We start from the raw sequence: 206,924 nt of genomic DNA on the forward strand, positions 1-206,924 counted from the left end.
AAGGAGATAAACGAGGCGCTCGCACGCGGTGGCAATCTCGTCATCCCGACCTTCGCGGTGGAGCGCAGCCAGGAGCTACTGCATGACATCGGCTACCTGATCAAGACCGGCGAGATCAGCCCGAGCCTCGTCTTCCTCGATAGCCCGCTGGCCTCAAAGGTCACCGCCGTCTATCGCAAGTACGCCGCCATGTTCGACGACGTCGAGCTGAGCGCCGACGAGCTGTTCAACGATTCCCGCTTCCGCATCGTCGAGAGCGTCGACGAGAGCAAGGCGATCAACTCGATCCGTGGCGGCGCCATCATCATGTCGGCCTCCGGCATGGCGGACGCCGGGCGGATCAAGCACCACCTGCGCAACAACCTGCCGCGCTCCAACGCCACCGTGCTGTTCGTCGGCTACCAGGCGCCGGGCACGCTCGGCCAGATCATCCAGTCCGGCGCCAAGGAGGTGCGGATCCATTCCGAGCTGGTGCCGGTGCGCGCCCATGTCCGCAGCCTCGGCAACTACTCGGCACACGCCGATCACTCCGAACTCGTCGCCTGGGTGACCAAGCGCCTGCCGGCACATGGCGCGATCTTCTTGACCCACGGCGAGGACGAGGAGCGCGCCGCGCTCAAGGCGGCGCTGATGCATGATGACGGGCTGGCGACCGACCAGGTGCTGATGCCGCTGCTCGACGACGCCTTCGACCTGCGTGCGGACGGCGTTGCCGGCGTCGAGCGTCCGGCCGAGCGCCGCGTCGACATGACGCAAATCACCGCGGATTGGCACAACGCCTATGCCAGCTTCATCATCGATCTGAGCCACCAGCTGCAGGACGCGCCAAGCGATGCATGGCGCATCGCCGTGATGGACTCGCTGAAGGCGACGCTCGCCGGCACCGGCCCGGTGACCCCGCCACTGCCGATGAAGACCCAGGCGGGCAACGCCCCCGTGGTGCACGGGGAGCCGAGCGGGGAGTAGCCGTCAGCCCTTCCGCGGCGCCAGATACCGGGCCAGGTAGAATGCCAGCAGCAGTGGTGGCAGCAGCACGGCGAATGTCACCCGGATCGACGCCACGGTGGCGATCCACCCCATGATCGCCGGCGTGAAGAGCAGCAGCATCTGCTGGCTCATGGTCAGCGCCGCGACATTCTCCGAGGCCGGGCGGTCGCCCAGCCGCGCCGCCGCCGAGGTGGAGAGCGGAAACGACACGCAAACGCCGAAGCCGATCAGCGTGAAGCCAACGAGCGCCACGATCAGGTTAGGCGAGAACACCACCAGCAACAGCCCTACCAGCGCCGTTAGCGTCAGCGCCCGCGCCAGCCGCACCGGACCCCAGCGCGTGACCCCGCGATCGCCCAGCAGCCGGCCGATCGACTGCGCCGTCATGAAGGCCGGGAGTGTCAGCGTATCGACCCAGTCCGGCGCGACGAAGCTGTCGCGCATGAAGATCACCGACCAGTTGCGCAGGCCGCCCTCGAGCAGCGATGCCGCCACCGCATAGCCGAGCAACAGCAGCGTCATCGTCGTCGGTAACGCGATACGGAAGCCCTTAGTGGTTTGGGCATGCGGCCGCGCCGGGGCCGCCTGCATCGGCCAGGCGAACAGCGCCAGCCCGACCAGCACCGGCACCAGGATGATGGCAAAGTGCACGGCCGGTGCCACATTGGCGCCGCGCATCGCCGTGCCGATCAGCGACGACGTCAGCAGGCCGACGCTCCAGATGCCGTGGCAGGTGTTCATCAGCCGCCGGCCCGCCGCCGCCTCTACCCGGTCGGCCTCGACATTGATCGAGATATTGCTGAGCGCGAACACCGCGCCGAACACCACGAAGCCGAGCCACATGACCAGCAGGTTCGGCGCCAGTGCGATGCCGACCAGTACCAGCCCCAGCAGCGGGATAGTCGTGAGAATGATCGCCCGGGTACCGAGTTTTTCGACCACGAGGCTGGCGAACAGGAAGGTCACGATCGCCCCTGCCGGTTGGCCGAGCAGGGCAATGCCGAGCTCCGCCTCGTTGAGCCCAAGCGCCAGCTGCATGTCGGGGATACGGCTGAACATGCCGCCCTGCGCCAGCGCATGGAGGAAGAACACGATGACGATCGGCTGGGGCAGTTTCACCGGGGCGCTTTCAGCAAGTCCGTGGCCACCGGCCGTCAGAGGTCATTGGGATCCATCAGGACGTGGATGCGGTCGGCGCCGAGTCGCGTCAGCTTCAGCAGCATGGCCTTGCGGCGGGCGGGAGGCAGCGGCGTCTCCTCCGCCATGCGCAGGATCGCCGCGTCATGCCCGTCGCCCACCATCAGCCCCTCGCCCGCCGGGAAGATGTCGGGGTCGAGTTCCGGCGGCTTGGCGAAGAAGAAGCGGTCGCAGAATTCCTTGTAGTCCGGCCACTTGCGATCGACCTGGAAGTCGATCAGCGACGACTTGATCTCGACGATCCAGATCTCGCCCTTCGGCCCCACCGCCAGCACGTCGGCGCGCCGGCCATTGGCCAGCGGCACCTCGGCGTAGCAGGAGAAATCATGCGCGTTGCGCAGGAACCTCATCACCCCGCGTTGCACCCTGAGCGCCGTCGGCGATTGCCTGAGATCGACGATCGGCGGCAGCTCAGCCACGGGGCGTGGCCGGCTCCGGTTCAGCCAGCAGCGGCGTCGGCTTGGGCGACAGCGCCCGGATCACCAGCAGCGCCGCGATGATCAGTGGCACGCAGACGAAATACGAGATCCGGATGCCGAAGCTCTGGGCGACGAAGCCGAGCAGCGGCGGCCCGAGGAAGAACACCACGAATGTCATCTGCCCGAGCGACGCCACATTGACCGAAGCCGGACGGTCGGTACGTTGCGCCGCCGCGGAGACCGCCAGCGGATAGACCGACGAGCAGCCGAGCCCCATCAGCATGAAGCCGAACAGCGCCACATAGGGGTGCGGCGCGACGCCGACGGTGATCAGCCCGATGGCGGCGATGCCGAGCAACGCACCGGCAACGACCCGTGGGCTGTAGCGCTCGACCACCGGATCCATGAACAGCCGGGCCAGCGCCATGAACAGCGAGAAGATGGTGATCGACAGCCCGCCGACGAACGGCGGCACGTCGAACACGTCGCGCATGTAGATCGCCGACCAGTCGATGCCGGCGCCCTCGACCAGCAGCGGCGCCGCGCCGATCAGGCAGAGCGGCAACAACCCGACGGTCGGGAAGGCAACGAGCGGCATCTTGCCATCGTGGCTATCGGCGCGCGCCGGAGCGTTCTCGATCTTCGAGAATACGAAGACCCCGGCGATCACCACGACGACCAGCGCAAGGAAGGTGTGCATGTGCACGGATACGCCGGCCTGGCGCACGCCGGCCGAAATGAACGCGGTGACGAAGAAGCCGAGGCTCCACATACCATGCGCGCGGCTCATGATGCGGGTGCCGAGCTGCGCCTCGTGCCGGTCGGTCTCGAGGTTGACGTTGATCTCCAGCGCCCCGGCGAACAGCCCGGCGATGAAGAATATCGGGATCAAGAAGATCGCCGAGGGGATCCACGGCACGATCGCATACATCAGCGAGGCGCCGAAAACCGTGACGAAGGCGGTGGCGCGGGCGCCGTATTTCTCGATCAGCGGGCTTGAAAAGGTCAGCCCGCAGAGCGCGCCGACCGACATGGCGATCAGCGTCAGGCCGAGCTGGCCCTCGGTGAGCTTCAGCGAGCGCTGCAGATCGGGCAGGCGCGACAGCAGCGCCCCCATCGACAACGCGAAGACGAAGAAAATCCCATAGACCCGCTGATGCGGCTTCAAACTAAACATCAATCAACCTCATGCCGGATCGGCTTGACGCCCAGCGCCCCGGCGAAAACCAGACTTAGAATAACCAAAGGAACGCCGATACCGAAGGACCAGCGGATACCAAAATGCTCGGCAACATAGCCCAGAAGCGGCGGCCCGAAGAGGAAGGCAACGAAGGAAATCTGCGCCAGCGAGGCGACATTGCTCGCCGCCGGCCGGTCGGTCCGCTGCGCCGCCGCCGACATGGCGAGCGGGAAGATCACCGAGGTGCCGACGCCCATCAGCCCGAAGCCGACCAGCGACAGCCAATCGGCCGGTGAGAAGAACACGATCACCGCGCCAACGCCGAGCACGCTGAGCAGCACCCGCGAGACGATGGTCGGGCTGTAGCGCTCGACGAACGGATCGGCGAAGAATCGCGTCGCCGCCTGGGTGAAGGCGCCGAGCGCCACGGCGAACCCGGCGAGGAACGGCGACACCTGGAATTCGTCCCGCATGTAGATCGCCGACCAGTCGATGCCGGCGCCCTCCATGATCATGGCGGAGAGGGTCACCGCGACGAGGATCATGATGGCGAGGGTGGGCGCGGCAAAACGTGGTGCCTCGTCAGTCGAGCCGCCGGTGCGGTGCGGCGCTGGGGTGAAGCGGCCGAGCAGCAGCGCCACGCCGGCGATAACCACCGGCACCATTAGCAGCAGATGCAGTTGCACGCTCAGCCCGGTCTGCGCGATCGCCGCGCTGACGATGCCGGCCGAGAAGAAGCCAAAGCTCCAGAAGGCGTGCGAGCGGTTCATGATGCGCCGCCCGATCATGTGCTCGGTGCGGTCCGCCTCGAGGTTGAGGATGATCTCGATGCCGCCGATGACCAGCCCGACCGGTACCAGGAGCAGGAAAAAGGCGATCGGCCCGGTGGCGAACGACGCCAGGGCATAGCCCAGCGCCAGCAGCGGGATCAGCGTCAGGATGGCGCGGCGATAACCGAAACGGTCGAGCAGCGGTCCGGCAAAGCTCAGCGAAATCAGCGTGCCGAGCGCCGCGCCGATCAGCCCGAGGCCAAGCGCTCCCTCCTCGATGCCCATGGCGCGCTGGATATCCGGCAGGCGCGGCGGCAGGCTCCCCATGCAGAACGAATAGATGAAGAAGCCGCCATACACCCGCTGCTGCGGCGGCAACTCGATACCGAATCTCATGGTGGGGAACTCGCGGAAAGAAACGCGGGCGACCCTAGTTAAATCGGTTCAATTGGGCAAGTTAGGCTTTGTGATGGGGGTGTTGGTGCCGGACGACTACCCGCTGGCGCCCAGCCACTGGCGTCATCCGCGCGAAGCCGGGGACCCAGTGCGATCTCTCGACATCTGCTGGCGATGCAGCATCCCACTAGGTTCCCGCCTTCGCGGGAATGACGTCGGTGGGTGTGAGATCGCCCGGATGAACTAAATCGCCACCTGCATCTCATCGCGCATCACGCTCACGCCGCGCGATGGGGAGCGGATGATCTCGAGCCTGCGGTATTGGCTGCCGGACCGGCTATGAGTCCGCTGCGCCCCGCGGTCGGGGCCGAGATAGTCGGCGGTCTCGAAGTACACCTGGGTGTGCTCGACCAGCCGCTCGAGCCGTGCCGTCACCCGCTGTTGCGTGAACGGCAGGGTCAGCACGTCGTCGAAGCCCATCTCGACGCAGGTCTTGATCGCCTCGACCAGCGGGCTCTCGGAGAAATACACCATGGGCGAGAAGCGGATGCGCCGGCTGGGCGAGAAGCGGATAGCATCCGCCACGGCCTTCAGCCCGGCGACGTCATCGACCGCGGCGAAGAGGAAGAACAGCAGTGGCGTCTGCTGCGCCTGGGTCTCGGCCGCGGCCAGCCCCGCATAAGTTTGCACGATCGGGAAACCCAGTCCGCGCGCCAGATCCGCCAGCGCTGCGCCGGGGCCATCCGGCGGGCCGACCACATAGGCACAGGCCCGCATCCTCAGGCACTCCACGATTGCATTCCCGCGCGGAGTATCGGCCCGCGCCGCTTGCCGCGAGGTTAAGACGGCGGGAGGCGCCGCTCGCCCTTGAACAGCGGGCCATGCTCGCGCATCAGCTTGGCGATCCGGTCGGCAACCAGCCGCACTTCCGGCCGGTGGCGGTCCTCGTGGTGCGAGACCAGCCATTGCTCGGTCTCGAGTTCGGCGATCGGCGTCGCCACCCGCACCAGCCGCGGGTCGCTGTCGCCCACGAAGCAGGGAAAGACGCTGAGCCCGGCGCCGGCTGCCACCAGTTCGCGCACGCTCTGCACATCGTTGCCGCGCACCCCGATCCGGTCGCCGTGGTGGGCCATCAGCCAGCGGGCCGAAGCGACGTTTGCCGCCTCGCCGGTGATGCCGACAAACAGTCCCGCCTTTATGCCGTTGATCAGATTGAGGCCGGAATAGATCGCATGCGCCACGCGGCCGATCTGCCGGCCGGCGAGATTGGGCTCCACCGGCCGCTCCGACCGTAGCCCCAGGTCGGCGGCGCGACGCCCGATGTCGAGCTTGCCGTAGGCGGTGGCGAGTTCGACCCGGATGTTGTCGTCTACGTGCCAGAGCTCACCGATATGCCGGGAGAGAAACGCCGAGGTCCAGGTCCCGGCCGAGATGCGGACGATCTTCTCGCCCACCGTGCCGTCGCGCCAGCGCTTCAGCTCCTGCATAGCGGCTTCGACATCCTGGGCGCGAGCCAGCAGCTCCTCGCCGGCCAGGGTCAGCTGGTAGCCGGTCTGCCGGCGCACGAAGAGCGGCTCGCCGATCTGCTGCTCGAGGGCGGTGACCCGGCGCCCGAGGGTGGCGGCGCTGAGCCCGGTGGTGGCGGTCGCGGCACTCAGTCCGCCCAGCCGCGCCACATCGAGAAACAGCCGCAGGTCGTCCCAGGAGATTGCTTCACCGACGCTCATTTTTCATTCCTGAAAAGCCCGTTGCGAAGCTGATTGTATCGCTTCAAGCCCGGAATGAGCAAGTATGGGTCTCAGGAAGGCACTGAAGCAACAGTGACTTTCCGCCAAGCCGCAAAGCGACAGTCTGGTTTCGGCAGTTCACCCCGAGTTGCCGAGGGACGAGATGTTTTGCGCTGATGAAGGAGAAGGAAAATGCTCGGAACACTGTCACGCCGCCTGGCCGAATGGTCACGTATCCGCCGCGACATCCAGCGGCTCAAGCAGCTGGACGATGTCTTGCTGGCCGATCTCGGCATCGAGCGCGGCTGCATCGCCCACAGCGTACGGACGGGTGAGAAATGAGCCCGACGACGCTACGCATCTGGAACGGGCTCGAGGTCCCGCGCATCGGCATCGGCTGCTGGGCCATTGGCGGCCCGTTCAAGATGGACGGTCGCAACGATGGCTGGGGCGAGATCGACGACAACCAGTCGCTGAGGGCCTTGACGCTGGCCCACGAGCTCGGCGCCCGCCTGTTCGACACGGCCGATGCATATGGCACCGGCCACAGCGAGGAGGTGCTGGGCGAAGCGTTCGGCAACCGTCCGGACGTGGTGATCGCCACCAAGTTCGGCTTCACCCATGACCGGGCGAAGCGCGAGCTGACGGGCACAGACGTCACGCCTGTTTACATGGAGCTGGCGCTCGATGCCTCGCTCAAGCGGTTGAAGCGCGATCGCATCGACCTCTACCAGCTGCATGTTGGCGATGCCTCGGCCGAAGCGATGGACCGCCTGGCACCGGCCCTCGAGCGCCGCGCCGAGTCCGGCGACATCGCCGCCTGGGGCTGGAGTACCGATGACGCGAAAGCCGTGTCGAGGGTGCTGCACTTCCCGCACTTCAAGGCGGTGCAGCAGGGATTGGATGTGTTCCGCGACGGCCCGGAAATGGTGGCGCTGTGCGACAAGCATGGGCTGCCGAACCTGATCCGGTCGCCGCTTGCCATGGGGTTCCTCACCGGCAAGTTCACCGCGCAGTCGCGCGTGTCGACGGACGATGTGCGGGGCGCCGGGCATAGCTGGGTGCGCGACTTCAAGGATGGGCGGCCGTCGGCGGAGTCCTTGCGGAAGCTCGATGCCATTCGCGACGTGCTCACCAGCGGCGGCCGCACGATCGCGCAGGGCGCCCTCGGCTGGGTGCTGGCGCGATCGCCGCAGACCATCCCGATCCCCGGGTTCAAGACCGAGGCACAGATCCGCGACAACCTGGGCGCGCTCGACAAGGGCCCGCTCCCCCCGGCCGCGATGGCCGAAATCAGTGCCCTGCTTTCGCGGGAACTGGCCTGATGCGAGACGATCAGCAACGACCGCCCCTCGCGTCGATGAAGGAGAACCAAATGTTCGACACTCTCATTGAACGCATAATGTCCTGGGCACGTATCCAGTCCGGCATCGAACGACTGCAGGGGCTCGATGACCGCCTGCTGGCTGATATGGGCATCGAGCGGGAACTGATCCCGCAGATTTCCCGGACCGGGATCGTCGTTGCCCATGCGACGCTGGCGGCCGAGGCCAGTCGACCGGCTGTGGTAGCCGCGAGCACGGCACGACCGCCATCGCTCGGCCGAAAGGGCAGCGAATGCGGCCCTGTGCCGAGCATGAGCTGAACCAGAGTGGAGCGACGGCCCGACGGKCTGGGGTCCGACCAGCCGCGAGGAGGGGATCGCCACGCTGCGAATGGCGGTCGACGAGGGGATCGACCTGATCGACGCCGCGCCCGGCTACAAGATCTGCGAGGCGCTGATCGGCGAGGCCTTCGAGGGGCGGGTGCCCGAGGGGGTAAAAGTCACCACCAAATGCGGCATCGGCACCATCCCGGATGACCAGGTCTATCCACGTTTCCGTGCGTCGTTGGAGGCGAGCCTCAAGGCCATGCGGCTCGAACGGGTCGACCTGTTCTTCCTCCACAACCAGATCTGCGCCGACGAATTTGTCTACCCGGCGGAGGACGAGCGTCGCGCCGAAATCGCCACCAGCTGGTCGAGCTATCGCGATGCCGTAGTGCCGGCCTTCGAACGCCTGAGGCGCGAGGGGCTGATCGGCGGCTGGGGCATCACCGGGGTCAGCGTTCCCGAGACCATCCTCGATGCGCTCGCGCACACGCCGCGTCCGGATGCCGTGCAGGCGGTGGCCAATCTGATGGACAGCCCGGGCGGCCTCACCGGCCTCAGGACACCATCGCGATCGCGCGAGATCATCGCCTCGGCACACACCAACGGAGTGGGTGTAATGGCGATCCGCCCGGTGCAGGCTGGCGCCCTCACCAACAGCTTCGACCGTGAGTTGCGGGCCGACGATCGCGACATGCAGGATTTTCGCCGCGCCGCGCCCTTCCGCGACCTCTGTGCAAGATGGGGCGCCGACCCAGCCATCATCGCACATCGCTATGCGCTGGGCATGGCCGGGGTCGAAACACTGGTGCTCGGGGTCAAGAACCGCGACGAACTCGCGGACGCGCTGGGTGCCGAACGCGAGGGCCCGCTCGAGCCGGCACAGATCGCTGCGATCGACGGTCTCGGGTTGGCCAGGTTGCCGGCCTGAGGCGAACGTCGGGCGTGTCGGCGGATTGTCCAACCCGACACGCGAAACTGCGCACGTAGTAACCCTCACCTCAAGCTCCGCCCTCGCGGGTAGTGTTCCGCCAAGGGGAGGGTCAGCCATGGCACAGGACTTGGACGCGGGCGATGCACAGGGTTTCGCGCGGTTGCAGGGCCGCCAGCAGCTGTTTGTGCTGGCGGCACTGATCACCGTCTACGCCGCCTTGCCGGTGGTGTTGGTGACAGACTTCATCCTGCAGCTTGCATCGGGGCCCGCCGGGGCGAAGCCGGTGATCGACACGAACGCACTGATCGAGTTCGTCAACCCGCTGGCCAGCGCCAAGGGCAGCGTGCTGGAGGTCTTGCACAAGCTGGTGCTGCCGCTGGCCGCGCTGTTCCTCGGCGCAAACTTCAGCATGCTGCGCAACGGACGGGTGGCCGCCTGGCTGTTTCTCGTGCCGCTGCTGGGCACCATCGCCGCATTGCTCGCCGCCAGCCTGCTGGATGCGTTCCAATCGGTCGAGATCAAGGCGCGGTACGCCGGGCTGCCGACGCTGTTCCGGGATGTCGCCAGCAACCTGGGCATCGTGATGATGCTGCTGATCGGCCAGACGCTGGGGAAACAACCATGAGGTCACTTGCGCAGCTTGGACTGTTGGCGCTCGCCGCAACCATGGCCACCGCCGCTTACGCCGAGGACGCTTCGGTTCAGCTGATGGTCTATGTGGAGCCCTCGGGAATTGCCAAGGGCGCCTACGTTTCGTCGGGCGGCGACGAGATCTCGATGGCGTTCACCAAGGATGCCAGTTCCGGGCCGATTGCCTTCACGCCGGGGCTTGTCGATGACTTGCCGGTAAGCCTCACCATCGAGTGGGACAATCAGAACAGCACCAGTATTCCGGCATTCGTCTTCACCCCCTACTCGGGCAAGAAGATCCCGGTGCGGGTCTACCGGTACAACTTCACGCTCAATGACGCCGACAAGGCGGATGCCCTCTGCTGGCATACGCAGCCGAGCGACATCAAGAGCGCGTTCCGCGCGTTGTTCGGCTGCCAGGAATGGGTCAAGCTGATTGAAAGTGCCGACGAGAAGTGGACCAAGTCCCACCTCAGGGGGCTGCGCGGGTGGTTTGCCGGTTCGTACTACCTGTTCACCAAGGTGCGGCCGATCCACGGACTGGGCCTCAGCCCGTGGGGGTTGCAGCCCGAGCTGGTGGACCGGCTGCGCGAGATCGTGACCGCAGTCGACGAGGGTCGGGAAACCAAGGGCTCATTCGAGCCGTTTCTGCGCATCCCGGATATTCGCCAGGCACTGACCGAATACGATCGATGGGAATTGCGGCTCTATTCGCTGATTCCGGAGATGATCAACGCTGGCAACCTCGAGGGCGCCAAGGCCCTTAACGACCGGGTCAGTGCCGCCTACGAGCGCTATGCCGGTCCACTCGCGACCGAGGCGATCGACGGCGTGAACCGCAAGAACCTCGACAACAATGCGTCGATGATCGAGCAGCGCCTCGCCGCACAGTGATTTTGGCGGGACGAAGGGGCCGCCGGCGAGCGCCAGCTTTGACGGCCCCGCTCGCCTAGGCTACGCTCCGGCCATGAGCAGGAACCAGGCAGCCTCGACCACCTCTACCACCACCGTGCCGCGGTGGTCGGTTGGCGCATGAACTAGCCCTGTTCATTGACTGCGCAGACCAACCCCGCCCGGATACGAGCGGGGTTTTTCTTGGTCCCGACGTGTCCCAACCAAGAAGGACATCGCCGTGAACGAGCACCACAACAAAGCCATCGCCGACCGCGCGCTTGCCGTAGCCGAGAAGGCCCTCTCCAACCGATACGGCGGCGCGGCCTGCGCCTTCGTCACCGGATCGATCATGCGCGGGCAGGGCACTACAGGCTCGGACATCGACCTGGTCGTCGTGTTCCGCCGCCTCGAACGCGCCTGGCGGGAATCGTTCATCGAGGATGGCTTCCCGGTCGAGGTGTTCGTCCACGATCCCGAGACGCTCGCCTACTACCAGGACAAGGACATCGAGGGCGGTCGTCCAATCATGGCCAATATGGTGGCTTCAGGCGTGGTCATCGGCCCCAACCGCGCTCTCGCCGAGCCGATCCGGATCAGCGCGGCAGAAGCACTCGCGAAGGGCCCTCTCCCGCTTGCCGGGCCCGCCTACGATACAATGCGCTACATGGCCAGCGACCTGGTGGATGACCTCAAGGGAGAGCGGCCGGTTGCCGAGATCGCCGCCATCGCGGCACACCTCTATCCCAGGCTGATCGACCTGATGCTGCTGGGGCGCGGAGCGTGGAGCGGCGTAGGCAAGTGGGGTCCACGGCTGCTGCGACGGCTCGACAGCCAGCTCGCCGACAGCTTCGACGAGGCTTTCCGCGCGGCGGTCCACGGCAACGCCACCGCCCTCGTCGCACTGGCCGAGGCGGAGCTCGGGCGCCATGGCGGGTACCATTTCGATGGCTACAGCCAGCAGGCGCCGCTGGAGGCACGCATCGCTGCCAGCACTCCCGGCAACTGAGGTCCGCCCGCTACTTCTGGTCCCAGCCGACAATGACCCCATCTTCGAGGGTGACCTTGTCACGGTAGCGGTCCTTGGCCACCGGGCGGTATTTGAAGACCTGCTTGATCTTGGTCTTCATCACCTTTTCCTCGATCGAGGCGGGCTCGCCCCAGCTGTCGCGCAGCTGTTCGGCGGTCATGCCCTGCCAGATGGTCTTCGAGATCAGGGCGTCGACGAGCTTCTCGTCGGCATATTTCTGCATCAGGCGGGCGTAGCGGCTACGCTTCGCCAGCGCGATCGCGACGAACCACAGCACCGCGATCGCGACAATGACGAGAATGCCCGCGACGACCCATTCCATCGCCGGCCCCGTCAGACGTCGAGGTTGGCGACGCTCAGGGCGTTGTCCTGGATGAACTCGCGGCGCGGCTCGACCAGGTCGCCCATCAGGTTGGAGAACAACCGGTCGTGGTCGTCGCTTTCCTTGATCTGCACCTGCAGCAGGGTGCGGACGTTCGGATCGAGCGTCGTTTCCCACAGCTGGCTGGGGTTCATTTCGCCCAGGCCCTTGTAGCGCTGCAGCGAGATGCCCTTGCGGCCGACAGCGTTGATGGCGCCGAACAGCGAGGACGGGCCGTAGATATCGAAGCTCTGGTCCTTGCGGGTGAGCTTGGCGACCCCACCGTAGAGATCGGCGAGCTTTTCCACGGTGGCACGGATCTTCCTGGCATCGGCACTGGCGAGCAACTGTGCATCGATCGAGTGCACTTCGGTGACGCCGCGGATGGTGCGGGTGAAGCTCAGGCCGCCCTGGCCATCGGACTGGCCCTGCCAGCCGCGTTCGACTTCATCGGCCAGCCGGTCGAGCCGGCGGACAACGCGTTCGATGACGGTGGCGGTGCGCGCCGGGTCGAGCAGCGCCTCGGCATCGAGGCCGCCGACGATGGCTGCCTGTTCGATCAGCGAGCGGTTGTAGCGGGTGTTGAGCCCTTCGATGGCGTGGACGATCTCGCGCGCTTGCCTGACGATCTGCAGCAGGTCCTCGCCGGCATGGGCGACGCCATCGCGGGTGGTCAGCACCGCATCATCGGTGCCGGTATCGATCAGGTAATCCTCGAGCGCCCGCTCGTCCTTCAGGTACTGCTCGGACGAGCCGCGCTTGATTTTGTAGAGCGGCGGCTGGGCGATGTAGACGTGGCCGCGGTCGATCAGGTCGCGCATCTGCCGGTAGAAGAAGGTCAGGAGCAGGGTGCGGATATGGGCGCCGTCGACGTCGGCGTCCGTCATGATGATGATCTTGTGGTAGCGCAGCTTGTCCGGGTTGAACTCCTCGCGGCCGATCGAGGTGCCGAGCGCCATCACCAGGTTGCCGATCTGCTCGGAACCCAACATGCGGTCGAAGCGGGCGCGCTCGACATTGAGGATCTTGCCGCGCAGCGGCAGCACGGCCTGGGTGTAGCGGTCGCGGCCCTGTGAGGCGGAGCCACCGGCGGAATCGCCCTCGACGAGGAAGATTTCGGACTTGGCCGGGTCCTTCTCGGAGCAATCCTTGAGCTTGCCGGCGAGGAAGTTCACGTCGAGTGCCGACTTACGCCGGGTGAGTTCACGCGCCTTGCGAGCGGCCTCGCGCGCCATGGCGGCTTCGGCCACCTTGCCGACGACGGACTTCGCCTCGGCCGGATGCTCCTCGAGCCACTGCTGCAGCTTATCGTTGACGCCGTTCTCGACCACCGGCCGCACTTCGGACGAGACCAGCTTGTCCTTGGTCTGGCTCGAGAATTTCGGATCCGGCACCTTCACCGAGAGCACACAGGTCAGGCCTTCGCGGATGTCATCACCGGTGACCGTGACCTTCTCACGCTTGGTGATGCCGCTCGATTCGGCATAGTTGGTCACCTGCCGGGTGAGCGCCGCGCGGAGGCCGGCGAGGTGCGTGCCGCCATCGCGCTGCGGGATGTTGTTGGTGAAGCACAGCACATTCTCGTGGTAGCTGTCGTTCCACCACATCGCCACCTCGACGGTAATGCCGTCGCGCTCGGACGAGAGCATGATCGGCGCACCGATCAGCGGGGTCTTGGCGTTGTCGAGATAGCGCACGAAGGCTTCGAGGCCGCCCTCGTAGTGAAGCTCGATCTCCACCGGCTCGGGATGGCGCAGGTCGCGCAGGATAATGCGCACGCCAGAATTGAGGAAAGCGAGCTCGCGCAGCCGGTGTTCCAGCGTCTTGAAATCGAACTCGACCATGGTGAAGGTCTCGGTCGACGGCAGGAAGGTCACCAGCGTGCCCGAGCGGCCTTCATAGGTGCCCGGCTGGTGGTTCGGCACATAGGTGCCGACCTGCTTCAGCGGCGCCACGGCGTTGCCGTGCGCGAACTCCATCTCGTGGACCTCGCCGTCGCGACGGATATTGAGCTTCAGCGACACCGAGAGCGCGTTCACCACCGAAACGCCCACGCCATGCAGGCCGCCCGACACCTTGTAGGAGTTCTGGTCGAACTTACCGCCGGCATGCAGCTGGGTCATGATGACCTCGGCCGCTGAAACACCCTCTTCGGCATGGATGCCGGTGGGAATGCCACGACCGTTGTCGTTCACCGACACCGAGCCATCGGCATTGAGCTGCACCGTCACGAGATCGGCATGGCCGGCCAGCGCCTCGTCGATGGCGTTGTCCACCACCTCGTAGACCATGTGGTGCAGGCCCGAGCCGTCATCGGTATCGCCGATATACATGCCAGGACGTTTGCGCACGGCATCGAGGCCCTTCAAGACCTTGATGGAATCGGCGCCATATTCGTTCGGATCGGAGGGGGTCTCGGAGGTGCTCAAGGGGGTCCCGAATCAGGTCAGCAGGTCCGCTAAAGTGGGTCTAGCGGATCGGGTGCTCATACCCAAGGGAAATGGCTATTTTTAGCCCGTTTTACAAGGCTTAGGAGTTCGCAGAGGGGAGCTGGGCATGGGCCTTCTCCCCTTGTGGGAGAAGGTGGCCGAAGGCCGGATGAGGGGTCCGCAACCGGAGGTTGCGCGATCGGAGCGAAGCGACGAGCGACAGAGTTCGCGGAGAGAACCCCTCATCCGCCCTTCGGCCACCTTCTCCCACAAGGGGAGAAAGCACTCGTCGCGCTCGCCGGGGGCCTAGCCAGGCTCCTTCGCCAGCCGCCCATCCTTCACCGTCACTCGCTGCGCCCCCTCGCCGAGGGCCTCGAACAGCATCGGGTCGGTGCCGGTCATGAAGCACTGGGTGCCGAGGCCGTCGAGGGCGGCGAAAAGGGCAGCGCGGCGGCCCGGGTCGAGGTGCGCCGCGACCTCGTCGAGCAGCAGGAACGGGGCGATGCCGGCGGAGCGCTTGACCAGTCGGGCATGGGCGAGGATCAGCCCGATCAGCAGCGCCTTCTGCTCGCCGGTGGAGCCGAGCGCCGCCGGCATGTCCTTTTGCGCGTGGCGCACTTCGAGATCGATGCGATGCGGGCCGATCAGCGTACGGCCGGCGGCGCGGTCGAGGTTGCGGTTGGCGCGCCACAGCGCCCGGAGCTCGGCCTCGAGCGCGGCCGAGGACTGCGGCTCGTGACCGTCGGCGAAGAGCGGGGTCAGCGCCAGGTGGGCAGCGGGGAAATTGGCCTCGTCGACGCCCTGCGCAATGAGCCCCTGCAACTCGCCAAGGCTGTCGGCACGAGCGAAATGCACCGCCGCGGCAGCGCTCGCCATCTGTGCTTCGACGGCGTCGATCCAGATGGGATCGGCATCCTCGTCGACCAGCCGGTTGCGCTGGCGCATGGTCTTTTCGAAGTCCGACACCTGGGCCGAGTGGCCGGGGATCAGCGTCGTCACCAGCCGGTCGAGGAAACGCCGGCGCTCGCTGGCGGCCCCGGTGAACAGGCCGTCCATCGCCGGGGTCAGCCACAGCACGCGGAGATAGGCGCTCATCTCCTCGATGGTCCGGGCATTGGCGCCATTGATGCGCGCCCGGCGACCACCCTCGGGCCCGCCAGCGCCGGTGCCGATATCGACTGGTCCCTCAGGGGTCTCGACCGTCGCGGCCACCGCCCAGAGCCCATCGGAGCCCTGCGCCGCAACCTCCTCGAACGGCGCACCACGCAGGCCGCGGCCGGGCGACAGCAGGGACACCGCTTCGAGCAGATTGGTCTTCCCTGCCCCGTTCGAGCCGACCAGCACCAGGTGCCGCCCGTCGAGATCGAGCGCCGCCGACGCATAGTTGCGGAAGTGGGAGAGGCGGAGCCGGGAGATGTAGCGGGAGGGGATCATGCGCCGCTCCCCGCAAGAACTCGTGCGGCGGCCTTCCGAACGTGACCGTCACGATCATTTAGCAGCGGTCGCAGGCTCTCACGATCAGCGGCGTCGCCGAACTTTCCAACGAGTTCGCATGCCAACTGGCGATGTCGCGGAACATCGCCTGCCACCAGAGCCTCATAGCTCCTTCGCCAGGCGGAAGGTCCCGCAAGTGCGGCCAACGCCCAGGCCGCGGTGTTGCGAACGTCACGATCGGCGTCGCGGGAGAACATCCCCAACAGCAACTCAGCGTCCGCTTCGGAACCAATCGCCTGTAGCGCTTCAAGCGCGGTTCGACGGGTCAGAGGATCTGGGTCGAGTGCGAGTTCGCGCAATTGAGGAGCAGCACTAACCAGCCGCCACTGACGAGCAATCTCCACCGCTGTTCTAACCACGTAGCCTGAGGCGTCGTACAGCGATGCCAATACAAGGGCTGCAACTTCGTCGTCCCCGGAGAGCTTGCCCAAGGCTGCAAGCGCCGAGCGACGGCGGAACCCATCACGATCTGCCAGTGCAGAAATCAGCTCTTGTCGATTGGGGGGCGCCGGCGTGACCGTCACACCCGCATCGGCATCAGCACATACAGCGCCTTGGCGTCGCCGTCCTCACGCACGAGCGTCGGTGAGCCTGCGTCGTTGAACAGGAACACCGCGTTCTCGGAGCGGATTTGGCCGATGATATCGAGCAGGTACCGGGCGTTGAAGCCGATCTCGAAGCTCTCGGGCTCGAATTCCACCGCCAGCTCTTCGCTCGCCGTGCCGTGGTCCGGGTTGGTGACGGAAAGCTCGAGCTGGCCTTCCTTCATCGACAGTTTTACCGCCTTGCCGCCGCGATCGGACGCGATGGTCGAAACGCGGTCGACGGCCGTCGCAAACGTCTGCTTGTCGACGTTCATCTGCTTATCGTTGTTCTTGGGCGTCACCCGGTCGTAATCGGGGAACGTGCCCTCGATCAGCTTACTGAGCAGCACCACGCCCCCAAGCGTGAAGCGGATCTTGGTGTCGCTGAGCTCGACCTCGACGTCGCCCTCGGCGCCTTCGAGCAGCTTCTGCACTTCCGACACGGTCTTCTTGGGCACGATGATGCCCGGCATGCCCTTGGCGCCGGTGGGCGCGTCAGCCTCGGCGCGCGCCATGCGGTGGCCGTCGGTGGCGACGGCGCGCAGCGTCGGCACGCCGCCGACTTCCAGCATGTGCATGTAGATGCCGTTGAGGTAGTAGCGCGTCTCCTCATTGGAGATGGCGAACTGGGTGCGCTCGATCAGCTCGCGCAACGTCGGCGCGGCGACCGAGAAGGTGTGGGTGAAGGTGCCGGACTTCAGGTCCGGGAAGCTGTCAGGCGAGAGGCACGCCAGGTGGAAGCGCGAACGGCCGGAGGTCACCAGCAGCTGCTCGGTGCCTTCGTTCTCGAGCCGCACTTCGGCACCATCGGAGAGCTTGCGGACGATTTCGTAAAGGGTGTGCGCAGGCACCGTGGTGGTGCCGGCCTGGCCGACCATCGCCGGGACGCTTTCCGTCACTTCGATGTCGAGGTCGGTGGCGCGCAGGTCGAGCTTGCCGTCGGATGCCTTCAGCAGCACGTTGGCGAGGATCGGGTAGGTGTTGCGGCGCTCCACCACGCGGTGGACGTGCCCTAGCGACTTGAGCAGATGGTTGCGCTCGAGAGTGACTTTCATAAACTCAAAACCCCTACCGCGGACGGCTATTGCCCGGTCAAAACCCGGTCAAAGCCAAGCGAAACCGGGCTGCGACATTACAATTCAAGGGGCAAAAGGCAAGGGCGCCCGGGGCCGCAGACCCGCTATCCCTAGAGAAAATGCACCGCGAACGCTGCCTAGAGGTCGATCGCCTTCTCCCCTCGTGGGAGAAGGTAAGAACGAGCGACGCCGCTAGCGCTTCTCGCCGTTCAATGCGCGCGCCATGTCGTCGAGCCGGCGCTCCGCATCCTCCGCGTCGAGGCGCACCAGCATCTCGTGCCAGGCCCGATCGGGTGGCACCGGCGGGGGCTCGGGATGCGCCCCGAGGTCGAGACGCTTCAAGCCCTTCCTGATCCGCAGCAATAGCCGCGGGGCTCTCGAACGCGATGTCAGCAACGCCACAACTCACTAGAGACCCTACTGGGTCGAAACTCATAGATCCGCCAATGGTTCAGCCGGCGGCGCCCTCTCCCTGAGGAGAGGGCGAAAAACTCATTCTTCGAGCATGCGCTTGAGGAGTTCGATCTCCTGCGCCAACTCGCCGTCATCCTTGATCATCTGCTCGACCTTGCGGACCGAGTGGAGAACCGTGGTGTGATCGCGGCCGCCGAAGCGCCGGCCGATTTCGGGCAACGAGCGCGAGGTCAGGGCCTTGGCCAGATACATGGCGATCTGGCGCGGGCGGACCACGTCGCGCGAGCGGCGCGACGAGAGCAGGTCGTTGCGCGGCACCTTGTAGTGGCGCGAGACGATGCGGAGGATGTCCTCGATGCGGACGCGGCGGGCGTCGCGCTGGCGCACCAGGTCGGCCAGCGTGCGCTCGGCGAGCGCCACGGTGATCGGCTCCTTGGTCAGCTGGTTGGCGGCCAGGAGGCGGTTCACCGCCCCATCGAGGTCGCGGCCATGGCTGACCACGACGCGCGCCACATAGTCGAGCACTGCCGGCGCGAAATGCGCATCGGAGAAGCGGCTGACGGCCTGCTCGGCGCGCCGGGTGACGATGGCACGGCGGAGGTCGAGGTCGAACGAGTTGATCGGCACCACCAGCCCGCCGGAAAGCCGCGAGCGCACCCGCTCGTCGAGCATCTCGAGATCGCGCGGCGGCGCGTCGCCGGCCACCACGACCTGCTTGGCCCCGGTGAGGAGCGTACCTAGAGTATGGCCGAACTCGGTCGCGGACTTGCCCTGCAGGAACTGCATGTCGTCGATCAGCAAGAGATCGACCCGGCGCAGCCACTCCTTGAAGCCGAGCGCCGACTGGCGCTGCACGGCCGTGATGAAGTGGTACATGAAATGGTCGGCGGTCAGGTAGACGATATTCCGGCCCGGCTCGGCCGCCCCGGCGGCCCAGGCGATGGCATTGAGCAGGTGGGATTTGCCGAGGCCCACACTCGAGTGGATGTAGATCGGGTTGAAGCTCACCGTGTTGTTGGCGGCCGCGTGGGCGACCTGTTTGGCCACCTGCAGCGCCATCTCATTGGCCCCGCCGACGACGAAGCTGTCGAAGGTCATCTTCGGATCGAGCGCAGAACCGGAAAGCGCGTCGCCGCGCTGGGCCGGCTGCGCCGTCACCGGCTCGCGAATGGTACGCGGCGTCGGCGGCGCGGTGGTCACCTCGGCAACCACCGACTCGGTCGCGGGTTCGGCGTGATGGAGGCGCGGCCGAGCCTGGCCGTTGACCCGCACGGTGAAGTGCAGCCGCTCGAGACCGGCCGACTCGGCGCGGAATGCCTCGAGAATCTTCTCGGAATAGTTCGACTGGACCCAGGAGCAGAGGAAACGGGTCGGAACGCTCAGGTGGGCGAGATCATCGACGATCTCCTCGAGCTCGAGCCGGGCGAACCAGGAATTGAACACGTCCTCGCCCACGGCTGCCTTGAGCCGGGCACGGACGCGCTGGAAAACCTCGTTCGAGCCGAGTTGCTGGCCGTCCTTGCCGGTCATCATCATTCCCCCCTTGTCGCTGCCCAGCCCCTTTCCGCTATTTGCATCCGTCATCCAATCAGCACGACCCGCCGCCGAGTTCATCGCCATCGTGTTAGCCCCAAATCCTGTTCTCATGCCGCCCCTTATGGGAGCAACGCCGCCAACCTTGCTGCCCGCAATTGCGGACAAACCTGTCCTGCCCGCGAACTTCGCCGCGGTTCAGTCTATTCAAACTTTCGAGTGATCCGGGTCGCTGATCGCGCCCGGGCTACCGCAACGTCTTACGAGCCCGCAAGACTACAACTAGTACTAATCAAACCAGACTACGAAAGGAATTTCCCCAAGACTGCCGGCTGCGTCCACACCGCCTCAGCCACGATCTCAAAGTCAGCATTCCTGCCAGTCATGTCGCTCCTCTACTCGGTTCTAGCGCCGGATGTTCCTGAGCGACGAGGGCCATCTTAGAGGGGGGGAATTTTCCAATCAACGGGGGTTTTTTGCCTAGAGGGGGTTGACTCGCACCTCTTGCAAAAACCTTTCCGCGGCACTTTGTCCGCCCCCAAATCCAAGGCGCTGTGACTCAAGGGGGAATCGGGATTTCGTGAGGTTTTCGACACTCTGGCAATTGTGGCAACGTCGCATCAAATGCGGCATTTCATTCCTGACAGGCAGATGAAATTCTGATGACGGACACTGGCAAAGGCCCGGAAACGCAGGGCTTTCGCGAGGGGATAACTCTGTTGCCCAGTGTCGCAAAGCTGTCACAGTCTGCGAGATGGGCCTTTGCTCACCCCAAAATAAGAAGAGCTCCCGTGGGGGAGCTCTTCGGCATTCGCAAAACTGTCGTAACTTCGTCTTGAAGCCTGGTGGCCGATCAGGCCTGCAGGGCCTTCACACGCGAGTTCAGGCGGCTCACCTTGCGGGCGGCCACGTTGGCGTGGACGATGCCCTTCTGGGAGGCACGGACGATCTCGGGCTCGGCTGCCTTGAGGGCGGCGACGGCAACGGCGTGGTCACCAGCAGTGATGGCTTCCTCGACCTTGCGGACGAAGGTGCGCATGCGCGAGCGGCGCGACTTGTTCACTTCGGTACGGGCCGCAATCTTGCGGGTGGCCTTCTTGGCGGAAGCAGTGTTGGCCATCAATTCCTCTTTGGCGCTCAACCCGTTGGCCCAGCCTGAGCCGGAAATCCAGGGGCGATGAAATGAAATCGGCGGCATCTCGGGCCGCCAAGTTGGGCGCTGTATAGTCGCGACGGGGTGGGACGTCAACTGGATTCCCCCGAGGCGGGCTAGCGCTGGCACACCGGGCAGAAGAACGTCGAGCGCCCCGACTGGACAATGCGCTTGATCACCCCGCGGCAGCCAGGCGTCGGGCACGGCTCGCCCTCGCGGTCATATACAGCAAAGCGGTGCTGGAAGTAGCCCGAGCCGCCATCGGCATTGCGGAAATCTCTGAGCGTCGAGCCACCGGCATCGATCGCCTCGATCAGCACAGTGCGTACCCCATCCGCCAAGTCCTCGAGGCGCTTCGACGGCTTGCCGGATTTCAGCACCAGCTTCCGTGCCTCGATGTCCGGGCGGATGTGCGCGCGATGCAGTGCCTCGCTCACGTAGATATTGCCAAGCCCGGCTACCACACGCTGGTCGAGCAGCGCCGCCTTCATCGGGGCTTTCTTGCCCTCGAAGCGCTCCGCCATCTCGGCGGCGTTGAAGGCATTGGATAGCGGTTCGGGGCCGAGGCCCTCGAGATAGGGGCTGTCCGCCTCGTTCTCGAACAGGTCGACGAAGCCGAAGCGGCGCGCGTCATTATAGATGAGCTTCATTGCCCCGTGCTCGGGGTGGGTGAGTTCGAGCACCAGGTGGTCGTGCTTCCTATCCTCGTCGGGCTCGTAATAGCGCGATGGTTCCTTGAACTTGAAATCCTCGAAGCGGTAGGCGCCGGTCATGCCGAGATGGCTGAGCCACGTCTTGCCGTTCGACAGCCGGAACAACAGGTACTTGGCCCGCCGCCCGGTGCTCTCGATGGTCGCGCCCTCGAGCGCGGTCTTGAAGCCGTCGGGGAACGGGAAGCGCAGGTCTTTGCGGTTCAGCGTCACCTTGTCGATGTGGGCGCCCGTCACGTAAGGCTCGAGCCCGCGGCGCACGGTTTCGACCTCTGGCAATTCGGGCATCGGATCCTCGCTGGGTTCGGCGCCTCTATGTGACCGCAGGGGGCGCCGGTAACAAGCCCACCGTTCTGTCAGGGTTTAGCATGCGCCCGTTTCCCGCATGGCAAGCCTCAGCCCCATCCGCTATAACGCCGGCAATTCGGAGACGCGAGCATGGCTGAGACCACGCATTTCGGCGAACGGACGGTCGCCCTCGACGACAAGCAGGGCCTCGTCAACGACGTGTTCCATCGCGTTGCCGATCGCTACGACCTGATGAACGACCTGATGAGCGGCGGCGTCCACCGCATCTGGAAGGACGCCATGGTGGCGAGGCTTGCTCCGCCCAAACAGGGGAGCGTCCCGTACCGCGTGCTCGACATGGCCGGCGGCACCGGCGACATCGCCGAGCGCATCGTCAACGCCTCGGTCGGCTATGCCGAGGTCACCGTCTCCGACATCAATGCCGATATGCTTCGTGTTGGCGAGGAGCGCTCGCATAACTGGCGCTTCCCGGCGCAGGTGAAGTTCGTCGAGGCCAACGCCGAAGCGCTGCCGTTCGAGGACGAGAGCTTTGATGCCTACACCATCGCCTTCGGCATCCGGAACGTGCCGCGCATCGAGCTGGCGCTGAAGGAAGCGCATCGCGTCCTGAAGCGCGGCGGGCGGTTCCTCTGCCTCGAGTTCAGCCAGGTCGATACCCCGGTGCTCTCCGATATCTACAAGGCCTTCTCCGATCGGGTGATTCCGCCGATCGGCCGCGCCGTCACCGGCGATGCGCAGCCCTACCAGTATCTGGTGGAATCGATCCGCAAGTTCCCGACGCCCGAGCGCTTCAGCCGGATGATTTCGGACGCCGGGTTCAAGCGCGTCACCCACACCCCGTTTACCGGCAACATCGCGGCGCTGCACGCGGCCTGGAAGCTCTGACACCATGGGGCTCGCCGCCTATTTCCGCCTGGCCCGGGCCGGCTTCGTTCTGGCGCGCGAAGGCGCGCTGTCGATCTTCGACAATGACGCGCTGCCGCCGGTGATGCAGGCCGGCGTCCGCTTCGGGCGGCTGTTCGAACGTGGCGAGGTGAAGCGCACCGGCAAGGTCGAGCGGCTCACCCGCGCCCTCAACCGGCTCGGGCCCACCTATGTGAAGCTCGGCCAGACGCTGGCCACCCGCCCGGACATCGTCGGCGCCGACGTCGCCGCCGACCTCGCGGTGCTGCAGGATGCGATGGAGCCGTTCGACGACAAGCTCGTTCCGGGGCTGCTCGAGGCGGCACTCGGTTCGCGCGCTGCCGAGCTCACCAATATCTCGCCGCCCATCGCCGCGGCCTCGATCGCCCAGGTCCATCACGCGACGCTCACCGAGGGCAATGGCGGGCACAAGGTGGCAGTGAAGATCCTCCGCCCCGGTATTCGCCAGCGCTTCCGCGCGGATATCGAGAGCCAGTATGCCGGCGCCAGGCTCGCTGAAACGCTGGTGCCGAAGCTCCGCCGCCTCCGGCCGGTCGACGTCGTGACGACGCTCGACCGCTCGGCCCGCGTCGAACTCGACCTGCGACTTGAGGCAGCGGCGATCTCGGAGTTCTACGAGAACATCAAGGACGATGCCGGCTTCGTCATCCCCAAGGTCTTGTGGGACTACACCTCGGACAGCGTGCTCACCACCACCTGGGTCGACGGCATCCCGATCCGCGACAATGCGGCACTCGATGCTGCCGGGGTCGATCGCAAGGCGCTGGCGAAGAACCTGCTGCAGGCCTTCCTCCGCCACACGGTGCGCGACGGGTTCTTTCACGCCGACCTGCACCCGGGGAACCTCTTCGCCGACCCCACGACGCACGACGTCATCGCCGTCGATTTCGGCATCATGGGCCGGATTACCCGGCGCGAGCGGCGCTTTCTCGCCGACATCCTCTACGGCTTCATCACCCGGAATTACCGGCTGATCGCCGAGCGGCATTTCGAGATCGGCTACGTGCCGCGCACCCAGTCGATCGACGACTTTGCCCTGGCGCTGCGCGCCATCGGCGAGCCGCAGCATGGCCGCCGTGTCTCCGATATCTCGATGGCGAAGGTCTTGGGGCAGCTGTTCGCCACCACCGAACTGTTCGAGATGCAGACCCGGCCGGAGCTGATCCTCCTCCAGAAGTCCATGGTGCTGGTCGAGGGCGTGGCGCGGGCACTCGATCCCGAGCTCGATATCTGGACCATTTCCGAGCCGATCGTCGGCGACTGGGTGCGCCGCTCGGCCGGCCCTCTCGGCCGGATCGAGGAGCTGAAGGATCATTTCGACACCGTGGTTGCGACCCTCGGCCGGCTGCCGGCCATCGTCACCAAGGCAGAGACGGCGCTCGACGATTACGAGCGCGACAAGAACTCGCAGGACCGCAAGTTCAACCGCTTCATGATCGTGGCTGGATTCTGGCTCGCCGCGGCGGTGCTGGTGATGGCGCTGTGGCGGCTGCTCGGACTCTGAACGCCGGTTCATCAAGCGTTCATCACTGAGGCCATACCGAGGCAACATGAGCTTGCGGCGCTTGGGACCGGCTCCTACAACGGGGGCAATGCGGCGGGCGATGTTGAGGAGAATTCCATGACCCTGAAGACCATTTCCCGGCTCGCCGGGATCCTGCTGCTCAGCGCGGGCCTCGCCGGCTGTATCGACATGACGGCGGAGATCGACGTCCAGTCGGAAACGACCGGCAAGGCGACCACTACCATGACGATGGGCGCTGATTTCTACCCGATGCTGAAGCAGATGGCCGCCGCGGGCGGTGAGAACGCCAAGCCGGACGACGGCTTCTGCAAGGAAGAGGGCGACGTCCTCACCGAGAACGCCGATGGCAGCGCCACCTGCGTCAGCGTGAAGGAAGGCGAACTCGCCAAGCTCACCGAAGAAGACGGCCCGAACAAGGATTCGAGCTTCACCGTGGTGAGCCCGGGCGTCGTGCGCGTCGCCTTCAAGACCAGCGAGATGACCAGCCAGCTCAGCGAAGGTACCGGCGGCGAACAGGACGCGCAGACCGCGGCGATGATGAAGACCTATTTCGAGGGTCACACCGCCACCATCCGCATCAAGGGCAAGAGGATCGTCGACACCAACATGACGAAGGTCGGCGACAACGCCGCCGAGGTGGTGCTGAAGTTCACCGAACTGCTCGATGGCACCGCCAAGCTGCCCGAAGAGTTCTTCGCCGTCGTCGATACGAACTGACCATGACGGATCGGGTCAAAGTCGATTTCATCTGGCTCGATCACGGCCGGGGCCTCGAAGCCCCGAAACAACAGAGCACGGGCGCGGCAGGAGTTGATCTCCTTGCCGCGCTCGGCGCTTCCGAGACCATGACGATCGAGCCCGGCAAGCGGGCCCTGGTGCCATCAGGCATGTCGATCGCGTTGCCGGCCGGCTACGAGGCGCAGGTGCGTCCGCGCTCGGGACTTGCGGCCAAGCACGGGGTCACGGTGCTCAATACTCCCGGGACGATCGACGCCGACTATCGCGGCGAGATCAAGGTAATCCTGATCAACCACGGCGACGCCCCATTCACCATCCAGCGCGGCGATCGCATCGCCCAGATGGTGGTGGCGCCGGTTTCGAGCATAGAATTCGCGCTCAGGGAGACCCTCGATGAAACCAAGCGTGGTGAAGGCGGCTTCGGTTCGACTGGCCGCTAGTTTCGGTTTTCTCGCGCTCGCGGCTGCCCCGACGCTGGCCGGCGATGCCGCCAACCTGGCACTGCTCGGTTTTTCTCCGGATGGCCGCTATTTCGGCTACGAGGAGTTCGGCATCCAGGACGGCTCGGGCTTCCCCTATTCGAACATCTTCATTCTCGATGTCGCCGAGGACAAATGGGTTGGCGGCTCGCCGTTCCGGGTCCGGCACGACGAGGAGAGCCCAACGCTCGCGGGCGTCCGCACCGAGGCGATGGCAAAGGCCGCCGGGGCATTTGCCGATCTCGACATCACCGAGCCGGCGGTTATCGAGGCGCTCAACGGCGACGGTGAAGTGGGGCATGACGGCACGACGCTCACTTTCGGCGCGCGTGGCTTCGACATGAACCCGCCACCCAACCCGGTGAAGCTGAAGATCGAGACCTTCGCATCCACCTCGACGGTCCGTTGCGTAGAGGACTTCAGCTTCGAGCCACCGGTCGGCTTCGCGCTGACGCTGGAGGCCGATGGCAAGACCACGGAACTGCATCGCGATACCAGCGTCCCCGCCTCGCGCAACTGCACCGTCGCCTACCGGCCGTACGGCATCGTGGCGCCGGTCAACTGGTCGTGGCTGGGCCGCACGCCGGTCGCCATCATCTCGGTGTTCTCGCACGGCTTCGAGGGACCGGACCGCCGCTTCATCGCCGTGCCGGTGACTGGCCTCAAGTGACCGCCCTCAGTCCGGAAGAAATAAAGCGCTATGCCCGCCACATCGTGTTGCGCGGGGTGGGTGGCGACGGCCAGCAGAAACTGAAGTCGGCGCGGGTGCTGGTGATCGGCGCCGGTGGGCTCGGGAGCCCGGCGATCGCCTATCTCGCGGCGGCCGGCGTCGGGACGCTCGGCGTGGTCGACCACGACACCGTGTCGCTCTCGAACCTGCAGCGCCAGATGATCCACCAGAGCAACGGCATCGGCACGCCCAAGGCCGAGAGCGCGGGGACGTTCGTTGCCGGGCTCAACGCGCATGTCGAGTACATCCCGCATATCGAGCGCATCACCCAGGAGAATGCCGCGCGACTGCTGGAGGGCTACCACCTGGTGCTCGATGGCACCGACAATTTCGGTACCCGCAAGATCGTCGCGGAAGCGGCGGAATCAGCTGGGATCCCGCTGGTTTCAGGAGCCGTTTCGATGTTCGACGGCCAGGTCACGGTCCTAATGCCGGGCGGCAGGCAGTTCCGCGACCTCTACCCCGATACCCCGGACGAAGCCGACTTGCCCTCCTGCGAGGTGGTCGGCGTGCTCGGCGCTGTCACCGGCGTCATCGGCACGCTGATGGCGATGGAAGCGATCAAGCTGATCACCGGCGTCGGCGATCCGCTGGTCGGCCGCCTGCTGCTCTACGATGGCAGGGCGGCGCGGTTCACGGAGTTGAACTACTAGGCTGGTATTCATCTATCCACCGGCGTCATCCGCGCGAAGGCGGGGGTCCGGTGGGATGCTTCAGGACCAGCGGACGTCGAGATATCGCACTAGGTTCCCGCCTTCGCGGGAATGACACCAGTGGTGATGGGCGACCTAGAAAGCGCAGACCGACCAGACGCGCCTACGCGTCCGGGTGCTGGAACACCAGCGTGGCGTTCGTCCCGCCGAAGCCGAAGCTGTTCGAGAGCGCGATGCCGATATCGACGTTGTCGCGGCGCTGGCGCAGGATCGGCATGTCGGCGAACACCGGATCGAGTTCCTCGATGTTGGCGCTTTCGCAGAGGAAGCGCTCCTTCATCATCAGGATGCAGTAGATCGATTCCTGCACGCCCGTCGCGCCGAGCGAGTGGCCGGTGAGCGACTTGGTGGCCGAGATCGGCGGACAGCTGTCGCCACTGCCGAACACGGTGCGGATCGCTTCCATTTCCTTCAGATCGCCGACCGGCGTCGAGGTGGCGTGCGGGTTGATGTAGTCGACCTTGCCCTTCACCGTCGAAAGCGCCTGCCGCATGCAGCGGATAGCGCCTTCGCCCGACGGCGCGACCATGTCGTAGCCATCCGAGGTGGCGCCATAGCCGACGAGTTCGGCGAGGATGTTGGCGCCGCGCGCCTTGGCGTGCTCGTATTCTTCGAGCACCAGCACTCCGGCACCGCCGGCGATGACGAAGCCGTCGCGCTTCGCATCATAGGCGCGCGAGGCTTTCTCGGGCGTCGCGTTGAAGTCGGTGGACATGGCGCCCATGGCGTCGAACAGGTTGCTGAGCGACCAGTCGAGATCCTCGTGGCCACCGGCAAAGACGATGTCCTGCTTGCCCCACTGGATCTGTTCGTAGCCCGCGCCGATGCAATGCTTCGATGTCGCGCAGGCCGAAGTGATCGAGTAGTTGACGCCCTGGATGCCGAACGGCGTCGCCAGCGTCGCCGAAGCGGTCGAGCTCATCGCCTTGGGCACAGCCAGCGGCCCGATGCGCTTGGGACCGCGCTCGCGGGTGATGTCGGCCGCTTCGATCAGGGTCGGAGTGGACGGGCCACCCGAGCCCATGATGATGCCGGTGCGCGGGTTCTTGATGTCTTTTTCTTCGAGCCCGGAATTGGCGATCGCCTCTTGCATGGCGATGTAATTCCAGGCCGCGCCCTTGCCCATGAAGCGGGTGGTACGGCGGTCGAGCACCGCGAACGGATCGAGCTTGGGCGCGCCATGCACCTGGCAGCGGAAGTTGTACTTGGCATAGTCCTCGGCGAAGACGATGCCAGACTTGGCCTCCTTAAGGCTCACGATCACTTCATCGAGATTGTTTCCGATAGAGGAGACGATCCCCATGCCGGTGACGACAACGCGCCTCATATTGCCTCCTCTTGGTCCGCGGACCCTCAGGTCCGCCGGCGGGCAGAAATCAGGTGAAAAGACCAACGCGCAGGCCGGACATCTCGTAGATGATCTGCCCGTCGGCCTTCACCCAGCCGTCGGCGATGCCGAGCACGAGCTTGGACTTCATCACCCGCTTCAGGTCGATGCCATACTCGACGAGTTTGACATCATTGGTGATCTGGCCAGAAAATTTTACGTCGCCGCAGCCGAGCGCCCGACCCTTGCCGGGCGAACCGTCCCAGCAGAGGTAGAAGCCGAGCATCTGCCAGACGGCATCGACGCCGAGGCAGCCGGGCATCACCGGATCGCCGATGAAGTGGCACTGGAAGAACCACAGGCTCGGATCGACATCGAGCTCGGCGCGCACTAGGCCCTTGCCATGCGCGCCGCCTTCGCGGCTGATCTCGGTGATGCGGTTGAACATCAGCATCGGCGGAGCGGGCAGCTGGGCATAGCCCTTGCCGAACAGCTCGCCCTTTCCGCTCAGGATCAGGTCGTCATACCCGTAGGCGTTCTTCCGATCCGTCATAGGCCGGCTTTCTCCGTCGGTCAGTTGAGACCGTTACTAGAGAGCGGGGGGCGGAGGGTCAAGCGCGCCCAAGGGCAACCCACCGCCGCGCCTGTTGCCGCGACCGACCGCCGCTTGTGCAGAGCCACCCCGAAAGTTATAAGCTGCAAGCTGATAAGCCTTGTCACCAAAGGACCCGATGACCGACCGCAGCCTCAACGTACGGACCGTTCCGTCGCGCCGACCGTGCCTGACGGCGGTGCTCCGCATGGCGGGACTGCGGCCGACACGTCAGCGCGTGGCCCTGGCCGAACTGCTGTTCGGCGGTGCGCATCGGCATGTCAGCGCCGAGCAGTTGCATGACGAAGCGGCGGCGGCGCGGGTCAATGTGTCGCTGGCGACGATCTACAACAGCCTGCACCAGTTCCGCGAAGCGGGGTTGTTGCGCGAAGTGGCGGTGGACGCGTCGCGATCGTATTTCGACACCGACACCTCGGATCACCACCACTTCTATCTCGAGGACGAGCAGCGGGTGATCGATATCCCCGCGTCGGCCATCGTCATCCAGAATCTGCCCGAGCCGCCGCGCGGCATGGACATCACGCACGTCGACGTGGTGGTGCGGGTGCGGAAGGTTCGGGGCTAAGGGTTTACCTCAACCACCGGCTTGCCTTCTCCCCTTGTGGGAGAAGGTGGCGCGAAGCGCCGGTGTCAGCCTCAGTCGAACGCTTCGTCCTTGTAGACGCCCCAGAGATCGCCCTGGTGCAGGTAGCCGTCGAAGACCTGCGGGCTGCCGTTCAGCGGGTGGGTGGTGGCGGCCACCTTGCACCATTTGCCGTCGCATTCCTTGATGTCGACGCGGAAGCTTGGGGTCAGCCAGGCGCGGACGCCGGCATCGTCGTTGGCATCGCTGCGCAGGGCCACCGGCTCGGCGGCAGCGGGCGTCACGAGGCCGGCGCGCTTGCCCTGCAGGAGGTTCTGGTGCAGCCAGCCCTCGGAGCCGTCGACGTCGCGGATTTTACGCCAGGTATCGAATTCCTGGATGATCTCGACTGGAGTGCCGGCCTTCACATAGACCCAGGCCACGTCGTATTTCGTGCCCGGGCCGACCCGCACGTTGATTGGGTTGGAGCGGGTGGTGACGAAGCGCGGCAGCGGCAGGCCGCTCGGCCCTTCGGCAGCGAGCGGGGCAATAGGCATGCCCATCCCGGCCGTGGCCAGAATTGCGAAAACGGCGGCGCGCAGAATCGCGGAATTCTGCCGCCCGTGGGAGCGCCTCGTCAGGAGCATGGAGCTGACTTTGCCGAACATGACTTTGCAGGGATGTGCTTTTTTCCTACACTTATGCAAAAGACCTTAATGGTCGCTGAAAGCGCCTGATTTGACCCTCAGCCGGCCCAAAATTTTCGTTACCCGGCGCCTCCCCGAGCAGGTCGAGGCCCGGATGGCGACGCTGTTCGATACGACCTGCAAGCCGGTGGATGGGGCGCTCAGCCCTGACGCCATCATCGAGGGCGTTCAGGGCAAGGACGTGCTGGTCTCCTCGATCAACGACCGGATCGACGCCGAGCTGATCGCCCGGCTGCCGCCGGAGCTGAAACTCATCGCCCAGTTCGGCAACGGTTTCGACAATATCGATATCGAAGCGGCCTATGCTGCTGGGCTCACCGTCACTAACACGCCATCGGTACTGACCGAGGACACTGCCGACATGGCGGTGATGCTGATGCTGGCGCTACCGCGCCGGCTGGTCGAGGGCGCCGAGGTGCTGCCCACCACCGGCGAGTGGCCGGGCTGGTCGCCGACCTGGATGCTGGGGCGCCGACTGCGCGGCAAGGCCCTCGGCATCGTCGGCATGGGGCGGATCGGCACCGCCGTGGCGCATCGGGCCCGCAGCTTCGGGCTGAACATCCACTATTTCTCGCGCCATCGCCGGCCGCCTCAGATCGAGGAGACACTGGGCGCCACCTACTGGGAATCGCTCGACGACATGGTGGGCGAGGTGGACATCGTCTCGCTGCACACCCCGCTCAGCCGCTCCACCCATCACATCCTCAACGCGGCGCGCCTCGCCGGGATGCGGCAGGACGCCTATGTGGTGAACGTCTCGCGGCCCGAGCTGGTCGACGAGGCGGCGCTGATCGGCGAGATCGAGAATGGACACCTGTCGGGCGCGGCGCTCGATGTGTTCGAGAGCCGCAACGGCATCGACCCGCGGCTGCTGCAGCTGGCCCGCGACAACAAGGTCGTGCTGACTGCCCACATGGCATCAGCGACGCTCGAAGCGCGGCTCGAGATGGGCGAGACAGTCATCGTCAATATCCGCGCCTTCATCGACGGCGCCCAGCCGCCGCATCGCGTACTGCCGGAAGGGCGCGGCAAGCTGGCCCGCGGCTAGTTCCTCCCTATTGTACCGAAAGCTCCTTGAGCCGCCCCTCGAGAAACCGCTGCTCGGCGGCCTGGTGCGTCAGCTCCAGCGCCGCGATGTAGGCCGCTCGCGCCTCGTCCTTCCGGCCAAGCCGGCGCAGCAGGTCGGCGCGTGTCGCGTGCAGGTAGCGGAACTCCCGCAAAGCCCCAGCCTGGAGAATCACCTCGATTTCGCGCAGCCCGGCCTCCGGCCCGTCCCGCATGGCCACCGCCACGGCGCGGTTCAGCGCAACCACCGGCGAGGCATCGGCTCGTACCAGGAGGTCGTAGAGCCGCACGACCTGATCCCAATCGGTCGCCTCGGCACTCGCCGCGGTCGCATGCTCGGCGGCAATTGCCGCCTCGATCGCGTAGGCGGTCAGCTCCGGCCGTGCCATGACCCGTTCGACCAGCGCGACGCCCTCGGCGATTTCGGCCCGGTCCCAGAGCCGGCGATCCTGATCGGCAATCAGCACGAGATCGCCGGCGGCATCGGTTCGGGCGTCGCGCCGGGAGTGCTGCAGCAACATTAGCGCCAGCAGCCCCTCGGTCTCCGAATCGGGTTCCGGCAGCAGCGCGATGAGCAGCCTGCCAAGCCGAATCGCCTCGGCGCAGAGGTCGGTGCGCAGCAACTGGGCACCGTGGCTCGCCGCGTAGCCCTCGTTGAAGATGAGGTAGATGGTGCGCAGCACCGCATCGAGCCGCTTTGCGAGGTCCTGCGGCTCGGGCACCTCGTAGGGCAGCTCGAGCTCGCGGATGCGGTTCTTCGCCCGCACGATGCGCTGCGCGATGGTGGTGGGCTTGGCCAGAAACGCCGCCGCGATCTCCTCCGTCAGCAGTCCGCAGGTCTCGCGCAGGGTCATGGCGATCTGCGCGTCGGGAGGGACCTCGGGGTGGCAGCACACGAAGATCAGCCGCAACTGGTCATCGGCGATGGACTCGGGCTCGGGCGCCATCTGCGCCTCCTCTTCAAGCGCCAGCTCGGCGGCGACAACGTCGAACCGGGCCTTGCGACGGATCCGGTCGATGGCCTTGAAACGGCCGGCGGACACCAGCCAGGCCCGTGGATTGGCCGGCATGCCGTCGCGGGGCCATTGCTCTGCCGCGGCAAGAAAGGCGTCGTTCAGCGCCTCCTCGGCCCGATCGAAATCGCGCAGCAGCCGGATCAGCGTCGCCAGCACACGGCGCGATTCGGTGCGCCAGACAGTCTCGATGTTGATGGTGGCCACCGCGCCCTGCCTAGCCGTCGGCCTTGTCGTGGCGTGGCACATGGTAGATCGGCCGCACCTCGATGGTGCCGTATTTGGCCAGCGGAATGCCGCCGGCAATGCGGATGGCATCGTTGAGGTCGCGCGCTTCGATCAGGATGAAGCCGCCCAGCTGTTCCTTGGTCTCGAGAAACGGCCCGTCGGTCGCAGAGACCTTCCCGTCGCGCACCCTCACGAGCACCGCGGTCTCCGGCGGCTGCAGCGCCTGGGCTCGCACCAGGTTGCCGCTCTGCGCCAGTTCCTTGTCGTAGCCCATCGAGTCGATATCGAGCGCCTTTCGCTCGGCGGCGTCGAGGTTGGCGAAGACCTGCTTGTCGTCGAAATGGACGAGACAGACGTACAGCATGTTCGGGTTCTCCCAGGATGTTGTCAGCTAATCGAACGCCGATGCCGTGTTTCGACAGAAACTCAGCCAGATTTTTGCGCCTCTGTCGAACCCAGGCGACCTGCAGCGCATTTTAGCGATTTCGTAACCCTCCGCTTCACCACACCGCTTCACCGCGCGCTAAGCGCTTCTCCGGATGGGACAACGCAACAACGCCGATCTTTGGCATCATGAAGCCGAATGCAGGAGCCTTGGGGGCTTTCCCAGCGATGTTTGCCGGCCTGAGCCATGCGCGTGAGCAGACGGAACTGCCCGTCCGTGTCCGCTCGCGCCTGTTGTCGCTGGCAACGGTACTGCTGGTGGTCACGCTGGTGGTGACCTCTATCGCCGGCTTCATCCATGTCAGCACGCAGCAGCGCATCCTCACAGATCTGAGGGTACATGGCGAACATCTGCGCTCGATGTACCAATCACTCATCGAAGCCGACGCCGATGCCATGCATTTTCTCACCGGCGAGACCGGGGCGCTGCGCACGCACCTGGCCCATGCGGCGCGCCTTGCCGGCCCCGAGGCCGATATCTTCGGCGAGGTGGCGCCGGTCAGCGCCGGCAAGCCGATCCCCGATCTGGTGCAGCAGCTGGTTGCCGACTGGACGGAAGCGATCGGACTGGCGACCGCGGGCAACGGGCAGGCCGGGTTGACGCTGCTCACCGGCCGCCACACCGGCGAGACCCTCACTGCCATCGGCACCGAGGTGGGCCGGGTGCTGAGCGCTTCCGATGCGCGGCTCGCCCTCCATGACGAGCGCATCCAGGTGGGTACGCTGCTGGTGCTGGTGTTGCAGCTGGGGGCCGGGTTGCTGGCCATTCTCGGGCTGCTCTATGCCTTCCGCTCCAGCGCCTCGGAGGCCGACGGCCGTGCGGCGGCGGTGGCCTCGGCGGATCGCTCGCGCGAGCAGGTGGCGCGGCTGTTCGAGATGGCGGATGTGCTGCAGAGCGCCGCTGACCATGCCGATGCCAATGCAGTGCTGAAGGCCACGGCGATCGAGCTGGTGCCCGGCTTTTCGGGGGCACTCTACGTGTTCAACAACTCACGCGACCGGCTGGTGCTGTCGACCACCTGGGCGCGGGCCGAGCATGATGCGCTGCCCGAAACCATCAATCCCGGCACGTGCTGGGCGCTGAAGCGCGGCAAGCCGCATTTCAACCGCGGCGACAGCAACAAGCTCTGCTGCGCGCATCACGTGGGATCCGAAACCACCCTCGAGATTCCGATGATCGCCCGCGGCGAGATCGTGGGGCTGCTGCAGCTGTTCGCCTCGGGCATCAGCGCGGTCGAGCGGCTGGAGCAGGTAACGGGGCTCGGCTCAGCCCTCGCCGATGGCATGAGCCTGGCGCTCGCCAATATGGCGCTGCGCGAAAAGCTCAGGAACCAGGCGCTGCGCGACCCGCTGACCGGGCTCTACAACCGCCGCTACATGGAAGACTGTCTGCAGCGCTTCGTCCGTCTGGCCGAGCGCGAGAACCGCGAGATTTCGCTGATCATGGTCGATCTCGACCACTTCAAGCGGCTCAACGACGAGCACGGCCACAGCTTCGGCGACCAGGTGCTGCGCGATACGGCGCTGGCGCTCACCGGATCACTGCGGGAAACCGACATCGTTTGCCGCTTCGGTGGCGAAGAACTCGTGGTGATCCTGCCCGATTGCCCGCTCGAACGCGCTGCCGACAAGGCGGAACTGCTGCGGTTGAGGATCGAGGAGCTGAGCAATACGCACGGCACCGACATCTCGGCGTCGTTCGGCGTCGCCTCGTTGCCGCACACCTCGCAGAGCGTCAGCGACCTGCTGGTTGCCGCCGACCAGGCGCTCTACAAGGCCAAGCAAGCAGGCCGCAACCAGGTGGTCAGAGCCCCGCTGCGACCGTTCCGCGTGGACCGGGCTGCCGACGACGCGGCGCAGCTGGAAGAGTTCCCCCGCGCCGCCGCGGAGTGAACTCAGCCGGTCAGGCCGTAGCGGCCGACGAGCACCGGAATCGACTCGAAATGCATCTCGATGCCGTAGCGGCTCCAGATCTCCGCCGCTGCACCGAGGTCGAGTTCGGGTTTGCCGAGCACGGCCGCCATCTCGCGGAAGTAGTCCTCGAAGCCGCCGGGCGAGATGATCTCGAGCAGCCGGGCGGGTTCGTCGCCGGCGTTCCAGAAGGCGTGCGGCACGGCTCGGGGCTTCAGCACCAGGTCGCCCGGGCCGGCTTCCAGCACCTCGTCGCCCAGTTGCAGCCCGATCTTGCCCTCGAGGATGAAGGAGTATTCGTCCTCGCGGCTGTGAGTATGCAGCGGTGCGCCAAGCGAGCGCGGCGGCAGCGGATGCTCGACCAGCGAGAAACCACCGCCGGTCGTGGCGCTGTCGAGCATGAAGCGAACACCCAGCGCTCTCAGCTGCACGCGATCGCCGGCCTCAGGGCCGAGCAGGTGATCGAAATAGGTCATGGCAGATCTCCATTTCAATGTACGCCCCGCTCATTCAATTGCCACACTTGCGGGCCTGAGTCAATTTCGATAAACATGTTGATCAATGAATAGATCGTACCGGCAGAACAAGCGCGCCGAAACCGCGGCGGAAACCCGGCGGCGGATCGTCGAGGCGACGGTGGAGCTGCATCGCACCGTTGGTCCGCGGCATACCACCGTGGCCGAGGTGGCGCGCCGCGCCGGGGTCGAGCGCCTCACCGTGTACAACCACTTTCCCGACGAAGCCGACATGGTGCGGGCCTGCCAGGGGCACTGGCTGGCTCTCCATCCGCCGCCCGATCGTGCCGGCTGGGCGGCGACTTCCGATCCGGAAGCGCGGCTGCGTCAGGCCCTCACCAGTCTTTATGCCTGGTTCGAGGAGACCGAGGAGATGACCAGCCGGGTGGTCCGCGACGCGCCGGACCTGCCCTCGTTCGAGTTCATCGTGAAGGGGTGGATCGAGCAGAACCGGCGCACCGTCGAGATCTTGTCCGAGGGTCGGGCCCTGACATCACGGCTGGAGGCAGCGCTGCGAACGGTCACCAGCTTTCACACCTGGCAGGTGCTGCGCCGGCAGGCGGGGCTGGGAAACGATGCGGCGATTGCGCTGGCGATGGACTGGGTGAGCGCAGCCGAACGCGCTTAGGGGAAGAGCCGCTTCGACAGCATGGTTTCGTACTGCAACTGCTGCTGAACCAGCTTTTGCTGCTGCAGGTCGCGCTGGATGCGGCTCAGCGTGGCGTCCAGTTGCGTCTGCAGGGTCCGCTCTGCGGTGGATTGCGCCAGCTCCTGCTGCAGGCAGAGGGTGCGCTTCAGGTCGTTGCCGGTATAGCCATCCTTGGCGCTGTCATGCAGCGGATAGCAATAAGCTTGCGCCCCCGAACTGAGGGCGACGACGGCGAGCGATGCAAGCAAGATGCGCATGGGGCGAATCTGGGGACTCCGGGCCGCTGGCGCAAGTCACGATCACGCGCGCGGTGCGGCGGTGCTTTGGCGGACGATCAGTTCGAGCGGCAGGCTTTCGCGATGCACGCTGCCATCATGCTCGAGGATGGTCTTTACCGCGCGGCGGCCGATCTCGGCGATCGGCTGGACGACGGTGGTGAGCGGCGGTTTGGCGATGGCGGCTTCCGGCACGCCGTCAAAGCCGACGATCGAGATATCGCCGGGCACGCTGATGCCGCGTTCGGCCAGCATTTCCAGCGCGAACATCGCCACGCGGTCGGACATGGCGAGGATGGCGGTCGGCCGTTCGGGGCCCGCGAGGATGTGGTCGAGCCCGCGGCGCACGCTGTCAGCGGTGCTGCGGGTTTCGTAGATCGGGATCGACTCGCGATCGACGCCGTAGAGCGCCAGTTCCTCGAAATAGCCGTAGGCGCGGTCGCGTGAGGTGGAATAGGTGGCCGCCGCAATCTCGGCGCCGCCGACCGGCCCCTCGTGCTGGTCGTCCAGCTCGAGGGCGAGGACGCCGAAGCGGCGGTGGCCGAGCTGCGCCAGGTGCCGGGCCGCCATCTGGGCGCCGGCATAGTCGTCGACGCCGATGGCGGAGATGGTCTCGTCGGGCTTGCCGAGCGCCAGCGCCACAAAGGGCAGCTGCCGCTCGCGGGTCAGCTCCACCAGCTTCTCGCCGTTCTCGATGCAGAGCAGCACGAAGCCATCGACCAGCGCGCTCTGGATATTCCAGGCGAGCCGCTCGCTGTTGCGGGCCGAGACCAGCGCCAGCCCGGCGCCGCGCTCGTCGCAGGCTTCCGAGATCCCCTGCATCAGCACACGGGCGAACGGATCGTCGAAGAAATAGGACAGCGGCTCGGCGGTGGCGACGCCGATGGCGTTGGACTTGCCGGCGCGCAACAGGCGGCCGCGTGGGTCGGGACCGGCATAGCCGAGATCGCGGGCGGTCTGCTGCACCCGTTCGCGCACTTCCGGGCGAACCAGGTCGGGCCGGCTGAAGACGTTGGACGCCGTTCCCTGTGAAACCCCCGCGGCTTTCGCCACATCGCTCAACCGCACCAGATCGCGTGCCATCCGAACCTTTCCTGCTTGCCGGGGCCTCGCGTTGCCCGGCCTTGTTCGCATCGTACCCAAGTCCTTCTCATATAGCACGCTTTTGTATCGGTTCAAATTCTGCTTGACTCGAAGGCTCGCCTGCGTATCATTGAACCGATTCAAAAGATCAATCCGCCGACCGATTGAATCGGTTCAAGTCGAAAGGAGACTTGTGATGATTCCCGCCAGCTATCTCTACAAGGATGCCTACAAGCAGCACTGGGGCGAGGATTTCGCCCGCCGGTCGGGCGAGGAGCCCTGGGAAGTGCACCGCGACGCCGGACTCTGGGAAAAGCCAGCGCTGTGGCGCCGGCTTTCCAGCCTCGCCGCCCGCCTGTCCGGATCGACGGGGCGTGCCACCGACACTTCGGCTTCGGGGCACCACTGCCCCGAAGCGACCGATCGCAAGCCGGCGCTGCCCGCCTAACGTTGCTCCGGCCAGGCGCCGCTTTCGCGCTGCGCTTTCTCCCGATCGAGGGTCTCGCCCGAGACCTCGTCGTGGACGAAGTCCTCGACCTCGGAGACGCGGCGCACCTCGACCTCCTCGCCTTCACCCCACATCGGGATCTTCTTCACCCAGCCGATGGCCTCGTCGAGCGAGTCGGCCTTGATGATCCAGAAGCCGCCGATCAACTCCTTGGCCTCGGTGAACGGCCCATCCTTGACCACCAGCTTGCCGCCCTGCATGACCACCTTGGCGCCGGTCTTCGACGGTTGCAGGCCCTCACCCGCCAGCAACACGCCGGCGTCGATCATCTCCTTGTTGAGCTTGCCCATCGCGGCGAGCAGTTCTGAGCTCGGCGGCGGCGAGGGTTCCTTGCCTTTGACGATGATCATGTAGCGCATGTGGGGTCTCCCAGTTTGGTGGCCTGTACCCCCAATCCTGCGTCAAAAGAAAAGGCACGGTCAAACAAGGGCCCACCTGCGCCAACTCAGCATGCGCCAGCGCACGGTCCTGCCTGCTGTTGCGGCAGGCGCGGCCGGTTGAAAGACCGCGGCACCAATGGTGGACATTGGCCGCATCGCTAAAGCGTTGACTTAAGCATCTCCGCTTGATACTTAAGTCCGTCCTTAAGTGAAAGGAACGGCCATGACTGACCAGATCAAGCGCGCCACCGCCCGCGAATGGACCGGCCTCGCCGTGCTGGCGCTCCCCACGCTGCTCATTTCCATCGACGTCTCAGTCATCCTCCTCGCCCTGCCGCGGATTAGCGAGACGCTGCAGGCCGACAGCGCCCAGCAATTGTGGATCCTCGACATCTACGGTTTCATGCTGGCCGGCTTCCTGATCACCATGGGGACAATCGGCGACCGGATCGGCCGTCGGAAGCTGCTGATGTTCGGCGGCGCGGCCTTCGCAGCTGCCTCGGTGCTCGCCGCGTTCTCGACCAGCGCGCCGATGCTGATCGGGGCTCGCGGCCTCCTCGGCATTGCCGGGGCGACGCTGTCGCCATCGATCCTCGCACTGATCACCAACATGTTTCACGACGAACGGCAGCGCGGCTTCGCCATCTCGATCTGGCTCACCTGCTTCATGGGCGGCATGCTGCTCGGGCCGCTGGTCGGCGGCGTCATGCTCGAGCATTTCTGGTGGGGCGCCCCGTTCCTGCTCGGCGTGCCGGTGATGCTGCTGCTGCTCGCCACCGCCCCGGCGCTGCTGCCCGAATATAAGGCGCCACATGCCGGCAAGCTCGACCTGTTCAGCGTGGTGCTGTCGCTGGGTGCCATCCTGCCGGTGGTGTATGGCCTCAAGGAGCTGGCAAAGGGCGACGTGTCGCTCGCGACATTCGCCGCCATCGCGGTCGGGCTCATCCTCGGCGTCATCTTCACCCGCCGCCAGGTGACGCTGGCGCATCCGCTGGTCGAGTTGAAGCTGTTCAAGAACGTCGCCTTCACCGCGGTGATCGGCGCCATGTTCCTCGTCACCGTCACCGGCGCGTTCATGGTGTTCATGGCGCAGTATTTTCAGCTGGTCGCCGGCCTCTCGCCGCTCTGGGCCGGGCTCTGCGGGCTGCCCAGTATCTTGCTGATGATCGCCGGCTTCATGCTGGCGCCGAAGCTGGCGCAGACCATCCGACCGGGTCGGCTGATCGCCGGCGGCATGTGCCTCTCGATCCTGGGCCTGCTGATCGTCGTGCTGTTCGTCGAGAGCTTCGGCGTCCCCGCGATGATCGTCGGCTTCGCTCTCTTCAACCTCGGCTGCGCGCCGATGGTGACGCTCGGCACCGGCATCATGATGGGCTTTGTCGAGCCGACCCGTGCCGGCGCCGCCGCGGCGCTGCAGGAGACCTCGTCGGAGTTCGGCTTCGCGTTGGGCATCGCCGCCCTCGGCAGCCTCGGCACGCTGGTCTATCGCGGCACGCTGGCCGCCTCGCTCCCCGCCGATCTCAGCGCCGAACAGGCCCGCCTCGCCTCGGAGACCCTCGCCGGTGCCTTCACCGTCGCCGCGAACCTCCCCGATGGCGCGTCGCTGATTGCCGCTGCCAACCAGGCGTTCGTGCTGTCGATGCGGCTCGTCGCCGGGGTCGAGGCCGGCATCTTCGTCCTCATCGCCATCGTCGCGCTGACCGCGCTGCGTGGCGTCAAACCACTCGGCGCCAATTCCGGCGCCCACGGCACTCCGCCCGAGGCGGACACGGAAGACCGTCTGGCTGCTGCCCAATGACGGTCGGATCGGCGGCGGGAGAAGCGCTGGGTACGTGAACCCCGCCGCCGATCAACTCAGTAGCGCTGCGGCGCTGCCGGCTTGTTGCCCATGATCTCTTCGATCTTGGCCAGCACGTCCGGCGTCATCTTCGACTTCGAGTCGAGCGCCTTGAGGTTGTCCTTCAGCTGGCTGAGCTTGGAGGCGCCGAGGATCACCGTCGACACGTTCGGGTTGGCGTTGCACCAGAGCAGTGCCAGGTGGTGGATCGGCATGCCGAGCTCATCGGCGAGCTTGGCCAACTGCTTCACCTTCGCCAGTTCGGCGCGGCCCTTGTCGCTGTCGAGCCGTGCCTTCAGCCACTCGTAGCCGGGCAGGTTCATGCGGCTGTCCGCCGGGATGCCCTCATTGTACTTGCCGGTCAGGATGCCCGAAGCCAGTGGCGACCAGATCGTCGTGCCCAAGCCGAACAGGCTGTAGAGCGGGAGGAACTCAGCCTCGACCTTCTCGCGGCGGAACAGGTTGTATTCCGGCTGCTCCATGGTCGGCGGTGTCAGGTGCTCCTGCCGGGCGATCGCATAGGCTTCGGTCAGCTGCTGCGCCGTCCATTCCGAGGTGCCCCAGTAGAGCACCTTGCCCTGGGTGATCAGGTTGTGCATCGCCCGCACCGTCTCTTCGATCGGCGTGTCGATGTCCGGGCGGTGGCAGAAATAGAGATCGAGATACTCGACCTGCAGGCGCTTCAGCGCCGCGTGCGCCGCGTCGGTCACGTGCTTGGCGCTGAGGCCCTTCTGCGTCGGCTTCGAGCCGCCCCAGAACACCTTGGACGACACCGCATAGCTGTCGCGGCTCCAGTTCAGCGCCTTCAGCGCCTCGCCCATGACGATCTCGGCGTTGCCCTGCTCATAGCCTTCGGCATTGTCGAAGAAGTTGATGCCGTTGTCGTAGGCGTAACCCATGATCGAGGCGGCGGCGTCTTCGCCGACCTGCTTGCCAAAGGTCACCCAGGCGCCAAATGAAAATTCACTGACCCGAAGGCCAGCCTTGCCGAGGCGGCGGTATTCCATGATGTCGATGTCCGTGGTTGGGGTCGTCGGAAGGAAGGCGGTCGTTTTATCGTCGCTTGCCGATGAATACAACGGCGGCATGACGGATTACCGAGAGTTCCGCCGCACCCTCGCCATCACCATGGTCTGACTTGTCGGGCGGGAGCGCAGCGGCCACAGTCCCTATTCCCCGATCGGAGACCGACATGCGATTCATCATCTATGGCGTCGGCGCCATCGGCGGCACCTTTGCTGCGGCGCTGGCCGGCGCGGGTCACGAGGTAATCGGCATCGCGCGCGGCGGGATGCTGCAGGCAATCCGCGCCAGTGGCGGCCTGATGTTCCGCACCACGGCAACGTTCCAGCTGGTGCACTTTCCAGTGGTTGGCGCGCCCACCGAGCTCGAATTTCGACCTGACGACGTGATCTTTCTCACTATGAAGGGTCAAGATACGGCCGCGGCGCTCGAAGCGTTGCGCGCGGCCGGCGCGACCACGCAGGCCGTGGTCTGCGCCCAGAACGGCGTCAACAATGAGCGGCTGGCGTTGCGGCTGTTTCCCAATGTCTACGGCATGACGGTGATGCTGCCGGCCGACTACGTGACGCCCGGGGAAGTCATCTGCTACGGCCAGCCGAAATACGGCCTCGTCGATCTCGGCCGCTATCCGCATGGGCTCGACGACAACGTGGCTGCGATCGCCACGGCCTTCGACAGCGCGGGGTTCGCCGCGTTCCCGCTCGAGCAGGTGATGCGCTCGAAGTACGGGAAGCTCCGCGACAACCTCGGCAACGTGGTCGAGGCGGCGCTCGGGCATGGCAGCCGCTCGGGGCCGTTGATGGACGCGATCCAGGCCGAGGCGGAGGCCGTCTACAGGGCGGCGGGAATCGACTGGGTGGCGGTCGGCAACGCCGACCCGCGCCGCAAGGGCCTAATGGAAATGGGCGCCGTCGACGGCGTGACCCGCACCGGCGGTTCGTCGATCCAAAGCCTGAAGCGCGCCACCGGCAGCATCGAGACCGACTATCTCAACGGCGAGATCGTGCTGCTCGGCCGCCTGCATGGCGTGCCCACTCCGCTCAATGCCGGGCTCGTCGCCGTCGGTCGAGAGCTGGTGGAGAAGAGTGCGAAACCCGGGAGCATGACCGAGGCCGAGTTGCGGGCGCGGCTGGGTGTCTAGCCCGCCCTTGCACCGATCCGTCATCGGCGCTATATGAACGCCAACAACATCTCTGGCTTAAAGCGAGAGTGGGGTGCCGAAGCGGCCCCCGCTCTTTTTGTTATCCAAAGGCCCAAAAGAGCGGCATGACCTTCGATCTGACCGAAAAGCGCTACATCAAAGAGACCGGTCTCGAGCAGCGGATCGCCCGCATCGTCGAGCCCGTCGCCAACGATCTCGGCTATAGCCTCGTGCGTGTGAAGATGACGCAGGAGAACGGCCTGACGCTGCAGATCATGGCCGAGGACGGCAACGGCCGCTTCAACATCACCGACTGCGAGCGGCTGAGCAAAGACGTCTCACCGGTGCTCGATGTCGAGGATCCGATCGACCGCGAGTACCATCTCGAGGTGTCGTCGCCCGGTATCGACCGGCCGCTGGTGCGGGCCCGTGATTTCGCCACTTATGTGGGTCATGAGGCCAAGATCGAGCTTTCCGACCTGCTCGATGGCCGCCGCCGCTTCCGCGGCATCATCAAGGCGGTCGATGGCGACAGCGTCATCGTCACGCTGCCTGATGTGCCCCAGGGCACCGACCCCGACTTCAAGCTGCCGCTGATGCTGTTGGCCGAAGCCAAGCTGGTGATGACCGATGCGCTGATGAATATCGCGCAGGTCGACCAGGAAGAATTTCCGATCGACGACGACGAAGAAATCGAGACCGTCGAGATCCCTACTGAATCCGAAGAAGACGCTTCCACTGAGGAGACCAACTAAATGGCCGTTAGCGCGAACCGCCTGGAGCTGCTCCAGATCGCTGATGCCGTAGCCCGCGAGAAGTCGATCGATCGCATGATCGTCATCGAGTCGATGCAGGACGCGATCGAGAAGGCGGCCAAGACCCGCTACGGCGCCGAGACCAACGTGCGCGCCGAGATCAACCCCAAGACCGGCGAGTTGCGCCTGTGGCGGCTGCTCGAGGTGGTCGAGGCGGTGGAAGAACCCGGGCGCCAGGTCGAGCTCAAGTACGCCAAGACGAAGAACGACGCCGCCAAGCTCGGCGACTTCCTGACCGAGCCGCTGCCGCCGATCGAGTTCGGCCGCATCGCCGCCCAGTCGGCGAAACAGGTCATCGTGCAGAAGGTGCGCGATGCCGAGCGTGACCGCATGTATGAAGAGTACATCAACCGCGTCGGCGAGATCGTCAACGGCACGGTCAAGCGCGTCGAATACGGCAACGTGATCGTCGACCTCGGCCGTGGCGAAGCCATCATCCGCCGCGACGAACTGATCCCGCGCGAGCTCTATCGCTACGGCGACCGCGTCCGCGCCTATATCTACGATGTGCGCCGCGAGCAGCGCGGCCCGCAGATTTTCCTCTCCCGCACCCATCCGCAGTTCATGGCCAAGCTGTTCATGCAGGAAGTGCCGGAGATCTACGACGGTATCATCACCATCCGCTCGATCGCCCGCGATCCAGGCAGCCGCGCCAAGATCGCCGTGACCTCGTCGGATTCCTCGATCGACCCGGTTGGCGCCTGCGTCGGTATGCGCGGTTCGCGCGTCCAGGCGGTGGTTGCTGAACTGCAGGGCGAAAAGATCGACATCATCCCGTGGACCGAATCGATTGCCGACCTCGTCGTCTCGGCGCTGCAGCCGGCTGATGTGGCCAAGGTCGTGCTCGACGAGCAGGCCGAGCGCATCGAAGTCGTGGTGCCGGACGAGCAACTCAGCCTCGCCATCGGCCGTCGCGGCCAGAACGTGCGCCTCGCTTCGCAGCTGATCGGCTGGGATATCGACATCCTCACCGAGCAGGAAGAGTCGGAGCGCCGCCAGAAGGAATTCACCGAGCGCTCTGCTTTGTTCATGCAGGCCCTTGATGTTGACGAGATGGTTGCCCAACTACTGGCTTCCGAAGGCTTCTCCTCGGTCGAGGAACTTGCCTATATCGATGCGTCCGAAATCGCCTCGATCCAGGGCTTCGACGAAGAGACCGCCGGCGAAATCCAGCAGCGCGCCACCGACTATCTGGCGGCGATCGAGAAGGCCAACGACGACGAGCGCATCAAGCTCGGCGTCCTTGACGAGCTGTACGAGATCCCGGGCCTGAATGCGGCGATGCTCGTCGCGCTGGGCAAGGAAGACATCAAGAGCGTCGAAGACTTTGCGGGCTGCGCTGCCGACGATCTCGTCGGCTGGACCGAACGCAAGGACGGCGAGACCAAGCGGTTCGAGGGCACCTTCAAGGACTTCCCCGTGTCGCGCGAAGAAGCCGAAGAGATGATCCTCCAAGCCCGCCTGAAGGCCGGCTGGATCACCGAGGCCGATCTTGCCGTGCCCGACGAAGAGCAGTTCGAGGAAGGGGCGCCCGCGTAATCGGGTGGTTTAGAGCCCGGTGCCGCGTCGCGAAGAAACCGAGAGGCAGTGCGCCCTCACCCGTGAGGTGAAGCCCATTGCCGAACTCATCCGCTTCGCCGTCTCTCCCGACGGCGAGGTGGTGCCCGATACCGACGGCAAGGCCGAAGGTCGCGGCGTATGGATTAGCCTGGGCCACAAGTTCGTGGCCGAGGCGCAGAAGAAGAAAGCCTTCGCCAAAAGCCTCAAGGCCGAGGTGAAGGTGCCCGACGATCTTGCCGGACTGACCCGGCGCCGGCTCGAGGAGCGCTTTCTCAGCGCCCTCAGTCTCGCCAAGAAAGCGGGGCAGTTGGTGACCGGCTCGATGAAGGTCAAGGCGGCGATCGAGGCGGGCGAAGTGCAAGGTCTCCTCACCGCGACGGACGCGGCCGAGGACGGCAGGAACAAGCTCCTGGGTTCGCTCAAGGGCTACACAATGGCGGCGGAAGAGGCAGGTTTTGGGCCCGCTTTAACCCCTCATTTCGAATTGCTCGATTCGGGCCAAATGGGTTTGGCACTCGGGATCGAAAATGTGATACATGCTGCGCTCATCAAGGGGGGCGCGGCCCAGGCGGCAGTGCAACGAGCTGAAAGATTGGCTCGTTACATCGCCAACTAGACGGGTTGTTTGAGCGGCGCAGCAGCGCTATGCCGCCCCCTGAGCCCTACAATCGGACTTGGTCAGAGAGCGCGAAGCCGCGCTTTCTCGGGCAAGTTTCGTGAAGGAAGACGCGAGTTACATGGCTGATAACGACGACAAGCGCGAAGATTCTGGTGCCGGCGGCAAGAAGACGCTGTCATTGAAGGGAGGCCCCTCGATGGGGGCACGCCCCAATGTGGCACGTTCGTCGCGGAACACTGTGGTCGTCGAGAAGCGCACCCGCTTTGTGCCGCCCGGCTCGCCGGTGCACACCCCGCACCCGCCCCGCCCGCCTCAGGGTGGTGGTGGCGCCGCCCCGTCCCAGGGTTCGGGCCGCCCGGCTTCGTCCGGTGCGCCGTCGGGCAATCGACCGTACCAGTCCAATCAGGGCCGTCCGCCGCTCCGTTCGGGTTCCGGCCCGCGCCCGAGTGCCGGCCTCAGCGCCACCGAAGCCGATGCCCGCGCTCGTGCGCTGCGTGAAGCTGCCGGCCGCCAGGCCGAGGATGAAGCCCGCGCCCGCGCCGAGGAAGCTCGCCGCAACGAGGAAGACGCCCGTCGTCGCGCCCTCCGCGAGGAAGCTCAGCGCGCCGAAGAGGCTAAGGCTCGTGCCGCCGAAGGCGAGCGTGCCCTCGAGGAAGTCGCCGAGATCTCGACCGTCTCTCGCGAGCCGCGCGTTTCGCCGGCCCGCCGTGCGGCGGCCACTCCCGGTGCCCGTCCGGTCACCCCGGTGGCCGAGCTGCCGCCGACCCCGCCGTCCGAGGCCGATGGCCGCAAGACCCGCACTGCCCCGGCAGCGCGTCCGCTGGTCAATGCCGCAGAGCTCGAGAACGCTCGTCGTGGTGGCGCCGCTCGCGTCCCTGCAACGCCCGAGCGTCCGACGCGCCGCGCCGGCGAGGAAGCCTTTGCCCGCGGTCGCCTGACCGTCACCAATGCCGGCTCGGAATCGGATCGCGACAAGGGCCCGTCCCTCGCCGCCATGCGCCGCCGCCGCGACAAGAAGATGGGCCGCAACCAGCAGCAGGCGCCCAAGCTCAGCCGTGAAGTGACGATTCCCGAGGCGATCACCGTCCAGGAACTGGCCAACCGCATGTCGGAACGCGCGGTCGACGTGATCAAGATCCTGATGGCCCAGGGCCAGATGGTGAAGATCACCGACGTCATCGACAGCGACACTGCCGAACTGATCGCCACCGAACTCGGCCACACCGTCAAGCGCGTCTCCGACGCCGACGTGGAAGAGGGTCTGTACGACATCCCGGCCGACGACAAGGCCGAGGACCTGACCAACCGCGCGCCGGTCGTGACCATCATGGGCCACGTCGACCACGGCAAGACTTCGCTGCTCGACGCCATCCGCGAGACCAACGTGGTCTCCGGTGAAGCGGGCGGCATCACCCAGCATATCGGTGCCTATCAGGTCGAAAAGAACGGCCAGAAGATCACCTTCCTCGATACCCCGGGCCACGAGGCGTTCACCGCCATGCGTGCCCGCGGCGCCCAGGCGACGGATATCGCGGTGCTGGTGGTGGCGGCCGACGACGGCGTCATGCCGCAGACGATCGAATCCATCAAGCACGCCAAGGCGGCCGGGGTTCCGATCATCGTGGCCATCAACAAGATGGACAAGCCGAGTGCCAATCCGCAGCGCGTTCGCACCGAACTGCTGCAGCACGAAGTGTTCGTCGAATCGATGGGCGGTGATGTGCTCGACGTGGAAGTCTCGGCGGTCACCAAGGCCGGCCTCGACAAGCTGCTCGAAACCATCCTGCTGCAGGCCGAAGTGCTGGAGCTCAAGGTGGCCCGCGATGGGCGTGCCGAGGGTCTGGTCATCGAGGCCAAGCTCGATCGCGGCCGCGGTGCGGTGGCGACGGTGCTGGTGCAGCGCGGCACTTTGGCGATCGGCGACATCCTCGTCGCCGGCACCGAGTTCGCCCGCGTCCGTGCGCTGATCAACGATCAGGGCGACCAGGTGAAGGAAGCCGGCCCGTCCATTCCGGTGGAAGTGCTGGGCTTTACCGGCGTGCCGTCGGCCGGCGACCGCTTCTCGGTGGTCGAGAGCGAAGCGCGGGCCCGTGAAGTCACCGAATACCGTCAGCGCCTGATCCGCGAGAAGACCGCGGGCGGTGGTGCCACCAGCCTCGAGCAGATGATGAATCAGCTCAAGGCCTCGGGCGTCGCCAAGTTCCCGCTGATCATAAAGGGTGACGTGCAGGGCTCGGTCGAAGCGATCAACGCTTCGCTCAACAAGCTCTCGACCGACGAAGTGTCGGCGCAGATCCTGATGAGCGGCGTCGGCGCCATCACCGAATCCGACGTGACGCTGGCTTCGGCCTCGAACGCCATCATCATCGGCTTCAACGTCCGCGCCAACAAGCAGGCCTCCGATCTCGCCACCCGCGAGGGCATCGAAATCCGCTACTACAACATCATCTACGACCTCGTGGATGACGTGAAGGCAGCGATGTCGGGCCTCCTAAAGCCGGAACGCCGCGAGACCTTCATCGGCTACGCCACGATCAAGGAAGTCTTCCAGATCACCAAGGTCGGCAAGGTCGCCGGCTGCCAGGTCACCGAAGGCATCGTCGAACGCGGCGCTGGTGTGCGCCTGCTCCGCGACAACGTCGTGATCCACGAAGGCAAGCTGAAGACTCTCAAGCGCTTCAAGGACGAAGTGAAGGAAGTCGCAGTCGGCCAGGAATGCGGCATGGCCTTCGAAAACTACGAAGACATCCGCGCCGGCGACGTCATCGAATGCTTCCGCGTGGAGAGCGTGGTCCGTTCGCTGTAAGGCCCCTTTACACACAGATTGAAGCTCGGGCACAGATGCAAGTCTGTGCCCGATTCATTTGGTGTGTCTGTGCAGAGCGCGTCGTTTCAATACTTGCCGGACTACCGGGAGACGGTGACAGCGCATCGCCTCGTGGCAAGCAGCGTGCTGAGGCCGCTCGATTACTTGGTCAGGTGGGCGTTTGTGCCTTACTGCGCCGCAGCGATCGTGATCGGAACGCTGATTTCTGACTACATCGGAGACCAATGGGCCGGAGCCCATCTGGTGGCTATGCCGATCCTGCTGTTCGCTGCCTATTACGCGTGGGCCAAGGTCCTTCGGAATTGGTGCCTCGGCTATTTCGTTCGACGGTTGCACCGGCTTGAGCCCATGAGCACGATAACTCTTGCGGCCGATGAGCGTGGCATCACATTCAGCGACGACTTGTCTTCGCAGTGGCTGGATTGGCGGGCAGTCAGGGCAGCCCAGCTCATCAACGAAGGCGTCTTCATTACTTTCGGGGCGCGCGGCCTGCTGGTTCCTAATCGCGCATTTCCCGACTCGGATGAACGCGACCGGTTTCTGGAATTCGTCAACGGAAGCGCCAAAGTCGGGCCAAGGCAGTCCGGCAGCGCGTCGGCGTCGTGATCCGCGAAGCCAGTTGAGGAAACGTGTGGCGGCGATCGCCGTGATCGCAATTGGCACAGCCGTCCTCCTGTCCGCCGCGTTTGGTCAGGTCGATCCAATCGACGCCCTGATTCGCCAAGCAGCCGGGGATTGTTCTCCCGGACCGTGCCGCGCGTCGCTCACGCCGCAGGTATTCTTGTCCGGTGAGTCGCGAGCGGACGTCGAGCAGCGCCTGTCGGAGGCCGGGTTCTCAGGAGCAGATGGCCGCTACGCCCGATCAGAATCCGTGCGTCCGCAGTGGTTCTCGACGCTTACCTGCGACGTCGTCTACGTCATTGAGGTAGAGTTCGATCCGGCCAACCGCGTACTTGCGGCGTTTGGTGACGCGAACAGCGGCTGTTTCTAGCCGTGTCGCCATAGGCAAGTCCCACGTCCTTATCACCGCGCCGCCCGAGGCGTTGATCGTGCCGCTTACGGCGTTTGCCGACGGGGATGACATGACGGCGTTCGGCGAGGACATCGACCGGCTGTCGCATCAGGCCGTCCCCTAACCGGTTCACGCACCTGCCCGAATTGCTGGTTTCGCCGCAACGCGCTCCACCCTAGAATTGTTCTCGTTCTTCAGGGTGATTTGATGCGCGGCGTTGGCGGCAGGGTTGGGGGCGGGGGACGTGGGGCGAATGGCCCGGACATTCCCGATGCGTTGCCGTTCGACAAGGGCGAGCGGCTGAAGACCTTCCGCCATCTCGGCCGGCTGTTCGCGCAGATGTGGCGCACCAGCCCGTGGCTGATGGGGCTCAGCATCGTGCTCCGGCTCATCGTCGCCATCCAGCCGCCGCTGGTGCTGCTGCTGACTAAGCTAATCATCGACGAGGTGGTGCACCAGACCAGCCTCGGCGTCCCCGGCCCCGAGCTCGCCGACTGGCTCTCGAGCGGCCGGCTCACGACCCTGCTCTGGCTGCTCGCGGGCGAGTTCGCGCTGGTGTTCGCCCGCGATGCCTTCAATCGCGCCATCAATGTCGTCGACAACATCCTCGGCGAGAGCCACTCCAATGCCGTCAGCCTCGAGCTGATGCAGCATGCGGCCAAGCTCGACCTGAAGCACTTCGAGCAGTCCGAGTATCAGGACCGGCTGGAGCGGGCGCGCCGGCAGGCATCAAGCCGCTCGACCGTGATCTCGCAGGTGTTCGGGCAGGCGCAGGCGATGATCACCGCCATCGCTCTCGCCGCCGGCCTCTTTCTCTATGCGCCGCTGCTCATCGGGCTCCTCGCCCTCGCGCTGATCCCGGCGGTGTGGGGCGAATTCCGCTTCAACCGGCTGGCCTACTGGATCTCACACAACCGCTCGCCCGAGCGGCGGCAGCTCGAATACCTGCGCCAGATCGGCGCCAGCGCCGACAGCGCCAAGGAAATCAAGCTGTTCGGCCTGGGCGGGTTCCTCTCCGGCCGCTTCGAGACGCTCAGCCAGCAGATCCTCATCGAGAACCGCAACCTCTCGATCAAGCGCGCCTGGCAGACCGGCGCTCTGGCCGCCATTTCGACCCTCACCTACTATGCTGCCTACGCCTACATCGTCTGGCGTACGCTGCATGGCGAGTTCTCCATCGGCACGTTGGTGTTCCTGTCGGGCAGTTTCAACCAGCTCAACGGCTATTTGCAGCAGATCCTCATCGGCTTCACCCAGATCGCCGGGCAGTCGCTCTATCTCGACGACCTGTTCAGCTTCTTCGAGATCGAGCCCACCATCCTCGATCCCAAGCACCCAAAACCCTTCCCGCTTCCCGTGAAACAGGGGATCGTGTTCGAGAATGTGGGCTTCCGCTATCCGGGCTCCGAACGCTGGGCGGTGCGCAACCTCAGCTTCACGGTGCCGGCCGGCGAAACGCTCGCCTTGGTCGGCGAGAACGGCGCCGGCAAGACCACCATCGTCAAGCTGATGACCCGGCTCTACGACCCGGACGAGGGCCGCATCACCCTCGACGGCATCGATTTGAAGGAGTTCGCCACCGCCGATCTCCGCACCCATATCGGGGTGATCTTCCAGGATTTCCTGCGCTACAGCTTCTCTGCCTCAGACAATATCGGCGTCGGCCGCATCGAGGTGGCCGACGATCGCAACCGTATCATCGCCGCGGCGGAGCAAAGCCTTGCCGATCCAGTGATCCGCCGCCTGCCCGAGGCCTACGACCAGATGCTCGGGCGCACCTTCCTCAAGGGCCAGGACCTTTCGGGCGGCGAATGGCAGAAGATCGCCATCGCCCGCGCCTATATGCGGAACGCCGAGATCATCATCCTCGACGAGCCCACCGCGGCACTCGACGCCCGCGCCGAAGCGGAGGTCTTCACCCGCTTCAAATCGCTCGCCGAAGGCACCACGGCGGTGCTGATCTCGCACCGCTTCTCCACCGTCCGCATGGCCGACCGCATCGTCGTCCTCGCCGACGGCAAAGTAGTCGAAGCCGGCACCCACGACGAACTGATCGCCGAAGCCGGCCGCTACGCCGAGCTGTTCGAACTGCAGGCGCAGGGCTATCGCTGAGTCATCGGCAACTCGGGCACCGGCATCGGCAGTTCGCCGCGTTCGGTGAAGATCGAGTCGATCAGGCCCCAATCCCTTGCTTCTTCCGGCGACATATAGCGGTCGCGGTCGAGGGTGCGCTCCACCTCCTCGATGGTGCGGCCGCAGTGCTTGGAATAGATGCGGTTGATCCGGGCCTTCACCTTCTGGCTCTCCTCGGCGTGGATCAGCACGTCGGTGACCTTGCCCTGCGCGCCACCCGAGGGCTGGTGCACGAGGATCGAGGCATTGGGAAGCGCCATGCGACGGCCCGGCGCGCCGCCGGCGAGGAGGAATGAGCCCATCGAGTAGGCAGTGCCCATGCAGAGGGTCGAGACCGGCGACTTGATGAACTGCATGGTGTCGTAGATGGCGAGCCCCGCCGTCACCACGCCGCCCGGCGAGTTGATGTAGAGCGAGATTTCCTTGCCGGGGCTCTCCGATTCGAGGAACAGCAACTGGGCGCAGATCAGCGCCGCCATCTGGTCCTCGACCTCACCGTTGACGAAGATGATCCGCTCGCGCAGCAGCCGCGAGAAGATATCGAACGAACGCTCTCCCCGGCTCGACTGTTCGATGACCATGGGGACGAGCTGCATCATGTCGCGCATCGGCAACCTCCTTCAGAACTGCTTTGAGTGAAAGCTCGGGGCTAGGCGGCCCTGAGCATCGCCACGTTGGCGTTGGCGGGGATCGGCACGCGCATGGGCTCCATCACCCGGTCGTGCACCAGCCGCAGCCACGTGCCGCCGTCGGGCGTCGCCGTGAGCGTGAAGGTGACGAGTTCCCCATCGGCATCGCCCTCGCGCCAGCTGAGGCGCAGGCGGTGCGGCGGTACGGCCTCGACCACCTCGGCGGTGAAGCGCTCGGCGTCGCCGTCCGGCAGTAGCCAGGCATCGCGGTAGGCGGGGATGGACAGCGCGCGCCACACCTTTTCCGGGGCGGCATCGAGCGCGCATTCCACCGTTACGCGCTCAGCTTCGGTTTGCGGCTCGCTCATTGGTCCATCTCCTTGAGGAAGTCCTTGAGGCGGCCCAGCCGCTCCGGCCAGAACGCCTGGTAGCGGCTCAGCCAGTCATGCAGCGGCGCCATGCCGTCGGGGTTCACCGCGTAATGCACGCTCCGCCCCTCGCGCCGTTCGCGGATCAGCCCGGCGCCGCGCAGCACGGCGATATGCTGCGACATGGCCGGCTGCGAGATGGCAAAGCCCTCGCCCAGCGCCGAGCCGGTCAGCTCGCCGCCCGCCAACCGCTCCAGCATGGCGCGGCGGTTCGGATCGGCCAGCGCCTTGAAGATATCTGCTTCCATGACCAACACATAAGCCAATACTTATGAGTCGTGCAAGCCTCCTCGACTCGATGACCCGCCTCGGCATAGGGTCGCGCCCGTTCCGACAGCGGAGTTTGTCACGTGCGTGCCCTGATCCTCGCCCTTTGCGGCCTTCTCGCTATCGGCAGTGCCGCCGCCCAGGACGCACCGACCCTCGGCCGCGACGGCGTCAATCTGACCTTCGAGGCGCTGAAGCATCGCTTCGTGCTGCCGACGCCGGATTGGCTGTCGCCGACCGAGCGGCTTTCGCCTGATGTGTTGAAGCTGGTCGAATCGAATACCTATGGCGATGCCGGGCAGGCCTTCGCCGAGTTCTTCCCGCTGGGCGAATCCATCGATAGCTGGACCAAGACCTACGCCGTGCGCCTGACGCTGCAGCCCGGGCGCAGCCTCGACGACTACCGCCGCGCCACGATGTACGGCTACTCGCAGATCTGCAAACCCGAGGCGATCGGCTTCTTTAATTTCGGCGAGGAGACCGGTGATTTCTTCCCGGCGCTCGGCATGGTGTGCGGCGCCTACAAGGACAACGGCAAGCTGCGCGGGTTGGGCGAGGTGATGGTCGCCGTGTTCAAAAAGACCGACACCGGGATTGCGATGGTCTACCAGGAGTGGAAGGGCCGGGCGTTTGATCCGTCGGATCCGAAGACCTGGCCGGTGGATGCGGCGGTGTTCCAGGCCCGGGCGAAGGAATTGCAGGACGCGGTGACGCTGGAGAAGGTGGCGGCCCAATAGCCGCGCCCGTGGTGGCCGACCCCCACCCCTGTCCCCTCCCCCTAAGAATGGGGAGGGAGACCAAAATACTGGCATCGCAGCAAGCGTCTCCCTCCCCTGTTAGGGGGAGGGGACAGGGGTGGGGGTCCGCAGCCACCGGCTCCGCGACTAGCCTCGCGCCGCCAGCGCCGCCCCCGTCAAACTCCCCTTCGCCCCGCGCAACCCCGTCGGCGTCCCCTCGAACACCACGCTCCCACCCTCGTGACCCGCGCCCGGCCCGAGGTCGATGACCCAGTCTGCCCGGCTGATCACATCGAGATTGTGCTCGATGACGATCACGGTCGATCCCGCATCGACCAGCCGGTCGAACAGCCCGATCAGCGTATCGACGTCGTTCATGTGGAGCCCGGTGGTCGGCTCGTCGAGCACATAGATATTGCCGGATTTACCCAGTTCCGCCGCCAGCTTCAGACGCTGGCGTTCGCCGCCCGACAGCGTCGACAGCGGCTGGCCCAGGGTTAGGTAGCCGAGGCCGACATCGTCCAACCCCTTGAGGATCTTGGCGATGGCCGGCTCGGTGAAGAACTCGGTCGCCTCGGAGACGCTCATTTCGTAAACGTCGCTGATCGCCTTGCCGCGCAGCTTGTGCTGCAGCACTTCGTCGGTGAAGCGCTTGCCCTCGCAGGTTTCACAGACGCTCGCCACCGGGTCCATGTGGGCGAGGTCGGTGTAGGTGACGCCCAGGCCCTTGCAGTCTGGGCAGGCGCCCTTCGAGTTGGCCGAGAACAGCGCCGCATCGACGCCATTGGCCTTGGCGAAGGTCTTCCTCACCGTGTCGAGGATGCCGGTATAGGTGGCGGTGTTGGAGCGCGACGAGCCGCGGTTGAGGTGCTGGTCGATGATCACCGTGTCCGGATATGCCGCCGGGAGCGAGCCCTGGATCAGCGAGCTCTTGCCGGCGCCGGCGACGCCGGTCACCACCGTCAGCACGCCCTCGGGGATCGCCACCGACACATCGCGCAGGTTGTTGGTCTTGGCGTTCGCGATCTTCAGCTGGCCCTTGGCCTTGCGACCCTCGGTCTTGATCGGCTGGTACTTCTTCATGTGATTGCCGGTCAGCGTGCCCGACTTCAGTAGCCCGTCGAAATCGCCCTCGTAGACGATCTCGCCGCCCTTGCTCCCCGCGAACGGCCCCATATCAACCACATGGTCGGCAATAGCGATCATGTCGGGTTTGTGCTCGACGATCAGCACGGTGTTGCCCTTGTCGCGCAGCCGCTGCATCAGCCCAGCGAGCGGGCCGACATCGTGCGGGTGGAGCCCGACGCTCGGCTCGTCGAACACATAGGTGATGTCGGTCAGCGATGAGCCGAGGTGCCGCACCATCTTCACCCGCTGGCTTTCGCCGCCCGAGAGCGTGGAGCTCTCGCGATCGAGGCTGAGATAGCCGAGCCCGATGATGACGAGGTTCTCGAGCCGCGCCGCCAGTGCCTCGAGCATCGGCCCGATGCCCGGCGCATCGATCGAGCGGACGAACGGGGCGAGGTCGGACACCTGCATCGCCGAGCATTCGGCGATATTCTTGCCGTTCACCTTGCTGCCGAGCGCCGCCGCATTCAGCCGGGCGCCGCCGCAGGCGGGGCAGGTCTTGCGGGTGAAGATCCTGTCGTACTCGGCGCGCACATGCGGCTGCAGGTTCTCAGGGTCCTTCGCGCCCAATCCCTTCTTCAGCTTGGCGACGATCCCGTCATAGGTGAGCCCGATCTTGCCGACTTTGACCTTGCGGCCATCGTCGAGGTGGAAGAGGTTCTCGCGCTCTTCGGCAGTGAAGTCCTTGACCGGCTTGTCCATGTCGAAGAAGCCGGAGGCCTTGTAGAGCTCCCAATACCAGCCATCGACGGCGAAATCCTTGGGCAGCAGCGCCCCCTGGTTGAGCGATCTGCTCTCATCGACAACCGCGTCCATGTCCATGGCGGCGACCTGGCCGATGCCCTCGCAATCGGGACACATGCCGCGCGGGTCGTTGTAGGAGTAGAGGCCAGGCGCCCCGAGCTTCGGGGTGGCGGCGCGTGAAAAGATCACCCGCAGCATCTGCGCCGCGTCGGTCACGGTCGCCACGGTGGAGCGCGAATTGCCGCCCAGCCGCTGCTGGTCGACGATGATGGCGGCGGAAATATTCTCGAGCTGGTCGGCGTCGGGCTGGCCGTAATGCGGCATGAACTGCTGGACGAAGGCGGGGTAGGTCTCGTTGATCAACCGTTGGCTTTCGGCCGCGATGGTGCCGAACACCAGCGAGCTCTTGCCCGATCCAGACACGCCGGTGAACACGGTGATCTTCCGCTTCGGGATATCCAGCGACACGTTCTTGAGATTGTTCTCCCGCGCGCCGCGGATCTTGATCGAACCGTACATGCCTACCCTCTTTCGTAATTTACCAGTTAGTTAAATAAGCTTTCGGGGAAAGGCAACCCCTCCCCCACCAACGGTGTCACCCCGGCGAAGGCCGGGGCCCATCCTGAGATGCCGCGGTAGCAGCGCATGAGCCGACACACCTCAGGATGGATCCCGGCTTCGCCGGGATGACATCGAGTTTGGGGAGATGCTCACGGCAGCCGATCCAGCACCGCGAACTCCTGATGCATCCGGCGCCGTTCGGCGTCGGAAAGAGGCAGCGCCTGGAACCTGCGATGAAGGTCTGTCGCGACCTGGTGCTGCCCCATGGCCACTGCCAGTTCGATACGCGATGCGAGCGCTCGTGCGTCGCCTCCGCTGGTGACTGCTCCGGAGAGGACTGGGATGGTTATCTCTTCGCTCATCGCTTGACCTCGCTTTCTGAAAAGGTGAAGCCGGACACCCGTGGGTGCCCGGCGTGGCGCGTTAGATGCTCGCCTTGCGGATCGCCCGGGCGCCGATGGTCAGGCCAACCACGGCAACGCCGGCCGCGACCAGCACGCCCCACAGCACCGTGGTGGTGAACAGTTCGCCGGCGAACAGCGCCCGTTCGGCTTCGACCAGGTAGGTCAGCGGGTTGAAGCGGCTGGCCGCATAGAGCCAGCCGGGCCCGTTCTCGATCGGCAGCAGCACGCCGCCGAGCAGCATCAGCGGCAGCGCCACGGATTGGCTCACCATGTAGAACAGCGAGGTGTTGTGGCGCGCGGCGATGGCGAGCGAGTAGGACAGCGCCGCGACGCCTGCGCCGAACAGGGCAAGCAGCGCCAGCCCGAACAGCATCTGGATCGGATGAAGCTGCAGCCCGAACGGCCAGGCGAGGAGGATGAGCGCCAGCGCCTGCAGGGCCAGCGGGAACATCTCCTTGAGCGAGCGGCCGAAGATCAGCGCCGGCCGGCTCATCGGGGTGGCAAGGAACCGTTCGAGCACACCGCTCATCAGCTCTTCGGTGAGGCTCCAGCCGACCATCGCCGTGCCGAACAGTGTCAGCATGACGATCATCCCCGGCACGAACCACTGCAGCGCGTCGGCGGTGGAGCCGCCGACGTCGAGCAGTGGCACGAAGAAGGCGAGATAGAGCACCGGTTGCACCAGGCCGAACGCCATCCACGAGGGATCGGCGAGGGTGGGCTTCATCTCGCGGGTGAACGAGGTCGCGACATCGCGGAAGAAGGTCATCGTTGAATCTCCTGAAGCTCGATCATGGGGGCGGGCCACCAACCTGCCTTCTCCCCTTGTGGGAGAAGGTGCCCGAAGGGCGGATGAGGGGTCTCTCTCCGCAAGCTCAATCGCCCGTCGCTTTGCTCCGGTCGCGCAGCCTCCGGCTGCGGACCCCTCATCCGGCGCTGCGCGCCACCTTCTCCCACAAGGGGAAAAGGCAGGGTGGCTCGCCGCCTCACAGGTGCAAATGGCCCCTTCATGCTGCGCTCTCCCTGAGCGAGCGGCCGGTCAAACCCAGGAACACGTCGTCCAGCGTCGGTCGCCGCACATTCGCCGCCAGCACCCGCGCTCCCCTCAAATCGAGCGATCGGATGAACTCTGGCAGCACCGCTTCGCCGCCCTTCACCGTCACCCCAACCCGGGCACCATCGCGGGTCACTTCGCGCGCTTCGGGCAGGTTGGCGGCGACCTCAGCGGCGACCACCGAGTCCGTTGCGTCGATAGTGATGCGGTCGCCGGCGAGATCGGCCTTGAGCCGTTCCGGCGTGTCGTTGGCGATGACCTGGCCGTTGTCCATGATCATCACCCGCTCGGCCATGGAGTCGGCCTCATCGAGATAGTGGGTAGTGAGAAAGATCGTCATTCCCGTCGCCTTGCGGATCCTGACGATGTGCTCCCAGAGGTTGGCGCGGCTATGCGGGTCGAGCCCGGTGGAGGGCTCGTCGAGGAACAGCACCTTCGGGCTGTGCATCAGCCCGAGCGCCACATCGACGCGCCGCTTCTGCCCGCCCGAAAGGCTCATGCCGGTGCGGGCCTCGAGGCCGGTCAGCTCGAGCATGCCGATCAGTTCGTCGGCTCGCTTCGCCGCGGCGGCCTTGCTCATCTGCTGGGCAGCGCCCTGCGTCAGCAGTTCATCGCGCAGCTTGTTGTAGTTGCCAGTGCCCTTGCCCTGGCCGACATAGCCGATCTGCTTTCGCACCTCAGCCGGGGCGTGGAGGACATCGTGCCCGGCCACGTTGGCGGTGCCTTCGCTTGGCGGCAGCAGCGTCGTCAGCATCCGCACGCTGGTCGATTTGCCGGCGCCATTGGGCCCGAGAAAGGCGACCAGTTCGCCCTCCGCGACATCGAGATCGAGGCCGCGCACGGCCTCCACCACTCCGGTCTTGGTCTTGAAACTCCGCGTCAATCCACGCGCATGAATCACGGTTGGAACTCCCCTTCGACTGTTTCTCAAGGCAAACTGTTCCACCCCTCCTGACATGACGTGTCAGCAGGGTGGATTTCGACGTAAGGCTCGACTTTTCCGCACGGGGGCCATAACATTGTGCGGCGTACAAGGTTTAGCATAATCCCGTACGGTGTAAAGAGTTAATCGGAGGCCGGATGAACGACATTGCCGGGCGGGGCGACCCGATCCGCACGCTGCAGTTGCTGTGGAGCGGCGCGCAGCCGCCCAAGCGCGGGCCGAAGCCGAAGGTGGCGCTGGGCGATATCGTTGCCGCCGCCATCGTCATCGCCGATGCCGAGGGGCTCGAGGCGGTGAGCACGCGGCGGGTAGCGGAGGCCGTCGGCATTTCGCCGATGTCGTTCTACACGCACGTTCCCGGCAAGGCCGAACTGCTCGACCTGATGGTCGATGCCGTCATCTGGCCGGTGCCCGAAACGCCGAAGTTCGATCCAGCCAAGTGGCGGGACAATGTCAGCCTCATCGCCACCGGCTACCGCGACTTCTATCTTGCCCATCCCTGGGTGTTCGAGCTCGCGACGCACCGGCCGGTGATGGGACCCAACACCTTGCGGGCCTACGACATGGCGCTCGCCGCCTTCGACAATCTGGGGCTCGACGAGGTCGAGATGGACCAGAGCCTGACGTTCGTCGCCAACTACGTGCATGGCGCGGTGCGCGACGTGGCCCGCTCCCGGATGGTGAAGCAACTCACCGGCATGAGCGACGACGAGTGGTGGCTGAAGATCGAGCCGTTCCTCGCAACGCTCGACTATACTCCTTATCCCGTGGTGCAGCGCGTTGGGCCGGTGGTGGGCGAACTCTACGGCCTCGGCGACCCCGATCGGGCGTTCGCCTTCGGCCTCGCGCGCATCCTCGATGGGCTGGAGCGGCTGATCGCATCCAAGGGCAAAGTTGACGCGCGCCCGCCGAGCGCCTAACTCGGGCGGATGAAACGCGATAATCACAAGCCCACCGGTCCCAGCCAGCGCCAGCTGCGCGTCGGCGAACTGGTGCGCCATGCGCTCTCCGGCATCTTTGCCCGCGGCGAGATCGACGATCCCCTGCTCGAGGGCAAGGTCATCACCGTGCCCGAAGTGCGCATGAGCAACGACCTGAAGCTCGCCAGCGCCTACGTGGTACCGCTTGGCGGCGAGGGTGCCGACGAGATCGTCGTCGCCCTCAACCGGCATGCGCGCTTCGTGCGCGGCCGCATCGCGCCCGAGCTCGACCTGAAATTCGCCCCCGAAGTGCGCTTCTTCGTCGACACCACGTTCGATGAGTTCGGCAAGATCGACGCCCTGCTCCGCTCCGATCGCGTGCAGCGCGACATCCACAAGGATGAGGACGAAGATTGACCACCGAGAAGCGCCAGAAGCGCGACGTCTCCGGTTGGCTGATACTCGACAAGCCCTACGACATGACGTCCACCCAGGCGGTGGGCAAAGTCCGCTGGCTGTTCAGCGCTAAGAAAGCCGGTCACGCCGGCACGCTCGATCCGCTTGCTACCGGCATCCTCCCCATCGCGCTGGGCGAAGCGACCAAGACCGTCCCCGCAGTACAGGACGGCACCAAGGTCTATCGCTTCGCCATCAAGTGGGGCGAGGAGACCACCACCGACGATGCTGAAGGAATCGTCAGCGAGCGTTCATCCGTGCGTCCGGATGAGGTGGAAATTAGGTCAGCTCTACCGACCTTTACTGGCGAAATCATGCAGACCCCGCCCGCCTTTTCGGCCATCAAGGTCGACGGCGAGCGCGCCTACGACCTCGCCCGGGCCGGCGAAACCGTCGAACTCGCCGCCCGTCCGGTCTACATCGAGGCGCTGCAACTACTTGAACACACAGGTGAAATCAGCCGCCTCGAGATGACCTGCGAGAAGGGCACCTATGTCCGCGCCCTCGCCCGAGATCTCGCCCGGCACCTGGGCACCCGCGGCCACGTCGTCGAACTCCGCCGCGCCGCCGTCGGCCCCTTCACCGAGGCGCGCGCGGTCACTCTGGAGGCCCTCGAAGCCGCCGCCGACCGGGATTCCCTGCTCCTGCCGGTGTCCGCCGGCCTGTCGTTGCTGCCCGAAATTCGCCTTACGCCAGATCAGGTTAGCGCCGTGCGCCACGGCAATCCCGTGCTGCTCGGCGGCGCTTCGGCGCCGATCGCGCTCGACAGCGCCTGGGCCAGCAGCGCCGGCGCCGCCGTCGCCCTGGGCCGCGTCGAAGCCGGCATGTTCAAACCGCAACGCGTCCTCGCCTGAGCCCAGGATTTTTGTCGTAACCGCCGGAACTCAATAGCAGAATCGGACGTTTCCATGTTTCGACGCTTTGTAGAGGCTGGGGTTGCATGTCCGCCGGGGTGCTAAATGGCTGACGGGCCCGGCCCGGCTGAGACTATTGCTGCCGTGCGCCGCCGCGCTCGCACCGCGCGCCCGATTGCCGTCTATCTCTTCGTGCTGGCACTGGTCGCCCTGGTTCCAGCCTTCATCTTTTCGGCCATCCTGCTGCAGCGCAACAACGAGGCGCAGGAGCGGGTGGTCGAGACGCTGATCACCGGCAACGCCCGCTCGATCGTCCAGGCGGTCGACCGTGAGATCAACGCCAATATCACCACGTTGCGTGTGCTCGCGACCACTCCACCGCTGTCTCCGGCCGACTATCCGGAGTTCCATGCGCGCGTCAGCGTGGCGCTCGAGGGCACCGGGTCATACGTCTATGTCATCCATCCGGACATGACGTCGGACCTGACGACCCGCCGGCCACTCTCGGATCAGGGCGACAATGCCATAAGCGATGTCGAAACGGCGCAGCGTGCCTTCGATAGCCGCGACGTGGCCATATCCGATGCGGTTTACGGCCGGGTCTCCCAGCAATGGGTGGTGAATATCCTGCAGCCGATCTTCCCGGCGGGACATCCGCCGCTCGTCCTCGGCTTCAGCCGCACCGCCAGCCAGCTATCGCTGCCACTTCTGGCGAGCCGCATGCCCGATGGCTGGCATGTGGCCCTGGTCGACCGCAAGGGCGTGATCATCGCGTCAGCGGGCGAAGGCGGCAATACCGGCGATTCTTTCAACCTGGCTCCCGTGAAAAACCTTGGCTCCACCTCCGGGTGGCGCACCCTCAAGTCCGAGGGCAAGGAATACCTGGTGGTGGCCCAGCAATCGCTCCTCAGCGGATGGTCGCTGGTCACCTGGGCCGATCGCGACGTCGTTGCTCAACCGCTCGCCGATGCGTTCTGGTCGCTGCTCGCCGGCGGGGTGCTGCTCGCCGCCTTGGTGGTGCTCGTGGTGTACGGCGTGAGCCTGCAGATCGGGCGTTCGGTGCACGGGCTCGAGGCCGACGCCAAGCGATTGGGCGCCGGCCAGCCGGTCGAGGCCCGTTCGTTCCCGATCGCCGAGATCGAGACCGTTTCCAGCGCGCTGGGCGATGCATCGCGGCGGCGCCAAGCGGCCGAGACCGAGGTGCGCTTCCTGATGCGCGAGCTGGCGCACCGCTCCAAGAACCAGATGACCGTCATCGCCGCCATGGCCAAGCAGACCGCCCGCGGCGCCGACACGGTTCCGGAGTTCGTGTCGAGTTTCGAGCGCCGCATCTTCGGCCTCGCGCGCTCGACCGACCTGCTGCTGGCGCACGGTGTCGCCGGCGTCGACCTCAGGGAATTGCTGGTCAGCCAGATCGATCCGTTCTGCCCCGTCGACGGCGAGCGCGTCGTCGTCGACGGTCCGTCGCTGCGGCTCAACGCGCAGGCGGCGCAGATCCTCGGCATGGCGGCACACGAACTCGCTACCAATGCGGTGAAGTATGGGGCCTTCGCCAAGGATGGTGGGCGCCTCGAAGTGACCTGGAAGCGCGCCGACGATGCGGTCGCCTTCGTCTGGCACGAAAGCGGCAACGCCCCCAGCTCCGCCACGCCAAGGCGCGGCTTCGGCACTACGGTACTTGAGAACATGGTCGGCCGGTCGCTGGGCGGCGAAGTCGAGCGCATCGTGCATGACCTCGGCATCGAGTGGCGCTTCACCATTCCACTCGCCTCGCTCGATCCTTCCGACACGCTCAACGGCAGCACCGACAAGGCCACCGAAAAACCCGCCGCCGACAAATAACTGGCGTTTGCGACCCCTTTCCCCTATAGAGCGCGCGAGTTCCGGCCCTGCCGGCGCTTTTTCATGGCTCAGCCTGGACGACATCCCGGGCTGCAGCGTCCCGATGATCCTCTATTTGAAAGGACCTTTCCGATGTCGATTACCGCAGAGCGGAAGACTGCGCTCATCAAGGACTACGCCACCAAGAAGGACGACACCGGCTCGCCGGAAGTTCAGGTCGCGATCCTCTCCGAGCGTATTGCCAACCTCACTGAACACTTCAAGCTGCACGGCAAGGACAACCATTCCCGCCGTGGCCTCTTGAAGATGGTTTCGACGCGCCGCCGTCTCCTCGACTACGTCAAGAAGTCGGACGAAGCGCGCTACAAGGCGCTGATCGAGCGTCTGGGCCTGCGCCGCTAAGGCTGGGTTCGACTGCAACTCCGGACCCACGAGGTACGCCTCGCGGGTCCAATCCCGGCCAACCTGCCGGGTAGTAGCGTAGGCTGACGAACTACGCGGAGCATGGCGAGATCATCGGCCGCTCACGGCACCAGCGGGTGCTTCCCTCCCCGGAAAATGAGCGGCTCATCGTCTTGTCCATGTTCCGCCCCACCTCGACAGGTGGGTGTCAGCGCGGAACCGTGCCGATTTTGGGCTGCAGTCGCACATGGGGTGCGGCGCGCGGCTGGCACACCGGATGAGTTCGCGGGGTGACTACGCCCCCGCGTTCCCGCTCATTCCGGCAGAATGGAAAGACAACGATATGCCCATCAACTTCGACTACCACAAAGTTGAGCTGAACTGGGGCGGCCAGCCCCTCACCCTCGAGACCGGCAAGATCGCCCGCCAGGCAGACGGCGCCGTGCTCGCCACCCTCGGCGAGACCGTGCTGCTCGCCACCGTGGTTTCGGCCAAGTCGGCCAAGCCCGGCCAGGACTTCTTCCCCCTGACGGTCAACTATCAGGAAAAGTACTTCGCCGCCGGCAAGATCCCGGGCGGCTACTTCAAGCGCGAAGGCCGTCCGACCGAAAACGAGACGCTGACCTCGCGCCTGATCGACCGCCCGATCCGCCCGCTGTTCCCCGATGGCTACAAGAACGAGACCCAGGTGGTCGTGACGGTTCTGCAGCACGACATGGAGAACAACCCGGACGTGCTCGCCATGGTCGCCGCCTCCGCGGCCCTGACCATCTCGGGCGTCCCGTTCATGGGCCCGATCGGCGCTGCCCGCGTCGGCTACATCGACGGTGAGTACGTCCTCAACCTCGACGTCAACCGTCGCGCTGAATCGAAGCTCGACCTCGTCATGGCCGGCACCCAGGACGCCGTGCTGATGGTGGAATCGGAAGCCCAGGAGCTCTCCGAGGAAATCATGCTCGGCGCCGTGATGTTCGGTCACGAAGCCTCGCGCAAGGTCATCGACGCGATCATCAAGCTCGCGGAGCTCGCCGCCAAGGAGCCGCGTGACTTCACTGCTCCGGACTACTCGGCGCTCGAAGCCGACGTGCTGAAGGTTGCCGAGGCCGATCTGCGCGCTGCCTACAAGATCACCGACAAGGCTCAGCGCTACGCTGCGGTCGACGCCGCCAAGGCCAAGGTGAAGGAGCACTTCGCTTCTGCCGTGGAAGCCGGCACCGTGTCGGGCGAGGCCCTGGGCGAAGTCGTCCACAACCTCCAGGCCAAGATCGTCCGCTGGAACATCCTCGACACCAAGACCCGCATCGACGGCCGCGACCTTTCGACGGTCCGCCCGATCGTTGCCGAAGTCGGTGTCCTGCCGCGTACGCACGGCTCGGCCATCTTCACCCGTGGTGAAACCCAGGCCCTCGTCGTTGCCACTCTCGGCACCGGCGATGACGAGCAGTATGTCGACAGCCTCGAAGGCACCCAGAAGGTGAACTTCATGCTGCATTACAACTTCCCGCCCTACTCGGTCGGTGAAGCTGGCCGCATGGGCTCGCCCGGCCGTCGCGAAATCGGTCACGGCAAGCTCGCCTGGCGCGCCATCAACCCGATGCGTCCGAAGGCGGAAGACTTCCCCTACACGATCCGCGTCGTCTCCGAGATCACCGAGTCGAACGGCTCGTCCTCGATGGCGACCGTGTGCGGCACCTCGCTGGCGCTGATGGATGCGGGCGTTCCGCTGAAGAAGCCGGTGGCAGGTATCGCCATGGGCCTGATCCTCGAAGGCGACCGCTTCGCCGTGCTGTCCGACATCCTGGGTGACGAAGATCACCTCGGCGACATGGACTTCAAGGTGGCGGGCACTGCCGACGGCATCACCTCGCTGCAGATGGACATCAAGATCGCCGGCATCACCGAGGAGATCATGAAGGTCGCCCTCGGTCAGGCCAAGGGCGGCCGCGAGCACATCCTGGGCGAGATGGCCAAGGCGCTCGACACCTCGCGTGCCACGGTGGGCGAGTTCGCCCCGCGCATCGAGACCATCACCATCCCGACCGACAAGATCCGCGAAGTGATCGGCACCGGCGGCAAGGTGATCCGCGAGATCGTCGAGAAGACCGGCGCCAAGATCGACATCAACGACGACGGCACCGTGAAGGTCTCGTCCTCGGACGGCGCTTCGATCGATGCGGCCATCAAGTGGATCAAGTCGATCACCGATGAAGCCGAAGTCGGCGCCATCTACCAGGGCACCGTGGTCAAGACCGCCGATTTCGGCGCGTTCGTGAACTTCTTCGGCGCCAAGGACGGCCTCGTCCACATCTCCCAGCTCGCCACCCAGCGCGTCGGCAAGACCACCGACGTCGTCAAGGAAGGCGACAAGGTGTGGGTGAAGCTGCTCGGCTTCGACGAGCGCGGCAAGGTCCGCCTGTCGATGAAGGTCGTCGACCAGGCGACCGGCAAGGAAATCGTCGAGGAAGCCGCCGAATAATCGGTACGCCCCTTCGAACGCAGAGAGGCCCGGAGCGATCCGGGCCTTTTTGGCATTTGTCGAACGGAGCCCACCTCCCATATTACGGGGATGCTGCCGCTCACCGACACCTCACCCACCGCGGTCTGGTCTATTCTCTCGTCCTGGCCACGCGGCTATTTCACTGCGCGCTATGGCGGCCGGCGTTATGGCGTCACCAACGCCGTCCATGCCCATGGCAACAGCTTCAAGCTCTTTGCCGAGGAGTTGGGCGGTACCGACCGCATCAGCCTCAATATTTATCGCCCACCCAGCAGCGTGAAGCCGACACTGAAGCCCTGCGAGATGCCCATCGACAAGGTCACCGCCTTCGTCACCGGGGCGATGGTCGAGGCGGACGCCTAGGGTAGCATCTTGTCGGCGACGGTGCCGTCGAGCTCGAACGTCACCCAGCCGCTGGTCCAGCCATCGTCCTTGCCGGCACGGATCTCGAGCAGCAGACGGGTGTCCTCGGGCGCCAGCAGCAGGGTGTTGCGCGAGAACGTGTAACGAAACACCGCTGCGCCCTCGAGCTTCATGGTTTCGAGCGTGGTATCGGCGTATTTGCCGAGGGCAGCCGCGTCGAGCCCTGCGAGATCGGCGAGGCGGAAGCTCTTGGCCTCGTTGAGTTCGGCTTCCCACGGCATCGGTGTGCCGAAGCGCATGATGCGCTGCGGATCGATGATGAAACTCGCCATGGTGCCGGGGGTCTGCGGGTCCTCGACCAATACCGAGCCCTGCGTGTCGTTGATCAGGATCTCGCCGAACCGCGCGTCGGGTCCGAACTCCTTTTCGAGCCGCTTGAGCGTGCCGAGCACCGTTTCCGGGGCCAGCCACGGGCCCTGGGCAGCGATCGCCCGGCTTTCCGGCAGCACCACCTCCAACACCTTGGCGTTGGCGTCGAGCAGCACCTGGCCCTTCTCGCCATCGGTCTGCTTGAGGTCGACGCTCCAGACGAGCTGCGGTGCGGCCGCTCGGTCGGTGGGCTTTTCCGCATTGATGTAGGTGATCGTCGCGCCTGGTGAGGCAAAGGCCTCGAGCGCGGCGGACTTCACCTGCGGCAGCTTGCCCAGATCAAGTTCGGTGATGGCGAAGGGGACGCGGTCGCCGAAATCGAAGGCCGGCGTGTCGATCCCCTGCCGCACGCCACCGAGATTCCACGAGTAGTCGCTGGTGGTGTCCGGTTCGGTCGGGTGGGCGGCGCTGAAATAGATGTAGGTGTCGTAGACCCGGAGCTCCTTGAGCGGCCGTGTGCCCAGCACGGCGGCGATATCCACCTGCGCTTCGGCCATCGGCCAGTCGTTGTCGGCAATCAGGTCGAGCCGCTGGGCCCGCGTGGTGCCCGAGAGGTCGGCGCCGATGACCCGGCCGCCGATATCGGCATAGACCGTGGCGGTCTCGCGCGGCGTCGCGAGCCCGATGGTCCAGCGCACTTCGCCGTAGTGCGGCTCGGGCAGGATGCCGATCTGCCGGGCGATGACCAGCGAGGTGAGGTCCGGACGCTGCTCCATCTTTGCCATGGCAATGGCTTCGGCGATGGTGATGTCGATCTGCTGGAGCCCGACGTCGGCGAAATCGAAGAAGCTGCCCTCCCGCTTGGCGACGATGCCGTCGCCGTCGGTCGGCTTAGGGCCGTCGACGATGTCCCGGTCGAAGACCAGCAGCTTCATCCGCGAGACCGTCCAGCTGTCGGTGTAGTGCGCCGCCTCGCGGCTCTGCGTCCAGACGGTGATCCGGTCCTCGGCAACCTCGATGCGCGAGACCAGCGGCATCGGGTCGAGCTTCCTGGTCAGCGCCGTGAGGGCGCGGGTCCGCACTTCGCTCGAATTGAGATAGGTGGCGTTCTCGCGGATAGCCGGGGCATCGACGGTCTTGCCCACCTGCGCCCAGCCGGGGCCGGTGGCGATGAGGGCGAGGGCAACGGCAAGCGCAGCGGCGCGCAGCGTGGAAGGGATCATTCCAGCCTCCGTTCAGGGTGCCGCATCATCCAGCGGCGCGCCTGAAGCGTTGCTGAACGATCTATCGCCGAGGGTGCCGCGTCCGGTGCGATAGCGCGGCCGCTGGCGGCCCTGTCACTTCTCCCAGGTCAGCGCCTCCGCCTCGGCGCCGAGGCCGCCCAGCGCCGCCTTGAGGTCCGCTACCATCGGGTCCGGACCACAGAGGTAGAAGTTCTGGCTGATGTCGTGCACGTGGCGCTTCAAGAACGCCTCATCGATGCGCTCGTGCAGGACGCCCTCGGCCGACGGCTCGTCGGTGATGGTCCAGGTGACCTCGAGGCCCTCCATCTGCTCGAACTCATCGCGGAGGATGATGTCTTCGGCCTTGCGGTTCGACGCGATCAGCCGGTGGCCGGCCAGCTTGCCGTCCTTCTTGAGCTGGCGGAGGATGGCGATGAACGGGGTGACGCCGGCGCCGCCGGCGATGAAGGTGCCGGGCCCCTTGTAGGTGATAGTGCCCCACGGATCGCGCAGCACTAGGCGCTGACCCGGTACGTAGCCGAACAGGCGCTCGGTCATCCCGTCGCCGCCGGTGTTGAAATAGCTCTTGATGGTGAACTCGAGATAATCCCAATCGTTGAGCGCAGTGAAGGTGAACGGGTGCTTCTTGTCGCGCCAGCCGTCCTCGTCCAGTGAAAGTTCGGTGGCTTGGCCGGGTTCGAACCGGTATCCGGCAGGTTTTTCCAGCACGTAGCGCCGCACATTATGGGTCACTTGCTGAATATTCAGGATTTTCACGGCTTGGTGCACAACACGACTCCTTGTCGTCGTGGGACGCGCCAAATGCGCCCTTGGTTCCCGCGAAACCACACCCTGCAACTGCTGAATATCCGGCGCAACCCCTGCTGCGACCTACGGTACCCTTGAGGCAACCAACGCTCCTCAAGGGAGGTGGGTTTCTCAACGGGTGGTGGCACTCCACCGCGTAACCCTCTGCATACATTATCGAATTTCAAGAGCAACAAGTGCAGATTCTGTCACTTGCGAAGGTGGGCGGGGAGTCCGATCTCCCAGTTGTCCAGAAAACGAAAGGGACATTGAAATGAAGACTTCCGCTCTTGGCCTTGCGGCCGTGCTCCTCGTCGGTGGCCTCTCGGTGCCGGCTTTTGCAGCCTCCGATGACTCCAGCTTCGACAGCGACTTCCTCGTGACCCAGCTGCAGCAGAAGGGCATCAACGCCGTTAACGTCTACGAGAATTCGGACAACGTGATCCGCGCCGAAGTGAAGCTCGCTGACGGCTCCACCTCCTACCAGCTGTTCTACGAAGATACGCTGGCCCCGGTGAAGGCTTCGGCGCAGGGCAACACCCGCGTGCTGAGCAAGCTCGACGTCGGCGGCAACCGCACTCCGGTTGACAACAACTCGCTGACCTATGACGGCGACAACGGCGACAACTAATATGCGCCATCCGGATCGGCCGGGCTTTGCCGGCCGATCCGCTACCGGCTGGGTGCCGAAGAAATCGGCAGCCGCCCACGTTCGTGTGAGACCAGAATAGAGCCCGCAGGCCCCCCTGATGCCGGCTAGCGGCCGGTTCCAGTGCGGAGCGGTGGCTCGATCTGGTCGAGATCGCGGGCATCGAACAGCTGCCGCGCCTCAACCACACGGTGCCAATGGCGCGCGGCGAAAGCCTCGAAGGCCTCGAAGGCCTTCAGCGCCTCGGCGCCGAGATCGGTCAGCGCATAGTCGACGCGCGGCGGAATGGTCGCATAGCTGGTGCGGCTGACGAAGCCATCGCGCTCGAGGGCCCTTAGGCTTGCAGTCAGCGCCTTCTGCGAAATGCCGCCGATGTCGCGCTGCAGTTCGGAAAAACGCAAAGTGTCGTGCCGCAGGTGCAGCACCACAGTGAGCGTCCATTTGCTGTTTCGAGTGGTCAATAGTTCCTCGATCACAGCCTGATTGACGGGCGGACGGTTCTGCTGACGCATACGCCAACTCCCCACAGTATTTTGGCCAGCCGTTGCCGGATAGCGGAGATCCCCTTGGGGCCATATCGTCGTTCGGAGCGGATTTTCCAGAGGCAGGCAGCGGATTTCATTTCGCCGTTGCCTAAACGTTCCGTTAAATCGCGTTAACGAGGCCCGCTCAGCGGCGCTCAAAGCTCAGGTAAAAGCTCCTCAGGCGGCCGGCGATGCGGGCCTTTTCCTCATATCGCGTCGGTTCCCAACCGGCATACGGCTCATGCCAGATCCCTGCCCGCTCGGGCGAGAACCGGAATTCCGGTGCGCGCAGGATATGGGCGAGCGTCCAATCCGCATAGTCCTCGACGTCGGTCGCAAAGCGGAACGGGGCGCCCGGCTTCAGGGTGCGGGCGAGCTCTGCAAGCGTCAGCGGCGAGATGAAACGGCGCTTGTGGTGGCGGGTCTTCGGCCAGGGATCCGGATAGAGCAGCCAGGCGCCATCGAGCGAGCCGGCCGGCAGCCGCTGCAACAGCTTCAGCGCATCGTCAGTGTACAGCCGGATGTTCTCCAGCCCCGCTTCGTCGATCTGCTGCAGGAGCTTGGCGATGCCGCCGGAAAACACCTCGCAGCCGATAAAGCCGGTGTCGGGATGCCGGCTTGCTTCGAGCGACAGGTGCTCGCCACCGCCATAGCCGATCTCGATCACCCGCTGCGATCTGTCGGGAAACAGCACCGCCGGATCGAGCAGTTCATCGCCGGGCGCAATCTCGAGTGCTGGCAGCAACTCCTTGAACAGCAGGTCCTGCCCCTTATGCAGGCGCTTGCCGGAGCGGCGGCCGAAAAAGGCGCGAGGCTCGCCGGAGACGTTCAGCGGATGGTGGGTCTTGGAGGTCATGGGGCGTCCCACTAACACGGAGTCATTGCCGCGAAAGCGGAATTTCCGTTCGGCACGGGCGGTCATAAAGAGAAATCCCCGCTTGCGCGGGGATGACGTCGTGGAGGTGGCGATCTCCTGAGGACCTCAGGCAGCGGCCTTGACCGCGGCCTTCAGCGCGGGAACCAGGTCGATCTTCTCCCATGAGAAGCTGCCGTCTCGGCCCGGCTTGCGGCCGAAATGGCCATAGGCCGAGGTCTTGGCGTAGATCGGCTTGTTGAGATCAAGATGGGTGCGGATGCCGCGCGGGCTAAGGTCGAACACCTCACCGAGCACGGTCTCGAGCTTACCCTCATCCACCTTGCCGGTGCCGTGGAGGTCGACATAGATCGACAGCGGCTTGGCGACGCCGATGGCGTAGCTGAGCTGGATCGTGGCGCGATCGGCAAGGCCCGCGGCGACGACGTTCTTGGCCAGATAGCGCGCTGCATAGGCGGCCGAGCGGTCGACCTTGGTCGGGTCCTTGCCCGAGAAGGCGCCGCCTCCATGCGGAGCTGCGCCACCATAGGTGTCGACGATGATCTTGCGGCCAGTGAGGCCGGCATCGCCGTCGGGCCCGCCGACAACGAATTTACCGGTCGGGTTGACGTGCCAGACGGTGTCGGCGCTGATCCAGCCATCGGGGAACGAGGCGCGGACATAGGGCTCGACGATCTTGCGCACATCCTCGGACGAGAGGCTGGCATCGACATGCTGGGTGGAGACCACGATCTGCGTCACGCCGACCGGGTGGCCGTTCTCGTAGCGGATGGTGACCTGGCTCTTGGCGTCGGGCCCGAGCTTGATGGCGGCGCCCTCGCCTGCCTTGCGGGCGACCGTCAGCGCCTCGAGGATCTTGTGCGCGTAGTAGATCGGCGCGGGCAGCAGCTCGGGGGTCTCGCGGCTGGCATAGCCGAACATGATGCCCTGGTCGCCGGCGCCGACGTCCTTGTTGCCGGATTCATCGACGCCCTGCGCGATATCGGCCGACTGGCCGTGCAGCAGCACGTCGATCTTGGCGGTCTTCCAGTGAAAGCCCGACTGCTCGTAGCCGATTGCCTTGATCGCCTTGCGGGCGGTCGACTTGAACTTGGCGGGATTGACCACCGGATGGCCGGCTGCATCGATGAGGATCTTGCCGTCCTTGCCCTTCTTCAGCAGCGTCTCCGGGACGCGCACTTCGCCCGCGATGACGACGCGGTTGGTGGTGGCGAGGGTCTCGCAGGCGATACGGACCTTGGCCGGGTCCATGCCGGCTTTCTTCGCTTCACGGAACACCAGATCGACGATCTCGTCGGAGATCCGGTCGCAGACCTTGTCGGGATGACCCTCGGAAACCGATTCCGACGTGAAGAGGTAGGAAGACCGAGCCAAGGCGAAACCCCCGAAAAGTGCTCAAAAAGTGCGAAAATCACACAGTTGGGCTTGTGTTCTGCCACTCGGTCCTCGCCGGGTCAAGTGATATAAAGGAAGCTTTATGTCTCCGTGGGGCGGCTGCGGAGAAAAATCATGCGACCCGGCGCGGCCGCCGCGCCGCAATAAGCGAGCCGAAAATGCCGAGCCCCACCGCCAGCCAGAACGGCAGGTCGCCGATGCGATTGAAGATGGTGCCGCCGGGCAGTGGCTCGGATGGAACCACGTCGAGGACGCCGATCTGGTTCTCCGCCAGCTGCGCGACGATGCGGCCGAGCGGATCGACGCTGAGCGTGACACCGGTGTTGGCAGCCCGCAGCATCGGCAGTCCGGTCTCGACGGCGCGCATCCGCGCATGGTGGGCGTGCTGCGCCGGGCCAATCGAGCCCATGAACCAGGCATCGTTGGTGACATTGAGAATGAACTGTGCTTCGGACGGGTCGCCGATATCGCCTGGGAATACCGCTTCATAGCAAACCAGCGCCAGGAAGGGCGGGGTGCCCGGCGGCGTCATCAGCCGGCGGCCATCACCGGCCGCCCAGCCGTTGGTGCCAGGCACGAACTGGTTGATGCCGAACAGCCGCCAGAAGCTCTGGAACGGCAGGTATTCGCCGAACGGCACGAGATGCGACTTGTCGTAGCTGGCAACCACTTCGCCGGCCGTGTCGATGGCAAGGATCGAGTTGAAGCCCGGATTGTCGGGGATCGGCAGACCATCCTCATCCAGCGGTTCGCGTGGTGCGCCGGTGAGCAGCAGCGTGCTGTCGGGGAGCATGCGAGCGATGCGGGCGATACCGTCCGGGTAGTTGGTGAGAAAGAACGGAAACACCGATTCCGGCCACACCAGGTGCGTGACCCCAGATAGACCGGGATCCGAAGGGGTCAGCTTGGTCTCCGACAGGCTGATCAGCTGATTGATGATGGCGTCGGGGTCAGCCACGCTCCAGTCGGCGTGATCGAGGATCATCGGCTGCACCATGCGCACCTTCATATCGGTACGCGCGACCAACGTCGTGCTGGTGTGCCGCCAGTTGCCATATGCCACCTGCGCCGCAATCACCGCCACGGCGAGGAAGAACGGTATCAGCCGTCGCACCAGCCCGCGCTGGTCGGCCGGCCAGATCAGCGCCGGGGTCATGGCGATGAGCGCCGCAAGGAAGGTGAGGCCGTAGGTGCCGATCACCGAGGCGAGCTGCAGCATCTCGTCATTGGCGGTCAGCGCGTAGCCGATGAGGTCGAACGGGAAGCCGGAGAACAGGTGGCCGCGACCCCACTCGGCCAGCGCCAGGAAACTGGCGAGGGTAACGATGCGGAACGCGCCGCCCGACCACAGCATGTGCGCCAGCGCACTGGCCGATCCCCAGAAGAGCGAGAGGATGGCTGCGAGCCCGACGATGGCGAATGGCATCAGGATGAGGAAGAAGCCACCTGCCTGGAAGAACGCCGCGCCGAGCCAGTGCAACGCTACTGTGAAGTAGCCGAGCCCGAAGGCGAAGCCGATCTGGAATGCCGGACCGAACAGCCGTCGCCAGCCGCTGCGTCGTTCGGCGCCATCGAGGGCCCAGACCCAGACCGGCAGCGCCAGGAACAGTGCCGGCAGCAGGAAGAATGGCGGCACCGACGCCGCAGCCAGCGCCCCCGCCGCAACGAGGATCAAGAAACGCCGCCAGCCGTGGCTCAGCATCACGGTCTCGGCGAGCCAGGTCATGCGGCGCTCGAATCACAGGGCATGTGGCAAGGTCGCGGGGTCGAAGCGTGGGGTCAAGACGGCACGGTTCCGCGGCGCCGAGCAACAGGGAGGTGGTAAGTGACGAAGTGGACCAAGGTGACGCCCGAGCAGGCAGGGTTCGCCCCCAACATCGAGCGAAAGCTGGCGGCAGGGCTCGAGTCGGGGCTGCTTCTGCCGATGCACGCGGTGGCCGTGAGCCGCGCCGGCAAGCTGGTGCTCGAGCAGTATTACGAGGGTGAGGACGAGAGCTGGGGCGACGCGCTGGGGCGGGTGAGCTTCGGTCCGGACGTGCTGCATGACCTGCGCTCGGTGACCAAGAGCATCGTCGGTTTGCTCTATGGCATTGCGATGGAGCGCGGGCTGGTTCCCCCGGTCGACGCGCCGGTGATCGGCGCCTTCCCCGAATATCCCGACCTGATCGCCGACCCGGCGCGCCGCAAAGTTACGGTCGAGCACACGCTCAACATGACGATGGGCATGGAGTGGGACGAGAACAAGCCCTACACCGACCCGACCAATAGCGAGATCGCCATGGAAATGGCGACGGATCGCTACCGGTTCATCCTCGAGCGGCCAATCGTCGGCGAGCCGGGGCGGGAGTGGATCTATTCGGGCGGGGCGGTAGCGTTGATCGGTGCGCTGATCGAACGCGGCTCCGGCAAGAAGCTCCCCGAGTTTGCCCGCGAGGCGCTGTTCGAGCCGATGGGCATTTCCGACTTCTACTGGCTCGCAGGGAGTGACGGCGTGGCGTCGCCCGCCTCCGGCCTGCGCCTCACCGCGCCGGACCTGTTGCGGATCGGCGCGATGCTGGTCGATGGCGGCCGGTACCAGGGGCGCCAGGTCGTGCCCGCGGCGTGGATCGAGGTCTCATGGACCCCAGCGGTCAATACCCCGGACGGGCTCGGTTACGGCCGGCTGTGGTACATCCACGAAGCCCCGGCGCCTGCCTACGACAAGCCGGTTCGTTGGATCGGCGCCTTCGGCAATGGCGGCCAGCGGCTCTGGCTGGCGCCGGAAGCCGGCATCGCCTGCGTGATCAATGCTGGCGACTACAACCTGTTCGAGCGCTGGGTAACACCGGCGCGGGTTTGGCGCGAGATCGTGCTGGGCAATCTCGAACGGGCGTAAGGAGGCGAAACTCCCTGAACCCACACGGTGCGGCGCAGTCACTCCGCCGCCGGAGCCTGCGTGTCCTCGGGCGCTTTCGTCACCGGCGGTTTGGGCGGTCGCGGCTTCGGCTGCTTCGTGCGCTTGATCTTGACGCGTTTGACCTGGCGGCTATCGGCCTGCAGCACTTCGAATTCGAAGCCCTTGATGCCGTTTACGTGCTCCCCCTTGGCCGGGACGTGGCCGGCCAGTTCGAAGACCAGACCACCGAGCGTATCGACCTCGTCGGCGTGGGCGCCCGGATCGAAATCCGGGCCGATGACATCGCGCACCTCGGTCAGTTCGGCACGGGCCGAGGCGATGAAGACGTTGGAGTTGATCTTGCGGACCAGCGCCACGTCGTCGTCATGCTCGTCTTCGATCTCGCCGACAACCGCTTCGAGCAGGTCCTCGATGGTGACGAGGCCGTCGGTGCCGCCATATTCGTCGATGACCACCGCCATGTGCACGCGTTTCAGCTGCATCTGCTGCAGCAGGTCGCCCACTGGCATCAGCGGCGGTACGAACAGCACCTGGCGCACGATATCGAGCTTTTCGAGCTTCGAGCGGAGCGGCGGCGAAACCAGCTTGACCGGCACCGCGGCCTCCGGATCGACCACCGGTTCGGTGATGCGGCGCAGCGCATCCTTCACGTGGATGAAGCCGGTGATGTTGTCGAGGCTGTCCGAATAGACCGGCATGCGCGAGTGGCCGACCTGACGGAAGCGGCTGACCAGCACGCCGAGCGTTTCGGTGTTTTCGATCGCCTCGATGTCGGCGCGAGGGATCATCACGTCTTCGACCCGCTTTTCGGCGAGGTCGAGCACGTTCTTCAGAATGGTCCGCTCGGACTGGGTGAAGTCCGCGGTGCCGCCGTTGTTCTCGGATTCGAGGGCGACCTCGAGGTCGTCGCGCAGCGAAACCGTGCGCATGGCGACGAGGCCGCGCACCGAGTGCCACAGACGTTGCCCCCACGTGGCCGCGGGGGCGGGACTAGAAGGAGGTTCGCCGTTGGATTTGGCAGGCGCCGGTTTCTTGGGCGGCGCGGACGGACTGTCTGAGTCGTTCATCGGGTATGGCCAGGTGCGGCCTTCAATTCATCGGAGGGTGTAATTTAGCTATCGGCGTAGGGATCGGCAATGCCGAGGGTCGCGAGGATCTTGGTTTCGAGCCCCTCCATCTCCTCGGCGTCCTCTTCCTCGATGTGGTCGTAGCCCAGAAGGTGCAGGAAGCCATGCACCACGAGGTGGGTGAAGTGGGCCTCGAAGGTGATGCCCATCTCGGCCGCCTCTCGCTCCACCGTCTCGCGCGCCAGCGTGATGTCGCCGAGCAATCCAGCGACCGGACCGAACGGCTCGATCTGCGGGAAGCTCAGCACGTTGGTGGATTTGTCGAAGCCGCGCCACTGATGGTTCAGCTCGCGCTGCTCGGCGTCGTCGGTGAGCACCACCGACACCTCGGCCACGCCGGCGACCTTGGCCTCCGACTGCTTCAGCGCTTCGCGGATAGCGGTTTCGGCGATGGCCTCGAGGTCTTCGGGCCAGCCCTCCGCGTTGACCGCGAAGGCGATTGATAATGGGGCTTGCATCAGGCCTTCGTGTTGTTCTCGGCCAGCCGGCGGGCGGTGTCGGCCTCGTAGGCGCGGACGATCCGGCCAACCAGCGCGTGACGTACCACGTCCTTGTCGTTGAAGCGCGAGATATGCACGCCCTCGATGCCGTCGAGCAGCGATACCGCCTCGATCAGGCCCGACTTTTCGCCACGCGGCAGGTCGACCTGGGTCGGGTCGCCCGTCACGATCATCTTCGAGTTCTCGCCCAGACGGGTCAGGAACATCTTCATCTGCATCGAGGTGGTATTCTGCGCCTCGTCGAGGATGACCACGGCGTTGGCCAGCGTGCGGCCACGCATGAAGGCGAGCGGCGCTACTTCGATGATGCCCGAGGTGATGCAGCGTTCCACATGCTCGGGCCGCATCATGTCGTAAAGCGCGTCGTAGAGCGGACGGAGGTACGGATCGACCTTGTCCTTCATGTCGCCCGGGAGGAACCCGAGGCGCTCGCCGGCTTCGACGGCCGGGCGTGACAGGATGATGCGGTTGATATCGCCGCGCTCGAGCAGCGTCGCGGCGTGAGCAACGGCGAGATAGGTCTTGCCGGTACCCGCCGGACCGACGCCGAACACCAGCTCGGAGCGGTCCATGGCGCGCATGTAGGCATCCTGCGCCGGGGTGCGGGCAACGATGGTCGCCTTGCGGGTCGCGATCTGCGCCATGCGCACCCTGCCCTTCTTCTCGAGCGTGGGCAGGCTCAGCTGGCTGTCCTCGGTCTCGATCATCCGGATGACGCCGTCGACGGTTGAAACCTCGATTGGCCCGCCTTCTTCGAGTTGCTCGTAAAGCGACTCGAGGACGCGTCGCGCCTGATCGACGGAGGTCGCGCCGCCCTTCAGCATGACGTGGTTACCCCGCGGCGTCGCCTGCACGGACAAGCGCTGCTCGATCAGGGCAAGATGCTGGTCGAAATCGCCGTAGAGTTGCGCGGCGAGCTTGTTGTCTTCGAAGGCGAGTTCAAGCTGGGAGGATGGGCCGTGGTCGGAAGACGGGGGCAAATGCCTGCTCAAATCTCTGGTAGCTCCGTAATGGCAGCCTCAGATATGGGCCGCGGTGGCTCGAGACTCAATAACGCTAGCAGGATTCGGTTCCGCAACTGTGACAATCTTGCCAATGAGGGAATTATTCCGGGCTGCGACTATCTCCACCGGAATGATCTGTCCGATCAGCCGGGTCGCGCCTTCCATGTGCACCGCCTGCAGGTAGGGCGAGCGGCCGCCGATCTGGCCGGGCTGGCGGCCGGCCTTCTCGATCAGCACCGGCAGGGTGCGACCGACAACGGACTGATGAAACGCGTGCATCTGCGTGTTGATCTGGTCGTTGAGGCGCTGCAGGCGCTCGGTCTTTTTTGCTTCGGCGACCTGGTTCTCCATCGTCGCACCGGGCGTGCCGGGACGGATCGAGTACTTGAACGTGTAGGCGGACGCATAGCCGACATCCCTGACGACCTGCATGGTCTGTTCGAAATCGGCATCGGTCTCACCGGGGAAGCCGACGATGAAGTCGCCTGACAGCGCCATGTCGGGGCGCGCCGCCTTGATGCGCTCGATGACGCGCATGTACTCGGCCCGGGTGTGGCGGCGGTTCATCGCCTTGAGGATGCGGTCGGACCCGGACTGGATCGGCAGATGCAGGTAAGGCATCAGTGCATCGAGGTCGCGATGCGCCTCGAGCAGCTCGTCGGTCATGTCGAGGGGGTGCGAGGTGGTGTAGCGGATGCGGGCGATACCCGGGATCAGCGACAGGCGATAGCAGAGCTCACCGAGGCCGACGCTGCGGCCCTTGGCATCAAGGCCGTGATACGCGTTGACGTTCTGGCCGAGCAGCGTCAGCTCGCGCACGCCGGCTTCGGCAAGGTTCTGCGCCTCGCGCAGCACCTGCTCGACCGGGCGCGAAACTTCGCTGCCACGAGTGTAGGGCACCACGCAGAACGAGCAGAATTTATCGCAACCTTCCTGCACGGTGAGGAAGGCGGTGAGCCCACGCGCCAGCGTGACTTCCTTCTTCGCCGCCGGCAGATGCTCGAACTTGTCCTCCTCGGGGAAGTCGGTGTCGACCACCTTGGCGCCATTATGGGCGCGGGCGATCAGCTGGGGCAGGCGGTGATAGGATTGCGGGCCGAACACCAGGTCGACGGCCGGTGCCCGGCGCACGATCTCGTCGCCCTCGGCCTGCGCCACGCACCCGGCGACGCCGATCATCAGGTCCTGGCCGTTGGCCCGGCGCTCCTCGCGCAGGTCGCGCAGCCGGCCGAGTTCCGAGAACACTTTCTCCGAGGCCTTTTCGCGGATGTGGCAGGTGTTGAGGACGACCAGGTCGGCGTCCTCCATCACCTGCACCGGCTCGTAGCCGTGCGGCGCCAAGGCATCCGCCATGCGGTCGGAATCGTAGACGTTCATCTGGCACCCGTAGGTCTTGATGAACAGCTTCTTGGGCGTGTGCTCGGTCATGGGCGGCTGAATACACCGAAGTGGCGGGGAGTGCAAAAGCCGGGGTGGCAGCAGACGCCCGATTGGGGCAACCTCCGCGGCCTGGAGAACGCCCATGACCAAGAACCTCGATACTCTCGCCCTGCATGGCGGCGACGGCGCCCGCGTCGTCGGCGAGCCGCTGGCGCCGGCACCGGTGCTGTCCACGACCTACTTCACCCATCCGGACGCCGTTGGCTTCTCCGCCTCGGACCTCCAGGCCGACGCCCCGCATTTCTACACCCGCTGGAGCAATCCGACGCTGGAGCTGCTGGAGAAGCGCCTGGCGCTGCTCGAGGGCGGCGAAGCGGCACTGAGCTTTGCCTCCGGCATGGCGGCAATCACCGGGCTGTTTGCCGGGACGCTCAAGGCGGGCGACCATCTGGTGCTGTCGGACGTCTGCTATGCCGGCGTCGCCGAGTATGCGCGCCACGCCCTGCCGCGACAGGGGGTTGCGGTGTCGTTCGCCGACAGCTCGGACCCGCAGAACGTCGCGGCGGCGATGCGGCCGAACACCCGGCTGGTGCATGTCGAAACGCCGGCCAACCCCATCCTCAAGCTCACGGATATCGCGGCCGTAGCGAAGATTGCCCACGCCGGGGGCGCCGAACTGTCGGTGGATTCGACCATCGCCACGCCGGTCGGCACCAACCCGATCGCGCTCGGCGCCGACTACGTCTGCCACTCGCTGACCAAGTACCTCTGCGGTCACGGCGACGCGCTGGGCGGTGCGCTGATCGGCCGGGCCGATCGTATCGGCGCGCTGCGCAAGGACGTGCTGATCCACCACGGTGCGGTGCTGTCGCCGTTCTCGGCCTACCTGATCCTGCGCGGCATCGAGACGCTCGGCCTCCGGATGGAGAAGCACCAGGCAAACGCACGGGCGGTGGCAGAGTGGCTGGAGCAGCACCCGAAGGTGCGCCGGGTACTGTGGCCCGGCCTCGCAAGCCACGAGCAGGCGGAACTGGCGCGCCGGCAAATGCGCAATTTCTCCGGGCTGCTGAGCTTTTCGGTGAAGTCGGATAGCGCCGGCATGGCCCGGCAACTGGCGGAGCGATTGGAACTCGTCAGCTACGCGGTGTCGCTGGGCAAGACCAAGTCGCTGTGCTTCTACATCCCCACCGAGGACATCCTGCGCTCGTCCTTCGCCATCACCGACGAGCGGAGTTACCGCGACTGGGCCGGCGAAGGCGTGTTCCGGGTCTCGGTCGGCATCGAGGATGCCGATACGATCATCGCCGATTTCGAGAGCGCACTGGGATGAGCGGGTTGCTGAAGGAGATCGTCTTCGATTGCAAACGCGCTGCACCCCTTGCCCGGTTTTGGGCTCAAGTCCTGACCGGCTACGCGGTGCGCGCCTATGACGACGAGGAGATCGCCCGCCTCGCGGCGCTCGGCCTCACCCGGGACACCGATCCGGTGGTGATGGTCGACGGCCCCGGCCCGACGCTCTGCTTCCGCGAGATCGAACGCGGCCGGGTCCAGGGCCGCATCCATCTCGACGTGAAGGTGACCGACCGCGCCGCGGAACGCGCCCGCCTCATTGGCCTCGGTGCCGGCGTGGTGCGGGAAGCCGACGGCTACACCGTGCTGGCCGACCCCGAGGGCAACCACTTCTGCCTGGTGGACTGAACCTACTCCGCCGCCACCGGCAGCGGCGTGCCGCGGTTCAGCGCCACGAGCATGCGGCGAACTTCGTTCTCGGTCTGCTTGGCCAGTTCCTTGCGGTTGGTGCCGGCGCTGAGCGGACGCGGCGTGCCGAAGGCGAGGGTGACCTCGCGGGTGCCGCCGGTCAGGATTTCCTTGATGTTCTGCTTCACCGACTTGGACTTGATCCAGGCGATGAACGAGCGGTCCGTGCGGCCGACCGGCAGGCCCTGGAGCTTCGTATAGGCGATGGTCAGCGGCTGGATCATCACTTCGCCGGCGCCAGCATCTTCCATGGCGTGCTGCGCGGCGCCGATCAGCGCCGAGCGGAACGGCAGCACGTGGGTGCCGATGTCGGACTGGCCCTCGGCGAACAGGAGCACGGCGCCACCCGAGGCCATGCGCTTGCCCATCTCCTCGCTCACCCGCTTGGCGTCACTGCGCTTCTTGCGATCGACGTAGAGCGTGCGCTGCAGCGAGGCCATGAAGCCGACAAAGAACCATTTCTGGATCTCGGACTTGGCAACGAACGTGACGTCGGCCTTGGAGCCGACCGCGATGATGTCGGTCCACGAGACGTGGTTGGAAACGATCAGCGTGGCGCGGTCGTGCGAGGGCTCGCCGATCACCTTCACCTTCATGCCGAGGAAGGTGCAGCCGAACCAATGAAACCAGCGCGGAATCCGGTTGTTGAACCATGGGCTGCGCGAGACGAGGAACTGCAACGGCACGAACACGATGAGGAACGGCACGTAGCAGAAGATGAAAAACAGGCTGCGGAGGATCATTTGGCCTCGTCCGGCTTGAGCGGCACAGCATAGAGCTCCAGCCGATGGTCGACCAGCCGGTAGCCGAGCCGCTTGGCGATGACCTCCTGGATGGCTTCGATCTCTTCGTTGCGGAACTCGATCACCTTGCCCGAGCGGATATCGATCAGGTGGTCGTGGTGCTCGTCGGGGATCAGCTCGAAACGCGCCCGGCCGTCCTTGAAATCGTGCTTGGTGACGAGCCCGGATTCCTCGAACAGGTTCAGCGTCCGGTAGACGGTGGAGAGCGAAATGCGCGCGTCGATGGCGCTGGCGCGGCGATAGAGCTCCTCGACATCGGGATGGTCGACCGCCTGCTCGATCACCTGCGCGATGACGCGGCGCTGGTCGGTCATCCGCATGCCCTTCTGGGCGCACTGCTCTTCGAGAGTTTGAATGCCGGGTTTGCTCATCGGGCGTCCCCCGTTACAACTGCTGGAACCGGGTTAGCCAAGATCGCGCGCCATGACAATAGCGGTAGCGGGCGTGCCGTCCGGACGGGGATAGTAGCCCTTGCGCTCGCCAACCTTCTGAAAGCCCAGCTTTCCGTAGAGCTTCAATGCTGGAGTATTGTCGGCCGCCACCTCGAGCAGCATGCGCTTGGCGGGGCTCATCAGCACGGCGTCGAACAGGGCCCGCATCAGCATCAGGCCGACGCCCTTGTTCCGCCACTTGCGATCAACGGCGATGGAGATGAGTTCCACCTCCTCGCCCAGGTGCCGCAGCATGGCGAACCCGGCAATGCGGCGCCGGCTGTCGCAAGCGACGTAGACCGGCGTGTCCTTGCCGGCGACATAGGCGGCGAATTCTTCCCGCGTCCAGCCGCGATAGAACCCCTCGGCGTGGAGCCGCGCGATCGTCTCCGCATCGCCGCCACGGGCCGGCTCGACATGGAGGGTGGTGGGCGAGAGCCAGAAGTTCATTGCCCGACCCTCGCAACGCGGAACTTTTCCTGCGGCTTGGCATCGGCATCGCGAACATAGGCCGCTTCGGGTGGATAGTTGCCGGGATCGACGGTGGCGGCGAAACGCGCCAGCGCTGCGATATCGACCAGCGGCGAGGTGACGAGGGCGGCGCCGGGCGGGACGCGTCGACGCGCCTCGTCCATCGGCAGCAGCTGCGGCTCGCCGACGGGGATACCCGGGCCGCTGAACAACTGGAAATACGCCTCATCGCGCCGCGCATCGAGCAGCACGGCGGTGGCGTCGCATTGGGTGCCGAGCGATAGCGCCAGCAGTGAGGGCACGCCGATGACGGGGATGCTCAGCGCCAGTCCAAGCCCGCGCGCGGCGCTCAGCCCGATGCGGAGTCCGGTGAACGAGCCCGGGCCGGTGGTGACAGCGATCCGGGTGAGGTCTTTGTACGCGACGCTATTGCGCGCCAGCAGTTCGTCGATCGCGGGAAAGATGCGCTCGGCCTGCCCCTGCGCCATGTCCTCGACCAGCGCATCGGCGCGCTCGCCCAGTAGCAGCGCCAGTTGCAGGCGCGGCGCGGCGGTATCGATGGCGAGAAGGACGCTGGACATGTCGGAGAGATAGGGGTTGGCGCAGGGATTGTCATCACCATCGGACCTCTCCCCACACTCGATGTCATCCCAGCGAAAGCTGGGACTCAAGCGGCAGCGGACGCAGGATGTGAGTTGGGTCCCTGCTTCCGGAGGGATGACATCCGGTAAGTGGCGGAACGAGTGCCTCAAAAGCAAATCGCCCGGCATGGGGGCCGGGCGATCGGAAACTCTACCGCTGAGCCGAGGCTCAGACCTGCTGCACGGCCTCGACGCCGGGGACGAAGTGGCGGAGCAGGTTCTCGATGCCGGACTTCAGCGTCGCGGTCGAGGACGGGCAGCCCGAGCACGCGCCCTGCATGTGGAGGAACACGGTGCCCTCCTTGAAGCCCTTGAAGGTGATGTCGCCGCCATCCATGGCGACCGCCGGACGCACGCGGGTGGCGAGCAGCTCCTTGATCACCTCGACGGTCTCGGCATCGCCCTCCTCGAAGAACTCTTCGCCGGCCACCACTTCGGCGGTGCCGTCGGCGAGCACGGGCTTGCCGGAGAGGAAGTGCTCCATGATCACGCCGAGGATCGCCGGCTTGATGTGGCTCCACTCGGCCGTATCCTTGGTCACCGAGATGAAGTCGGAACCGAGGAACACGCCCTCGACGCCGGGGACGTCGAACAGGGCGGCGGCCAGCGGCGAAATCGCCGCCGATTCGGCCTGACGGAAATCGCGCGGTTCACCGACCAGCACATCACGGCCGGGCAGGAATTTCAGGGTCGCCGGGTTCGGCGTCGCTTCGGTCTGGATGAACATCGGGCGTTTTGGACTCGTGTTAGAACAATTCCAAAGTAGTGTTTTGGAGCCCGAAACGCAAGGCCTTGGCGCGGCGCGTCAGGTCACCGCGACGATCTGCTCGTCGGTCATGGTGCCGGGGATGATGGTGACGATCACCGGCAGGGCGGCCTGGCCGGCGCGGGTGGCAAAGGCGCTGACCAGCGGCCCGGGGCCTTCCTTGCCGCCGGCCGCCGCGATCACCAGGATGGCGATACCGGGATCTTCGGCGACCAGCCGTTCGATCTCGCTGATGAGGTCGCCCTCGCGGATCACCGTCTCGGTGCGGATGCCCTCGCCGATCTGGCCGATGCGGGCGCGCTTGGCGTCGAGCATGCGCTCGGCTTCCTCGCGGGCCTCGGCACGCATCACTTCCTCGACGCCGAGGAACTGGGTGAAATCCTGGCTGTCGATGACCGAGAGCAGCACCACCGTGCCGCCGGTGCGCTTCACCCGGTTGGCGGCGAAGGTAATGGCGCGATCGGCTTCCTTGCTCTCGTCGATGACGACGAGAAACTTGCGCTTGTATTCGCTCATGCTGTCAGCCAAAGCGCCGCACCTTCAGCTCGGAAGATGCGGCATTGTTCCAAATGCGCGGCGGGGCCGCAAGCGGTGTGCGAGATCAGCGGACGAAGCCGACGATCTTGCGCACGTCGTCCATGATCGGCACGGCGATGGCGCGGGCGCGATCGGCGTTGCGGCGGAGGATCTGGTCCATCTCGCCCCGGTCGGCGACCAGCCGCTTCATCTCGGTGGCGATCGGCGAGAGCACCGATACCGCGAGATCGGCGAGCGCCGGCTTGAACTTGCCCCAGCCGGAACCGCCGAACTCGGCCAGCACGCCATCGACTGAGGTATCGGAGAGCGCGGCGTAGATGGCGACGAGGTTCTCGGCCTCGGCCCGGCCGGCGAGGCCCGCGGCCTCGGTCGGGAGCGCATCGGCGTCGGTGGTGGCGCGCTTGATCTTCTTCGCAATCGTGTCGGCGTCATCCATCATGTAGATGGTCGACATGTCGGAGCTGTCCGACTTCGACATCTTCTTCCTGCCGTCCTTGAGCGACATGACGCGCATCGCGGGGCCAGTGGAGAGCGTCTCGGTCAAGGGGAAGAAGTCGTCCTTCACGCCCAGGCCTTTGATCTGCTTCTTGAAATCGTGGTTGAATTTCTTGGCGATATCGCGCGTCAGCTCGAGGTGCTGGCGCTGGTCATCGCCCACCGGCACGGCTGTCGCCTTGTAGAGCAGGATGTCGGCCGCCATCAGCGAGGGATAGGCGAACAGCCCGAGCGAGACGGCTTCGGAGTTCTCGCCACCCTCGGCGCCAGCCTTGTCCTTGAACTGGGTCATGCGCGTCATCCAGCCGACGCGCGCCACGCAGTTGAATATCCAGGCGAGCTCGGCATGCTCGACCACCTGGCTCTGGTTGAAGATGATCGACTTGTTCGGATCGAGCCCCGCCGCGATGTAGGCCGCGGCAATCTCGTAGGTCCAGCGGCGCAAGTCCTCGGGGTCCTGCCACACCGTGATCGCGTGCATGTCGACGACGCAGTAGATCGTCTCGTGCGTTTCCTGCAGCGGCACGAAGCGCCGGATAGCCCCCAGGTAGTTGCCGAGATGCAGGTCGCCGGACGGCTTGATGCCGGAAAAGACGCGCGGAGTGAAAGCCATGACCGATAAATCCAGTGTGAGGCTGGGCTTATCGCCGATGAGCGCCCCCGCGCGCAAGCCACCTACCACTCGAGGACGATCTTGCCCTTCTCACCGCCGGCCGCCAGCTTGAACGCCTCGGCATAGTCGTCGGCGCTCATCCGGCGGGTGATGACCTTGCGGACATCGAGCCCCGACTCGAGCATGGCCAGCATCTTGTGCCAGGTCTCGAACATCTCGCGGCCGTAGATGCCGCGCAGCGTGATCATGCGGAAGACGATCTTGCCGAGATCGAAAATGAACGGCCGGGCCGGCACGCCGAGCAGCGCAATACGGCCGCCCATCACCATGTGGTCGATCATCTGGTCGAGCGCCGCAGGGGCGCCGCTCATTTCGAGGCCGACGTCGAAACCCTCCTTCAAGCCGAGCTTGTCCATCACGTCGCGAAGGTCCTGGGTGGTGATGTTGACCGGCACCACGTCGGCGACTTCCGTAGCCAACGCCAAGCGCTCCGGGTTCACGTCGGTGATGACCACGTGTCGCGCCCCGACATGGCGGGCGACGGCGGCACCCATGATGCCGATCGGGCCGGCACCGGTGACCAGCACGTCCTCTCCGACGATGTCGAAGGCGAGGGCGGTGTGGACGGCGTTGCCGAGCGGATCGAGGATGGCGCCCATCTCATCGTCGATGGCGTCGGGCAGCGGGATGATGTTGAAGGCGGGGATCTTCACGAACTCGGCGAAGGCCCCGGGCAGGTTCACGCCAATCCCCTTGGTGTCGGGGTCGAGATGGAATTTGCCGGCGCGGCTGGCGCGGCTTTTCATGCCGACAACGTGGCCTTCGCCGGAGACGCGCTGGCCGACCTTGAGGTTGCGGACATCGCCGCCGATGGCGGCGATCTCGCCGGAGTATTCGTGGCCGGTGATCATCGGGACGGGGATGGTCTTCTGCGCCCACTCGTCCCAGTTGTAGATGTGGATGTCGGTGCCGCAAATGCCGGTTTTATGAACCCTTACAAGCACATCTTCGGGGCCGATGTCCGGGACCGGGCGGTCCTCCATCCAGATTCCGGGCTCGCGCTTGGCTTTGACGAGGGCTTTCACGAGATGATCCCCAGTTCGCGGCCGGCTTCTCCGAAGGCAGCGACGGCGAAGTCGATATCGGCGGTGTCGAGGGCGGCGGACATCTGCGTGCGGATGCGGGCTTTGCCTTTGGGAACAACGGGATAAAAGAAGCCTGCGACGTAGACGCCGCGCTTGTCGAGGGCGGCGGCGAGGTTCTGCGCGAGAGTGGCTTCGCCGAGCATCACGGGGATGATCGGGGTCTGGCCGGGCAGCAGATCGTAGCCAAGGTCCGTCAATCGGCTGCGGAAAGTACGGGTGTTGGCTGCCAGCTTCTGCCGAAGGTCGCCGGCCTGCCGGGCGATCTCGATCGCCTTGAGCGAACCCGCCGTCACCGCGGGGGCGAGGGCGTTGGAGAAGAGGTACGGCCGCGCGCGCTGGCGCAGCAGATCGATGACAGGCTGCGGGCCGGTGATGAAGCCGCCCATGGCGCCGCCCAGGGTCTTGCCGAAAGTGCCGGTGATGATGTCGGGCTCGGCGCCGGTCAACGCCCCCGTGCCGCGACCCTCGGGGCCGAGATGACCGGTGGCGTGGCAATCGTCGACGGCAACTATGGCACCATACTTGTCCGCCAGCGCGCGGATCTCGGGGAGTTTGGCGACATAGCCATCCATCGAGAACACGCCGTCGGTGACGATCAGGCGGAAACGGGCGTTGTCGGCGACTGCCTGCTTCAGCTGGATTTCGAGGTCGTCCATGTCGGAGGTCTGGAAGCGGTAGCGCTTGGCCTTTGACAACCGTACTCCGTCGATGATCGAGGCGTGGTTGAGGCTGTCGGAGATGATGGCGTCGTCCTCTGTGAGGAGGGTCTCGAACAGCGCGCCGTTGGCGTCGAAGCAAGCGGCGAAGAGGATCGCGTCGTCCTTCTCCAGATAGCGGGCGGTGGCGGTTTCGAGTTCGCGATGCAGGTCGAGGGTGCCGCAGATGAAGCGGACCGAGGCCATGCCGAAGCCGTATTGCTCCAGCGCCTCGGCCGCCGCATCTGATATGGCCGGGTGATCGGCGAGGCCGAGATAGTTGTTGGCGCAGAGGTTGACCATTTGCCGGCCGGCGACGGTTACCCGGCCGCCCTGCGGCGAGGTGATCTGTCGCTCGCGCTTCATCAGGCCCTGTGCCTCGATGTCGGCGAGGACGGTTTTCAAGTGATCGAGATAGCCGGTCTGCATGGTCATTCCTCCGATATGGAGGAAATTCCGCTATAACGGACGAATAGTCAAGTGAGCGCGGAATTTCCGCTTGGCAGGCCCAATCTACTCGGTGATAAAGGCGGCATGGCAAGCACAGAAGCGCCCGATATCGGCCCGATCATCCAGCGCGAGCGCAAGGCGCGACACCTGACGTTGGAGCGGCTGGCGGCGTTGTCGGGCGTGTCGCGCTCGATGCTGTCGCAGATCGAACGTGGCGAATCGAACCCGACCTTCGCGGTGTTGTGGGGGCTGACGCAGGCGCTGAAGATCGATCTCGCCGACCTGATCGCCGGCGGCGTCGCGCATCGGCGGGCGGCGCCGGTGGATGTGGTGACGGTGCCGCTGACGCCGGAGATCAACAGCCCGGAGGGGCACTGGCGGCTGCGGATTTTGAGTCCGACGTCGATGGCGGGACGGGTCGAGTGGTACGAGGTCGAGATTGCGCCGGGCAGCCGGCTGCACAGTGCGCCGCATGCCGTGGGGACGTACGAGCACCTGACGGCGCAGACGGATGGGCTGCGGGTGAAGACGGCGCTAGGCGAGCAGGTGCTGGGTTTGGGCGAGACGGCTCGGTATCGGGCGGATGTCGAGCACGAGATTGCGAATGAGGGCCGTGAGCCGGCTCGGGCGCTGATGGTGGTGGTGTACGAGTAGGCTTAGACCTTGCGCCGGCGCAGGCGCCGCAGCAGCCCGCCGAGAGGTTGTATCTTGGTGATGTGCGCCAGCGCAAAATACAGCCCCGCCCCGAAGACGCAGAGGGCGAACAGCGCCAGCGCTTGGGCCGGGAAGAAGTAGCTGGGTTCGAACACCGGGCCGAGCAGCACGACGAGGCCGTACAGCGCGCCGGACATCACCAGCGTCAGCAGCAGGATCATGCCCTGCTGGCGCCATTCGGCGGCGGTGATGGTGAAGTGGCCGCGGCGGGCGAGGAAGATGGCCAGCAGCACCACGTTGGCCCAGGCGGCGATCGAGGTGGCGAGCGCGATGCCGACATGCTTCAGCACCGGGAACAGCGCCAGCGACAGCACGATATTGATGATCAAGGAGACGAAGGCGAACCAGGTCGGGGTCTTGGTGTCCTTGCGCGAGAAGAATCCCGGCTGCAGCACGCGGATCAGCACAAACGCGGGCAGCCCGACCGCGAAGGCGAGCAGCGCGTGAGAGACGTTGACGCTGTCGATGGCGCCGAAGGCGCCGCGCTCGAACAGTACGCGGACCACCGGCAGGGCCAATGCGATGAGTGCGCCGGCGGCCGGCATCGACAGCAGCATGGAGAGGAACAGCGACTGGCTCTGGCTCTGGCGCGCTTCGAGCTCGCGGCCGGCGCCGAGGTGGCGGCTGAGCTCGGGCAGCAGCACCGTGCCGATGGCGATGCCGATGATGCCGAGCGGCAGCTGGTAGAGGCGATCGGCGTTGTAGATGATCGACATCACCTCGTTGGCGCCCGAGGCGATGATGGTGCCGACGAAGATGTTGATCTGGGTGATGCCGCCCGCGATGATCGCCGGCACTGCCAGCACCCAGAAGCGCTGCACTTCGGCATCGAAACGCGGCCAGCGGAGCTTCGGCACGAACCCAGCGCGGCGGATCGCCCAATAGACCAGCACCAGCTGCGCGACGCCACCGAGCATGGTCGCGATCGCCACCCAGAATGCGGTGTCGGGCGCCTCCAGCGTCAGGATGGCGAGCGGGATCAGCGCGCCGATATTGACGATGTTGAGGACGATTGGCGCGAAGGCGGCGGCGAAGAACCGGCCGAGGCTGTTGAGGATCGCCGCATAGGCCGCCATCAGCGACATGCAGGCGAGATAGGGGAACATGATCCGGGTGAGGAAGACCGTGAGGTCGAACTTCTGGGGGTCACCGACGAAGCCGGGGACGAAGAGGACCATGATCTGGGGGGTAAAGATCTCGACGAGGATGGTGACGACGAGGATGGCCGCGACCAACCAGCTCATGATGCGGCCCGCCAGTTCCTTCGCTCCGTCGGCGCCTTCTGTTTCCAGCGCAGTCGAGAACATTGGGACGAAGGCGGTGTTGAAGGCACCCTCGGCGAACAGCCGCCGGAACAGGTTGGGGAAGCGGAACGCGGCGTTGAAGGCGTCGGAGACCGGCGAGATGCCGAGGACTGCCGCCATCAGCGCATCGCGGGCGAAGCCGAAGATGCGGGAAACGAGGGTGAGGCCGCCGACGGAGAGGAAGTTGCGGTAGAGGCTCATGGGGTGTTGCGCCTGACCGACGGCTCTTTTGCCTTCTCCCCTTGCGGGAGAAGGCGACGGGGCCGAGAGTCCTCGGCCAGGCTACCCATTCGCCACCTTGGTGGCCTTCTCCTCGATCGGCTGGAATACCGCCAGCAGGGCGTCGTGGATTTTTTTCTGGCGGGTTTTGGACTCGATTTTGTGGCCGGTGAGGTCGGTGACGTAGAAGACGTCGACGGCTTTTTCGCCGTAGGTGCCGATATGGGCCGAGCCGATGGTGAGGTTGAGATCTGAGATCTGGCGGGTGAGCTGGTGGAGGAGGCCAGTGCGGTCGAGGCCCATGACCTCGATGACGGTGAACTTCTCCGAGATGGTGTTCGACACCGCGACCTGCGCCGGGAGCGTGAAGGGTTTGAGGCGCTTGTTGTGGCGGCTTTCCTTGCCGAGATCGATCAGCACCTGGCGCTTGCCTTGGAGCAATTGCTTGACGGTGTCGATGATCCGGGTGGCGCGGACTTTTTCGTCCTCGTCGGAGGTGAAGGAGCGGCGCAGCCGGAAGGTGTCGACGGCGCGGCCGTCGCGGGTGCCGAAGATCTGGGCGCCAATGATCGAGGCGTCCGCCATGGTGCAGGCGCCGGCGATCAGGGACAGCAGCCGCGGATGATCGGGGGTGTAGAACGATACCTCGGTGATCGACTCGAACGACTTGACCCGGATCGAGCCGGCGAACATCTGGCCGGCCTGGTCGGCGGCGCGGATCATTCGGGCATGCTCGACCTGCAGCTCGGGCTCGGCGCGCAGCCAATAGTGGTCGTAGTGGCGGCCGAGATAGGTCTCGACTTCGGGCGCGGGCCAGGCCGAAAGCGCACCGCGGAGCACGGTCTTTGCCGCCTCGATGCGATCGCGCTGGGTGACCTGGCTGTGGCCACCCGAGAGCAGCGGCTCGGTGGCGTAGTAAAGCGAGCGGAGGAGCGAGCCCTTCCAACCGGTCCAGACGCCGGGGCCCACGGCGCGGATGTCGCAGGCAGTGAGGATCATCAGCAGCGCCAGGCGCTGCGGGGACTGCACCACATCCGCGAAGGAGCGGGCGGTTTCCGGGTCCTGGATATCGCGGGACTGGGCGATCTCGCTCATCAGCAGGTGATGTTCGACCAGCCAGGAGACGGTGTCGGTTTCGGCCGCGTCGAGCCCGAGGCGCGGGCAGAACTTCTTGGCGATCCGGGCGCCGGCGATCGAGTGATCCTCGGGGCGGCCCTTGGCGATATCGTGGAGGAACAACGCGACGTAGAGGAGGCGCGTGTCGTTGAGATGCGGCAGCAGCTCGTGCGTCAGCGGCAGCTGTTCGCGCAGACCGCCGTTGGCGATGTCGGCCATGACGCCGACGGCGCGGATCAGGTGCTCATCCACCGTGTAGTGGTGGTACATGTTGAACTGCATGAGCGCGACGATCTTGCCGAAGTCAGGCACGAAGCGGCCGAGCACGCCGGCCTCGTTCATCTGGCGCAGGATGCGCTCGACATAAGTCGGGGCGGTGAGGATCTCGAGGAACCAGGTATTGGCCTGTTTGTCGTTCCTCAGGTCGTGGCCGATCAGCTTGAACGAACGCCGGATCAGCTTGATGGCATCGGGATGGAGGTGCGCGTCGTGGCGCCCCGCCAGCATGAAGCCCTTGATGAGGTTGCGCGGGTCCTTCTGGAAGACGTCGGGCCCGGCGACATTGAGCCGTCCGCCTTCGATGACGAAATCGGTTTCGCCCTTGATCGCCACCTTGCCGCGCTTGAACGGGGCGAGCACGCGCCCGACCATATCGAGCGGCTTGGCGTGATCGAACTCCAGCGACGTGCAGAAGATGCGGGTGAGATCGCCCACGTCTTTCGCGACGAGGAAATAGCGCTTCATGAAGCGCTCGACGCCGAGCATGCCAGCGCGATCGCTGTAGCCGAGGCGGGCGGCGAGATCGGGCTGCACGTCGAAGGTCAGCTTCTCGTCGGCGCGGCCGGTAAGGAAGTGCAGGTTACAGCGGATGGCCCAGAGGAAATCCTCGGCACGCTGGAACAACCGGTACTCTTCGGCTGACAGCACGCCCTTGCCGACCAGCTCGGCGCTGGATTTGACCCGGTAGAAGTACTTGCCGATCCAGAACAGCGCGTGCAGGTCGCGAAGACCGCCCTTGCCGTCCTTGATATTGGGCTCGACGACGTAGCGGGTATTGCCCATCTGGCGATGGCGTTCGTCGCGCTCGGCCATCTTGGCGGCGATGAACTCGGGCCCGGTCTTGGGCATGATTTCGGTTTCGAAGCGATGGATCAGCTCTTCGAAGAGCTTGCGGTCGCCGGTCAAATAGCGGGCTTCCAGCGTCGCGGTGCGTACGGTCATGTCGGAGCGGGCCATGCGGATGCAATCGTCGACCGAGCGGACGGCGTGGCCGACCTTCTGGCCGAGGTCCCACAGCATGTAGAGGATGTATTCGGTGATCTGCTCGCCCCAGGGCGTCTGCTTGTAGGGGAGGATGAATAAGAGATCGATATCGGAGCCGGGAGCGAGGGTGCCGCGACCATAGCCGCCGACCGCGGCGATGGAGATCATTTCGGCGCCGGAGGGGTTATCGACCGGGTAGACGTCGCGCACCGCGAAATAGTGCACGGCACGGATGATCTCGTCTTCGGCGGCGCTCAGGTTCATGGCGCAGCGGGTGCCCTTGCCGGTGGCCATCAGTTCGGCTTCGGCGCCGACCCGTGCATCGGCGAGGACGGAGCGCACATGCGCCAGCACGAGGCTGCGGGCGGCGGCGGACTTGGGATCCTGCCCGGCGGTCAGCCGGCGGATTTCGCCCAGGATGGTGTCGGCGGCCGTAAGCTGGAAGGCCGGTTTTCGCGGTCGGGCGTCAATTTCGGCGAGCTGCATCGCGGATTTTCTTAAGCTCGTAGATCAGGTCGATGGCCGCGCGGGGCGTAAGGTCGTCGGGGCGTACCTGATCGAGCATGTCATGGATGGGATTAACGGCCGCCTTCGGGGTGGGCGGTTGATGCGCAAAGAGCGGCAGATCGTCTAGCACGACGGCTTTTCCGCCGGAAGAGCGCTGTTCGAGGACGCCCAATACCTGGCGCGCACGGCTCAGCACGGATTCGGGCAGGCCGGCGAGCTTGGCCACCTGGATGCCGTAGCTGCGATCGGCGGCGCCATCGGCGACTTCGTGCAGGAACACCACCTCCCCCTCCCACTCGCGTACCTTCATGGTGTGGTTGGTGACGCGCGCCAGGGTCTTCGAAAGCGCAGTCATCTCATGAAAGTGCGTCGCGAACAGGGCGCGGCAGCCGGTCTGATCGTGCAGTGCCTCGACGGCGGCCCAGGCGATGCTCAGACCATCGAAGGTGGCCGTCCCGCGGCCGATCTCGTCGAGGATGACGAGGGAGCGCTGCGTGGCGCGATTGAGGATGGCCGCGGTTTCGACCATCTCGACCATGAAGGTCGAGCGGCCGCCGCCGATGTCGTCACTGGCGCCGACGCGGGAGAAGACGCGGTCGACGACGCCGATGTGGGCGGCGGAGGCGGGCACATAGCTGCCCATCTGCGCGAGGATGGCGATCAGCGCGTTCTGGCGCAGGAAGGTGGACTTGCCGCCCATGTTGGGGCCGGTGACCAACCACAGCGCGCCGCCGGTCAAATCGCAGCCGTTCTCGACGAACACTTCGTGCTGGGCCCGGACATTGGTTTCGACCACCGGATGGCGGCCGCCCTCGATGTAGAAGGCGAGGCTGTCGTCGATGGTGGGGCGGCAGAAGTTGCGGGTCATCGCCAGCTGCGCGAGGGCGGCGGCGACGTCGAGTTCGGCCAGCGCGTCGGCGATCGCCCGGAGCCGCGTGTTCTCGGCGGCGACGGCCTCGGCGAGGCGGGTGAAGATGGTGGCTTCGATGGCGAGGGACGCGTCGTGCGCCTTGGCGATGCGGCCTTCGAGCTCGGCCAGTTCCGCCGTGGTGAAACGCATGGCGTTGGCCATGGTCTGGCGGTGGATGAAGGTGTCGCGGTGCGGCGGCTCGAGGAGCTTCCCGCCATGGCCGGCGGGGACTTCGACGAAATAGCCGAGGACGCCGTTGTGGCGGATTTTCAGCGACCGGACATCGGTCTCGTCGATCAGGCGGGCCTGGAGGGCGGCGACGACGGCGCGGGTTTCGGACGCGAGGGCACGCTCGGCATCGAGGGCGGCGTCGTAGCCGCGCTTGACGAAGCCGCCGTCGCGGGCGAGCAGCGGCGGTTCGTCGTCGATGGCGGCGGAGAGCTCGGCCGCCAGTGCGGCGGGGGCGTCGGCTAGGCGAACGGCGATGGATTTGAGCTCGGCGGGCGGGCGGTCGAGGGTGGCGAGGCGATCGGCGAGGGCGATGGCGGCGGCGATGGCGCCGCCGGTGGCACGGAGATCGCGGGGGCCGCCGCGGCCGAGCGCGAGGCGAGTGAGGGCGCGGGTGAGATCGGGGACCGACTTGAGATCGCCGCGCAGGCGCTGGGTGAGGAGGCCATCGGCGACGAGGCACTCGACGGCATCGTGGCGAGCGTTGATCTGGTTGGCATCGCGCAGCGGCGCAGCGAGGCGGCGGGCGAGGAGACGCGAGCCGGGCGGGGTGACCGCGAGGTCGATCTCGTGGCGGAGCGAGCCCTTTTCCTGGCCGCGCTGGGTTTCGAGCAGCTCGAGCGAGACGCGGGTCGCGGCATCGATCGCCATGTGGGCGGAGAGGCGCTCCGCGGCGGGTGGGCGCAGGGCGACGGGGACGCCCTTCTGGCTATCGCTGATGTAGTCGAGGAGAGCGCCGAGAGCAGCGCGGCCGGCGCGGGAATAAGCGGTGGGGTCGACTTCGCCGGAGGGGAAGGCGGCGGTGATCCGGTTAACTGCGAGTTCGCTGTCGAAGGCGGATGTGTCGAGACTGACGAGAGCCGCGTCGGGGAGCGGAATCTTGGCATCCGCGAGGGCGGTGCGGGTTGCTTCGGTGAGCAGCAGTTCGGCGGGGGCGATGCGGGCGAGTTCATCGGCGAGGGCGAGGACCGAGACGTCGAGCACCGCGGTTTCGCCGGTCGAAACATCGGCCCAGGCGAGGGCGAAATCGGTTTCGCCGTGGCGGACCATGCTGAGGGAGGCGAGATAGGCCGAGCCGCGGGTGGGGAGGAGGTCGTCCTCGGTGATGGTACCGCGGGTGACGAGGCGGACGACGTCGCGCTTCACCGGCGATTTCGAGCCGCGCTTCTTGGCTTCGGCGGGGTCTTCTACCTGCTCGCAGATGGCGACGCGATGGCCCAGCCCGATGAGCTTCTTCAGGTAATCCTGTGCGGCGTGGATGGGGACGCCGCACATCGGGATGTCCTGCCCCTGGTGCTTGCCGCGCTTGGTCAGGACGATGCCGAGCGCCTGGCTGGCGATCTCGGCGTCCTCGAAGAACATCTCGTAGAAATCGCCCATCCGGTAGAACAGCAGGTACCCCGGATTGACCGCCTTGATCTCGAGGAACTGCGACATCATTGGCGTGATAGGCGCGCTGTCGGCAGCACTCGGGGCGTTATAGGGCGCTTGGTCCATCGGGCTCGGCGGCGGAGACAGGGAGGCCGGGACGTTAGGGGGTTTGGGGGTGGCGGGCAACTGAGTCGCGGGTTGCTTCCCCAAGTCCACTTACCGTCGGTGCGGGACACGTACCCGCACCGGACTTGGTGATCGTCAGTACCGGTCGCTCGGATCCCGCACCGGCCGGTAGACGAAGTCCGAGAACACCGCTTCCTTCGCCGTCCCGTTCAAGTCCGATGCCGCCATGCCGACGAAGGCGCCGGTGAAGCTGCCGTGTTCGGCGTGGCCGCCGCATTCGTCGGAGAGGAGCGAGGCGTCGAGCGTGCCGCCGACCGGTTGCCAGTTGCCGGCGGCCCTGGCGTCGCCTGCGGCGTAGAAGAACTGCAGCTTTGGGCCGCGGATCTCGATCTTGAGACGCACCGGGCCGTCCTGTGGCAGCGGAACCGGGGCGGCCGGGTAGCTAAGCCGGCCGTCGGGGTGCGACGCGAGCGAGCTCATGATCAGCAGCTCGCGCTTGCCGTCCGAATGCGCGGTGACGGTGAGGTAGTGGAAGTTGTAGCGGCCGTAGTAGCCGGTAAGGCCGGCGAACTGGCGTTCGTCGACAGGCGAGAAGTCGAGGGTGACTTCGGCGTCGTAGGAGAAGTGCGTCTGGCGGCGGGCGACCAGCGCCTGCTCGAACCAACTGCCGATCGACTCGCGGCCGAAGAGGGTCAGCTTGTTGTCGCCGACCTTGAAGATGCGCTCGGTTTCAGGGGTGCGAAGCCACTGGAAATCCTGGTGAAGCGTGTCGAACTGGTAGCGCTGCTCGGCCCAATAGCTGGTGTCGTCGCGGGTGCCGGGGATTTCGACTTCGAGAGAGGGGACCGGGCCGTTCTTCACCCACAGCCAGTCGTCGGCGCCCCAATAGGCCTCCTGGATGCCGGTCTCGCGGCCGAGCACGCAGCGGCGCTTCTGGGTGGTAGGGCGGCCCATCAGGTGGACGAGGAAGGTCTTGCCGTCAGGCGTCTCCACGATGTCACCATGGCCGGCCCGCTGCACGGCGTTGAGCGGCGCGTCCTTGGCGGTGAGAATGTGCTGGATCGGGTGGGTTTCGTACGGCCCATCGATATTGCGCGAGCGGGCGAAGGTGACAGCGTGCTCGTAGCCGGTGCCGCCCTCGGCGGTCAGCAGGTAGTACCAGGGCTGCCCGTCCTTGCCGTTGCGCTTGTAGAGATGCGGGCCCTCGACCAGCTTCAGGTCGGTGCCCTGGTAGATGTTCTTGATCGGCCCGACGAGCTTCTTCTGCGCGTGGTCGTATTCCTGCAGCGCGATGCCGGCGAACAGCAGCGGGCGGGTTCTATGGTCCCACAGCATGTTGACGAACCACTTCTTGCCGTCGGTGTCGTGGAACAGCGAGGGGTCGAAGCCGGAGGAATTCATGTACACCGGGTCGGACCACGGGCCTTCGATCGAGGGAGCGGTGACGAGGTAGTTGTGCGCGTCCTTGAACGAGCCGTCCTTGCGCTTCACGTCGGTGTAGATGAGGAAGAACTGCTCGCCGTCATGGCTGAGACACGGCGCCCAGATGCCGCACGAATCCGGATCGCCACGCATGTCGAGTTGGCTGGCCCGGGTCAGCGGGCGGGTGACCAGCTCCCAGTTGGCCAGATCATTGGAATGATGGATCTGCACGCCCGGGTACCACTCGAAGGTGGAGGTGGCGATGTAGTAATCCTCGCCGACGCGCAGGATCGAGGGATCGGGGTTGAAGCCGGGGAGGATGGGATTGCGGATGGTGGGCATGTGACTCGTTTCAGCTGAGCGGCAGGCGATACTGGATGAAGCCCGAACGGGAGGCGACGCGATCGTAGAGGGCCTGGGCAGTGGTGTTGGACTCGTGGGTCAGCCAGTATACCCGGCCGCTGCCCGCCTGCTTCGCCTGGTCGGCGACATAGGCGATGAGGCCGCGACCGTGACCTAGGCCGCGCCCGTCCGGCGCCACGAACAGATCCTGCAGGTAGCAGTTGTCGGCCAGCGCCCAGGCGGTGCGGTGGTAGATGTAGTGGACGAGACCCACCGGGCGCTCGCCGGCGAGGGCGAGTGCACCCCATACCGGCTCGTCGTCGGCCAGAAGGCGTGACCAGGTCGAGGCATAGATCTCCTCGGGCAGGACGGTTTCGTAGAAGGCCAGGTACTGCCGCCAGAGATCGGCCCAGGCGGGCCGATCATGAGGGGTCAGTGGCCGGATGGAACCCGTCTCCGCCATCAAACGAACCGGTTGACCAGGTTCTCGAGGTATTCCTGCTGGCCGGATTTCGGCTGTGGGTTGATGCCCTGCGCTTCGACCCGGGCGGCGATATCGGCGAGGCTGTCGGAGGTCAGCATCTTCTGTGCTTCCGCGGACTTCCAGCCGGCATAGCGGGCCTCGATCACCTTGTCGTAGGTGCCGTCTTCCAGCAGCCCGGCGGCGCCCTTGAGGCCGCGGGCGAGGATATCGAGGCCGCCGACATGGCCGTGCAGCAGGTCGGCCGGATCGATCGACTGGCGGCGCACCTTGGCGTCGAAGTTGAAGCCGCCCTTGCCGAGGCCACCGGCCTTGAGGATCTGGTAGAAGGCGAGCGCCATTTCACCGGGGTTGTTGGGGAACTGATCGGTGTCCCAGCCCGACTGCAGGTCGTTGCGGTTGGCATCGACCGAGCCGAGGATGCCGAGGCCGCCGGCGACGGCAAGCTCGTGCTCGAAGCTGTGGCCGGCGAGGAAGGCGTGACCGACCTCGATGTTGACCTTCACGTCCTTCTCGAAGCCGTAGGTCTTGAGGAACCCGTACACCGTAGCGACGTCATAGTCGTACTGGTGCTTGGTCGGCTCCTGCGGCTTGGGTTCGATCAGGATCTGGCCCTTGAAGCCGATCTTCTTGGCGTGCTCGATGACGAGGCCGAGGAAGCGCGCGGCGTGATCCTGCTCTTCCTTGATGCGGGTGTTGAGCAGCGTCTCGTAGCCCTCGCGGCCGCCCCACAGCACGTAGTTCGAACCACCCAACTCATGGGTGATCTCGAGCATTTCCTTCACCTGCCCGGCGGCATAGGCGAACACTGCCGGGTCGGGGTTGGTGGCGGCGCCGGCCATGTAGCGGCGGTTGGAGAAGAGGTTCGCGGTGCCCCAGAGGAGCTTCGTGCGGCTCGACTGCATCTTCTTGGCGAAGATGTCAGTGATGGTGCGGAGGTTCTTGTTGCTCTCCTTGAGGCTGTCGCCTTCCGGGGCGACGTCGGCATCGTGGAAGCAGAAGAACGGCGCGTCCATCAGGTCGAACATCTCGAAGGCGACGTCGGCCTTGATCTTGGCGCCCTCGAGGCCCTTGTCGTACCACGGGCGATCAAAGGTGCGGCCGCCGAACGGGTCGCCGCCTTCCCAGGCGAAAGTATGCCAGTAGGCGATGGCGGGGCGGATGTGATCTTCCATCCGCTTGCCGAGGACAATTTCGTCCTTGTTGTAGTGCCGGAACGCCAGCGGGTTGCTGGACGTCGGTCCTTCGAACTTAATGGGCGAAATTCCCTTGAAGAAATCAGTCACTTACGGGCCTCCTCGATGGCGGGGTAGAGAGCGCGATAGCGCGCGTATTGATCGGAATAAGCAGTCTTCAGCGCGTCATCGGGTTGGATCACCCGCTTGATCGCCGGCATGGTCATGACCTCGACGGGGTCGGCGCCCTCGGCGGCACAGAGGCCGAGGCGGGCGACGCCGAGCGCGCCACCGAAATCGCCGTCCTCAGGGAGGGCGATCTCGGTGTCGAGATTGGTGGCGATGAGCTTCAGCCAGAGTTCGGATTTCGAACCGCCGCCGACAGCGAGCAGCCGGCCCATCTGGGTGCCGGCGTCGTGCAGCACGCGCTGGCAATCGCGGAAGGCGAAGGCGACGCCTTCCATCACCGCCTGCGCCAGCAGCGCCGGATCAGTGGAGTGGGAGAGGCCGGTAAAGCTGCCGCGGGCGGCGGCGTTGTTGTGCGGGGTGCGCTCGCCCGAGAGATAGGGGAGGAAGATTTCCTCGCCCGGGCCCTTGAACCCGGACTCGGCGGCACCGGCCAGTTTGGCCGGGTCCTGGCCGGTGATCTTGGCCAGCCAGTTGAGGCTGTCGGTGGCGCTCAAGATGACACCCATCTGGTGCCACGTATTCGGGATGGCATGGCAGAAGGCGTGGACGGCGCCCTTGGTGTTGGGGCGGAAGCGGTCGTTCGAGACGAACAGCACGCCCGAGGTGCCGAGCGAGACGAAGCCTTCGCCCGGCTCTGTGGCGCCGATGCCGCAGGCGGCAGCCGCGTTATCCCCTGCCCCACCGGCGACGACGACCTCGCCGGACATGCCCCAGCGATTGACGAGTTCGCGCTTGAGGTTCGCCGAGGGAGCTGAGCCCTCGACGAGGCGCGGCATGTGCGAGCGGGTTAAGCCGGTGAGCTTCAGCAGCTCGTCCGACCAGTCGCGCTTGCCGACATCGAGCCACAGCGTGCCGGCGGCATCCGACATTTCCTCGACGTGCTCGCCGGTGAGCAGCAGGCGGATATAGGCCTTGGGCAGCAACACCTTGGCGAGCTTCGAATAAATCTCCGGCTCGTGCTTGCGGACCCAGGCGATCTTGGGTGCAGTGAAGCCGGGCATGGCGATGTTGCCGGCAATATCGCGGAGCGCGGGGAGCGCCGCTTCCATCTCGGCGCACTCGGCAGCGGAGCGGCCATCGTTCCAGAGGATGCAGGGGCGGAGGACCTTGTCATCCTTGTCGAGCAGGGTCGCGCCATGCATGTGGCCGCTGAGCCCGATGCCGCGGACCTTGGCCATTTCGGCCGGGTGGGCCTTCGACAGCTTGTCGATGGCTTCGAGCGTGGCGTGCCACCAGTCGGCGGGATTCTGCTCGGACCAGCCGGGATGTGGGCGGGTGGGTTCGACCGCCTTGGCGGTGGCTTCGCCAATCGGCGAGCCGGCCCGGTCGATCAGCAGCGCCTTGACGCCGGAGGTGCCGATATCGATGCCGAGATAGGTCATGAGGCACGTACCTCAAGACCGTGCAGACAGAACATGCTGAAGTCCTCCCGGGGCGTAGCTATTGATTGATTACCCTCTGGGGAGATTGTCGCGCAGATAGAGCCCGATTTCAATGGGGGCCGGACGGCGCTCGGCATCCTGGCCCAGCGCGAGGGCTCGGGCGACGGCGAGCGCGGCGGCGATTTCGCCATCCGGGTTCTGGTCGATGACCACGTCGATGGCACCGGAACTGAGGCCGGCGCGGGTGGCTTCGGTGAGTTCGTGGGCGACGACGCGGACCTTGCCGGTCATGCCGGTTTTGTCGAGCGCACGCAGCAGGCCGGAATAGCCGCCGCCCATGTTGTAGATGCCGCTGAGCGGCTGGCTCAGCAATTCGAGCGCCGCGGCCTCGGTCTTGGCGTCGTCGTCAAAACCCTCGAGCGGCCCGATGATCTTGTGGCCGGGGAACTCGGAGAGAAGCACCGCCTCGAAGCCTTCGCGGCGCTGGTGGTGATCGGCGAGGCTGAGGGAGCCGGCAATGAGGCCGATAGGTCCGGGGGCGGCGAAGCGGCCGAGGAGCGAAGCGGCCGTGCGGCCGGCGGCGTTGTTGTCGATGCCGACGAAGTGGCGGCGGGCCGAGCCGGGGAGGTCGGAGACCAAGGTTACGACTGCGATGCCACGGCGGGAGGACTGGTCGATGGCGCGGCGCACCTTGTCATCCTCGGTGGCGACGACCACGGCGCAATCGCAGGTCTTGGGGTCGAGTCCGCTTAGCGCGCTGGCGAGGGCGGCGGGGTCGAACGCGTGCACCAGCTTGGTGGTGATCGACAGCCGTTCGCCCTTGGTGGTGCGGGCGCGGCGGTGAATGGCATCGACGAGGCCGATCATGAACTCGTTGCGGCCATCGGGGATGAGGAAGGTGACGCCGAGGTCGCGAGCCCGCGCGAGCAGTGACGCGGAGATATCGCGGCGGAAGTCGAGCGTCTTGATCGCCTCGGCGACCTTGTCGGCGGTTTCCGTGCGTACTCCGGGGCGGCCGTTGAGGACGCGATCGACCGTTGCCAGCGACACGCCAGCCTCGCGAGCGACATCATGCACCGTGGCGCGGCGCTTCACTTCGTCCATCTCGCCTCCTCCCCCGCTTCCGCTTCCTCAAGATTGCGGCTATCAACCCGTCGCACGAAAGAGGAGATAACGGCAATGAGCGTCACGGTGGAAGAGTTCGGCAGCTTCGAGGGCAAGCGGGTCGAACAGTTCAAGCTCAAGAGCGACACCGGCGTCGAAGTCGACATCATTTCGTGGGGCGTATTGGTGCGTGACTGGCGCGTGCCGGTGGCCGGCGGGTTGCGCTCCGTGGTGCTGGGCTTCGACAAGTTCGACAGCTATCCGGCCCATTCGCCGTATTTCGGCTCGCTCGCCGGGCGCGTTGCCAACCGCATCAAGGATGCGACGTTCAGCCTCGACGGCAAGACCTACACGCTGCCGGGCAACTTCCACGGCCACACGCTGCATGGCGGGCCTGAGGGTATCGGCCGGCTGGTGTGGGACGGCGAGGCGGACAGCGCCGGCAATGCCGTGCGCTTCACCCTCGAATCACCCGATGGCGCGATGGGCTTTCCGGGGAACGTGAAGTTCACCGCGACCTACACGCTCAGCGGCAACCGGCTGCGCCTCGATATCGCGGCCAAGGCCGACCGGCGCACGCCGATCAACGTGGTGCAGCACCAGTATTTCAACCTCGGCACCGGGCCGGATGTGCTCGACCACAAGTTCAAGATCGCGGCGAGCGCCTACACACAGCTCGGCGAGCAGTTGATCCCGACCGGCGCGATCCTGCCGGTCGATGGCACGGTGTGGGACTTCCGCGAGGGTCGCAACATGCGCGACGCGAGCGGCAAGCCGATCGACTATGATGGCAACGTGGTGCTGAACAGCGACCGCAAGTTTACTGATCCGATGGCGGTGGTGACCGGGCCGGACGGGCTGCTGACACTGAAGCTCTATACCGATCGGCCGGGCCTGCAGGTCTACAACTCGGTGACGACGCAGGCTGCAGCCGAGGGCAAGACTTACGGCAACCATTGCGGCTTCTGCCTCGAGGACCAGGATCTCCCCGATTCGGTGAACCACCCGCATTTCCCCTCGACCATCTACGGCCCAGACCGCGATTACAGCCACCGCGTCGACATCGAGATCGCGTAAATGGCGGTGTACGTCGCCTTGATCCGCGCAATCGGACCGGTGACGCACGCCAAGATGAAGATGGCGGCGCTGCGCGACGCTTGCGCCGCGGCCGGGCTCGACGACGTGTCGACGGTCGGCAATACCGGCAACGTGATCTTCCGCACCGGCCACACCCTGGCCGAGGCGCGGACGATCGTGCAGGCGGCCGTGGATGGCTTCGGGCTCGGTCCGGCCAACGAAGTGTTCGTCCTGACGCCGAAGGCGATGGCAGCGGTGGTTGCGGCCAATCCGTTTCCCGAGGTGGCCAGGGAACGACCGAGCGAGCTCGGCGTCTCTTCCTTCCACAAGTCGCCGGATTGGGCGCCGGTGATCGGCTGGGCTGGGCCGGAGCTGGTGGCAACGGTGGGTGCGCATCTGATCGTCGCTTACCCCAAGGGGATCACCGGCTCGAAGCTGCAGATCGAGAAGGCGCTCGGGGCCAGGATGACGCAGCGCAACTGGACGGTGTTCGCCGGGCTGGCGGCGAAGGCGGCGGCACTGGCGAAAGCTGCTGACAGCATCTGACAGCAGGCCTCGCGCATCAATCTCCGCGTAACCCAACGTGGAGACGATCCTTGACCCCTTTCACCATCGCCGTTGCCGACGCCGATATCGCCGACCTCAGGAGCCGGCTGCAGCACGCCCGCTTTCCTGACGAGGTCGAGGATGCTGGCTGGGAGTATGGCACCAGCCTCGCCTTCCTTCGCCGCTTCGTCGCCTACTGGGGCAATGAGTTCGACTGGCGGGCCGCCGAGGCGCGGCTCAACCGCTACCCGCAGTTCACTGCCGAGATTGATGGCGAGACGGTGCATTTCGTCCACGCACGGGGCAAGGGCAGCAACCCGGTGCCGGTGCTTCTCACCAACGGCTGGCCGAGCAATTTCGTCGAGCTCTTGCCGCTGGTCGACCGGCTGACCGCCGACACCGACGGCGTGTCGTTCGACGTGATCATCCCCTCGCTGCCTGGCTATGGCTTTTCCGACCGTCCCAGGCACAAGGGCATGAACCTGACGCGGACGGCGCAGCTTTGGGCCAAGCTGATGGATCGGCTCGGCTACCCCCGCTTTCTCGCCTCGGGCTCGGACCTCGGCACCGGCGCGATGCTGAGCCTCGTGCGACACCATCCCGAGCGGCTGCTCGGCGCACACTATTGCAACGTCTTTTCGGGTTACTCAAAGCCGGACGACCCGACGTCGGAGGAGGCCGAGTATTTTCAGAAGGTCGCCTATACCGGCTTCGCCGAGGGGGCCTATGCCCTGGTGCACGGCACCAAGCCGACGTCACTGGCGGTGGGCCTCAACGATTCGCCCGCCGGGCTGGCGTCGTGGATCCTCGAGAAATTCCACCGCTGGGGCGATACGGGCGGGGACATCGAGAGCGTCTTCCCGTTCGAAACGCTGGCGACGCTGCTGTCGGTCTACTGGTTCACCGAGACTATCGGTTCGTCGGTCCGCCTCTACAAGGAAGCCTTCGCCGACCACGAGATCATGTTGCCGATGCCCAGGCACGACGTTCCGCAGGGCGTACTGGTGCCGGCCGAGGCCGACCTCCCGGCGCCGCGCGCCTGGGGCGAAAGGAACCTCCAGAACCTGGTCCACTGGAACGAGGCCCGGCAGGGCGGACACTTCCCGGCGCTCGAGGTGCCGGATGTGCTCGCCGGGGACATCCGGGCATTCCACCGCGAAGTCGTCGCCCGCGGCTAGCGCTTGCCCGTCGGGGTGGCCGTCAGCTCGGCCACCTCATTCGCCGCCCGTTCCACCACGGCGGCATCGGTGCGGTAAAACCAGAAGCGGCCGCGTTTTTCGAGCAGCAGCAGGCCGGATTTCCGCAGCACCTTGAGATGCTCGGATACCGTCGCCAGCGACAGCTCGGAGAGGGCGGCGAGATCGCCCGCCGCCTTCGCCTCGGACATGCAGGCAGCAACGAAGGCGCGCCGGTCGGGATGCGATAGGGCGCGCAGCACTTCGTCGAGGTCGAAACTGTCGATCGCCGTCAGCCCTGGATGAGGGTGAGGAGGTTGCCGGCGGGGTCGCGGACCTGCGCCTTTTTCACCCAGCCATTGTCGACCGCCGGCATGGCGATGGCTCCGCCCTTGGCCTCCGCAGCGGCGAGCGCCTGGGCAAGGTCGGGCACCACGATGCCGAGGGTGAGCGAGGCGGTTTCGGCTTCGACCAGTGCGCCGTCGGGTCCGCCCTCCGGCGTCGCGACCATGCCGTAGCCGGGACCGCGTGGCGTCACCTGCCAGCCAAGGACGCCGGAATAGAAGTTCTGTAGCGCGCCGAAATCCGGGCCGGCGATATCGAAATGGCCGATGCCGTTGAGGCTGTGGGGCTTGCCGCTCATCAGGATCTCCTGTGCTTCGCTGATATTTATTTCGTCATATCCCGAAATGTCAATCGCTGCTGACAGGCTCTGGCAGGAGCGCCGTCGCATGGTGCAGCCAGCCGAATATCGGTAGAACGAAGGACCCTTGGGAGATGACCGCTTGGACAAGACCGAACGCCTGTTTTCCGTCATGGACGCACTCCGCCGTCACCGTCGCCCGGTCACCGCGGCGGCGCTGGCCGAGGAACAGGGCGTATCCGTCCGGACACTCTATCGCGACGTTCAGACACTTATCGGGCTGGGTGCCCCGATCGATGGCGAGGCCGGGGTGGGCTACATGCTGAGGCCCGGCTTCTTCCTGCCGCCGCTGATGTTCACGCCCGAGGAGCTCGAGGCACTGGTGCTGGGCGGCCGCTGGGTGCAGGCGCAGCCCGATGCCGGGCTGGCGGGCGCGGCCAAGAACGCACTGGCCAAGATCGCCACCGCCTCGCCCGATGACCTCCGCGACCGCATCAAGGATACCGGGCTGTGGCCAGTGCTGATGCGCGGTCCGCAGGAGCCGACGCCGGTGCTTGGGCTGGTGCGCGCCGCCATGCGCAACGAGAAGGCGCTGCATATCGGCTATGCCGACGAGAGCGGCAAACAATCGGAACGCGACATCTGGCCGGTGCAGCTTGCCTATTACGAGGGCAAGCAAATCGTCGTCGGCTGGTGCTGCATGCGCGAGGCGTTCCGCAATTTCCGCACCGACCGGATCGTGTCGGCGGCGGAGACCGAGCAGCGCTATGGGCGGCGGCGGTTGCAGCTCGCCAAGGAATGGCGCGAGGAGTGGGCGCGGCTGCACCCGGATTGGGCCTCGTCGCCGGGTGGCTGACACTATCGAAGGACTCGGCTTCAGATCCCCGCCCTGCGCGGGGATTTTTGTTTGCGTCACAACGAGATAACGCTGCTGCCACGCCCTGTCAGCAGGATGGGCGCAGGGTCTCCTCAGACGCCGGGGCCATGGTGGTCCGGCGCGGAACAGGAGCCGAAAATGACCGATTTGGATCGCAGGAGCTTGTTGAAGGCCGCAGCTGCGGCGGCAGTCGTCCCGGCGCTCGGCGCCTTCGTTTCCCGTGCAACTGGAGCAGACGAAATGAGCATCACCCCGTTCAAGGTCCAGGTATCCCACGAGGATATCGCCGACCTCAAGGAGCGCCTGACCATGGCGCGCTGGCCGCATGCGACGAGCACCGACTGGAGCCGCGGGCAGCCGGTCGCGTTCATCAAGGAACTGGCCGACCAGTGGCTGAACAAGTTCGACTGGCGGACTTGGGAGGCCAAGCTCAACAGCTATCCGCAGTTCCTCACCGAGATCGACGGGCAGACCATCCATTTCCTCCACATCAAGTCGAAGGAGCCCAACGCCTTCCCGCTGATCCTGACGCATGGGTGGCCCTCGAGCGTCATCGAGTTCTTCGAGGTGATCGGGCCGCTGAGCGATCCGCGGGCGCATGGGCTCGACCCGGCGCTGGCCTTCGACCTCGTCATCCCCTCGCTGCCCGGTTACGGCTGGTCGACACCGCTGGCGGCGCCCGGCTGGGACACCGCAAAGGTGGCGAAGACCTGGGACACGCTGATGAAGCGGCTCGGCTACACCCGCTATGGCGCGCAGGGCGGTGATGTCGGCTCGCTGGTCGGCAAGGAGCTCGGCATCCTGAAGCCGGAAGGCCTCGTCGGCACGCACCTGCAGCAGATCTTCGCCTTCCCGACCGGCGCACCGGGCGAGATGGAGAAGCTGACGCCGTTCGAGAAGGAGGGCTGGGCCAATCTCGACATGTTCATGAAGTACAACGGCTACCAGGACATCCAGTCGAAACGCCCGGGCACGCTGGGCTACGGCCTCGTCGATTCGCCAATCGGCCAGCTGGCCTGGAACACCGAGCTGTTCTTCGGCTTCGAGGGTCAGGGCGTGCAGTATGTCGATCGCGACCGCTACCTGGCGCACGTCTCGATCTACTGGTTCACGGCGTCGGGCGGCTCGGCTGGGAATATCTACCTCGAGGATGCGCGCTCCGGTTCTGGCTATCGCGAGGAGCGCAACGACACGCCGACCGGGGTCGCAGTGTTCCCGTGGGATTTCCGTTCGGTCCGCAGCTTTGCCGAGCGCGCCAACAATATCGTGCACTGGACCGAGATGCCGAGCGGCGGACATTTCGCGGCGACCGACGCACCGGATTTGCTGGTCGAGGATATCCGGACGTTCTTCGGCGGACTGATCTGAGAGGCCGGTGGCGGGGTGCCTTCTCCCCTTGTGGGAGAAGGTAACCCGGTGGGTGGGGGGAAGCCCCCGCCCCTTCGTTACTCGGCCGCCTCGAGCTCGCCAACGGCCGTCAGCTCGACATCGTGCGGGAAGCGGATGAGGTTGGAATAGGGGCAGATGTCATGGGCCAGCGCCATGACTTCTTCGAGCGTCGCCTGGTCGAGGCCCGGGGCGCTGGCAGTGAGGGCGGCCCGGATGCCGTAGCCGACGCCATCTTCGCGATCGTAGAAGCTGACCGCGCCGGTGACGGTGGTGTCCTCGGGGAGCTTCACCTTGAGACGCCCGGCAGCGGCCTTCATGGCGCCCATGAAGCAGGCCGAATAGCCCAGCGCGAACAGCTGCTCGGGATTAGTGCCCGGGCCGCCGTCGCCACCCATCTCCTTGGGAACGGAGAGCGAGACGGCAACCTTGCCGTCATCGGTCGCGGCGGTGCCGGTGCGGCCGGCATAACCGGTGGTGGCGTGAGCGGTGTACTTGACCTGCATGGTGAAAAGTCCTTGTCGAAGGGAGGAGGAAGGCGGAACGTCGGGGTACATAGACGACAATTAGATTGTGCGCAATTCAATTGTGCACTATCTATCATCGCATGGAGACGAACGTGGCAAACGCATCGGCAAAGGACCTACGGCTGGACCGGCAGCTCTGCTTCGCGGTGTATTCGGCGGCGCATGCGTTCAACCGCTTCTACAAGCCGCTGCTGAGCCAGCTGGGGCTGACCTACCCGCAGTATCTGGCGCTGCTGGTACTGTGGGAGGATGACGGGCTCACCGTGTCAGCCATTGGCGACCGGCTGCTGCTCGATTCGGGCACATTGACCCCGGTGCTGAAGCGGCTCGAGGCGATGGGGCTGGTGAGCCGCCGCCGCGACGAGCGCGACGAGCGGCAGGTGATGATCCGGCTGACTGAAAAGGGCAGCGGGTTGCGGGGCATGGCGGAGAACTTCCCGGCCAAGATCCTCGATGCCTCCGACAGCCCCGGCGAGGAAGTCGACGGCCTGCGCCGGCGGCTGGTGGACTTGCGCGAAAAGCTCGACCGGTCTGCGGCCTAGCCGAACGGGGCGAGGACCAGCAGGCAGATCAGTGCTGCGATATGCAGCAGCGCGATCATGGCCGTCACGATGGCGAAGCTTCGCTTGCTGGTCTTGTGACGCAGTAGCTGCTGCGCGACGAGGCCGCCGGCAATGCCGCCAATGAGATCGATGGTGTGCAGCGACCGCTCGCTCACGCGCCAGCGATCGGCTTGGGCGGCTCGCTTGTCGAACCAGTAGACGATGATGCTGGTGACACCGAGAGCGAGGTAGGCGGCTGGCAGCCAAGCCGGGGCGCGGCCGAGAAGGACGGCGGCGACAGCGAGCAGCACGATGAGAGCGGCTCCAGTGGCGAACAGCCAATTGCCGGATGGTTGCCGAAAGGGTGGCGCACCACGCCGACTGGCGGCCAGGTTCACCGGATTGGCGCTTGCGATCTTCACGTCGTCGGCAGCCGGCCGGCCGTCTCGGCCCTGGGTGAGGGTGAAAGACACCCGATCGCCGACACGCGGGCGCGTCGCGATACGGCCGATGGCCTTGATGTGCACGAAGCAGCGCTGCCCATCGTCGGCCACGATGAAGCCAAAGCCCCGGTCGTCGTTCCATTGCACAAGTTCGCCAGCCTGACGCGCCATCCCCTACTCCGCGAGATCCGCCTCGCTCCACCCGAGCGCCGCGACGTCCTCGATGCGGTCGCGAAAGTCGCTGGCAGTGAGGAATTCGTCGAGCTGCGGCGGCTTCACGGAGCTGCCCGACAGCATGGCATGGACCTGACCGCGGTGGTGGATCTGGTGCATGAACAGGTGCAGCAGCAGATCGTCGGTGCGCTCGACCTGGATGCGGTTGGTGCGGTGGACATGGGTTTGGGCAGCGAGGCGTTCGTCGGTTAGGCCGGTGCAGAAGGCGAGGAGGCGCTCGTCGACAGCGAATTGCGCCTCGGCTAGCGGCCCGATGGCGTCGAACGGTTCCTCCGGGTCCCAGGCCTTCGGCCCGAGCGTGCCGCCCTCCAGCGCATCGACATAGAACCAGTCGACGGTGAGGATATGGCTGAGGGTGGATTTGAGCGAGGGAAAGAAGCTCACGCGCCTCGCTTCGAACTCGCCCGGCTGCAGCGCGAGACAGGCGGTGAGCAGCCGGTGATTGGCGAGCCGGTTGTTCTGCGCGAGCTTCCGCATGATGCGGCCGGCGATGCTCATGGCGTGCCTCCCGGCTCGGTGGGCTTGGTCGGGGCCGCCATGCCATCGGCGACCATGCTGCCGAACAGCTGAGCCAGACGGTTACTGACCGGGGTGTTGGCGGTGGCAAGGACGCGCGACACCTCGCCCACGAGGTTGCCGCTGAGGGTGTTGAGCAGCTCGGTGCCCTCAGCGGTAAGGGTGAGCACCTTGGCGCGGCGGTCATCCGGGTCTTCGGCGCGAGCCACGAAGCCGCGGTCGACCAGCGTGCTGGCGACCCGGCTCGCCGCCGGCAGCGATAGCGCCAGGGCGGTGGCGAGGCTGTTGATCCTCAGTGCCTTGTCGCGATCGAGCAGGTAGAGCGCCGCCAGTTCGGCCAGCGTCATGTTCTCGTTGCGGAGGTTCCGCGCGGTGCTCGACAGCAGCTGCGCCGACATCAGCCGCAGGAACTGCGCCATCGGGCTCATAGGGTCGGCGGCAGCTATTACTTGCATATCTGGAATCATTGCAATCTGACAACAATTATGAACGCGCACTAAATGGTGCGCTCAAAGGCGGTTCAGTGGAAGCCCGTCATAAGGCCGCCGTCCAGTCATCCACCGGGAATGCTGGACCGGCGACCGGAGGACTGGCGCCGTCCCCTCCCGGACAGGAGACTGAAATGAACGTGACCAAATCGGCAAGCCTCGCCCTCGCGGCGATCCTCCTCAGCACCAGCCTCGCCTCGGCGGGTGGTATTCACATCCCGGGCCTCGACGGATCGGGTTCGGGCGACGATTCGCATTCCATCGACATCTTCCACGATGCGATGCCCGATAACGATCCGCCGGATTTCGGCGACATCTTCAACCCGCAGCCCGAGCTTGAGGTCACCATCGATGAAGACCTCTTCGAAGTGCTCAATCCGCCGCTCGATGTCATCGATCTGGGCATCGACATGGGCAACGGCGCGCCTGGCAAGGGCGGCAAGGCAAAGGGCGGCCAGCTCAGCGCCAACGTGAAGCTCGGCGCGGCGCTCAAGTGCGTCGTCTCGGGGACGCCGAGCGAATTCCCGGACGATCTGCGCATCGCCAATGCCGGTGTGGTGGCGCTGCCGGCCGGCACACAGTTCAAGTGGAAGGCGGCGGGGATCAGCGGCGTTGCGAGCCTCGGCAAGACGCTGCAGCCGGGCAAGGCGCTCAAGCTCTCCAACGTGCTGCCGGGCGGCGTCGAAGCCGGCACCGTGTGCTCGGCCAAGGTCATCGGCCTTTGACCGGCGGCGAGGTCCCGGCCGTCGGTGCCGGGACCTCAGCGCATGAAGCGCGCGCGGTACTGCCGCGGCGTCATCTGTTTGGCCGCCTTGAACTGCCGGTTGAAATTGGCCAGCGAGTCATAGCCCACGTCGGACGCGACGTGGGCTATCGGCCGTGATGTGCCCGAGAGCAGCGCGCAGGCCTCGCCGATGCGGAGCCGGGTCACATAGGCCGAGACGGGGCTCCGCACATGGCGGACGAACATCCGGTGCAGGCCGGAGGGCGACAGCGCCGCGATGTCGGCGAGCGCGTCGATCGACAGCGGCTCCATGTAGCGGGTGTGGATGACGTCGAGCACCCGGTCGATACGGGTGCGGTCGGCGGAGTGATGCGGCACCGCGACGGCCGGACTAGCGAGTGGCGTCGCTTCGCCGTCCTCGGCGAGACGGCGGAGGATGTCGATCAATACGCTGAGCCGGTCGGCCGGCGGGCGGGCGAACAGCGCGTCGATCGTCGGGCGGATCGCCTCGGAGGCCGCGGTCGAGAATTTGAGGCCACGCTGCGCCCGCGCCAGCAGGTCGGCGACGGGACGGAGTTCGGCCAGCAGCTTGGTCAGGCCCTCGGCCCAGTCCGGGTGGAACCACATCACCCGCGCCACGTGCGGGGCGGCGGGATCGAGCTTGTCGCGGCTGGCCCAGGTGTGCGGCAGGTTGGGGCCGATCAGCACCAGGTCGCCATCGCCATAGTCGCCGATGTGGTCGCCGATGAAGCGCTGGCCGACCGAGTTGAGGGTCAGCGTCAGCTCGAACTCGGGATGGTGGTGCCACTGGAACGGGATGGCGTCATCGAGCCGGCGGTCGAGCCACGCCCAGGAAGCGCCTTCCGGCGGCATCACCTTCTCGAGAAGCGGCTTCATCGTGCAGATCACCCACCACCAACGCCAGAATAGTATCAGAACTGGCCGGAGCACGGCAACATGCCGGGGCGTGGCGGCCCTAGCCTCTCTCCATCGAAACCGATCCCCGAGGGGGAACATCAGATGGAGGACTATGATGTCGATGGCTCAGGGCATGGCGCCGCAAGGCATGGCGGCTGGGATCAAGCGGGATTCGCACCCGACGACGCAGAAGGTCACCACGCAGCTCAAGGACATCCGGAAAACGCTGCCGCTGCGGGTGCTCAGCGAGGCGGACTTCAAGCACTGGCAGGAGCGGGGCTATGTGATTGTTCGCAATGCAGTCGACGCGGATCATGTCGAGCGGCTGAAGGCTTTGCTCTGGCAGTTTGAGGAGAAGGACCCCAACGATCCCTCGACCTGGTACACGCCGCAGCGCCGCGACCACATCATGAAGGAGCTCAACGGCACCGGCATGGTGGAGATCTACAACCACCAGTACCTGTGGGATAACCGGCAGCAGCAGCGGGTCTACGACGCCTTCGTTGATATCTGGGACATGGAAGAGCTGTGGGTCTCGATCGACCGCGCCAACCTCAACCCGCCCAAGCAAGTCCCGGGCCCGAACCAGAACGGCTTCATCCACTGGGACAGCGACACCTCGCTCGATCCGCTGCCGATCGGCGTGCAAGGGGTGCTCAGCCTCGTGAAGCAGGACGGCGATATCGGCGGCTTCCAGTGCATTCCCGAGCTGTTCTACGATTTCGACGACTGGGTGAAGACCCAGCCGGCAGACCGCGATCCGATGCATCCCGACACCACCGGGTTGAAGATCACCAATATCGAGATGGAGCCGGGCGACCTGATGATCTTCAACACCCTGCTCGCCCATGGCGTGCGCCCCAACCACTCGATCAACTCGGGCAACCGGGTGCGCATGGCGCAGTACATCTCGATGTTCCCGGCCAACGAGGACGACGTGATCGAGCGGGCCGAACGGGTGCGGCTGTGGCGCGAACTCGACCACCCGCAGCGCGACGCCTTCCCGGGCGATCCGCGTGATTGGGAAAAGAAGAATGCCCGGACGGCCAAGCTCAGCGAACTGGGCGAGAAGTTGCTCGGTCTGCGCAGCTGGAGCTGAGATCGACGAACATGATGGCGAGGCGGCAAGCAATCGCCGCCTCGCTGGTTTTCAGCGGCAGCCGGCCATGCTGACCAGCGCGCTAACGATCAGCGGGGTGGCGGCGGTCTCGCCCCAGCGCTTGCTGTTCGGCGCGCCATTGGCCAGCACGTCGCGCACCAGCCCGGCATTCAGCGCCATCGGCTTGCTGCAAGTGACGTAGGGCTTGCCCTTGGCGTCGGTGGCGTTGAGCAGCGCGCCGGCCGATTCACCGACACCCCCGAGATAGGCGTGCAACAGCTGGCCGGCGTGGCGATCGCCGTCGGCGCGATCGAGCATGTCCATAACCTGGGCGACGGAGATCTGCCCGGTCGAGGTACTGGAGGTGGCGGCGAAGGCCGACGAGGCAACCAAAGCGACGAGCAGAACGGCAAGCCGGCCGGCCGACGCGAGACGATGACGAGGCATATCAGGCTCCTGTTGAAAAGCGAACGACGTGCTTGTTACACAGCCATTTATTATTGTGCAACGATAATTTCTTGCTGTATTACTTGATCGTCACGAGCCTTGGAGCCTCCTATGTCAGACACCACCGGACCGGCCGACGCCGATAGCTCGAACGCCTTGCGGCGGCGGCGGATCGCCAGGCTCAGCCAGGTGACCCGCATCGCGGCGCTGGTATTTGCCCTGGGGTTGCCGCTGGGCAGCCTCATCTACTGGGGCTTTGCGCCGACCAACGTGCTGGCGGGCAGCGCGGGACTGCCGGCCAACTGGCTGGCGGATTTTGGGCTCAGCGACCGGGTGCTGGTCATGCTGCTCGCGCTGCTGGCGGTGTTGCCGCTGAGCTGGGGGCTATGGCGGCTGGCCGAGGCGTTGCAGCATTTCCGCGAGGGCCGGCCGTTCGCGCTGGCCGCGGCGACCGGCATGCGCGACTTCGCCATCGGGGTGTTCGCCTGTACCCTCACCAAGCTGATGGCAGGCGCGCTGCTGAGCGTGGCGCTGAGCTGGGACGCGCCCGCCGGGCAGAAGCAGCTGGCGATCTCAGTCAGTTCCGACATGCTGCTGATGCTGCTCGTCGGGGCGGTGCTGACGCTGGTGGGCTGGGCGCTGGCGGAGGCCGCCGCCATTGCCGAAGAAAACGCGCAGTTCGTCTGACGCCATGCCCATCAAGGTCAACCTGGCCGTGCTGCTGGCCGAGCGCGGCGTCAAATCCAAGGACCTGGCGGAGTTCGTCGGGATCACCGAAGCCAACCTGTCGCTGCTGCGGCAGGGCAAGGTAAAGGGCATGCGCTTCGATACGCTCGAGGCGATCTGCACCTACCTCAAATGCGAGCCGGGCGACCTGTTGAAGTTCGTGTCGGGCGAAGCGGAAGACTTGAGCTAGGACGCTTTGCGCCGACGCAAGCGCAGGATCTGGTCGCCACTGGTGGTGAGGAACGGCGGCGACACCTGATTGCGGCCATTGTCCTTGGCGTCATAAAGCGCCGCATCCGCCTCGCCGATGACAGCCTGGAAATCGAGGTTGCGGACGCGGGCGGCGGCGACGCCGAGACTGACGGTAATGACCGGCGGTGCCGGACGGGCGGGATGCGAGATGGCGGCATTCTCGATCTGCCGGCGCAGCCGTTCTGCAGCGCCAAGTGCTTGCGACAGCTCGGTGCGTCGCATCAGCACAAGGAACTCCTCGCCGCCAAAGCGGAAGGCCTTGTCCCCGGCGTTGCGCAGGCCGGTGGCCAGCAGCGAGGCAACCTGCTTCAGGCATTCGTCGCCGGCAAGGTGCCCGAGCGCATCGTTGAATGGCTTGAAATAGTCGATATCGATGAGGACGATGGCAATGTCCTCGGCCGGTTGAGCGCCGGTGCGGATGGCCTCAAGTTCGCGCTCCAGCGCGCGGCGGTTGCCGACGCCAGTCAGCGCGTCACTCAGCGAAAGCTCGGACAGCGTCAGGTTGGCGAGTTGCTCGCGCAGCGTCAGCAGATAGGAGCGCCGGCTTTCGCGTTCGAGGTTCCAGGAGGCGGTCAACGCCATGACCAGGGCCGCTACGAAGATCACCACCTCGGCGATGAACTGCGCGACTTCGTGATCTCGCGTGAAGAACATTTCCGACAGCATCAAGCCGAAGGTGAGCAGGCACCCGGCGACGGCGTAGACGAACCGCACCCGCATCACCATGGCGATGAACAGCACCACCAGGATGATGGAGTTGTGCTGGATTTCGCGCAGCGGGCTCTCGCTCGCCTCGACGATCACCAAGGTCGTCAGCGCGGCGAGGACCGGGATGAGGGTGACCAGCCCTTCGCGGAGCGGGGCTGGCGGGTTGCGACCGAGCAGGACCAGCGCAAGCCCGACGAGAGGCAGCAACAGGCCGAGCCTCAGGCCAACGGCGAAGCCGAAAACATCCGGGGTCACCAGCCAGTCGGCAGCGAGATAGGCCAAGAGGCAGAGGGTGCCGAGGATGCCTTGCCAGGCGAGCATGCGGCAGCGTGCAGCGCCAGTATCGGCCTCGAAGCGCTGCTCCAGCACCGGTATGAACGCCAGAAGCGGTCCCCGCCGAGCGAGCTGCTGCTCGACCAGCGCCTCAGTGACCGTGACCATGGAGGCGTCGGATGCCACCTCGCCCATTCCCTCAGCGGAGTTCGACTGGTCCCATTCTGTGGTCAATGGCGTTAAGGAATTATCAGGAAACGGCTCAGCGTTTGCCGTAGCGAGGTCTCCCACAAAGCGGGGCTTGCCAAGCGCGGCGCAGCGCGCAGACTCGGGGGCCTGCCTGAGGAGACACCGATGAAGCTGCTGCACACCACGCTCGGCCCCAGGCGGGCCGACGAGCTCGGCATGATCCTGCCGCATGAGCATGTGTTCGTCGATCTGAGGACGCCGGACCAGCCCGGCTATGCGGAGGCGGACCTGGCCGATGTGGTGCGGGTGATGGGGCCCGAGATCGAGGCGATCAAGGCGCGCGGGATCACGGCGCTGGTCGAGTGCTCGACCGGCGGGGTCGGGTTACGCGTCGATATCGACCTGGCGGTCAGCCGGGCCACGGGCTTTCCGATTGTCGTGCCCACCGGCAATTACCGCGAGCCATGGATCCCGGACTGGGTGCGCGATGCCAGCGACGCCGAGCTCGAAGCGCAGATGTACCGCGACCTGACAGAGGGTGTCGGCGATACCGGGGTGAAGGCCGCGTGGATCAAGGTGTCGGCGGGCGATGACGGGATCACGCCGCTCGAAGCGAAGATCCTGAGGGCGGCGGCGCGGGCGGCGCAACGCACCGGCGCGGTGATCGGCAGCCACACCATCAAGGGCAGCGTGGTGATGGACCAGCTCGATATCATCGAGGCGGAAGGCCATCGGGCCGACCGCTTCATTTCGATCCACAGCCAGGAAGAGAAGGATTTCGGCCTCAACATGGCCGTGGCGCAGCGCGGCGCATGGATCGAGTACGACCATGTGGGGCGCGCGCCCGATGCACCTGTGAGCGAACTGATCCTGCGCGCATTGAAGGCTGGGCTGGGGCCGCAATTGCTGCTCAGCCACGATCGCGGCTGGTACGATCCGGCGGTGCCGGGCGGCGGTACGCCGACGCCGTACACGCACCTGAGCGACGTGATGTTGCCGCTGCTGCAGGCCGAGGGCGTCGACAAGGCGACCATCCGGCAGCTCACGGTGAGCAATCCGTTCGAGGCGTTTGCGCGCTGAGAAGCGAAAATCGCGAATGGCAGCATGGCGTTGACGGGACTTGCCCGGCGGCTGCAGCAGCGCTAAAATTTCATTAGGATCATAACTAATGAGGTTCCGCGATGAGCGCCGGGCCAAAGTCCTACTTCACTTCCATCCTCAAAGACGCAGGAATCGAGCTTGGCGGCAGCCGGCCGTTCGACGTCACCGTGCATGACGACCGGCTTTGGGCCCGGGCCATCAGCCACGGCACGCTCGGGTTCGGCGAGGCCTATATGGATGGCTGGTTCGACACCGATGCACTGGATCAGTTCATCTACAAGCTGCTCGAATACGACATCTACGCGCACCTGAAGCCGGACCTGGGGCTGGCACTGAGCTTTGTGCGTGGGAGGCTGCTCAACCTGCAGCGCGCCCGCGTCACCGAGGTTGGCGAGCGGCACTACGACATCGGCAACGATCTCTACGCGGCGATGCTCGACAAGCGGATGATCTACTCGTGCGGCTACTGGGCCGAGGCGACGACGCTGGACGCGGCGCAGGAAGCCAAGCTCGACCTGATCTGCAAGAAGGTCGGGCTGCAGCCCGGCATGAAAGTGCTGGATATCGGCTCAGGCTGGGGCGGGTTCCTGAAATTCGCGGCCGAGCGCTACGGCATCGAAGGCGTCGGCATCACCATCAGCAAAGAACAGGCAGCCTATGCCGAGGCGACCAAGGGCGACCTGCCGATCGAGACCCGGCTGATGGACTACATGGCGCTCGAGGGGCAGTTCGATCGGGTGATCTCGATCGGCATGTTCGAGCATGTGGGCTACAAGAACTACGACGCCTATTTCCGTAAGGTGCGGTCGCTGCTCGTGCCCGACGGGCTGTTCCTGCTGCACACCATCGGCAACAATTTCACCTCGACCCACGGGGACCCGTGGACCGAGAAGTACATCTTCCCCAACGGCATACTGCCTTCAATCAAGCAGATCGCGGCCGCCAGCGAGCGGGTGTTCGTGATGGAGGACTGGCACAATTTCGGTGCCGACTACGACAGGACGCTGATGGCTTGGTGGGCCAATTTCGATGCGGCGTGGCCCAGCCTCAAGGACAAGTACGGCGACCGCTTCTGGCGGATGTGGCGGTTCTACCTGCACGTGTTCGCGGCGATGTTCCGGGCCCGCAACATCCATTTGTGGCAGCTGGTGCTGAGCCCGGACGGCATTCCGGGCGGCTACCGCCGGATCTCTTGAGGCGGCGGAATAAACTCGAATCTTGGGTGTTGTTCCTGTTAGCCGACCGGTTGCGGCGGCGAGGGGAGCATGGCCCAGGAGATCCATATGCCATTCAAATATCTGACGAAAAGCTTGACGATTCTGGCCGGCGCGACGCTCGTCGCCAGCATGCTGGCAGCCGCGCCGGTCTACGCCGTCGATGGTGGCGGTAGTGGCGGCGGCGGGAACAGTGGTGGCGGCGGTGGCGGCGGCGGCAGCGATGGCACCTCGGAAGTGGTGCGCGTTCCGTCGCTCGACGACGCCCGGGTGCTGATCCGCGCCAAGAAGTGGAAATCGGCGGTCAGCATGCTCAAGCAGATCGTCCGCGCCGACCCAGGCAGTGCGGAAGCCAACAACCTGCTCGGCTACTCGCTGCGCAAGACCGGCGACTACAAGAACGCCCAGGGCTTCTATCTCAAGGCGCTGAAGCTCAGCCCCGGCCATAAGGGGGCCCATGAATATCTGGGCGAGCTCTATGTCGAGGTCGGGCAGATGAAGAAGGCCCAGCAGATGCTGGCGCAGCTCGAAAAGCTGTGCGGCAACAAGACCTGCGAGGAGTATGAAGACCTGGCGAAATTCATCGCCGCCAAGAGCTGACGACCATGCCTCCGCCGTGACAAGGCGGAGGCCCTACCCCAGCGCCAGGTTCAACCGATAACTCAGGGCTTCGGCCAAATGCGGGCGCGCGACCTTTTCGGCGCCCGCGAGGTCTGCGAGCGTTCGCGCCACCTTCAGCACGCGGTGGTAGGCACGGGCCGAAAGGTTGAAACGTTCGGCGGCCTGCAGGAGGAGGGTCTGGCTATCCTTGTCGGGGTCGACCAGCTTTTCGATCAGTGACGGGCCGGCCGCGGCGTTGGTGAAGACGTCGGGATGGCCGGCTTCAAGATAGCGCTGACGCTGGCGTTCACGGGCTTTCTCGACGCGCGCGGCGACGGCAGCGGAGGGTTCGGCAGTCGCCGGGCCGATCATGTCGGCGGCGGAGACGGCGGGGACGTCGATGCGCAGGTCGATGCGATCGAGGAAGGGGCCGGAGACGCGGCCCTGGTAGTCGAGCGCGCAGCGGTCGCCGCGCTTGCAGGTGTGGCCGGGGGTGCCGGCGAGCCCGCATTTGCAGGGGTTCATCGCGGCCACGAGCTGGAAGCGGGCGGGGAAACTGACATGCGCGTTGGCGCGGGCGATCACGGTCTCGCCTGCTTCAAGCGGCTGGCGCAGACTGTCGAGTACCGATGGCGAGAATTCAGGCAGCTCATCGAGAAACAGCACGCCGTTATGGGCGAGGCTCGCTTCGCCCGGACGCACCCGCAGGCCACCGCCGACCAGCGCTGCCATCGAGGCGGAATGGTGCGGGGCGCGGAACGGGCGGCGATCGGACAGGGCACCGCCGGCCAGTTCGCCAGCGATCGACTGGATCATCGACACATCAAGCAGCTCGCGCGGGTTGAGCGGCGGCAGGATCGAGGGTAGCCGGGCCGCCAGCATGGACTTGCCGGCACCGGGCGGCCCGATCATCAGCCTGTTGTGTGGCATTCCCGACCATGGCGGCGCCCGCGAAATGCCGCACAACGTGAACGTGTTGTGGACAATTCTCAAGCAATCAGTGCGACTACGCCGTGTGATCTTGTTGTCGGCAACTAAGCGCGTTCGGCCCCGCGGGTATCGAGCGTCGGCACAGGGCCGGTCATGCTCGTCGCGGTTGTTCCGCCCGCATTCCGGGCGCTGTCATAGACACCCGGTCAAATCCATGGACGAGCAGCCCAACGCACTTTCCGCGGACCGTCAAAATTAGAAGATTTTTCCACGCTTGATCATATCCATCATACATCTAACGAGTTGAACCGATTCACAGATCATATGCATGATACATATGGGACGCCGAGAACTTTCTTTGCTTTCTTCCTGTGTTCGGTTGCTTCTCCAATACTTGCAGCATACATCGGAGCTCGTCGGCTACTGACGATCAGTGGTAGCGACTATAGCAACCGCGTGGACAGATTATCGCGATATTCGAAAAATTTTGTCCATCAACATGAAAGACCTTATCATGCTCTACAGTATCCCCACCCTCGACCTCGAAATCGAGAAACCGGGTGCAGCGGAATCTGAGCCCCCGACCTGGCTCGTTGAACGAACAATGGAGTCGGGGCGGTGGGTTCTGGGCGGCGAGTGTTCGGCATCAGATCGGACCAAGCTTCTTCTCGACATGGCCGCAGCCTTCAGCAATGGCACTCCCCTCTTCGGCGGCATCGCTGAGCCCCAGAACGTCGCGTACATCAACTATTCAAAGTCCGCCGAGGCGTCTGCGGAACATCTTCAGCAGGTTGGCTTGAAAGCGGGCGATCTGCTCTCGATCCATCATCCACGGTACATTGGCCCGAACTCGCTGCATTCGTTGATCCGCGAAGCAATGCCGAACGGCGGTCTGGTCCTTATCGACGGCATCACCGGCAGCATCTTTGGCGGTCGGAAGGAAACGCTCGACTGGCTTGAGGTAGTGATGGCATCTGCCGCGCCCAAATCGAGCCTGATCGTGGCGCTCCCCGAAGGGATCTCAAGCTCAAGGACGCTTAGGAACCGCGAAGAACGCCTCCTGCGCTATGCCAATTTGCTGTGGCTCAAATCGGAGAAAGGGCAGTTGAACCTTGAGCTTCGACCGCACAATTCCGACGACTCAAACTTCTACTTTGGCGAGAGTGGCTGGCAGAGGTCACATGGTCGGAATCCATTGAACCCCACGGAAGCGGCAATTGTGGACACTTTGAGGAACACCAACGGCGCCCTGACGAACCTCGAGATTCAAAACCGGGTAGAAGCCGGCATGGCGACTAAGGTTTCCGATCGCTTCCACAAGATCATCCAGAGGGTCCGCGCCGACGAGGCCATCTGCCGGCATCCCAAGATCGACGGGCTGTACTACCATCCAGATGCGTGGAGTCCTGACATCGAAAGCGGCAGCTCTCCAACTAGCGGCGCCCCATCTTCAGAGGCCAACGATGGGCGTAACGAGACGCAGATCGTCGCTCTTTCAGCAGCGATCAAGTCAACGGCCTAGTACTGGCCACCCTGCACAACGCAACCGTCATCAACCGTTCGGGTGGTCTGCCTAGCAATCGTTCGCGGCAGGCCACCCTGGAGACTCGGCAATGGAGCGCGTCACTCCACTGAGTCTCCGACTTCTTCCTGGTTGATGGCCGCCAGCTTCTTTCGCAAGCTCATCGGCCCCTTGCCGCAGGTCACCAATGAAACCCCGAGCGTATTCATACATCCGTATCTCAACGGACATTCAGCGAAAGGGTGATGGGCTCAACCGCCAACTCCAGCTGTCAGCTGAATACGCATCTAAGATCGGATTAGAACTTGATACTGCTTTTCGACTGAGGGACGAAGGTGTCTCGGCGTTCCGGGGAGACAACGCAACGAGTGGCAAGCTCCGGGAGTTTCTAGACGCCGTCTCAGACGGAAGGGTGCCTAAGGGATCCTTCCTCCTCATTGAATCCCTGGACCGCCTCAGCCGCCAAACGGTGGTTCAGTCACTCTTCCTCTTTCTCGATCTGATCAGAGCCGGGATCAATATCGTTACACTCGCGGATGAGCGCGTGTACGGAGCTGATGTTGATGAAATGCAGCTGATCATGTCCATTTTCGTGATGAGCCGAGCCCACGAAGAATCTGAAATCAAGAGCATGCGCCTCGCCAAGGCATGGGAAGCTAAGCGGGCCGACGCCAAGAGCAAAAAGCTGACCGGCAAATGCCCCATGTGGCTGCAGCTTTCCTCTGACAAAGGCTCCTTTTTACTGATCGATGATCGCGTAGCCACCATCCGGAAGATATTCACCTGGTCGGCTGAGGGGGCGGGAGCATTCACCATAGCCCGTCGACTAAACCGCCTCGGCGAGGCCTCGTTCAAAGGTCTTTCTTCCTGGGGCACCAGCTCCGTAAGCAAGATACTGGGTAACCGCGCCGTATTGGGCGAGATGCAACCCCACATGATGGTCGACGGTCGTCGCAAACCGATCGGCGATCCGATAACGGGTTACTTCCCCCAAATTGTCGATGAAGAGCTGTTCGAGAGGGCACAAGGCGCTCGCATAAGTCGGCGTGTGTCCTCCGCCGGACGGCGCGGTGTCGGACAGCAAAATCTCTTCACCCACGTGGCGAAGTGCGCACGCTGCGGATCACCGATGCACCTTCTCGATAAGGGTCCCAAACCTAAGGGATCAGTAATCCTTCGCTGCAGCTCAGCAATAAAGGGCACCGGGTGCAGGGCGAAAAGCTGGAACTACCAGCACTTCGAGAGAGCCTTCCTCTCGTACGTTAGAGAGGTCGGACTGCGAGAGCTGATTGGCGGCGAAGGGTCCTTGGAGAGCTTGGCGAAAGCTGAAGCGATCCGTCAAAGCGAGGCCCGCCTCGCGGAGCTGCGTCACAAGCGCGACCGAACATTTGACCTCGCTTCGGCCGAAGAGCTTAGCGAGGAGTTCTATCGTCAAAAGGCCGACGCGCTCTTTCGCCAAATTCGGGAGGAGGAAGCTCGTCTCGACCAGTTCCGCGCTCATTTCGCCTCGCTGCAGTCCGTGGCACGCGTCGAAAACATCGACGAGCTGATCAGCGCTGTCCAACCGGCCTCACTCGAGAACGAGGAGGTTCGAATACGGGCTTCTGCAGCAATCAAGGCAATCGTTCGATCGCTGAAGCTGGAGGCAGAAGAACCATCAAGCCCTCTCCTTCTCCCGTTGCTCAACACAATCGTTGGGCCCGTTGAAATGAGGGTTGTCGACCGCCAGAACCGTTCTCGTGCAAGCTTTCGAGTCTCACTACTCGGTGGTGTCGAGCGTCGGGTAGTCGTCAACAAGTCCGATGGGACGATGTCTGTCTCCGAATGGTCTGACGAGATTTGTCAGGCGAAGCTCGCGAAGGTGTCGGAGCGCTGATGTCTCGGACGCGGCGACCTTCGCGTTAGACTCCGAGCCGAGCGGCGGCTCCAATGCCGATTGGTTAGAACGGTTCCTTGCACTTGGGCGGCTCGACTGGTGGACGCGGATACCCGTAGCTGCCGCCAGCCGGGTTCGGATAGATGCGGTACAGCTCGCCCGACCACATGTTCGCGCCGCTTCGATAGCGGTCGTTCATCAAGTGGCAAACTCCTTTGGCGCTGTATCCGATGAAGTTCTCCAGCGCCGACCGATTGCCGAGTTCCATCGTCACCCGTGCCGGGTCGAACCGAGAAATCTCGTACTTGTCGAAGAGCATTCGGCTCCTGGCGGAGATGGTCTTCATCAAGGTCGGAAGCACTTCATGTGCTCGGTCGATGTGACTCTCTGGATACCCCATGAAGCCGTGCGCATGAGGACCCTTAAGGTCCCTTAGCGGTGGGGCCTCCTTCCAGTAACGTGACCCATCAAAATCGATGAAGAAGCCGGCCACCGGGAGCTGATCCCTTCGGGAAAACTCCCGCCACGCGCTCCCGTATACCAGCGAGTTCGCTACATTCACGATGTAGTTGATCTCGTTGAGCTCGAAGCTGACATCGATATACGGCTTCGGGTCGTACTGCTCCTCATTCACAGGACGGAAAGCGCCAGTCTGTGCCTTCCAGGCCCGTGCGCGACGCTCGTCGGACTTCAGCGTGATCGTATAGAGGCAATCAGACGCGATGCGGTCTAGAACCTTACGATCGTAAGATTTTCTTCCGGTGTAGTACTTGCTGATCTCGTTGACGGTGTTTTCGATCAGAGCTCGTTTGATGCGGACAGGCGAATAGAGCATATGATTTTCCAGTATTGTACTATTGCAGGGCGAAGCCTGCGCCAGGCGATGATGGTGAGGCCAAGTCTTCACGTGGCTGCTTGAGCGACTGAGAATAACGATGGCAGCGGCTCGGGGTCGGCGGACTGGCCGGCAAGCTGTTCATCACGAAGATTGAGGGCTGATCCGGCGGAGGGCCGGCTCGCATACTCATATGTATGCTTGCGGATCTGGCGACAGCCAGCGTCAATGGAATGTCTGCTACGGTGCAGCCGCCAGGGGTGTCAACGGCCGCGTGGACATAGCCCAAGGCCGCCGCCCATTTTCGAGCCTCGACTATTGCCGAAGCAAGTGCTGAACTTCCCCGGGGGCGAGCAGAATGGCTATGCGTAAGTCCCGATGGGGATGGATACTGTCCTTGTTGGCAGTCGTCTTCGTCTGGAGCGTCATCACGGATGACAATGACCAACGCAGCGCTCCGCGACCAACCTCGTCAAACATTCGGCGGGCGGCTATGAGCCCCTCACCTGCTGCGGGCGATGGCACATTTCAACGGATTGCCAACCCCGGGCCACTTTTCGTTGTTGCCGACACGCTTAACGTCAGGTCGACGCCGTCTACTTCGGGTGCCGTACTGCTGACGATTGCGCGCGGGACCGCCGTCGCCCCGACGCACCGAGCCGGGCAGTGGGTCGGTGTTGCCCTGGACAATGGCTCGTTGGGTTGGCTGCACAGTGACTTCCTGTCCGACAAACGGCCCAGCGAGCCGGTGGCGATCGCAAGATCGGAAGCAGCAACGCCGGCACCCACTCAGGCCTACGATCGCGGCGAGGTCGTTCAGTCAATTATCCGAGGAAGCTTGGCGGCCTACCCAGGCCCATGCCCTTGCCCGTATAATCGCATGAGGAAGGGTGGCCAGTGCGGGGGGCGGAGCGCATACAGCAAGCCAGGCGGATATAGCCCAATCTGCTACCCCGGCGATGTGACCGAGGCAATGATCGCCGACTTTGTAACCCGGCGCTAAGGTCGCTTTCGAAGTTCCACGATGACGGTTCGTATCCACTCGAGTTCTCGGTCCGACATCGACGACAGGTCGTCCGTGAGCCGTACGAGCACTTCTCGCGGTTTGGTCGGCTGATCAGGTTCAAAAAGCACTGATGGATCGACCTCCAGAGCCTCAGACAGGCGAGCCACTACGTCGAAGCTCGCGCCTATGCGGCTGGTTTCAAGTCGCTTGATGGTGTCGACGCTTAGCCCAGACGTCGTTGCGAGGGCTTCTTGGGTAAGATTCCGTCGCTTTCTGGCTGAGGCAAGACGATTGCCAAAACGCTCTTTCAGATCGGTCACGCACCCAGCCCCTTCGCCTCAACATTAGGGCGATGTGCTGAACCGCGTCAGGGATACCTAGTACTCCTTGAGATGTTTGTTCGTGTATGTGATATACACGATCATCACTCTGGAGGTGCAAATGAAGGCGTTACTTAGTTCAGTTTTTGCGGTGCTCGTGTCGAGCCCGACCCTTGCGCAGTTCGGGCCGATGCCGGCCAACCAGGTCGGCCCGTCGATGATTACCCAGCTTGAGGCCATGTTTTCCGAAGCAGCGGTGACCTGCTTGAAAGATGCACTGGTCGAGGCCGGCAAGCGTACAGAACCGTACCTGTTTTCGAGTGACTATCGGGTGGGTCAGCTTTGGGTTGCCACAATGGAGAGCGTGGGTCGAGAAGACATCCCGACCTTTATCTGCACGCCAAATGGGTTGGCTGACACGCCCGAGAAAATGGGTGAGGCCGTCATGGCGCTTCAGATGGTCAGCGGTAACTGATGGTCCGTGATGGCGACCACATGATTGCCGAACTCACGACGGCGCTACAGCGGGTTCTCGCTCCCATCGCCTACGTCCACACCGCAGACACCGAAGAAGCCGATACTCGCGCGGCTGCAGCGGACAGCGCCAAAGCTCAGGCTGGCCTGATGCTGTTCATGACTGAAGGGCTCATCCGCGCATCGGTCCGGCAACGCGAGAAGGGCATCTGCGATGTCGCGAGCGTCGTGCACAACGCGTGGCTACGATGGCTTCAACTTGGGGGCCGGCACGCTCGAATCGAAGTGCCGATGGACGGCTGGTTAGTAGACCGGTACCCGCGTGAGTGGCTGCAGCCGGCGAGCGGCTTCGCTGATGCCTTAGCCACGACAAGCTCGATCGGGCGACCCTCGTCGTTGCGTGGCCGTGTTGAACTGCCGTCGCCTGTCTTCAAGCCATTGAGCCACTGTCACCTTGGGAGAGCGGAGAACGACCTACGGCGAGATCTGGCCGCGATACTTGGCGTCGGCACAATAGTCGAAGGGCCGGGCGAGGCTGCTCGACGGATGCCCGTCGAACTTCGTTCCGTCGCCGAGGCGCTCTTCCGTGACCTTCACCTTACTATACAGTGCCTGCCGGTCGGTGGTTGGGCTCGCTATCCAGGACATTGACGATGAAAGCTCTCACCATCGGCTCGTTAACGGCTACACTCTGTCTCGTTCCCTTACCAAGCTGGCGACCGCATGCGCATCGAAACCCTGGCGGACGGTGCGGGCGTCTACAACAGACTCGTGGCGCGGAACATGAGCACCGAAACGCTTACAATCACCGGCGGTCGTTTCAACGGACGCGACGACTGCGAAAATGGTCGCGGCTACCTACAGCTATGCGCGGCGACCAGAGCATATCGTTATGGCACTCGACTACGGGCTTGAGGATCTGGATGCCATCGCGAGTAGGGCGTGGTTGTTCAGCGCAGCTCCGATTTGACTTAAGGTCGGGCGAGGCGCTGGAGCTCTACCTAGACGGCTCAGCCTGCATTCAGAACGGCTCCAATATCGTGCTGATAGAGATCAACACCGCGCGCGGCCCCATCACTTTCTCGCCGGGAGAAGTTCTTCCACGGCAGTAGGACGAGGGCATCGTCAACCTCATCGGCGGCCACAAGGGTGTTATCCGGGTACCGGGATCCCGCTTCCGACCATCGGCTACGGCTTCCCCACCTGGCGGAACCCGATGTTCCGCGACTGGGGGCGATACATCATCAAAGGCGAGGCATACGAGATAAGTTGCAAGGCACGCACCGGCCGCCTCCAATAGCACTTCCAGCGTGAGGGCCCCGCAACCTAGCGTCTGCGGGGCCCTTTCGTATCGTTTAGCTACGCGACACGGGCGGAACTAGGCCAGCGCGATAGTCGCGGACCTGATCGACCTGGTACGGATCGGAGGTTTCGTCAAAGCCTTCCCAACCCTCTGCTTCGTAGTCGCGGCGCCGCGCCTCGATGTCTACAACGCTCGAGTCCTTGAGGATCGCGGTGGCTGCATCAGCCCGGCTATCGTCGACGCGGACTGTCACCAGAATGCCGCCGCGGCGCACGCCTTCCGCGTAAACGTGAGCGTCGCGCTCATCGACGCCCGCATCGGTCAGAGCGCCAATCAGTCCGCCCGCTGCACCGCCAACAGCTGCACCAGTGGCGGCACCTATCGCCGTGGCCAGCAGCCAGCCGCCCGCCACTACGGGACCTACACCCGGTATGGCCAGCATGCCGAGCCCGGCAAGCAGTCCACCGGTGCCACCGACAACCGCGCCCACGCTAGCTCCTGCGCCGACGCCCTCGGCAACATCGTCGCCCTTGTCGGTGTCGTAGGTACCGTCGGCATTGTTGGCGACGATCGAAATATCCTCGCCGTTGACGCCGGCATCCTTCAGCGACCGGACCGCCCGGTCGGCTTGGTCATGAGTGTCGAATAGCCCTGTGATCGTGCGCATTGTTCTTGTTCTCCTAGTTGAGGGTCCCGGACTGGAACTTGCGGTCTCAACGAGGCTGGGAAGCATGCGTTCCTTGAATCCGAGGGCAGCCTAATTCGGGAAAATGGCCCCAGCCTCCAGGAGACCGGGAATCATCCCGCCCCTCATATCGCAAGTTTGATCCACGCTGGCGCGTGGTCGCTTGGTTTGTCCCAACCGCGGGTCTCGACGTCTACGCCAGCATCAAGCAATGAGCCATCGAGCGACGGACTGATCAGCACGTGATCCATGCGCAACCCTGAGCTGCGGTCGTAGCCACCGCGGTACGAGAAGTTCCAATAAGTGTAGATGCCTTTCGCCGGGTGGATAACCCTGAGAGCGTCGATCCAGCCTTGGTCAAGCAGCGTCGCGTAGGCACTTCGCGCTTCCGGGAACGTTACGGCGTCCCAGACCCATCGAGCCGGCACCACGGCATCGATGTCCGTCGGCACAACGTTGAAGTCACCGCAGAGCACCGTCGGTGCGCCGGCCGCCAGCAGCGTGCCTGCATAATCGATCAGGCGTTCAAACCAGCGCATTTTGTAGTCGAATTTCGGCCCCGGTGCCGGATTGCCGTTAGGCAGATATAGGCAGCCGACGATGAGGTTGCCTACCACGGCCTCAAGATAGCGGCTGTGGGTATCATCTGGGTCGCCAGGCACCCCCCGGCGACGCTCGATTGGTTTGGTCCCGCGAGCCAGGATGGCGACCCCATTGTAGGATTTCTGCCCGTGCCAGACTGAATGGAACCCGGCCTCTTCGATGGCTTGCTCAGGAAACTTCTCGTCGGACGTTTTCAGCTCTTGCAGGCACACTACGTCGCTGTCGGTTTGGGCCAGCCATTTCAGCAGCACCGGCAGTCGACCGTTGACACCATTGACGTTGAAGGTGGCTATCGAGGTCATTGCCGAGGATTTTTCCAGTTGGGGCGAAGTGGCGGGCGCAGTCGGACTGATCAGCGCCGCGTAAGCTCAGCGTCTTCGATCGCCTCATCGACCGCTTCGGCCGCTTCGCGCTCGACCCGACTCCGCTCTTCTTCGATCTCTCGGGCATCGAGGTGCTCAAGCCCAACAACCTTGTTCGTCGCCGGCGAGTGCTCGATCAGATAGTCGAGCTTCACGTGCAGGGCCGCCTCACTGCGCGCGCCGGCCACAAGGATAACGCCACTGATGACGATGGCCGCCACCGAGAGGAAAATGTTGAAGCCGAACATGAAGCCTTCGTTGAATTGCAACGCAGCACCGATGCCGATCCCTGCCATCAGGGCAAGAAAAGTGGCAATGAACCCTCGCCAGTCTGAGAGGCAGTCTGCGAGGCGGTAGATCAGTCGGCTGATGCGGCTAGATGTGGTTGTGGGCTTCATGGCGGCATCCACAACGTCCCTGACGCGATTTAGATGCTCCCGCGGGAGCGTAATGATCGAACCAGCGTCGCTAAACCGGGTGCACGCAGGCAGCAATTGCCCCGGCTCATTAGTCAGAGTTGGCGATGATGGTGATCGCGTAGCCGACCGAGTGTCAGAGTTTCTTAGCAGATGGTCGATTAAGTTCTGGTCCCGCATGCTGGGTGCTGTGATGCGTAAGACCTCCCATGCTGTTTCTGAGCAGTTGAGCCGAGTTCTCCTATTCGCCGTGGCGGCTGTGTCGTTGGCAGCGGTCAGTTTTGGCTGGTGGGCAGCCGACCAGATCGACAACGCTTCCGTTGCGCAGCAACGACGCTCCGTCACAGTCGGCCTGCAGGAAATCGCCGACCGCATCCCGGTCGAGCAGGATAGCTCGGCGATCTGGGACGATTCCGTGCTTAACCTTCGATCCGGCAATGAACCTTGGCTCGCTGAAAATCTCGCGGAATGGATGAGTGAGTATTTCGGGCACGACAAGGTCTACATACTAGACCGGACGGGACAGGTGGTGCGGGCGGTATGGCATGGCGAGCGCGTAGCCGATGCCAGCTACGACGCGGATCGTACGTTCATCGACCCTCTTGTGCAGCAGTTGCGGCATGACTTGGCCACGGCCGCGGGGGAGCAGGACTACCGGAATGCCGTTATCGGGCTTGGGACTATCGACAAGGTAGTTTTCCCGAGCGGCGACGTCGGCATCGTTAGCGTCCGACCGATCATCCCGTCCACCGATGCCGTGGAACAAGAGCCGGGCACCGAATTCCTGCATGTTTCGGTGCTCCTCGTCGACGAAACCTTGAGCCAAGCGATCGCGGCTAAGTATGCCATCGACAACCTCACGTTTTCGACGGATAGCGCTCTGACTGTGGGCTATGTTTCTGCACCGGTCCTCGACCAATCCGGCCGCATCTTGGGCTTCTTCAACTGGTCGCCTAACCGACCAGCCATGTCGTTGATCTGGCAGGTGGCGCCGGCCCTTGTTGGTGCCTTCGGGCTTGGAGTCGTGCTGCTGCTGCTTTTGATGCGGCGGCTCAGCCGCACCTCGGCGCTGCTTGAGGCCAGCGAAGGCAACGCGACGTTTCTCGCCTTTCACGACGCTTTGACCCTGTTGCCCAACCGGGCACTTTTCGCCGACCGGCTTGGTCAGGCTATCGCCAACTGGCGGCATTCCGGCGCGCGCTTCGCCCTTCACGTCATCGACCTCGATCGGTTCAAGCACGTGAACGACACGTTGGGGCATCCGGCCGGAGATGAACTGATGCGACAGGTTGCTGCTCGCCTCAACGGCCTTGTCACCGACGTAGATACTGCGGCCCGCATTGGAGGGGACGAGTTCGCGATCGTGCAGTTGGATGTAAAGGACGTCGGCGCGGCGCTGGCGGTGAGTCAGAGGATCGTTGTGGAGCTTCAGCGCCCTTTCGACCTGATGGGACACGAGGCACTCATCGGCGCGAGTGTGGGCGTGACGCTCTCCGACGAGGGCACTGCAGATGCTGACGATCTACTGCGGCAGGCGGACGTCGCACTTTACGAGGCCAAGACGAGCGGGCGCGGTCGCTACCAGCTATTCGCCGGTGAACTGGACCTGGCTGTCCAGGAGCGTCGCACCATCGAACTCGACTTGCGGGCAGCGATAAACGGCGTGCCGGGCTTGGAACTTGTGTATCAACCGATCTACAGCGCCGACGGTGAGCAGATGCTGGGCGCGGAAGCGCTGGTCCGGTGGAACAGCCCGAGGCATGGTCGCCTGTCGCCGGCGATGTTCATTCGACTTGCCGAAGAGCGCGGCCTCATCGATCAACTGGGTCTATGGGTGCTGCAGGAGGCTTGCACCTTCGCTGCCAATTCATCGTTGCCATGGGTAGCCGTGAACGTCAGCCCCCAGCAGTTTCGCGCCGAGCGCTTCGCTGATCAGGTTCTGAGGGTTTTATCTGAGACCGGGCTCTCCCCGCGGCGCCTGGAGATCGAAATCACCGAGGGGCTGCTTCTCCAAAGCTCGCCTGAGGTCCAAGCTACCCTGAACCACCTCCGCGCGGCTGGAATCCGGGTTGCACTCGACGATTTCGGCACCGGCTACTCGTCTATCAGCTACCTGCGGACGCACGGAGTCGACAAACTGAAGATCGATCAGTCCTTTGTCGCCAAGCTCGGCAAGGACACGGAAATCGACAACATCGTTAAGTGCATCATCGGGCTGGCGAGCGCGATGCACATGAAGGTCACCGGTGAAGGCGTAGAGACGCCGGAGCAGTCACGTTTGCTTCGACAGATGGGCTGCGACCAGTTGCAAGGCTTCCTGCTGTCCCGGCCCGTCGCACCAGAGCGGCTCCTGGAACTCATCCCGCCAGCAGAAAACCCCCGGCGCTCTGCATAGCCCACTGAAGCTCACGGCGACCTAGCATAGACGGCCTGCTCGAAGCCGGGCTGCCCGCTCGCGGTTTAGCATTTATTCGCTGGCCAAAAGGCAGCAGCCGACGGTGGGGTGTTCGGACCCACAAGGTTCATGTTTGCCTGACTGGACACTGGCAGATTTCCAGATGCTCGCTTCCGAGACATGCTGAGACAGGATGACGACCTGCGGCAAAGGTATCAAAACCTCAAGCGGCAATTGGAAGCTGCGAACAAGCACGGCATCAAGGAATACCTCGCTCAAAAGGCACCGTTTATCGACGCAGCTGTTGGTTCCGCGCCGAGGACGCAATGACAGTGCCGAGGTCCGCTTTGCGCCAAAAGCGGTCGGTGAGAAAGCTGTTGGCGGCGGCTCTGCCATGACCAGTCGGATGCCGATGTCGGGAGCAGACGAGGTGCGCAACGCGGCCCGCTTCGCCGTTGGAGGCGATCAAACAAGGGACGGGAACTTCGGCAAACGAAAGAAGCATTAGCTGAGCTATCTGTGACGACGGCAGCAGTGCCCAATGAACGGTTGCGCGAGTGGATCGTTGGTGCATGAGATAGATGGGGGCAAATCGACTGGAGCATCCATGGACGCCTTGCTCACAATCCTCAACATCGCCGGCGCTGTTTCCCTCCTCTTGTGGGGCACGCATATGGTCCAGACAGGGATGCAGCGGGCGTTTGGGCCGCGACTGACTGCCGTTCTGTCGAAGACACTGAGCAACCGAGTGCGCGCATTCTTCGCGGGCATCGGCGTCACGACCCTCCTGCAATCGAGTACCGCCACCGGTTTGATGGCGACGAGTTTTGCTGCCGGAGGGTTCGTGGCCCTGGTGCCGGCGATGGCGATCATGCTGGGGGCCAATGTCGGCACAGCGCTGATCGTAACGGTGCTATCGTTCAACGTCGTAGCGTTATCACCGCTACTGGTGCTGATCGGAGTGCTGCTGTTCCGTCGTGATGGCGGGGCGATGCCGCACGACCTGGGGCGAGTATTCATCGGGCTCGGGATAATGATCCTGGCGCTCCACCAGATGCTCATGATGCTTGAGCCACTCGCGCATTCGGTCGAGCTTGTCGGCATGCTCGGGGCGATCGCAGCTATGCCGGTGCTGGCGATCGCGCTCGGGGCAGTGTCGGGGTGGCTCGCGCATTCGAGCGTGGCGGTGGTGCTGCTGGTGATGTCGCTCGCCGCTAGCCGGGTCATCGCACTTGAGCCGGCACTTATGCTGGTTGTCGGCGCCAATCTCGGAACGGCGCTCAACCCGCTCCTCGAAGCAACCGCCGGTGGTCCTGAGGGGAGGCGGCTGCCGCTCGCCAATCTCGGTAATCGCTTTCTTGGCGCCGCCTTGTCGTGGCTGCTGATCGGACCGATCCTAAATGGGCTCGTCGCGGCTGGCCTAGAGGGAGCTGCGGCGGTGGCAAGTTTTCACCTCGTCTTCAACCTGGTGTTGGCGCTGCTAACGCTGCCGTTCCTGACACCCCTATCGCGCCTGCTCGAGCGGCTGATCCCGGATCGGGTCGACCCAGCCGATCCCGGACAACCGCTCTATCTCGATCGTGCGGCGCGAGAGACGCCCATCGTGGCGATCGGAGGCGCTGCTCGTGAGGCGCTGCGATTGGCTGATGCCCTTGAAACGATGCTCTCAGGAGCGCGAGAGGCGCTGTCCAGCGGGGACCGCAAGCTGATTGCCGAGACTCGGGCCCGCGACGATGTGCTCGACAGCCTTAACATGGCGATCAAGCGCTATCTCAGTGAGTTAGATCCAGAGGCGTTGAGTGAGGATGACCAGAGAAGGCTGCAGGCAATCCTGATGTTCGCGATGAACATGGAACAGGCAGGAGACGTTATCGACCGCAACTTGCTTCCGCATGCCACCAAGCGGCTGAAGCGCGGGCTGCTGCCTGACGCCGACAACGAGGCGGAGCTCATCGATATGATGGACCGCCTCATTGCCAATACCCGGACGGCAGCATCGCTACTTGTGACTGAGGATGCGCGAACTGCCCGCGTACTAGCAGAGGAAAAGCTCGCGTTCCGTCGCTCTGAGGCGCAGGCAACCACGACGCATTTTGCCCTGATGCGCGACGGGATCACCGCGGCATCTCAATCCAGCGCGCTGCATCTGGATCTGATCCGCGACATGAAGCTGGTGAACTCCCACATCGTGGCGGCCGCCGCTTATCCAATACTAGACAGCGTGGGCGAGCTGCTACCAACGCGCCTAGCTTCGCCGGCCGAATAAGCGAGCCGTGCACCGACGTCAGTGCGACCAGAGAACCCTGGTCATCGGTATCCCGACTGACGCTTGAGTGACTGGCGACCAGGGCGTCACTGGGCCCGGTGTGCGGCGAGCCGACAGCCATTCAACCGGTCGAGATCGCCATGTAGCCGGTGCCCCACCAGGCGTAGGCGTCGACTGCCGATCCGGCGCAGCGATGGACGGCTAGATGTCGCCTGAGGTGGTTCCTCCGGCTTGATCCGGAGCCAGTGCTGCCGCTAGCGTGGCGGACATGTGCCACGCCTACTCTATCACCACCAATCTCGAAGCCCTGCGGCGGCTGCGATTCACCTTCGAGGTGGCGACAAATATCGGCAACCTGCCACCGCAGACGGGGATCTATCCCGACATGCTGGCGCCGATCATCCGCAACGCGCCGGGCGGGTTCCGGGAGCTGGTGAAAGTGCGCTGGGGAATGCCGAGTTCGTCCAGGGCACTCTTCTTGGCGGCTAGGGAGCGGGCGAGAAAGATCGCCGAGAAGCAGGGCCGCAACCTCAGCCAGGCCGAGCTCGACGAGCTGGTGCGGCTGGAGCCCGATCGCGGCACGCACAACGTGCGCAACACCGACAGCCTGCACTGGAAGCGGTGGCTGGCACCGGAGTTCCGCTGCATCGTACCGTTCACCAGCTTTGCCGAGTTCAGCAGCCAAACCGGCCCTGACGGCAAGAAACGGGGCAACACATGGTTCGCCTTTGACGCCGATCGGCCGCTGGCCTACTTCGCCGGGATCGTGGCGCCGCAATGGGCCAGCGTGCGCAAGACCTCCGAGGGGATGATCACTACGGATCTCTTCGCCTTCCTCACCACCGATCCGAACGATGTCGTGGCGCAGGCGAATCCCGACGCCATGCCAGTGATCCTCACCACGCCCGAAGAGATCGAGATTTGGATGACAGCGCCATGGGAGGAGGCCAAACTACTGCAGCGGCCTCTGCCGCCCGGTGTGCTGCAGGTGGTTTCGGTCGGCCCGAAAGAGGACCCGCAGGAGCCGGTCGAAGAGCCCTCATTGTTCTGAGACCTTTCCGGTACGGTGGCTAAGGCTTGTGGTTCGAAAGGTTGTCAATGAGGTCTGATCCAGCGAATGCCGGGGTAAGACGGGCTGTCCTGATCGTGGCCCTGCTTAATCTGGCCTACTTTGGGATCGAGTTCGCAGTCGCCCTTTCGATAGGGTCGGTCTCACTCTTCGCCGACAGTGTCGATTTCCTTGAGGACGCTTCGGTAAACCTGTTGATCTTCTTCGCCCTAGCGTGGACGCCTATCACCCGTGCCCGCGTCGGTATGGTGCTCGCCGGGATCCTGCTGGTGCCGGCCCTGGCGCTCCTCTTGGCGCTGTGGGGGAAATTCACCAACCCGGTTCCACCCGAACCGTTTGCCTTGTCGCTGACAGGCGCGGGCGCGTTGGCGGTCAACCTTGCCTGCGCCTTCATCCTTGCTCGGTTTAGGGCCCACAGCGGTAGCCTCACACGGGCGGCATTCTTGTCAGCTCGCAACGATGCCATTGCAAACGTGACGATCATCCTGGCGGGGCTGTTGACGGCCTACATCTGGCAGTCCGTGTGGCCTGACGTGATTGTCGGATTGGCGATTGCCGCGATGAACATCGATGCCGCTCGCGAGGTCTGGGAAGCCGCTCGAGGGGAGCACAGGGAAGCTGCTTAGCAGCAGCCAAGATCTATTCGCGCCGGCCGACCGAAGGGCCAGAACCGGATGCTGCTCTACCCTGCCCGGCGCAGCGGCACTGGCTCCGTAGCTCGCGGCCGCGGAGGTGTACTCCAGTACAGCGACACATGCCGGCTGCCGCAGCGAGGACAGCACATTTTCTGTTGCAGGCGTTCAATTGGGAACTCGTGACCGAGCCCGGCCACCAGGCTTTCGAGGTCGATCGAGAACGCCTGGATGCAGGGCTTTTTCGTCTTCAGCCCTTCGTGCCGGCCCTCGCATCGGAGGCCAAGAGTCCAGCCCGCATGAAGAGCAGCGCCAAGACTGCGAACATCATTGGCAATGTACTTTCGGGCAAAATGGGCGGTGCAATCGACACCGGGGTACTGCATCGCCTTCGGGCACTGGCCGGCCATAGCGACCAACCGGCACACATCGGCCAACGGCGGATTGCCGAACTTTCTGCGAAGGGACCCGACGCTGTATTCGCCGTGACGGCCGCAGGGGGTGCAGACAATCGTCAACTTGGGATGACGATAGTCGGAAAGGTAGCCGCTAAAGGGGTCGTCAGGCGCACTCATTTCCGATTGATACATCCGGGAACGGAATGAGAACAAGGATGGGCGCGCCCGGGACTCAAATTCCGCCTTGCCCGCACTACGTGTAAGCCCTGCCGTCTGACAGCCCCGCAACATCTGGCATGGTTCAGGAAACGAAGGGCCTGCCCTGGGAGCGCAGCCCCGGAGGGTTTGTGGCTTTTCCCGATCGCCGCGATCGGCCCGAGCGCACGGCAATTCTCAGGCCGATGACTTCGCACTCCGGGTCCTGGACCTGGACCGTTCGCTGTGGGCTGGCTTACACCACCGGGGTCGCCAGCAACAACCAGGTGGCTCGTCAGCCTTTCGAGTCGAGCAGGGTTTTGGGGGACAGGAAAGGCCCGTGCAGCTTTAGTGGCCGCGTCCCCTTACCCGGCGCCGAACTTTGAGCAGGGTCCGGAGCGACGCATTTTCCGGATCCCGCGTTCGGGCCATCCCAGCGTCCACCGGAATTGATGCAGCAGGTCACGGGCTCCCCGTAACCAAATTTGATACAGTTGTCGTACTCTTCGATGTCCCACACCTGCTCGTAGCTGTCGTTGTTGCCCGCGCCCGAGGCGATCGGCGGTGGTAGGACAACGGTGGCGGAGACGAGAACAGCTGTGAGGGTGCGACGGAGGCCAAGTGACGTCATCTTTCTCTCCCATGTCGTGGCGACGCAGGAAACGTCGTCGATGGAGCGGATCTGACGCTATGTCGTGAATGGCCTCTGAGTGTAGTTCTAGCACTTCCTAGGGTGGCGCGCGCGAGGCAATCCGCACTGTCGCGTCTTACTTCTTCAGTCCGTGCCGCTGCTGGCGCCTACCGGCCGGTAGTGAAGCTTTCTCGGTGCGCCAGTCCCTGGCGCCATCTCCGGCACGACTCTTGACCGTGAAGCCCCGGAACGTCTTCCGGGGCTTCACGGTGCAGTTTACTTCACGAGACCCGCGGCCTTGCAGGACTCGTAGGTCAGAAGCGCCAGATCGATGCTGGTAGTCGTCGCGGCGTCAATTCCGGCGTCAGTCTCACCGGTGGTTGCATCAGCACTCGGTGCAGCGTCGGTAGCAGTGTCGGTCGAGGCGGCAGCTCCCTGGGCCTGCTTGGCAGCCAGCGTATCGCAGGCTGCCTGCACCTTTGGAAGATCCTCTGCCGAAACAGCGACGCCGCCCACCATGGTGCCACCGACGACGGCGCCCGTGGTCATGGAGCTGTCGTCGACGTAGATGGTGATCGATCCGTCGGCCTGATTATGAACAACGGCAACCACATCGCCGGCCTTCAGACCTTCGGCCTCGAGCTTGGTGACGATGACGGTGTTCGCCGTCACCGCGTCGCGCAAGGTGGTGAGGGCGGCGGCGTTCGTCGTCACAGCGGTCTTGAAGCTGTCCATGTTCCCGGAGGCGCTGGCCTCGAGCGCGGACACCTTGACGATGTTGATTTTCGCGGGATCGGCAACTGTCGCCAGATCCACAGTGCCGGAGGTCGCCAGATGCGCCGACAGCTCGTCGACGGAGTCGAGATCCGTGCTGAGGGTGACGCCTGCCGTCGTGGACGTGGTGGCATCCTGGGCAACCGCCACGGCAGGCCATGCCAGCCCGGCGAGCAGTGAAACAAGCACAATCGTTTTCATGATTTTCTCCTCTCCATGCAAGCAGGTTGCGCTGTCGAAGAGTTGCCGCGCTTTACCGCTTGCGGCCCCAATAACTTCGCGTGACGAAGGAAGTTCCGGGCGGACGGGACGATCCTTGAAGGTAGAGGCCCCTCGCATGTGTCAGATCGCGGCACCGATCTTAATGCGTACTCTGGAACACTAACGCTCGGGGGAATTTCAGCGTCGGCTCACTGAACATCTCCCCGCCATCGCTTACTCGGTTCCGCCCACGCACGTCATGGATTGAGGAGCTGACTTAGCTCCTCATCGGCACGCATCTTGTCCGCGTTGTACGCCATGGTCTCGAGGTTGCCATTGGGCAACTGGACTATCACGTCGTGCACGCCCAAGCTGTTGGGTTCTTCAGATATCCGCGTCGTCTTGGTTAGCACCCACAACCACTGATCCCGCTCGATAGGCAGCTTCGGTTTGGCCATTCATCGAACTCCGTCGTTACGGCCGCCGCGGCGGATTCAATGACTACGCTGAAAGAGGGTTCCCGCTAGGCGCCACCGGGAATTGGCTCCGCTGGGCGGCGGAAACCAAAAGCGTCGGGAGAGGTTTATCCTTCCGTTGCTTAGAACCAAAGCAGGCGGCGGACGTCAGAGGATGGGAGATCGTCCAGGTTGCCACGATGAGGATCGCGCAAGTCGCTCCGCTGTTCGAAAGCGTGCCGCCCAAACTTTACGGTGGCACTGAACGCGTGGTCTCGTTCATAACCGAGGAACTGGTGCGCCGCGGCCATCAGGTGACGCTTTTCGCCAGCGGAGATTCGGTGACCTCTGCCGAGCTCGTCGCCGGCTCTCCCGCCTCGTTTCGGCTCGATCCTTCCCTTGGCATGGCCACTCCGTATCATCTGACCATGCTGGATCAGGTGATGAAGCGAGCGGATGAGTTCGACATCCTGCACTTCCACACCGACTTGCTGCATTTCCCTCTGGTGCGCCCCATTCAGGGCCGGACGCTGACCACGCTGCACGGCCAGATCGGCTACCGTGACCTCGAATGGTTCTACAACCATTTCGCGGACGTCCCGCTGGTCTCCATCTCCGACGATCAGCGGCGTCCCATCTCGCATCTCAACTGGGCGGGGACCGTCTACAACGGACTGCCTCGTGGCCTGCTGCAACAGGGCAGCGGCGAGGCGGGCTACCTCGCATTCCTGGGACGGATATCACCCGACAAGGGGCCCGACGCTGCCATCGAGATCGCAACCAGGGCCGGCCTGCCACTACGTATCGCGGCCAAGATCGACGTAATGGATCGGGAATACTGGAACAGCAGGATCGAGCCGCTCATCCGTACCCACCCTCACGTCGAATACATCGGCGAGGTCACGGAGCAGCAAAAGTCGGAGTTTCTGGGCAATGCCCTCGGACTGGTATTTCCCATTACCTGGCGCGAGCCCTTCGGCCTTGTAATGATCGAGGCCATGGCCTGCGGCACGCCGGTCGTCGCATACCGCAAGGGCTCGGTGCCGGAAGTCATCGAGGAAGGGGTCACTGGTTTTATCGTTGATACCGCGGACGAGGCCGTCGAGGCTGTAAAACGTCTCAGGGCGCTTGACCGCGATGCAGTGCGCGCCGCGTTCGAACGACGCTTCACCGCCGACCGCATGGTGGACGGATACCTTCGCATCTACAACGAGTTGCTTGCCACGGCCATGCCCGCGGCCGCTCCGCACCACCTATCACAGCCTCGGCTACAATGAGGAGATCGCCCATGGAGAACCCACAGGTCGTTCCCGAACGCCGCCTGCCGTCGGTCGAGAACCGGAGACGGGCCGAGGTAGTGGTCGCCCCATTCCTGAAGGCCTTAAAGGGGTGGAACGCCAAAGCCGCGTATCTCGGCGTTCGCGCCTCCTCGGCCTACAGCTCGCCAGAGGAAGGAGCTTTGGCCCGCCTTGAGGCCGGCGCTCTCCTCGCGGAGGTCAAGCACCGTCACGCTGAGTTTCGCGTCGCAACCAAGGGTGAGCCACCACATGGTCGCATTGATGATGTCGACGCGGCTTTTGAGCGTTTGGTGGAGCAACTGCGGACCCTTTCGTGGCCACCCTGAGGAAACTTGCGACACCACAAGGTCGAAAGGGCCTTCGATTCATCCTGTTGCGCGTTGCCATGTCGGCCGCCCTCTGGGCCGGCATCATCGGCGCAGTGCTCATCCTGCTCGGGATCGCAGACTAAAGCTTATTGATGGCACTCTGATGCCGGCGTGGATAGGCCCCGGCCTCGTTAGCGAAGTAGAGGCAGTAATGCCGACCTCGCTTCTGGGGGCCTCATCACATTCATTCGCAAAAGGAACTAAAGGTCAACCGAGAGGTTCGTTTGTAGCGGGTAGGCTCGGAGTAATGAAATGAAACACCTAGCTCTTACATCTCTTGCACTTGTCGGTGGCCTCGCGTTTGCGGTGCCCGCGGCTGATGCGGCGGAGGCGACGCGGTCGATCAACGTCAGATCCGGCCCCAGCACCTCCTATCGAGTCGTCGATCGATTGTTTCGCGGCGAAGACGTAAACGTCCGAAGGTGCCGCGCGAACGGGTGGTGCTACATCACCCATCCTGGTCCCGATGGCTGGGTTTCGGCCCGCTATCTCGTCTCGAACGAACTGCGTGATGAGTATCTGTCGGGCCGGCGCATGCAGCCGAACCTCAGCTTTAGCATCATAATCGGCGGCGGCGGCTTTGGCGGCGGCGGGGGCCGCCACGACGATGACGACAACGGCAGGCCGCGCGAGGAGCTGGTCTGTCTCGTGACCTTCTTCAACGAGGAGGATGTCGCAGCCGGCGCAGACGCAGATGTGGAAAGCGCGCGGGTGCTGCCGCGCAGTGAAGCCGAGGCACGAGATCGTCCCAACGATCGGCGCGCTATCTTCGATTACGGTACCGACCGACAGACCCGAGAGACGTGCGACTATCTCGACAACCTGAACTGACGCGGTCGACCCGTAGGGGTCAGCACTAGAAGTTCATGATGTGGCGGACGTCCGAGTGCGGGCGCCCGCTATGTCTGTCCAAAGTGCGTCCCCCCATGCTCGGAACCAAAGTCCGCCATCGGATGATGGTGCAATCCGCGAGAGCGGACGATGGAGGGCGCCCCCGTCCTCATCCCGCGCAGGGCGATGTCGCCCCCATTCCCCGCGCAAAAAAGGAACCCCGGCCACCCCAAGCGGCCGGGGCTCTTTGTTATCGGCTTCGAGTGGGGCATCGAGCGTCTACGTATGCACGCCCAGGCTCCGCCTGTTCGGCTTGTCGCGGTGCTTTGCCGCCAACGCGGACTTAACATTCACCAAAGGAATCCCCAAGATCCGGTGAATTTCTTCAGGGGTCAGGTTCGGCTGCTTGGCCACCAAGGCCCGCACTTGAGAGGCAGCGGGCGGCTTGATCGAGATGGTCATGAACTTCCTCCGAAGCTAGGCGCCGCAGGCGATTCAAACTTGCCCGGATCGATGGAGTTCCCGGAAACGAATCAGTGATCGCCGGGCGACTCGGATTCGTTCCGCATCCGCATTAAATTGCGATCATGCTCCTCGATAAGCCCGCCCTCCGGTTCATCCAGCCCACCAAGCCCCGCCTGGTGGATACCGCGCCGAGCGGTGAAGGTTGGCTGCACGAGGTGAAGTTCGACGGCTATCGCACCCAACTGCATGTCGAGGCGGGCACCGCGAAAGCCTTCACCAGCAGCGGAGCCAACTGGACCGACAAGTATCCGCAGATCGTTGCGGCCGCAGCCCAACTGCGCTGCACGTCTGCCATCCTCGACGGCGAGATCTACCTGCCCGACGCCCGGGGCGCGGCCGACTTCTCAGGCTTACCAGCGGCCATCCGCTGGCGGCCGCAGGATCTGATCTTCGTCGGCTTCGACCTGCTGCACCTGGACGGGGAGGACGTCCGCAGCAGGCCGATAGAGAGCCGGCGCGCCAAACTGCACGAGCTCCTGCAGAGCGCGCCGGCACCTTGCCTGGCGTTCAGCGAGGAGCTCGGCGTCGACGGGCCCGAAGCGTTCGCCGCGATCGACGCCCTGGGCCTCGAGGGGATCGTCTCGAAGCGCCGCGGCAGCCGGTACAAGAGCGGAGACACCGACCTGTGGCTGAAGACGAAGACCTTCACCGAGGGAGAGTTCGAGGTGCTCGGCGCCGATCTGTCGCCAACGGGGGCGCCGGTAGCGATCCTTGCCCGCCGAAACGAGCACGGCCTGCACTATGTGGGGGATGCCTTCATCACGCTGAAGGCGGCGGACCGGGAGGACTTCTGGGCCTACGTTGAGGCGAACACGGTCGACGCCCCTGCTCTGCCCTTAAGGCGGCGCGGCACCTGGTTGAAGCCCGGGCTCATGGCCAAGGTGAAACACTTGCGTGGTGACGGCACCTTGCGAGCTGCCTCACTCAAGGGGCTACGTCATGATCACCGCTAAGCAGCACCCGCCAGAGCCGGGGATGCCCAAGGTCGAGTTTGTCGAGCCGGATCTCGCACGCTGGACCTTCACCAGTGCCGATCGCGAGGTGCAGAACCTTGAGTTCCGTTATTGGTGCGGGTGGTTCGGGTTCGACGAAAACGACGAGCCGCACGAGGTCGATGGTCTTACCTGGATGGTTCGCCGCCACTAATGGCGACTGAAGGCCCCATTCGGAACGCAACCCGTCGAGCTAGATTTCCTTTCCGAAGTCGCCCCCGGCCGCCCCTTGGTCCGGAGGCCACAGATCCGGCGGGCAAACGCTGCAACTCAGGTTCGCTCGCCGGATCGCCAAAGGATTGATGCCCTGTGGCCGCAACCTGGGGACATCAAGAAAGGAGCGGGGTCGCCCAAACCGGCGGTCCCGCTCCGCTAACAGAAGGCGGAAACCAAAACTCGGCCTCGACGTTGCCGCTTCCATCATCCGTTCCGGTGGAGAGACAAAATGGCAGACGACAAAGCCAACCAAGGACAGCAGGACCGGTCACGCGTTGCGGCTGAGCAGCAGTACGAAGTGAGTTACTTCGCCGACAAGCACGGCATCACGCTCGATGAGGCGCGCGAGATCATCAGGAAGGCGGGCCCCAGCCGGGCGGATGCCGATGCCGCCGCGAACCGCAAGAAGGGCTGAGAGGTGGCTGGCGACGCAAGCCAGCGCGTTGGCGCGTCAGTCTAGTTCTCTGGACTGGCGTTGTAGGTACTGCGTCTCCCAATGCAGGCGGGTTTCCCACAGCGCTCCATCGGCATCGGTGCGCACGAGCACCTTTAGGTCCCTGGACGAGCTGTCGCTGGGGAGACCGTCTCGAGCTATCTCTGCAAGGGTACGCGCAGCCCGAACCCGCGCTTGCCACCTTCACGCTGCAGAACCTCTAGGGCTACTCAATTCGCGTTAGAGATGAGATGAGCGACCTCAGGGCCTGATTTTGTGCAGTGTGCCGTTCTCGGATCAGGAACTCACCGAGCTCATAGGTCGTACCTTCGCCGCCTGATGCAGCATTGGGCACATGCCGCACCGACACGATGTCACCGTCGGTGGACAGAAGTAGCCACCGATCGCCGCTCTCGCTCGTGTAGAAGACGCGTTCGCCGTTTTGCATGTCGTACCTCGTGGGCCGTGGCTCAGAGCAAGGTAGGCGGTTGGCCGGGGGAAACATACTCACTTTCACACCTCGAGACGGCCGGGCGCCGCGGGAACCAACCTCTGCAGGCTCCATTTCTGTTGGATGGCGCAGGATGATCTCTTTCCCGAGTTGCAGGCAACGCCGAGCGGATTGAAATATGATCCTGAACTGATCGGATCTGCCGAGGCCGCGGATCTGGTGCGACTGATCGCGCCGCTGCCATTCAGGGAGTTCGAGTTCCACGGCTTTACGGGCAAGCGCAGGGTGGTGTCCTTTGGATGGAAATATGACTTTTCCACCCAACGCCTCGAGAAGATCGGCCACATTCCCGACTTTCTCCTCCCCTTGCGGGACAAGTCTGCGCGCTTCGCCAGCCTTCCTCCGGAGTCGCTGGAGCAGGTGCTCGTCACTGAGTACCAGCCCGGCGCTTCAATCGGTTGGCACAAGGACAAGGCGGTGTTCGATGAGGTGGTCGGGGTCTCGCTCGGGGCGACCTGCACCATGCGCTTCCGCCGCCCGCGCAATGGGCTTTGGGAGAGAAGAAACGTGACGCTGGAGCCCGGGTCGGCGTACCTCATTTCGGGCGAGGCACGCACGGACTGGGAGCACTCCATCCCGCCTGTCGCCAACCTGCGCTATTCGGTGACCTTCAGGTCAATGAAACGGTAGCGCCCGCGCGTGGCGCTCTATTTGCTGCCGTACATCTGTTGCTGCTGCCGCATGGCAGCCAACAGCAGTTCGAGCTTGGTGGCGGGTAGTTGGGGGACGGGCATCCCTTCGGCTTTGGGGGCGGTCATTTCGATACTCCGCGTCTGACACCCATCAACAATTTCGTCAAAGTGAAGTTCCGGGCGCGATGGCTAACCTGCTCCAGATCGCACGGGACAGTCTGACGAACCTCGCCAGCCGTCTAGGACCGAGCGCGACAAGTCCGCGTCCTCGACCTATGTCCTGACTCAACTGAGATGCTCAGCTCGTCGCCGCCTATTGGAGAAACTCGCTCTCCCAGTTTTCGAACACCGCTGACAAAAAACTCCCGCTGCCGATGTACGACCACAGATCCACCGTCTGCGATCCGTGCTCGACGCGCGTTTCGTTCTCGACCCGCAGGCCCGCCATCGCCATACCCAGAAGGGAAAGAGCGGTGAGTACAAGCAGTACGATCGTCAGCCCGTTATTGCGGAAGAAGCTCATAGCGACCGCCCAACAAATGCACCGGTCACTCGGCCTTGTCCGGGGAATGAAGTTCCGCGAGCCTTCGCCCTACTCTCGCCCCATGCCTTCGGGTTCGAGGATGTCTCGAAGTCCTCAAGCGACTGGGGACTTTCGAGGTGTGCTCGCGGCGCAGAGTCTGCATAAAGTAGCCCGGTTGTGTCCCGTGCGCCGCCGTTCACGGCAGGCCTGCTCCGACCGAGGTGGTGCCGGCGATGCCGAGATCCAGCCATTGACTAGACCGGTGCATGCGTTGCGTGGCCTCAGCGCAACAGCATCTGGCGCAGCTGTTCCCGCAGCGCGTTGCGCATGACCTTGCCGTTCTCATTGCGGGGTACGGCGTCAATCTGAAAAACCCTATCCGGCACGCGCTCGTTCAGCTTGGGCGCTGCCTCTGCGATTAGACGATCAGGATCGAGGCGTGCCGAAGCAACGACAGCTGCCCAAATCTCGTCGATCCCTGCCGTGTTCGTGCATCCAACTACCGCAACGTCCGTCACACTGGCCGACAGACGCAAAACCTCTTCAATCAGTTCCGGCGCAACCACGACGCCGCCCCGGTTGATGATGTCGCCCGTGCGACCGGTTATGACAACAAGCCCATCCGGTTCAATGCGCCCGAAGTCCCCAGGGTAGAACCATCCGTCCGACGTGGTTTCCAGCGGCTCGCCACGGTCTCCCACGTAGAATGCGATTTCGGAACTCCGCACCCGGAGCACGCCTTCGCTTCCGGCGGGAAGGGCACTGCCCGTGTCATCAACGGCTTCGATGGTTGCCCACGGGAGTATGTAGCCCGCCGCACCCTCGTGCCGCTCGAAGTCGGCCGCCGTTGCAGATGTGAGGCCACCTACTTCGGTTGAGCCATAGCCGCCGATGACGAAGCTGGCGAGGCGTGAGCGGATCTCGCTCAGCATACGGATTGGCAACTTGGATCCGGCAACCGAAACGCATCTCAGACTTGGCGGCGGCGCAGCCGTCCCAAGCGCGTTGAGGATACCCTGCAATTGCACGACAGCACCCCCGATGGCGCTGACATTGAACATCCGGACCAACTGCAAGGCTTCAACGTAGTTCGATGAGAAACACAGCAGCGCGCCGACACTATGGGTCAGGATTGGCGACATGATGCCGGCAATCGTCGAGAACCCCATCATGTTTAAGGCGGCACCACTCAGGATGCGCTGGTTCATGTAGGTTTGGGTGTGAGCCATCCTGAGCTCGAGGGATGCGTTCGTCAGCGCCACGCATTTTGGACGGCCTGTAGTCCCTGACGAGTAGACGTATCTCACCACGTCGTCAGGATTGGGGAAACCAGGCATCCCCATTAGCCTGGCGTATTCGATTGGGGCGGACTGATCGAAGCTGAACCACCGGGGATCCACCTTTCGAACCGGAAGGTCTGACGGGGGGAGATCGTCGCGGTCGGTCAGGAATAGATCTGGGCGTGGTCCGCTCTGCTGCGTGACAAAGATCGTGCCCACAGATGCCGACCTGACGCCCAGCAACGCCAAGGCATAGATCATGGCGGTGTGGTGAATCGGGTTCCGGATGTCGAGGATGACGAGTTGCCGCGGCTTCACGCCGAAGGAGGTCAGGGCATCCACCGCGGCCGCCGTCGCCCCCATGAGCGAACCGAAGTTGGCGACACCGCCACCATAAGCAATCGCGGGGTCCTGCTCGGACCGCCGCGCTTGGTGCACAATGGCTTTTACGAGCTGCATGCCCGGATCAGAAGTGGAAGTTCACGCCGGTCCGCACGACAAGGCCCGAAGGCTTGTACTCGGAGTCGAAGCTGCCCTTGCCGGTGTCGCCAGAAGCGGTAAGCGGCGACATCTGGTACATCAGACCTTCGGTCTTAACGCTGAGATTGTCGTTTACCGCGACTTCGACACCGGCGCCGGCGACGACGCCGGTGACAAAGCCCGATGCTGTGGCGGGAACGGGCGTACCCTTACCTAGGTCGGAAACGTTCGCAGTATAGCTCGCTTGGCCGCCGGCAAGGCCAAGGGTCGCGTAAGCCAGCACCGGACCGTTGGTCACACCGAATCGACCACGTAGGGTCAGCAAAGATTCCAGCCGCTCATCGCCACCGGCGAACGGAATGAGATTGGTGTTGGTACCGTCGACCGTCGTCAAACTACCGTCGGCTTCGATGCCAACAACGAAGTTCTCGAGCTGGACGTTGTAGCCCGCCGTAAGCCCAGCCAGCCCACCTTTGGTGGCAAAACTCAGTTCGTTGCCGTCGGCTTCCAGGTCGCTGGTGGTGGCCACCACTCCAAGCGAAGCGCCGACATAGGCCCCCGTCCAATCGTAGGCCGATTGCCCAAAAGCGACTGCAGGGATGAGAAAGAGCGTCGAGCCCAGCGCCGTAGTAGCCAACAGTTTGCCACGCATGGCAGCCCCCAAAATAGACTCAATGACGACGCTACTGTGACGATTAGCTCCAAGCTGCTGAAAACGCTATGCCTTTTGTGCCACAATTCGCACAAAATGTGGCCGTTCTTGACTGGCCTTTTCCTGCCGGCAGAACAACAAAAGGCCCGGCGTTCCCCAAGAAAACCCGGGCCAGTTGGAGCTTGTGTAGGATCCTTCCACCGCCTCGGCCGGTTGAGAGGCGCGGTGTCGCTGCCGCGCCTCATGTCTCTTTCCAGACCGTTACTGACGATGCCGGCTTCCTTGCAAGACGCGTAGGTCAGCAGGGCCAGATCGATGCTCTTCGTCGTAGTGGCATCGATCCCGGCGTCGGTCTCACCTGAAGTAGCGTCCGACGATCATCCTTCGCGAGCGCTTTGCTGCGCTCGATGGCCGCGCCTATTTTGAGGGAGCACGCTGGGCGCCGATGGCTTCGGTGGGAACTTGTCGGTCATGGCTAGTGCCACCGGCTCGCGTCCCGGGGGTGCCGGCGCTCCATTTCCCGCTCGTAGATCTCGAGCGCGAGTGGCGTCTCGAGGATCGCGAGCACTTCACCGAGCGCCTCCTTTGCCGATACCCTGCTGTCGCGCGGAAGGTACTCATAGAGCACGTCGGAAATCATCACGACGATGTCGTCGGCGTTGACTGGCAGGTGCCCGAGGCGTTCCTCGGGCGCTGAGTTGGTCGGGTGGTTCAGGTCAACCATTGGGTCTCTCCTCCAGGTGAACATCGGTGGCGGGTTTGTCTTCGCGCAGGCCCTTGAAAGACGGATGCCGGATCAGGCCGTCCGGGGTGATCTCGGTGTATTCGACCTCGGCCAGGAGGCGCGGCTCGACCCAGCGGGCGGCCCGCATCTCTGCCCGCGGCATTCCGACAACCGGGGGCCGTTCGTCGGTGCGGATCAGCTGCAGAACGTCCCACACGTCACGCCGCATCTTGTCGGTGAAACCTGTGCCCGCGCCGCCGCGGTAGGCCAGGCGGCCCGCCTCGTACGTGGCGAGGAAGAGCCCGCGGACATTGTCGACGCCATACTCGGGCGGCCGCCACCCGATCACCCGAACTCCTGCCGCTGCACGCACTTGACCTTGAGCCAGGCGGTGGAACGCTCCCCTCCGTAATAGCGAGCAATCGGGGACTTCGCGATGACGCCTTCGAAGCGGCCTTCACACATCGCTTTGAACACGTCAGCCCCGCCACCCACGATGTGATCCGAATAGGCGATCGGGCGTCGTCAGGCAGGTTGGCCAAGAGGGCTTCAAGCCGCTGCTTGCGCTCCAGTTGGGACAGCCCGGCGATGTCCTCGCCATCGAGCTCCAGCAGGGCGAAGGCGTAGAAGACCACCGGTGTTTTGCCGTCGAGGCTGTTCTTCAACAGCGTGAAATTGGTGTGGCCGTCTTCGTCGATGGCGCACAGTTCGCCGTCGATCAAGGCGGACCCGGTTGTGAGCTTCGACAGCGCCGGTACGACGTAACCGAACTGGCGCGTCCAGTCATGGCCGTTGCGGGTGTAAAGCCGCACCTGGTCGCCGGCGATCGCCGCCTGCATGCGGTAGCCGTCGAACTTCATCTCGAACAGCCAGCTGTCCCCGGTAGGAACACGGCGCTCGAGCGTCGCCCGCTAGGCGGACCAAAAGCAGGAAGGATGGTAGATTCCGAGTCCCTGCGGCCTTGCCGTCGCGTGCGGGGAGCGGCCTTCACGGCCGGCATGAGGAACTCGTGTACATCGGCGATTCAATGCGGCGGGCACTGTTCGGTTGCGTACCGTAGCATGCCCGCAGACGAGCAGCCGATTACGCCATAACCAAATTTCACTCACTCGGTTTGCAGTGGCGGCATTGATCTAGGTTAGTGCCCTACGCCGTTTCTCGACGCTTAGAGCGGTTAGTAGTGCAGCCTCATCAGCCACTGGCGTGTGCGAAGGCACCATCTCCCCCAGGCCCCCTGGGAAGATCGCGTGCCGGATCCTCTGATAATCCCGACGAGGCGCTCCGGAAAGTGACCGGACAAGATGCGGGAAGCCCGCCTGACTAAGCCCTTGGCTTATGACCGGGCCTGGTGGAGCCGGGTATTCGTCAGCATCGTAAGTTTACTAGCCACGGCAGGGGCCTCTCAAGGAGCAGGTGATGAATTCCACTCGGCCCAAACCGGGCGACCCCCCTAGTCGAATTCATCGAGAAGAATCTTGCCCGCTGGACGTTCGCCAGCACCGATCGCGCGACACAGCAGGCCGAGTTCAACTATTTGGCGCGTCTGGTTCGGATTTGAGGAGCCAGACCAGCCGCACGAGTTCGGAGAGAACGTCTGGCTTGTTCGCAGGCGGCCCTCACCGGCGGCCCGAACGAATTAATCGTGGGGCGGCCAACGGCCATTCAAAATCGCTTCGATGTCCTGAACGCCGCAACGCGGGGCATCAAAGGGGCGGAAACCGGTGGCCCGTATTCCCGATCCCCACTGAACTAAACCGCTCCAATTCAGTATCTGGATCGAAACTTTGAGGCTGTTGGTGTCAGGTAAGGAGTCTTGGAACTGTCGAGTCTCCAGCTAGTTCGGAGAGGGCAACCCAAGGAGACGCCCTCATGGCTCAGAACGATGCCGCCCTCGCCACCCTGCCCGTCATCCAGTTGAGCGAGTTCGTATCAATCCCGCAGCTGGGGCTCGGAGTGTGGCAGATCGAGAACCAGAAGGTTGTTCCCACGGTGACCGCCGCCCTGGACGCTGGCTATCGCTTGATCGATACCGCGCAGGGCTATGACAACGAGGCGGGCGTTGGAGAGGCACTAGGAAGCAGCGGCGTGCAGCGCTCGGAAGTCTTCTTGACCACCAAGCTGCGCACCAAGGCCGCGGGGTTCGACGGTGCGCTGGCTGGCGTCCAGGAGTCGCTCTCCGCACTCAACTTGGACTTCATTGACCTGATGCTGATCCACTGGCCGACACCGGCGCACGACAGGTACGTGGACACCTGGAAGGGATTGATCGAAGCGAAGGATCAGGGCCTTGTCCGAAGCATTGGCGTTTCCAATTTCACTCATGACCAGTTGGAACGCATCATCGACGAGACCGGTATCGTCCCTGCCGTGAACCAGGTGGAGACTCACCCATACTTCCAGCAGAAGGACCTCCTGCCCTATCTGGCTTCGAGGGGCATTCGCCACGAGTCTTACTCCCCCTTGGGCAGTGGTGAGGTGCTCGACGATCCGATCATCGGGGAAATTGCCGCCAGCGCCGGCAAATCGCCCGCACAGATCATCATTCGCTGGCACCTGCAGCGAGGCTCGATCGTCATCCCGAAATCAGAGACTCCAGAGCGCATCCGCGAGAACTTCGACGTCTTCGGTTTCACCCTATCCGATGGGGAGATGGGACGAATCTCCGGACTAGATGATGTCGAGAACGGCCGAACCGGCAGCGATCCGGACACCTTCAATGATCTCTACTAGTTGACCGGCCAAGTAACGTAGCAGTGTTCCGGAACCCTCCTGCTGCAAGCAAGTTCATAATCCGCTTCCGGGTCACGTGCGCTGGGCCGCGCGCACGCGGAGGACTGAAACTCGCACCGGGGATGCCCTATGACTATCGATCTCGACCGTTCAGCCATCCAGCCTCGTGTGGCCACCGGCGCGGCGCCGCAGGCCGTCCGGTTTGGGCCGCTGGTGGACGGGGGTATGACGGCGTTCCGTCTTTGGGCGCCAAGCGCGCCGTCAGCAGACCTGCTTATCCAAGGCCGCGACGCCGTCCCCATGGTCCGCAGTCCCGAGGGGTTTCTGCTGGCCCCCGTGGAGAATTGTGGGCCCGGGACACGCTATAAGTTTCGGGTAGGCGACTTGGAGTTTCCGGACCTCGCGTCCCGGCAACAGGATGATGACGCGTCAGGCTGGAGCGTGGTGCGCAACCCTTTGCGCCCCTCGGACCGTAGAGTCCCCGTGCGTCCGTGGCACGAGACGATCATCTGCGAAGTCCATATCGGTACTGTAAGTCCTGAAGGCACCTTCAACGGACTCAGGAACCGCCTCGAGCACTTTCGCGATGCCGGCTACACCTGCCTCGAGATCCTACCCGTCAATGAGTTCCCTGGCACCCGCAACTGGGGCTACGACGGCACACTGATCTTTGCTCCCGAGCACAGCTACGGAACGCCCGAGGAACTGCGACAGTTGGTCGATCGCGCCCATGAACTCGGACTCTCGATGATCCTGGACGTGGTCTACAACCACTTCGGGGAAACGGACAATTTCGTCCAGGACTATGCGCCCCAGTGGTTCAGCGACGACGTCACCACCCCGTGGGGACCGGGAATCAATTTCGACGAGCCGATGGTCCGCCAGTTCTACTACGAGAACGCCGTGATGTGGCTGTCTGAGTACGATTTCGACGGGCTGCGCTTCGACAGCGTCCACGAAATCAAGACCGGCAGCCGCGAACTGTTCCTCGGTGAATTGGCAGAAGCAGCAAAGGCCGCCAAGCCGCATGCCTCATTGATCCTTGAGAACGTTAGGAACTCCTTCAACCTACTGGAGCGGAACGATCGTAACGAGCCGATGCGGTACTTAGCGCAGTGGAACGACGACATGCACCATGTGCTCGCCTACTTAGTCACCGGCGAGGGTGCGAAGACCGGGTACGACGATGCGACGAAGGATCCTTACGCCGACTTGGAAAAGGCGCTCGCCGACGGCTTCGTGCACGATCCCTCGGAAGGTGACGGTAGCGACGGACGAACGCGGGGCGGCGATGGCGCGAAGCTTCCGCCCGACAGCTTCATCACCTACGTGCAGAACCACGATCAGCTTGGCAACCGAGCCGACGCAAAGCGTCTATCCGAGCGGATCATCCCCGAGCAGTTGGACTTCCTCCACTTCGCCAAGTTCCTCGCCCCCCAGGTCCCGCTATGCTTCATGGGGGATGAAGGCAACCTGACGAGCGGCTTTCCCTTCTTTCTCGATCTGCCAGCGGACGTGGCCAAGGCCAAGAGCAATGACCGCTACAAACAGATGCGGGAAATGTTCAAGGAGGAGGTGAAGCCCGGACAATTGCCCGAGCCGAACGCCCCCCAGACGTTCGAGATGGCCAAGCTTCCCTGGCAGGACTACGAGAACCTGCCCGAGCGCCAAGCGGCCCTGGATCGCTTTAGGGCACTGGGACATTGGCGGCAGCAGAAATTGTGGCCCCTGGCGGCGACGCCTTGCCTTGATGCCAAGACTGCTCGGCAGGGTAACTGCCTCATCGTCACATGGACATTCGAAGCTGGCACTCTATCGATGGCACTGAACCCGACCAACGCTCCAGCTGACATTGCCTGCGAGGTCAATCGTACGCCCGTTTCCACGGGGCAGTTCTCCCAGGCTGGTGATGTGCTCCGGCTCGGCGCGTGGTCGGCCGTAGCCTGGTAGTGGTGATCAGTGGGGCGCGTGACGCCGCCCCACTGAAGCTCATCACATCACCGGCTTGCCGCCAGTTACCGCAATTGTGGCACCGGAAATGTAGCTGGCTTCGTCGCTTGCCAGCATGACGTATGGTGGGGCGAGTTCGCGGGGTTGCGCGGGCCGGCCGAACGGCACCTGCTTGCCGAATTCGACGACGTTCTGCACGGGCAGGCTTGCCGGCCCCAACGGCGTCCATACAGGCCCTGGCGCAACCGTGTTGGCCCGGATGCCCTTCTTGGCCAGCAACTGAGCCAGTCCAGCGCTGAAGTTCTGGATCGCCCCCTTGGTGACCGCATAGGCCAACAACTCGGGACTCGGTTCATCCGCCTGTTTGGAGGCCGTGTTGATGATCGATGAGCCCGGCTTCATGTGCGGGACGGCAGCCTTGGTGAGGTAGAACATCGCCGAGATGTTGACCGCCAGGGTCTTCTCCCACTCCTCGTCGGGGATCTCCTCGAGGCTCTCGAAATAGCTCTGGTGCGCGGCGTTATTGACCAGCACGTCGATCCGCCCGAAGGCCTCGACGGTCTTCGCAACCAGATTGCGGCAATGTCCGGGGTTTGCAATATCGCCCGGCAGCAACAGGCACTTCCGGCCTGCCGCTTCGATGACCTTCTTCACGTCGGCAGCATCCTCCTCCTCGCTGAGGTAGGAAATTGCCACGTCGGCGCCCTCACGGGCAAATGCAATTGCGACGGCCCGGCCGATGCCGGAGTCGCCGCCAGTGATCAGGGTTTTCTTTCCCTCCAGACGCTGTGACCCCCGATAGCTGTCCTCGCCATGGTCGGGCACCGGATCCATGCGGCTGGCGAGGCCAGGGTACGGCTGCTGCTGTTCAGGAAAGGGCGGCTTTGGGAAGTTATCGAGCATCGCAGAACCTCTTAGTTGCATAGATGGGTTCAACTTCGGCAAGACGCTTTGGTTCAGGGTGGGCGCGCGTTCCGGCGACCGCGTCGGATTGGTCGCGGTGAGTCTCTCGAGCAGTGGTCTGGACTCCGAGGAATCGTCGAAAGCGATAGGGGGAACCTAGTTGGCCGCAGGAGGTTGCGAGTGGGCGGAGTGTGCTTCGCCCAGGGGATTACATGCCGCTCGTTCTCATCCTTAGATTTATTTTCGGCCTGCTCTCGCTCGCCATCCTGGGCGCCGCTGCCTACTTCCTGTGGCGGTGGTATGATGGGGTCACGGTTGTCGATACCGATGGCGTCGTTCACCGCATCCGTGAAGATTGGCCGCTATGGATCGCTGCCGGCGCGTCGGTATGGTCGTTCCTCGGTGGCCTCATTCTGAAGCCATTGCTCGCAGGTCGAGACAGGCGGGTACTGAACCTCGTCCGAGCTGAAGAGGCTCACGTAATCGACAGCCCCACAGGTTCCATGCTTTACGTGGAGACGCACGGCCCCGCGGGCGCGCCCACTATCATTCTCACCCATGGCTGGGGCTTGGACAGCACTATCTGGGGATATGCGGTCCAGGATCTCGCGACCCACTTCCGCGTCGTCACCTGGGACCTTCCAGGCCTCGGGCGCTCCAGGGGCAAGATCGAACTGGAGACTTTTGCCGCCGACCTCCGCTCCATCATCGATCTGGAAAATGCGGGAAAGGTCGTCCTCGTTGGGCATAGCATCGGGGGAATGACGATCCAGACCTTGGTGCGAGACGATCCGGGCTTCGTGGAACGACGGGTCGCCGGCATCGTGCTGCTGAATACCACCCACACCAATCCACTTCGCACCATGATCCTCAGCCCGCTCTGGCGCGCCCTGCGGTGGCCGCTGATCGAACCGCTAATGTGGCTGGCAATACCGCTGCAACCGCTCGTGTGGCTTTCCGCCTGGCAGAGTTACCTGAGTGGGTCAGCGCACCTCGCCAACCGCATCGGCTTTGGCAAGCACGTCAGTCGGAGCCAACTTGATGCGGTTACCCTCTTGGGTACGCGTAACCCACCCGGCGCCCAGGCACGAGGGAACCTTGCCATGTTTCGTTGGAACGCCACGGGCGCACTCGCAAAGATCAATTTGCCCGTGCTGGTTATCGGCGGCGCGCTAGATATCGTCACCAAGCCGGAGGCCAGCCACACCATATCGGAGAGCACTGCCGCTGCGCGTGTCTCGATCATCGAGGAGGTCAACCATATGGGTTTTCTCGAACAGTACGAAACCTACAACAGCGCCATAGGCCAGTTTGCAGCCGAGGTTCAGCCTTGAAGAGCGTCACGCTGAGCTGTGGGATCCTGCCTTGATCTGACGTCATGGACGAGACAAACCTGACCGCTGACGAGCGCCGCGCCAAAAAAGCTGAAAGGCGCGCTAAGCAACGCGAGATCACAAACTTACGGGCGGGCAAGATGCACGAGGCGCGCTTGCTGGCTGAAGAAAGTTGGTCCGGCCGTGCTCGTCGATCGCGCACACCTCGCCGTCGATCAGCACGGTGCCTCTCGTTAACCGTGAAAACGCCGGCACGACGTAGCCGAACTGCTGCGTCCAGTCGTGGCCGCCCCGGGAATACATCCGAACCTGGCTGCCCGCGATAGCCGCCTGCGCCCGGTAGCCATCGAACTTCATTTCGAACAGCCGGACGAGGTGAGGGGCAACGTGTGGCTTGTTCGCAAAACACTCCAAGAACATGGGAACTAGAATGATTCCAACGCGTTGCAACTATCGGACTGAGCCTAACGGGCCGGGCCACCACACACTCTAAAGTCATACTCTCGGTCGCGCCGTTCCCTAAAGCGGCGCGACCGTCTTCTTTTGCCGTTCCGCCGCCTACCGTCATGGGCGGGTCGACGGTTCACGGGCCGCCTCCTTCACCTCCGGCGGGTCCTCAGTCTCGAGGCGACGTTGGATAGCCGCCTTGGCACCCTGAGCAAACTCCTCGCTCGAGTACGGACCCCACTCGACCTGTTGCCCGTCAACATACGCATAAAAGTACCATTTGCCGTCCCGTCTATCGGGGCCGAAAACCCGCTCTGTCATCATCGCTCCCTTTCGGGGCGACAACGCAGCATGGCTTTAAAAGTTCGCGCCTCAGTCGATCAAGCGGCGGTTCGAACCGCAGCGTCAGGTGCTTCCACTTAGGGGCCGTCCACTGTCACGTCGGCCTTCGCCGGTGAGCCAATCGCTAGAAGCGTCGCTGCTTCGCCGAGGTCAGCCAGTCGAGACCCGCGATCACCGGTGTCTTCCACTCGATCGTCAGGCCCTGCTCGTCGGTGCGAATCTTCCAATCGACGACGTCCTCGATGTGAGCGGCGGTAGTGTCGAGCACCACGTCGTTGGAGAACCGCACTGTAACATCTAGCTGCCGGCCAGTTTGCTCCACCGTGACGTGCTTTTGCACGTCGCTGTCGACCTGGAACTGAAAGTCGAGATGGCTGTCCATGGGTTCCTCGTCGTGCCGGATCCTATACCTTGCACGCTTCATCAATTTCGAACAGTGCGGCGGGGTCCGAAGGCCACCTTGGACACCCGCCGCGTACCAAGTTCCCAATAGGGGCGGGGGGACTTGGTTATTGGATACTGGCCTGTTTTTCCTCGACCCTACGCAACAACTTGCTGTGAACCCAACCGATCCGATCTCCACCAGTCGTGATCAATACCCACCCCCCGTCCTCCTTGATGACCGTAACCGGTGTGCCGCCCTTCAGCGAGAATAGCTCTGGGGTTGTCTTCTTGGGGCCGGCTCGGACGCGCAGGGACTCGACTGCGACCGTGTGGCTGAAGGTCGATGCCGGCGGCTTGGCCAGTGGACCTGGCTCTTGCGAAAGGGACGCCACCGGCACCGATTTCGCGATGTCGAGATCTTCGGGCTTGGCCGTGGGCAGTACGGCCACGTAGCTCGGTTTCAGATTTGTGGTCTTGACCGGTGTCGCCGCGGCAATCCTGGCAACCGTGTCGGCGGTGAAGCTTAGGCCGGTGACAGTCATGACGCCGGAGAGCAGCATGACGGATGCGAAGAGTGCCAAGGACACGAAGGTGCGGGCCATTTTCAGCTCTGATTGTCGGAGCGATGGTCGGCCAGTGGAGGGTACATGTGTATTTGGGATGATGGCCAGCCATCGCTCACGGAGAGTCAAACCTGAGCGGACTGCCTGAGTTCCGGATAGCGACTTCAGTCGCCATCGGACCGGCCGACGTGACCTTCAGTGCTTGCTAGGCAACGCCGGCCGCTGCGTGTCTATCGCCAGTTGGCGAACTGGCCCACCAGCACGATGCCAAGTGCAATTAGAACGACGATGGCGAACCATGCTGCCACCATCCATCCGATGCCGTAACGCCCCCTGAGCACGCGACCCTCCAATATGGGCCCATGGCGCTTGAACTACTGCTGGACCCGGAGCATCAGGACGGAACATTAGCTTGGTTCGCGTCTGGTGCAATGGGCGATGCCGAGGGGGCATTACACGTTGCTTCCGAAGAGCTTTCTGCCCCCGTCGCATCGTATCTTACGACCTTACACCTTACGCGCATTCGATCGCGCAGCGGGAAAGTATCGGTAAAGGGTCGAAACAGAGACGCCGAGAGTCCTCGCAGCCTGATCGGCGGTAACGCAAGGTGATGCAAGTAAGGCCTCGGCAGCGACACGTCTGTCGTCCGATAGCGAAGGCGGTCGACCCCCTCGTCTCCCCGCAGCTCTGGCGGCTGCAAGCCCCGCCGTGGTCCGCTCCCGGACGAGTGACCTCTCGAACTCGGCAAGGGCACCGAAGAGGTGAAATACGAGCCGCCCTCCTGGCGTCGTGGTGTCGATGCTCTCGGTAAGCGAGAGCAGGCCGACACCTCGCTGGTCCAGCAATTCAGACGTCGACAGCAGCTGGCTCAGAGATCGAGCTAGCCGGTCCAGTTTCCAGACCACGAGAACATCGCCACGGCGTGCGAATTCCAGCGCCGCCTTAAGCTCCGGTCTGTCCCGTTGAGCACCGGACGCCTGCTCGCTAAAGGTACGCTCGCAGCCCGCTGCCGCCAGTGCATTCATTTGTAGCTGAGGGTTTTGGTCGACGGTCGATACTCGTGCGTAACCTAGCTTCACGGGACCTCCAAGAAACGTTCCGGTCGCTGTTTCTGACAAGAAGGGGTTTCAAGAAACAGTTCTTGGAAGCGCTTATGCGACCCTTGGCGGGTAAATCGCAACCAGCTCGACAGGCTCTCAAAAACCTACGTATCTGCGGGCGGCAAAAGTTTACTCCGCCGACACCGCCGTTAGTATGTCGCTGAAACTTGTGGGGGCCGACGAAGTGGCACTGGAAGACCTAGTGGTCGGGGGCGCGTACACGCGGTCTGACATTGACGAAGCGATCGGTAGCAACCGCGTCGCGCTAAGCCGCGAGGGTCCAATCTACTTCCCCGAGCTCCAGTGCGCTTTCTTGTTTGTGACGCTGGTGAAGTCGGGGCGGGCCGAAGGGCTGCACTACAATGACTGGTTTGAGAACGATTTCTTCCACTGGGACAGCCAGAATACTCAGCACATCGACACACCGCGCATAAAGCAAATCACGTCTGGTGACCTCGAGCCGCACTTGCTGGTCCGCGTGGTGCAGATGGTCAAAGGCAAGACGCAGCCGTACGTCTATGCAGGCCGATTGCAGTTCGCTACGCATGACGAGAGCACGCACAACCCAGTGCATATCGTCTGGGAGTGCTTGGACTATCAGGACGAGCCAAATGCGGCCCTGAAAGCGGTTTACCACTGGTCGCCGTATGCTGCCGGAGCGCCGCCGGAGCGTGAAAGTGTCGCGCCCTCAGTCAGCAAGCGCAGAGCCCGCGGCCAGGCATTTCTTCAGGATGCAGCGCTAAAAAGGAAAATAGAACTGCACGCCATGGAAGTCGCGGTTCGCTGGTATGAGGGCCAGGGCTATATCGTTACCGACACATCGGCCTTCGAGAGTTTTGATCTAGAATGCCAGCTTGACGGGCCTGGAAGGACGCGGGTTGAGGTAAAGGGAACCTCCGGTTCCGCCGACACGGTCTTCTTGACTGACAATGAGGTTCGGGCTGCACGAAGCGACGGTATTCCGACCGACCTCTTCATCGTGTCGGATATCGAGATTGCTGGTGGACCCAGCGAGGGGTGGGCAGTGCAGGGCGGGCGAGGAGCTCGTATTGAGGGCTGGATCCCCGAGGAGGACCGGCTGCAGCCGGTCCAGTACCGGTACTCGGTGCCCACCTCAAAACTTGAGCCGATTTGATGATGTCGTGGCGCCACGGGAGTTGGGGCCCAGCCTGTCACATTTCGCATCGCATCACTAAGCATCATGGTCCAGCGCCGACGAAGCGTCACGAGGCGCGTGCGGTTTTGCCTGCCGCAAGGGCCCTACGTTCCGTGCCCAAGCGCGGCCGCAGATCGAGCCCCTTCGCTATCAGCCGCACGCCCCCGCCCGTTTCAGCTTCAAGCGTCCGCGCCTCCAGATTGAGAAACGCAATGAGTTCCTCAAGGCCCAGAGCCTGTCCGGTCTCTGGATGTTGCCAAGTTCGATTGGATGCCACACTGACAACAAGGCAACCCGAACGGGAGTGCTCCGGCGCGAGATACTTAGTGAGCAATTGATCCTTCAGCGCCTGCCGCAGGTCGGCGGCTGACCGCTGCTTCTCGCCGATCTTAAGTTCGATGATCCCTTGTTCGGGAGAAGAGGTCGATCGCAGTCGGATGTCGGTCTCTTTTTCGTCGGCCGTCGCGGCTTCTTGATCGACGGTGTAGAGATGGTTGCTGCGGCTGTTGAGTTCATGGGCGAGTGCGCGGCGCATAACGCGTTCATCTTCGATCGCCGCCCAATTCTCACGGGGTGACGTATCCTGCAGCAGGAGGTCATCAATATCCTCCAGGCGGTCCCGCAAGAGTTGAAACATCCCGTCACGGCTATTCGGGGGAAGCTCACCATACGCATCGAGGGCTTTAAGATCGACCTCTGACACGGTGACAGCGTCAGCCTCTTCAGCTGCTTTTTCTTCCGCGAGAATGCGTCCGCGGTCCGCAAAATGGGCGAATAGCGGATCGTCGATCAGCGCCATCTTCGTCGCCCAGCCCTCGGCCCCACCTAGATCGAGGATCGCAGTAAGAATCGCGTTTCTAGCATTCTCGGCGTTGTCGCGGGTGTCAGGTGTGAACGTGCCCTCGTGGAGGGCATCGTCGGCGGGCCGGACGTGGGTATATGCCAGGCGGATAAGGCGGAGCAGCACCTCTGGCGTAAATGCCGCGCCCTTTATGTAAACAGCGTTCTCGCTATGGTCGCGACCAAACAAAATCGCAAACCAACCAACGGCTTCCGTATCCTTGCCTGGTGCAACCGCTGCTAGCCCGGCCTCAAGCATCGCCGTTCCGCGGACGGGGTTGAGGCGGAAGAGGAGTGGCAGCCAAATCCGGGCGCCCTTTACGCCCAGCCCGTCTTGCAGAAATCCGGCCATCGCCTGCTCGAGAAAGGTCCGATCCGCTTCGCTGCCAAACTTCATAAGCACGTCGATCGCCTGATCGATGAGCAGGTCTGCTGCGAAGACAGTGGCGTCGGGCTTCAACATGGCCCCCACCCATTCCCGCACCCGCGGTGCGAAGAGAGCGGCCACAGCTGGCGATGCGTGCTGCACATCCTGCAACGCACTTGAATGGTTTTCGTCGGGGTTCTCGTAAAGTGAAAGCGTCAGCTCCGCGCCAAGCACCTTGTCAACTGCTTCGGGGTGAGCGGCCGCAAGGCCTTCAAGCCAGAATGGGAAGCCATTGAGGTGGATCGGTGCGTACCGGCAGGCAATCTCGGCTTCGTCGGAAGTTAGCTTTTTCGCCCAATCCGGGTCCTCCGCCTCTGCCTCAATACCCGCGAGGCCAAACTGCCAACGCACAAGGAACGTGCCCTTCTCGCCTTCGGGCCGCTCACTGCGGAGCGTCGGTCGATCGCCTCGCCATACCTTGCGCATGGTGACCCGAAGCCGGTCAGCAACCGCGTTGCCAAACTGGCTCTCGACGTATTCCCTGTTCCATCCGGCCGAGCGGCTGTCGGACCCACTGCGCTCCATGACGCGCCACAGATTCCAGGCGGTTCCCGGCGCCCTTTCGTCCTTAAACAGGTCGTCTGGCTTGGCCGCGATCTCGTTCCAAAACTCGACCCAGCTGGCATGGGCTTTTGCGGCTTTGCGTGCCTCGGCCTTTTGGCGTTGGGTATATTGCCGTTCGTATCGCTGCATCTCAGCGTCCAGCGGGCGAGGCTTCATTCGCTCTTGAACGGTCTCTGTCATGACCACGGAATCTGCGACCATAGGCAAGAGATCGGACAGCGCGATTCGACTCTCACGAGCGTGGTGCATCAGAGCCGTCATTTCGGCCCACAGGACCATCTGACGGTGAAATAGCGGCTCGGCGGGATCGGCCAAGCGCTTTAGTATCCATGCTTCGTCCTTCTCCGCGATGAGCGGCAGTCCGCCTTCTTCGACGATGGTGTAGAGCCGTTGCCACGGGTCATTGGGCGGAGATAGCGCCGCGAGAAACTCATGCTCTGCCCAAAAGGCGTCTTCACGTGCCGCCGGGGGCAGATCGGCGATCGCCGCCTCCAGCGCTTTCACGCGGTCGTTGTCGCGGTGATCTCTGTCGTTCAGACGTAGCGCCAGCAGCGTCGATGCCACCAACGCGGGCGTGCGAACACCGAGGTCCCATTGGCGGCGGCACGCCGCCAGGAGGGCATCCAATAAATCGTGGCGATCGGTTCGGAGGTGGGGGTGACCGTCCTGCCAGTGCGTTCCCGCTCGTACGAGCGCAGTCAACAACTCCCGAAGCGCCTCAAAGTCGATACTGTCTGGCGCCGTATCCTCGATCATCTGGGGCAGATGATACGTAAGGCTGCCGACCGTGCGTTTGCCCTCACGAATGCGAGCTAGAATTTTGCCGAGCGTTGGAATGGGCAAGTCAGCAGGGAACAGATGCAAGAATGCCCTGCGGGTGGCGTCCTCATTCCAATCGGCCGGCGATGTTGCCAGCGCGTCCGCAATCTCTGACACACGACGATCATGAAGCGCCACTAAAGTGCTGACCGCTGTGCTTCGCAAGGTGGGCGGCATCTTCTGATCGCACGCGACCTCGTATGCAATATCCGCGCACGCTGGGATTGGCCCGGTGGCAATGAGGTCGAGGATCAAGTCCCTCACCTCATGATTGGCGATGCCGGCATTCCACAGCCGCTGGATTGTGTCACCCAACTCCGGAGACGCGAAGCGGCGCACCTGGACATGTGGAATGCTTAGCCCACGCCATTCCCCGTCCTTGTAGCGGGCAATAAACGCTTCGAGAGCCATGATGCGCTGCTCCGGCTGCAGCGATTGCGGGTCGCCAAAATCAAGCACAACCGATGGATCGCGGGTAACGATCTCATTGAAGATGGTGTCGCGGGTCAACGCCAGCCAAGCCGCGACCGGGCGCATCGACGGTCGGACTATCGGCAGTCCCTGAGCCGTCTCCGCAAAGAGGAGACGCTTGATGGATTTGATTGGGACGCCGCGCTCGAGCAGGGCCTCGAGCCGAACGGCGGCCAGATATTCCACGACTGACCGGTGATGAAACCGGACGCGGCCGTAGCTCGCAAACCCAAAAAGCGGGCGCTCCAGCAGCATCTTCTGTTCGTCAGGGTTTGCATCGGACAGCAGCCGCGACACGTCCAACGCGGAGTCACTTGCTTCCACATCGTCCGTGCTTGCGTCGTAGCGCAAGGTGAGTTTCCGCATCAGAACAGCCGCCAGCGCCAATCGACTAGCATAGGATCGTGCGGCCGCAGCCGACAGGGTCGTGCGCTCCTGGCGGTTAGTGTTTGGCTTCAGCTTCGCCGCGACGTTGGAGTCAACCTGATCGCGGTGGCTCCGTATCCGTTGCTGATCACGCCAGTCGGCGCAGAGCTCCACCAGATCCTGGGGTCGCTCGGCAAATTCCTGGGCGTCACGTTTTGCGATATCACCCAGCAAGTCGTCCGGGTTGCTGACGTTCTGAGTGATCGCCAACGCCCGCATCTGGGTTGTTGAAAGCGGCAACAGACCCACATTTGCCCACCCGGCCTCGCGGTTTTCCTTTTCCTCATTGTTCGAGCGGCCAGTTTGCATCGCGACATCGGCGAAGGCATCTGCAGACGCAACCACAGTGTCGGGCTTGGGAATAGGGAACTGCTCGACCATCAACTGGCGATCAATTGGCACCGGACGGCTGGTGACGATGATGCGGACGCGGCCCAGCTGTCCGTCGACGAGTTTCCTGAGCTTCCTCAGGGCGGTATCGAACTTGCCCCGAGTGAGCTTTAGCTCGTCGATCGAGTCTAGGAAAAAGGTGGCCAAGTCAGATTGAGAGCGCTGCCAACGTTCCAGCCGCTCTAGCTCCCCAGGCAAAAGCATGTCGCCGATCGCATCGGTTGCGAGGGTAGAAAGGTCGAGGAAAAAGGCGGCCTCGCCCTTTTTCCATAGTCGCTTTTGCTGCTCCCGGCACTCATAGGTTTTGCCCGATCCGGATTCCGAGACGAGAAGCACCCGCCTAAACTGGAACAGGTCATCCCATTCGAGTTCCTTCCGCCAGTAGCCGCGACGGGCGACCGTTATTGCGGTCTCGAGGTCGGCCACTTCCTCATTGGTCAGACGATAGAACGTCCGGTTCACACCGTCAGTTGGGGAAGCAGGCATGACATTGCACTCGTTCAGGGCCGATTTCTTAGATCACGGTAGTCGGATAAACGAGTCTTGAAACCGCAGTTGGAGATAAGGAACACGAGGTACCGCTCAAGCGTCCCTCGATGGCCACGGTGGTGTCATCGCAAACGGCCTTTTCTGCGGTGTCTAGACCACCACTCCCACCTCAGATTGTCCGACGGCTTCTGGCGCGAATCGGATCTTGATCACATCGGCTTCGCCCGCAAGGCGGCCGCTGAATAATGGTCTACAACATTAGCAGGTGACAGCTGCCAGCTTTAGTGCGCCATGCGAGCATTTCCAGGCCTCTCTCGCGTTCGAACCACGCAATCCGGCATACACAACCTTGCCATTGTCGGCGCGCCGATGACTAGCAGAACTTTCGATCTTGAAGATTGCGGGCCTTAATCCGCGGCCAAACGCTGTGCTCCCTAACGCTCTCAGGGTCAGCTTTTGGCCCCAAGCGGCCATCGCGTCTTGGCGCGTTGGGCCTCCTTGTCCTAGGTTGTCCAATGCGTTCCGCAATTCTAGGAGAGCTAGCATGGCGTCCACATTCACCGTGCACGAGGCGTCCGGATATGAGCAGCTCATGGGGCGATGGAGTCGCAAGCTGGCACCCGCATTTGTCGAATTTGCCGGGCTCGCTACCGGCGAGAAGCTGCTCGACGTCGGGTGTGGTACGGGCAGCCTGACTTTTGAACTCGCCGCACGAAGCGAGCCGGTCGAGATCCGCGCCATCGACTACGCTCCGGCATTTGTCGAGGCGGCGCGGCAGGCCAACACCGATCCTCGGGTGACGATCGAACAGGCGGACGCCACTGCATTGCCCTTCGAGGATCGGACATTCGATCGGGCGATGGCGATGCTGGTGTTGCACTTTGTGCCGGACGCGCCGCTGGCCATCAGAGAAATGCGCCGCGTCGTCAGGCCAGGCGGCGTCGTGGCGGCGGTGGTGTGGGACCATCTGGGTGGCATGTCCGGGATGCGTATGATCGTGGACACCATCGCAATGCTGTCGGAAGGTGGGCGCCAGCTTCGCAACCGGTACGTCTTCCAGCCGATGATGCAGCCTGGCGAAATGAAACGAGCCTTCGTCGACCAAGGACTGAACGACGTGGCGGAGGACCAGCTGATGGTCCGGATGGACTACCGCGACTTCGATGACCTGTGGGCGCCCATAGCTGCCGGCGAAGGACCGCTCGGCAAGTTTGTTGGCCAACTCGAAGCTGAGGAGCTCAATAGAGCAACCGCCGCAGTTCGAGATGCATACGAAGGCGGGAGACCTGACGGCCCGCGTTCGTTCGCCAGTTTGGCGTGGGCCTGCCGCGGGATTGTTCCGTAAAGCCGGCGGCATGCTGCCAGAAGGCCCTGGTCCGGTCCCCGCCAGCGACCGCTCTTGGCCCAAAGCGGACTCTCGTTCATCTATGAGTAGTTGGCGGCTTTGCGCCCCGTTCCGGCCGTTCACCGCCCCGGCGAGACTTCCCGAAAGCAGCCGGTCTTCGCATCGCAGGTACTCGTGAGAGCTGGCGGTCGGCAGGATCCACTGCGCGAGGACCTATGCCGAGGGAGGCGGAGAAGCTGGGCAACGCCACCGCCTTTCATTTCCGGGGTGTTGTCCGCCCGCAGTTGGGTGGGCGGGCGGACAAAGCGCAACGGCTACTATGGGAGGCTAGTACATCGTCCGCGGATTGATGGCGTCGGCGGGAATCTGCTGGATCACGTCCCAATGCTCGGCAATCTTGCCGTTGTCGACCCGGAAGATGTCGACGATGACCGTTCCGGGCGAGTTTTCAGATTTCGGCTGCGCGGTTTGCAGCATTACGAGATCGCCTTCGGCAATGACGCGCTCAAATTTTACCTGCTGCTTTGGCCAGTTCAAGATGCCCAGGCCTTCGAGGAAGGTCTTCACGGCCTCCCGACCGTCGGTCATCGAGGGATTGTGCTGGATGTACTCGTCGGCCCAGTAGCGGTCGAGCGCGGTGAGATCGTGATCGCCGAACAGTTCCTGATAAGCCTTGGCGACCAGTACCTTGTTGGCTTGAGTCAGTTCGTAGTCCTGCACGATCTGGGTCTGGGTGGCGTCCTGGGCATAAGCAGGTACCGCCAATCCGGCGACCGAGGTGGTCACGAGGAAGATGGATGCGAGAATCGTCGTCTTGAACATTGGATCGTCTCCTGGTGTTCGCGCCTAGCTAAGCGCGCGGGTAACCAGAACGGTGTCGACATACTGGGTCATTCGAATGACCTTGCCGTCCTTGATCTGGTAAAGATGGGCGAAGGGCGCCGTCATGGACTTGCCCGTCGCGTTATAGGTGCCGGAATAGACGCCGAAGGCGGCAACGCGATCGCCGTCGGCAAGGTAGGTGTGGACGTCGGCGCGGTAGCCGGTCCATTCCGTGCCAAGGCGGCGGAATACGCCCTCGATCAGTGCCTCCGGTCCAACATAGGTGCCGGCATAGGGGAAGCCCTCTGCCTCCGTCCATTCCACGTCCGGCGACAGGACAGCGCGCAGATTGCGGCCGTTGTCTTCGGAGGATCCCTCATAGGTCCCCCGGATCAGCTCAAGGTTGGTGCTCATCTCAACCCCACTGCATTTCGCCGGTGGCGACCTTGGAGCCAATGTCGAGGGCGACACCCATGCCCAGGTTTGGAAAGCGCGCTTCGAGCGCGGCCTTGAGCGTGGTGGAATCGCCGCCCTTGGCCAGTTCCTCCTCAAAAGCCAGCAGGTACGCCTTCGTGTGCTCGATCGCGGTAAGACCGGTCGAGGCTGCGGGGTCCATGTGGCCCGGAATGACGACTGACGGATTGCGGGCGGCAATCTCGTCGAGATTGGCGATCCAGGCCGCACGCTGCTCCCTGGTGCGCGTGTCGGCGGTCCAGACATGCACGCCCGAAAAGATCAGGACGCCGCCAAAGACGGCATTCAGCGTCGGAACCCACAGATAGCGGCGATTGGCGAGGCCCTCTGCCGGGACGACTTCGATCGTTTCGCCATCCACGGTGAGCGTCGGGCCGTCAAAAGCCTCCGGAAGAACGATGTCGGCCTGGGTCTGGGGGCCATTCTCGTTGAGCTTTGGACCCCATGCGGCCAGCTTCTTGTCCACGTTGCCCTTGATGGCTTCAACGGTCGCCGAAGCGGCAATGACCCTGGCGTGCGGGAACGCTTCGCGAACCGGCTTCAGGCTGAAATAGTAATCGGGATCGGACTGGCTGATGTAGATCGTGGTCAGCGTCTTGCCCGTCGCCTTGATGGCTTCGGCGAGCGCGCGCCCGTCGGGATAGGTGAAACCGCCGTCGATCAGAAGGACCTCGCTCGGGCCTGATAGCAACACCGGCGCCCGGAAGAAGCCGTTCCCGCCGGCAGGAAAATGGGTCCAATTCAGAGTCGTTGTCATGATTGTCTCCTTGGTGATTTTTGTCGTCGTTGGGATGAGGGCTCAGGCAGCTTGGAGCTGAGCGATCAACATGTCGGGGCCGCCAAACAGCGCGCCGTTGGGAAGCAGCCGGCGATTGTTGCCTTCGCCGACGACCAGCGCGGGCACTCCGTTGGCGCCGAAAAGCGCCATATCGGCTCGGGAGGACGCTATCCGCGCCCGGTAGGCGGCCATCAACTCCTGGTCCGGTACGCGAAGACGGTCGGCAGCCTCGGTGAAACCGGCATCCGCAAGGATGCCGATCACGACGCCCATATCGCCGTTGTCCCGGCCGTCGACATAGCGTGCGCGCTGCAGCGCTTTAAGCGCCGCCATCTCTTCGGATGGCGCCTGGAGCCCCACCGCCACGATGGCCAAGGTTGCTGGCGCGGAGTCGAACGGCGCGCCGGTCGCGCCGAGTACCTGCCGGCGGTAGGTTTCGCTGAAAATCTGCCCAGTCAGCCGGGCGATGCGCTGATCGTTCTGCCAGGCATAAGCGGCGAACGATTGGTCCATGGAGCGGGCGCCTTCACCGGCAAACAGGCCGGTAGGGGACAGATGAATAGTTGTGCCATCCACACGGCTCAATCGCTCGAGGGCACCCCTGGCCCCGTAGCACCAGCCGCAAAGCGGGTTGAACAGGTAGGTGATGTTCATGTCCTGCATCCTTAAATGTCGTGGATGCAAGCTACGCCGCGGTTATTGGTTGATCGAGGACGTCAAAGCGTACACAATGTTTGCGTAAAGCATACAATGTGGGTGGTGCGGTGCAAGCTATTCGCCTCAATCGATTGGCCTACTTTTCCGCCGTGGCCGAGACGGGATCGTTCACCAAGGCCGCAGACCGGCTGGGGATCACCAAGGCCGTCGTGAGCCAGCAGGTGAGCCGCCTCGAGGCAGAACTCGGCACCAGTCTACTGGTGCGAACGACGCGGCGGGTCGAGCCGACCGAAGCCGGCAGGCTACTTCACGCGCGCTGTGTGCTGATCTTCAGCGAGGTCGAGGAAGCGGTCGGGGAAATCGCTCAGACCAATGCAGAGCCAACGGGAACCTTGCGCATAACCGCGCCCAATGACTATGGCGCGTCCACGATTGCACCTGTCATCGCGGCCTTCACCAGGACGTACCCGGCCTGCAGTGTGGAATTGCAGCTATCTGATACCAAGGTCGACCTGATCGCCGACCATTTCGATCTCTCGATCCGCGTCGGGTGGCTGGACGATTCCAGCTATCACGCAAGGCGGATCGGTACGTTTCGGCAGCTGTTGGTTGCATCGTCTGACCTAGCGCAAGCGTGGACCGCCAGCGTGCCGGAGGATCTGGTTGGTCTCCCCTTCATTGCCAATGCGTCGCTGAAAGAGCCGTTGGTCTGGCGCTTTACCAAGGACGATTTCGACCCCAGAACGGTCAGACTTCGGCAGAACATCTTGACCAATTCCACGCCCGCGGCGCTGGCGGCCGTCTTAGCTGGAGGGGGAATGTCGGTTTTGCCGGACTTTCTGACCACGGAGCATCTGGAGGGCAGCCGGCTGATCCAACTCCTGCCAGCCTGGAGCCTACCAGCTGGAGGGGTTTATGCCGTCTATCCGGCAGCGCGCTTCCGGCCACCCAAGGTCACGGCGTTCGTGGCGATGTTGTCACGTTCCCGGAGCGATCAAACAAAGCTAGAAAAGTAGATGTTTCTATCGCCTGACTAAGCAGGATGTGAGGGCATGCAGGACCCCTTCTTCATCGTCCTCAACCGCTTGGACTCGGCCGACACCGAAACGCCCGCATTCTCGGCCACCTGACGGATGGTAATCCTGCGAGGCAACCCGTCTTCCTGCGCCTGCAAGGGTTGGCACCTCCTTTCGAACCGCAACGACTTGAGGATTGGGAGATCCTCGTCCTCTCAGATTAAAGGTGTTGCGGCGACCGGTTGAACCCACCGCCCCTTTCCGGCCGTTCAACGCCCCGGCGAGACCATCTCCTCATGGTTGAGGTGGACCAGAATCCGCAGACACGAACCAACCCATCGGGTGCGAGCCTCGACAAACGCTATCGAGGGGACAAACAGGCACGTCTTGACATCTCAACTAAATTGATATCAGTTCAAGTTAGTTGAGATGGCGGAGACCGTGCCAACTGAAACGGAGGATCAGATATGGAAATGTTCGTCGCGGCCGCCTTCGGCGCCGAATGCTTGATGGCTAAGGGCGGACTGGGAGGAAGATCGGTGTCGGGGTGGTCGCGAGGCGACCGTGCTTCGACGGCCATCATTTGCCCCATGCTCTCGAGAGGAGAGCCTCTTTGAACCAGGGGTAGGGCCAGGCAAGGGAATTGATCGTGAAGATCAAGAGTATCAAGGCTTTCAAAATCCAATATCCCATCTCCGGTGGCAACTCGGCGGAGGCAAAGGGGAGCTCAATCGCTCGCCGGGCACCCTGGACGGTAGATTCCGAAGTCGCGAACCCGATGTCACGGTATCCCCGCTACAAGCGGCTTCGACAGAGTTGGAACCGCAATTTTGCGGCCGTGGGCGTGCTCGTTACGGCCGACGACGGGTCGTGGGGGTTTGCTACGGCCTCCTACGGCGAGCCTACAATCTCGCTGATCAACGACCATCTCGGCCCGCTTCTTGAGGGCGAGAATGCTCTGGCCACCGAACGGCTGTGGGACATGATGATGCGCATCACGTCTCCGTACTCGCCCTCGGGATTAGCCTCCTACGCGATCAGCGGGATCGATCTTGCACTGTGGGACCTCAAAGGTAAGCTTCTCAAGCTGCCCGTGTACGAACTTGTGGGCGGACCGGCGAGAGAAAAGCAGTTTTGCTACGCCACCGGCAACGATACGGATTGGCACATGGAGCTCGGCTTCAAGGCCACCAAACTTGCCTGCCCCTACGGTACCACTGACGGCCTAGAGGCGCTCGACAAGAACGAGGAGTTCGTTGGCAGGACCCGAGAGCTGATTGGCCCGAAAGTCGAACTCATGCTCGACTGCTGGATGGCCTTCGATGTGGAATTCGCGGTGCGTCTGGCGCACCGGCTGAAGCCCTTCAACCTCAAGTGGATGGAGGACTGCCTGATCCCAGAGGACCACACGTCGCACAAGGCCTTACGGGAGCGTCTTCCCTGGCAGACCCTAGCGACTGGCGAGCATTGGTACACACCCTATACATTCTTCGAGGCGGCGAAGGACAGGGTCGTCGATATCTTCCAGGCAGATATCCATTGGGTCGGCGGTTTCACCGCGACACAGAAGATATCGGCGATCGCGGATGCGGCGGGGCTCGAGCTGATCTGTCACGCCGGCATGAACACGCCTTACGGGCAACATTTTACCATCAGCAGTCCCAACAGTCGTTGGGGTGAGTTCTTTGTGGGTGGGGCGCCGGGCGTGCCCCTGGAGGAGACACATAGCTATCCCGGTATGGCCATTCCTAGGGACGGCTATGTCGTGGTGAGCGATGAGCCTGGCTTTGGTCACGGACTGAGCCTCGAGGCCATCGACAAGATGACGATCTAAGACTGCACAAACGGCCGACACGGTCGGCCACGAGGAGGAAAATATGAAACGAACTGCCCTGCTGGGCAGCGCGATGGCGCTGCTCACCCTGCCACTGCTTGCATCAACGGCGCTTGCACAGGTTGCCGACATGCCGCGCAACGAGACCCTGGTCCTCACCCCTTGGGGAGACCAGCCCGCCCAGTTCGCCAACACCGAGAACTGGCACCCGTACCTGACGTCGGTTTCCCATCAGCGCGACGCGATGCAGTTCACCGTCAACGAGGCGCTGTTCTACACCAACCTCAACGACGGCAAGCTGATCCCGTGGCAGGCCGAGAGCTTCGAGTATGCTCCCGACTTCCTCAGCGCCACGCTCAAGTTGCGCGACGGCGTGGAGTGGTCGGACGGGCAGAAGTTCACCGCCGATGATGTGAAGTTCACGCTCGAGACGCTGCGCGATGCGCCGCCGGAGGTCAACGGCTCGGCTTCGTTCAAGGAGTGGGTCAAGGACGTCACCGTCACCGATCCGTTGAACGTCACCATCAACTTCAACAAGGCCGCACCGCGCTTCATCCGCGATTTCCTCGCGCTCGGACACGAGAACCACTACCCGATCCTGCCCAAGCACATCTGGGAAGGCCAGGACATCGCGACCTTCACCAACTTCGATCTCGCCAAGGGCTGGCCGGTCGGTACCGGCGCCTACAAGCTGGTCTCGACCACCAACCAGCAGGAGATCTTCGATCGCCGCGACGACTGGTGGGGTGCCAAGGTCGGCTTCCAGGACCTGCCGGCGCCCAAGCGCATCACCCTCGTGCCCGTCTCGAGCGATGACGCGATGGGCCAGTTGCACATTGCCAACCAGATTGATGGCGGCCGCCAGCTGCTGATTGGCACGTTCGAGGCGGCTCGCGCTCAGAACGACAAGCTGGTGTCGTGGAACACCGAAGGGCCGAACTGGGGCGCTCCGGACGGCTGCGACTACTCACTGGTCTTCAACATGATGAAGGCGCCGTGGAACGACGTGAACGTCCGCTACGCCTTGAACTATGCCATCGACCGCACCGCCATCAACGACATCGGCTACGAAGGTGGCCAGAAGCCGGTGACCTTCGCGTTCTCCAACTACATGGCCGGTACCTGGCTCGGCGAGGGCAGCCCGCTCAAGGCCGTGCTCGACAAGTACAACCTAGACAATCCCGATCCGGCCAAGGTCGAGGAGTACATGACCAAGGCCGGCTATGCCAAGGACGCCAATGGCCTCTGGGCCAAGGACGGCAAGCCGCTGACCGTCACGGTGCGCACCCCGGCCTTCATCCAGCCGACGCTTGCACCGCTGACCCAGCAGTTCAAGAACGCCGGCTTCGATGCGGTGCAGGCTCCGGTCGACGACACCTGGCTGCCGGACATGCAGAACGGCAACTTCGACACCATGATCTTCGTCCACTGCGGCAGCCAAAGTGAGCCGCTCGAGACCCTGCAGCACTACCACAGCAAGTTCGCCCGTCCGCTGGGTGAGGTAGTGCCGAACCTGATCGCGGGGTCGCGTTACATGAACCCGGAATACGACAAGCTGATCGACGCCATGGACGCGGTGCCGGCCAGTACCGATCCGAACTCCGACTACATGAAGAACGCCGTCGCTGCCCTCGACATCGCGCTGCGTGACCTGCCGCAGATCGACCTGCTCGAGGAATATCACGTCGTGACCTTCAACACTGCCTACTGGACCGGCTGGCCGTCCGCGGCTGACCCGTACGTCGCCCCGTACACGCCGTGGGAGGCGTTCAACGTGGTGATCCACAACCTGAAGCCGAGCGGCGCGCAGTAAGCGCCACAACCGTAAGCGGGCGGCGGTTCTCTGCCGCCCGCATCCGTGACCCTAGTGGAGATGGACAATGCAACACCCACCGATGTCATCCCAGCGAAAGCAGGGATCCAACTATCAGCTGGCGCGGGCGGAGGCTTGGATCCCTGCTTTCGCTGGGATGACACCGAGGGTGTGGCGCCCTCACAGGCAGTCCGCAAGATCGGTTCACCGATGAGCAAGGAACTCCTGCGCTACCTGCTGACGAGGTTCGGCCAGCTCTTGCTGATCATCTTCGTCGCGGTCAGCATCAACTTCATCATCCCCCGCCTGCTTCCGGGCGACCCGGTGCAGACGGCGCTGGCGCGGCTGCAGACGAGCGGCGGGGCGCAGAATGTCGATATCCAGGCGATCTCGGCCGCCTATCGGGCCAAGTACGGCCTCGATGCGCCGATCCTCACGCAATACATCAATTACTGGGGTGACCTGCTCCAACTCGACCTCGGGGTGTCGTTCGCGAACTTCCCCGAAAAGGTCTCGACCATGATCGGCAATGCGCTCCCCTGGTCGGTGACGCTGCTTGCCGTGGCGACCCTGATCGCCTTCAGCGTCGGTTCGCTGCTCGGCGCTCGTCTCGCCTGGCCCGGGTCCGGCCGGACGATCAAGTCGATCGTGCCGCTGATGATGATCCTGACCTCGATCCCGTTCTACCTGCTGGCGATCATCCTGATCTATTTCTTCGCCGTGGTGCTGAAGTGGTTCCCACCCGCCGGCGGCGTCGACACCACCCGCATCATGCGGCTCGATTGGGCCACCACCGAAGACATGCTGCGGCACGCGTTCCTCCCCTGCCTCGCCATTATCCTCGGCAATGTCGGCTTCTGGGCGCTTGGCATGCGCAGCCAGATGGTCTCGGTGCTGGGCGAGGACTACATCACCTTCGCCGAGGCCAAGGGCCTGCATCCGAACCGGATTTTCGTCTGGTACGGCATGCGCAACGCCCTCTTGGCACAGGTGACCGCGCTGGCGCTGTCTCTCGGTTCGGTGGTCTCCGGCGCCGTGCTGGTCGAGGTGATCTTCAACTATCCGGGGCTCGGCTCCCTCCTCTACGTCGCGATCCGCGGCCAGGATTACTTCGTCATCCAGGGTGTGGTGCTGATGCTGATCGTCTCGCTGGCGGTGCTGCTGTTCCTCGTCGACCTGATCTACCCGCTGCTTGACCCGAGGATCCGGCGATGAACCTTCTCAACTCCCTTCGCCGCAACTACGAGCAGGGCCGGATCAGCGGCGTGCTGTTGCTCGGCCTCGCCATCCTCGCCGCCATTCTGCTGTTCAGCGCCATCGGCCCGTTCTTCGTCGACGCGGTGAACGCCCAGGTCGGCGCTGTACGTCCGCGGAGGCCCCCCTCGCCCGAGTACTTCCTCGGCACGGATTCGCAGGGCCGCGACATGTGGACCCTCTTGATCTACGCCACCCCGAACACCCTGAAGATGGGCCTCATCGCCGGCTTCATCGGCGTCGGCTTCGGCACTGCGCTCGGCCTCATCGCCGGACACTTCGGCGGCATTATCGATGCGGTCATCCGGGTGATCTCGGATGCCCTGCTGACCGTGCCGGCCATCGCCATTCTGGTGATCATCGCCGGCAATATCGACCGCATGACCACGCTGGTGATGGCGCTGGTCGTCGCCTCGCTCGGCTGGATGTTCACCACCCGCACGGTGCGGGCGCAGGTGCTCACCATCCGCGAGAAATCCTATGTCGAGGTGGCGCGGGTGAACGGCGAGAGCCAGTGGGAGATCCTCTTCACCGAGATCATGCCCAACATCATGCCCTACATCGTCGCGAGCTTCGTCGGCACCGTCTCGGGCTCGATCCTCGCCGTCATCGGGCTCGAGGCCCTCGGCCTCGGCGCGCTCGACGAGATGACGCTCGGCAACACCATCTACTGGAGCCAGCAATCCTCTGCGGTGCTGCGCGGCTATTGGTGGTGGTGGGGTCCACCGATCGTGGTCATCGCCGCGATCTTCATTGGTCTGTTCCTGACATCCGTCGGCTTCGACCGCTTCGCCAACCCAAAGCTGGCCAAACGCTGATGACCGACAAGACCAACCCCATCCTCGTCGTCGAGGATCTGAACGTCCACTACGACACCGGCAAGGGTCCGGCGAAAGCCGTGAACGACGTGTCGTTCTCGCTGCTGCCGGGCGAGCGGCTGGGGCTGATCGGGGAATCCGGTTCGGGCAAGACCACCATGGCGACAGCGCTGATGCGCCTGACCCGGTCGCCCGGCCGCATCGCCAGCGGTTCGGTGATGCTGGACGGCCGCGACATCCTCAAGATGAGCAACAAGGAACTGCGTGAAACCCGGCTGCGCGATATCGCGCTGATCCCGCAGGGCGCGATGAGTTCGCTAAACCCGGTGATGCGGCTCGAGGAGCAGATGATCGACGCGATCGTCGCCCACAAGCCCGGCATGCGCCGCGCCGAACTCGATGCCCGTGTGCAGGAACTGCTGAAGAACGTCGGCCTCGCGCCAGAGGTGGCGCGCCGCTACCCGCACGAACTGTCCGGCGGCATGAAACAGCGCGCCGCGATGGCGATCGCCACCTCGCTGGCGCCCAAGGTGATCGTCGCCGACGAGCCGACCAGCGCGCTCGACGTAGTGGTGCAGCGCCAGGTGATGCAGACGCTCGGGCGGCTGCAGGACGGGCTCGGCGCCGCCGTGGTGCTGATCGGTCACGACATGGGGCTGATCGCGCAGTTCGCCGATACGGTGGGCGTGATGTACGCGGGCCGGCTCGTCGAGATCGGGCCGGTCAAGCAGATGATCGAAAGCCCCAAGCACCCGTACACGCGGCTGCTCGTCGACAGCCTCCCCGGCATCGACCGGAAGCGTGAGCTGACCGGCATCCCCGGCCTGCCACCGCCGCTGGTCGATTTGCCGCCCGGTTGCAGCTTCAACCCGCGCTGCCCGCTGGCCTTCGATCGCTGCGTGCGCGAGACGCCGCTGCTGCAGGAGGTGGCGCCCGCCCAGAGCGCCGCCTGCCACCTGTATCCAGAGCATGCGGCGCTCCCGCCGCTGCCGCCCATGACACGTGCCCACCAGGAGCTCCGCCCGTGAGCGCTCTCATCGAAATGCAGGGCGTCACCAAGAACTATGGCGCCTTCACCGCGCTCGACAACGTGACGCTGTCGCTGTCCGACACCAGCCCGTCGATGACCGCCGTCGCCGGCGAAAGCGGCAGCGGCAAGACCACGCTGGCGCGAATGATGCTGGGCTTCATCAACCCCTCGCATGGGCACGTGCTCTACCAGGGCAAGGACGTTGCCAGGATGACCGGCGCCGAGCAGCGGCAGTTCCGCCGCGAGGTGCAGCCGGTGTTCCAGGACCCATTCGACGTGTTCAACCCGTTCTACCGGATCGACCACGTGCTCGAGACGCCGGTGAAGCGCTACAAGCTCGCCGACAGCCAGGCCGGCGCACGGGCGATGATCGAGGACGCGCTGAAGCGTGTCGGCCTGCGGCCGCAAGACACGCTGGGGCGGTTTCCGCACGAGCTGTCGGGCGGCCAGCGCCAGCGCGTCATGGTGGCCCGCGCGGTGCTGCTACGGCCCAAGCTGATTATTGCCGACGAGCCGGTGTCGATGGTCGATGCGTCGCTGCGCGCCACTATCCTCGACGAGCTGAAGACGCTGAACCGCGAGCTCGGCATCTCGATCGTCTACATCACGCACGACCTGACCACGGCCTTCCAGATATGCGACAACATCATGATCCTCTATCGCGGCACGGTGTCGGAGGCGGGGGCGGTGGAGCGGGTGATCGGGGCGCCCAAGCACCCCTACTCGCAGTTGCTGGTCTCATCGATCCCGCTGCCCGACCTGTCGAAGGCCTGGGGCGGCGAGGAGATCCCGGTGTCGGAAGCCTCGGCCTCGCGCGCCAACCCCGGCTGCAAGTTCGCGCCGCGCTGCCCGCATGTCATGGAGATGTGCTGGGAGTCGCCGCCTCCCCAATACACGCCTGATGCCCACCGGCTGCTGACGTGTTTTCTTTATCGGGATGCGCCGATCTCACCTAACCCGGATGTCGCGACGGTGTTTCGCGCGCCGGACGTTCCTGTCGTGCAGGCATGGAAATGAACCAGATCGATCTCAACGGCCATGTTGATCAACAGGCCGTCGCAGCCCTCATCACGCTGTCCGCGCCACTGCTCGTTTTCATACTGTTTCACAAATACTTCGTCATGGGCGCCAGCAACACGTCCGGCGGCAAGGAATAACGATGATTGCATACCCTCTCCTCCGTCGACGCCAGGTTCACCTGGACTTCCACACCTCCGAACACATTCCAAACGTTGGCGCTGAGTTCGACGCGGACGATTTCGTAAGAACGCTCCGGGATGCAAGCGTCGATTCGATAACCCTCTTCGCCAAGTGCCATCACGGCTGGTCGTACTATCCGACGCAGGCAGGGAGGTTGCATCCCACCCTTGTGCGGCCCAACCTCCTCGGTGAGATGGTCACCGCCTGCCGAGCGGCCGATATCGAAACGCCCATCTACCTCTCGGTGCAGTGGGATGAACGCGTCGCCCGCGAACACCCCGAGTGGCGGGCTATGAGCGCAACGAACTCCCTGGCGTTTGCCGATCCGACTGAAAGATCGGCACTGGGGCAGCTCTCGGCGGCATGGCACACGATCTGCCTGACCCATCGGCCATATATGGAGGAGCTGAAGGCGCAGACGAGTGAGATCATAGCCCTCTACAATCCGCCGGGCGTGTTCTTCGACATCCTGCAGCCCCCCGACTGCGTCTGCACCAACTGTCTCGACCGAATGCTGCGGGGTGGCCTGGATCCGCTTCTTCCGGCGGACCGACTGAAAAACGACTACGCCGTACTTGAAGAGGTCAGGTCGGAACTCTCGGCTCATGTCGACGCTGCAAACCCGGGCACGCGCGTATTCTATAATTCCGGCCATATCGCAAAGCACGGCAAGGACGCTTATCGCGCCTATTCGCACCTGGAACTGGAGAGTTTGCCGACCGGAGGCTGGGGCTATGATCACTTCCCCGCTTCTGCCCGATATGCCGACTATCTGGGGTTTGACTTCCTTGGCCAGACCGGAAAGTTTCACACCTCCTGGGGCGACTTCGGCGGGTTCAAACATCCCGATGCACTGATCTATGAGACCGCACAGATGTCGGCCTTGGGCGCGAAATGCCTCGTCGGCGACCAGTTGCACCCCAGCGGTCGAATGAACCGGGCCACTTATGCGACGATCGCTCCGGCCTACGACCGGATCCGTCGCTTGGGGCCGCTCCTGGAGGGAGCGCAATACCAGGCCGAAATCGCCATTCTCGCCTCCGAATATTTCCATCGGGAGCAGGATGGCAAGAACCACGCAGTCGATGACGGCGCCGTCCGGATGCTGCTCGAAAGCCATCGCGGTTTCGACATCATCGACCCAGATGCCGCCTTCGGCAATTACAGGCTGATCATCCTCCCCGACAACATTCCGGTGGACCTCGAGCTCGGCCTGAGGTTAACCGCCTTCGTTAAGAAGGGCGGAAAGATCCTCATGTCAGGCACATCTGGTATCGACCTACTGACCGGCGCGTTCAGTGTCGATGGCGGCATAACCTACCTTGGCAAGAACAAGTTCGAAACCTCCTATGTGGCAGCGGCCGGACTGAAGAAACTCCCCGACGCTCCGTTCGTCATTTATTGTCCGTCCGAGTGCGTCAGCGTCCAGACGGCGGAGGTTCTGGCGGAATTGCGGGATCCGTATTTCGACCGGACCTACGCTCACTTCTGCTCGCACCAGCATGCACCGGACAATCCGTATGCGGCCAGCCCGGGCCCCGCAGCGACGGTGAACGGAGGAATCGGCTACATCGCGCTGCCGATTTTCGGCGCCTATCACGACGCCGGTCAGCCGCTCTACCGGTACCTGGTGGACGCAGTCATCAATCGGTTGCTTCCCGATCCACTGGTGGTTACCGATCTTCCGTCGGCCGCCCGGGTCAGCCTCGCCAAGTCAGGCGAGGACTATGTGCTGCACCTGATGCATGGCACTCCGCAGGTGAGGGGGCGGTCAGTACAGCTGCCGGCGCGTCATCATCGCCAGGCGATCGAGATTATCGAAGACATACCGGTCCTGGGCCCGTCGCGCACGAGCATAAGGCTGGAGGGGGATTGGAGCGCCTACGATGCCCTCAGCGGTGAGCAGTTCGCTGCGAGATCCCTCGATGGTCGGCTGGAAGTAGACGTGCCTTCCCTGCATATCCATCGCGCCGTAGTCCTCACGCGTGGCACGGTGAACAAGCCGATTCTATCGTTCGAACGACTTAATGATGAGCAGGGCAGATGATCTCAGATCGGAAGGCGACGATTTACGACGTTGCTAAAACGGCCAACGTTTCCGTGGGCACTGTTTCTCGCTATCTCAACGGGCAGACCTTGAGGCAGTCGAACCGTGATCAGGTGGAACGGGCGATCGAGGCGCTCTCCTTTCGCGCCAACTCCATGGCGAGGGCCATCAGGGCCGACTCCACGAAGGTGATCGGCTTTTTGGTTCGTGAGATCGATGAATTCCACGGCACGCTTCTTGAGAAGCTGTCCAGGCAGTTCCAGGCTTCCGGCTACAAGATAATGACCTACTGCCACGACGAGCGGCAGGAGGAGGTGATGGATGCCGTCGACTACTTCGTTGGACAGCGTGTGGACGCCCTGATCATGGGTGGCGCACCGGAGGCGGCTGCGGCTGTCCGGAGGATCATCGAGGAGAATATTCCCGTCATCACCTACAATAACGACGTTCTGGGCATGAACGTCGATCGCGTTTTCGTCGACAATCAAAACGCCGCCGCCCGCGCTGTGTCCCACCTCATTGATCTCGGCCACACCAGGATAGCCCACATCGCCGGCCGGCAGGACGTCTCCACCGGCGTTGCACGCCGCGAAGGGTACGTGACGGCATTGCGACGCGCAGGGATCGATCTGGAAGACGCGTTCATTGAGCAGGGCAACTGGCACGTCGACGGTGGGTACGCCGCAAGTGCGCGGCTGATGCACCTGGAACGCCCTCCCACGGCGATATTCACTGCAAATTACCAGATTGCGGTCGGCGTTCTCGAAAGCGCCCGCGACCATGGCTGGAGCATACCCGATACGTTTTCTCTGGTGAGCTTTGACGACACGCAGCTGTTTCGCTTCTACCCCGGGGGCATTTCCGCCATTTCCCAACCTATCGATGAAATCGCCAGAAGCATCGTCGACACCACGCTGGCACGACTGCAGGGTACTGACGTCGCTGCAACCACCACCCGCACGATACAGTGCAATCTCATCCTGCGCGGCTCCACCCGCCCGCCTGCACGCAGCTAGGAAATGTCCAAGATGGCGACGAACAGTGCCTTTCGCATTCTCGACTCCGTCGAGATCGCCATGCGCGACGGCAGCAATCTGCGCGCGAATGTCTGTTTGCCAGACGAGACCGGCCAATGGCCTGTATTGCTCCAGCGCACACCCTATCGAAAGGACGATGCCTTCTCGACTCTGGATTTCCTGGCAGCGCTTCGGCGCGGCTACGCCATCGTGGTCCAGGATACACGCGGCCGCTATGCCTCGGACGGGACCTTCACCCCGTTTGCCAACGAGGCAGAAGACGGCACCGATACGATCGCTTGGCTGCGCCAGCAAAGCTTTTGCAATGGCCAAGTGATGATGTTTGGCGGCTCCTATACCGGGGCCACGCAAGTCCTGGCTGCGGCTGACCATCCCGAAGGGCTGATCGCCGTCTCGCCGTTCCTGACCACCGCGCGCCATGGCGACACCTGGAGCTATCGCGGCGGAGCGCACGAACTGGCCTTTCTCCTGCTATGGGTAATCGAAAGTCTCGGCCCGGAGGATTTGCGGCGCCGCCTCAATGACATGCCGAAGGCAGATGCGGAGAGAGCCACACGCGTCCTTGCTGACTTCCAAAAAGATCCGCACGTCGCCTTCGCCCGGCTGCCAATTCTTGATGACGACCTGATTGCGCTCGCGCCCTATGCCGCCACCTGGTTCAATGCCGAGCGGGCGGCCTCGGGTACGAAAGATCGCGAACATCTCGACGCCCTCCAGGCCAGCGACGTGCCCTTCCTCATCACCCCCGGCTGGAACGATCTGTTCGTTGAGGGGGCGATCGAGCTTTTCGAAACCGTGCGCAGCCGCTGGAACCGCGCCGCGGACGTTCGGGACCGTCTCATCATCGGGCCCTGGTCGCATTGCAATCCGACCGACTGGCAGGGGGATAGCTGGCTCGGCTACGCCGCTTCGACGGCCACCTTGGTCACCGAGCAATTGGCCTTCTTCGACGAGGCGAAGGCCGGTACCGTGCCCGCGACGCCCATGGTGCGATACTTTCGGTCCGGCTCGAACTCCTGGCACAGCGCCTCGGATTGGCCTTTGCCCTACACCGGAATACGCCAGCTATACCTCAGTCAATCCGGCCTGGGCCCGATTACGTCAGAAGACTGGTCACGCACTTATACGTCGGACACGCTGAACCCAGTGCCCACCGTCGGCGGCGCCAACTATGTACCCGGCCTCCAGCTGGGCCGCAATTCCGGCCCGAAGGATCAAAAGCACATCGAGAGCCGCGACGATGTGTTGCTATTCACGTCCGAGCCACTGGACACAGACCTGGACGTAACAGGCCTGGTCGAGCTCACCGTCTGGGTCGCCTCGGACGCCCCGACAGCAGATTGGACGGCCAGGCTCTGCGAAGTGGACAGCACTAACCGCAGCACTGGCCTCGTCGACGGCATTTATCGCCAACCGGTCTGTAGCAAGAGGCCGGCCGAAATTGTCGTCAGGCTCGGCCATATCAGCCATATGTTCGCAGAGGGTAGCCGCATCCGCCTGCAGATCGCCTCATCAAATTTCCCGCGCTTCGATCGAAACCCTCAATCTCAAGTTTCGTCCGTGCTGGCTCGGCCAAGTGAATTCAAGCTAGCCCACCAGACGGTCGTAGGCGGCCCGCGCTTTCTCAGCCGGCTAGCGCTTCCAGTCCTCAATTTGAGCTGAGCGATTCCCTGGGGGTGAGTTCAGTGATGTTCGTAGGCCAAAGCCAGAACAACGCACGCTTGAGGGCCAGAGCGCAATGACCGCTTCTGGCGCAAAGCGGACATTGGTCCGCCAACGAAACAGGCGGCGAAAAAATAATGGTCTACAACATCAGCAGGTTATGGCCACCGGCCGCCGCCACTTCGAGGGCGCGGCGGGCGACTTCCTGGCCGCGGACTTCGGACAGGTCCGGGAGACCTGTTGCGTCGGTTTGCCGCCGCGGCACCGGCCGGGTGCAAAGCTGGAAGCCGCCGAGGTGGTTGACCAGCGCCAAGAGCGTCTGCGGCGCGACGATTTCCAGGTCGTCGCCTGCCCACGCCGCCTCGGGCCCCGCACTTTCAGCACAGATGATGCCCATGTCGCGCGACAGCGCGGCGATCGCCGCAGGCAGCACCCCGGCGGTCGGCGCCAGCCGGCCATCTAGGCCGAGTTCACCCAGCGCCAGATAACCCTCCAGCGCGTCGGACGGGATGGCGCCGATGGCCGCCATCAGCCCGAGCGCGATCGGCAGGTCGTAGTGGCTGCCCTCCTTGGGGAGATCGGCCGGCGCGAGATTCACGGTAATGCGTTTGGGCGGCAGGCTGAGGCCGGAAGCATAAAGCGCGGCGCGCACCCGCTCGCCGGATTCCTTCACCGCCTTATCGGGCAGGCCGACGAGAAAGAAGTTCGGAAGCCCCGGCGCGATCTGCACCTGGACGTCAACCGGCACCGCCTCGATACCCTGAAACGCCACGGTCGCGACCCGCGTGACCATCACTACGCCCCCAACCATCCCCGCGCCGAACGCTATCAGGAGAATTACGGATGGCGCAAGAACATTAAGGGAACAGAATATCGGAACAACAATAACCGCCGAGGCATTCAGCTTGCCGTCGTCCTGCTCAGCACGTAGCGCCGATGCCGGATAAGCTCACCGCGGGAGCGAGACCTGGCCTCGACTGTATCCATGCCACGTTGCCGCTCCGGCTATTGTGTGCGATCGACGCCGTACCAGATCTGCCGGGCCACCCGGTTGAGCGGCGCGGTGATCCGCCATTTGGAGGTTCGGTTGACGCGCTTCGCCAGCCCGGCCATGTCTGGAACACGTCCGTGCAGGATCTTGACGCCGCCGCCGATCGCGCCCGGATAAGGCAGCCGATAATTGTAGGCCATGGGCAGCACTGCGAAGCGGATATCGGTGTGGTAGAGCGCGTGGCGGAACGGCTGCTGATCCTGCTTGAGACCTGTCTCGGTATGCCGCGCTGACCAGAAATCGAGGAAAGCATCGGTTTCGGCATCCTTGCGCAGCGCCACCAATCCGGAATTCAGCTTGGGGAACGATATCGGGATGCCGTCATCGTCCGACACTCCGCCCCGCTGCTGCAGCTCGACGGTCCAGAAGGGCGTTACGGCCGCCGCCAGCGGGAAGCGATCGAGGATCGTGAACAACTCGGGGACCGGATCGCAGACGAAGGTGTCGGTGTCAATGAACACCGTTCGGGCGAACGGACTGTGTCGCATTGCCCACATCTTGAGCGACTTGACGTGCATGCCTGGGGGCGGCGCGACCTGGATGTCGAACAAGTGCTGCGGCATGGGCTTGTCGGCAACAATCGCCACTGCAGCCTGAGGCATCACCGCCTTGATGCTTGCCGCGGAGCGTTCGGCTTCGATGAGCCAACGGTCGCCCCTGGCGCAGTAGAGAAATCCCTGGTCGGACATGTGCACTTCCACCGGCCTACATCTGAACGTGATTTCTGATCAGCCCCGGCGCGAAGTAGGCGACGATTTCGGCGCCGTAGATCACCAGCGCGTAGCCCGCTCCAAAAACGAACGAGCCGCTTGCCGTGAGCGGATCGAGACCCAGCGGGCGGGCACGTGACGCGATCGTCTGCCCGTTCCTGCCGATGGTACGCACCAGCCGTACGGCGCCGCCGAGCGGGCTGGCGTGCAGCCAGCCCAGCGGTCGCTTGTGCCGCCGCCAGTAGACATTGTCGTGGCCCTGGCAGACAGCACGGATGAACGCATGCCGCAGCCCTTCGGGCGCAGGGTGGCTGACAGTCGCATCGGCCGCCCGCCAGATCTGTATGCCGTCGGCCTTGAGACGGCCCGCCAGCTCGACGCATTGCCCGCGATAGCTGCCGGCGCGGCGGAAGCCGTAGCGCTCGAGGATCTCGCGCTTGAAGGCGACGTTGTTGGCGTAGAAATGTCCGGTCGGGCTGACGCCGGTGTGCTTGGGGTTGGGTTCGAAGAACCAGAAGCCCGAGAACAGGCGGTCGAGCAGCGTGTCCCTTGCAAGGTAGGTGTGGCCGCCGACCACCTGCACGTCATCCCGATCCACCGCCCCCAGCATGTGGCCGAGCCAGCCGGCATCCGGGATGACGTCGCTATCGAGGAAGACGACCGTATCGGCGGTGGCCGAGGCCGCGCCAAGGTTCTTCTGCTCGAAATAATGCAACCCGGGGGCCGCGATGTAGCGGATATCGCCGGGCCAGTTTGCCGGGTCGAGTTCTTCATCGACGGTTGAGCGCGGCACGGCGACATCGACCTCGCCCGGATCATAGGCGACGAGCAGCTCGAACCGGGTGTTGTGCGACCGGGCGTAGTCCCTGGCTTGCTCACCGAGCCTCGACAGCATCTGGCGTGCCCGGTCGACATCGGACAGCAGCGCGTTTTCCCACTCGATCACGATTGAAGCAGTTGATGGCAATTTTGGCCCCCCGACCGATTGCCATCAGAAGCTATCAAACTGTCCGGCGCAGCGCGAGTCCCGCGTTAACCATGCTGGAATAACAAAGGGTTAGCGCAAGGTTTCGTTAAGCGCGCCATGTTGATTCAAAGGCTTCCGATCTCTGTCCGAAAGCCAGACGACCAGCATGCTTGCCGCCGCCCGCCCCGCGTTTCCGTTCGCCAAATCCCTGCTGCTGGTCGGGCTAACCCTGCTGCTTGCCGCCTGCGGGCGCTCGCCTACGCATGACTATCGTGGCATCCCCGGCGACAACGATCCGCATGACGGGGTGCGGCGGGCCTGGGGCCTGCCGATCCAGGGGCTGGATGTGGCGCGCTACCAGGGCCGCGTCGATTTCAACGCGGCGCGGGGTGGCGGGGTGCACTTCGTCTACATCAAGTCGACCGAGGGCAAGGACTACATCGACCCCAATTTCTACGACAACTGGCGCGGCGCCCAGGCGGCTGGCCTGGCGCGTGGCGCCTATCATTTCATGACCTGGTGCAGCCTCGCCTCGCAGCAGGCCGCGTGGTTCAGGCGCATGGTGCCGAACGATCCGGACGCGCTGCCGCCGGTGCTCGATCTCGAGTGGAACAACCACTCGAGCTGCAAGAACAAGTTCAACCGCGAGGACGTGCTGGAGAAAGTCCGCGTGATGCTCGCCGAGATGGAGCGGCACACCGGCAAGGTGCCGATCATCTATACCGACATGAACTTCTACAGCGACATCCTCGCGGGTGAGCACTTCGATTCCTCGTTCTGGTTGCGCTCGACTGCCGCCGAGCCGCACACCAAGTATGGCGACGAGCCGTGGCTGTTCTGGCAGTGGACGCAGACCGGCACGATGTCGGGCGTGCGCACCGAAGTCGACCGCAACGCGTTCTATGGCAGCGAGGGCGACTGGGTGACGTTCCTGCTCACCGGGTGCGACCCGCGTACTGTCGACCGGCTGGGCCCGCAGGGACGTTGCCAAAGTCACAAGTAACGGTGCGCGAGTGCTTGGCGGCCTTGTCAGTATTTCGCCTTGGTTCTAGCCTCACGTAGTGATTTGCCGGCGGAGTCGGCGCGAAACAATGGAAGGGGATACGCTATGGCCAAGGGTCAGCTGAAATCCAACAAGGAAGCCAAGAAGCCCAAGAAGGAAAAGCCGAAAGTGCTGGCGACGGCCGGGATGACCCCCGCCACTGCCGCTCCGGCGAAAAAGAAGTAATCGGGCTGATCGATCATTGTTCAAGGGCCGTGGCATCGCCGCGGCCCTTCGCTATTTGGCGGCGGTTTCGAGCAGCGGGGTAATCAGGCCGCTGGCTTTCACCCCATCGAGCAGGAACTGGACTGCGAGGGCCGCGAGCAGCACGCCGACGACGCGGCTGACCACGGCGAGGCCAGTGATGCCGAGCAGCCGCTGGATCGGGATGGCGACCAGCATCACCACATAGCAGAGCAACAGGATCGCCAGCAGCGCCGCGACCACTACGAACCAGGCGAGATTGAAGCCGCCGGTGCCGGTGGTCAGAAGGATCACCGCGCTGATGGCGCCGGGACCGGCGAGCAGCGGCGTCGCCAGCGGGAACACCGAGATATCGGAGCGGTGCTGCGCTTCGTTTTCTTCCTCCGGCGTCGTGCCGGTGCCGCCCGAGTGGCGGGCGAACACCATGTCGATCGAGATCAGCAGCAAGAGGATGCCACCGGCGATGCGCAGCGCCGGCAACGTGATGCCGAACAAGCGCAGCAGCACCTCGCCGAACACCGCGAAGAACAGGAGGATCACGCCGGCGATGACGGTGCCGCGCAGCGCCATCGAGCGCCGCTCAGCCTGGGTGTTCTTCTGTGTCAGCGCCGCATAGACGACGAGCAGATCCGCCGGCCCAAGGGTGGCGAAGAACGTGGTCAGGGCGAGGAGAAGCGTATCGACGGGCATGGCGGGACAATGGCCGAGGCCGGGCCGAAAGGCGAGAGGGCGCGAAGGATTTCACCCGGTCGCGCAAGACCTCCGCAAATCAGCCGCAAAGCCGCCCGACTGAACAGCGGCTGCCATGACCATTACCCTCGACGCATCGCCGATCGATGTACTGCCTGCGCCGCGACCGCTGTGGGGGACGCTGGCGTCGTTCGGCTTGCATGGCGCGCTGCTGGCGCTGTTGCTGATCGGGCCGAACATACAGCGGCTGCGGCCGGTGATGCCGCGCAGCATTGCCGTCGAGATCGTTTCGGCGGCGCAATTCGCGGCGCTGCTCAAGCCGGCTGAAGTGCCGGAGGCCAGCCCTCCGCCGGCTGCCACCACGACACCGGATGCAACACCGAACGCGCCAACAGCTCCAGCCGCGAAACCCAGTACCCGCACCATCAGTGCCACCGACTTCTACGCCGGGAGCCTGCTCGCAGAACCGGCCAGCGAAGCCCTGCGGGATGGGATGAAGACGCTCGATGGCAGTGAGCGGCTGGTGCAGCTGTGCAGCATCGAGGCGATCGAGCAGATCCGCCACGCCCGGCCGGAATACGACCCTGACACCGTCGTCGCCTACGCCATGGCTGACATGGCGATGCGCGACGGCGCGCTGATCGCCGACGGCGCCGCCTTCCGCAGCCGCCGTGAATGGTACGAAGTGCACTTCAGCTGCGCCGCCGCCGCCGACTTCTCGACAGTCGAACGCTTCGAGTTCTCGGTGGGTGACTTCATCCCGCACGAGCAGTGGGACGCGCACTACCTCACTGCGGCCGAGAGCGATGAGTGATCACTAGCGACGTCTGGTCCACCCACCGGTGTGGCGTCGGCGCTACAGTTGAGGAATTTGCGTTGTCCTGAGGCGACGGTAACTGTGCAGCGAGGCGAACCATAGTATCGGTGACGCGAATACTTAGTTTTGGGGCACCAATGAATAAGCTGATCCCGACCACTGCGGCGATTGCACTGCTCGCTGCCACGCCGGCTTTCGCCGCCGACCTCATCGTCGATGAAGCAGCGGGGTCGCCTGCCGCTCCGGATTTCGGCGGTTTCTATGCAGAGGTTTACGGTGGCGTAGTCCTGCCCGGTATCGCGACGTGGAACGGTGATGACTACGACCTTAACCTCGGGCCGGCTCTCGGCGCGTCAGTGGGCATGAGGACGCCTGTTCTCGGCCTGTCGGTGGGGCTCGATGTGATGTGGACCTCGGCCGAGTACACCGACTACAGCAACGAGTTCCAGCACAGCCTCAGCGGCATGGTGGAAGCCGAATACGCCGTGCCCTTGAACGACACGTTCGAGCTCTATGGAGCTGCCGGCCTCGGCTTCGTCGACATTGTCTACGAGGACACGCTCGGGGATAAACTGTCCGACACCGGCGCCGGCTACCAGGTCGCCATCGGCGCGCGGGCCAACCTGCTGGAGAACGTGGCGCTGTTTGCCGAGTTCAAGCACCAGGACACGTTTGGTACTGTCGATCTCGTCGACATCACCACTAACGCCGTCAGCGTGCCGACCAACAATCTGCTCGTCGGCCTGCGTTTCGCAATGTAATCGCGGTCCGCCGTATGCCAAAGGGCCGCCCCGTGTGGGCGGCTTTTTGCTTTGTGTGGCGGTCGATCACGACGCGTCGGCGAGCCCGGCGGTGACGAGGTCGTTCAACCGTTCCGCATCCGTGCCTGCAACGAGGCAGGCGAATGCGACGCCGAGTTCTGGGCTGCGCACGGCCTTGGCTTGAGCGCCCATCCATTCGCCGCCGTGGATCAGTAGCGGGCGGCCGCGGTGCTGGCGGAGGCCGAGGCCCCAGCCGTAGTCGACGGGCGTGCCGTCGTTGAGCCGGCCCGGGGTGGTGACGAGGGCGGCGATGCCCAGGGTGTCCCGATTTTGGTGGTCGAGCCACTGGACGAAGGTGCGGGCGGTCGCCCAAAGGCCGAGGCCGCCGTGGGTGAGCGGCAGGTGCGGGCCGAGCAGCGCGGTTTGCGGCAAGGCGGTGATGTCGGTGGCGAAGCCGATGCCGTCGAGCTGAAGCGGCTCGAACAGCCGGGTGGCGGCGAACTCGGCGAGCGGCATGCCGCTGGCTTCGGCGATGATGCGGGCGAGGAGGACGTAGCCGGCGTTGGAGTAGCCATGGGCGGCGCCGGTGGTGAGGGCAGCTCGGCGAGATTGGCGAGGGCGTCGAACACGAACGCTTCCGTCCAGTCGCTGGTCATTCGGGCTTCGAGCTCGCCAGCGGGGGGTAGGCCGCTGGTGTGATGTGCGAGCTGGCGTGGCGTGATGGTTGCCGACCATGGTGGGAGGCCGCCGACATAGGCGGAGAGCGGCAGGTCAGGATCAACACGGCCGTCATGCACCAGCAGCGCCAGGGCGGTGCCGGTGACCTGCTTGGCGAGGCTGGCGACGTAGAAGTGGTCGGTGGGCAGGACCGGCTGACCGTTGGGCCAGCTGCCGGTGACGTGATCCTCGATGATGCTGCCCGCCACCCGCGCCAGCGCCACCGGCGTGTCCGGCGCAAAACCCGCTCGCTCGACCAGCGTCGCGAGCGGGGTCATCTGGCTCAGGCCCGCCGCTTCTCGATGGCGTCCCAGATCATCACGGCGATATCCGGCCCGCCGAAGCGCTTGATTTCGCGAATGCCGGTGGGCGAGGTGACGTTGATCTCGGTGAGGTAGTCGCCGATCACGTCGATGCCGACGAAGATCATGTCGCGCTCCTTGAGCGCGGGGCCGATGGTGGCGCAGATTTCGCGCTCGCGCTCGGTGAGCGGCGACAGCTCCGGGCGGCCGCCGACATGCATGTTGGACCGTGCTTCGCCATCCGCCGGGATGCGGTTAAGGCCGGCCACCGGCTCGCCGTCGACGAGGATGATGCGCTTGTCGCCCTTGCGCACATCCGGCAGGTACTTCTGCACCATGAAGGGCTCGCGGAAGCTCTGCTCGAACAGCTCGATCAGCGAGTTGAGGTTCTGGTCGCCCTCCTGCAGCAGGAACACACCGGCGCCGCCATTGCCGTAGAGGGGCTTGAGGATGATGTTGCCGTGTTCCTTGCGGAACTCGCGGATCAGGCCGCGATCGCGGGTCACCAGCGTCGGCGGCATCAGCTCGGGGAACTCGGTGACGAGGATCTTCTCCGGCGCGTTGCGCACCGCAGCGGGCGGATTGACCACATAGGTCTTGGGGTGGATGCGCTCGAGCAGGTGGGTGAGCGTGGTGTAGTTCATGTCGAACGGCGGATCCTGCCGCATCAGCACCACGTCGTAGGCCTGGAGATCGGCCCGTGCGAACTCGCCCAGCGCGTAGTGCTCGCCCTTGGGCTTGTCGAACACGGTGATCGGGGCCAGCTCGGCCGACACGTGGTTGTCGCGCAGCGCCAGGGTCTGCGGCACGTAATAGTCCACCTTGTGCTTGCGCGCCTGCGCCTCGAGCATCATGGCGAAGGTCGAATCCCCCGCCGGATTGATCGAAGCGATGGGGTCCATCTGCACGGCGATTTTGAGGGACATGAAGCGGTCCTAGCTGGCGTCGAAAGCGCCTTTGACATGGCGCGGCCACGTGCGCGGCGCAAGGAAAATCACATCGAACCGGAGGGGCGTTTCGGCGAGGGCCGGGTGGCGCGCAACATAGTACTGCGCGGCGCGGGAGATGCGGCCGGCATTGACCGCAGCGAGGGCCATGGCCTCCTCCGAGCGGGCCTGCCGGGCCTTCACTTCGATAAAGGCGGTGAGCCCGAAGCGGCGGGCGACAAGGTCGATCTCGCCGACCGGTGTCTTCACGCGCGCCGCGACGATGCGATAGCCCTTGAGCCGCAGGTACCACGCAGCCAGCGCTTCGCCGCGGCGGCCGAGGAGTTCGGCGCCGAGCCGGGCACTGCGGGTCTGGTTATTCCTCGGCCTTGAGGGCGAGGGCCGCATCGTAGACCTCCTTGCGCTTGAGGGCGTAGCGCGCGGTGATCTCGTCGACGGCGGCGCGCAGCGGCTGCGCAACCAGCGCCTCCTCGAGCGCTGCCTTCCAGTCGGCCTCCTCGACCACCACGCCCTCGGCGCCGCCGACGAGGATCACAGCCTCGCCCTTGGTGTCGCCGGCCCCAAAATGGCGTGCGAGTTCGCTGAGCGTGCCGCGCTCGACCCGCTCGAACCGCTTGGTGAGCTCGAGCGCTACTGCGGCAGGCCGGTGGCCCAGTGCTTCAGCCATGGCGGCGAGCGTATCGCCGAGACGGCGGGGCGACTCGTAGAACACCAGGGTGTCGGGGCGCGCCTTGAGCGCTGCCAGCGCGTTGGCGCGGGCCCCGGCCTTGGAGGGCAGGAAGCCGATGAAGCCGAAGGCGTCGGTGGGCAGGCCTGCGCTTGCCAGCGCCGCGAGCAGCGCCGATGCCCCGGGAATGGCGAATACCGGCAATCCGGCTTCGCGCATGGCGCGGACCAGCGGGAAGCCCGGATCGGACAAGAGTGGCGTGCCGGCGTCCGAGATCTGCGCCACCGCGCGGCCCGCCTGAAGGCTCGCGATCACCTCGCCGATACGGGCGCGTTCGTTGTGCTCGTGCAGCGACTTACGCGCGGTGCGGATGCCGTAGTGATCGAGCAGCGTCGCCGAGTGACGCGTATCCTCGCAGAGGATCAGGTCGGCAGCGGCCAGCGTCTCGAGGGCGCGCAGCGTAATGTCCTTGAGGTTGCCGATCGGGGTGGCAACGACATACAGCCCGACCGCCAGAGGGGCCGCGGGAAACTCGGTTCCGGCGATGAAGAAGCTCTTCGGCCGATCGTCCACGCCGCCTCCGATTAACACGAAGTTAAGCTCGGTCTTTATGAGCCGGGCCCGATTCTGTATAGACGCCTTTCAAGGTGCGCCACGCGCGGCAGAGTGCGGGACTTGATAAAGGTAGGGCAAGTGAGAATTGCAACGGGCGCGAACGCGCTGACAGGGCTCAGGTATCTCGGGCTCGGCCTTGCTGCTGCGGCGCTGCTCTCCGCCTGTTCGCCGGGCAATTTCAACTTCGGGCCGGGCGGCGGCACGACCGCCGGGGCGAACCAGCCGCTCGCCACCGGCAAGACCTTCGGCAAGGGTCCGGTGCGGGTGGCGCTGCTGCTGCCGCTTTCGGGCGATCCCAATCTGGCGGCAGTCGGCACCTCGATGGCCAATGCGTCGGAGCTGGCCATCGGCTTTGTCGAGACCAACCCCAATATCGGCGAGAACATCACCGTAGTGTTGAAGGACACCGGCAGCACGGCCAGTGGCGCGGCACAGGCCGCGACCCAGGCGCTGAGCGAAGGCGTCAGCCTGATCCTCGGGCCGCTGCGCGCCGATCAGGTCACCGCCGCGGGCCAGGTGGCGAAGGCGGCTGGTATTTCGGTGATCGGCTTCTCCAACAATTCGGGCGCCGCCTCGCCGGGAGTGTTCCTGCTCAACATCCTGCCCGAGAGCGAAGTGAAGCGCTCGATGGGCTATGCCAAGAAGCTCGGCAAGAAGGCCTTCGCGGGTGTGTTCCCGACCACCGATTTCGGCCGCATCCAGGAAGGCGCGTTCCGCCAGGCCACCGCCGATCTCGGACTGAATGCCCGCGCCGTCTACAACTTCTCGTCGGAAGCCGAAGCCCGCACCGTCGTGACGCAGCTGGTGCCGATGCTGCAGGCCGGGCAGATCGATGCGCTGTTCATCCCCGACCGGGCGACGGCGCCGAGCTTTGCGAACCTTCTCAACGAAGCCGGTATCGCGCCGGGCAAGGTGCAACTGATCGGCTCGGCCGACTGGGATGGCGATCCTTCGATCCTCAACACCACGACGCTGGCCGGGGCGATCTTCCCCGCTATCGACGACGCCGGCTACAACGCGCTGCTGCCCGAGTACCAGGCGAAGTTCGGCTCGGCGCCGCACAAGTTCGCCACTATCGCCTACACCGCGACGATCCTCGCAAATGCCGGCACACTCGCCAACGGCACGCCGAAATACGACCGTGCCCAGCTGACGCTGCCGGCCGGCTTCAACGGCCGCGACGGAGTGTTCCGCTTCCTGCCCGATGGGCGGAGCGAATACGCGCTGGTGATCAAGCAGGTGTCGATCGGCGGCGCGAGCGTCGCCGAAGGGGCGAAACTCTAGCGCCTAGCTGTGATACCAGCCGTTGAGGTGGGCCTTCTCGTGGCGCAACACCTTGCCGCGGGTCTCGGCGCTCAGTCCCTTGACGATCCAGATGACGTCGCCGCCGATGCGGGAGCACCCTACGACACGGGCGTCGGGATCGCTGCGGCGCGCTGCAGCGAAGTGATCGGCGCACATGCGGTTGATGGTTGCCTGGTCCGAAGTGAGTACGCGGTAGTCCTGGATCGGCTCGTGGTCGAAGAGTACAGGAGGCATACGGACGTCCCTCGCCACCGCCGGTCCCGCCACGAGGACCAGGACGGCAGCCATTGCCATCGCTTTCATGGTTTAGTCGCTCAGAGAGTCTGCTGCCGCTCAGCAGTAGATGCCGTTGGCCTCCACGACGCAGTTCCCATCCTCGGTGGTCACGAGGCTCCCGCCTTCAAACGGGATGATCGATACGAACGAGCCGGCCGAAAGCGGGGCGCTCGCCACCCAGTGCCGGTCGTTCCAGTACCAGACGCCGGCCTTCGCTGACGGCTTGGGCTCCTTGATGATGCCTGGATACTGAATGTGTGGACTCGCCAGTCCGTCGGTCGAGTAGACGCCGCTGTCGGTCTGCATGACTCTGACGAAGGTGGTGTGCCCGTAGGCGATCTTGCGAACCACCGTCTCGGCAACCGGCTCGATCGAGACGCCGGGCTGCACGTAATAGCTCCAGCGCATCAGCTTGTCGGGATCGAAGACCGGCGGCCACACCTCGTCGGGTGTGCTGAGCAAGGTGTGCATCGGCTCCTCCTCAGCGACCGCGCGCGGCAGGATGTTGGGCAGCGACAGCAAAGCGGCAGCGCCGAGTCCGATTGCTCCCCCAAACATGATGGCGCGAGTCGCATCCATTCGCCGTTCTCCGGTCGGTGTTAACCAACCATCAACCATACCGGCGAAACGCGTGTCAAAATGGAACAGCGATTAAGGTAAATTTAACCTAGGGAAGCGCGGCCGCGAGCTCTTCGACCACCTCGACGAAGCGGTCATAGGCCTCGCGGGTGGGCCAGGGCCGGATCAGCTTCTCGAACGGCTCGAACTCGAACACCGGGAAGCTCGGCTCGCCGAAATAGCGTCGTGCTTCCTCGGGCTCGAACCCGGCGAGATGGGTGGCTTCGAGGAAGGCAGCCTCGCGATCGGCGCGCTTGATCTGCTTCTGCAGCGCCGCCGGGGGCGTCGCGGGAAGGGAAAAGCGGAGGTAGACGGCGCCGAGCAGCCGGTTCTCCACCTCCTTGTAGTTGCCGCCCATCGCCGCCTTGAACGGCGAGATGATGTCGCCCATCACGTATTCGGGCGCATCGTGCAGCACGGCGTAGAGCATGGCACGCGGATCGGCATCGCGGTTCAGCGCGCGATAGAGTTCGAGCACCAGCACCGAATGCTGCGCCACCGAAAACGGGTAGTCGCCGATGGTCTGGCCGTTCCAGCGCGCCACGCGGGCGAGGCCGTGCGCGATGTCGGATAGCTCGACATCGAGCGGTGACGGATCGAGGATATCGAGCCGTCTGCCCGACAGCATACGCTGCCACGCCCGCTCCTTGCCTCGCGCCATGGAATCCCCCGGTGTTTGAAGCCGAGGAAGCTAGTCTTCGGGGGTTGATTCGCCAAACCCGGTCTTCGTCGGCAAGGCGGCCATCACGCGGCGGCGGTGGCCCTGGCTCGCATCGTGTCGACGCTCCAGGTCCCCGGCCCGGCGAGGACCAGATAGAGGAAGATGAAGCAGTAGAGGATCGCCGACACGCCGAAATTGTTGTTCGGGAACGGGCTCATCGGGAAATGGAAACCCCAGTAGGCGACTGCCATGAAGCCGCAGAGCACGAAGGCCACCGGCCGGGTCAGCCAGCCGACGAGAATGAACAGGCCACCCACGAGCTCCAGCCATCCGGCCACAGTCATCAAGGTCTGTATCTCGGGCGGCGAGGGCTGCACCGGCGGTGGGAAGTTGAAGACGACGGTGAGTCCGGCGTGGACGAACAGCAGGCCGGTGACAATGCGCAGGATTGCCAGCCCTTGCGGCGCGTAGGCGGAAAATCGATCAAGCATTTTGGGTCTCCCTTCAATGTCGGGCGCTCAGGACGGTATCGCGATCGGATATCCATAACCAGAACGTTCTATAACTATTGCGTTATAGACGAGGCCTCGATACTGTCAAGAGTTGCGATCACGGTCGCGAGATCAGCCTTCACTCCTCGGGCGAAACGTCCCCGAACTGGTACGTCGCCCAAGGTGGAAGGCTAACCGTCACCGGCTTGCCATCGACCGTCACCGCGGCCGGATCGGTGACGCGGTCGAGGCGGAGGATGGCGACGGCGCGGCCATCGACGACTTCGCCGATCGAACCGGCGTCGCGGCCGCCGGCAATGACGGATGTGCCGGCTGGCGCATCGATGCCGGAGACGATCACCGGGCGGCGGCGGGCGGTGCCGCGGTGCTTCATGCGGCTGACCACTTCCTGGCCGATGTAGCAGCCTTTGACGAAGTCGATGCCATCGAGCAGGTCGAGCCCGATATCGTGGGCGAAGTTCTGGTCGATGCCGAAATCCGGACCTTCTTCGGGGATGCCCGCGCTGATGCGATGCGTGGCAAAAGTGTCGTCCGGCGGCAACCAGCCGGTGGTGGCGGACTTCTCGGCGATCACGCGTTCACCAAGTCCGCGCGGATCGGCGTGGACCACGCCCTCGGTCCAGCCATCAAAGCTCCAGCCGACGGCGTGCGTGTCGCGCAGGTCGTCGATCTGCACCTGGGCGCGGAGGCGATAGAGCTTCATCTTCTTGAGGAAGGCATCGGCGACGGAGGTGTCCACATCGAGCCAGAAGGCATCCTCGGCCCAGCCGCTCAAGCCCTCGGCCTGCACCTTGCCCTGCGGCGAGAGCAGCGCCCACCACACGGCGGGGCCGGGTTGGGCGAGCAGGCGCCCGGTCACCACGTCGAACAGCAGCTTCTGCGCCTCGGGCCCGGAGAACCGGAAGGCGGCACGGGACGGACGGAGGATTGTGGGCATGGGATGGTTCCGCTACACCCGCCGAAAGGCAGGCGGACCACAGACATGGCGCAGTACGAGACGATCTTCAAGAACGGCACGGTGGTGAACCATGATGGGGTGCACCGCACGGACATCGCGGTCAATGACGGTCGCATCGTCGCGCTGGGCAATCTTGGCGCGGCTTCGGCCGGTGAGGTGGTCGACTGCACCGGGCTGCACGTGCTGCCCGGCGTCATCGATACGCAGGTGCATTTCCGGGAGCCGGGGCTGACGCACAAGGAGGACCTCGAATCGGGTTCGCTTTCGGCGGTGATGGGCGGCGTGACCGGCGTGTTCGAGATGCCCAACACCAACCCGCTCACCACGACGCGCGAGACCTTCGAGGAAAAGATCCGCCTCGGCACGCGCCGCATGCACTGCGACTTCGCCTTCTACATCGGCGGCACGCACGACAACGTGGCGCAATTGCCGGAGCTGGAGCGCCTGCCCGGCTGTGCCGGGGTGAAGGTGTTCATGGGTTCGTCCACCGGCTCGCTGCTGGTGCCCGACGATGTCGGGGTGGAAGCGATCCTTTCCGCGATTTCGCGCCGCGCTGCTTTCCACTCGGAGGATGAGTACCGGCTCGAAGAGCGGAAGCACCTCCGTGTGCCCGGCGACCCGTCCTCGCACCCTGTATGGCGCGATCCCGAGGCGGCGATGCTGTCGACGCGGCGGCTGGTGGCGCTGGCGCGGAAGACCGGCAAGCGGGTGCACATCCTCCACATTTCGACCGCCGAGGAGATGGTGTTCCTCGCTGCGCACAAGGACGTGGCGAGCGTCGAAGTGACGCCCCACCACCTGACGCTGGACGAGACCGCCTACACCCGGCTCGGCACTTACGCGCAGATGAACCCGCCGGTGCGCGACAAGGCGCATCGCGAGGGAATCTGGGCCGGGGTGGCGAATGGCGTCGCCGACGTGCTCGGCTCCGACCACGCGCCACATACCCGCGAGGAAAAGGACCATGCTTACCCGGCCAGCCATTCCGGCATGACCGGGGTGCAGACGCTGGTGCCGATCATGCTCGACCATATCAACGCCGGCCGCATGACCCTCGAGCGCTTCGTCGACATGACCAGCCACGGCCCGAACCGGCTGTTCGGCATCGCCAACAAGGGCCGCATTGCGGTCGGCTACGACGCCGACCTGACGGTGGTGGACCTGAAGCGGCGCGAGACGATCACCAATGAGTGGGTAAAGAGCCGCGCTGGATGGACGCCGTATGACGGAGTGACTGTCACCGGCTGGCCGGTGGGAACGATCGTCCGCGGCAACAAGGTGATGTGGCAGGGCGAACTGGTGACCCCGAGCGTCGGCCAGCCGATGCGGTTCCTGGAAGCGCTCTGAGGCTTACTGCAGCGAGCGGCTGAGGCTGTATTCGCCCGCCTGGATGCGATCGGGCAGCGTCGCGATCAGCTCCGAGATCGCCGTCTCTCCGTGGTGCTCGACCAGCGAGGTGATGGCAGCGAACAGCGAGGCATGGGCCAGCGCCAGCGTCGCGACGCCGTCGTCCTCGGCGGTGTTCCAGGCTTCCGCGATGTATTCGAGCGCCACTTGGCGCTCTTCGCGTTCGGCCTCGGCGAGACGTTCGATGCTGCCGTTGTCGCCCTTGAGGGTCTTGGAGAGTTTCATGACATCGCCCGTAGCACGCCCGCCCGCGAGGCGCGCCTCAGACGTCTCCAAAAGGTTAATATGCACTCTGCAATTATTGTTAACCCGCAGAGCGCGTCAGGAAAAGTTGCAGACTTTTCCGGTTCGAACGCGCGACAAGGCGCGAGAGGGTGCGGCGCTATTCAGCGTAGCGCGAGTGGATGTCGCGGGCGGTTTTCTCGGCCTCAACCAGCAGCCGCGACATCGCCTGCTGGGCCGACACGGTGCAGACGCGATAGAGCCGCGCGTAGGCTTCGTAGCCTGAGTTGAACGCGCCGGTCAGCCGTTGCTTGCGGTCATCATCAGGCTCATCCAGCGCGATCAGGTCGGCCATCTCGCCGCGCCAGTCCGATGAGGCGGCGGGCTTGCACAGCGGATCGAGGAAATAGAGGCTGCCGAGGATTTCCGAGAGCCGCTCCATCTCCGCCTGGTAGGGCGGATCGATAGCCCGCGCCGGTCCCGCCGCGAGCAGCAGGGCAACAAGAGCAAGGCGAAGCGGGCGGAAGCGCATGCCCGCATCCTTAAGTGAAACGCCCGATTGCCTCAACTGCGATCGAAGATGCGGAAGGCTCCGGCCACCACGTCGCCCAGATCGGGAGTGGTGTACATGCCGCCGATATCGTCCGCTCGCACCCAACGCCACGCGCTGACTTCGTCGGAGGCGACGATCTCGCCCTCGAAGGCTTCGGTGGCATAGACCTGCAGGACGAAGCGGCCTTCGCCGAGGAACATGCGGCGGATCGGGTGCAACCGCCAGACGCGCAGGCCAACCTCTTCCAGGATCTCGCGCTCGGCCGCCTGCTCCGGCGTTTCGCCCGGCTCGAGCCGCCCGCCGGGCAGGCTCCACATGCCGAAATACGGCTTTCTGGCGCGCTGGATCAGCAGCACCTTGTCGCGATCGATCAGCGCGACACTCGCAGCATTCGGAGGCCGTTGGGACGCGGGCATAAACCGATGATTGTGGTTTGTCCTCGGCGCGGCAAGTGCCTAACTAGGGAGTGAAGGAGAGCCCCTTTATGTGCGGACGCTACGCCACCACCCTGCCGCCGGAAATGATGGTCGAGCTGTTCAACCTGCTCAACAAGATCGACTTTCCGCCACGCTACAACATCACCCCGACGCAGCCGATCGCGGTGGTGTGGGAGCAGTCGGGGCGCCGCACCATCCAGCTGGTGCGCTGGGGGTTCGTGCCGAACTGGGTGAAGGATCCGCGCGAGTTCTCACTGCTGATCAACGCACGGGCCGAGACCATGGCGGAAAAGCCGTCGTTCCGCGACGCTGTGCGCCACTCGCGCTGCATCGTCCCGGCCTCGGGCTACTACGAGTGGATGAAGGGGCCGGACGGCAAGCGCCAGCCCTACTACATCACCATGGAAGACGATTCCCCGATGATCTTCGCGGGGCTCTACTCGAACTGGTCGGGACCGGACGGTGAGGAGGTCGACACTGCCTGCATCGTCACGGTGGAGCCCAATCTCGAGATCAGCTCGGTCTATGACCGGATGCCGGCGATGCTCACGGGCGATGCTGTCGACATGTGGCTCAACACCCGCGACTTCGACATCACCGCCGCCCGACAACTGGCCTTGCCGCTGCCTCCGGGTTCGCTGAAGTATCATCCAGTGGGCAAGGCCATCGGCCGCGCCGATGTCGATGGGCCGGAGTTGATCCGGCCGATCACGCCCGAAGAGGCAGAGGCCGAAGCCGCGGCGGCGGTGAAGCCGAAGAAGAAGGTGGCCGCTGGCGGCGGCGGGCAGCTAGACCTGTTCTAGAACAGCTCGAAGTACCCGAGCGCGTCGCCGATCGCCTCTTCCTCGTAGCCGAGATGGCTGAGGAGGACCCATTCGAGGGCGCGGTAAATCTCGAGCGTATCGGCGAAGCGGCTCGCGCCGGGTTCGGTCGCGAGTTCACCCAGCGCATCGATCAGCCGCACCAGCAGCTCATGCACGACGACATGTTCAGCCTGCAGCCGGTCGGCGATGGCCTTGAAGCCGGCGCCTTGCGCGGCGATGGCCGGGAACACCGCCTGGTCTTCGATCGAATGGTGGGCGTTGACGATGTTGCAGTGCTGGCCGCAGAGATTGCCGAAGCGGCGGTAGTTGGCAACCATCGCAAGGCTGGCGGCCTGGTCCGTCGCTTGCTGTGCGCCGACTTCGCCGGCCGCGGCGCGGTCGATCAGCACGGCGAGGGTTTTCATGTTGTCGCGCAGATGGTCGTGCACCTCCTTGAGGTGCAGGCCGGGCGCGCGCTGGGCCTCGGTCAGGCCCTCAAGCTTGATGGGCGCGGGCCGGGTGGCGTCGTCGAGAAATCCGATATCGAGCAGCATGTTGCCCAAATGGGACGCCCGGCGCGGCCCGTCAACAAGGCACCTCGCGGTGACCTGCTCTAGAGTACCTTGCCCGGGTTCAGGATACCGTTCGGATCGAGCGCCGCCTTGATGGCGTGCATCATCTCGAGCGCCACGGGGTCCTTCACCTGCCGCAAGAGGCCCGACTTCAGCTGCCCGATGCCGTGCTCGGCCGATACCGAACCACCGAGCTTCCGCACCACCTCGTAGACCGCCGCATTGGCATCGGCCTCGCGGGCCATGAAGGCCTTGGGATCGGCGCCGACTGGCTGGCTGAAGTTGAAGTGGATGTTGCCGTCGCCCATGTGGCCGAACGGGCATGGCCGGACGCCGGGGATGGCGCGTTCGACGGCCGCTGTGCCCTCCGCGATGAGCTGGGGGACCGCGCCGATCGGCACCGAGACGTCGTGCTTGATCGAGGCGCCCTCCTTCGATTGCACCTCGCTCATCTGCTCACGCGCCGCCCACATCAAGGTGCGATCAGCCTCGGACTCAGCGACCACGGCGTCAGCGACGAGGCCACTCGCTAGCACGTCCTCCAGCGCCGATTGCAGCGCGCCGGGCACGCCGCCCCTCATGCGGTTGACCTCGGCCAGCACGTACCAGGGCGACAGCGATGCGGTCGGATCGCGCGGCAGCAGGCCGTACTTGAGCTGCAGGTCGACCCCGAAGCGGTTCATCAGCTCAAAGGCCGTCAGCCGCGAACCGGTGCGCTCGCGCAAGAGGTAAAACAGCTGCAGCGCCACCGCAGGATCGGCGACATTGATCAGCGCCGTCTCCTGCCCTTCCGGCACTGGGAACAGTTTCACCGTCGCTGCGGTGATGAAGCCGAGCGTGCCTTCGGCACCGACCAGCAGGTCCTTGAGGTCGTAACCCGTATTGTCCTTCTTCAGCGCGTTGAGGCCGTTGTAGAGCCGGCCGTCGGCCAGCACGGCCTCGACCCCGAGAGTGAGTTCGCGGGCATTGCCATAGGCCAGCACCTGCACGCCGCCGGCATTGGAGCTGAGCACGCCACCGATGCGGGCCGAGCCCTGTGACGCCAGCCAGAGCGGGAAGATCGCGCCCGCCTCTTCCGCCACCTTGTGCGCCTCCTCGAGGATCAGGCCTGCTTCGACCGTCATGTGCCCGGCCGCCGCATTGACCTCGCGCACTCGGTTGATGCGGGAAAGGTTGACGATCACCTCGTCGCCGCGCAGCGGCACTTGCCCGCCGACCAGCCCGGTATTGCCGCTTTGCGGGATCAGCGGCACCCGGTGCTGGTTGGCCCAGCGGCAGAGCGCCTGAAGCGCCGCGACGCTGCCGGGTAGCGCCACGGCCACAGCAGCGACATGGAAGCGCTTCCGCGGTTCGGTCACATAGCTCGCCATTTCCTGGGGATCGGCTATCAGCGTACCGGCTTCGCCCAGGAGGGCCTTCAGCGCGCGGACGATGTCTTTGGGGGCCAGCGTGGTCATGGCGCCGGAAGATAGCCCCCGGCCCGCTTGGCGCAAGGGCGAACTTGCCCACGCCAAGCCCCTATGCGACAAGCGGCGCCAACGAGACATTCCATACGGAGCAGAACGATGGCGCAGGGGCTGATGGCCGGCAAAAAGGGCCTGATCATGGGCGTGGCGAACAACCGCTCGATCGCCTGGGGCATTGCCAAGGCCCTCGCCGACCAGGGCGCCGAGATCGCCTTCTCCTACCAGGGCGAAGCGCTGAAGAAGCGCGTCGAGCCGCTCGCCGCCGAGATCGGTGTCACCACGCTGGTCGAGTGCGACGTGTCGAACGACGCGGCGATGGACGAGACCTTCCGCGTGCTCAAGGAGAAGTGGGGGACGATGGACTTCCTCGTCCACGCCATCGGCTTTTCCAACAAGGAAGAGCTCGAAGGCCGCTACATCAACACCAGCGCCGATAACTTCGCGCTGACCATGAACATCTCGGTCTACTCGTTCACCGCCGTCGCCAAGCGCGCCGAAGCCATGCTGAACCCCGGTGGTTCGCTGCTGACCCTGACCTATTACGGCGCGGAGAAGTACGTGCCGAACTACAACGTCATGGGCGTAGCTAAGGCGGCACTCGAGGCCTCGGTCCGCTACCTCGCGCACGACCTCGGCCCGCAGAACATCCGCGTCAACGCCATCTCGGCCGGCGCCATCAAGACCCTCGCCGCCTCGGGCATTTCGGGCCTGCGCACCATGCTGCACTATCAGGAGAAAGCGGCGCCGCTGAAGCGCAACGTCACCCAGGAAGAAGTCGGCTCCGCCGCGCTTTATCTGCTCAGCGACCTCTCCTCGGGCGTCACCGGCCAGATCCAGTATGTCGATTGCGGCTTCAATATCATCGGCATGCATGTCGATGATGAACCTGCCGCCGCCGCGCCCACTGCCTGACCTATTCCAGGGCTGCCGCGAGGCGGCCCTTTCTCTTTCCGAGCGTCACGATGTCTATCAACTGGCCTGAACTCTATTTCATCCGCCACGGCGAAACCGACTGGAACGCCGAGGGCCGGTACCAGGGCTCGAAGGACATCCCGCTCAACGACATCGGGCGTGGGCAGGCCGACCTCAACGGCAAGCTGCTGCATCAGATCCTGGCCCGCGCCGGCAGGACGCCGCACGAGTTCAACTGGCATGCCTCGCCGCTGGGCCGCACTCGGGAAACTATGCAGCGCGTCCGCTCGGCGTTTGCCGAACCGCTGCCCGAAGTCAGGTTCGACGACCGCCTCGTCGAGGTGTCGTTCGGCGTCTATGAGGGCCGGCTCCATACGGAACTCAGCTCGGGCGAGATGGCAATTGCCGGCGAGCGCGACGCCGATTTCTGGTTCTTCCGTCCGCCCTCGGGCGAGAGCTACGAGGATGTGGCGCAACGTGTCCGGAGCTTTGCCGCCGATACCCTCAAGGGTCCGGCGATCATCGTCGCGCATGGCGGCATCCTGAGGATCCTCCGCCGCCTGATCGAGGACTTTCCGGCGGAGCGCGCGGTGAACTGGTTCCCGCCGCAGGACTCGGTGGTGCATTTCATCGACGGCAAGAGCGTCGTGTACCCGGCCGGCCACAGCTGGGACGACTGAGCGGAGCGGCGGATGTCGACCACCACAGCATTCGCCACGATCCTCCATGACACCGAGGCACGCCTCGCCGGCCCGATCGCGGCGGCCGCCCCGGCGCTGCGCCAACTCTTTGCCGGTTTCGCTGTCAGCCTGACCGAGGCGACGGACCCTCGCGTTGCCGCTGTCCTCGCCGACACACTCAGCGCCCGGATCGCCTGGCATCCGACCGGTGAAGCGATCATCGGCCAGGCGCGGCGCAGTGCCGTCGGGCTGGCGCTCGAATGTGGCACCGATCGCGTGCTCTATTCCGATCTGGACCACATCCTGCGCTGGATCGACACCCATCCTGCCGAGATGGCGGACGTGCTCGCCGCCCAGCCCGAGGCGCAACTGCTGATCATCGGGCGCACGGAACGCGCCATGGCAGCGGTGCCGAAGCGCCTGCGCGATACCGAGATGCCGATCAACCGGACCTACGAGCTGCTGACCGGCCGTTCGGCCGACCTGCTGTTCGCAGTGCGCCGGATGGACCGCGCCGCGGCTAGCGACATCGTCGCGCACAGCCGGGTCGACAGCATCGCCAACGACGTCGATTGGCCGCTGCTCGCCGAGCAGCTCGGCCACCGTATCGGCTATGCCGAGGCGCACGGCCTCTACTATCGCACCATCGACGAATATGGCGCGGCGGCCGACAGCTACGACCTCGAGCCGCTGCAGTGGATCCGCCGCATCGAGATCGCCGCCGAGATGGCGAAGGCAATGCGACCATACCTCCGCCCGTCGGATTGAAGGATCACGTGGACAACATCTCCATCCGACCGTGGCGTTCGACGGATTCCGTGTTCGAACTGACCGAGATGCTGCACCGCGCCTATGCCGGGCTCGCCGGGATGGGGCTGCGCTTTTGGGCGACGCATCAGGGTGCCGATGTGACGCTGAAGCGGATCGAGCAGGGGGAGTGCTTCGTCGCCGAGGCCGATGGAGTGATCTGCGGCACTATCGTGTTCCGTGACTGCACCCGGACCGGCGGTTGTCCCTGGTATGATCGCGCAGACGTCGCTTCCTTCGTTCAGTTCGCCGTTGAGCCCGGCCTTCAGGCCAAGGGCCTCGGCCGGCGCCTCCTCGCCCATGCGGAGGAACGTGCCATCGCCTCGGGCGTCCGGGAACTGGCCCTCGACACGGCGGAGCCTGCCACTCACCTCGTCGAATGGTACACGCGGCTTGGGTACCGGTTCATCGAGCACGCGCAATGGTCGCACACCAACTACCGCAGCGTCGTCCTGAGCAAGACGCTCCGCGCTGCATGAGCCCGCTTGCACCGAAGCGCCGATTGACCTTCATCGGGCAGGTTCCTAGAAGTCCTGCACGCTGAGGACCCGCGATGTCGTTCAATACCTTCGGACACCTGTTCCGTTTCACCACCTGGGGCGAGAGCCATGGGCCTGCCTTGGGCGTGGTGGTGGATGGCTGCCCGCCGGGGCTGCCGATTTCGGCTGAGGTGATCCAGCGCGATCTCGATCGGCGGAAGCCCGGGCAGTCGCGCTTCACCACGCAGCGGCGTGAGGATGACCAGGTGCGGATCCTCTCGGGTGCGTTCGAGGACGAGCGCGACGGGCAGCTGAAGACCACCGGCACCCCGATCTCGCTGATGATCGAGAACACCGACCAGCGCTCCAAGGACTATTCCGAGATCAAGGACAAGTACCGGCCGGGGCACGCCGATTTCACCTACCACCAGAAATACGGCATCCGCGACTACAAGGGCTCGGGCCGCGCCTCGGCGCGCGAGACCGCGGCACGCGTTGCTGCCGGCGCCGTGGCGCGGCTGGTGATCCCTAACGTCACGGTGCGCGCCAGCCTCGTGCAGATCGGCCCGCACAAGATCGACTACTCGCGCTTCGACTGGGATCAAGTGGACCAGAACCCGTTCTTCTGCGCCGATCCGGTGGCTGCCAAGGAGTGGGAAGTCTACCTCGACGGCATCCGCAAGGCCGGCAACTCGGTGGGTGCGGTGATCGAGGTGGTGGCTGAAGGCGTGCCGCCGGGCTGGGGTGCGCCGATCTACGGCAAGCTCTCGGCCGACCTCGCGTCGGCGATGATGTCGATCAACGCGGTGAAGGCCGTCGAGATCGGCGCCGGGTTCGAGGCGGCCGAACTCACCGGCACCGAGAATGCCGACGAGATGCGCGCGGGCAATGCCGGGCCCTATTTCACCTCGAACAAGGCAGGCGGCATCCTCGGCGGCATCTCCAATGGCGATCCGATCGTCTGCCGCTTTGCGGTGAAGCCGACTTCGTCGATCATCACGCCGCGCCAGACGGTGACGACGCATAACGAGAACACCGAAGTCATCACCAAGGGCCGGCACGACCCCTGCGTCGGCATCCGCGCCGTGCCCATCGGCGAGGCGATGATGGCGGTGGTGCTGGCCGACCATTTCCTGCGCCACCGGGGCCAGACCGGGCGCGAAGGCGGCATCGGCTACTGAGAACAGTCCGCAGCGTTCCGCACCCTGCTGTGGCGGATGCTTAGACGGCCGAAAATCGGTCGTTCAGCGCTCGCGCTTATGCGCGTTGACGCCGCCGGTCTGGCAGGGCCTCTTGTAATGACAACGTGTAAGTCATTGCCGGCGCTGGATTTGTTCTAAGGGTAAGTGCTGGACGACTAAGCGGTCGCACTGAGACAACCGAGGGGTCGTCCGATGTTCGAACACTGTCGCGCCTTCATCATCGCCGCCGATCAGATCGAGACGCGGTCGCTTGAACTCACAGCGCACCATCTCGGTTTCGGCGAGGTGGTCAGCAAGCTGGACGGACCAAGCGCCATGCAGTCGCGCGCTGGCGTCACCTACTTCTTTCTCGGCTCCCGGATGCGCGACGACGAGTTGCTTGACGTGATCGAGGCGGTTCGCGACGAGCGGCGCTCGAAGCTCTGCTACTCACCGATCATCCTGTTCATCGACGATCGCCCCGCCGAGATCATGCTCAAATATGTGCGGTTCGGCTTCGACGACGTGATCGGGCTGCCGCAGCACCGCGATACGCTGGCCGAGCGGCTGGCGGAGCAGCTCAACTGCGAGCAGACCTATGTCGAGGCCAAGGACTATCTCGGGCCCGACCGGCGCCGGCTGGACCACGGCGCGGACCTGCGGGTCGGCGTCGCGGCGCACACGAGGCTGGTGTTCCAGCGCGATCCGAAATACGGCACCCGGGTTATCCATCGCGAGGTGCGCGGTCGCCGCTTCCGGGCGCTGCCCGACCCGAGCACGCATTTCATGCCGAAGCTGTTCGGCCACCGCGCCGTCTAGCGGCGCGAACCGCCTAGGACGCGAGGAGCTTCCGGATCTTGCCCACCGCGGCGTCGGTGGGCTCGCCATAGGCGATGGTGCCCTCGAACTGGCCGTCCTTGTTGATCAGGAAGACCGAGGCCGTGTGGTTGACGAGGTAGTAGCCGTCCGCGTCCGGCGCAGTGGCCTCCGACATCGCGCCGAAGGATGCCTTGGCGTCGGCGGTCTGCACCTCATTGCCGACGAGGCCGATGGTGCCGGGAAACGAGCTCAGATAGTCGGCCAGCACGTCTTTGGTGTCGCGCTTGGGATCGACGGTGACGAAGATGGTGCGCAACTGGTCCGGGGAAATGCCGAGCGCCTCGCGCCACGCCGTCGATTCGGCCAGCGTTGTCGGGCAGACATCCGGGCAGTGGGTGTAGCCGAAGAATACGAGGCTCGGGGTGCCCTTGAGGTTGTCCTGGGTGAAGGTGCCACCAGCCGTCGATTCGAGCGTGAACGGCTTGCCGGTGACCCCAATGGGAGCGGCCGGCGGCCTGAAGATGAACAGCGCCGTGGCGCCGATGGCGGCAACGACGACCAGCGTCCACAGAATGATGCGAAAGCGCGCCAGCGCCGGGGAATTGGTTTCGGCCATGAATGTTGCCCTACTGTGTTGGCGCTGCTTATAGCGCCCGCGGGGCAGATTTGGCGCGCGTCATTGTCGCGCAGTCACTGAGGTTTGTATCTGCAGTCGGCGCCCGCGTTACTGCGGGTCGAGTGGCTCGGTGCCGGTGGGCTGGCCGTTGCGCAGGGTGATCTTTTCGATCCGCATCTCGGCGGCCTTCAGCAGCGCCTCGCAATGCGCCTTCAAGGCCTCGCCGCGCTCATAAATGGCGATCGACTCGGCGAGCGGTGCCTGGCCGCTTTCCAGCTTGCCGACAATGCCCTCGAGTTCACGCAGCGCCGCCTCGAAGCTCATCTGCTTGATGTCGTCGGGGGTGGCGGGGGAATCGGCCATGTCAGTTCCTTCGATGAGGCTCGTTGCAGAGCGCTTTCAGGAAAAGTTGCAGACTTTTCCGGTTCGAAAGCGCGACAAATCAGGAACCTGGAGCATTTCGCCGTTTCAACGAAACGGTGAGATGCTCTAGCCCGCGGCCAGCAACTTTTCAACATGCGCGGCGACCCCGGTCGCGAGGCCCTGCCGGTCGTAGCCGCCCTCCAGCATCGAAACCAGCCGCCCCTCGCAGACCCGCCCGGCGACCTCGGTCAGGCGCTCGGTGACCCAGGCGAAATCCTCGGGGTGCCAGTTCAATCCGGCGAGCGGATCGCGATAGTCCGCGTCGAAGCCGGCGGAGACGAGAAGGAAATCCGGCCGGAACGCCTCGAGCGCCGGCAGGATGCGATCGGTATAGGCGGCGCGCATTTCCTGCCCGCCGCTGCCGGCATCGAGCGCGGCGTTGCAGATATTGCCAACGCCGGTGAAGCTCGGCGATCCGGTGCCCGGATAGAGCGGCATCTGGTGGCTCGAGGCGTAGAACACCGTCGGGTCGTCCTTGAAGATGTCCTCGGTGCCGTTGCCGTGATGCACGTCGAAATCGACGATTGCCACGCGTTCGGCGCCGAACTTGCGCTGCGCCTCGCGGGCCACGACGGCGATCGAGTTGACGAGGCAGAAACCCATCGGCCGGTCGATCTCGGCATGATGTCCCGGCGGCCGCACCGCACAGAAGGCATTCCGCACTTCGCCCAGCGCCACCGCCTCGAGCGCGGCAAGACCGCCGCCCAGCGCCGTTGCCGCCGCTTCGAGCGAGCGCGACGAGATGAAGGTGTCCTCGTCGATCTGGCCGATGCCTTCGGCCGGGCGGGCGCGGGTGAGGATGCTGAGGTAGTTGGCGTCATGTACCAGTTCGGCCAGCGTCAGGTCCGCCGAAGGCGCATCGCGGCGGATGAGCTTGGCGAAGCGATCGGCGCCGAGCGCCTCCTCGACGGCACGTAGCCGGTCGGGTCGCTCGGGGTGCCCGGTGGGGGTGACGTGGCTTTCGAAATTGCGCTGGGAGACGAGAAGGGTGGCCATGGGCTCGGAACTGTCGCTGCCCCAATAGCTTGACGTTTTGCTGTCGAGCTTGTCAAACCTCGCGCCATGGCCGGTGCCGTTCATCCCCCGTCGGATTTGCTCGCGCTCGCAGCGCTGCTGCGGGCCGGCGAGCTCGTCGCCTTCCCCACCGAGACGGTTTACGGGCTCGGCGCCGACGCGACGAACTCCGATGCGGTGCTGAAGATCTACGAGACCAAGGGCCGTCCGCGCTTCAATCCGCTGATCGTGCACGTCGCCGATTTCGCCATGGCCGAGACGCTGGTGCAGTTCAGCCCGATGGCGCGGAAGCTCGCAGAATTCTGGCCCGGCCCACTGACGCTGGTGCTGCCGAAACGCCCGGAAGCCGGGCTTTCCGATCTCGTCACCGCCGGGCTCGATACCGTCGGCATCCGCATCCCCAACCATCCGCTGGCGCTCGAACTGATCCGCGTGGCCGGCCTGCCGCTCGCCGCCCCATCCGCCAATCGCTCCGGCAAACTGTCGCCGACCACCGCGGCGCAGGTCGACCGCTCGTTCAGCGGCGCGGTTCCGGTGCTCGATGGCGGGCCATCGCAGGCGGGGGTCGAATCCACCATCCTCGCCGTCGAGGGCGACGTGGTGATGCAACTGCGCGCCGGCGCCCTGCCGCGCGACGAAATCGAGGCGGCAATCGGCCGGCCAGTGGCGGTCGCGAAACACGATGCAGCGATTGCCGCGCCGGGCATGCTGGCCAGCCACTACGCGCCGAACGCGACACTGCGGCTGGACGCCGAGCGGGCGGAGGCAGGGGAGACGTGGCTTGGCTTCGGTCCGGGGCCCGCCGGCGCCAACCTGTCGCCGAGCGGTGACCTGCGCGAAGCCGCCCGCAACCTGTTCGCGATGCTGCACCAGCTCGACGAGGGCGCCACGCGGATCGCCGTGGCACCGATCCCCCGCAAGGGCCTCGGCGAAGCGATCAACGACCGGCTGAAACGCGCCGCTGCCCCGCGCGGCTGACTGTAGCGAACCTCCGCTCCATCTCAACCTCAACTCCCCACCGGGGTGGGTTCGATCGTGCCCCCAAACTCGATGCGGCACCTCCCCTCTGACGGGGGGATGGATGGGGGTGAGCGGAGCCACAATCGTGAGGCCGGGCAAGGCGTTGCGAGAATCTTGCGCCGATCTATCCCCCCGCTCCCCACCCATGCGATTCTCCCCCCATCCGCTGCACCGAAGCGAGATCATGACG

Annotated in this window: 213 protein-coding genes and 7 pseudogenes (1 of these 220 running past the window's edge); 102 read left to right on the forward strand and 118 right to left on the reverse strand. The window is 64.4% G+C overall.

Going from position 1 to position 206,924, the window contains the following annotated elements; translation table 11 throughout:
• Positions 1 to 966 carry the 3' portion of an MBL fold metallo-hydrolase RNA specificity domain-containing protein gene (locus AC1DYL_RS15385; protein ID WP_477173835.1) on the forward strand. 705 nt of this gene lie to the left of the window's left edge, so the window shows 966 of its 1,671 coding nt (coding positions 706-1,671); its start codon lies off the left edge, out of view; it ends in the stop codon at positions 964 to 966.
• A gap of 3 nt (positions 967 to 969) precedes the next feature.
• Here AC1DYL_RS15385 and AC1DYL_RS15390 read toward each other — a convergent pair whose 3' ends face one another.
• The 6 genes from AC1DYL_RS15390 to AC1DYL_RS15415 form a co-directional block, all read right to left on the reverse strand.
• Positions 970 to 2,106, reverse strand: a complete 1,137-nt coding sequence (locus AC1DYL_RS15390; RefSeq protein WP_477173836.1) for an MFS transporter — start codon at positions 2,104 to 2,106, stop codon at positions 970 to 972.
• Positions 2,107 to 2,141: 35 nt separating this feature from the next.
• Positions 2,142 to 2,603 (reverse strand): MmcB family DNA repair protein, encoded by a 462-nt coding sequence (locus AC1DYL_RS15395; RefSeq protein WP_477173837.1) that lies wholly within the window; start codon positions 2,601 to 2,603, stop codon positions 2,142 to 2,144.
• Positions 2,596 to 3,780: an MFS transporter gene (locus AC1DYL_RS15400; protein WP_477173838.1), complete on the reverse strand. Its 1,185-nt coding sequence runs from the start codon at positions 3,778 to 3,780 to the stop codon at positions 2,596 to 2,598. Before AC1DYL_RS15400 ends, AC1DYL_RS15395 begins: the two co-directional genes overlap by 8 nt.
• The gene (locus AC1DYL_RS15405) at positions 3,780 to 4,949 is read right to left on the reverse strand and encodes an MFS transporter (protein WP_477173839.1); all 1,170 of its coding nucleotides are present in this window, start codon (positions 4,947 to 4,949) and stop codon (positions 3,780 to 3,782) included. The genes AC1DYL_RS15400 and AC1DYL_RS15405 overlap by 1 nt, the downstream gene beginning before the upstream one ends.
• A 243-nt stretch (positions 4,950 to 5,192) precedes the next feature.
• Entirely contained in the window at positions 5,193 to 5,726 is a 534-nt protein-coding gene (locus AC1DYL_RS15410; RefSeq protein WP_477151590.1) for a response regulator, read from the reverse strand.
• 62 nt (positions 5,727 to 5,788) lie between these two features.
• Positions 5,789 to 6,676, reverse strand: a complete 888-nt coding sequence (locus AC1DYL_RS15415; protein WP_477173840.1) for a LysR family transcriptional regulator — start codon at positions 6,674 to 6,676, stop codon at positions 5,789 to 5,791.
• 192 nt (positions 6,677 to 6,868) lie between these two features.
• Between AC1DYL_RS15415 and AC1DYL_RS15420 the strand changes: the two genes are divergently transcribed.
• From AC1DYL_RS15420 to AC1DYL_RS15450, 7 genes and pseudogenes are all read left to right on the forward strand, one after another.
• Positions 6,869 to 7,018 (forward strand): YjiS-like domain-containing protein, encoded by a 150-nt coding sequence (locus AC1DYL_RS15420; protein WP_477173841.1) that lies wholly within the window; start codon positions 6,869 to 6,871, stop codon positions 7,016 to 7,018.
• Entirely contained in the window at positions 7,015 to 8,001 is a 987-nt protein-coding gene (locus tag AC1DYL_RS15425; protein WP_477158479.1) for an aldo/keto reductase, read from the forward strand. Before AC1DYL_RS15420 ends, AC1DYL_RS15425 begins: the two co-directional genes overlap by 4 nt.
• Positions 8,002 to 8,051: 50 nt before the next feature.
• The gene (locus tag AC1DYL_RS15430; RefSeq protein ID WP_477173842.1) at positions 8,052 to 8,321 is read left to right on the forward strand and encodes a DUF1127 domain-containing protein; all 270 of its coding nucleotides are present in this window, start codon (positions 8,052 to 8,054) and stop codon (positions 8,319 to 8,321) included.
• A 37-nt stretch (positions 8,322 to 8,358) separates the two neighbouring features.
• Positions 8,359 to 9,255 (forward strand): annotated as a pseudogene (locus AC1DYL_RS15435) (aldo/keto reductase); the annotation flags it as partial.
• A gap of 118 nt (positions 9,256 to 9,373) precedes the next feature.
• Complete coding sequence (locus AC1DYL_RS15440; RefSeq protein WP_477173843.1) at positions 9,374 to 9,883, forward strand: hypothetical protein; 510 nt, start codon at positions 9,374 to 9,376, stop codon at positions 9,881 to 9,883.
• Complete coding sequence (locus AC1DYL_RS15445) at positions 9,880 to 10,782, forward strand: SH3 domain-containing protein (RefSeq protein ID WP_477173844.1); 903 nt, start codon at positions 9,880 to 9,882, stop codon at positions 10,780 to 10,782. The genes AC1DYL_RS15440 and AC1DYL_RS15445 overlap by 4 nt, the downstream gene beginning before the upstream one ends.
• A 238-nt stretch (positions 10,783 to 11,020) precedes the next feature.
• The gene (locus tag AC1DYL_RS15450; protein ID WP_477173845.1) at positions 11,021 to 11,788 is read left to right on the forward strand and encodes a nucleotidyltransferase domain-containing protein; all 768 of its coding nucleotides are present in this window, start codon (positions 11,021 to 11,023) and stop codon (positions 11,786 to 11,788) included.
• Positions 11,789 to 11,798: 10 nt separating this feature from the next.
• Here the strand turns inward: AC1DYL_RS15450 and AC1DYL_RS15455 are convergent, their stop codons facing one another.
• From AC1DYL_RS15455 to mutM, 9 genes are all read right to left on the reverse strand, one after another.
• The gene (locus AC1DYL_RS15455) at positions 11,799 to 12,131 is read right to left on the reverse strand and encodes a hypothetical protein (protein WP_477158484.1); all 333 of its coding nucleotides are present in this window, start codon (positions 12,129 to 12,131) and stop codon (positions 11,799 to 11,801) included.
• 11 nt (positions 12,132 to 12,142) lie between these two features.
• Entirely contained in the window at positions 12,143 to 14,599 is a 2,457-nt protein-coding gene (gene gyrB, locus AC1DYL_RS15460; protein WP_477173846.1) for a DNA topoisomerase (ATP-hydrolyzing) subunit B, read from the reverse strand.
• Between the two features lie 306 nt (positions 14,600 to 14,905).
• Entirely contained in the window at positions 14,906 to 16,033 is a 1,128-nt protein-coding gene (gene recF, locus AC1DYL_RS15465) for a DNA replication/repair protein RecF (protein WP_477173847.1), read from the reverse strand.
• Positions 16,030 to 16,617, reverse strand: a complete 588-nt coding sequence (locus tag AC1DYL_RS15470; protein ID WP_477173848.1) for a HEAT repeat domain-containing protein — start codon at positions 16,615 to 16,617, stop codon at positions 16,030 to 16,032. The genes recF and AC1DYL_RS15470 overlap by 4 nt, the downstream gene beginning before the upstream one ends.
• Positions 16,614 to 17,732: a DNA polymerase III subunit beta gene (gene dnaN, locus AC1DYL_RS15475; protein WP_477151603.1), complete on the reverse strand. Its 1,119-nt coding sequence runs from the start codon at positions 17,730 to 17,732 to the stop codon at positions 16,614 to 16,616. The genes AC1DYL_RS15470 and dnaN overlap by 4 nt, the downstream gene beginning before the upstream one ends.
• 213 nt (positions 17,733 to 17,945) lie before the next feature.
• A complete protein-coding gene (locus tag AC1DYL_RS15480; protein ID WP_477151604.1) occupies positions 17,946 to 18,095 on the reverse strand; it encodes a hypothetical protein in 150 nt (49 codons plus the stop codon).
• Between the two features lie 150 nt (positions 18,096 to 18,245).
• A complete protein-coding gene (dnaA, locus tag AC1DYL_RS15485) occupies positions 18,246 to 19,697 on the reverse strand; it encodes a chromosomal replication initiator protein DnaA (RefSeq protein WP_477173849.1) in 1,452 nt (483 codons plus the stop codon).
• An 856-nt stretch (positions 19,698 to 20,553) separates the two neighbouring features.
• Positions 20,554 to 20,820, reverse strand: coding sequence for a 30S ribosomal protein S20 (gene rpsT, locus AC1DYL_RS15490; RefSeq protein ID WP_055047341.1), 267 nt, complete (start codon positions 20,818 to 20,820; stop codon positions 20,554 to 20,556).
• 149 nt (positions 20,821 to 20,969) lie between these two features.
• On the reverse strand, positions 20,970 to 21,851 hold the full coding sequence (gene mutM, locus AC1DYL_RS15495; protein ID WP_477173850.1) for a bifunctional DNA-formamidopyrimidine glycosylase/DNA-(apurinic or apyrimidinic site) lyase: 882 nt from the start codon (positions 21,849 to 21,851) through the stop codon (positions 20,970 to 20,972).
• A 150-nt stretch (positions 21,852 to 22,001) separates the two neighbouring features.
• Between mutM and ubiE the strand changes: the two genes are divergently transcribed.
• The 6 genes from ubiE (at position 22,002) to AC1DYL_RS15525 (ending at position 26,921) form a co-directional block, all read left to right on the forward strand.
• The gene (gene ubiE / locus AC1DYL_RS15500; protein WP_477173851.1) at positions 22,002 to 22,757 is read left to right on the forward strand and encodes a bifunctional demethylmenaquinone methyltransferase/2-methoxy-6-polyprenyl-1,4-benzoquinol methylase UbiE; all 756 of its coding nucleotides are present in this window, start codon (positions 22,002 to 22,004) and stop codon (positions 22,755 to 22,757) included.
• A 4-nt stretch (positions 22,758 to 22,761) separates the two neighbouring features.
• Positions 22,762 to 24,300, forward strand: coding sequence for a 2-polyprenylphenol 6-hydroxylase (gene ubiB / locus AC1DYL_RS15505; RefSeq protein ID WP_477173852.1), 1,539 nt, complete (start codon positions 22,762 to 22,764; stop codon positions 24,298 to 24,300).
• Between the two features lie 117 nt (positions 24,301 to 24,417).
• Positions 24,418 to 25,038 (forward strand): hypothetical protein, encoded by a 621-nt coding sequence (locus tag AC1DYL_RS15510; protein WP_477151609.1) that lies wholly within the window; start codon positions 24,418 to 24,420, stop codon positions 25,036 to 25,038.
• A 2-nt stretch (positions 25,039 to 25,040) separates the two neighbouring features.
• A complete protein-coding gene (gene dut / locus AC1DYL_RS15515; protein ID WP_477173853.1) occupies positions 25,041 to 25,499 on the forward strand; it encodes a dUTP diphosphatase in 459 nt (152 codons plus the stop codon).
• Entirely contained in the window at positions 25,453 to 26,208 is a 756-nt protein-coding gene (locus AC1DYL_RS15520) for a DUF2259 domain-containing protein (protein WP_477173854.1), read from the forward strand. Before dut ends, AC1DYL_RS15520 begins: the two co-directional genes overlap by 47 nt.
• Complete coding sequence (locus AC1DYL_RS15525; protein ID WP_477151612.1) at positions 26,205 to 26,921, forward strand: HesA/MoeB/ThiF family protein; 717 nt, start codon at positions 26,205 to 26,207, stop codon at positions 26,919 to 26,921. Before AC1DYL_RS15520 ends, AC1DYL_RS15525 begins: the two co-directional genes overlap by 4 nt.
• A gap of 163 nt (positions 26,922 to 27,084) precedes the next feature.
• Here the strand turns inward: AC1DYL_RS15525 and fabB are convergent, their stop codons facing one another.
• Positions 27,085 to 28,308: a beta-ketoacyl-ACP synthase I gene (gene fabB, locus AC1DYL_RS15530; RefSeq protein ID WP_477173855.1), complete on the reverse strand. Its 1,224-nt coding sequence runs from the start codon at positions 28,306 to 28,308 to the stop codon at positions 27,085 to 27,087.
• Positions 28,309 to 28,357: 49 nt separating this feature from the next.
• Positions 28,358 to 28,861 carry a 3-hydroxyacyl-[acyl-carrier-protein] dehydratase FabA gene (gene fabA / locus AC1DYL_RS15535; RefSeq protein ID WP_477151614.1) on the reverse strand — a complete coding sequence of 168 codons (504 nt, stop codon included), beginning with the start codon at positions 28,859 to 28,861 and terminating at the stop codon, positions 28,358 to 28,360.
• Positions 28,862 to 29,039: 178 nt separating this feature from the next.
• Between fabA and irrA the strand changes: the two genes are divergently transcribed.
• A complete protein-coding gene (irrA, locus tag AC1DYL_RS15540; protein WP_477151615.1) occupies positions 29,040 to 29,486 on the forward strand; it encodes an iron response transcriptional regulator IrrA in 447 nt (148 codons plus the stop codon).
• A 71-nt stretch (positions 29,487 to 29,557) separates the two neighbouring features.
• Here the strand turns inward: irrA and AC1DYL_RS15545 are convergent, their stop codons facing one another.
• Positions 29,558 to 30,040: an SH3 domain-containing protein gene (locus tag AC1DYL_RS15545; RefSeq protein ID WP_477151616.1), complete on the reverse strand. Its 483-nt coding sequence runs from the start codon at positions 30,038 to 30,040 to the stop codon at positions 29,558 to 29,560.
• A gap of 244 nt (positions 30,041 to 30,284) precedes the next feature.
• Here AC1DYL_RS15545 and AC1DYL_RS15550 point away from each other — a divergent pair, with 244 nt between their 5' ends.
• Complete coding sequence (locus AC1DYL_RS15550; RefSeq protein ID WP_477151617.1) at positions 30,285 to 31,238, forward strand: 2-hydroxyacid dehydrogenase; 954 nt, start codon at positions 30,285 to 30,287, stop codon at positions 31,236 to 31,238.
• A gap of 7 nt (positions 31,239 to 31,245) precedes the next feature.
• Here the strand turns inward: AC1DYL_RS15550 and AC1DYL_RS15555 are convergent, their stop codons facing one another.
• Both AC1DYL_RS15555 and AC1DYL_RS15560 read right to left on the reverse strand, forming a co-directional pair.
• On the reverse strand, positions 31,246 to 32,475 hold the full coding sequence (locus AC1DYL_RS15555; RefSeq protein WP_477173856.1) for an RNA polymerase sigma factor: 1,230 nt from the start codon (positions 32,473 to 32,475) through the stop codon (positions 31,246 to 31,248).
• 10 nt (positions 32,476 to 32,485) lie between these two features.
• Positions 32,486 to 32,860, reverse strand: a complete 375-nt coding sequence (locus tag AC1DYL_RS15560; protein ID WP_477151619.1) for a YciI family protein — start codon at positions 32,858 to 32,860, stop codon at positions 32,486 to 32,488.
• A gap of 248 nt (positions 32,861 to 33,108) precedes the next feature.
• Here AC1DYL_RS15560 and AC1DYL_RS15565 point away from each other — a divergent pair, with 248 nt between their 5' ends.
• Positions 33,109 to 34,833 (forward strand): GGDEF domain-containing protein, encoded by a 1,725-nt coding sequence (locus tag AC1DYL_RS15565; protein WP_477151620.1) that lies wholly within the window; start codon positions 33,109 to 33,111, stop codon positions 34,831 to 34,833.
• A 2-nt stretch (positions 34,834 to 34,835) separates the two neighbouring features.
• Here AC1DYL_RS15565 and AC1DYL_RS15570 read toward each other — a convergent pair whose 3' ends face one another.
• A complete protein-coding gene (locus AC1DYL_RS15570; RefSeq protein ID WP_477173857.1) occupies positions 34,836 to 35,327 on the reverse strand; it encodes a cupin domain-containing protein in 492 nt (163 codons plus the stop codon).
• 85 nt (positions 35,328 to 35,412) lie between these two features.
• Between AC1DYL_RS15570 and AC1DYL_RS15575 the strand changes: the two genes are divergently transcribed.
• On the forward strand, positions 35,413 to 35,994 hold the full coding sequence (locus AC1DYL_RS15575; protein WP_477173858.1) for a TetR/AcrR family transcriptional regulator: 582 nt from the start codon (positions 35,413 to 35,415) through the stop codon (positions 35,992 to 35,994).
• On the opposite strand, the gene AC1DYL_RS15580 is transcribed toward AC1DYL_RS15575, so the two are convergent.
• Together AC1DYL_RS15580 and AC1DYL_RS15585 are read right to left on the reverse strand one after the other, a co-directional pair.
• A complete protein-coding gene (locus AC1DYL_RS15580; protein ID WP_477173859.1) occupies positions 35,991 to 36,272 on the reverse strand; it encodes a hypothetical protein in 282 nt (93 codons plus the stop codon). The two genes, AC1DYL_RS15575 and AC1DYL_RS15580, sit on opposite strands and share 4 nt — an antisense overlap.
• Before the next feature lie 42 nt (positions 36,273 to 36,314).
• Entirely contained in the window at positions 36,315 to 37,373 is a 1,059-nt protein-coding gene (locus AC1DYL_RS15585) for a LacI family DNA-binding transcriptional regulator (protein ID WP_477158494.1), read from the reverse strand.
• A gap of 196 nt (positions 37,374 to 37,569) precedes the next feature.
• Here AC1DYL_RS15585 and AC1DYL_RS15590 point away from each other — a divergent pair, with 196 nt between their 5' ends.
• Positions 37,570 to 37,821: a hypothetical protein gene (locus AC1DYL_RS15590; protein WP_477151625.1), complete on the forward strand. Its 252-nt coding sequence runs from the start codon at positions 37,570 to 37,572 to the stop codon at positions 37,819 to 37,821.
• On the opposite strand, the gene AC1DYL_RS15595 is transcribed toward AC1DYL_RS15590, so the two are convergent.
• Positions 37,818 to 38,240, reverse strand: a complete 423-nt coding sequence (locus AC1DYL_RS15595; RefSeq protein ID WP_477173860.1) for a YciI family protein — start codon at positions 38,238 to 38,240, stop codon at positions 37,818 to 37,820. The genes AC1DYL_RS15590 and AC1DYL_RS15595 overlap by 4 nt on opposite strands.
• 244 nt (positions 38,241 to 38,484) lie before the next feature.
• Here AC1DYL_RS15595 and AC1DYL_RS15600 point away from each other — a divergent pair, with 244 nt between their 5' ends.
• Positions 38,485 to 40,059 (forward strand): MFS transporter, encoded by a 1,575-nt coding sequence (locus tag AC1DYL_RS15600; RefSeq protein ID WP_477173861.1) that lies wholly within the window; start codon positions 38,485 to 38,487, stop codon positions 40,057 to 40,059.
• A gap of 56 nt (positions 40,060 to 40,115) precedes the next feature.
• Here AC1DYL_RS15600 and AC1DYL_RS15605 read toward each other — a convergent pair whose 3' ends face one another.
• Entirely contained in the window at positions 40,116 to 41,105 is a 990-nt protein-coding gene (locus tag AC1DYL_RS15605; RefSeq protein WP_477173862.1) for a potassium channel beta subunit family protein, read from the reverse strand.
• Between AC1DYL_RS15605 and AC1DYL_RS15610 the strand changes: the two genes are divergently transcribed.
• The 9 genes from AC1DYL_RS15610 (at position 41,104) to AC1DYL_RS15650 (ending at position 51,207) form a co-directional block, all read left to right on the forward strand.
• On the forward strand, positions 41,104 to 41,235 hold the full coding sequence (locus tag AC1DYL_RS15610; RefSeq protein WP_477173863.1) for a hypothetical protein: 132 nt from the start codon (positions 41,104 to 41,106) through the stop codon (positions 41,233 to 41,235). The two genes, AC1DYL_RS15605 and AC1DYL_RS15610, sit on opposite strands and share 2 nt — an antisense overlap.
• Positions 41,236 to 41,290: 55 nt before the next feature.
• Positions 41,291 to 42,262, forward strand: a complete 972-nt coding sequence (locus tag AC1DYL_RS15615) for a ketopantoate reductase family protein (RefSeq protein WP_477173864.1) — start codon at positions 41,291 to 41,293, stop codon at positions 42,260 to 42,262.
• Between the two features lie 125 nt (positions 42,263 to 42,387).
• On the forward strand, positions 42,388 to 43,017 hold the full coding sequence (gene rimP, locus AC1DYL_RS15620) for a ribosome maturation factor RimP (RefSeq protein WP_477173865.1): 630 nt from the start codon (positions 42,388 to 42,390) through the stop codon (positions 43,015 to 43,017).
• Positions 43,018 to 44,616, forward strand: a complete 1,599-nt coding sequence (gene nusA / locus AC1DYL_RS15625; protein ID WP_477151631.1) for a transcription termination factor NusA — start codon at positions 43,018 to 43,020, stop codon at positions 44,614 to 44,616.
• Between the two features lie 19 nt (positions 44,617 to 44,635).
• Positions 44,636 to 45,253 carry an RNA-binding protein gene (locus tag AC1DYL_RS15630; RefSeq protein WP_477151632.1) on the forward strand — a complete coding sequence of 206 codons (618 nt, stop codon included), beginning with the start codon at positions 44,636 to 44,638 and terminating at the stop codon, positions 45,251 to 45,253.
• Positions 45,254 to 45,374: 121 nt separating this feature from the next.
• On the forward strand, positions 45,375 to 48,062 hold the full coding sequence (infB, locus tag AC1DYL_RS15635) for a translation initiation factor IF-2 (protein ID WP_477173866.1): 2,688 nt from the start codon (positions 45,375 to 45,377) through the stop codon (positions 48,060 to 48,062).
• A gap of 45 nt (positions 48,063 to 48,107) precedes the next feature.
• A complete protein-coding gene (locus AC1DYL_RS15640) occupies positions 48,108 to 48,689 on the forward strand; it encodes a YcxB family protein (protein ID WP_477173867.1) in 582 nt (193 codons plus the stop codon).
• A gap of 25 nt (positions 48,690 to 48,714) precedes the next feature.
• On the forward strand, positions 48,715 to 49,074 hold the full coding sequence (locus AC1DYL_RS15645) for a hypothetical protein (protein ID WP_477173868.1): 360 nt from the start codon (positions 48,715 to 48,717) through the stop codon (positions 49,072 to 49,074).
• Positions 49,075 to 49,302: 228 nt separating this feature from the next.
• Positions 49,303 to 51,207, forward strand: coding sequence for an ABC transporter ATP-binding protein (locus tag AC1DYL_RS15650; protein ID WP_477173869.1), 1,905 nt, complete (start codon positions 49,303 to 49,305; stop codon positions 51,205 to 51,207).
• On the opposite strand, the gene AC1DYL_RS15655 is transcribed toward AC1DYL_RS15650, so the two are convergent.
• From AC1DYL_RS15655 to AC1DYL_RS15665, 3 genes are read right to left on the reverse strand one after another with little or no spacing between them, the layout of a single operon-like run.
• Positions 51,198 to 51,836 (reverse strand): ATP-dependent Clp protease proteolytic subunit, encoded by a 639-nt coding sequence (locus AC1DYL_RS15655; protein ID WP_477173870.1) that lies wholly within the window; start codon positions 51,834 to 51,836, stop codon positions 51,198 to 51,200. The two genes, AC1DYL_RS15650 and AC1DYL_RS15655, sit on opposite strands and share 10 nt — an antisense overlap.
• Positions 51,837 to 51,877: 41 nt before the next feature.
• A complete protein-coding gene (locus AC1DYL_RS15660; RefSeq protein ID WP_477173871.1) occupies positions 51,878 to 52,225 on the reverse strand; it encodes an SRPBCC family protein in 348 nt (115 codons plus the stop codon).
• Positions 52,222 to 52,533 (reverse strand): ArsR/SmtB family transcription factor, encoded by a 312-nt coding sequence (locus tag AC1DYL_RS15665; RefSeq protein WP_477173872.1) that lies wholly within the window; start codon positions 52,531 to 52,533, stop codon positions 52,222 to 52,224. The genes AC1DYL_RS15660 and AC1DYL_RS15665 overlap by 4 nt, the downstream gene beginning before the upstream one ends.
• 102 nt (positions 52,534 to 52,635) lie before the next feature.
• On the opposite strand from AC1DYL_RS15665, the gene AC1DYL_RS15670 reads away from it, so the two are divergent.
• A complete protein-coding gene (locus AC1DYL_RS15670; protein WP_477173873.1) occupies positions 52,636 to 53,289 on the forward strand; it encodes a hypothetical protein in 654 nt (217 codons plus the stop codon).
• Between the two features lie 147 nt (positions 53,290 to 53,436).
• On the opposite strand, the gene AC1DYL_RS15675 is transcribed toward AC1DYL_RS15670, so the two are convergent.
• The 4 genes from AC1DYL_RS15675 to AC1DYL_RS15690 all read right to left on the reverse strand — a co-directional run bounded on the left by AC1DYL_RS15675 (position 53,437) and on the right by AC1DYL_RS15690 (position 58,081).
• On the reverse strand, positions 53,437 to 55,680 hold the full coding sequence (locus tag AC1DYL_RS15675; protein ID WP_477173874.1) for an ATP-binding cassette domain-containing protein: 2,244 nt from the start codon (positions 55,678 to 55,680) through the stop codon (positions 53,437 to 53,439).
• A gap of 191 nt (positions 55,681 to 55,871) precedes the next feature.
• The gene (locus AC1DYL_RS15680) at positions 55,872 to 56,084 is read right to left on the reverse strand and encodes a hypothetical protein (RefSeq protein ID WP_477173875.1); all 213 of its coding nucleotides are present in this window, start codon (positions 56,082 to 56,084) and stop codon (positions 55,872 to 55,874) included.
• A 61-nt stretch (positions 56,085 to 56,145) separates the two neighbouring features.
• Positions 56,146 to 56,895, reverse strand: a complete 750-nt coding sequence (locus tag AC1DYL_RS15685) for an ABC transporter permease (RefSeq protein ID WP_477173876.1) — start codon at positions 56,893 to 56,895, stop codon at positions 56,146 to 56,148.
• 238 nt (positions 56,896 to 57,133) lie between these two features.
• Positions 57,134 to 58,081 carry an ATP-binding cassette domain-containing protein gene (locus AC1DYL_RS15690; protein WP_477173877.1) on the reverse strand — a complete coding sequence of 316 codons (948 nt, stop codon included), beginning with the start codon at positions 58,079 to 58,081 and terminating at the stop codon, positions 57,134 to 57,136.
• A 179-nt stretch (positions 58,082 to 58,260) separates the two neighbouring features.
• On the opposite strand from AC1DYL_RS15690, the gene AC1DYL_RS15695 reads away from it, so the two are divergent.
• The 7 genes from AC1DYL_RS15695 (at position 58,261) to AC1DYL_RS15725 (ending at position 65,457) form a co-directional block, all read left to right on the forward strand.
• Complete coding sequence (locus tag AC1DYL_RS15695; protein ID WP_477173878.1) at positions 58,261 to 59,043, forward strand: TetR/AcrR family transcriptional regulator; 783 nt, start codon at positions 58,261 to 58,263, stop codon at positions 59,041 to 59,043.
• Positions 59,044 to 59,052: 9 nt separating this feature from the next.
• A complete protein-coding gene (gene rbfA / locus AC1DYL_RS15700) occupies positions 59,053 to 59,460 on the forward strand; it encodes a 30S ribosome-binding factor RbfA (RefSeq protein WP_477173879.1) in 408 nt (135 codons plus the stop codon).
• Positions 59,457 to 60,353, forward strand: coding sequence for a tRNA pseudouridine(55) synthase TruB (truB, locus tag AC1DYL_RS15705; protein ID WP_477173880.1), 897 nt, complete (start codon positions 59,457 to 59,459; stop codon positions 60,351 to 60,353). The genes rbfA and truB overlap by 4 nt, the downstream gene beginning before the upstream one ends.
• A gap of 105 nt (positions 60,354 to 60,458) precedes the next feature.
• A complete protein-coding gene (locus AC1DYL_RS15710; protein ID WP_477173881.1) occupies positions 60,459 to 62,195 on the forward strand; it encodes a sensor histidine kinase in 1,737 nt (578 codons plus the stop codon).
• Between the two features lie 132 nt (positions 62,196 to 62,327).
• On the forward strand, positions 62,328 to 62,597 hold the full coding sequence (gene rpsO / locus AC1DYL_RS15715; RefSeq protein ID WP_055874294.1) for a 30S ribosomal protein S15: 270 nt from the start codon (positions 62,328 to 62,330) through the stop codon (positions 62,595 to 62,597).
• 343 nt (positions 62,598 to 62,940) lie between these two features.
• Complete coding sequence (gene pnp, locus AC1DYL_RS15720; protein ID WP_477173882.1) at positions 62,941 to 65,073, forward strand: polyribonucleotide nucleotidyltransferase; 2,133 nt, start codon at positions 62,941 to 62,943, stop codon at positions 65,071 to 65,073.
• 90 nt (positions 65,074 to 65,163) lie between these two features.
• Positions 65,164 to 65,457, forward strand: a complete 294-nt coding sequence (locus AC1DYL_RS15725; RefSeq protein ID WP_477173883.1) for a hypothetical protein — start codon at positions 65,164 to 65,166, stop codon at positions 65,455 to 65,457.
• On the opposite strand, the gene AC1DYL_RS15730 is transcribed toward AC1DYL_RS15725, so the two are convergent.
• Both AC1DYL_RS15730 and AC1DYL_RS15735 read right to left on the reverse strand, forming a co-directional pair.
• Positions 65,454 to 67,049, reverse strand: coding sequence for a hypothetical protein (locus tag AC1DYL_RS15730; protein WP_477173884.1), 1,596 nt, complete (start codon positions 67,047 to 67,049; stop codon positions 65,454 to 65,456). The genes AC1DYL_RS15725 and AC1DYL_RS15730 overlap by 4 nt on opposite strands.
• Before the next feature lie 114 nt (positions 67,050 to 67,163).
• Entirely contained in the window at positions 67,164 to 67,802 is a 639-nt protein-coding gene (locus tag AC1DYL_RS15735; RefSeq protein WP_477173885.1) for a ferredoxin reductase domain-containing protein, read from the reverse strand.
• Positions 67,803 to 68,130: 328 nt separating this feature from the next.
• On the opposite strand from AC1DYL_RS15735, the gene AC1DYL_RS15740 reads away from it, so the two are divergent.
• Entirely contained in the window at positions 68,131 to 68,487 is a 357-nt protein-coding gene (locus AC1DYL_RS15740) for a hypothetical protein (protein WP_477158514.1), read from the forward strand.
• Between the two features lie 125 nt (positions 68,488 to 68,612).
• Here AC1DYL_RS15740 and AC1DYL_RS15745 read toward each other — a convergent pair whose 3' ends face one another.
• The 4 genes from AC1DYL_RS15745 to lnt form a co-directional block, all read right to left on the reverse strand.
• Positions 68,613 to 69,017 (reverse strand): winged helix-turn-helix transcriptional regulator, encoded by a 405-nt coding sequence (locus tag AC1DYL_RS15745; protein ID WP_477158515.1) that lies wholly within the window; start codon positions 69,015 to 69,017, stop codon positions 68,613 to 68,615.
• 157 nt (positions 69,018 to 69,174) lie between these two features.
• Entirely contained in the window at positions 69,175 to 69,885 is a 711-nt protein-coding gene (trmB, locus tag AC1DYL_RS15750; RefSeq protein ID WP_477173886.1) for a tRNA (guanosine(46)-N7)-methyltransferase TrmB, read from the reverse strand.
• 126 nt (positions 69,886 to 70,011) lie between these two features.
• Complete coding sequence (metK, locus tag AC1DYL_RS15755) at positions 70,012 to 71,277, reverse strand: methionine adenosyltransferase (protein ID WP_477151654.1); 1,266 nt, start codon at positions 71,275 to 71,277, stop codon at positions 70,012 to 70,014.
• A 133-nt stretch (positions 71,278 to 71,410) separates the two neighbouring features.
• Complete coding sequence (gene lnt / locus AC1DYL_RS15760; protein WP_477173887.1) at positions 71,411 to 73,024, reverse strand: apolipoprotein N-acyltransferase; 1,614 nt, start codon at positions 73,022 to 73,024, stop codon at positions 71,411 to 71,413.
• 99 nt (positions 73,025 to 73,123) lie between these two features.
• On the opposite strand from lnt, the gene AC1DYL_RS15765 reads away from it, so the two are divergent.
• A complete protein-coding gene (locus AC1DYL_RS15765; protein ID WP_477173888.1) occupies positions 73,124 to 74,173 on the forward strand; it encodes a serine hydrolase domain-containing protein in 1,050 nt (349 codons plus the stop codon).
• Positions 74,174 to 74,211: 38 nt separating this feature from the next.
• Here the strand turns inward: AC1DYL_RS15765 and AC1DYL_RS15770 are convergent, their stop codons facing one another.
• The 4 genes from AC1DYL_RS15770 to miaB all read right to left on the reverse strand — a co-directional run bounded on the left by AC1DYL_RS15770 (position 74,212) and on the right by miaB (position 78,253).
• Positions 74,212 to 75,141: a hemolysin family protein gene (locus AC1DYL_RS15770; RefSeq protein ID WP_477173889.1), complete on the reverse strand. Its 930-nt coding sequence runs from the start codon at positions 75,139 to 75,141 to the stop codon at positions 74,212 to 74,214.
• Positions 75,142 to 75,305: 164 nt separating this feature from the next.
• Positions 75,306 to 75,779 (reverse strand): rRNA maturation RNase YbeY, encoded by a 474-nt coding sequence (gene ybeY, locus AC1DYL_RS15775; protein ID WP_477173890.1) that lies wholly within the window; start codon positions 75,777 to 75,779, stop codon positions 75,306 to 75,308.
• Positions 75,779 to 76,813, reverse strand: coding sequence for a PhoH family protein (locus tag AC1DYL_RS15780; RefSeq protein WP_477151659.1), 1,035 nt, complete (start codon positions 76,811 to 76,813; stop codon positions 75,779 to 75,781). Before AC1DYL_RS15780 ends, ybeY begins: the two co-directional genes overlap by 1 nt.
• A 27-nt stretch (positions 76,814 to 76,840) precedes the next feature.
• Positions 76,841 to 78,253 (reverse strand): tRNA (N6-isopentenyl adenosine(37)-C2)-methylthiotransferase MiaB, encoded by a 1,413-nt coding sequence (gene miaB, locus AC1DYL_RS15785; RefSeq protein ID WP_477173891.1) that lies wholly within the window; start codon positions 78,251 to 78,253, stop codon positions 76,841 to 76,843.
• Between the two features lie 94 nt (positions 78,254 to 78,347).
• On the opposite strand from miaB, the gene AC1DYL_RS15790 reads away from it, so the two are divergent.
• Together AC1DYL_RS15790 and AC1DYL_RS15795 are read left to right on the forward strand one after the other, a co-directional pair.
• The gene (locus AC1DYL_RS15790; RefSeq protein WP_477173892.1) at positions 78,348 to 79,535 is read left to right on the forward strand and encodes a trans-sulfuration enzyme family protein; all 1,188 of its coding nucleotides are present in this window, start codon (positions 78,348 to 78,350) and stop codon (positions 79,533 to 79,535) included.
• Positions 79,532 to 79,903 carry a VOC family protein gene (locus AC1DYL_RS15795; RefSeq protein ID WP_477173893.1) on the forward strand — a complete coding sequence of 124 codons (372 nt, stop codon included), beginning with the start codon at positions 79,532 to 79,534 and terminating at the stop codon, positions 79,901 to 79,903. Before AC1DYL_RS15790 ends, AC1DYL_RS15795 begins: the two co-directional genes overlap by 4 nt.
• A gap of 2 nt (positions 79,904 to 79,905) precedes the next feature.
• Here AC1DYL_RS15795 and AC1DYL_RS15800 read toward each other — a convergent pair whose 3' ends face one another.
• From AC1DYL_RS15800 to AC1DYL_RS15840, 9 genes are all read right to left on the reverse strand, one after another.
• Positions 79,906 to 80,706, reverse strand: coding sequence for a lysophospholipid acyltransferase family protein (locus tag AC1DYL_RS15800; protein WP_477151663.1), 801 nt, complete (start codon positions 80,704 to 80,706; stop codon positions 79,906 to 79,908).
• The gene (locus AC1DYL_RS15805) at positions 80,703 to 81,137 is read right to left on the reverse strand and encodes a Fur family transcriptional regulator (protein ID WP_477173894.1); all 435 of its coding nucleotides are present in this window, start codon (positions 81,135 to 81,137) and stop codon (positions 80,703 to 80,705) included. Before AC1DYL_RS15805 ends, AC1DYL_RS15800 begins: the two co-directional genes overlap by 4 nt.
• Positions 81,138 to 81,170: 33 nt before the next feature.
• A complete protein-coding gene (gene rimI / locus AC1DYL_RS15810) occupies positions 81,171 to 81,647 on the reverse strand; it encodes a ribosomal protein S18-alanine N-acetyltransferase (protein ID WP_477173895.1) in 477 nt (158 codons plus the stop codon).
• The gene (gene tsaB / locus AC1DYL_RS15815; protein WP_477151666.1) at positions 81,644 to 82,249 is read right to left on the reverse strand and encodes a tRNA (adenosine(37)-N6)-threonylcarbamoyltransferase complex dimerization subunit type 1 TsaB; all 606 of its coding nucleotides are present in this window, start codon (positions 82,247 to 82,249) and stop codon (positions 81,644 to 81,646) included. Before tsaB ends, rimI begins: the two co-directional genes overlap by 4 nt.
• A gap of 229 nt (positions 82,250 to 82,478) precedes the next feature.
• On the reverse strand, positions 82,479 to 83,036 hold the full coding sequence (locus AC1DYL_RS15820; protein ID WP_326867316.1) for a NifU family protein: 558 nt from the start codon (positions 83,034 to 83,036) through the stop codon (positions 82,479 to 82,481).
• Between the two features lie 78 nt (positions 83,037 to 83,114).
• Positions 83,115 to 83,591 (reverse strand): universal stress protein, encoded by a 477-nt coding sequence (locus tag AC1DYL_RS15825; RefSeq protein ID WP_477173896.1) that lies wholly within the window; start codon positions 83,589 to 83,591, stop codon positions 83,115 to 83,117.
• Between the two features lie 85 nt (positions 83,592 to 83,676).
• The gene (trpS, locus tag AC1DYL_RS15830; protein ID WP_477173897.1) at positions 83,677 to 84,720 is read right to left on the reverse strand and encodes a tryptophan--tRNA ligase; all 1,044 of its coding nucleotides are present in this window, start codon (positions 84,718 to 84,720) and stop codon (positions 83,677 to 83,679) included.
• Positions 84,721 to 84,782: 62 nt separating this feature from the next.
• Positions 84,783 to 85,763, reverse strand: a complete 981-nt coding sequence (gene tdh, locus AC1DYL_RS15835) for an L-threonine 3-dehydrogenase (protein ID WP_477174000.1) — start codon at positions 85,761 to 85,763, stop codon at positions 84,783 to 84,785.
• A gap of 38 nt (positions 85,764 to 85,801) precedes the next feature.
• The gene (locus AC1DYL_RS15840) at positions 85,802 to 86,989 is read right to left on the reverse strand and encodes a glycine C-acetyltransferase (protein ID WP_477174001.1); all 1,188 of its coding nucleotides are present in this window, start codon (positions 86,987 to 86,989) and stop codon (positions 85,802 to 85,804) included.
• 105 nt (positions 86,990 to 87,094) lie between these two features.
• On the opposite strand from AC1DYL_RS15840, the gene AC1DYL_RS15845 reads away from it, so the two are divergent.
• Positions 87,095 to 87,664 (forward strand): helix-turn-helix domain-containing protein, encoded by a 570-nt coding sequence (locus tag AC1DYL_RS15845; protein ID WP_477173898.1) that lies wholly within the window; start codon positions 87,095 to 87,097, stop codon positions 87,662 to 87,664.
• Positions 87,665 to 87,666: 2 nt separating this feature from the next.
• Here the strand turns inward: AC1DYL_RS15845 and murJ are convergent, their stop codons facing one another.
• The 8 genes from murJ to AC1DYL_RS15885 form a co-directional block, all read right to left on the reverse strand.
• Complete coding sequence (gene murJ, locus AC1DYL_RS15850; protein WP_477173899.1) at positions 87,667 to 89,229, reverse strand: murein biosynthesis integral membrane protein MurJ; 1,563 nt, start codon at positions 89,227 to 89,229, stop codon at positions 87,667 to 87,669.
• Between the two features lie 81 nt (positions 89,230 to 89,310).
• Positions 89,311 to 92,112, reverse strand: coding sequence for a [protein-PII] uridylyltransferase (locus AC1DYL_RS15855; protein ID WP_477173900.1), 2,802 nt, complete (start codon positions 92,110 to 92,112; stop codon positions 89,311 to 89,313).
• Positions 92,093 to 94,768 carry a DNA mismatch repair protein MutS gene (gene mutS / locus AC1DYL_RS15860; RefSeq protein WP_477173901.1) on the reverse strand — a complete coding sequence of 892 codons (2,676 nt, stop codon included), beginning with the start codon at positions 94,766 to 94,768 and terminating at the stop codon, positions 92,093 to 92,095. Before mutS ends, AC1DYL_RS15855 begins: the two co-directional genes overlap by 20 nt.
• A 135-nt stretch (positions 94,769 to 94,903) precedes the next feature.
• Positions 94,904 to 96,532: a glycoside hydrolase family 43 protein gene (locus AC1DYL_RS15865; RefSeq protein ID WP_477173902.1), complete on the reverse strand. Its 1,629-nt coding sequence runs from the start codon at positions 96,530 to 96,532 to the stop codon at positions 94,904 to 94,906.
• 10 nt (positions 96,533 to 96,542) lie between these two features.
• The gene (locus tag AC1DYL_RS15870) at positions 96,543 to 96,995 is read right to left on the reverse strand and encodes an N-acetyltransferase family protein (protein WP_477158529.1); all 453 of its coding nucleotides are present in this window, start codon (positions 96,993 to 96,995) and stop codon (positions 96,543 to 96,545) included.
• Complete coding sequence (gene xylA, locus AC1DYL_RS15875; RefSeq protein ID WP_477173903.1) at positions 96,995 to 98,299, reverse strand: xylose isomerase; 1,305 nt, start codon at positions 98,297 to 98,299, stop codon at positions 96,995 to 96,997. The genes AC1DYL_RS15870 and xylA overlap by 1 nt, the downstream gene beginning before the upstream one ends.
• On the reverse strand, positions 98,296 to 99,759 hold the full coding sequence (gene xylB / locus AC1DYL_RS15880) for a xylulokinase (RefSeq protein WP_477173904.1): 1,464 nt from the start codon (positions 99,757 to 99,759) through the stop codon (positions 98,296 to 98,298). The genes xylA and xylB overlap by 4 nt, the downstream gene beginning before the upstream one ends.
• A 69-nt stretch (positions 99,760 to 99,828) precedes the next feature.
• The gene (locus AC1DYL_RS15885; RefSeq protein ID WP_477173905.1) at positions 99,829 to 100,863 is read right to left on the reverse strand and encodes a LacI family DNA-binding transcriptional regulator; all 1,035 of its coding nucleotides are present in this window, start codon (positions 100,861 to 100,863) and stop codon (positions 99,829 to 99,831) included.
• Positions 100,864 to 100,938: 75 nt separating this feature from the next.
• Between AC1DYL_RS15885 and AC1DYL_RS15890 the strand changes: the two genes are divergently transcribed.
• From AC1DYL_RS15890 to AC1DYL_RS15900, 3 genes are read left to right on the forward strand one after another with little or no spacing between them, the layout of a single operon-like run.
• Entirely contained in the window at positions 100,939 to 101,940 is a 1,002-nt protein-coding gene (locus AC1DYL_RS15890) for an aldose epimerase family protein (RefSeq protein WP_477173906.1), read from the forward strand.
• The gene (locus AC1DYL_RS15895; protein WP_477173907.1) at positions 101,941 to 102,486 is read left to right on the forward strand and encodes a DUF1697 domain-containing protein; all 546 of its coding nucleotides are present in this window, start codon (positions 101,941 to 101,943) and stop codon (positions 102,484 to 102,486) included.
• Between the two features lie 50 nt (positions 102,487 to 102,536).
• The gene (locus AC1DYL_RS15900) at positions 102,537 to 103,664 is read left to right on the forward strand and encodes an epoxide hydrolase family protein (protein WP_477173908.1); all 1,128 of its coding nucleotides are present in this window, start codon (positions 102,537 to 102,539) and stop codon (positions 103,662 to 103,664) included.
• On the opposite strand, the gene AC1DYL_RS15905 is transcribed toward AC1DYL_RS15900, so the two are convergent.
• Positions 103,661 to 103,924 carry an ArsR/SmtB family transcription factor gene (locus AC1DYL_RS15905; RefSeq protein WP_477173909.1) on the reverse strand — a complete coding sequence of 88 codons (264 nt, stop codon included), beginning with the start codon at positions 103,922 to 103,924 and terminating at the stop codon, positions 103,661 to 103,663. The genes AC1DYL_RS15900 and AC1DYL_RS15905 overlap by 4 nt on opposite strands.
• Positions 103,925 to 103,953: 29 nt before the next feature.
• Complete coding sequence (locus tag AC1DYL_RS15910) at positions 103,954 to 104,304, reverse strand: VOC family protein (RefSeq protein ID WP_477173910.1); 351 nt, start codon at positions 104,302 to 104,304, stop codon at positions 103,954 to 103,956.
• 142 nt (positions 104,305 to 104,446) lie between these two features.
• On the opposite strand from AC1DYL_RS15910, the gene AC1DYL_RS15915 reads away from it, so the two are divergent.
• Both AC1DYL_RS15915 and AC1DYL_RS15920 read left to right on the forward strand, forming a co-directional pair.
• Entirely contained in the window at positions 104,447 to 105,160 is a 714-nt protein-coding gene (locus AC1DYL_RS15915; protein ID WP_477173911.1) for a helix-turn-helix transcriptional regulator, read from the forward strand.
• A 159-nt stretch (positions 105,161 to 105,319) separates the two neighbouring features.
• A complete protein-coding gene (locus AC1DYL_RS15920) occupies positions 105,320 to 106,549 on the forward strand; it encodes an epoxide hydrolase family protein (protein ID WP_477173912.1) in 1,230 nt (409 codons plus the stop codon).
• A gap of 77 nt (positions 106,550 to 106,626) precedes the next feature.
• Here AC1DYL_RS15920 and AC1DYL_RS15925 read toward each other — a convergent pair whose 3' ends face one another.
• Positions 106,627 to 107,073, reverse strand: a complete 447-nt coding sequence (locus AC1DYL_RS15925) for an organic hydroperoxide resistance protein (protein WP_477173913.1) — start codon at positions 107,071 to 107,073, stop codon at positions 106,627 to 106,629.
• A 101-nt stretch (positions 107,074 to 107,174) separates the two neighbouring features.
• Between AC1DYL_RS15925 and AC1DYL_RS15930 the strand changes: the two genes are divergently transcribed.
• Positions 107,175 to 107,636, forward strand: a complete 462-nt coding sequence (locus tag AC1DYL_RS15930; RefSeq protein ID WP_477173914.1) for a MarR family winged helix-turn-helix transcriptional regulator — start codon at positions 107,175 to 107,177, stop codon at positions 107,634 to 107,636.
• Here the strand turns inward: AC1DYL_RS15930 and AC1DYL_RS15935 are convergent.
• Genes AC1DYL_RS15935 through AC1DYL_RS15945 form a run of 3 tightly spaced genes read right to left on the reverse strand, consistent with a single transcriptional unit; the run spans position 107,633 to position 109,284 of the window.
• Positions 107,633 to 108,250 carry a DUF1294 domain-containing protein gene (locus tag AC1DYL_RS15935; RefSeq protein ID WP_477173915.1) on the reverse strand — a complete coding sequence of 206 codons (618 nt, stop codon included), beginning with the start codon at positions 108,248 to 108,250 and terminating at the stop codon, positions 107,633 to 107,635. The genes AC1DYL_RS15930 and AC1DYL_RS15935 overlap by 4 nt on opposite strands.
• Positions 108,251 to 108,253: 3 nt before the next feature.
• Positions 108,254 to 108,811 carry a DinB family protein gene (locus AC1DYL_RS15940; protein WP_477173916.1) on the reverse strand — a complete coding sequence of 186 codons (558 nt, stop codon included), beginning with the start codon at positions 108,809 to 108,811 and terminating at the stop codon, positions 108,254 to 108,256.
• Positions 108,808 to 109,284 carry a MarR family winged helix-turn-helix transcriptional regulator gene (locus AC1DYL_RS15945; protein WP_477173917.1) on the reverse strand — a complete coding sequence of 159 codons (477 nt, stop codon included), beginning with the start codon at positions 109,282 to 109,284 and terminating at the stop codon, positions 108,808 to 108,810. Before AC1DYL_RS15945 ends, AC1DYL_RS15940 begins: the two co-directional genes overlap by 4 nt.
• A 167-nt stretch (positions 109,285 to 109,451) precedes the next feature.
• Here AC1DYL_RS15945 and AC1DYL_RS15950 point away from each other — a divergent pair, with 167 nt between their 5' ends.
• Positions 109,452 to 110,042 carry a hypothetical protein gene (locus AC1DYL_RS15950; protein WP_477173918.1) on the forward strand — a complete coding sequence of 197 codons (591 nt, stop codon included), beginning with the start codon at positions 109,452 to 109,454 and terminating at the stop codon, positions 110,040 to 110,042.
• 35 nt (positions 110,043 to 110,077) lie between these two features.
• On the opposite strand, the gene AC1DYL_RS15955 is transcribed toward AC1DYL_RS15950, so the two are convergent.
• Positions 110,078 to 110,938 carry a helix-turn-helix domain-containing protein gene (locus AC1DYL_RS15955; RefSeq protein ID WP_477173919.1) on the reverse strand — a complete coding sequence of 287 codons (861 nt, stop codon included), beginning with the start codon at positions 110,936 to 110,938 and terminating at the stop codon, positions 110,078 to 110,080.
• A gap of 169 nt (positions 110,939 to 111,107) precedes the next feature.
• On the opposite strand from AC1DYL_RS15955, the gene AC1DYL_RS15960 reads away from it, so the two are divergent.
• Positions 111,108 to 112,058, forward strand: a complete 951-nt coding sequence (locus AC1DYL_RS15960) for a phytanoyl-CoA dioxygenase family protein (RefSeq protein ID WP_477174002.1) — start codon at positions 111,108 to 111,110, stop codon at positions 112,056 to 112,058.
• A 51-nt stretch (positions 112,059 to 112,109) separates the two neighbouring features.
• Here the strand turns inward: AC1DYL_RS15960 and AC1DYL_RS15965 are convergent, their stop codons facing one another.
• Positions 112,110 to 112,505 carry a chlorophyllide reductase gene (locus AC1DYL_RS15965; protein WP_477173920.1) on the reverse strand — a complete coding sequence of 132 codons (396 nt, stop codon included), beginning with the start codon at positions 112,503 to 112,505 and terminating at the stop codon, positions 112,110 to 112,112.
• 111 nt (positions 112,506 to 112,616) lie between these two features.
• Between AC1DYL_RS15965 and AC1DYL_RS15970 the strand changes: the two genes are divergently transcribed.
• Both AC1DYL_RS15970 and AC1DYL_RS15975 read left to right on the forward strand, forming a co-directional pair.
• The gene (locus tag AC1DYL_RS15970) at positions 112,617 to 113,192 is read left to right on the forward strand and encodes a hypothetical protein (protein ID WP_477173921.1); all 576 of its coding nucleotides are present in this window, start codon (positions 112,617 to 112,619) and stop codon (positions 113,190 to 113,192) included.
• Positions 113,193 to 113,196: 4 nt separating this feature from the next.
• The gene (locus AC1DYL_RS15975; RefSeq protein ID WP_477173922.1) at positions 113,197 to 113,421 is read left to right on the forward strand and encodes a helix-turn-helix domain-containing protein; all 225 of its coding nucleotides are present in this window, start codon (positions 113,197 to 113,199) and stop codon (positions 113,419 to 113,421) included.
• Here AC1DYL_RS15975 and AC1DYL_RS15980 read toward each other — a convergent pair.
• A complete protein-coding gene (locus tag AC1DYL_RS15980; protein ID WP_477173923.1) occupies positions 113,418 to 114,632 on the reverse strand; it encodes a GGDEF domain-containing protein in 1,215 nt (404 codons plus the stop codon). The two genes, AC1DYL_RS15975 and AC1DYL_RS15980, sit on opposite strands and share 4 nt — an antisense overlap.
• Positions 114,633 to 114,818: 186 nt before the next feature.
• On the opposite strand from AC1DYL_RS15980, the gene AC1DYL_RS15985 reads away from it, so the two are divergent.
• From AC1DYL_RS15985 to AC1DYL_RS15995, 3 genes are all read left to right on the forward strand, one after another.
• On the forward strand, positions 114,819 to 115,733 hold the full coding sequence (locus AC1DYL_RS15985) for a phosphotriesterase family protein (RefSeq protein WP_477173924.1): 915 nt from the start codon (positions 114,819 to 114,821) through the stop codon (positions 115,731 to 115,733).
• Positions 115,734 to 115,834: 101 nt separating this feature from the next.
• Positions 115,835 to 116,950, forward strand: coding sequence for a cyclopropane fatty acyl phospholipid synthase (gene cfa, locus AC1DYL_RS15990; protein WP_477173925.1), 1,116 nt, complete (start codon positions 115,835 to 115,837; stop codon positions 116,948 to 116,950).
• 87 nt (positions 116,951 to 117,037) lie between these two features.
• Entirely contained in the window at positions 117,038 to 117,568 is a 531-nt protein-coding gene (locus tag AC1DYL_RS15995) for a tetratricopeptide repeat protein (RefSeq protein WP_477173926.1), read from the forward strand.
• Positions 117,569 to 117,601: 33 nt separating this feature from the next.
• Here the strand turns inward: AC1DYL_RS15995 and AC1DYL_RS16000 are convergent.
• Positions 117,602 to 118,492: pseudogene (locus AC1DYL_RS16000) on the reverse strand (YifB family Mg chelatase-like AAA ATPase); the annotation flags it as partial.
• A 520-nt stretch (positions 118,493 to 119,012) separates the two neighbouring features.
• Between AC1DYL_RS16000 and AC1DYL_RS16005 the strand changes: the two are divergent.
• Together AC1DYL_RS16005 and AC1DYL_RS16010 are read left to right on the forward strand one after the other, a co-directional pair.
• Positions 119,013 to 120,020 (forward strand): hypothetical protein, encoded by a 1,008-nt coding sequence (locus tag AC1DYL_RS16005; RefSeq protein WP_477158548.1) that lies wholly within the window; start codon positions 119,013 to 119,015, stop codon positions 120,018 to 120,020.
• A 187-nt stretch (positions 120,021 to 120,207) separates the two neighbouring features.
• Positions 120,208 to 121,896, forward strand: a complete 1,689-nt coding sequence (locus tag AC1DYL_RS16010; RefSeq protein WP_477173927.1) for a recombinase family protein — start codon at positions 120,208 to 120,210, stop codon at positions 121,894 to 121,896.
• 64 nt (positions 121,897 to 121,960) lie between these two features.
• On the opposite strand, the gene AC1DYL_RS16015 is transcribed toward AC1DYL_RS16010, so the two are convergent.
• Positions 121,961 to 122,731, reverse strand: coding sequence for a hypothetical protein (locus AC1DYL_RS16015; RefSeq protein WP_477173928.1), 771 nt, complete (start codon positions 122,729 to 122,731; stop codon positions 121,961 to 121,963).
• 493 nt (positions 122,732 to 123,224) lie between these two features.
• On the opposite strand from AC1DYL_RS16015, the gene AC1DYL_RS16020 reads away from it, so the two are divergent.
• Positions 123,225 to 123,734, forward strand: coding sequence for an SH3 domain-containing protein (locus AC1DYL_RS16020; protein ID WP_477174003.1), 510 nt, complete (start codon positions 123,225 to 123,227; stop codon positions 123,732 to 123,734).
• Here the strand turns inward: AC1DYL_RS16020 and AC1DYL_RS16025 are convergent.
• Positions 123,731 to 124,057, reverse strand: a complete 327-nt coding sequence (locus tag AC1DYL_RS16025; protein WP_477158551.1) for a helix-turn-helix domain-containing protein — start codon at positions 124,055 to 124,057, stop codon at positions 123,731 to 123,733. The two genes, AC1DYL_RS16020 and AC1DYL_RS16025, sit on opposite strands and share 4 nt — an antisense overlap.
• Positions 124,058 to 124,178: 121 nt before the next feature.
• On the opposite strand from AC1DYL_RS16025, the gene AC1DYL_RS16030 reads away from it, so the two are divergent.
• Together AC1DYL_RS16030 and AC1DYL_RS16035 are read left to right on the forward strand one after the other, a co-directional pair.
• Positions 124,179 to 124,532 carry a hypothetical protein gene (locus AC1DYL_RS16030; RefSeq protein ID WP_477158552.1) on the forward strand — a complete coding sequence of 118 codons (354 nt, stop codon included), beginning with the start codon at positions 124,179 to 124,181 and terminating at the stop codon, positions 124,530 to 124,532.
• 20 nt (positions 124,533 to 124,552) lie between these two features.
• Entirely contained in the window at positions 124,553 to 125,182 is a 630-nt protein-coding gene (locus AC1DYL_RS16035) for a hypothetical protein (protein ID WP_477173929.1), read from the forward strand.
• A 704-nt stretch (positions 125,183 to 125,886) separates the two neighbouring features.
• Here AC1DYL_RS16035 and AC1DYL_RS16040 read toward each other — a convergent pair.
• The 3 genes from AC1DYL_RS16040 to AC1DYL_RS16050 all read right to left on the reverse strand — a co-directional run bounded on the left by AC1DYL_RS16040 (position 125,887) and on the right by AC1DYL_RS16050 (position 127,882).
• Positions 125,887 to 126,501 (reverse strand): general stress protein, encoded by a 615-nt coding sequence (locus AC1DYL_RS16040; RefSeq protein ID WP_477173930.1) that lies wholly within the window; start codon positions 126,499 to 126,501, stop codon positions 125,887 to 125,889.
• 143 nt (positions 126,502 to 126,644) lie between these two features.
• Positions 126,645 to 127,424, reverse strand: a complete 780-nt coding sequence (gene xth / locus AC1DYL_RS16045) for an exodeoxyribonuclease III (RefSeq protein ID WP_477173931.1) — start codon at positions 127,422 to 127,424, stop codon at positions 126,645 to 126,647.
• A 50-nt stretch (positions 127,425 to 127,474) separates the two neighbouring features.
• On the reverse strand, positions 127,475 to 127,882 hold the full coding sequence (locus AC1DYL_RS16050) for a low affinity iron permease family protein (protein WP_477173932.1): 408 nt from the start codon (positions 127,880 to 127,882) through the stop codon (positions 127,475 to 127,477).
• Positions 127,883 to 128,093: 211 nt separating this feature from the next.
• Here AC1DYL_RS16050 and AC1DYL_RS16055 point away from each other — a divergent pair, with 211 nt between their 5' ends.
• The 6 genes from AC1DYL_RS16055 (at position 128,094) to AC1DYL_RS16080 (ending at position 134,867) form a co-directional block, all read left to right on the forward strand.
• Positions 128,094 to 130,295 carry a putative bifunctional diguanylate cyclase/phosphodiesterase gene (locus AC1DYL_RS16055; protein WP_477173933.1) on the forward strand — a complete coding sequence of 734 codons (2,202 nt, stop codon included), beginning with the start codon at positions 128,094 to 128,096 and terminating at the stop codon, positions 130,293 to 130,295.
• 180 nt (positions 130,296 to 130,475) lie between these two features.
• Entirely contained in the window at positions 130,476 to 130,625 is a 150-nt protein-coding gene (locus AC1DYL_RS16060; RefSeq protein WP_477173934.1) for a GrpB family protein, read from the forward strand.
• 277 nt (positions 130,626 to 130,902) lie between these two features.
• Positions 130,903 to 132,561, forward strand: a complete 1,659-nt coding sequence (locus AC1DYL_RS16065; RefSeq protein ID WP_477173935.1) for a Na/Pi cotransporter family protein — start codon at positions 130,903 to 130,905, stop codon at positions 132,559 to 132,561.
• Positions 132,562 to 132,829: 268 nt separating this feature from the next.
• Positions 132,830 to 133,612: an SOS response-associated peptidase family protein gene (locus AC1DYL_RS16070; protein WP_477173936.1), complete on the forward strand. Its 783-nt coding sequence runs from the start codon at positions 132,830 to 132,832 to the stop codon at positions 133,610 to 133,612.
• 47 nt (positions 133,613 to 133,659) lie between these two features.
• Entirely contained in the window at positions 133,660 to 134,256 is a 597-nt protein-coding gene (locus tag AC1DYL_RS16075; RefSeq protein ID WP_477173937.1) for a cation efflux transmembrane domain-containing protein, read from the forward strand.
• 164 nt (positions 134,257 to 134,420) lie between these two features.
• Positions 134,421 to 134,867, forward strand: coding sequence for a hypothetical protein (locus AC1DYL_RS16080; protein WP_477173938.1), 447 nt, complete (start codon positions 134,421 to 134,423; stop codon positions 134,865 to 134,867).
• Positions 134,868 to 135,150: 283 nt separating this feature from the next.
• Here the strand turns inward: AC1DYL_RS16080 and AC1DYL_RS16085 are convergent, their stop codons facing one another.
• From AC1DYL_RS16085 to AC1DYL_RS16095, 3 genes are all read right to left on the reverse strand, one after another.
• Positions 135,151 to 135,486, reverse strand: a complete 336-nt coding sequence (locus AC1DYL_RS16085) for a hypothetical protein (protein ID WP_477173939.1) — start codon at positions 135,484 to 135,486, stop codon at positions 135,151 to 135,153.
• Between the two features lie 276 nt (positions 135,487 to 135,762).
• Entirely contained in the window at positions 135,763 to 136,461 is a 699-nt protein-coding gene (locus AC1DYL_RS16090; protein ID WP_477173940.1) for a hypothetical protein, read from the reverse strand.
• 257 nt (positions 136,462 to 136,718) lie between these two features.
• On the reverse strand, positions 136,719 to 136,919 hold the full coding sequence (locus AC1DYL_RS16095; RefSeq protein ID WP_477173941.1) for a hypothetical protein: 201 nt from the start codon (positions 136,917 to 136,919) through the stop codon (positions 136,719 to 136,721).
• Positions 136,920 to 137,116: 197 nt separating this feature from the next.
• Here AC1DYL_RS16095 and AC1DYL_RS16100 point away from each other — a divergent pair, with 197 nt between their 5' ends.
• From AC1DYL_RS16100 to AC1DYL_RS16110, 3 genes are all read left to right on the forward strand, one after another.
• Positions 137,117 to 138,193: a glycosyltransferase family 4 protein gene (locus tag AC1DYL_RS16100; RefSeq protein ID WP_477173942.1), complete on the forward strand. Its 1,077-nt coding sequence runs from the start codon at positions 137,117 to 137,119 to the stop codon at positions 138,191 to 138,193.
• 11 nt (positions 138,194 to 138,204) lie between these two features.
• Positions 138,205 to 138,540: a hypothetical protein gene (locus AC1DYL_RS16105; protein WP_477152355.1), complete on the forward strand. Its 336-nt coding sequence runs from the start codon at positions 138,205 to 138,207 to the stop codon at positions 138,538 to 138,540.
• A 294-nt stretch (positions 138,541 to 138,834) separates the two neighbouring features.
• Positions 138,835 to 139,413: an SH3 domain-containing protein gene (locus AC1DYL_RS16110; protein ID WP_477173943.1), complete on the forward strand. Its 579-nt coding sequence runs from the start codon at positions 138,835 to 138,837 to the stop codon at positions 139,411 to 139,413.
• Positions 139,414 to 139,692: 279 nt separating this feature from the next.
• Here the strand turns inward: AC1DYL_RS16110 and AC1DYL_RS16115 are convergent, their stop codons facing one another.
• On the reverse strand, positions 139,693 to 139,875 hold the full coding sequence (locus AC1DYL_RS16115) for a hypothetical protein (RefSeq protein ID WP_477173944.1): 183 nt from the start codon (positions 139,873 to 139,875) through the stop codon (positions 139,693 to 139,695).
• A 125-nt stretch (positions 139,876 to 140,000) separates the two neighbouring features.
• Here AC1DYL_RS16115 and AC1DYL_RS16120 point away from each other — a divergent pair, with 125 nt between their 5' ends.
• From AC1DYL_RS16120 to AC1DYL_RS16130, 3 genes are all read left to right on the forward strand, one after another.
• Entirely contained in the window at positions 140,001 to 140,891 is an 891-nt protein-coding gene (locus AC1DYL_RS16120) for an ATP-dependent DNA ligase (RefSeq protein WP_477173945.1), read from the forward strand.
• Positions 140,878 to 141,084, forward strand: a complete 207-nt coding sequence (locus AC1DYL_RS16125) for a hypothetical protein (protein WP_477173946.1) — start codon at positions 140,878 to 140,880, stop codon at positions 141,082 to 141,084. Before AC1DYL_RS16120 ends, AC1DYL_RS16125 begins: the two co-directional genes overlap by 14 nt.
• A 291-nt stretch (positions 141,085 to 141,375) precedes the next feature.
• Positions 141,376 to 141,561, forward strand: a complete 186-nt coding sequence (locus AC1DYL_RS16130; protein WP_477173947.1) for a DUF3606 domain-containing protein — start codon at positions 141,376 to 141,378, stop codon at positions 141,559 to 141,561.
• 36 nt (positions 141,562 to 141,597) lie between these two features.
• Here AC1DYL_RS16130 and AC1DYL_RS16135 read toward each other — a convergent pair.
• Together AC1DYL_RS16135 and AC1DYL_RS16140 are read right to left on the reverse strand one after the other, a co-directional pair.
• Positions 141,598 to 141,765 (reverse strand): annotated as a pseudogene (locus AC1DYL_RS16135) (hypothetical protein); the annotation flags it as partial.
• 40 nt (positions 141,766 to 141,805) lie between these two features.
• Positions 141,806 to 142,027, reverse strand: a complete 222-nt coding sequence (locus tag AC1DYL_RS16140) for a hypothetical protein (protein WP_477173948.1) — start codon at positions 142,025 to 142,027, stop codon at positions 141,806 to 141,808.
• A gap of 126 nt (positions 142,028 to 142,153) precedes the next feature.
• Between AC1DYL_RS16140 and AC1DYL_RS16145 the strand changes: the two genes are divergently transcribed.
• Entirely contained in the window at positions 142,154 to 142,720 is a 567-nt protein-coding gene (locus AC1DYL_RS16145) for an alpha-ketoglutarate-dependent dioxygenase AlkB (protein WP_477173949.1), read from the forward strand.
• A gap of 315 nt (positions 142,721 to 143,035) precedes the next feature.
• On the opposite strand, the gene AC1DYL_RS16150 is transcribed toward AC1DYL_RS16145, so the two are convergent.
• The 6 genes and pseudogenes from AC1DYL_RS16150 to AC1DYL_RS16175 form a co-directional block, all read right to left on the reverse strand.
• On the reverse strand, positions 143,036 to 143,245 hold the full coding sequence (locus tag AC1DYL_RS16150; RefSeq protein ID WP_477173950.1) for a DUF6766 family protein: 210 nt from the start codon (positions 143,243 to 143,245) through the stop codon (positions 143,036 to 143,038).
• A gap of 281 nt (positions 143,246 to 143,526) precedes the next feature.
• Positions 143,527 to 144,984: a class I adenylate-forming enzyme family protein gene (locus AC1DYL_RS16155; RefSeq protein ID WP_477173951.1), complete on the reverse strand. Its 1,458-nt coding sequence runs from the start codon at positions 144,982 to 144,984 to the stop codon at positions 143,527 to 143,529.
• 7 nt (positions 144,985 to 144,991) lie between these two features.
• Positions 144,992 to 145,657, reverse strand: a complete 666-nt coding sequence (locus AC1DYL_RS16160; protein WP_477173952.1) for an outer membrane protein — start codon at positions 145,655 to 145,657, stop codon at positions 144,992 to 144,994.
• Between the two features lie 475 nt (positions 145,658 to 146,132).
• Complete coding sequence (locus AC1DYL_RS16165) at positions 146,133 to 146,381, reverse strand: hypothetical protein (RefSeq protein WP_477173953.1); 249 nt, start codon at positions 146,379 to 146,381, stop codon at positions 146,133 to 146,135.
• On the reverse strand, positions 146,374 to 146,730 hold the full coding sequence (locus tag AC1DYL_RS16170) for an ATP dependent DNA ligase (protein WP_477173954.1): 357 nt from the start codon (positions 146,728 to 146,730) through the stop codon (positions 146,374 to 146,376). The genes AC1DYL_RS16165 and AC1DYL_RS16170 overlap by 8 nt, the downstream gene beginning before the upstream one ends.
• A gap of 190 nt (positions 146,731 to 146,920) precedes the next feature.
• A pseudogene (locus AC1DYL_RS16175) lies at positions 146,921 to 147,250 on the reverse strand (ATP-dependent DNA ligase); the annotation flags it as partial.
• 1,000 nt (positions 147,251 to 148,250) lie between these two features.
• Between AC1DYL_RS16175 and AC1DYL_RS16180 the strand changes: the two are divergent.
• Together AC1DYL_RS16180 and AC1DYL_RS16185 are read left to right on the forward strand one after the other, a co-directional pair.
• Complete coding sequence (locus AC1DYL_RS16180; RefSeq protein WP_477152329.1) at positions 148,251 to 149,111, forward strand: aldo/keto reductase; 861 nt, start codon at positions 148,251 to 148,253, stop codon at positions 149,109 to 149,111.
• 129 nt (positions 149,112 to 149,240) lie between these two features.
• Positions 149,241 to 151,061, forward strand: coding sequence for an alpha-amylase family glycosyl hydrolase (locus tag AC1DYL_RS16185; protein WP_477173955.1), 1,821 nt, complete (start codon positions 149,241 to 149,243; stop codon positions 151,059 to 151,061).
• 42 nt (positions 151,062 to 151,103) lie between these two features.
• On the opposite strand, the gene AC1DYL_RS16190 is transcribed toward AC1DYL_RS16185, so the two are convergent.
• The gene (locus AC1DYL_RS16190; RefSeq protein WP_477158806.1) at positions 151,104 to 151,964 is read right to left on the reverse strand and encodes an SDR family oxidoreductase; all 861 of its coding nucleotides are present in this window, start codon (positions 151,962 to 151,964) and stop codon (positions 151,104 to 151,106) included.
• A 212-nt stretch (positions 151,965 to 152,176) separates the two neighbouring features.
• Between AC1DYL_RS16190 and AC1DYL_RS16195 the strand changes: the two genes are divergently transcribed.
• Positions 152,177 to 153,298 carry an alpha/beta fold hydrolase gene (locus AC1DYL_RS16195; protein WP_477173956.1) on the forward strand — a complete coding sequence of 374 codons (1,122 nt, stop codon included), beginning with the start codon at positions 152,177 to 152,179 and terminating at the stop codon, positions 153,296 to 153,298.
• Positions 153,299 to 153,415: 117 nt separating this feature from the next.
• Here AC1DYL_RS16195 and AC1DYL_RS16200 read toward each other — a convergent pair whose 3' ends face one another.
• The 4 genes from AC1DYL_RS16200 to AC1DYL_RS16215 all read right to left on the reverse strand — a co-directional run bounded on the left by AC1DYL_RS16200 (position 153,416) and on the right by AC1DYL_RS16215 (position 156,059).
• A complete protein-coding gene (locus tag AC1DYL_RS16200) occupies positions 153,416 to 153,655 on the reverse strand; it encodes an ATP-dependent DNA ligase (protein WP_477173957.1) in 240 nt (79 codons plus the stop codon).
• Between the two features lie 556 nt (positions 153,656 to 154,211).
• Positions 154,212 to 154,469 carry a hypothetical protein gene (locus AC1DYL_RS16205; RefSeq protein ID WP_477152334.1) on the reverse strand — a complete coding sequence of 86 codons (258 nt, stop codon included), beginning with the start codon at positions 154,467 to 154,469 and terminating at the stop codon, positions 154,212 to 154,214.
• Between the two features lie 127 nt (positions 154,470 to 154,596).
• On the reverse strand, positions 154,597 to 155,073 hold the full coding sequence (locus AC1DYL_RS16210) for an SH3 domain-containing protein (RefSeq protein WP_477173958.1): 477 nt from the start codon (positions 155,071 to 155,073) through the stop codon (positions 154,597 to 154,599).
• Between the two features lie 467 nt (positions 155,074 to 155,540).
• Positions 155,541 to 156,059 (reverse strand): recombinase family protein, encoded by a 519-nt coding sequence (locus AC1DYL_RS16215; protein WP_477174004.1) that lies wholly within the window; start codon positions 156,057 to 156,059, stop codon positions 155,541 to 155,543.
• A gap of 229 nt (positions 156,060 to 156,288) precedes the next feature.
• Here AC1DYL_RS16215 and AC1DYL_RS16220 point away from each other — a divergent pair, with 229 nt between their 5' ends.
• Positions 156,289 to 157,269 (forward strand): DUF3427 domain-containing protein, encoded by a 981-nt coding sequence (locus AC1DYL_RS16220; protein WP_477173959.1) that lies wholly within the window; start codon positions 156,289 to 156,291, stop codon positions 157,267 to 157,269.
• Between the two features lie 88 nt (positions 157,270 to 157,357).
• Here the strand turns inward: AC1DYL_RS16220 and AC1DYL_RS16225 are convergent, their stop codons facing one another.
• Positions 157,358 to 161,713, reverse strand: coding sequence for an NACHT domain-containing protein (locus AC1DYL_RS16225; protein ID WP_477173960.1), 4,356 nt, complete (start codon positions 161,711 to 161,713; stop codon positions 157,358 to 157,360).
• Between the two features lie 547 nt (positions 161,714 to 162,260).
• On the opposite strand from AC1DYL_RS16225, the gene AC1DYL_RS16230 reads away from it, so the two are divergent.
• Positions 162,261 to 163,061 carry a class I SAM-dependent methyltransferase gene (locus AC1DYL_RS16230; protein WP_477173961.1) on the forward strand — a complete coding sequence of 267 codons (801 nt, stop codon included), beginning with the start codon at positions 162,261 to 162,263 and terminating at the stop codon, positions 163,059 to 163,061.
• A 327-nt stretch (positions 163,062 to 163,388) separates the two neighbouring features.
• On the opposite strand, the gene AC1DYL_RS16235 is transcribed toward AC1DYL_RS16230, so the two are convergent.
• The 4 genes and pseudogenes from AC1DYL_RS16235 to AC1DYL_RS16250 form a co-directional block, all read right to left on the reverse strand.
• Positions 163,389 to 163,883, reverse strand: coding sequence for a nuclear transport factor 2 family protein (locus AC1DYL_RS16235; protein WP_477173962.1), 495 nt, complete (start codon positions 163,881 to 163,883; stop codon positions 163,389 to 163,391).
• Between the two features lie 24 nt (positions 163,884 to 163,907).
• On the reverse strand, positions 163,908 to 164,297 hold the full coding sequence (locus AC1DYL_RS16240; RefSeq protein WP_477173963.1) for a nuclear transport factor 2 family protein: 390 nt from the start codon (positions 164,295 to 164,297) through the stop codon (positions 163,908 to 163,910).
• 1 nt (position 164,298) lies between these two features.
• Positions 164,299 to 165,102, reverse strand: a pseudogene (locus AC1DYL_RS16245) (MBL fold metallo-hydrolase); the annotation flags it as partial.
• A gap of 54 nt (positions 165,103 to 165,156) precedes the next feature.
• Positions 165,157 to 165,789, reverse strand: a complete 633-nt coding sequence (locus tag AC1DYL_RS16250) for a DsbA family protein (RefSeq protein WP_477173964.1) — start codon at positions 165,787 to 165,789, stop codon at positions 165,157 to 165,159.
• A 110-nt stretch (positions 165,790 to 165,899) separates the two neighbouring features.
• Here AC1DYL_RS16250 and AC1DYL_RS16255 point away from each other — a divergent pair, with 110 nt between their 5' ends.
• From AC1DYL_RS16255 to AC1DYL_RS16305, 11 genes are all read left to right on the forward strand, one after another.
• The gene (locus AC1DYL_RS16255; protein WP_477173965.1) at positions 165,900 to 166,808 is read left to right on the forward strand and encodes a LysR family transcriptional regulator; all 909 of its coding nucleotides are present in this window, start codon (positions 165,900 to 165,902) and stop codon (positions 166,806 to 166,808) included.
• Positions 166,809 to 167,457: 649 nt separating this feature from the next.
• On the forward strand, positions 167,458 to 168,642 hold the full coding sequence (locus AC1DYL_RS16260) for an enolase C-terminal domain-like protein (protein WP_477173966.1): 1,185 nt from the start codon (positions 167,458 to 167,460) through the stop codon (positions 168,640 to 168,642).
• 43 nt (positions 168,643 to 168,685) lie between these two features.
• Positions 168,686 to 170,455 carry an ABC transporter substrate-binding protein gene (locus AC1DYL_RS16265; protein ID WP_477173967.1) on the forward strand — a complete coding sequence of 590 codons (1,770 nt, stop codon included), beginning with the start codon at positions 168,686 to 168,688 and terminating at the stop codon, positions 170,453 to 170,455.
• A 210-nt stretch (positions 170,456 to 170,665) separates the two neighbouring features.
• Positions 170,666 to 171,670 carry an ABC transporter permease gene (locus AC1DYL_RS16270; RefSeq protein WP_477173968.1) on the forward strand — a complete coding sequence of 335 codons (1,005 nt, stop codon included), beginning with the start codon at positions 170,666 to 170,668 and terminating at the stop codon, positions 171,668 to 171,670.
• Positions 171,667 to 172,527, forward strand: a complete 861-nt coding sequence (locus tag AC1DYL_RS16275) for an ABC transporter permease (RefSeq protein WP_477173969.1) — start codon at positions 171,667 to 171,669, stop codon at positions 172,525 to 172,527. The genes AC1DYL_RS16270 and AC1DYL_RS16275 overlap by 4 nt, the downstream gene beginning before the upstream one ends.
• A complete protein-coding gene (locus AC1DYL_RS16280) occupies positions 172,527 to 173,555 on the forward strand; it encodes an ABC transporter ATP-binding protein (protein WP_477173970.1) in 1,029 nt (342 codons plus the stop codon). Before AC1DYL_RS16275 ends, AC1DYL_RS16280 begins: the two co-directional genes overlap by 1 nt.
• Positions 173,552 to 174,574, forward strand: coding sequence for an ABC transporter ATP-binding protein (locus AC1DYL_RS16285; RefSeq protein WP_477173971.1), 1,023 nt, complete (start codon positions 173,552 to 173,554; stop codon positions 174,572 to 174,574). Before AC1DYL_RS16280 ends, AC1DYL_RS16285 begins: the two co-directional genes overlap by 4 nt.
• Entirely contained in the window at positions 174,571 to 174,714 is a 144-nt protein-coding gene (locus tag AC1DYL_RS16290) for a hypothetical protein (protein ID WP_477173972.1), read from the forward strand. Before AC1DYL_RS16285 ends, AC1DYL_RS16290 begins: the two co-directional genes overlap by 4 nt.
• Before the next feature lie 2 nt (positions 174,715 to 174,716).
• Positions 174,717 to 176,804, forward strand: a complete 2,088-nt coding sequence (locus tag AC1DYL_RS16295) for a beta-galactosidase trimerization domain-containing protein (protein ID WP_477173973.1) — start codon at positions 174,717 to 174,719, stop codon at positions 176,802 to 176,804.
• Positions 176,801 to 177,820, forward strand: coding sequence for a LacI family DNA-binding transcriptional regulator (locus AC1DYL_RS16300; RefSeq protein WP_477173974.1), 1,020 nt, complete (start codon positions 176,801 to 176,803; stop codon positions 177,818 to 177,820). The genes AC1DYL_RS16295 and AC1DYL_RS16300 overlap by 4 nt, the downstream gene beginning before the upstream one ends.
• Positions 177,821 to 177,823: 3 nt before the next feature.
• Entirely contained in the window at positions 177,824 to 179,503 is a 1,680-nt protein-coding gene (locus AC1DYL_RS16305) for a CocE/NonD family hydrolase (protein WP_477173975.1), read from the forward strand.
• A 148-nt stretch (positions 179,504 to 179,651) separates the two neighbouring features.
• Here AC1DYL_RS16305 and AC1DYL_RS16310 read toward each other — a convergent pair.
• The 3 genes and pseudogenes from AC1DYL_RS16310 to AC1DYL_RS16320 form a co-directional block, all read right to left on the reverse strand.
• Positions 179,652 to 180,296: pseudogene (locus AC1DYL_RS16310) on the reverse strand (magnesium chelatase domain-containing protein); the annotation flags it as partial.
• Between the two features lie 212 nt (positions 180,297 to 180,508).
• Complete coding sequence (locus tag AC1DYL_RS16315) at positions 180,509 to 181,243, reverse strand: glycosyltransferase family protein (RefSeq protein ID WP_477173976.1); 735 nt, start codon at positions 181,241 to 181,243, stop codon at positions 180,509 to 180,511.
• A gap of 16 nt (positions 181,244 to 181,259) precedes the next feature.
• Complete coding sequence (locus AC1DYL_RS16320; RefSeq protein ID WP_477173977.1) at positions 181,260 to 182,231, reverse strand: glycosyltransferase; 972 nt, start codon at positions 182,229 to 182,231, stop codon at positions 181,260 to 181,262.
• 166 nt (positions 182,232 to 182,397) lie between these two features.
• On the opposite strand from AC1DYL_RS16320, the gene AC1DYL_RS16325 reads away from it, so the two are divergent.
• Positions 182,398 to 183,234: a GH25 family lysozyme gene (locus tag AC1DYL_RS16325; protein WP_477173978.1), complete on the forward strand. Its 837-nt coding sequence runs from the start codon at positions 182,398 to 182,400 to the stop codon at positions 183,232 to 183,234.
• 276 nt (positions 183,235 to 183,510) lie between these two features.
• Here the strand turns inward: AC1DYL_RS16325 and AC1DYL_RS16330 are convergent, their stop codons facing one another.
• Positions 183,511 to 184,167, reverse strand: coding sequence for a MarC family protein (locus AC1DYL_RS16330; protein ID WP_477173979.1), 657 nt, complete (start codon positions 184,165 to 184,167; stop codon positions 183,511 to 183,513).
• Between the two features lie 115 nt (positions 184,168 to 184,282).
• On the opposite strand from AC1DYL_RS16330, the gene AC1DYL_RS16335 reads away from it, so the two are divergent.
• A complete protein-coding gene (locus tag AC1DYL_RS16335; protein WP_477173980.1) occupies positions 184,283 to 184,981 on the forward strand; it encodes a DUF930 domain-containing protein in 699 nt (232 codons plus the stop codon).
• Between the two features lie 140 nt (positions 184,982 to 185,121).
• Entirely contained in the window at positions 185,122 to 185,745 is a 624-nt protein-coding gene (locus AC1DYL_RS16340) for a porin family protein (protein ID WP_477173981.1), read from the forward strand.
• Positions 185,746 to 185,811: 66 nt separating this feature from the next.
• Here AC1DYL_RS16340 and AC1DYL_RS16345 read toward each other — a convergent pair whose 3' ends face one another.
• From AC1DYL_RS16345 to rsmI, 5 genes and pseudogenes are all read right to left on the reverse strand, one after another.
• Positions 185,812 to 186,390 (reverse strand): serine hydrolase domain-containing protein, encoded by a 579-nt coding sequence (locus AC1DYL_RS16345; RefSeq protein ID WP_477174005.1) that lies wholly within the window; start codon positions 186,388 to 186,390, stop codon positions 185,812 to 185,814.
• Positions 186,360 to 186,740, reverse strand: a pseudogene (locus AC1DYL_RS16350) (serine hydrolase); the annotation flags it as partial. The pseudogene AC1DYL_RS16350 and the gene AC1DYL_RS16345, both read right to left, overlap by 31 nt.
• 5 nt (positions 186,741 to 186,745) lie before the next feature.
• Positions 186,746 to 187,690 carry a glutathione synthase gene (gshB, locus tag AC1DYL_RS16355; RefSeq protein WP_477173982.1) on the reverse strand — a complete coding sequence of 315 codons (945 nt, stop codon included), beginning with the start codon at positions 187,688 to 187,690 and terminating at the stop codon, positions 186,746 to 186,748.
• A gap of 9 nt (positions 187,691 to 187,699) precedes the next feature.
• A complete protein-coding gene (locus AC1DYL_RS16360; RefSeq protein ID WP_477173983.1) occupies positions 187,700 to 188,098 on the reverse strand; it encodes a YraN family protein in 399 nt (132 codons plus the stop codon).
• The gene (gene rsmI, locus AC1DYL_RS16365) at positions 188,067 to 188,951 is read right to left on the reverse strand and encodes a 16S rRNA (cytidine(1402)-2'-O)-methyltransferase (protein ID WP_477173984.1); all 885 of its coding nucleotides are present in this window, start codon (positions 188,949 to 188,951) and stop codon (positions 188,067 to 188,069) included. Before rsmI ends, AC1DYL_RS16360 begins: the two co-directional genes overlap by 32 nt.
• 120 nt (positions 188,952 to 189,071) lie before the next feature.
• On the opposite strand from rsmI, the gene AC1DYL_RS16370 reads away from it, so the two are divergent.
• A complete protein-coding gene (locus AC1DYL_RS16370) occupies positions 189,072 to 190,277 on the forward strand; it encodes a penicillin-binding protein activator (protein ID WP_477151710.1) in 1,206 nt (401 codons plus the stop codon).
• Between the two features lie 3 nt (positions 190,278 to 190,280).
• On the opposite strand, the gene AC1DYL_RS16375 is transcribed toward AC1DYL_RS16370, so the two are convergent.
• The 5 genes from AC1DYL_RS16375 to ygfZ all read right to left on the reverse strand — a co-directional run bounded on the left by AC1DYL_RS16375 (position 190,281) and on the right by ygfZ (position 193,302).
• Positions 190,281 to 190,532: a hypothetical protein gene (locus AC1DYL_RS16375; RefSeq protein WP_477151711.1), complete on the reverse strand. Its 252-nt coding sequence runs from the start codon at positions 190,530 to 190,532 to the stop codon at positions 190,281 to 190,283.
• A 99-nt stretch (positions 190,533 to 190,631) separates the two neighbouring features.
• A complete protein-coding gene (locus AC1DYL_RS16380) occupies positions 190,632 to 191,153 on the reverse strand; it encodes a hypothetical protein (protein WP_477158834.1) in 522 nt (173 codons plus the stop codon).
• 88 nt (positions 191,154 to 191,241) lie between these two features.
• On the reverse strand, positions 191,242 to 191,853 hold the full coding sequence (locus tag AC1DYL_RS16385) for a hydrolase (RefSeq protein WP_477151713.1): 612 nt from the start codon (positions 191,851 to 191,853) through the stop codon (positions 191,242 to 191,244).
• Positions 191,854 to 191,936: 83 nt separating this feature from the next.
• Positions 191,937 to 192,344 (reverse strand): DoxX family protein, encoded by a 408-nt coding sequence (locus AC1DYL_RS16390; protein ID WP_477173985.1) that lies wholly within the window; start codon positions 192,342 to 192,344, stop codon positions 191,937 to 191,939.
• Between the two features lie 139 nt (positions 192,345 to 192,483).
• The gene (gene ygfZ, locus AC1DYL_RS16395) at positions 192,484 to 193,302 is read right to left on the reverse strand and encodes a CAF17-like 4Fe-4S cluster assembly/insertion protein YgfZ (RefSeq protein ID WP_477158835.1); all 819 of its coding nucleotides are present in this window, start codon (positions 193,300 to 193,302) and stop codon (positions 192,484 to 192,486) included.
• Positions 193,303 to 193,347: 45 nt separating this feature from the next.
• Here ygfZ and AC1DYL_RS16400 point away from each other — a divergent pair, with 45 nt between their 5' ends.
• On the forward strand, positions 193,348 to 194,670 hold the full coding sequence (locus AC1DYL_RS16400) for a dihydroorotase (RefSeq protein WP_477173986.1): 1,323 nt from the start codon (positions 193,348 to 193,350) through the stop codon (positions 194,668 to 194,670).
• Between the two features lie 3 nt (positions 194,671 to 194,673).
• Here the strand turns inward: AC1DYL_RS16400 and AC1DYL_RS16405 are convergent, their stop codons facing one another.
• From AC1DYL_RS16405 to AC1DYL_RS16415, 3 genes are all read right to left on the reverse strand, one after another.
• On the reverse strand, positions 194,674 to 194,955 hold the full coding sequence (locus AC1DYL_RS16405) for a hypothetical protein (protein WP_477151717.1): 282 nt from the start codon (positions 194,953 to 194,955) through the stop codon (positions 194,674 to 194,676).
• Positions 194,956 to 195,112: 157 nt separating this feature from the next.
• Positions 195,113 to 195,484, reverse strand: coding sequence for a TIGR02301 family protein (locus AC1DYL_RS16410; protein ID WP_477158837.1), 372 nt, complete (start codon positions 195,482 to 195,484; stop codon positions 195,113 to 195,115).
• 32 nt (positions 195,485 to 195,516) lie between these two features.
• Entirely contained in the window at positions 195,517 to 195,921 is a 405-nt protein-coding gene (locus tag AC1DYL_RS16415) for an NUDIX hydrolase (RefSeq protein WP_477158838.1), read from the reverse strand.
• A gap of 68 nt (positions 195,922 to 195,989) precedes the next feature.
• Here AC1DYL_RS16415 and AC1DYL_RS16420 point away from each other — a divergent pair, with 68 nt between their 5' ends.
• Positions 195,990 to 196,745, forward strand: a complete 756-nt coding sequence (locus AC1DYL_RS16420) for an SOS response-associated peptidase (protein WP_477158839.1) — start codon at positions 195,990 to 195,992, stop codon at positions 196,743 to 196,745.
• Here AC1DYL_RS16420 and AC1DYL_RS16425 read toward each other — a convergent pair.
• A complete protein-coding gene (locus tag AC1DYL_RS16425; protein WP_477174006.1) occupies positions 196,742 to 197,299 on the reverse strand; it encodes a hemerythrin domain-containing protein in 558 nt (185 codons plus the stop codon). The two genes, AC1DYL_RS16420 and AC1DYL_RS16425, sit on opposite strands and share 4 nt — an antisense overlap.
• Before the next feature lie 59 nt (positions 197,300 to 197,358).
• Complete coding sequence (locus tag AC1DYL_RS16430) at positions 197,359 to 198,774, reverse strand: FAD-binding oxidoreductase (protein ID WP_477173987.1); 1,416 nt, start codon at positions 198,772 to 198,774, stop codon at positions 197,359 to 197,361.
• Positions 198,775 to 198,882: 108 nt separating this feature from the next.
• Here AC1DYL_RS16430 and AC1DYL_RS16435 point away from each other — a divergent pair, with 108 nt between their 5' ends.
• The 6 genes from AC1DYL_RS16435 to AC1DYL_RS16460 all read left to right on the forward strand — a co-directional run bounded on the left by AC1DYL_RS16435 (position 198,883) and on the right by AC1DYL_RS16460 (position 203,661).
• Positions 198,883 to 199,695 carry an enoyl-ACP reductase FabI gene (locus AC1DYL_RS16435; RefSeq protein WP_477151723.1) on the forward strand — a complete coding sequence of 271 codons (813 nt, stop codon included), beginning with the start codon at positions 198,883 to 198,885 and terminating at the stop codon, positions 199,693 to 199,695.
• Positions 199,696 to 199,745: 50 nt separating this feature from the next.
• Positions 199,746 to 200,375, forward strand: a complete 630-nt coding sequence (locus tag AC1DYL_RS16440) for a histidine phosphatase family protein (protein WP_477173988.1) — start codon at positions 199,746 to 199,748, stop codon at positions 200,373 to 200,375.
• Between the two features lie 12 nt (positions 200,376 to 200,387).
• Complete coding sequence (locus tag AC1DYL_RS16445; RefSeq protein WP_477173989.1) at positions 200,388 to 201,143, forward strand: hypothetical protein; 756 nt, start codon at positions 200,388 to 200,390, stop codon at positions 201,141 to 201,143.
• An 8-nt stretch (positions 201,144 to 201,151) separates the two neighbouring features.
• The gene (locus AC1DYL_RS16450) at positions 201,152 to 201,661 is read left to right on the forward strand and encodes a GNAT family N-acetyltransferase (protein WP_477173990.1); all 510 of its coding nucleotides are present in this window, start codon (positions 201,152 to 201,154) and stop codon (positions 201,659 to 201,661) included.
• 74 nt (positions 201,662 to 201,735) lie between these two features.
• On the forward strand, positions 201,736 to 202,842 hold the full coding sequence (gene aroC / locus AC1DYL_RS16455) for a chorismate synthase (RefSeq protein WP_477151727.1): 1,107 nt from the start codon (positions 201,736 to 201,738) through the stop codon (positions 202,840 to 202,842).
• Between the two features lie 213 nt (positions 202,843 to 203,055).
• Entirely contained in the window at positions 203,056 to 203,661 is a 606-nt protein-coding gene (locus AC1DYL_RS16460) for a hypothetical protein (protein ID WP_477173991.1), read from the forward strand.
• A 13-nt stretch (positions 203,662 to 203,674) separates the two neighbouring features.
• Here the strand turns inward: AC1DYL_RS16460 and AC1DYL_RS16465 are convergent, their stop codons facing one another.
• From AC1DYL_RS16465 to AC1DYL_RS16475, 3 genes are all read right to left on the reverse strand, one after another.
• Positions 203,675 to 204,277, reverse strand: coding sequence for an SCO family protein (locus AC1DYL_RS16465; protein ID WP_477158846.1), 603 nt, complete (start codon positions 204,275 to 204,277; stop codon positions 203,675 to 203,677).
• 108 nt (positions 204,278 to 204,385) lie between these two features.
• The gene (locus AC1DYL_RS16470; protein WP_477151730.1) at positions 204,386 to 204,640 is read right to left on the reverse strand and encodes an exodeoxyribonuclease VII small subunit; all 255 of its coding nucleotides are present in this window, start codon (positions 204,638 to 204,640) and stop codon (positions 204,386 to 204,388) included.
• 126 nt (positions 204,641 to 204,766) lie between these two features.
• A complete protein-coding gene (locus AC1DYL_RS16475; RefSeq protein WP_477173992.1) occupies positions 204,767 to 205,696 on the reverse strand; it encodes a histone deacetylase family protein in 930 nt (309 codons plus the stop codon).
• Positions 205,697 to 205,762: 66 nt separating this feature from the next.
• On the opposite strand from AC1DYL_RS16475, the gene AC1DYL_RS16480 reads away from it, so the two are divergent.
• On the forward strand, positions 205,763 to 206,692 hold the full coding sequence (locus tag AC1DYL_RS16480; RefSeq protein WP_477173993.1) for an L-threonylcarbamoyladenylate synthase: 930 nt from the start codon (positions 205,763 to 205,765) through the stop codon (positions 206,690 to 206,692).
• Positions 206,693 to 206,924: the final 232 nt, after the last annotated feature.

This window comes from Devosia sp. P1_H9 (assembly GCF_056405135.1).

Excerpts from the sequence above, each read along its gene's own strand:
- AC1DYL_RS15550 (WP_477151617.1), top strand. The coding sequence starts at position 30,285 with ATGGCGACGCTGTTCGATACGACCTGCAAGCCGGTGGATGGGGCGCTC.
- AC1DYL_RS16240 (WP_477173963.1), bottom strand. The coding sequence starts at position 164,297 with ATGAGCACCAACCTTGAGCTGATCCGGGGGACCTATGAGGGATCCTCC.
- AC1DYL_RS15655 (WP_477173870.1), bottom strand. The coding sequence starts at position 51,836 with ATGCGCGACATGATGCAGCTCGTCCCCATGGTCATCGAACAGTCGAGC.
- AC1DYL_RS15745 (WP_477158515.1), bottom strand. The coding sequence starts at position 69,017 with ATGCGTCAGCAGAACCGTCCGCCCGTCAATCAGGCTGTGATCGAGGAA.
- tdh (WP_477174000.1), bottom strand. The coding sequence starts at position 85,763 with ATGGAGGACCGCCCGGTCCCGGACATCGGCCCCGAAGATGTGCTTGTA.
- AC1DYL_RS16460 (WP_477173991.1), top strand. The coding sequence starts at position 203,056 with ATGTTCGAACACTGTCGCGCCTTCATCATCGCCGCCGATCAGATCGAG.
- AC1DYL_RS16375 (WP_477151711.1), bottom strand. The coding sequence starts at position 190,532 with ATGCCTCCTGTACTCTTCGACCACGAGCCGATCCAGGACTACCGCGTA.
- AC1DYL_RS15825 (WP_477173896.1), bottom strand. The coding sequence starts at position 83,591 with ATGAGCGAATACAAGCGCAAGTTTCTCGTCGTCATCGACGAGAGCAAG.
- cfa (WP_477173925.1), top strand. The coding sequence starts at position 115,835 with ATGAGCGCCGGGCCAAAGTCCTACTTCACTTCCATCCTCAAAGACGCA.
- fabB (WP_477173855.1), bottom strand. The coding sequence starts at position 28,308 with ATGAGGCGCGTTGTCGTCACCGGCATGGGGATCGTCTCCTCTATCGGA.
- AC1DYL_RS15840 (WP_477174001.1), bottom strand. The coding sequence starts at position 86,989 with ATGCAGACCGGCTATCTCGATCACTTGAAAACCGTCCTCGCCGACATC.
- AC1DYL_RS16400 (WP_477173986.1), top strand. The coding sequence starts at position 193,348 with ATGGCGCAGTACGAGACGATCTTCAAGAACGGCACGGTGGTGAACCAT.
- aroC (WP_477151727.1), top strand. The coding sequence starts at position 201,736 with ATGTCGTTCAATACCTTCGGACACCTGTTCCGTTTCACCACCTGGGGC.
- rbfA (WP_477173879.1), top strand. The coding sequence starts at position 59,053 with ATGAAACGCGATAATCACAAGCCCACCGGTCCCAGCCAGCGCCAGCTG.
- AC1DYL_RS16445 (WP_477173989.1), top strand. The coding sequence starts at position 200,388 with ATGTCGACCACCACAGCATTCGCCACGATCCTCCATGACACCGAGGCA.
- AC1DYL_RS15800 (WP_477151663.1), bottom strand. The coding sequence starts at position 80,706 with ATGATCCTCCGCAGCCTGTTTTTCATCTTCTGCTACGTGCCGTTCCTC.
- AC1DYL_RS15710 (WP_477173881.1), top strand. The coding sequence starts at position 60,459 with ATGGCTGACGGGCCCGGCCCGGCTGAGACTATTGCTGCCGTGCGCCGC.
- AC1DYL_RS16030 (WP_477158552.1), top strand. The coding sequence starts at position 124,179 with ATGAAGGCGTTACTTAGTTCAGTTTTTGCGGTGCTCGTGTCGAGCCCG.
- AC1DYL_RS15660 (WP_477173871.1), bottom strand. The coding sequence starts at position 52,225 with ATGAGCGAGCCGCAAACCGAAGCTGAGCGCGTAACGGTGGAATGCGCG.
- AC1DYL_RS16405 (WP_477151717.1), bottom strand. The coding sequence starts at position 194,955 with ATGAAACTCTCCAAGACCCTCAAGGGCGACAACGGCAGCATCGAACGT.
- ubiB (WP_477173852.1), top strand. The coding sequence starts at position 22,762 with ATGGGGCTCGCCGCCTATTTCCGCCTGGCCCGGGCCGGCTTCGTTCTG.
- AC1DYL_RS16005 (WP_477158548.1), top strand. The coding sequence starts at position 119,013 with ATGCTCTACAGTATCCCCACCCTCGACCTCGAAATCGAGAAACCGGGT.
- AC1DYL_RS16180 (WP_477152329.1), top strand. The coding sequence starts at position 148,251 with ATGGCTCAGAACGATGCCGCCCTCGCCACCCTGCCCGTCATCCAGTTG.
- recF (WP_477173847.1), bottom strand. The coding sequence starts at position 16,033 with ATGATCCCCTCCCGCTACATCTCCCGGCTCCGCCTCTCCCACTTCCGC.
- nusA (WP_477151631.1), top strand. The coding sequence starts at position 43,018 with ATGGCCGTTAGCGCGAACCGCCTGGAGCTGCTCCAGATCGCTGATGCC.
- AC1DYL_RS16465 (WP_477158846.1), bottom strand. The coding sequence starts at position 204,277 with ATGGCCGAAACCAATTCCCCGGCGCTGGCGCGCTTTCGCATCATTCTG.
- AC1DYL_RS15930 (WP_477173914.1), top strand. The coding sequence starts at position 107,175 with ATGGAGACGAACGTGGCAAACGCATCGGCAAAGGACCTACGGCTGGAC.
- AC1DYL_RS15415 (WP_477173840.1), bottom strand. The coding sequence starts at position 6,676 with ATGAGCGTCGGTGAAGCAATCTCCTGGGACGACCTGCGGCTGTTTCTC.
- AC1DYL_RS15675 (WP_477173874.1), bottom strand. The coding sequence starts at position 55,680 with ATGTACGGTTCGATCAAGATCCGCGGCGCGCGGGAGAACAATCTCAAG.
- AC1DYL_RS16290 (WP_477173972.1), top strand. The coding sequence starts at position 174,571 with ATGAACCAGATCGATCTCAACGGCCATGTTGATCAACAGGCCGTCGCA.
- AC1DYL_RS16150 (WP_477173950.1), bottom strand. The coding sequence starts at position 143,245 with ATGAGCTTCTTCCGCAATAACGGGCTGACGATCGTACTGCTTGTACTC.
- AC1DYL_RS15740 (WP_477158514.1), top strand. The coding sequence starts at position 68,131 with ATGAAGACTTCCGCTCTTGGCCTTGCGGCCGTGCTCCTCGTCGGTGGC.
- AC1DYL_RS16380 (WP_477158834.1), bottom strand. The coding sequence starts at position 191,153 with ATGGATGCGACTCGCGCCATCATGTTTGGGGGAGCAATCGGACTCGGC.
- AC1DYL_RS15970 (WP_477173921.1), top strand. The coding sequence starts at position 112,617 with ATGTCAGACACCACCGGACCGGCCGACGCCGATAGCTCGAACGCCTTG.
- AC1DYL_RS16090 (WP_477173940.1), bottom strand. The coding sequence starts at position 136,461 with ATGAAAACGATTGTGCTTGTTTCACTGCTCGCCGGGCTGGCATGGCCT.
- infB (WP_477173866.1), top strand. The coding sequence starts at position 45,375 with ATGGCTGATAACGACGACAAGCGCGAAGATTCTGGTGCCGGCGGCAAG.
- AC1DYL_RS15425 (WP_477158479.1), top strand. The coding sequence starts at position 7,015 with ATGAGCCCGACGACGCTACGCATCTGGAACGGGCTCGAGGTCCCGCGC.
- AC1DYL_RS16360 (WP_477173983.1), bottom strand. The coding sequence starts at position 188,098 with ATGCGGCCCTCGCCCTCAAGGCCGAGGAATAACCAGACCCGCAGTGCC.
- AC1DYL_RS16200 (WP_477173957.1), bottom strand. The coding sequence starts at position 153,655 with ATGAAGTTCGATGGCTACCGGGCGCAGGCGGCTATCGCGGGCAGCCAG.
- AC1DYL_RS16015 (WP_477173928.1), bottom strand. The coding sequence starts at position 122,731 with ATGCTCTATTCGCCTGTCCGCATCAAACGAGCTCTGATCGAAAACACC.
- AC1DYL_RS15940 (WP_477173916.1), bottom strand. The coding sequence starts at position 108,811 with ATGAGCATCGCCGGCCGCATCATGCGGAAGCTCGCGCAGAACAACCGG.
- AC1DYL_RS15805 (WP_477173894.1), bottom strand. The coding sequence starts at position 81,137 with ATGAGCAAACCCGGCATTCAAACTCTCGAAGAGCAGTGCGCCCAGAAG.
- trpS (WP_477173897.1), bottom strand. The coding sequence starts at position 84,720 with ATGGCTTTCACTCCGCGCGTCTTTTCCGGCATCAAGCCGTCCGGCGAC.
- AC1DYL_RS15580 (WP_477173859.1), bottom strand. The coding sequence starts at position 36,272 with ATGCGCATCTTGCTTGCATCGCTCGCCGTCGTCGCCCTCAGTTCGGGG.
- AC1DYL_RS15400 (WP_477173838.1), bottom strand. The coding sequence starts at position 3,780 with ATGTTTAGTTTGAAGCCGCATCAGCGGGTCTATGGGATTTTCTTCGTC.
- AC1DYL_RS15985 (WP_477173924.1), top strand. The coding sequence starts at position 114,819 with ATGAAGCTGCTGCACACCACGCTCGGCCCCAGGCGGGCCGACGAGCTC.
- AC1DYL_RS15565 (WP_477151620.1), top strand. The coding sequence starts at position 33,109 with ATGTTTGCCGGCCTGAGCCATGCGCGTGAGCAGACGGAACTGCCCGTC.
- AC1DYL_RS15405 (WP_477173839.1), bottom strand. The coding sequence starts at position 4,949 with ATGAGATTCGGTATCGAGTTGCCGCCGCAGCAGCGGGTGTATGGCGGC.
- ybeY (WP_477173890.1), bottom strand. The coding sequence starts at position 75,779 with ATGCAAGCCCCATTATCAATCGCCTTCGCGGTCAACGCGGAGGGCTGG.
- AC1DYL_RS16410 (WP_477158837.1), bottom strand. The coding sequence starts at position 195,484 with ATGCGCTTCCGCCCGCTTCGCCTTGCTCTTGTTGCCCTGCTGCTCGCG.
- AC1DYL_RS15430 (WP_477173842.1), top strand. The coding sequence starts at position 8,052 with ATGTTCGACACTCTCATTGAACGCATAATGTCCTGGGCACGTATCCAG.
- AC1DYL_RS15510 (WP_477151609.1), top strand. The coding sequence starts at position 24,418 with ATGACCCTGAAGACCATTTCCCGGCTCGCCGGGATCCTGCTGCTCAGC.
- AC1DYL_RS15895 (WP_477173907.1), top strand. The coding sequence starts at position 101,941 with ATGGCGGTGTACGTCGCCTTGATCCGCGCAATCGGACCGGTGACGCAC.
- AC1DYL_RS16205 (WP_477152334.1), bottom strand. The coding sequence starts at position 154,469 with ATGGACAGCCATCTCGACTTTCAGTTCCAGGTCGACAGCGACGTGCAA.
- AC1DYL_RS16315 (WP_477173976.1), bottom strand. The coding sequence starts at position 181,243 with ATGTCCGACCAGGGATTTCTCTACTGCGCCAGGGGCGACCGTTGGCTC.
- AC1DYL_RS16235 (WP_477173962.1), bottom strand. The coding sequence starts at position 163,883 with ATGTTCAAGACGACGATTCTCGCATCCATCTTCCTCGTGACCACCTCG.
- AC1DYL_RS16280 (WP_477173970.1), top strand. The coding sequence starts at position 172,527 with ATGACCGACAAGACCAACCCCATCCTCGTCGTCGAGGATCTGAACGTC.
- AC1DYL_RS16220 (WP_477173959.1), top strand. The coding sequence starts at position 156,289 with ATGTCGCTGAAACTTGTGGGGGCCGACGAAGTGGCACTGGAAGACCTA.
- dnaN (WP_477151603.1), bottom strand. The coding sequence starts at position 17,732 with ATGAAAGTCACTCTCGAGCGCAACCATCTGCTCAAGTCGCTAGGGCAC.
- AC1DYL_RS16060 (WP_477173934.1), top strand. The coding sequence starts at position 130,476 with ATGCTGAGACAGGATGACGACCTGCGGCAAAGGTATCAAAACCTCAAG.
- AC1DYL_RS16340 (WP_477173981.1), top strand. The coding sequence starts at position 185,122 with ATGAATAAGCTGATCCCGACCACTGCGGCGATTGCACTGCTCGCTGCC.
- AC1DYL_RS16190 (WP_477158806.1), bottom strand. The coding sequence starts at position 151,964 with ATGCTCGATAACTTCCCAAAGCCGCCCTTTCCTGAACAGCAGCAGCCG.
- AC1DYL_RS15950 (WP_477173918.1), top strand. The coding sequence starts at position 109,452 with ATGAACGTGACCAAATCGGCAAGCCTCGCCCTCGCGGCGATCCTCCTC.
- AC1DYL_RS16160 (WP_477173952.1), bottom strand. The coding sequence starts at position 145,657 with ATGCGTGGCAAACTGTTGGCTACTACGGCGCTGGGCTCGACGCTCTTT.
- AC1DYL_RS16390 (WP_477173985.1), bottom strand. The coding sequence starts at position 192,344 with ATGCTTGATCGATTTTCCGCCTACGCGCCGCAAGGGCTGGCAATCCTG.
- AC1DYL_RS16145 (WP_477173949.1), top strand. The coding sequence starts at position 142,154 with ATGGCGCAGGATGATCTCTTTCCCGAGTTGCAGGCAACGCCGAGCGGA.
- AC1DYL_RS16115 (WP_477173944.1), bottom strand. The coding sequence starts at position 139,875 with ATGACCATCTCGATCAAGCCGCCCGCTGCCTCTCAAGTGCGGGCCTTG.
- AC1DYL_RS15725 (WP_477173883.1), top strand. The coding sequence starts at position 65,164 with ATGCTGCCGCTCACCGACACCTCACCCACCGCGGTCTGGTCTATTCTC.
- lnt (WP_477173887.1), bottom strand. The coding sequence starts at position 73,024 with ATGACCTGGCTCGCCGAGACCGTGATGCTGAGCCACGGCTGGCGGCGT.
- AC1DYL_RS15440 (WP_477173843.1), top strand. The coding sequence starts at position 9,374 with ATGGCACAGGACTTGGACGCGGGCGATGCACAGGGTTTCGCGCGGTTG.
- rpsT (WP_055047341.1), bottom strand. The coding sequence starts at position 20,820 with ATGGCCAACACTGCTTCCGCCAAGAAGGCCACCCGCAAGATTGCGGCC.
- AC1DYL_RS16120 (WP_477173945.1), top strand. The coding sequence starts at position 140,001 with ATGCTCCTCGATAAGCCCGCCCTCCGGTTCATCCAGCCCACCAAGCCC.
- AC1DYL_RS16140 (WP_477173948.1), bottom strand. The coding sequence starts at position 142,027 with ATGCAAAACGGCGAACGCGTCTTCTACACGAGCGAGAGCGGCGATCGG.
- xylB (WP_477173904.1), bottom strand. The coding sequence starts at position 99,759 with ATGACCTATCTCGGCATCGATATCGGCACCTCCGGCGTCAAGGCGCTG.
- trmB (WP_477173886.1), bottom strand. The coding sequence starts at position 69,885 with ATGACCTCCAAGACCCACCATCCGCTGAACGTCTCCGGCGAGCCTCGC.
- fabA (WP_477151614.1), bottom strand. The coding sequence starts at position 28,861 with ATGACGGATCGGAAGAACGCCTACGGGTATGACGACCTGATCCTGAGC.
- AC1DYL_RS16010 (WP_477173927.1), top strand. The coding sequence starts at position 120,208 with ATGAAACCCCGAGCGTATTCATACATCCGTATCTCAACGGACATTCAG.
- ygfZ (WP_477158835.1), bottom strand. The coding sequence starts at position 193,302 with ATGCCCACAATCCTCCGTCCGTCCCGTGCCGCCTTCCGGTTCTCCGGG.
- irrA (WP_477151615.1), top strand. The coding sequence starts at position 29,040 with ATGACCGACCGCAGCCTCAACGTACGGACCGTTCCGTCGCGCCGACCG.
- AC1DYL_RS16185 (WP_477173955.1), top strand. The coding sequence starts at position 149,241 with ATGACTATCGATCTCGACCGTTCAGCCATCCAGCCTCGTGTGGCCACC.
- AC1DYL_RS15575 (WP_477173858.1), top strand. The coding sequence starts at position 35,413 with ATGAATAGATCGTACCGGCAGAACAAGCGCGCCGAAACCGCGGCGGAA.
- AC1DYL_RS15925 (WP_477173913.1), bottom strand. The coding sequence starts at position 107,073 with ATGCAGGTCAAGTACACCGCTCACGCCACCACCGGTTATGCCGGCCGC.
- AC1DYL_RS15890 (WP_477173906.1), top strand. The coding sequence starts at position 100,939 with ATGAGCGTCACGGTGGAAGAGTTCGGCAGCTTCGAGGGCAAGCGGGTC.
- AC1DYL_RS15585 (WP_477158494.1), bottom strand. The coding sequence starts at position 37,373 with ATGGCACGCGATCTGGTGCGGTTGAGCGATGTGGCGAAAGCCGCGGGG.
- AC1DYL_RS16265 (WP_477173967.1), top strand. The coding sequence starts at position 168,686 with ATGAAACGAACTGCCCTGCTGGGCAGCGCGATGGCGCTGCTCACCCTG.
- AC1DYL_RS16110 (WP_477173943.1), top strand. The coding sequence starts at position 138,835 with ATGAAACACCTAGCTCTTACATCTCTTGCACTTGTCGGTGGCCTCGCG.
- AC1DYL_RS16125 (WP_477173946.1), top strand. The coding sequence starts at position 140,878 with ATGATCACCGCTAAGCAGCACCCGCCAGAGCCGGGGATGCCCAAGGTC.
- rpsO (WP_055874294.1), top strand. The coding sequence starts at position 62,328 with ATGTCGATTACCGCAGAGCGGAAGACTGCGCTCATCAAGGACTACGCC.
- AC1DYL_RS15865 (WP_477173902.1), bottom strand. The coding sequence starts at position 96,532 with ATGCCCACCATCCGCAATCCCATCCTCCCCGGCTTCAACCCCGATCCC.
- AC1DYL_RS16440 (WP_477173988.1), top strand. The coding sequence starts at position 199,746 with ATGTCTATCAACTGGCCTGAACTCTATTTCATCCGCCACGGCGAAACC.
- AC1DYL_RS15920 (WP_477173912.1), top strand. The coding sequence starts at position 105,320 with ATGACCGATTTGGATCGCAGGAGCTTGTTGAAGGCCGCAGCTGCGGCG.
- AC1DYL_RS16195 (WP_477173956.1), top strand. The coding sequence starts at position 152,177 with ATGCCGCTCGTTCTCATCCTTAGATTTATTTTCGGCCTGCTCTCGCTC.
- AC1DYL_RS16020 (WP_477174003.1), top strand. The coding sequence starts at position 123,225 with ATGAGCCCCTCACCTGCTGCGGGCGATGGCACATTTCAACGGATTGCC.
- AC1DYL_RS16470 (WP_477151730.1), bottom strand. The coding sequence starts at position 204,640 with ATGGCCGATTCCCCCGCCACCCCCGACGACATCAAGCAGATGAGCTTC.
- AC1DYL_RS15590 (WP_477151625.1), top strand. The coding sequence starts at position 37,570 with ATGATTCCCGCCAGCTATCTCTACAAGGATGCCTACAAGCAGCACTGG.
- AC1DYL_RS16230 (WP_477173961.1), top strand. The coding sequence starts at position 162,261 with ATGGCGTCCACATTCACCGTGCACGAGGCGTCCGGATATGAGCAGCTC.
- AC1DYL_RS15695 (WP_477173878.1), top strand. The coding sequence starts at position 58,261 with ATGAACGACATTGCCGGGCGGGGCGACCCGATCCGCACGCTGCAGTTG.
- AC1DYL_RS16295 (WP_477173973.1), top strand. The coding sequence starts at position 174,717 with ATGATTGCATACCCTCTCCTCCGTCGACGCCAGGTTCACCTGGACTTC.
- AC1DYL_RS15595 (WP_477173860.1), bottom strand. The coding sequence starts at position 38,240 with ATGCGCTACATGATCATCGTCAAAGGCAAGGAACCCTCGCCGCCGCCG.
- AC1DYL_RS15790 (WP_477173892.1), top strand. The coding sequence starts at position 78,348 with ATGACCAAGAACCTCGATACTCTCGCCCTGCATGGCGGCGACGGCGCC.
- AC1DYL_RS15685 (WP_477173876.1), bottom strand. The coding sequence starts at position 56,895 with ATGACCTTCTTCCGCGATGTCGCGACCTCGTTCACCCGCGAGATGAAG.
- AC1DYL_RS16225 (WP_477173960.1), bottom strand. The coding sequence starts at position 161,713 with ATGCCTGCTTCCCCAACTGACGGTGTGAACCGGACGTTCTATCGTCTG.
- AC1DYL_RS16095 (WP_477173941.1), bottom strand. The coding sequence starts at position 136,919 with ATGGCCAAACCGAAGCTGCCTATCGAGCGGGATCAGTGGTTGTGGGTG.
- gshB (WP_477173982.1), bottom strand. The coding sequence starts at position 187,690 with ATGTCCCTCAAAATCGCCGTGCAGATGGACCCCATCGCTTCGATCAAT.
- AC1DYL_RS15975 (WP_477173922.1), top strand. The coding sequence starts at position 113,197 with ATGCCCATCAAGGTCAACCTGGCCGTGCTGCTGGCCGAGCGCGGCGTC.
- AC1DYL_RS16420 (WP_477158839.1), top strand. The coding sequence starts at position 195,990 with ATGTGCGGACGCTACGCCACCACCCTGCCGCCGGAAATGATGGTCGAG.
- AC1DYL_RS15945 (WP_477173917.1), bottom strand. The coding sequence starts at position 109,284 with ATGCAAGTAATAGCTGCCGCCGACCCTATGAGCCCGATGGCGCAGTTC.
- AC1DYL_RS15570 (WP_477173857.1), bottom strand. The coding sequence starts at position 35,327 with ATGACCTATTTCGATCACCTGCTCGGCCCTGAGGCCGGCGATCGCGTG.
- AC1DYL_RS15980 (WP_477173923.1), bottom strand. The coding sequence starts at position 114,632 with ATGGTCACGGTCACTGAGGCGCTGGTCGAGCAGCAGCTCGCTCGGCGG.
- mutM (WP_477173850.1), bottom strand. The coding sequence starts at position 21,851 with ATGCCCGAATTGCCAGAGGTCGAAACCGTGCGCCGCGGGCTCGAGCCT.
- pnp (WP_477173882.1), top strand. The coding sequence starts at position 62,941 with ATGCCCATCAACTTCGACTACCACAAAGTTGAGCTGAACTGGGGCGGC.
- AC1DYL_RS15910 (WP_477173910.1), bottom strand. The coding sequence starts at position 104,304 with ATGAGCGGCAAGCCCCACAGCCTCAACGGCATCGGCCATTTCGATATC.
- AC1DYL_RS16085 (WP_477173939.1), bottom strand. The coding sequence starts at position 135,486 with ATGACGTCACTTGGCCTCCGTCGCACCCTCACAGCTGTTCTCGTCTCC.
- AC1DYL_RS16330 (WP_477173979.1), bottom strand. The coding sequence starts at position 184,167 with ATGCCCGTCGATACGCTTCTCCTCGCCCTGACCACGTTCTTCGCCACC.
- dut (WP_477173853.1), top strand. The coding sequence starts at position 25,041 with ATGACGGATCGGGTCAAAGTCGATTTCATCTGGCTCGATCACGGCCGG.
- AC1DYL_RS15955 (WP_477173919.1), bottom strand. The coding sequence starts at position 110,938 with ATGAAGCCGCTTCTCGAGAAGGTGATGCCGCCGGAAGGCGCTTCCTGG.
- AC1DYL_RS16100 (WP_477173942.1), top strand. The coding sequence starts at position 137,117 with ATGAGGATCGCGCAAGTCGCTCCGCTGTTCGAAAGCGTGCCGCCCAAA.
- AC1DYL_RS15605 (WP_477173862.1), bottom strand. The coding sequence starts at position 41,105 with ATGGAATACCGCCGCCTCGGCAAGGCTGGCCTTCGGGTCAGTGAATTT.
- AC1DYL_RS16215 (WP_477174004.1), bottom strand. The coding sequence starts at position 156,059 with ATGAATGCACTGGCGGCAGCGGGCTGCGAGCGTACCTTTAGCGAGCAG.
- AC1DYL_RS15855 (WP_477173900.1), bottom strand. The coding sequence starts at position 92,112 with ATGCAGCTCGCCGAAATTGACGCCCGACCGCGAAAACCGGCCTTCCAG.
- AC1DYL_RS16335 (WP_477173980.1), top strand. The coding sequence starts at position 184,283 with ATGACCATTACCCTCGACGCATCGCCGATCGATGTACTGCCTGCGCCG.
- murJ (WP_477173899.1), bottom strand. The coding sequence starts at position 89,229 with ATGAGCCTCTACCGCAACTTCCTCTCCGTCGGCGGCCTCACCCTCGTT.
- AC1DYL_RS15885 (WP_477173905.1), bottom strand. The coding sequence starts at position 100,863 with ATGGACGAAGTGAAGCGCCGCGCCACGGTGCATGATGTCGCTCGCGAG.
- AC1DYL_RS15410 (WP_477151590.1), bottom strand. The coding sequence starts at position 5,726 with ATGCGGGCCTGTGCCTATGTGGTCGGCCCGCCGGATGGCCCCGGCGCA.
- AC1DYL_RS16250 (WP_477173964.1), bottom strand. The coding sequence starts at position 165,789 with ATGAACATCACCTACCTGTTCAACCCGCTTTGCGGCTGGTGCTACGGG.
- AC1DYL_RS15600 (WP_477173861.1), top strand. The coding sequence starts at position 38,485 with ATGACTGACCAGATCAAGCGCGCCACCGCCCGCGAATGGACCGGCCTC.
- AC1DYL_RS15665 (WP_477173872.1), bottom strand. The coding sequence starts at position 52,533 with ATGGAAGCAGATATCTTCAAGGCGCTGGCCGATCCGAACCGCCGCGCC.
- ubiE (WP_477173851.1), top strand. The coding sequence starts at position 22,002 with ATGGCTGAGACCACGCATTTCGGCGAACGGACGGTCGCCCTCGACGAC.
- rimI (WP_477173895.1), bottom strand. The coding sequence starts at position 81,647 with ATGAACTTCTGGCTCTCGCCCACCACCCTCCATGTCGAGCCGGCCCGT.
- AC1DYL_RS15650 (WP_477173869.1), top strand. The coding sequence starts at position 49,303 with ATGCGCGGCGTTGGCGGCAGGGTTGGGGGCGGGGGACGTGGGGCGAAT.
- AC1DYL_RS15870 (WP_477158529.1), bottom strand. The coding sequence starts at position 96,995 with ATGGCGGAGACGGGTTCCATCCGGCCACTGACCCCTCATGATCGGCCC.
- AC1DYL_RS16035 (WP_477173929.1), top strand. The coding sequence starts at position 124,553 with ATGATTGCCGAACTCACGACGGCGCTACAGCGGGTTCTCGCTCCCATC.
- AC1DYL_RS16385 (WP_477151713.1), bottom strand. The coding sequence starts at position 191,853 with ATGGCGCGAGGCAAGGAGCGGGCGTGGCAGCGTATGCTGTCGGGCAGA.
- AC1DYL_RS15965 (WP_477173920.1), bottom strand. The coding sequence starts at position 112,505 with ATGCCTCGTCATCGTCTCGCGTCGGCCGGCCGGCTTGCCGTTCTGCTC.
- AC1DYL_RS15615 (WP_477173864.1), top strand. The coding sequence starts at position 41,291 with ATGCGATTCATCATCTATGGCGTCGGCGCCATCGGCGGCACCTTTGCT.
- AC1DYL_RS16300 (WP_477173974.1), top strand. The coding sequence starts at position 176,801 with ATGATCTCAGATCGGAAGGCGACGATTTACGACGTTGCTAAAACGGCC.
- AC1DYL_RS15795 (WP_477173893.1), top strand. The coding sequence starts at position 79,532 with ATGAGCGGGTTGCTGAAGGAGATCGTCTTCGATTGCAAACGCGCTGCA.
- AC1DYL_RS15960 (WP_477174002.1), top strand. The coding sequence starts at position 111,108 with ATGGCGGCTGGGATCAAGCGGGATTCGCACCCGACGACGCAGAAGGTC.
- AC1DYL_RS15995 (WP_477173926.1), top strand. The coding sequence starts at position 117,038 with ATGCCATTCAAATATCTGACGAAAAGCTTGACGATTCTGGCCGGCGCG.
- AC1DYL_RS16105 (WP_477152355.1), top strand. The coding sequence starts at position 138,205 with ATGGAGAACCCACAGGTCGTTCCCGAACGCCGCCTGCCGTCGGTCGAG.
- AC1DYL_RS16155 (WP_477173951.1), bottom strand. The coding sequence starts at position 144,984 with ATGCAGCTCGTAAAAGCCATTGTGCACCAAGCGCGGCGGTCCGAGCAG.
- AC1DYL_RS16435 (WP_477151723.1), top strand. The coding sequence starts at position 198,883 with ATGGCGCAGGGGCTGATGGCCGGCAAAAAGGGCCTGATCATGGGCGTG.
- AC1DYL_RS16275 (WP_477173969.1), top strand. The coding sequence starts at position 171,667 with ATGAACCTTCTCAACTCCCTTCGCCGCAACTACGAGCAGGGCCGGATC.
- AC1DYL_RS16040 (WP_477173930.1), bottom strand. The coding sequence starts at position 126,501 with ATGCGCACGATCACAGGGCTATTCGACACTCATGACCAAGCCGACCGG.
- AC1DYL_RS15935 (WP_477173915.1), bottom strand. The coding sequence starts at position 108,250 with ATGGCGCGTCAGGCTGGCGAACTTGTGCAATGGAACGACGACCGGGGC.
- AC1DYL_RS16480 (WP_477173993.1), top strand. The coding sequence starts at position 205,763 with ATGGCCGGTGCCGTTCATCCCCCGTCGGATTTGCTCGCGCTCGCAGCG.
- AC1DYL_RS16475 (WP_477173992.1), bottom strand. The coding sequence starts at position 205,696 with ATGGCCACCCTTCTCGTCTCCCAGCGCAATTTCGAAAGCCACGTCACC.
- tsaB (WP_477151666.1), bottom strand. The coding sequence starts at position 82,249 with ATGTCCAGCGTCCTTCTCGCCATCGATACCGCCGCGCCGCGCCTGCAA.
- AC1DYL_RS15845 (WP_477173898.1), top strand. The coding sequence starts at position 87,095 with ATGGCAAGCACAGAAGCGCCCGATATCGGCCCGATCATCCAGCGCGAG.
- dnaA (WP_477173849.1), bottom strand. The coding sequence starts at position 19,697 with ATGACCGGCAAGGACGGCCAGCAACTCGGCTCGAACGAGGTTTTCCAG.
- AC1DYL_RS16305 (WP_477173975.1), top strand. The coding sequence starts at position 177,824 with ATGTCCAAGATGGCGACGAACAGTGCCTTTCGCATTCTCGACTCCGTC.
- AC1DYL_RS15545 (WP_477151616.1), bottom strand. The coding sequence starts at position 30,040 with ATGCCTATTGCCCCGCTCGCTGCCGAAGGGCCGAGCGGCCTGCCGCTG.
- AC1DYL_RS16165 (WP_477173953.1), bottom strand. The coding sequence starts at position 146,381 with ATGGTTGACCTGAACCACCCGACCAACTCAGCGCCCGAGGAACGCCTC.
- AC1DYL_RS16430 (WP_477173987.1), bottom strand. The coding sequence starts at position 198,774 with ATGACCACGCTGGCCCCCAAAGACATCGTCCGCGCGCTGAAGGCCCTC.
- AC1DYL_RS16070 (WP_477173936.1), top strand. The coding sequence starts at position 132,830 with ATGTGCCACGCCTACTCTATCACCACCAATCTCGAAGCCCTGCGGCGG.
- AC1DYL_RS15560 (WP_477151619.1), bottom strand. The coding sequence starts at position 32,860 with ATGCTGTACGTCTGTCTCGTCCATTTCGACGACAAGCAGGTCTTCGCC.
- mutS (WP_477173901.1), bottom strand. The coding sequence starts at position 94,768 with ATGGACCAAGCGCCCTATAACGCCCCGAGTGCTGCCGACAGCGCGCCT.
- AC1DYL_RS15420 (WP_477173841.1), top strand. The coding sequence starts at position 6,869 with ATGCTCGGAACACTGTCACGCCGCCTGGCCGAATGGTCACGTATCCGC.
- AC1DYL_RS16270 (WP_477173968.1), top strand. The coding sequence starts at position 170,666 with ATGAGCAAGGAACTCCTGCGCTACCTGCTGACGAGGTTCGGCCAGCTC.
- miaB (WP_477173891.1), bottom strand. The coding sequence starts at position 78,253 with ATGACCGAGCACACGCCCAAGAAGCTGTTCATCAAGACCTACGGGTGC.
- AC1DYL_RS15455 (WP_477158484.1), bottom strand. The coding sequence starts at position 12,131 with ATGGAATGGGTCGTCGCGGGCATTCTCGTCATTGTCGCGATCGCGGTG.
- AC1DYL_RS16065 (WP_477173935.1), top strand. The coding sequence starts at position 130,903 with ATGGACGCCTTGCTCACAATCCTCAACATCGCCGGCGCTGTTTCCCTC.
- AC1DYL_RS15680 (WP_477173875.1), bottom strand. The coding sequence starts at position 56,084 with ATGAGCGAAGAGATAACCATCCCAGTCCTCTCCGGAGCAGTCACCAGC.
- AC1DYL_RS16415 (WP_477158838.1), bottom strand. The coding sequence starts at position 195,921 with ATGCCCGCGTCCCAACGGCCTCCGAATGCTGCGAGTGTCGCGCTGATC.
- AC1DYL_RS16075 (WP_477173937.1), top strand. The coding sequence starts at position 133,660 with ATGAGGTCTGATCCAGCGAATGCCGGGGTAAGACGGGCTGTCCTGATC.
- AC1DYL_RS15520 (WP_477173854.1), top strand. The coding sequence starts at position 25,453 with ATGAAACCAAGCGTGGTGAAGGCGGCTTCGGTTCGACTGGCCGCTAGT.
- AC1DYL_RS16425 (WP_477174006.1), bottom strand. The coding sequence starts at position 197,299 with ATGCTGCTCGATATCGGATTTCTCGACGACGCCACCCGGCCCGCGCCC.
- rimP (WP_477173865.1), top strand. The coding sequence starts at position 42,388 with ATGACCTTCGATCTGACCGAAAAGCGCTACATCAAAGAGACCGGTCTC.
- xth (WP_477173931.1), bottom strand. The coding sequence starts at position 127,424 with ATGACCTCGATAGCCACCTTCAACGTCAATGGTGTCAACGGTCGACTG.
- AC1DYL_RS15445 (WP_477173844.1), top strand. The coding sequence starts at position 9,880 with ATGAGGTCACTTGCGCAGCTTGGACTGTTGGCGCTCGCCGCAACCATG.
- AC1DYL_RS16050 (WP_477173932.1), bottom strand. The coding sequence starts at position 127,882 with ATGAAGCCCACAACCACATCTAGCCGCATCAGCCGACTGATCTACCGC.
- AC1DYL_RS15820 (WP_326867316.1), bottom strand. The coding sequence starts at position 83,036 with ATGTTCATCCAGACCGAAGCGACGCCGAACCCGGCGACCCTGAAATTC.
- AC1DYL_RS16325 (WP_477173978.1), top strand. The coding sequence starts at position 182,398 with ATGCTTGCCGCCGCCCGCCCCGCGTTTCCGTTCGCCAAATCCCTGCTG.
- AC1DYL_RS16055 (WP_477173933.1), top strand. The coding sequence starts at position 128,094 with ATGCGTAAGACCTCCCATGCTGTTTCTGAGCAGTTGAGCCGAGTTCTC.
- AC1DYL_RS16130 (WP_477173947.1), top strand. The coding sequence starts at position 141,376 with ATGGCAGACGACAAAGCCAACCAAGGACAGCAGGACCGGTCACGCGTT.
- AC1DYL_RS15610 (WP_477173863.1), top strand. The coding sequence starts at position 41,104 with ATGATGTCGATGTCCGTGGTTGGGGTCGTCGGAAGGAAGGCGGTCGTT.
- AC1DYL_RS15730 (WP_477173884.1), bottom strand. The coding sequence starts at position 67,049 with ATGATCCCTTCCACGCTGCGCGCCGCTGCGCTTGCCGTTGCCCTCGCC.
- AC1DYL_RS16210 (WP_477173958.1), bottom strand. The coding sequence starts at position 155,073 with ATGGCCCGCACCTTCGTGTCCTTGGCACTCTTCGCATCCGTCATGCTG.